This is a genomic window from Citrobacter sp. wls615, from assembly GCF_005281355.1.
GTDB lineage: Bacteria > Pseudomonadota > Gammaproteobacteria > Enterobacterales > Enterobacteriaceae > Citrobacter > Citrobacter werkmanii.
Genome location: NZ_SZXM01000020.1, coordinates 1 through 172,135, shown reverse-complemented (window position 1 = coordinate 172,135; position 172,135 = coordinate 1). Strand labels below are relative to the sequence as shown.

The window sequence follows — 172,135 nt, the reverse complement described above, 5'->3', positions numbered from 1 at the left end:
TCAACCGATCCTTAACTGATCGGTATTGCACACTTGCGGGGCGTTACGTCAGGAACGCTTACGCGGCATCATGCGCAGCAGCGTATTATCCTTCCAGAAGTAGTGATGCATCAGGGCAGCCGCGGCATGCAAACCAATAACAAAATAGCCCAGGTTTGCCAGCGTCACGTGCCAGGACTTCAGCATCTCCACGAGGTCAAGGTTGGCTTTTGCCGCATATGGCATGACGATGCCAAATGCAATCCACGGATTCCCCCGGTTGTACATCATCACCAGACCAATAATCGGCAACGCAATAAACAACAGATAGATAACCAGATGCCCCAGATGCGCCATTCCGGTCATCATCGGTTTCGGTTTTGGCACAATCGGCGGCGCCGGATATTTCAGCCTGACCAGCAGACGCGCCACCATCAGCGTTAAAATTGTGATGCCACAGGATACGTGCACCATGTTGAACAAGGGACGATAGCTACGCGGGAAAAACCCGCGAAACTCCATGGCGCTGTAGGCCACAATGACCAACAAAAAAACCAGCCAGTGAATACCAATTTGCAGGCCAGAATACTTATTCCCCATAACACTTCCTGAATAAAAACAATAATGCGTCAACATAACGGGCTTTTGTTAAAAATTCATTAATTTTTGTTCATCCATTATCAGTCAGTTACGTTTAAGCGCAAAAACAGCTATTGCCCCGGATGCCCGACTGGACTATGCCTGGTAGGGAAAATATGTCGTACCGCCTCATCCTGACAGGAGAAAACCATGAGTAAAATTGGCATTAACGGTTTTGGTCGTATCGGTCGTCTGGTATTGCGTCGACTACTGGAGGTCAAAAGCAGCGTGGAGGTCGTCGCCATTAATGACCTGACCTCGCCCAAAATTCTCGCCTATCTGTTAAAACACGACTCAAATTACGGTCCATTTCCCTGGAGTATCGACTTTACCGAAGACGCGCTGATTGTCGACGGTAAAAGAATCGCTGTTTATGCAGAAAAAGAGGCCAAAAATATTCCGTGGAAAGCCACTGGCGCAGAGATCATCATCGAATGCACCGGTTTTTATACCTCAACGGAAAAATCCAACGCGCACCTGGACGCAGGCGCCAAAAAAGTCCTGATATCCGCCCCTGCCGGGGACATGAAAACCATTGTTTTTAACGTGAACGACGACACGATGGATGCGAACGATCGAATTATCTCTGTCGCATCGTGCACCACTAACTGCCTGGCGCCGATGGCGAAAGCTCTGCATGACAACTTCGGTATTCAACTGGGCACCATGACAACCATCCATGCCTACACGGGGACACAATCGCTGGTAGATGGCCCTCGCGGAAAAGATCTGCGCGCCTCGCGGGCGGCGGCAGAGAACATCATTCCCCATACCACCGGTGCGGCGAAAGCGATTGGCCTGGTGATTCCGGCATTGAGCGGAAAATTAAAAGGCCACGCCCAGCGCGTACCGGTGAAAACCGGATCCGTCACGGAACTGGTATCGGTATTGGGTAAAAAGGTTACCGCTGAAGAGGTTAATGACGCGCTGAAAAAAGCCACGCTGAATAATGAGTCATTTGGCTATACCGACGAGGAGATTGTCTCGTCAGATGTGATTGGCTCACATTTCGGTTCGGTATTTGATGCGACACAAACCGAGATTACCGAAGTGGGCGATCTGCAACTGGTAAAAACCGTCGCCTGGTACGATAACGAGTACGGTTTTGTGACCCAACTTATTCGTACGCTGGATAAATTTATCAAGCTCTGACGTTGTGGCGGAGGTCGAATGAACGGTATAGCCGCCAAAGTGTAAGAATTGCGCCGGGTGACGTACAAACTCACCCGGCTAAAAACTTAGGACTGCAGATAAACCACCTGCGTTTGCAGATATTCGTTCAGACCGTGTTTACCGTCTGCCCCGCCAATCCCGGACTTGCGCCACCCTGCGTGGAAGCCCTGCATTGCCTCGAAGTTTTCACGGTTAATATAGGTTTCGCCAAACTTCAGCCCCTTAATCGCTTTCATCGCCGTGTTCAGATTTTGCGTGTAAATCGATGAGGTCAATCCATAATCGCTGTCGTTGGCCATCGTCAACGCCTCTTCCAGCGTATTAAACGCCACCACAGGCAGCACCGGACCAAATGTCTCCTCGTGCATAATCGCCATCTCCTGGCGCACATCTAACAGTAATGTCGGTGGATAGTAATAGCCTTTGCCTTCTACCGCCTTACCGCCCAGCACCACTCTGGCCCCCTCCTGCACCGCTCGCGCAACTTTCTGCTCTACTCGTTCCAGCGCAGCGGCGTTAATCAACGGTCCCATCGCAATGTCATTGCGCACAGCCGGATTGCCGAACTGTACAGCTTTCATCGCTTCCCCCAGGCGATTAACGAACTGGTCATAAATACCTTTCTGGACGTACACACGTTCGGCACAGTTGCATACCTGTCCGGTATTGATCACCCGTGAGTCAACAATTGCCTTCACGGCCAGTTCAAGGTCAGCATCATCCATCACGATCGCCGGGGCTTTCCCCCCCAGTTCCAGGCAGACTTTAGTGATGTTTTTGGCCGCTGCAGCCATAATTTTCTCGCCCGCGCCAACGCTACCGGTCATGCTGACCATTGCGACTTTCGGGTTTCCGGCCAGTTCCTGGCCGACCGTTTCACCGCGTCCAAGGACCAGATTAAATACCCCGCGCGGCAAGCCGATATCATCAACAATTTTGGCAAAAGCGATGGCATTGTTGGGCGTAAACTCACTCGGTTTAATAACAATGGTATTGCCCGTCAGCAGCGCGGGGGCCAGTTTGCGAGCAATCAGGAAGAACGGAAAATTCCACGGTAGAATGCCCGTCGTCACGCCCAGAGCGCGCTTAAACAGCAGGATATTTTCGCCCGGGCGATCGCTTTGCAGGATCTCGCCTTCATAACGACGTGCCCACTCCGCCATGTAATCGATATAATCGGCGGTAAATGCGACTTCAACATCGGCCAGTTGCTGTATTTTCCCACCTTCAGCCACTATCAATGCGCTGATTTCGCTGGCGCGTTGACGGATACCCGCAGATATTTTGCGTAGCCAGTTCGCCCGTTCAATGGCAGGCAGCGCTTCCCACTCAGGCTGAGCGCGCTGGGCGGCGTCTATCGCTTTACGCGCATCTTCGGCACGTCCATCCGGAATACGTGAGATAACCTCTTCCGTGGCCGGATTGACGACATCAATCCAGGCGTCATCGTGCCAGGTCACAAACTGCCCATCGATATACATAGGATGTTGTACGGGTACTGACATGCGCTTCTCCTGTGATTGATTTGTTTTTAACAAGTAAAACTATTGTTAATTAATATCAATCATGCCTGACGAATTATCACGACAGTGACTGTTCTGTGAGCAGCTTCATAAAAGCGCCTGGCAAAGCGATGATGAAAGGAAAAAACGGGCGGGATTTATGCCCGTTTGCAGCAAAACGCTTACAAACGGGCAGCGGAGATCACAGAGAGCGGCTCTCCAGTAAGTCTGACAACGTGGTATCGCTTTTCAGTTGCTGCCAGGCTGCCTCAACGTTACCTGGAATATCCACATGCACGATAAAATCGCGGCCACAGGGACCATAGCCATTAACATCGTCCCGCAGGCGCGGCAACTCTCCGGTAATGAGCGAAAGATAGCGATCCACCGACCATAGGCCTTCGACCGTTGGCGCAAAGTCTACGCCGTCGCGCTGTTGGACCAACTCCGGGACGAATCCCGGGAAACCCAACCAGCGCGGTGCATGCGGCTCATCGCGGGTTACGCGCTGAAACGTGGCCATCGTGCGGCGTTGCATGGTCGGATCCTGTACCACAATGACGGTATGAATGCTTTCTGTCGCCTGGCTCAGTAACGCACAGCTAAATCGGGCATTCTCACCGCAGTTTGTTGACTGGTCTTCCACCCAAATCTTCTCCCCCGGAATGTGCCAGAACTGGTGAGCGATATCGGCAAGGATCGCCGCTTCTGCACGTCCGGTGGTTCGAATGATATTGTAGCGAGGATGTCGGGCAATCGCGTCATACAGAAAGCGCGTGGAATGGCCTATGCCCCCACTAATCAATAAGGGGACCTGTTGGTCTTTCGCGATCCGACAAGCGGCGTCGATGGTCGGGATCACCGCGTTCCCCGCCAGAATTACGCAATCTGACTGAACCGTGATCTCCCCCGTAAAATCGCTCTGCGCCAGCCATTGCCCTACAGTATTGATCGCCGCCAGCGTGGTCGCGGAAAGCGTCGGAAACTGACTCATATTCATGACTCCTGGTGTTTATTCTTTACCGGGTACAGAGGCCGGATGGCGGCTACGCCGTGTCCGGCCTACAGTCCCGCACCGCGTTAACCCGTGATCTGATCCATCGCCTGCAGAATACGTTTATCTGAAATAGGATACGGCGTACCAAGCTGCTGGGCAAAGTAGCTGACACGCAGCTCTTCTATCATCCAGCGGATCTCTTTGACGTCGTCATCTTCACGGCGTGCAGGCGGCAGTTTATTGAACCATTGCTGCCAAGCCTGCTGCACACTATCCACTTTCAGCATCTGTGCGCGGTCACGGTGTGGATCGATGGCCAGTTTTTCCAGACGCTTTTCAATAGCCTGCAAATAACGCAACGTATCGCCCAGGCGTTTGAAACCATTACCAGTGACAAATCCGCGGTACACCAGCCCGCTCATTTGCGCTTTGATATCTGAAAGCCCTAACGCCATGGTCATATCCACACGCCCTTTCAGACGTTTATTGATATTAAACACCGCGGTCAGGATCTGTTCGACCTGCTTCGCGATATCCACCACCGTATCGTTCAGTTCAGCCCGCACCTTCTCATGCAACGCCGCAAAGCCCTCTTCCGTCCACACGGGACCACCATGGGCGTCGATCAACCGATCCACACCGCAGGAGATACAGTCGTCAATCAAATCCAGCACTTTGCCATACGGGTTAAAATACAGCCCCAGCTTGGCTTTGTTAGGCAACTTCTCGTGTAAGTATTTAATCGGCGAAGGAATATTTAACAGCAACAGGCGGCGTAAACCGCACCACATGGCCTGTTGCTGCTCCAGCGGATTATCAAACAATTTGATGGCAACGCTGTCACGCTCATCGACCAGCGCTGGCCACGCTTTTACCTTATAGTTGCCCCGTTTTTGCTCGTAACTTTCCGGAAGCTGCCCGAAGCTCCAGATATGCAATCCGCTCTGTTCGATACCGTCATCCGCCACCGCGGACAGCGTTTCCTGAACCTTACCCTTCAAGGCGTCTTTCAGATCCTGTAGCGAACGCCCTTCCTGTAGCTTCTTGTTCTTATCATCCACCACCCGGAAGGTAATTTTTAGGTGATCGGGTACCTGATCCCAATGCCAGTCATCGCGGTCAACGGTGACACCGGTCATCCGGCGCAGTTCACGTTCCAGCGCGTCCAGCAGCGGCAGTTCCAGCGGCGTCACGCGGCCTAAAAATGCCTCAGCATAGTTCGGAGCAGGCACAAAATTACGTCGTACCGGTTTCGGCAGCGACTTAATCAGGGCGATCACCAGCTCGCGGCGCAGGCCTGGAATTTGCCATTCAAAACCGCTCTCTTCGATCTGATTGAGCAGTGGGAGCGGAATATGCACGGTCACACCGTCCGCATCGGCTCCCGGTTCGAACTGGTAGCTCAAACGCAGTTTGAGATTGCCCTGGTGCCAGAAGTTCGGATAATCCAGCTTACTGATTTTTTCCGCGCCCTCTTTGATAAGCATGCTCTTTTCAAAGTTGAGCAGGTCCGGGGTCTCGCGGGAGACTTTCTTCCACCAGCTATCGAAGTGGCGGGCAGAAACCACATCATGGCTAATACGCTGGTCGTAAAACTCAAACAGCGTCTCATCATCGACCAGGATGTCGCGACGGCGCGATTTATGCTCTAACTCTTCCACCTCAGCCCGTAGCTTCAGGTTGTCACGGAAGAAAGCATGGCGCGTTTGCCAGTCACCCTCCACCAGCGCATGACGAATGAACAGTTCACGCGACAGCGCCGGATCGATCTGGCTGTAGTTCACCTTACGGGCAGCAACAATCGGTAAGCCGTAGACGGTGACCTTTTCTGTCGCCATTACCGCGCCCTGCGCGCGCTCCCAGTGCGGTTCACTGTATGATCGCTTGATCAGATGCTGCGCAACTGGCTCCACCCACTCGGGATCGATACGCGCGGCAATACGTCCCCACAGGCGGCTGGTTTCCACCAACTCCGCTACCATCGTCCACTTCGGCGGTTTTTTGAATAAACCGGAGCCCGGGAAGATCGAGAAACGAGCGTTACGCGCACCGGTAAATTCCTGCTTATCGGCATCTTTCATCCCAATATGGGACAGTAAACCGGTCAACAATGCGACGTGGATTTCCCGGTATTCAGCAGGTTCGCTGTTAACCGGAATGCCCAATTCTTTTACCACCTGGCGCAGTTGCGTGTAGATATCCTGCCATTCACGTACGCGCAGATAATTAAGAAAGTCGACTTTACACTGACGGCGGAACTGGTTTGACGACAACGCTTTTTGCTGCTCGCCGAGGTAATTCCATAAGTTCACAAACGCCAGGAAATCAGACTCTTTGTCATGGAAGCGGCGGTGCTTCTCGTCGGAAGCTTGCTGCTTGTCCATTGGGCGCTCGCGCGGATCCTGAATGGACAGCGCCGAGGTGATGATCATTGCCTCACGCACACAGCCATGTTTTTGTGCTTCCAGTACCATACGCGCCAGACGCGGATCCACCGGCAGTTGCGACAGCTGACGGCCCAACGGCGTTAACTTATAAGCGGTTGCCTGTTCGTCGGTGGTTATCGCCCCCAGCTCTTCGAGCAGGCGCACCCCGTCCTGAATATTGCGTTTATCCGGCGCTTCAACAAACGGGAACGCCGCGATATCCCCTAACCCCAGCGCGGTCATCTGCAAAATAACGGACGCCAGGTTGGTACGCAGGATCTCCGGATCGGTAAACTCCGGACGCGACAGGAAGTCGTCCTCAGAATACAGACGAATACAGATCCCTTCTGAAACACGACCGCAGCGGCCTTTACGCTGGTTGGCAGAGGCCTGCGACACCGGTTCAATCGGCAAACGCTGGACTTTAGTGCGGTAACTGTAACGACTAATACGCGCAGTGCCCGGGTCAATCACATACTTGATGCCCGGTACGGTCAGCGAGGTTTCCGCCACGTTGGTGGCCAGCACAATACGACGACCGCTGTGTGACTGGAATACACGGTTCTGCTCGCTATTGGAGAGACGCGCATACAGTGGCAGCACTTCGGTGTGACGCAAATCCAGCTTATTCAGGGCATCGGCGGTGTCGCGGATTTCGCGCTCGCCGCTCATGAAGATCAGAATGTCGCCCTGACTTTCACGCCCTAACTCATCTACGGCATCAAAAATTGCCTGTAGCTGATCGCGCTCAGTGTCATCTGCGTCTTCAACAATCGGTCGATAGCGTACTTCCACCGGATAGGTTCGGCCAGAGACTTCGATAATCGGCGCATTGTTGAAATGCTTAGAAAAGCGTTCCGGGTCAATGGTCGCCGAAGTGATGATAATCTTTAGATCCGGACGACGCGGCAGAAGTTCTTTCAGGTAGCCAAGCAGAAAATCAATGTTCAGGCTGCGTTCATGCGCTTCATCGATGATGATGGTGTCGTACTGCATTAGCAGCCGATCCTGCTGGATTTCTGCCAGCAGGATACCGTCCGTCATCAGCTTAACCATGGTGTTGTCACTAACATGATCGCTAAAACGGACTTTATAACCGATACAGCCGCCCGGCTCGGTTTGCAGCTCTTCCGCGATACGGTTCGCCACAGTACGCGCCGCCAGACGACGCGGCTGGGTATGGCCGATCAGCCCTTTTACCCCGCGTCCCAGTTCCATACAGATTTTCGGCAACTGGGTGGTTTTACCTGAACCGGTCTCACCAGCCACAATCACCACCTGATGGTCGCGAATGGCTTCCAGAATATCCTGTTTTTTCTGGCTGACGGGCAGGTTTTCCGGGTAGCTGATGACCGGACGCGCCGCTTCACGCAGCACAACTTTACCGGCTGCCTGGTCGATCTCTTTTGCCATCTCCTGGTAAATGGCCTGTTGTGCATCAGGATTTTTAACCTTCTTCACGCCGTGCAAACGGCGCGCAAAACGCTGCCTGTCGCGCAGCATCAGCGAGTCCAGCTGTTGTTGCAGCATGTTGAAGGTTAATTTTGGTTGTTCTGTCATAGCGTTAAAAGGCAGAGTTCTGCCGGGTTAAATCTCTTTTAGATGATAGATATAGAGTACCACATCGGGGCTTTTTATGTGTTGTTCAATAATTTCGAACATAGGATTCGATATATTGCGCTATCACTGCGACAGGATTGTGAATAAAGTGTCAACAAGCAACGGGGCACTACCCCTTCAAACACATAAAAGGAAACACCCATGAGCAAGGTATTAGTTCTTAAATCCAGTATTCTGGCAGGGTACTCTCAGTCTGGTCAGTTGTCTGATTATTTTGTTGAACAGTGGCGTGAAAAGCACTCTGCTGATGAAATCACCGTCCGCGACCTGGCTGCAAATCCTGTTCCGGTGCTGGATGGCGAACTGGTGGGTGCGCTGCGCCCAAGCGATGCGCCGCTGACGCCGCGTCAGCAAGAAGCGCTGGCGCTGTCTGACGAGTTGATCGCTGAACTGAAAGCGCATGATGTGATTGTTATCGCCGCGCCGATGTATAACTTCAACATTCCGACGCAACTCAAAAACTACTTTGACCTGATTGCCCGTGCTGGCGTGACCTTCCGTTATACCGAGAAAGGTCCGGAAGGTCTGGTGACCGGTAAACGCGCAGTGGTGCTGACCAGCCGTGGTGGTATTCATAAAGATACGCCGACTGACCTGATCACACCGTACCTGAACGTGTTCCTGGGCTTTATCGGTATCACCGACGTGAACGTTGTCTTTGCTGAAGGTATCGCTTACGGCCCGGAAGTGGCATCTAAAGCACAGTCCGATGCGAAAGCCGCTATCGACAGCGTGGTTGCTGCCTGATAATTCCCCCTCTCACCATCCGGTGGGAGGGATTCTCGGTACCTACTTCTTTGCCCGCACATGTACCTGCTTGCCGTGAATGCGATTAATATCACGCCATATGGTGGCATATTCCCTGCATTTCGCCAGATTTTCTTCCCAGCAATGAGCTAAAAATTGTTCCGGCTCCGCGACATCCCGGCTTAACAGCTTGAACACCCAACGATTCCAGACATACCACTTGAGAAGCCACATGATTTCACTCCACGACGCGACCGGTGTTGAACTATATCAACATCAGTTTGATGCCGTGTGGCAACTATTGCGATGTCGATGAATAATCCGGAAGGATCCTCCACTTGTAATACCAATCCAACAACGACGCTCAGAAATGATTATTATTTCCTCATCCACTTACCGTTTATGCCCTGGACATACTCCCCCGGTTTAGCGCGAGCAACTAACTTCTGCCCGGCCATTTTTGCCACTTCGTCTGGCGGAATATTATTGCTCTCAGCCAGCTGCTGATAACTGGCGCTTCGCGCCTTATTAATCTCACTCACCAGCGCCTGCGTTTCAGCATCGGTTTGTAATGCCACCAGATAACCATTAAGTGTTTCCCCCACCCGCCCCTGGGTTCTGGCTTCATTCAGGGTCAACGCCCACGCATTGCTGGTGATAAAACTCAGCGCCACCAGGATCGCTGCAAGCTGTTTTTTCATCATTACCTCAGAACAGATCGCTGCGCGATTTCAATAAGCTCTCAACGTCTTTATCAACTTTGATATGGATTTCATGCTCAATTTTGACGTTCATATTAATCGTGATCGGCTCTTTTGGCGCAGCCACTTCGATTCTTGGGGTACAACCTACCACCAGAGATGAAGCCAGCAAACTCAGCATGGCGGCTATCGTTTTCATTGTTGTTCCTCACATTCCTTGCCTTCCAGACAATGGGTTTCCGGCAGCGCTGCATTTTGCTCAAGCCATGCCTGTAAATTGTCACCAAAACGCAAACTGCGCCATAGCGTAAAGATGTTTTCCTCGTGGGTGTAATTCAAATTAACCGTCCCCACTTTGCCATCGACTCGACTATTGCCAGTAACGGTTGCCTGCATCGTTAAGACACCCAGGTTATCCAGGTTTATTTTCGTCCAGGAATGGGTTATTTCCATATAGCGCAGCCAGTTAATTGCCGCGCCAGCCGCCATATTATCTTTAACGACGGCATCCGCCGTGTCTTTATCAATGCGCAGCGTCATTGGGCCTGGGTTGGTTAACCAGCCGTCTTTGATGATCCACTTTTCGTTATCTAACCATAATGGCAACGCGCCGCTGACCGGACCCGACATGGCGAATTGCTTGGGGTTAACCGCGCTAATAAGCTCGCTGGAGGAGATATTCTGCACGCGTAATAAGGCTGGGTCGTGCTGTGGCATCCGCAGTTGCTGCATGATGACTTTGCCTCCCAGCAGTTCGGCGCTGACATCGCTCAGCAGTAACGGATTGTCTTCACTCCAGGGGTACGCACCCTGCAGGTCGGCAGTAATATTTTTCACCGTCACCTGATTCACGACTTCCGCAATACGCAGTGAAACAGGCCCACGCGTACCCAGTTGCCATGCGCCTTCGCTAAACCGAAACGGCAAGATAAAATCGACGCCATTAATTTGGTTATCAGGCATCCAGGCGCTACCGCCTTTTAATACCCCATGACCGCCTGCTTCAAAGCCCTGTTCCGGCGCGGCCGAGAATGCGACCTGCGCATAGAGATCACCTTCACGCAGTTTCATTTTCCAGTCTGGCGGGATCAGCGGCTGGAACACGGTGAGTGATTGTTTTGGCCACCAGGCCTGTCCGCGCAGACGGATCCCGTCCCAACGACCATTTAGCTGTACGGGGCCAATCGCACCCGCGTGAAGCTGGCCCTTGAACTGGAAAATCGTCGGGTCGCTGCCTTCCACGCTGAACTTTAGCGTTGAGGGAGGTAAGACGCTTCCGCCGGTGAAGACGGTTTTTCCTGCGTCCAGTGATAGTGCGCCGCTAAACGTCGGTTTGGTCGCGTCCCGTACCCAGACGATCGGCTCATCCATTACCAGGCGTGGATTTTCCACCGTCATGGTGCCGTATTGCAGGTGATCAAATCCGGTGGAGAGATCAAATAGCTTCAGCGTGTTGTCATGCCATTCACCCTTACCCGCCACGTCCCAGCGAGCATGCATCGGCGTAAAGCTGCCTTCGCCCCAGTAGCGCCATTGCCAACGACCGGCATCAGGAAGAAACTCATTTGCCAGACCATCCAGATGCAGTTCAAAGCCCCCCATCTGGTTTTCATGCGCACGCAAAATAGCCTGTAGACGGCCATCCACCCCGCGTTGTGTTATCTTTACGCCCGCCAACGGCCAACGAATCTCGTCAATATCCAGCGAATCAATTACCCGCCCCCGCGAACGCAACAGCGCCCCTGGCTCAAACGCCAGTTGTGGATCGTTCAGGCTTCCGGTGAGTTTGGCGGGTAATTTTGCGTAGAAGATCAGATCGCCCTGTTTCGCTTCGCCGATCAGCTGTAACGGCATCTCGTTATTATCGATGCCCAACTTACCTGGCCCCAGCGTTAAAACGGCATTTCCTTTACCGGCATCGCCTTGCGTCAAAATGTTCAGACGCCCGCTCACCACGGCGTTTTCCAGCCCTGCCTGCCAGTTTTCAACTTTCATGCCCAGCCGCCCGCTTAGCGGGAATCCCTGATAAGGCCAGTTCCAACGACCATCGCTGATGGTCAACTGCTGGCGGGTTATTTCCCACGGAAGATCGAGCAGTGGATCGGCACTATCCCGCGCCATGACGATCAGTTGTCCGCTGTTTTCTTGCCACTCCAGTTCGGCATCCACAAGCGTGGGTTCCTGCGGCAAGCTCAACGTCGCAACGGCATGACCGCTCACTGGTAACCCATCCGGAACCAGCGGCATAGTAAATTCACCGACCAGTTTTACCGGCGGTTGCCCTTCAAATGCAGCAACATCCAGCTCATTTACCGTCAGATTTTGCCCATGCAGACGCCCCTGGAGTTTAACCTTTTCACCCTGGTAGCGCAGTTGCTGAGTAGAGGGCGTTAGCGAAAGCAACAGTTTTCCTTGCCATTCCTGCCAGGGAGAGAAAATAAGTTTGTCGATGTTGATCCAGGTATTGGGCAGCATCGATTGCCATTCAGCCAGCGTTTTGGGTGCTACCGGAGACGCTTCTGTCTGCGGTAATTTGGCCAGGCAAGCGGAATCCAGCTCAATTGTCCCGACATTGAGCAACCAGCGGCTGGGATGGGACAGGTCCGCCTGAGTAATGCGTGCCAGCGGGCAATCATCGACCAGATAGCGGAGTTCCGGGATATGCAGCCCATGCCGTGTCAGCCGTGGACTCTCATCCAGCGCGATACGTGTCCCCACAGGTAACCAGACGCCCACCAGGGTCGGGACCCATAAGCCAAGCGTCATCACCAGCGTCAGCGGCACGAGAATCAATAATAAGAGGAGTGCCAGAACGGCTTTATATTTACCCTTCATGGGTAGTTAATATCCTGATTTATCAAAATTTAAGCCGGTTTAGGCCTGTATTGTGGCATGTTTAACTGGATATGCCCACATTAAGGATAGATAACAGCGCTATGTGGCACGCTGTTACACGTGCCGTCAGGAAGGATTCCAACATAGTGGCGCATGGGCTCGGACTCAATGATGGTTCAGTTGTCCATCGCTATGTTTAGGTCCTATCCGACCAGCCTCTATCAATATTTCTTCTATAAGTTCTTCAAGACATTCCTTGCCATGATGATCACAGACAAGATGCACCTGGCGGGAAATTTCTTCGGGCTTCATTCCATCGCATAAAGCCGCCTTAAGCATTAAGGTGGCCCATCGTTTTGCTTCAGAGTGAGTTAGCATAACTCCTCCCGATATCTGCTACCTGTATAAGCGTAGCTGTCTGGATGTGAATCACCTGGCTTTTTACCCACACTACCTGCTCCACAGATGGAAAATATCCAGTTGTTGAAATCGCGTAACCTGCCCACACTAACAAAAGATACGCTTCAGATATTCATTACTTCTATGACTATCAATAACTTTTTAGATTTTGTAAAATAATTTGAATTGAACTAATGTGACGTCAAAATCACTGGAGAAAGTCTTATGAAACTCGCCATCTATAGTACAAAACAGTACGACAAAAAGTATCTGCAGCAGGTTAACGAGGCTTTTGGTTTTGAACTTGAATTTTTTGACTTTCTGCTGACGGAGAAAACAGCCAAAACAGCCCATGGCTGCGAAGCGGTATGCATCTTCGTCAACGACGATGGCAGCCGACCGGTTCTGGAAGAACTGAAAAAGCTGGGTGTGAAATATATCGCCCTGCGCTGTGCCGGGTTCAATAACGTCGATCTCGACGCGGCAAAAGAGCTCGGTCTGCAGGTGGTACGCGTCCCGGCCTATTCGCCTGAAGCCGTCGCTGAGCATGCGATTGGCATGATGATGACCTTAAATCGCCGTATACATCGCGCGTATCAGCGTACCCGTGATGCCAACTTCTCTCTTGAAGGGCTAACCGGCTTTACCATGTATGGCAAAACGGCTGGGGTGATTGGTACCGGTAAAATCGGTATTGCTGCGCTGCGGATCCTGAAAGGTTTTGGTATGCGCCTGCTGGCGTTCGATCCCTACCCAAGCGCCGCGGCTCTGGAATTAGGCGTGGAATATGTCGATCTTAAAACGCTGTTTGCTGAGTCCGACGTTATCTCCCTGCACTGCCCGTTAACGCCGGAAAATTATCATCTGCTCAATCAGGAAGCCTTTGAGCAAATGAAAAACGGCGTGATGATTATTAACACCAGTCGCGGGGCGCTAATCGATTCGCAGGCGGCTATCGATGCTCTGAAAAACCAGAAAATTGGCTCTTTGGGAATGGACGTATATGAAAACGAACGCGACCTGTTCTTTGAAGATAAATCCAATGATGTGATTCAGGATGATGTGTTCCGCCGTCTGTCAGCCTGTCATAACGTGCTGTTTACCGGGCATCAGGCGTTTCTGACCGCCGAAGCGTTGACCAGCATTTCTGAAACGACGCTGCAAAATCTGGAACAAATCGCCAAAGGCGAAACCTGTCCAAACGCCCTCTTCTAATCCTTGTGCCCCCTGGCTTTAGGGGGGCATTTTCAGACAATTGCCGATGATAAAATAGTCAGTATCATTATTATATTGAATGTATTCCGGTCACGAACTTAGAGAGTTTTAATGAAGAAAGTTGTCACGTTGATTGCCCTCAGCACACTGATGGCTGGCTGTGTGAGCAGCGAAAAAGTTTCCGTCAATCGCGACCAGTTACAGCATCACCGTTTCGTTTTGCAGAGCGTGAATGGTAAAGCTGTTACCGTCGCCAACAACCCACCCGAATTGAGTTTTGGCGAAAACATGACGGTATCGGGAAAGATGTGTAATCAATTCCACGGTCAGGGCAAGCTGTCCGACGGCGAATTGAAAGTGAAAGATATGGCGATGACCCGCATGATGTGCGCCGATCCACAGCTTAACGCGCTCGACGGCATCGTCAGCGAAATGTTTAAGCAAGGCGCACAGGTCGATTTGACTGCTGACCAGTTGACACTGGCGACGGCAGAACAAACGCTGACGTATAAACTTGCGGATTTAATGTAATAAACGCGGTGGCTCAATAGCTCCCGCAGCTTCCGGCGGCAAGCGACTGCTCACTACAGCGTTTGCCGTTGGGTAACGCACACATGCCGATGGCTGAGCCATCCAGTTGACGAGCAACGGAGAGCGAACCACCAACCATGGCGCAATTTGCCTCTCCGGAACTGGACATTGCTGCCTTCATGCCCGGTGCGACATGCGCGGCGGTTGCCTGCTGAACAGGTTCACTGCTACACGCCGATAATAATAACGCGGCACACCCTACCCAAAACGCTGCGCGCATCTTACTCCCCTCTGAATATTAACCAAACGACACAGCCATAAATAATAGGCAGCGGAAACACTGCCGTCGAGAGGCAATATGCGCATTTATGCGCGCTGTTTACATTTTCTGGCAATTTTTTGCCTGCTCTTTTGATCAAACCATTCATTCTGTTAATTCCAGGGACACAAAAGCGAAAATGCGCCTGAATGGCTTTTGCTAAAATAGAAGGATAACTACAGGATTCGCCGCTGTTACGCGAGTCCCTCTTTTTGCGCAATGTAAGGGTGTCAGTATGCAAACAATTGACGGTAATGGTGCGGTTGCTTCGGTCGCATTTCGTACCAGCGAAGTTATCGCCATCTACCCGATTACGCCCAGTTCGACGATGGCTGAACAGGCGGATGCCTGGGCTGGAAATGGGCTGAAAAACGTATGGGGGGATACTCCTCGCGTCGTAGAAATGCAGTCAGAAGGCGGTGCGATTGCGACCGTTCACGGCGCGTTGCAGACCGGTGCGCTCTCTACGTCGTTTACTTCATCGCAGGGCCTGCTGCTGATGATCCCAACGCTGTACAAACTGGCCGGGCAGCTGACTCCGTTTGTTCTGCACGTTGCGGCACGTACGATTGCGACTCACGCGTTATCGATCTTTGGCGATCATTCCGACGTGATGGCGGTACGTCAGACGGGATGCGCGATGCTGTGCGCCAGCAGTGTTCAGGAAGCACAGGACTTTGCGCTAATTTCGCAAATGGCCACCCTCAAAAGCCGGGTCCCGTTTATTCATTTCTTTGATGGTTTCCGTACATCGCATGAGATCAACAAAATTGTGCCGCTGGCCGATGACACGATCCTCGGACTGATGCCTCAGGCGGAGATCGATGCTCACCGCGCTCGGGCGCTAAATCCAGAGCATCCGGTTATCCGCGGTACATCAGCGAATCCGGACACCTACTTCCAGTCACGCGAAGCGACCAACCCGTGGTACAACGCGGTTTACGATCACGTCGAACAGGCGATGAACGACTTCGCCGCGGCGACGGGTCGCCAGTACCAGCCATTTGAATATTACGGTCATCCGCAGGCAGAACGCGTCATTATTTTGATGGGCTCGGCGATTGGCACCTGTGAAGAAGTCGTCGAAGAACTGCTGGCTCGCGGCGAGAAAGTTGGCGTGCTGAAAGTGCGCCTGTTCCGCCCATTCTCTGCCAGACATTTGCTGCGCGCCCTGCCGGAAACCGTACGGAGCATCGCCGTTCTGGATCGCACCAAAGAACCCGGCGCGCAGGCAGAACCATTATATCTGGATGTCATGACCGCGCTGGCGGAAGCGTTTAACTGTGGTGAACGAGAAACCTTACCGCGTGTGATTGGCGGACGCTATGGTCTTTCGTCCAAAGAGTTTGGACCCGACTGCGTCATGGCGGTCTTTAATGAGCTGAATAGCGCGAAACCAAAACCACGCTTCACGGTCGGTATCTATGATGATGTCACCAACCTGTCATTGCCTTTGCCAGAAAACACCCTGCCCGGCACCGCTAAGCTCGAAGCGCTGTTTTACGGCCTGGGTAGCGATGGCAGCGTGTCGGCCACCAAAAACAATATCAAGATTATCGGTAACTCTACGCCGTGGTATGCGCAGGGTTATTTCGTGTATGACTCGAAAAAAGCAGGCGGCCTGACCGTTTCCCACCTGCGCGTCAGCGAACATCCCATTCGCTCAGCGTATCTGGTTTCACAAGCCGATTTTGTCGGCTGCCACCAGTTGCAATTTATCGATAAGTATCAAATGGCCGAGCGCCTGAAACCAGGCGGTATCTTCCTGCTTAATACCCCATACAATGTGGATGAAGTCTGGGCGCGTCTGCCACAGGAAGTTCAGGCGGTGCTGAATCAGAAGAAAGCCCGTTTCTACGTGATTAATGCGGCCAAAATCGCCCGTGAGTGTGGTCTGGCGGCGCGTATAAACACCGTGATGCAAATGGCGTTCTTCCACCTGACGCAAATCTTACCCGGCGACAGCGCGTTGATCGAATTGCAGGGTGCAATTGCGAAAAGCTACAGCAGTAAAGGACAGGATCTGGTGGAACGTAACTGGCAGGCATTGGCTCTGGCGCGTGAATCCGTCGCCGAAGTGGCCCTGCAGCCGGTTGATCCGCATAGCGCCAACCGCCCACCGGTGGTTTCTGATGCCGCACCAGATTTCGTGAAAACCGTCACCGCAGCAATGCTCGCCGGTCTGGGTGATGCGCTTCCCGTTTCCGCGCTGCCGCCAGACGGTACCTGGCCAATGGGCACCACGCGTTGGGAAAAACGTAATATCGCCGAAGAGATCCCCATCTGGAAAGAAGAGCTGTGTACGCAATGTAACCACTGCGTTGCCGCTTGCCCGCACTCGGCAATCCGCGCCAAAGTGGTTTCCCCAGAAGCGATGGAAAACGCCCCTGCCAGCCTGCACTCTCTGGATGTGAAATCACGCGATATGCGTGGTCAGAAATATGTTCTGCAGGTCGCGCCAGAGGATTGCACCGGTTGTAATCTGTGCGTCGAAGTGTGCCCGGCGAAAGATCGTCAAAATCCAGAAATCAAGGCCATCAATATGATGTCGCGCCTTGAGCATGTTGAAGAAGAAAAAGTTAACTATGACTTCTTCCTCGATCTGCCGGAAATTGATCGCACCAAACTGGAACGTATTGATATTCGCACCTCGCAGCTGATTACGCCGCTATTTGAATATTCCGGCGCCTGCTCTGGCTGTGGTGAAACGCCGTATATCAAACTACTCACTCAGCTGTACGGTGACCGGATGTTGATTGCGAATGCCACCGGGTGTTCATCAATTTATGGCGGTAACCTGCCCTCAACGCCCTACACCACCGATGCCAATGGGCGTGGGCCAGCATGGGCAAACTCGCTGTTTGAAGATAACGCCGAGTTTGGCCTGGGCTTCCGTCTGACGGTGGATCAACACCGAGTGCGCGTTATGCGTCTGCTGGAGCAGTTTGCCGATAACATCCCAGCTGAGCTGAATGACGCGCTGCATGCAGAAGCCACGCCGGAGGTTCGTCGTGAGCAAGTAGCGGCCCTGCGCCAGCACCTGAAAGATGTCGAAGGCGCACAGCAGTTGTTAACCGATGCCGACGCGCTGGTTGAGAAATCCATCTGGTTGATTGGCGGTGATGGCTGGGCCTACGATATTGGCTTCGGCGGGCTGGATCACGTCCTGAGCCTGACCGAGAACGTCAATATTCTGGTGCTGGATACCCAGTGTTACTCCAACACGGGCGGACAAGCATCAAAAGCCACGCCTCTTGGGGCTGTCACTAAATTTGGGGAGCACGGCAAACGTAAGGCTCGTAAAGATCTTGGTGTCAGTATGATGATGTACGGGCATGTTTATGTCGCGCAGATTTCCCTGGGTGCCCAGTTGAACCAGACGGTGAAAGCTATCCAGGAAGCGGAATCCTATCCGGGGCCGTCGCTGATTATCGCGTATAGCCCTTGCGAGGAGCATGGTTATGATCTCGCGTTGAGCCACGATCAGATGCGTCAACTCACGGCAACCGGATTCTGGCCGCTGTATCGCTTTGATCCGCGTCGTGCTGACGAAGGTAAACTGCCATTGGCGCTGGATTCTCGCCCGCCGTCAGATGCACTGGCTGAAACTTTACTTAACGAGCAGCGCTTCCGCCGCTTAAATGCCCAACAGCCTGAAGTTGCTGAACAGCTGTGGAAAGACGCAACAGCCGATCTGCAAAAACGCTACGATTTCCTGGCGCAACTGGCAGGTAAAGCGGAAAAGAGCGGAACCGAGTAATACGTTTAGCTCAGCGTTAAAGTGGAACGAAAAAAAAAGCCCGAACAGTTGTTCGGGCTTGTCAATTTATTCGCTGGCTAATTAATATTGGCTATCAATACGTCAACGAAAAAATAAAACGTGACAATAAAGGCATATAACACGCGCAGAATAGCTCAACACAATTCACTTGTATAATTTTTATTTTATATATATTAAACCAATACATTCATGATAATTATCACCATTTCTGCAGAATTATTTATTTAAAGTTTTACTTAAAACGTAACAATTCATATTTATCTCTTTACGGAACTTCTCCTTTAGCATGCTTTTACTCCCTACATGGGTAGTCACAGGTTAAATAAAAAAACTAAAGGATTATTTCAATGAACAGAAAAGTACTGGCTCTCGTAATTCCTGCCCTGCTGGCTGCAGGCGCGGCTCACGCTGCTGAAGTTTATAATAAAGACGGCAACAAATTAGACCTGTATGGCAAAGTAGACGGTCTGCATTACTTCTCCGACGACGCCAACAAAGATGGCGATCAGACTTATATGCGTATGGGTTTCAAAGGTGAAACTCAGGTTAACGATATGATCACCGGCTACGGTCAGTGGGAATATCAGGTTCAGGCTAACGGTACTGAAAGTGGCGATAAAGGCGATTCATGGACTCGTCTGGCATTCGCGGGTATTAAAGTTGGTGACTACGGTTCATTCGATTACGGTCGTAACTACGGCGTACTGTACGACGTAGAAGGCTGGACCGATATGCTGCCTGAGTTCGGTGGCGACTCCTACACCTACGCTGATAACTTCATGACCGGTCGTGCTAACGGCGTAGCAACCTACCGTAACACCGACTTCTTCGGTTTGGTTGATGGTCTGAACTTTGCACTGCAGTATCAGGGCGCAAACGAACAAACAAGTGATGAGCAGGAAGGCACCAACAATGGTGGCGACCGTAAGATTCAGAACTCTAACGGCGACGGCTTCGGTATCTCCTCTACCTATGATCTGGGTATGGGTGTAAGCTTCGGTGCGGCATACTCCACGTCTGACCGTACTAACGATCAGGTTAATGCAGGTAAAGCTGGAGGCGACGTTGCTGGCGGTGATACAGCTGACGCGTGGACTACTGGCCTGAAATACGATGCTAACAACATCTACCTGGCAACCATGTATTCCGAAACCCGTAACATGACTCCTTATGGCAAGAACGGTGTAGCCAATAAAACGCAGAACTTCGAAGTCACTGCACAGTACCAGTTCGACTTTGGTCTGCGTCCGGCAGTCTCTTTCCTGATGTCTAAAGGTAAAGACCTGAACTCTACCGACGGCGACAAAGACCTGGTGAAATATGCTGACGTAGGTGCAACTTACTTCTTCAACAAAAACTTCTCCACCTATGTTGATTACAAAATCAACCTGCTGGACGAAGACGACAGTTTCTACACCCGCAATGACATCTCTACCGATGACGTTGTAGCTCTGGGTATGGTTTACCAGTTCTAAGTTTGTCAGCCCGCTGGCAACGGGGGGCTTCCTTTCTGTTATCGCAATTCTGTTTTATCCAGATCAAAACATTATATCTATTGCATCAAAACACATCCCTGATAGATGATATCTTGCATAAAGACCTGTAGTAGAGGATACCTGCAATGAATCATCACCCTGTAAAATCATCCCGTATTGCATCCGTCGGTTACGACGAATCCTCCTGCACGCTTGAAATTCGCTTTCATCAATTGTCTACGCTGCAATACCAGCATGTGCCTGCCCGTATTTTTCGTGATTTCCTGAGCGTCGTCTCTAAAGGTCGATTTTATGATGGGGTAATAAAAGGAAAATTCCCTGAAATCAAAATAAAGTGATACCAAAATGTGATCTTTGTCATTGTACATAAAGTGCCATTACGCGGTAAGCTTTAGGTGGATACTTAAACAGGAGGTTTTATGAACAGAACGATTCTTGTACCCATCGATATTTCAGACTCAGAATTAACTCAACGCGTTATTGCCCATGTTGAAGCAGAAGCAAAAATTGACGATGCGCAGGTCCATTTTTTGACCGTTATTCCGTCACTGCCCTATTACGCTTCCCTGGGATTGGCCTACTCGGCAGAGTTGCCGGCCATGGACGATCTGAAAGCCGAAGCGAAATCTCAACTGGAAGAGATTATCAAGAAGTTCAATATCCCAACGGACAGAGTGCACGTTCATGTCGCGGAAGGTGCGCCGAAAGATAAGATTCTGGAAATGGCTAAAAAATTACCGGCTGATATGGTCATTATTGCCTCTCACCGACCTGACATCACCACTTACCTGCTGGGTTCTAACGCCGCAGCCGTGGTGCGTCATGCTGAGTGTTCGGTTCTGGTTGTCCGCTAAGCTGCCTGGCCCGCACATCGTGGCGGGCTTTTTGTTTTTCCCTTCATGCCCCTTTTTTGCCCCTATACTTTTAGTCTGACATCTGGCTGGAGGTTTCTAGTGTGGACGCTTTGCACCGACATTCGGTGAGACTTCGATACTTACCAACGGCTGCAACAGCCCGAGAGCTGAGTTGATAACTCCTGCGAGTATCTTGATCATGGGAACGGAGAAGAACACGCCCCCCATAAACGGGATGACTGCAAAAAGCATCTGCTTCCATAGTTGATGAGGCTCTGGTGTCAGCACATACATTGCCGCCCCGGCCGCTCGCATAACATTACGCCAGGCGTCGCCTCCGGGAACATAGTGGCGAAAGTAATCCCTATCGGAGGTCACTCCACTGGCAATTGTGATTGGCTCAGACATAGTTATTCCGTGTGTAGAGGGTCAGGCTTCACGGGGCTGGATTTATCAACAAAGCACGTAACGGATGATTCCTATGCCCCTGAAATGAAAAGCCCCGCACAAAGGCGAGGCCTATAAAGAAATTGGATATATTTATGCTGCTTTTGTCGTGCAGATTGTATCAAAAAACTCTTTAATTTTTTTCAAGGCATCAACTGCCCCCGCAGGAACGCCAGGAGACCATCCCAAAACAAGAATGAGCGCAGTTAGAACGGTTGATAGTTTACGTTTTGAATAGAACTTACAAAACTCTTCGATATCAATCTTTGCCTTGTCATCAACACCACCATCTTTTTCATATTCTTTGCTTGCGTCAATTAATGCTTTGAGTGCTTTGATATAGCTTTCACTTTCTTTAATAGAAGCCATAGTTAACTCCAGAGATAATTGTTCTAAACAACCTGTGAATCAGGCTCTCTGAAAAACTATAGATACCCCCACTCCATACAATCCCCATAAGAAAGTATGAATTATACGCTCACTGAATAATTACGTTATTAAGCATATGGAAACGATATCGGTCATACTGCGATTTGTTTCGACTGGCATAGTTCCGGCAAATTAGCACGCACTAGTTCTACGCCGGGCAGAGGAGCCCAGTTGACGACCACATACAGTAGAAACAGGTTAATCGCGACTTAGCAGACAAACGTGGGAAACATAACACCCACCATAAATAGGGGTTGAAACAACTAGTTACTTTTGTAAAATTAGAAGAAACGCCTATGGAAGGTACAGCAAACACAGAAGCCTCAGTGCTACATGGAACTATATAATAACCATAAAAAATCGCGCGTTAGTTAACGGTTTCCTTCATTAAAGGTGTTGTCATGTCTCAAGAGCCCACTGCAGGCCAATTTTTTTGGGGTATTATTCTTTTTGTTATCACTGCTATTCCTCTTGGATGTATCGGAGTTGCTATGCTGGTGATGGCGCAAGGGATAGAGCGTTGGTCTGGTCTTGTTTTCTTAGCTTTTGCTTTTGGCATTAGCCAAGGTATCTGGAGAAAACTGTCTGGAAAATAACTAAGAAACCACAGATCAAAGCAGGATTATTATCCTGCTTTTTTATTGCGCTATGCATCCTGGCTTTGGGTTAATCCTTTACAAAGAGAATCCAATGGGTTTTATCGCTCTTCCCGGTGCGCTGGCCTATTGCAGGTTTCACGTCAGGCGCGGATATCAGTGAACACGGCACGGGTGTCCTGTTTGTTGAACCAGAACATGCGGGAGCCGCAGCACACGGCTAAAATCGTTTGATCTGCCATCTCACTCCCCCTTCACGCCAATGCCAGCGGCGACACATGCCTGATGCAATACGCTTTCACAGTGAACTACAGCGCTGTTATAGCCAGCCCCAAACATATCGAGCGCTTTTGCTTCAAGTTCTTCGTATGTCGGTTTCATGCTGATGCTTTCCCGTAAAACGCCAGTACATACTGCATAGCTGGACTTGTGCGGTAAATTGATGCAACCATGTTTTTGCTCATGTTCGATTTGAGCTGCTTGATGTTCAGCCCCCCGCCGGGCTGAAATGAATAGACTGGGCGATGAGTAGCATCGGTGCGAGATGGAACGCTGCTGTAAAACGTGCTGGTATTCGTCGCCGTAATCCGTACCATACGCGGCATACTTTTGCCTGCTGGCTGTCATCGGCTGGAGCGAACCCATCATTTATAGCTAATCAGATGGGGCATGAAACACGCAGATGGTGTACGAAGTCTACAGTGCATGGATTGAAGAAATGAATGGCGATCAAGTTGCAATGTTGAATAACAAACTAGCCCTGTGATGGAAGTTTGCCCCTTATATGCCCCTTTTGGTTTTTGAGAACGGTAATAATGCAAGATAATCAACAAGTTACAAAGAAAGAACAATACAACCTGAACAAATTGCAAAAACGTCTGCGTCGCAACGTGGGCGAAGCGATTGCCGACTTCAATATGATCGAAGACGGCGATCGCATTATGGTGTGCCTTTCCGGAGGGAAAGACAGCTATACCATGCTGGAGATCCTGCGTAATTTGCAGCAAAGCGCGCCGATCAGTTTTTCCTTAGTTGCGGTTAACCTCGATCAGAAACAACCCGGCTTCCCGGAGCATATTCTGCCGGAGTATCTGCAACAGTTGGGCGTTGAGTATAAAATCGTCGAAGAAAATACCTACGGTATCGTCAAAGATAAAATTCCTGAAGGTAAAACGACCTGCTCGCTCTGCTCTCGCCTGCGTCGCGGCATTCTGTACCGCACGGCAACCGAGTTAGGCGCCACCAAGATTGCGCTCGGGCACCATCGTGATGACATCCTGCAAACGCTGTTTTTAAACATGTTCTACGGCGGGAAAATGAAAGGTATGCCGCCGAAGCTGATGAGTGATGATGGTAAGCACATCGTGATCCGTCCACTGGCCTACTGCCGTGAGAAAGATATTGAGCGTTTCTCTGAAGCGAAAGGTTTCCCGATTATTCCGTGTAACCTGTGTGGCTCACAGCCTAACCTGCAACGTCAGGTCATCGCTGATATGCTGCGCGACTGGGACAAACGCTATCCAGGCCGCATTGAAACCATGTTCAGCGCAATGCAGAACGTTGTACCTTCTCATTTGAGTGATATCAATCTGTTCGATTTTAAAGGCATTAAACACGGCTCAGAAGTTGTGGACGGTGGTGATTTAGCGTTTGACCGCGAAGAGATCCCGCTGCAACCCGCGGGCTGGCAGCCAGAAGAGGATGATACCCAACTGGATGAGTTGCGCCTGAACGTTGTGGAAGTGAAGTAACTTATCATGCCGGATAAGCGGAGCGCCATCAGGCGCTCCAACGCGCATTTATTTCAATAAACGAACGCGGCAGGTCTTGCCTTTAATCTTTCCGTTTTGCAATTTTTTCCATGCCTTATGCGCCACAGTCTGGCGAACTGCGACATAGACATGCGCCGGATGGACGGCGATTTTGCCGATATCAGCCCCATCCAGACCAATATCGCCGGTCAGAGCGCCCAAAACATCGCCGGGACGCATTTTAGCCTTTTTACCGCCATCAATGCACAACGTAGCCATCTCAGCTTCCAGAGGCAGGATTGAACCATTGCCTGGCGCAGGCAACCAGTTCAGTTTGAGTTGCAGCATTTCAGCCAAGATATTGGCACGTTGCGCTTCTTCCGGTGCGCAGAAACTAATCGCCAGACCGCTGTTACCAGCGCGAGCAGTTCGTCCAATACGATGGACATGGACTTCAGGATCCCACGCCAGTTCGAAGTTAACCACCAGTTCCAGCGACTTGATATCCAGACCACGCGCGGCCACATCGGTAGCAACCAGTACACGTGCGCTACCGTTGGCAAAACGTACCAGCGTCTGATCGCGATCGCGCTGTTCAAGATCGCCATGTAACGAAAGTGCGCTTTGCCCTGCCGCATTCAGTGCATCGCAAACGGCCTGGCAATCTTTTTTGGTATTACAAAAAACCACGCAGGATGCGGGCTGATGCTGACTGAGCAATTTTTGCAGCAGCGGGATTTTACCGTGGCTGGACGTTTCAAAAAATTGCTGTTCAATCGCCGGCAGCGCATCCACCGTATCGGTTTCGATCGTGAGCGGATCCTGCTGCACCCGACCGCTGATGGCGGCAATCGCCTCCGGCCAGGTCGCTGAAAATAGCAAGGTTTGACGCGATGCTGGCGCAAAGCGGATCACCTCATCAATCGCATCGCTAAAACCCATATCCAGCATGCGATCGGCTTCATCCATCACCAGCGTATTCAGAGCGTCCAGAGAAACGGTGCCCTTTTGCAGGTGGTCAAGTAAACGCCCCGGTGTGGCGACAATAATATGTGGCGCATGTTGTAGGGAGTCACGCTGTGCGCCAAAGGGCTGCCCGCCGCACAGGGTTAAAATCTTGGTATTTGGCAGAAAGCGCGCTAACCGACGCAGTTCCCCTGCCACCTGGTCGGCAAGCTCACGCGTTGGGCACAGCACCAGAGACTGCGTCTGAAACAGCGCGGCATCAATATGCTGTAACAACCCCAGACCAAAAGCAGCCGTTTTGCCACTGCCGGTTTTAGCCTGCACGCGAACATCTCTCCCCGCCAGGATTGCCGGTAACGCAGCAGCCTGAACAGGCGTCATTTCAAGGTAGCCCAGCTCGTTGAGGTTCTCGAGTTGGGCGGCAGGTAAAACATTCAGGGTCGAAAAAGCGGTCACAATTTAATCTCGCGGTAAAAACTTACATTCAGCAGGCGCGTATCCTCGCAGATCTGCGCTCGCGATGCGACAATTTAATCGGCTCTTCATCCGGTGGCGGATCCGGCATAGGCTGCGGACGAGGTAGCGGATCGGGAACAGGAACCGGGTCGGTGGGTAGCGAATCAGCGTTTAGTACTTGCCGCTGTAGCATTGCAATCAGACAGGTCATATAGCCCTCCAGTCATCAGGTTGACTCTTTTAGGGTAGACGCTGATTTCCTGCAGGCAAAAAAAAGCCGACTAATCTAAGTCGGCGTCGTACGAATCAATTGTGCTATGCAGTAATTCAAAAAAGGAAGTAAGACAATATGGAGCGCAACGCCCATCGCTTGACGTTGCATTCACCTGCGAGTGAGATATTGCCCCGAATAGGTAGATGGTTTATTGACTTCGCTCAAAAACCTGGCCGTTTTCATGCGCAAAAGCCGATAAAAAATGTTGTTGTTACAACCATTTACTACGATGCAACCATAAAGTAACACCACCAATCAGGACCACTAACAGAATACAGAAAAGTGAGAAGCCAAACTGCCAGCCGCCGCCGGGGATACCACCGAGGTTAACGCCAAACAGCCCGGTTAAAAATGTACTGGGTAGAAAAACCATCGCCATCAAGGACATTGTATAGGTGCGGCGCGCCAGAGACTCCTGCATAACCTGCGCAATTTCGTCCGCCATGATACCGGTCCGGGCGATACAGGCGTCTATCTCATCCAGCCCTCTTCCCAGCCTGTCGGCGATATCCTGCATCCGTCGCCGATGATCGTCGGTCATCCAGGCTAAACGCTCACTCGCCAGGCGCGCATAGACATCCCGCTGAGGCGCCATATAGCGGCGCATCACAATCAGTTGCTTGCGCAGTAATGCCAGGAATCCGCGTGGGGGGATTTGCTGATCGAGCAGGTTATCTTCCAGGTCTATAATCTTGTCGTGCAGTTGCTCGATAAACTCGCTGGCATGATCGGTTAACGCATCGCAGACATCCACCAGCCAGCTACCGCAGTCAGCCGGCCCTGTACCTTCCTGGAGATCGCTGACCACATCATCCAGTGCCAGTACTTTGCGCTGGCGCGTTGAGACAATCAGACGTTCATCCATATACAAGCGCATAGCGACCAGCTGGTCAGGTCGCTCGTCGGTGCTGCCATTAATACAGCGCAGCGTGATTAACGTACCTTCCCCGACTCTGCTTACGCGTGGACGCGTACTTTCACCCGCCAGCGCATCACGCACATTATTAGGAAGCAGAGGCGTGGTCGCCAGCCATTGCGCACTTTCAGAATGGGTATAATTAAGATGCAGCCAGCAGGGATGCTGAGCGTCGATAACATCGTTATTTTCCAGCGGTTTCACCCCACCACGGCCATCCAGCAGCCAGGCAAACACGGCATCTGGCACATTAACATCCGTTCCCTTAATGGCTTCCACAACGCCTCCACAAACATTCAGCTTTTTTCGATAGTCTAGCCGTCAGAATAGGTTAAGCAATATCTCATTGTCCCATTGCGCTGAAATGATTCATAAAAGTATCCGATAACAGAAAAAGCGTCGACGAATGCGACGCTTGTGGTGAGAGAGAGCCTGTTATGCTCGCTGGTGTATTGCGGGCTCAAGTGTCTTACTTAAGCGAAATTGATGGGTCCGGGACTGGAGATCAATAACCTGGTTTTTCAGGATGCCAGATGAATCAGAAAGCTCATCCACCATAACGGCATTACTTTGCGTTACGTTCTCCAGTTCGGCCAGAGCATGCGTGATCCTGATGATCCCTTTCTCCTGCTCCTGGGTAGTTGTTAATATCTCGCCCATTAACTAGCTTAATTGCCCGGCGCCCCCGACGATATCCTGCATATTTTTTTCTGCTTCGCCTACGATAGCCGCGCCTTGCTGAACATTTTGATGAGTCTGGGCAATCAGCTGTTTAATATTCTTAGCTGCATCTGCGCTACGGTGCGCCAGCTTTCTTACCTCACCGGCCACCACGGAAAACCCTTTGCCATGTTCCCCGGCCCTCGCCGCTTCCACAGCTGCATTCAATGCCAGAATATTTGTCTGGAATGCGATACCATCTATCAGCGTAATAATTTCAGTCATCTGTTCCGCGCATTCGGTGATTGATCGCATATTTGTCGCCACCTGCACCATTAATTCGCCCCCCTGTCGGGCGCACTGCGTGGCAATTGTCGCCTGGGCGCTGGCTATTTGCGTGTTATCAGCATTGTTTCGCGTATTCACCGCGATCTCATCCATGTTGGCAGCCGTCTGCATTAATGCTCCGGATTGCTGTTCTGTTTTCACTAAAAGCTCGGCGCTACGTTCTGCAAGCTGTTCTGAGAGCGCCATCGCCGTTTGTGAAGATATCCTTATCTCATTCACAAGTGTTGAAATATTACTGGATAAGCTATTGATGCCCGGAATAAGTCTACCCGCGCAGTTATTACCAAATTCTGGAATGCTGATCGCCAGATTCCCGGATGTAACCTCTTCAATACTTCTTTTAACCGTATTAATCGGCATCACCAGATATTTGGTCATGTATCCCCACAGACATACTATAGAAATAAAGCTTACTAAGTTGGTACCAATAATAACATCAACGCTAGCTGAAAGTATTATTTCCACCACATTGAGAGCCACTGCCGTAATCACCAAAAATAAAACAATAAAGGTCCTGACGCTAATATCATTTAACATTTTAGCCCTGTTTACCAAGAAAACGAGGAGAATATTATTTTTTATAGCACCTGCAATATAAATTGCCATAGCTCGGATACGAAAAGTGAATATTCAATAAGAGTCGATAACCTTTTTACTTAAAGCACACAATGGCGCTATTTATTTGCCTTAATCCAGTGATTTACTCCACCAAAGGTGATGGCCAGGTTTGTTATCAGATTATTGTGATGGTGAGCACGCAGCGAATGTAAAACGTACAGAGTTATAATTATCATGAATACATATATAAGCACTATTGCAGCATTCTTAATATTTTGTGGTTCTAACTAATACACAGTGTAAAAATATGAGTACAGTCAAGGTGGCGATCTCTGGCTGACATTGAGCTGCCTTCTGGCGATTATCTGGTGGCGTGACCCAATGTATGGGGATCACCATTTTTGTTGATGATTCCAGCCCGATTCATTCAAATATATTGATGTTGAAACCGTGTCTGGCACTAGAATTAAAAATTGAAAGTATATTTTAGCGATAACGGTAAACATGCCAAAATAGTGTCTACTATTATTGGCATAGCCAGTACCATGAATTGCAACCAACATCAAAAAAAACCAGTTGTACCCCCTTGTCTCACCGACAATCAAAACATTATGAGACGGTAATATAAAAAATTCGCCATTAAATGGGCAACACAGCAGATAAGATAACGGGATTATCGATGAATATAACCGCGCTGCATTCACTGGATTTATTAACTCTTCCGGTTTGGATAGTTTCACCACATACCGAAGAACTTGTGTTCGCAAATGCCGTTGCACGGGAGCTAATGCAGGATCCCTGTTTTTCTCCACTGCGAAAAGGCATATTCTCAACATATGCACAAAATGATTTAACCATGTATCTCAGCGACTTGAAAAATCATCACTATATTGTGGAAATTCTCACGGTTTATCGCAACGGTGAGGAAACTGCGATGGCCAGCCGCCTGTCCATTAACTCGCTCCCGGATATTGGCGATATCATCGTTTTCGAAGGCATTGAAACACCGACCGCGCAGGGACTGAAAGCCAGTCGTTCTGCGAACTATCAGCGAAACAAGCAGGGATTTTACGCGCGCTTCTTCCAGACTAATTCCGCGCCGATGTTACTTATCGATCCATCTCGAGATGGTTTGATCGTCGATGCGAATCTCAGTGCCCTGAATTTTTATGGTTACAGCCATGATGTGATGTGCCAGAAACATACATGGGAAATCAACATGCTGGGCCGTCATATCCTACCGGTGATGCATGAAATCGCCCATCTGCCCGGCGGCCATAAGCCCTTGCATTTTGTTCATAAGCTTGCTGATGGTTCCTCACGTCACGTACAAACTTATGCCGGGCCGATCGAAATCTATGGCAATAAGCTCATGCTGTGCATCATTCATGACATTACCGAACAAAAAAGGCTGGAGCAGGAACTTGAACAAGCGGCCCTGCGTGACGCCCTGACCGGATTACTTAACCGCCGACATTTTTATCAGGTAACCGAACCGCAACAGACGCACGCGATGTCATTAACGCAGGACTACAGCCTGCTGTTAATCGACACCGATCGCTTTAAAAGCATTAACGATCTCTTCGGTCATTTAAGAGGTGACGATGTGCTTTGCGCTCTGGCACGAACGCTGGAGTCCTGTGCAAGAAAGGACGACCTGATTTTTCGCTGGGGAGGTGAAGAATTTGTGCTCCTTCTGCCACGAACCTCACTGGAGGTTGCCCTTAATCTCGCAGAAGTAATACGCGCGGCGGTGGCCAAGGTGACGCTCCCTGGCCTTCCCCGCTTTACCGTCAGCATCGGCGTTGCGCGGCACGAAACGAATGAAAGCATCGATGAGCTATTCAAACGCGTTGACGACGCGCTGTACAAAGCCAAAAACGAAGGGCGGAACCGGGTGCTGGCCGCCTGATGTTTATGTCGGTCAGCGACTGCGCTTAGCGTGACGCTCCCAGTTATCCTGTTTTGCCTGCGCGGTTTTACGTAATGCCACATAGCATGCCCCGCTGCCGCCGTGATGCGGCAGTGCGGCACAGTAGGCTTGTACATCTTCAAATTCCGTCAGCCAACGCGCTACATAGCTGCGAACAATGTTGGCATGAGAGTTATCGTCGCGCCCCTTGCCGTGTATCACCAGCACGTTACGCAATCCTTCTTGCTGTGCCTGCAGAATAAAACTGAAGAGCATCTGACGGCAGGTTTCAACGGGCTGACGGACGAGATTGAGACTCGCCTGCTGCGGATATTTGCCGGTTCGTAGCTTGTCAGTCACGCCGTGCTGCAAACCTTCGCGACGAAATTCCAATGGTACGCTTAACGGGACAATATCGAGAAAACCCGTCGAGAGAAAATTATCCAATTGGAGCGTATCAATACGTGCCGGAGCGCGGAGATTGCGCGTGGGCTGCCAGTGCACCTCGGTGCAGCCTTTCAGCGGTTGAACATCCCCCATCGCGTCAAGAAACAACGATGCGTCATCAAGGTTCATGTTTCATCCTCCAGCGTATTACGACGGGTCTTATCATAACCGCGCACTGTTATACCGACAACGGTTTACGGTTATTTCCAATAATTCACCAGATTCACGCCGTGAAAGCGATCTACTTCCAACAAACTGATATCCATTTTTAGAGGTATAGCTGCGACGATAACTGGCGTGATAATGTGTCACCTTGCCTGTAATGCTGTAATGAGAGAAACGGATGCTGAACTTACTGGAAGATACCATCGCCACACCGTTGGGCCCGCTGTGGATTATTTGCGATGAGCAATTTCGTCTGCGCGCGGTCGAATGGGATCAACACAGCGATCGTATGGTGCAGTTGCTGGACATTCATTATCGCGCTGAAGGTTATCAGCGTATTGCTGCCAAAAACCCTGGCGGATTGAGTGATAAGCTGGCTGAATATTTTGCCGGAAACCTTAGCATTATTGACACACTGGAAACCGCCACCGCAGGGACACCTTTCCAGCGTGAAGTCTGGCAAGCGTTACGTACCATTCCCTGTGGACAGGTCATGCATTATGGTCAACTGGCCGAACAACTGGGACGTCCTGGTGCTGCCAGAGCCGTCGGGGCGGCGAATGGATCAAACCCGGTAAGCATTGTCGTCCCTTGTCATCGCGTCATTGGGCGTAACGGTACCATGACCGGATATGCCGGTGGTGTGCAACGAAAAGAGTGGTTATTGCGTCATGAGGGCTATTTGCTACTCTAGAATCCAGGCAATTAATGCCTTATTCATCACACTTCCACATAATACAGCCTTAAATAAAGTGCGGTTAATCAGGTAGATACAAACATTCAACCCAGTTATGCCTGAATTATTCTCTATTGGGAGTAGCTCAGGCTTACGTGCTCACCAAAAAGATGTTAAAATTGACAAATATCAATTACGGCTTGAGCAGACCTATGATCCCGGAAAAGCGAATTATACGGCGCATTCAGTCTGGCGGTTGTGCTATCCATTGCCAGGATTGCAGCATCAGCCAGCTTTGCATCCCGTTCACACTTAACGAGCATGAGCTTGACCAGCTCGATAACATCATCGAGCGCAAAAAGCCTATCCAAAAGGGGCAGACGCTCTTTAAAGCAGGTGATGAGCTTAAATCACTTTATGCTATCCGCTCCGGAACGATTAAAAGCTATACCATTACCGAGCAAGGCGATGAGCAAATCACCGGTTTCCATCTGGCAGGTGACCTGGTAGGTTTTGACGCGATTGGCAGCGGTCATCACCCCAGCTTTGCCCAGGCGCTGGAAACCTCAATGGTATGCGAGATTCCTTTCGAAACTCTGGATGATCTGTCCGGCAAAATGCCGAATCTGCGTCAACAGATGATGCGTCTGATGAGTGGCGAAATCAAAGGCGACCAGGACATGATCCTGCTGTTGTCGAAGAAAAACGCTGAAGAACGCCTGGCGGCCTTTATCTACAATTTGTCCCGCCGCTTCGCCCAGCGTGGATTCTCGCCTCGTGAATTCCGCCTGACCATGACCCGTGGCGACATCGGTAACTACCTCGGTCTAACGGTTGAAACAATTAGCCGTCTGCTGGGTCGTTTCCAGAAAAGCGGTATGCTGGCGGTAAAAGGCAAATATATCACTATTGAGAATAGCGACGCTCTGGCAGTTCTTGCTGGCCACACGCGTAACGTTGCATAATCGTTCTGCAAATATCTCTGTTATCCTCCTGTCAAATCACTAAATTTTCCCGATTTATTGATCTGGCAGGAGGTTCTCCCCTGTTTCAATCCACATTATTGGGTTACTCTTTTAATTACAAACTGCGATGACAGTTGTAAGGAGACCCTGTATGGCTATGTATAAAAATATGCTGGTCGTCATCGACCCTAACCAGGACGATCAACCAGCATTACGGCGAGCTGTTTATTTGCATCAACGGATTGGTGGCAAAATTAAAGCCTTTTTGCCGATCTACGACTTTTCCTATGAGATGACTACCCTGCTGTCGCCCGATGAGCGTACGGCAATGCGTCAGGGTGTCATCAGCCAGCGAACGGCGTGGATACGTGAACAAGCGAAATACTATATCGAAGCAGGGATCCCACTTGAGATAAAAGTAGTCTGGCACAACCGCCCCTTTGAAGCCATCATCCAGGAAGTCATCAGTGCGAAACATGACCTGGTGCTAAAAATGGCGCACCAACACGACCGTCTGGAAGCCGTGATTTTCACCCCAACCGACTGGCATTTATTGCGTAAATGTCCAAGCCCAGTGTGGATGGTTAAAGACCAGCCATGGCCTGAGGGCGGTAAAGCGCTGGTTGCGGTGAACCTCGCCAGTGAAGAGGCCTATCACAACGCCCTCAATGAAAAACTGGTCAAAGAAACGCTGCAACTGGCGGAACAGGTTAACCATACCGAAGTGCATCTGGTTGGCGCCTACCCTGTTACCCCCATCAACATTGCGATTGAGCTCCCTGAATTTGATCCCAGCGTATATAACGATGCGATCCGTGGACAGCATTTGCTGGCCATGAAGGCATTACGGCAGAAATTCAGTATTGATGAGAAAGTAACACACGTTGAAAAAGGGTTGCCTGAAGAGGTTATTCCTGATTTAGCCGAACACTTACAGGCGGGCATCGTGGTCCTGGGCACCGTTGGACGTACCGGCATCTCTGCCGCGTTCCTGGGAAATACCGCGGAACAGGTTATCGATCATCTACGCTGTGACCTGCTGGTTATCAAGCCGGATCAGTATCAGACGCCCGTTGAGCTGGACGACGACGAAGACGACTAACCACACCATACAATGCCGGATGGATATTCATCCGGCATAACAAATAATTAGTGTTTCTCGTCGCCACCGAGGAAGTAGATGCCCAGAGGGATGGCAAGCAGAATGGTAAACACCATGCTGTAGACACAAATCATTGCAGATTGAATGGCATACATTGAGGCGGTCCAGTCGCATAGCGGAATGTCATACTGTTCAATAACGCCACCGATCGTCGCTCGCGTGACTACTGACGCTGCGATAATAAACACTCCAAGCAGGCACAACAAAAACTTTCGTCCCTTCGCTGTCTTCAGCTTAGCCATGATCATAGTACTGTCCTTTTGCAGATAAAAACTCGTTACCTTGCGCTAACAATACCATGACATCAACTTACTGTCTGCTACATAACGCCTATTCATCAGTGACCCCTGCGCGATTGCGCTGAAATTAGCGCTGATTGCATTATTTCTCTCGCCCTTTGGTTAATGATCTGAGCGCCAAAACTGCGTAAAATATCCGATGAGCAGAATGTCAGATGATATTTAGCAACCACGGAGCTGCCAGGAAGGATCATGATCGCTGAACTGTTTATGAATAATGCGTTTAATTTGACGGTAATTCTCAGTTGTTTTACCGCACTGGTGCTGATGAGCGTTTGGTTTCACCGTGGCGAACGACGTTGCAAAGGATTCATATTTCATGCGGCACAATTTTTCGTCTATGCCATTATCATTGGAACGTTCGGCAGTATTGCCAATAACGTGATCGAGAGTTACAACCTGAAATTTATCTCTCCCAGCGTAGTCGATTTTATCTGCACCTCGTTGATTGCGCTGATTCTGACGATCAAACTCTTTCTGGTGATTAATCAGTTTGAAAAAACGCAGATTAATAAAGGCAGAGATATTACCAGCGCGGGGATCCTGTCGCGGATCATTAAGATTACCATCGTGGTCGCCATCATTTTGCTGTATGGCGAACATTTCGGCATGAGCTTATCTGGTCTGCTAACCTTTGGCGGCATCGGTGGTATCGCTGTAGGTATGGCAGGTAAAGACATCCTGAGCAATTTTTTCTCCGGCATCATGCTCTACTTCGACAGACCGTTTAGCATCGGTGACTGGATCCGTTCCCCGGACCGTAATATTGAAGGCACAGTGACAGAAATTGGCTGGCGAATGACCAAAATAAACACCTTCGATCATCGTCCGTTATATGTCCCAAACTCGATTTTCTCCTCTATCAGCGTAGAAAATCCAGGGCGTATGACCAACAGAAGAATCAAAACGGTGATCGGGTTACGATATGAAGATGCCGATAAAATTGAGGCTGTTGTCGAGGCGGTCAGGCAAATGCTGCAAAATCATCCAGGGATAGACCAGAAGCAAACGCTACTGGTCTATTTCAATGAATTTGCAGATTCATCATTAAATATCATGGTGTATTGCTTCACGAAAACTACCATATGGCAGGAATGGCTTACAGTACAACAAGACGTTTATTTGAAAATCATTTCGATAGTCCAGGCAAACGGCGCCGACTTTGCATTCCCCAGCCAGACGCTGTATATGGATAATCCTGAAGTATCGCCATCGGCACACTAACAAAAAGTAAAGACGCGGAAATCCGCGTCTTTCTACCGTTATTTCAGCGAGGCAATATCAATTACAAAGCGGTATTTCACATCGCTTTTCAACATCCGCTGCCAGGCGTTATTAATATCCTGAATATTGATCACTTCGACATCGGCTGTAATACCGTGCTGGCCGCAAAAATCCAACATCTCCTGCGTTTCTGCAATCCCGCCGATAACCGACCCCGCAACAGATTTCCGCCCGAGAATCAGGGGAACCGTATTCAGGAACGGATCCAACGCGCCCAGATAGCCAACCAGCACCAGCGTACCGCTTAGCGCCAACGTTGGGATATAGGGATTCAGGTCATGAACGTACGGGACAGTATCAATAATCAGGTCAAACTGATTAGCGGCGGCCTTCATCTGCTCAGGGTAAGTGGAAAGCACAACGTGACTGGCGCCCAGACGTCTGGCATCTGCTTCTTTGCCCGGAGAACGCGTGAACAGCGTAACTTCAGCCCCCAACGCATTAGCGAGTTTGATGGCCATATGCCCAAGGCCGCCCAACCCAACAACCGCGACTTTACTGCCCTCTCCAACCTGCCAGTGACGCAGCGGCGACCATGTGGTGATCCCGGCACAAAGCAGCGGCGCGGCACCGCGTAAATCTATCCCTTCTGGCACCTTCACCACAAACTTTTCGGTAACGACAATCTTGTCGGAATAGCCCCCGAAGGTAGGCAGCCCGTCATGACGATCGATATCGTTATACGTGAGCGTGTTACCCTCTTCGCAATATTGCTCCAGCCCCTGTTCGCAAGCGCTACAATGCTGGCATGAGTCAACCATGCAGCCAACCCCGGCGAGATCGCCTACGGCAAATTTGGTCACCGACTTCCCGACATGCACCACACGGCCAATGATTTCGTGTCCCGGCACCATCGGATACTTAGCGCCGCCCCAGTCATTATAGGCGTTGTGGATATCTGAGTGGCAAACACCGCTGTACAAGATATCAATCACCACATCATCTTCGCGCGGATCGCGACGAACGAAGCTGTGTGGAACCAGATCTTCTTTCACCGCCAGAGCGGCATAACCCTTCACGTTCATGACCATTATGATTTCCTCAGGGATTAGGTATTACCTTAACCAGCATTCATAAGCGACATTCATCAAGAACAGCGCGGGCATTAGTCGCTATCTCAGCACCACAATGCTGTTCAAGTATTGCAATAAATTCAATCAGTTGATCAGTAGTCATACCGATATTCAGACTGATAGCAAAATGGCTCTTCAGTTGACTGTTCACACCGCCTAATACCGCTAACGCAGAAACCGTCGCTAACTCCCGCATCTTCCAGTTAAGGACATCACGCTGAAAAATATCGCCAAATAAATGTGCCTTTAGCCAGACATCAATGGCAGGGGCAAAGTCGAACAGCGGCCCACTGACCTGATGCCCAACGAGCTGGCTCTGTGTGCGACTCCCCGCCAGGAAGCTGTCCCAGCCCTCCGTCGGCGGCGTGGCCGGATTTCCCTCTGCGTCGGTAATTCCTCTTTCTCTACGGCGTTTAACCACAGACATTAAACAAGCAAGTCCGTTCAGGCTGCGGGGAAAACCGCAGTAAGCATAAAGCTGTAGTAGAATTTCCTTCACTTCATTGAGGGTGAGCCCCGCATCCAGCCCGGCATTCAACGCCGCGTCCAGGTTTTCACCCTGACCTGTAGCGGTAAACGCGGCAATAGGTATGATTGCCTGCTGTCTGGCATCCAGTTGATGTTGCATGTATGACTCTCCAAAATAACGCCAGCGTACTGCCGCCGGATACTGAAAACAGTAAAATTATAGAGGCCTGACACACCGCTGATTAGAGGGTTAAATAAGAACGAACCTATGAACAATACTCATCAATAATCAGTCCCCGATGCCATTTATCAGCAGGGAAATTTGTACAACGTTAGGCAACAATCTCAATTAAATTGCCGTCAGGATCTTGTATTACCGCTTCGTAATAGCCATCACCGGTAGTTCGTGGAGCAGAAAGTAAAATCCCCTGTTCCTGCGCACGTCTCGCGATGGCATCAACTTTTTCCGCGCAGCCTGCAGAGAGCGCAAGGTGTACCCATCCACAGGTATTATTGTCTGGCTGCCGTCTTGTAAGGCCCGGTTTGGTCATTATTTCAATCGCAACCTCATCGCCAATACGCACAAAATAAGATTCAAATCCAGGATTGGTTTTACTGCAGTATTTTTCGTTAATCTTGCCGTCAAAGAACGTGACCCAGAAACGAGCTTGCTGCTCGAGATCCTGTGTCCATAAAGCCATATGCGCAATCTTCATCGCGAACCTCTTCTCGTAGTATTTCGAACAGTACGTTCTCAAGGGTGTTGACATCGTTAATCATCATGCACGATCATGCTCATTATTGCTCGTTATTTGTTTTATCTGGAGTATTTATGCTTGATTATGCTGCCTTCCCGGAACAGCGCCAGGCGCTTATCTATCAGATCTTGCAGGAAAACGGCAGAGTCATTTGTTCCGAGCTCGCCAGTCGGCTAGGCGTTTCTGAACATACGATCCGCCGCGACCTGCATGAGCTAAGTAAAGATGGCGTGTGTAAAAAGGTTTATGGCGGCGCGGTCATTGCCCTTCCTGAATCCGAAGACATCGCTGTACGCAAGAACATTAATGTGGCGAAAAAAAACAGTATCGCGCAGAGGTGCGCCCGGTTGGTCAAATCCGGCAGTTGCATTTTTATCGACACGGGCAGCACAAATTTAGCGATGGCTGAAGCCCTGCCCGCCGAACTGGCGTTAACCGTAGTGACTAACTCCCCAGAGATTGCCGCCGTTTTGCTGGAAAAACCGCTGTTTGAGGTCATCATGTTAGGCGGCGCGGTACAGAGATCCTCGGGTGGATGTGTGGGGGCCACCGCCATCGCCCAAGTGCAGAACATCTTATTCGATCAGGGTTTTATTGGCGGTTGCGCGATGTCGCCAGAATCCGGCTTAACCGGATTTGATTATGCGGATTGCGAGTTCAAAAAAGCGGTAATCAAACAGTGCAATGAAACTATCGTCGCACTGACGGCGGAAAAGATCCCAGCCGTCGCCCGCTATGTCGTCGCCGAAAGCAGCAATATTGATGTGATTGTCGTGGAGGAAAATATCAGCAAAGAGTATGCCACGGCTTTCCAGGCGCATGACATTCGTATTTATACCGTATAACAGCGGCGGCGCGTTCGTTGCGTCGTTACTCAAGGAAAGCTGACGACGCTAAACGTCGCCCCGGCCGTCAGCGCGGCGATCGCAGACAAACGATCCAGACGAATTTTTAGCGGATTGCCATTGTATTCCACCACCAGAAACTCTTCTTTATCTCTGGTGGTGCAGGTCGTCAACGCTGTGACATTCATACACGAGCCATCGGTTAGCTCAATACGTAACCAATAATGGTACAGACAGGCGATTTCCAGATAATCGTGAAGTTCGCAATCTATAGGATGGTATTTTCCCGTCACATTCATAACGCCTCTTCCTTATTGCCGCGGATGTTCGGGAAATTGCTTACGCCACTTCCCGAACGCACCAGGTTATTTCAGCGCTTCAATGGGCGCGCCAAAATTGATATGCAGCACATTGCCGTCGATCACCAGCGCAGGAACGGACTTCACGCCAGCCTGTTCTGCTTCCGTAACCCGGCCAGGTTGCTCTCCCAGGTGAATAACATCGATTTCAACATCGGAGGACAGATGCTGAAGCAGCGCTTGTTCTGCGGAAACGCAAACCGGGCAACCGGCATGATAAAAACGGGCTTTAGTCATGATATATCTCCCTTTAAATTATAGTATCGATTCGATACTATAATTGATACTACGCCACTTTTATGCTTTGTCAATATAGTTTTTAATCGATACTATATGTCGAGGAGGAAGTTGTTATGCACGACATGTCACTTTTCGATGTCCTGGACAGGCTTTCCAGCCTTACAAGGATGTGGTTTCGCCAACATCCATTACTGGCGGATCTGCAACCAGTACAACTCAGCGCGTTAATGTATCTGGCCCGTTGCAACCGTTATTCCAATACGCCGCTTGGCGTAACGGACTACCTCGGCCTCACCAAAGGCACCGTATCGCAATCGCTGAAGCTGCTGGAAAGCAAAGGACTGATTGTTCGTAAGCAGGATGCCCGCGATAAACGCAGCGTACATTTACAGTTAACTGAATCAGCCGGTACGTTACTGGACGCCCTGCTCCCGCCAACGTTTTTGGTGGCGGGTGAAACGGCGATGGGTGAACGCGCGACTGTACTTAAGGAGCTACTGTTTGAACTTTTACGTGGGATCCAGCGGACCAACAATGTGCCTGGCTTTGGACTTTGCCATAGCTGTCGCTTCCACCAAAAAACGGGTGGTCAGGGATATTGTAATCTGACGAAAGAGAGATTGAGTGAAGAGGATGCGTTGCTGATTTGCCGGGAGCACCAGCCCCCGGAAACTTAAAATAGCTGAAGGAAAATCACACCAGCCATTTTAACGCAGGCAAAAAAGTTGTCCGTTTTACGAGCTCGCGACGTTTTCTCCACGCTCAGTCATGGATTTTAACACCTAGGCAGCCGCGGACGAATTCAGGGTAAAAGTGCTTCACCGCCTCACCCACATAGCCTAGATCCAGCGCGCTGATTTGCGCCATTTCACTATCCGTGAGTGAGAAATCCCAGATGGCAAAGTTCTCTGCAATACGCTCCTGCCGGGTGGATTTAGGAATCACCGTGACGCCGCGCTGCACGTTCCAGCGCAGAACGACCTGAGCAACCGTTTTTTGATGGGCATCCGCAATCCCCTGGAGCATTTCATCTTCATACGGTTTATGCCTGCCACCGCCTAACGGCGCCCAGGCTTCAGGCTGAACGTTATAGCGCTTCATGGTTTCGATAGCTACAGGTTGCGCAAAGTAAGGATGTAATTCGACCTGGTTCACCATCGGCTTAATTCTGACGGTTTCACAGAAGTTAGCTAATACATGCGCATAGAAGTTGGAGACGCCAATGGCCTTCAGTTTACCGGCTTCATAAGCCTCTTCCAGCGCGCGCCAGGCGCTGAAATAATCGCCCATGGCCTGATGCAATAAATAAAGATCAATATATTCCAGGCCCGATTTTTTCAGCGACGCCTCAATACCGGCTTGAGCCATATCGTAGTTGACCATATCCTGGACCCACAGCTTAGAAGTGATAAATAACTCCTCGCGGGTACACAGACCTTCGGCAATGGCTGCACGAACCGCCTCACCCACGGCATCTTCATTGCTGTACACGGCTGCGGTATCGATGAGGCGGTAACCGGTACGAATAGCGCTTAATACCGACTGCTTACACTCTTCTTTATCGGTGACCTTAAAAACGCCAAAACCAACCATCGGCATTTTGCGGTTGTTACTTAGTACTGAGTATTCCACGGCCAAGCCCCTGTCATGTTAAAACACCATATTAGGCCAGAACCCCCGCCGTGATTAGCCTGTCATCTCTGATTTGACCTATGCATGGAATTCATTAATACAGACGAGGTTATTCTGTTGAAGATACGGCAAGAAGGGATAAGGGCGACGACATCACTCTTGCTGAATGTATCAGAACGGGTTTGGCTGAGTGGAGCGCGTACCCTTTGTTTATTCTCAGGGCTGCCCGGCAGTGGCGCTCTTTGCCCATGCCGGTAACCAGCTACTTCTTAATCAGTGCTTCACAATATACATTGTGCGACTGTATGCGACATCTTCCGGGTTAGTAATCGGGTACCCTTTCAGCCACGGTTTAATTAACCGCCCGTTGGTATACTGATAAATTGGCGCAATAGGTGCCTGTTCCATCAGAATTTTCTCTGCCGTATTATAATCCGAATTTCGCGCCTTCTCGGTATTTTCCAACGTAGCCTGAGTTAAAACTTTATCGTATGCCGGATTATTAAAGCGGGAGATATTGCCCGTATGGGTCGATGTTAATAACGACAGGAACGTAGAAGGCTCATTGTAGTCCCCCACCCAGGAAGCGCGGATCACATCAAAATTGCCGGTATTACGGCTGTCGATATAGGTTTTCCACTCCTGATTCTGCAGTTTTACGTCAACGCCGAGATTCTTCTTCCACATAGAAGCCACAGCGATAGCAATCTTTTGGTGGTTTTCAGAGGTGTTGTACAGCAGCGTCAGTTTCAGCGGCTTCTGCGGACCATAGCCTGCTGCACGCAACAACGTTTTCGCCTGAGCATTCAACTCTTCCTGGCTCATTTGCTCAAACGGCGAAGGTTCAGGTACAAATCCTGCCGTAACATCCGGCGTAAAATGCCATGCGGGCTTCTCGCCGGTACCCAATACTTTCTCCGCCATCAAACGACGATCGATCGTCATGCTGAGCGCCAGACGCACGCGGGAATCAGCAGTCGGTCCCTTCTGGGTATTGAAGGCATAATAGTAAGTGCCAAGCTGAGGCGGGGTATAAACCTGGCCCGGAATATCCTTCAACAGTTTCTGATACATGTTTTTCGGAAAGGATTCAGTGATATCAATATCACCCGCAAGGTAGCGCTTGGTGGCTGCCGATTCCTGATTAATGGGCAGGAAGGTAACTTTCTGCAGAACCGTTTTGCCGTTGTCCCAGTAATGCGTATTCGGTACAACGACCAGTTTTTCATTTACGACGCGATCTTTGAGCACATAGGCGCCGTTACCAATCAAATTCCCCGGTTTGGTCCACTCTTTGCCGCTTTCGACGTTGGCTTTTTGTACCGGATAAAATGCAAAACTTGCCGTCAGGTTGGCAAACCAGGGGAGCGGTTTATCCAGCTGAACTTTCAATGTACGCGCATCGACTGCGCTAACGCCAAGCTTATCAGGCGTTGCTTTGCCATCGATGATCGCCTGAGCATTGCTAATACCCGCCAGCGCAGCAAACCACGCAAACGGTGATAGTGTTTTGGGATCAACCAGACGCTGCCAGCTGTAGACAAAATCCTGCGCCGTTACCGGTGTACCATCGGACCATTGCGCGTTGTCGCGTAGCGTAAACGTCCAGATGCGGTTATCGTTACTTTTCCACTGGGTGGCGACGCCAGGAACAATTTCTCCCTTCTCATTCTGATTGACCAACCCTTCAAATAAATCACGAATAACCTGAATTTCAGGAAGTCCGACGGCCTTTGCCGGATCAAGTGACGCCGGTTCATCTTTTATATGCCGCACCAGTTCTTGTTTCTCTGCCAGTACCGTTCCGCTGGGAACATCAGCAGCCCAGGATAAGGAAATGCTGCTAACCAACAGCGCACAACAGGTTACTGAAACAGAATGCTGCATAAAATACCCTCAATTCCGGCTACTAAGTGAATGTGTAATTATTTGTATCGCCAGCAGGAAATGCAATTAACTTCCGACAAGAAAGTGATATTACACCTGAAAAGATAAGCGTGTGAAAACGATTTGATTATCCATACATTTTGCACAACACTGCGAGTAACTATTCGAGCATTCAGAGATGACTATGACCGCTACCCGTCCCCGTGCCGAGCGCGGCGCATTTCCGCCAGGAACCGAACATTACGGACGTTCATCGTTAGGCGCACCGCTAATCTGGTTTCCTGCGCTGGCAGCCGATCGTGAAAGCGGCCTGATACTGGCAGGTACACACGGTGATGAAAACTCATCGGTCGTCACCCTTTCCTGCGCATTGCGTACGCTTAACCCTTCCCTGCGTCGTCATCATGTTGTGCTGGCGGTGAACCCCGACGGTTGCCAGCTTGGGCTACGCGCAAATGCTAACGGCGTAGATCTTAACCGTAACTTTCCTGCCGCAAACTGGAAAGCGGGTGAAACGGTGTATCGCTGGAACAGTAGCGCAGAAGAACGCGACGTGGTATTGCTGACTGGCGAGCATCCGGGGTCAGAACCAGAAACCCAGGCGCTGTGTCAGCTTATTCACCGGATTCATCCCGCCTGGGTGGTGTCTTTCCACGATCCGCTGGCCTGTATTGAAGATCCCAGACGCAGCGAATTGGGCGCGTGGCTGGCGCAGTCATTTGAGTTGCCCCTGGTTACCAGCGTAGGTTATGAAACGCCCGGCTCTTTTGGTAGCTGGTGTGCCGACCTGAACTTGCACTGTATCACCGCCGAATTCCCGCCCATTTCATCCGATGAAGCGAGCGAGAAATACTTGCTGGCCATGTCCAATCTCCTGCGTTGGCACCCTAGAGATGAAGCTGTCCGGTCGTAAAATGCAGGGCTGGCTCCGCATCACTGGCAAGCCAGGTAGGTCCATCGAGATCGGCAAAACTGACCTGCGGCGTGAGGGGTAACGCCGCACCAATCGCCCGGGATGTACACAACATGCAGCCCAGCATCAGCGCAAATCCTTGTTCGCGAGCATCAACGGCCAGCGCCAGCGCTTCGGTCAGGCCACCCGTTTTATCCAGTTTGATATTGACCATTTCATAGCGCCCGTGCAGCGCTTTCAGGCTGCTGCGGGTGTGGCAACTTTCATCTGCGCAGATCGGTAGCGGATGCACAAAATTCTCCAGCGCGGCATCATCCTGCGCCGGGAGCGGTTGTTCCAGCATCGCAACCCCTAAATCAGCCAGAAGCTGACAGCGCGCGGCCAGCCCCTCTGCCCGCCAGGATTCGTTGGCGTCGACAATAATCGTGGCATCAGGCACAGCCGCACGAATGGCAACCATCCGTTCGCTGATTAAACGCTCATCCAGTTTGACTTTCAGCAGTCTCGCCCCCTTCTCCCACAGTGCTGCCGCGCTCGCCGCCATCTGTTCCGGCGTACCAATCACCACCGTTTGCGCTGTCGTCACCACCTCCGCCAATTCGCAACCCACCAGTTCAGCCAGAGACTGCTGCTGTTGACGCGCACTCAGATCCCACAACGCACAGTCCACGGCGTTACGCGCCGCTCCCGCTGGCAATAGCTTTTGCAGTTCTTCGCGCGTCAGTCCATTTTCCAGTTGTGGCGCAATACTCATAATTTGCGCCAGCACTGAGGCATCGCTTTCACCGTAGCGCGGATAAGGCGTACACTCTCCGATGCCTGCGACGCCATTTTCTTCTACTTCGACAACCACCACATGCGCTTCGGTTCTGCTCCCACGGGCAATAACAAAGGGAGTGTGCAGCGGCCAGGCTTCCTCATATACCTTTACTGTTCTCATTCGTTTTCCTTAGTGCAGTCCCTGAAGCGGATATCCGCAAATAGCGTTTGCCGTGTTAACTGCTGATGGCATAAACTAGCCTCGACGTTAACCATATGTAAACAGGAAGATAACCATGTCACAAACCGTTCATTTCCAGGGCAACCCGGTTGCAGTCGCTGGCTCCATTCCTCAGGCAGGAAGCAAAGCTCAGGCTTTTACCCTTGTGGCTAAAGATCTGTCTGACGTTACGCTGGGCCAGTTTGCAGGCAAGCGCAAAGTACTGAATATTTTCCCAAGCATCGATACCGGCGTTTGCGCGGCATCGGTACGTAAGTTTAACCAACTGGCGACAGAAATCGACAATACCGTCGTACTGTGCATTTCAGCCGACCTGCCATTTGCCCACTCACGTTTTTGCGGTGCGGAAGGTCTGAGCAACGTTATCACGCTGTCCACCCTGCGCAATGCAGAATTCCTGAAAAACTACGGCGTTGAAATCGCTGAAGGCCCGCTGAAAGGCCTGGCCGCTCGTGCTGTGGTCGTTATCGATGAGAATGACAACGTCGTTTTCAGCCAGTTAGTTAATGAAATCACCAACGAGCCGGACTATGATGCGGCGCTGGACGTGCTGAAAGCTTAAAAGCACTTAGCATTCTATACAACACATTCTCAACCTCGCTACGGCGAGGTTTTTTTATACTTTTACTGAACAGCTATGCCTACCCCGTCACGATTGAGTGCGAACAGAAGCAAGTTCAGCAATTACAGCCTGGCGCCAGCGCGTAGTTTGATCTGACCTATACCCTAAATAATTCGAGTTACAGGAAGGCGGCGACGCAGAGAATCCTCAGGAGCTAACTCAAGTAAGTGACTGGTGTGAGCGAGGAAAGTCAACGCGCATGCAACCTGAAGTATGACAGGTATATAGCCTTGCTTCACAGTCTGCAGCAGGTGAAAGGCGTTGAAAGCAGAATTGCTTTGATTCGGGTAGAGGCAAAGGTCACGGTTGATACCATACCTCTGGCGAAGGAATACGTTGTTGACGGCAAGATTTATTAACAATTAAGCCGTAACATTACTGTTACGGCTTTTGAAGGTGAGGACTTTTTAACTTACCTGGACGCTTTTAACATCTCATCCGTTAAGGTAATCGAATCCAGTACGGTAAAGATTTTTGCACTTTCACTACTGCCATCGGCGGTAGCCGCATAAACTTTATCACCCGCTTTCAGTTTATTTACAGAAATAACCTCAGAAGGGGACCAGTATGCATTCGTCGGCTGCGAATTCATCACCGTGTAACAAACTTTGCCGTTCTTCTTGACACTCCCCTTGAACCAGGAACCACAAAAATTGGTGGTCGTTTTTCCTTTCGCGTCGGTTGAATCGTAATAAAAGTTAACGTACTGATACGTAGCCATCATTGCCATAGATGAATTGATCGTATAGGACAACGAACCATTTTTAACTGACGTCTCTGACGATGCAATTTGCGAAGGGCTACCCGTACTCACATCTTCAAGTGTGTACTGATAAGTTAACACAACGTTACCTTTCTCATCGGTAACTGCAACGTTATGCCCTTCAGTAACGTTTCCAGACAATATGGATAACTTAACCGTGGAATAACCATTACCTGAATCGGTTATCGTTACCTGGTCGTTCCCTTTGTTGCCATATTTACCAAAATAGTACGGCTCACCAACGGCATCACGATTCCAACCATCGTGTTGTAATGTAACGGTATACTCTCCACTCTTAATACTGGCGGTATTTTGCGTCCATTTTAATTGCGGATTATTATTTGTCGATTTGTCTACATTGATGTCTTTTATTTCCGTCTCTGCCGGCGTCTCATCGCTATGGGTAAACGGCGCAAACACTTCGCTGAAGGCGTATTTCGCTGCCTGGGATTCCGTTAAACCACTGTGTTCCGGTGATACCTGACCGGCAACGCCCGGCTGATCACGCATCATCGACCACATGCCAATCATGCCCATATCGCGATCTTTGGCATCGTCCATCACCAGGTTCGCATCCGACAGATAGAACACTTCGCCCTGCACGTCGTTGTAGCCGTTCATCGGCGTAACGCCCATCATGGCGTTGATCTCAGCATCGCTCTTGTCAGTAAAGATCTGCTTCAGTTGGCTGAACAGGTTTTCAATGGCTGAGGTTGCACATTTGCCATGAATATCCTGCCCTTCCTTACCGTCGGACTGACAGATACTGCTTCCGTAGTCCATCGCCATCACGTTCACACCAGCCAGATTAACCCCTTTGGCCTTTGCATCGTTCAACACATACAAACCGTCATCGGTCAGACCGGTCGGCAGAATGGGCAACGTGTACCAGATCCCCACGCTACGATTTTCCGTTTTCCACTGATCCTGCGCAGCCTTAACGGCTTCGTTACGGCGGTTAATGGAGGCATGGTCAGCAACCCAGGTGCCTTCGATGTCGAAGTCCAGCACGTTCAGATTAAGGTTTTCAACGATGTCATAATAGTGCTGTTGCAGTTGTGATACGTCGGTACAGGCTGCCGCCAATGGTGAGTTGTTGGCACCGCCGATAGAGACCATGACATCTCCGCCTGCTTCACGTAGCGCTTTGATCTTGCTGTACTGCGTGTAATCGTTGACGTTGTACGCCGTGCCCCACGTTGGCAGGCAGGTATCAGCATCCTTCGCCACCACAAAGGCCATGGTGAAGTGGGTCACACCCTGGTTTTTGGCCAGACTGGCAAGGTCAGGTAGCGAGTTCAGAGTATAGTCGACATACGGCGCGTAGACATGCGCTGGCCACGGTGCTGAAGGCGTTCCGACCATCGCTTTAGTGCCGGACCAGTCAATATAAATTTTCCACGGGTTGGTATCGGCTGGCGTGACTTTCTGGACTTTAGCCTGGGAGACATAATTGTCTCCGTTATAACGAATTAATGTACCGCTTTCATATAGCGTCGATGAATTAAACTCAGGTGCGTTATTTAATTGATCTGTCGTATAGGTTACGACGGCGCCTAACGGCTTCCATGGACGGCCATTCGTGCCAGACGGGTTCTGATTCTCGGGCAGCGAAGGATCATCACCAAGGGTATAAAACAGAGCCTCATACTCCTGGCCGTCCTTCTGAACTTTATCGCCTTTGTTGTAGGTTGTGGTTGCTGTCCACTGCGCGACTTCCGCATACACTTCCCACGGATTGGCTGCACCCGGCGTGAAGCCGTATGCGCTCTGTGCGGTAGACGTCTGCCAGGTCGCATTGTTGTAAGTGACAATATCATTGGCATTGTAGGCATTTGCGCTATTGTAGTCTGGATAGGTTACCGTACCTCCGCCAGTATCGCACGTTGTCGGGTTGCCATATTCCGCAATTTCCGCTGAAGTTGCATCACGTTCAAAACGCCACGGGTTATTTGGGTCCTCATCAGTGGCATTCCCCGGGCAGTCCGAAGCCCCCACCCACCAGGCATTAGTATAGACACCGCTATTGTAAATAACTTCGTAAGGACCTGTTCCTTCTTGCCCGTTCCAGGCTTCAAGAGCAAATACAGGAGCAGCCGCGCATAATACGCCCATCCCAATCATTGCTTTGGTAAATATATTAAGTTTCATAATCATCCCTTATTAATAATTGCATTATTCAAAATGCCATTAATTGTAAAAGGAATAATGAATTAGCGAAATAAACTACCGCGAAAAGGGTAACTAATTAAGAATGAGGGATACTGGTCGCACCAGAATTCATATTAAATATGATTAATAAAATTCATTATATATATCTAAAATAATGCGAGTGTATGAAGGCAACAAGTGAGTGTATTTCCAGGAACATAGAAACTATGTGACTGAGGTGAACGAACCTAGTTAACGTACATGTAGCCTGAAAACAAATAAAATATTGCCAACCCCGATAACAGAGTTGGCAACCGTATTCTATTCTTCGCTTTTTTTCTGCTGGCTCAGGCCATACTCGCGCAGTTTATTGGCTATTGCGGTATGGGAAACGCCAAGCCTTTTCGCCAGTTTACGCGTGCTGGGATAGTTCATATACAGCTGCGTCAGCACCGAGCGTTCAAAGCGGCTGGTAATTTCATCCAGCGAGCCTTCCATCACATCTTCTCCGACCGCAACCGTTGCCGCATCGTAATCCGGCAATAGAATATCCTGTGGCCGCAGCTCATACCCCTCCAACTGGGTCAACGCCCGATAGATGGCATTTTTAAGCTGGCGCACGTTACCCGGCCAGCCGTAGCGGGTTAATACCGTGCTGAGATCGGCGGATAATTTCGGGCGTGGTACGCCCTGTTCGTCGGCAAAACGCGCCACAAACAGTTCGGTAAGCGGCATGATATCTTGCGGACAATCGCGCAGCGGCGGCAGGTTGAGGGTCAGCACATTCAGACGATAATACAGATCTTCACGGAACAGTCCTTTCTGCACCAGCTCCACCAGGTTCTTTTGCGTGGCGCAAATCACACGTACATCGACATGGACTTCATGATCTTCGCCAACCCGGCGGAAGGTCCCGTCATTGAGGAAACGCAACAATTTGGTCTGCATGCTCGGCGACATTTCGCCAATCTCATCCAGCAACACCGAGCCGCCGTTAGCCTGCTCGAAGAACCCTTTTTTACCTTCCCCTGCGTGACCAAACAGCTCGCTTTCGACCGCGTCTTCAGGGATCGACGCACAGTTCAGCGCCAGATACGGCTTCGCCGCGCGCGGGCTCGCCAGATGACAGGCGTGGGCAAAGAGATCCTTACCCGTACCGGTATTACCGGTGATTAGCAGCGGTGCGCTAAGCGTCGCCAACTTACGGGCCTGTTCTACGACATGCTTCATTTTGGCGCTGACGGCAATAATCTGGCTAAACGCGCTCAGATCCTGCGTGGTCATATTTTGCAGCTGACGCCCCATCCGGATGGTGGAACGCAGCATAACGACGGCTCCCGTCAGCATTTGCTCCTGATTTTCACCCTGCAAGTGAACTGGCGTAATTTCCATCAGGAAATTCTGTCCGTTAATCACGACATGCTCGCTATGTGAATCCTGCGGATTGCTTTCGAGCCAGCGCTGGAAGTTAAAACCATTGATTAACTGGGCGGCAGTATGATTACGCATCCGCTCCTGAGAGTGAGCAAAAAGCTGACAGCTCGCAGGGTTCGCCATCTCAATTTTGCTTTTCATATCCAGAGAAAGAACGGGTTCAGGCAATGCCTCGAGCAGGGCACTCAACGCCAGATGTTCCCGTTCGGAAGGCATCCAGGGGACGGTACGTACATCCGTAACCCCTGAAATACGGCGGATTTCAGCCATCAGACTACTGAAGTTGGTGAACTCCAGTTCCGCAAAATTAAGGTAAATACGCCCGATGGGGTCAATCTCGATACCGCGTAAATCAATGCTTCTCAGCACCAGTAAATCGAGCAATTCGCGGGTCAGACCAAGTCGGTCTTCACAAAAGACTTCCAAACGCATAGGAACCTTCACCTGGACAAGGGATTATGTGTTAAATGATAAGACAGTATTTGGTTTGCAGGAAGAACTCTGTCAACAAATATTGACAGCACGCCGGAAAATAGGGGGCCGCGGCGTAAAGTTATACGATCGGCACCCTCTTCTGGCTAACTTTCACGCGGAGACTTGTTCTTTTGTAAGGTCTCTTTGACCTGACCAATCAACTGGCGGCGAAAATCCCCAAGGCGTGGTTTATCGTCATCGATCCACGGGAGCGGACGGCAGAGTTCCATCGCTTTAATACCCAGACGCGCCGTTAACAGCCCGGCACCAATACCCTGCGCAGCACGTGTTGATAAGCGCGCAGCCAGATCTTGCGACATCCAGTCCATTCCCACTTCCCGTACCAGTTCGCTGGCGCCGGCAAAAGCGATATTCAGCAACACCAGCCGGAACAGACGCAGACGGCTGTAATACCCTAGCTCAATGCCGTACAGCGAGGCGATGCGATTAATCAGGCGCAGATTGCGCCAGGCGATAAATGCCATGTCCACCAGCGCCAGCGGGCTGACGGCAATCATCAGCGTGGACTCCGCCGCAGAACGGCTAATTTCGCGTCGCGCCTGCGCGTCCAGCACAGGTTGCACAAGATGGGCATACAGGCTGACAACTTCACGATCGTTTTGCGTTTCGTGGATAGAGGCATACCAGCGCTGTAAAGCCGGATGCGACTGATCGATACCCGCCTGCTGCGCCAGCTTTTCACAAAATGCGCGACCTTTTCCTGTTCCGTGGCTATGAAGCAGGTCTCGCGCTTCATCACGTTCATGCGCTCGCTGGCGCAAACGCCACAACCTGCGCCACTCGGTCACCACCGACCCCACGCCCGCGCCGACGATCAGCGCGCCCGCGGCGCACCCTCCCAGCGCGATCCAATCCTGGGTCTGCCAGGCGTTCATGGTCCACTGCACGCCCTGTGCGACAACGCTCACGCCGAACAGCGCCAGTCCGCCCATCACCATTTTGCGCCACAAACTGCGTTTAGGACGCAAGGCAGCATCAATCACCGCTTCTGCCTGACCTTCGTCTTCCAGAGGCTCATCCAGTGTCGCCGGAGCAAAGGTCTGCGCTTCCGTTTCATTGAACATTTGCTGCGCTTTAAACGCCGGGTTTTGTTCCACGTCCAGCGGACCTGAGAAATCGATACGCGGTTTTAACGGCTCGCTCATCGCAATTTATCTCCTATTAAAAACTCCAGCGCGGCATCAAGACGGATATGCGGTAAGGGTTTATCAACATCCATCACCTGCGGGCGAAATGCTTCAAACTGAAATCCCTGGCTGTCCCAAAACGCTTGCCCTGGCAGCCGCGCGGGCACTTCGCCGGGATAGACGGTCAGCGGTTCGCCATCGCTCAGGCGATTGCCACGCAGCGCCGGGATCTTTTCGCCTTTCACATCAATCAGGCCGCTGGTGGTTGCCTGTACCGATGCCAGGCCCAGGCAATCCATGCTAATACCTTCGAACGCGGCGTTTTGCCAGGCATCCTGAATCAGTTGCTGGAGCAACGACACCATATTGGCGTGCTGATCGACCGTGACATGGTCAGCTTTGGTGGCGGCAAACAGCAGTTTGTCGATCACCGGAGAGAACAGCCGACGAAACAGCGTACGCTGCCCGTAATGGAAGCTTTGCATCAATTGGGTCAGCGCCAGACGCATATCATTGAACGCCTGTGGCCCGCTGTTGAGCGGTTGCAGGCAATCCACCAGTACAATCTGGCGATCAAAACGCAGGAAGTGATTCTTATAAAAACCCTTCACAACCTTTTCGCAATAGTAATTAAACCGCTCGCGCAACATGCCTGCGTTGGTGTGTTTGTCCGCCTGCGCCAGCTTAGATTCGCCATATTCTTCCACATCCGGCCACGGGAAGAATTGCAGCGCAGGCGCACCCGCCATATCTCCCGGCAGGACAAAGCGTCCTGGCTGAATAAAATGCAGCCCCTGCTGTTTACACTGATGCAAATACTCCGTCCACGCGGCGGCGATTTCCGCCAGACGGTTTTCATCGGCAGGCGCTAACGGATCTAATCCTTGACTGAGCTGTCGCCATCTGGTCGACCATTCGCCCCGCTGACCTTGTAATAATCCGGTCATTTGCCGCGACCAGCTCAGGTAATCCTGCGCCAGCATCGGTAGATCGAGCAGCCACTCGCCAGGATAATCAACGATCTCCAGATACAGCGTGGAAGTGTCTTTGAAGTGGCGCAGCAAAGAGTCATTGGACTTATAGCGCAGGGCCAGGCGAATCTCACTCACCCCGCGCGTTGGTGTCGGCCAGGCTGGCGGAGAACCATACAGCTGAGCCAGTCCCTCATCATAGGTAAAGCGCGGAATGCCAAAATCACGTTGAGGAACCCGTTTAACGCCGAGCAGACGCTCTTCGCGCACGCAGCTGAGCAACGGCAGGCGTGCACCGGCATGAATATTGAGTAACTGGTTTACCATTGCGGTGATAAACGCCGTCTTACCGCTACGGCTAAGCCCGGTGACAGCCAGGCGCAAATGCCGATCTACGCCGCGATTAACCAGCGAATTGAGTTCATTTTTAAGTCGCTTCATCGCCATCCCGTTATGCTGAAGGAACCGAAGAAATTATAACAAACAGGAAGTAAAGATTGGGGTCAATTCTTATTTATCAACTACCTGAGCGGTGTCAGACGGCATTATTCCTGCCGCCTGTTACAGAAGATATACGGATGGTTTAGTTATTCTCTACTTTTGGCAGCGCAATCTGGTTGATCCCACCTTCATTCGTCACCTGCGTGTAGCCCATTTCAACAAGCATATCCTTCGCCTGTCCCGATTGACGCCCGGAGTTGCAATACAACTTCACGGTGTCGGTCTTATCAGGCACTTCTGTTGCGATACGCGCCTTCATCTCTTTTAACGGAATATTGACGGCCCCCTGAATATGCTGCTGTTGGTATTGCTCAGGAACACGAACATCAATCCAGTGTTCTGCAGCATAAACCGGCATGCCAATGACCAGTGCCAACGCTAATACGCCTTTTTTAAACATAATATCTTCCTGATCGAGAGTGGGATTTCACTACAACACTATACGCCAGTTCTTAAGAAAATATTGCGACTGCATTATCATCGTACACACCAGCAGATCGCATTGTTCTTCAGGTAACACATTGTGCGGTGTGTCTTTTGATTTTTCTGTCAGCATTCTGTGATTGTTGTCATTCGGCATTGAACTCCATAATATGTCCGCCATTGACTCTCGGACGGAGCTTGGGATCTATGTCTCCTACCATTTATGATATTGCACGAGCCGCTGGCGTATCAAAATCCACGGTATCGCGCGTGCTGAATAAGCAAACCAACATCTCGCCGGAAGCGCTGGAAAAAGTGCTGCGCGCTATTGATGAGTTACAGTATCAGCCCAATAAACTGGCTCGGGCGCTCACCTCTTCCGGCTTTGACGCAATAATGGTGATATCAACCCGTTCTGCCAAAACAACCGCCGGTAATCCCTTTTTCTCTGAAGTGCTGCATGCTATTACGGCCAAAGCCGAAGAAGTTGGTTTTGATGTCATATTACAGACGTCGCGAAGCACCGAAGATGATTTACAAAAATGTGAGAGTAAAATTAAGCAAAAATTGATCAAAGGCATCATTATGCTGAGTTCTCCCGCTGATGAATCTTTTTTTGCAAGACTGGATAAATACAACGTTCCGGTCGTGGTTATTGGTAAAGTGGAAGGTGAGTACGCCAATGTCTATTCTGTAGACACTGATAACTATCGCGACAGCATTACATTGACAAATGCGCTTATTGAGAGCGGCCACAGTAATATTGCCTGTTTACATGCCCCGCTTGACGTTCATGTTTCCATTGATCGCGTCAATGGGTATAAAGCCAGCCTTCAGGAACATAACATTCAAATACGCGATGAGTGGATTATTGATGGGGGTTATACACATGAAACAGCCCTGCTCGCTTCGCGGAAATTACTGAGTCAACAACCGTTACCCGACGCAGTATTTGCCACCGACAGTTTAAAATTAATGAGTTTATATCGCGTGGCGGCTGAGAAAAATATCGCCATTCCGCAACAGCTTGCCGTTGTAGGCTACAGTAATGAACTGCTGTCATTTATGCTGACACCCGTACCGGGAGGCATTGATGTCCCAACTCAGCAGCTCGGCGAACAAAGCTGTAATTTATTATTTAATCTGATTGCCGGTGAGAAAGGATTGCAGAACATCACCGTGAGCACGCAAATATCGTTAGCCGACTCACTGGTGTAAAAACAGGGGCATAACAATGCCCCTGCACATTTTAGAATGCGTAATTCACACCAATACCCGCATAATGGAATCTGTCGCTTTCACCTTCGTCATGATCTTCCCATTCATAGGCATATTCCAGGGTCATTGATAAACCATTCTGGAAATCATAGGCATACAGTAAACCAAGGCGATTGAAATCATGCCCTTCGCGTTCCGGATCATCCTGCCAGTCCCAGTTTGACCAACGATCAAGGCCAATACGGGTGTACGGCGTCAGGGTGGTATTGCCGAAAGATAACGGTAAGTAAGCACGAATTTCCTGGGTTGAGAACTCACCATTATTACGCGAGTCCGCCAGATTAAAGCCGCGCTCGAGATAATAGTTGACCGTTAAGCCCACCGTTTCGTTGAAGGTATAATTCAGACCGGTTTCGCTTTCAACGCGACTATCGGAGTAACCTGTGGTACTCAAGTCATTGACGAATTGATACATCGCCAACCAGCCGCTAAAACGCAAATCGTCAGTAAGTTTAATATCCCAGTCCGGCTGAATTTTCCAGCGCTGCATATTGGCAGTGTCTTTTCCTGGTTCATTAACATAGTGATAGCCGTAATTACGGAAACCACCGGTCAATCCGAAATTAACATCCTCGCTTTCGAGGAATTGATAGCGAACTTCCAGTTCCGGGCGATCAAACCAGGTACCGCGTTTACCCTCGCTGTAATCAACCGGGCCTTCCTGATAATAGGCCAGAGATATTTTCCATGGCCCATTGGACGCATTAAAATAGACAGACGGCTCAGCCAGTCCATCCATATCTTCGCCCTGACCTTCAACGTTTTCTATTTCGTACATGGCACCGATATTAAAGTGCCAGTCATTCTTTTCAGCGGCCTGCGCGCAGGCCACTCCTGCGCTCATCATCAGCGCAGTAGCGGACAGTAGGGTTTTCATTATTATTCCTTGTTAAAATACTCGCAAAAATGCCCCAAGGTTTGGGGGGTTACCCCCCCGGAATTTTATTGAATAGCCACTTCAGTTTCAGCATCAAAGAAATGGCATTTCGCCATATCAAAATGAATAGTGATATTTTCTCCTGCGTGATAATCATTCACTGCCCCGGCACGGACCACCAACTCATGCCCCCCAATAACGGTATAAAGCATAAACTCAGCGCCAGTTAGTTCTGCCACACTAATTTTTGCCGATACATTATTTTCATTATTAAGCTGCGGATGTATATCTTCAGGACGAATACCCAGTATAACGGCCTGATGCTCATAACCCTGCGCTTTTAACTGTGCTAATTTATTCTCGGGAATGGTTAACTTCAGCGTTTCGGTAACAAATTTATTACCATCAATCGCGCCACGAATAAAATTCATGGCCGGTGAACCAATAAATCCGGCGACGAACATATTTGCCGGGTGGTTATAAACCGTTTTAGGTGCACCAACCTGTTGAACAATGCCATCCTTCATAATCACAATACGCGTTGCCATCGTCATGGCTTCGGTTTGATCATGGGTAACATATATCATGGTGGTATTCAGTTTCTGATGCAGTTTGCTAATTTCTGCCCGCATCTGCACGCGAAGTTTGGCATCGAGATTCGATAAAGGCTCATCCATCAGGAAGACCCCAGCCTCACGAACAATCGCACGTCCCAGCGCCACGCGCTGACGCTGACCGCCAGATAACGCGCCAGGTTTACGCTGCAGATAATCGCGCAGGCCAAGGATTTGCGCCGCCCAGTTCACGCGCTCCTCAATCACTGCCGGAGCAATTTTCTGCATCTTCAGGCCAAACGCCATATTGTCATAGACGGTCATGTGCGGGTACAACGCGTAGTTCTGAAAAACCATCGCAATATTGCGCGATTTCGCCGGCACATCATTCATCCGTTTACCGTCAATCAGCAGATCGCCGCCGCTGATCTCTTCCAGACCGGCGATCATGCGCAACGTCGTTGACTTCCCGCAACCGGAAGGCCCAACAAAAACAATAAACTCTTTGTCTTCGATTTCCAGATTGAAGTCTTTAACGACGTGGACCTGGTTGTCGTAAATTTTTTGAATATGCTGCAACGAAAGCTGTGCCATGTTGAATCCTTTACTTGTCGTGTTGCCAGAAAGCCGATAAGCACGGCCACGTCAAAAATTCGGTTGAAGGAAGCTGCAAGCTTGCCCCGTTCAGCTCCGTACCGATGCCAACGGAGAGCATGCCGCAGGCGTTGATCGCATCAACGCCCGCTTGTGCATCTTCTATGCCAATGCACTGCTGCGGATCAACGCCAAGCCCCGCACAGGCCGCCAGAAATATCTCTGGATCCGGTTTTGAATGGGTAATCAGCGCTGCATCCGCACAAAAGTCAAAACAAGCGCTAAGATCAAGCGCCTGTAAAATAGTGGGCGCATTGAGCGACACTGAGGCCAGCCCAACCGGAATCCGCTCTTCCCGTAACGTCATTAACAACTCGCTAATCCCAGGCAATACTGAGTCGACCGTTAACTGGCGCAAAGAATGGACGTACAGCCGGTTCTTTCTCTCAGCCAATTGTGCGCAAGTCTCGGGAGTAAACTCCCCCGCCTTCCCGCCGTGGTGCAAAATACGCTGCAGTGATTCGCTGCGACTAATCCCTTTCAGGCTGTCATTAAATGCTTCGTCGATCGCAATCCCTACTTCGCTGGCTACCTGCCGCCATGCCAGAAAATGCAAATGTGCGGTATCGGTAATCACGCCGTCCAAATCAAAAATGATGGCCTGTGGTTTGAGTATCATTCATCATCCCTTTTCGTGGTAGCGGTCCCATAAATAGACGTAATAACACCGTCATAAGTAATCGCTGACTCCCCCTGGACGGCGATCTTTTCGCCATTAACCCACAAGGTAATACGCTCAGTGGTGCTAATGCGGATTTCAGCTTTATTGATAGTGACCTGCATATCAACCCCCTGCCAACGCAGTGGGAAAGACAAAGTTTGCCAATGGTCAGGTAATACCGGGGTAAAATGTAACTCCCCGTGGCGAACATTCACGCCGGCAAATCCCTGGATTGCGCCCAGCCAGATGGCCCCCGTCGCCGCTGCGTGAATACCGTCATCACAGCTATGTGGATCGTCTCCGAGATCGATAAGCGATCCTTCACGCCAGAAGCGATATCCCTGCTCTGAATCACCACAACGCGCAGCCACAATCCCATGGATAGCCTTACTCAAAGACGAGTCATGAATGGTGCGCGGCTCGTAAAACCGCAGGTTCGCCAGACAGGTTTGCGGGGTAAATTGCTCCGGCAGCATATAGGTCAGCATCACCACATCGGCCTGTTTGAGAATTTGCATCTCATTGACCTCTGCGCGGGAGTAATCGAGCAAAATCGTCTGCTTGCCCGCTTTCGCTTTGTAACTGGACAGATCGATAACCGGTTTGCTCAGGAAGGTGTCATCCTGAGGTAACACACCATCGGACAACGCTTCCGGACGCCAGATATGGCGTAAAAAATGCTCAGCACGATGAATAAAGATCTCATCGTTACAGCCCAGGCGACGCGCAAAATCCAACGCCTGCTCCACGTTGTACCAGGCCATGTAGTTGGTGAACGCATTATTGTTTACATGCTCGGTGTATTCATCCGGGCCAATAACATCGTGGATCTCTAAACGGTCATTAACCATAACGGCTCTGCTGATCCAGAACTTTGCTGTTTCCAGAAGCAGCGTTATACCTTCACGGGACATAAAGTTCATATCACCGGTGGCATGCCAGTAATTGATCACCGCCCAGGCAATATCCGCCACGAGATGATGCTCAGCCTGTGCGGAGGCCACTTTCTGCCGCAGCCCGGTACGAATGTTGATCGCCGCGAATTCAGGCGTCTCTTCCTCACCGCTGCGCGCGCTCTCCCAGGGAAACAGCGCCCCCTGCCAACCGTTGCGGCGGGCTTTCTCACGCGCGCCCGACAAATTATGCCAGCGGTAACGCAATAAACTTCTTGCGGTTTTCGGCTCGGTGAAGAGATGGAACGGTAACAGAAAGACCTCGGTATCCCAGAAAACGTGGCCTTTATACCCTTCTCCCGTCAGACCTTTCGCCGCAATACTACTGCGCTCATCGTGATCTGGCGTCATTACACGCAAATGATAGAGCGCATAATCCAGCGCTCGCTGATCGCTCATATCATTACTGGTGACCTGAACACGATGGCTTTGCCACCAGGCATGCCAGTTGGCGGTCGATTCCGCCAGCAGCGCGTCATATCCCTGCTGGGCGCACGCTTCCAGATTACGCAGCGACTGGCGTCCCCAGGTTTCCAGCGACAGGCTGCGCTCGCTCGCCCAGTCGATCCAGCTAATTTTCGTCAGCGTAACGCGTTGTCCGGTTTTCGCCTGCACGCTATTGTGTTGTAACAACCGACGTTCTTTCGCGGTGAAGCAGCGCTGCGCCGCACCGTCTACATCGCAAAACGTCGTGATCGCGATATCGTTGCGATTGTCCTGGGTGGTGTAAATGCCTTGCAGAAGATGCTGACCAAATACCCGGACCTGCGTTTCATCCAGATGCTGACGTCCGTGATTGGTGATCGTGGCATCAATCCCGGTTGAGATGCCAATGCAGGCATCACCATCCAATGGGGTAACGGCAACTTCCATAGCAAACAGCGGCAATTTTTGCGCCGAGACAAACCGCCGACTCTCAATGGCAAAACGTGCGCCGCCAGACGCTCGCCAGACCAGGGCACGGCGTAATTCACCGCTGGTAAAATCCAGTTCTCGGTGCCAGCTCTCAATCACGCCGCTGGTTAGCGAGAAAATCTCGCCATTAAGCGTAATCTCCACGCCCACGACATCCGGCAGATTAACCAGTTCATTAATTTCGCCTTTCCCTGCCCGATGATACAGTCCCGCAATATACATGCCGCGAGTCTGTAAAGTGTAGGCTTCTTCATGGCTGGCGCGAATTCCCATATAACCGTTGCCGGTCGTCATGAGTGAAGCGAATTTATTCAGACTGTGTGGGCAAAAAGCCGGTTCGGTTAGCATTACTGGCTTCGTCATAAGTCTACATATGTTCCTGTTTCAGCCGATTCATACAGTGCGGCAACCAGTTGTTGAATAACGACGCCCTGCTCTGCGTCCGCAATAGCGACAGGCTCGCCCTGTACGTGATTTACGAAAGACTCCATGCTGCGAAAGTGACGATTGTCATCGGCTATTTCGCGCTGGAACAGCACATCCAGCGTTCCGTCACGATCGGTATAGACCTGCGCCGGAAATAAAGTCGCCCCGGCAAGATCGCCACAGAAATTGACGTTCATAATCGATTGTTCAGGAATATTCAGCGCGAAAGAGGTCTCAAGGCGCAGGATCCCGCCGTTATGAAATTCGATCGTGCCGAACAGAGAATCCTCAACGGCGTACGTCGCGGGATCCCATTCCCCAAACTGGCCGTTGTTCTTACGCGTACCAATACGTTGATAGCTGTGCGCGTTAACGCGCTTTACCGCCGGGAAGCCCAACACATACATCGCGGCATCAAGCATATGGATACCGATATCAATCAGCGGCCCGCCGCCCTGCAGTTCCTTGTTGGTAAAAACACCCCAGCCGGGTACGCCGCAGCGGCGCAAGGCGCGGACATTAGTGACATAGATTTCACCCAGCACGCCGCTCATTACCTGTTCGCGAAGCAATTGTGTATCCAGTGCGAAACGATGATGAAAATCATAAGCCAGTACCTTCCCCATACGCCGCGCCGTTTGACACATCTCCAGCGCCTCGTCTGGCGTCATAGCCGGGGGCTTTTCGCACATCACATGGCAGCCAGCGTTCAGCGCCAACATGGTGTGTTCATAATGAAAACGATTGGGCGAACAGATGCTGACGATATCTGGCTTCGCCTCGCGTAACATCGTCTGAGGATCGTCCCAAACCTGCGGATTACCGTATTTCTCTGCCAGCACCTGCGCCTGTGACAGGCGGCTGTCACAGACAGCCACCAGTTCCAGATCGTTGCGGGTGCAGTAGTACGAAGCATGAACTTTATCCGCTACCTGCCCGGCGCCGATAATGGCGACACGTAGCGGAGCGCTTGTCAGTGCACTTTTCACGGAAATCCTCTTAGCAGGTACGCAGCCAGGCCAGCGACTGACGGTATGCTTCCGGCAGGTTCTCCGCCCGTACGCGCCCTTCATACACTACATAGCCCTGATAATTATCTTCACGCAGTTGGTCAAAAAGCGCAGAGAAATCCAGCGTACCGCTCCCCGGCTGATAACGATGGTTATCCGCAATATGCACGTGTCCCAACAGATCGCGATTGTCATGCAGCGCCTGTGCCATATCGTCTTCTTCGATATTCATATGGTAAAAATCACCAATGATTTGCACATGCTTCAGGTTGTTTTCCACGATATAGCGGCGAGCATCCGCCAGGGTGTTGATCATATGATCCTGATATCGGTTGAGCGGCTCAAGATACACCACCGTCCCCGTACGCTCGGCAACTTTATCGAGATAAATCAATGAATCACTGACGGCTTTACGATCGCCTTCCAGACTACGAGGAGAGGTCATCGGCGGTAGGCGGAAGGTAAACATGCCCCAGGCGGCAGGGACAATAATGCCTTGCCCGCCTACTTCGGACAGCGCTTCGAGAATGCGGGTAATCTGCTGTAAACCATTCAAACGACGTTCTTCGATAAAATCACCGATCCAACCGTCATACCCCCCGCAGACGGTGGTAACAGGCAGACCCGTTTCTTTGATCGCCGCTTTCACTTCCTCAAGATTGTTGACCAGCAATTTGCCGTCAATTTCAAAACCATCAAAACCCATCTCTTTGATGTAACGGAATTTCTCGAGAATATTTTCCGGGAAAAAAGCCTGATTCTGTGTTCCGATTTTCATTTTCTGTATTCCTTAATTAAAACGTCACGCCCATTTTGATGCTCTGTTCCGGATGGCGATCGACATACTGCATATAGCTTTCCGGGCTGCTGGCGAAGGTGACTACCGGATCGATAAGCTCTTCACAGTTCAGATAACCGTTCATCAACAGTTCCCAGCAGGTCTCCTCAATGCGCTTGCGGCTCCAGCGCGGATAATCTGGATTTGGTTCACTGCAGGCCCGGGAGAAGACGATTTTGGCGTTGTTGAAGTGCGCTTCACGGCCCAGGTTAAACCCTTCAGCAAAAGGTTTTGCGAAGGCGACATAGGAGATGGTTCCGCCATAGGCCAGACCGCGTAGCGCCGATTGCAGCGCATCCGCATAGCCGCTGGTTTCGATAATCACATCCGCGCCCTGTTTGCCGGTCAGTTTTTTAATTTCCATGCCCACGTCGGTGCCAATCGGATCCAGACAGAAATCAGCCCCATGGCGACGCGCGATATCACAACGATGGGCAATCGGATCCACGCCAATAACCACTGACGCACCCGCTTTCTTAGCCAGTTGTACGGCGATCTGGCCAATTGCCCCTAACCCGACGATGACCACAAAGTCGCCGACGCGCACATTGGCATCGCGCACACCGCTCATGGCGAACTGTGCAGGGTCATAGCACACGGCATTTTTCCACGAACTACCTTCTGGCATTTTGCGCAGTTTGTAGTTGTTTACGGCGTTAAAGATTACCGTTTCTGCCAGTGGGCCGTAGCCGCATACAGAATCGCCGACGGCGTAATCGGTCACATCGCTACCACACTCAATGACATCGCCCACCACCATGTTGCCAAGCTGGAACTTACCGAACTCAATTCCGCGCGGCGCCCCTTTCGGACGCGGCATAAACATTTGCCATTCGCCGTTAAAATCTTCATCAATAAACGGACTGGCAGCGCGAAAATCGACCACTTCGGTGCCATGTTTCGGTGCGCCAAAACGTACGCGGACTTTCACTTCGTTGGCGGAAACTGTTCTGTCTTCATATTCAACCAGCGCTGCAACACGCGGTTCGGTGGCAACTAACTTCTTCATTTACAACTCCTTAATTAAACTGGCCGCTTAGCCTTTCACGCCGCCTGCGGTCAAACCACTCTTAATAAAACGTTCGGAAAGCGCATACATAATGACCACCGGCAATGCGGTGACTAACGATGCGGCCATCATGCGTCCCCAGATATAGTCAGGCGTACTGAACAGCGCGTTCAGACCGACCGGTAATGTGAAATTGCTGGCGCTGGAGAGGAAAATCGAGGCGAACAGATAGTCATTCCACGCAACCATAAAGCAGTACACAAAGACTGAAACCAGACCGGACATGGCCAACGGCACGGTGATGCGAAAGATAATTTGCAGACGATTTAATCCATCCATCATCGCGGCCTCTTCTATCTCATCCGGAATGGTGTCGAAGTAGCTTTTCAGCATAAACACGGCTGTCGGCAGCGTTTGGGTCACCATGGTGATAATCAACGCCATTTCGGTATCATAAATGCCGAGGGCCGTAATGATTTTGAAAAGCGGCACTACCAGCAAAATCCCCGAAAACATGTACACCGTGTAAAAACTGGCATTGATGGTCATCCGTCCCTTAAAACGCAGACGGGAAAGCGCATACGCCCCAAGCACGCCGAGAAACACCGCCACCACCGATGACGTGACCGATACCACCAGGCTATTACGGAAGTAGTCAACAAATGGGAAGATCATCGGGTTAAAAATGTCGATGTAATGTTCCAGCGTCCATTGCTGAGGTAACAGCGTGGGATGCAGCGAGATCGCCTCTTTTGCGCTTTTGAATGAGGTCATCAGCATCACAAAAAACGGAAATAACGTGATGCCCAGGAAGACAATTAATCCACAGTAAAAGCCGATGCGGCCAAGCGTGCGTTTATTTGTTGCCATTGAGGTTCACCCGTTTTCTGGTCAGCAGGATAACAGCGAAAATGATGACGAAGAGGACGACAGAAATAGCGGCCGCTTTGCCTAAGTCATTAAATGCAAACGCTGTTTTATAGAGATAGACCCCGAGAATATCGACTTTAGTGGTCAGCAGATAAACATCGGCGAACATATAGAACATCCAGATCGTACGCAGCGTGACTACGGTCGCCAGCACCGGCATGATCGCTGGCAGCGTGACGATACGAAACCGTTGCCAGGCGTTCGCGCCATCCATTTCCGCCGCTTCATACAGCGATTTATCAATAGTCTGTAAAATCGCCAGAAACGAGATAAAGGCATACGGAAAGTAGCGCCAGATGGCGAACAGCACGACCAGTGCGAAGCTGCTGCCTGGATTGTCGAACCATAACGGCGCCTGCTCAAACAGATGCAGCAGATCCACGCCGAGATAGTTCACAATGCCGTAGCCGTTGTTGAACATGTATTTCCAGGCAAACACCAGCGAAATAGATGGCGTTACGTAAGAGAGGATCACCAGTGAGCGCGCCGTTTTCCGCAGACGAAACTCACGGTTAAAAAACATCGCCACTCCCAGCCCCAGCACCGTGCTCCCGGCAACAACCAGCGCGGTATACCAGACCGTCATCCACAGCGAATGCCAGAATCCGGGATCGGTTAAGATACGGATATAGTTACTCAGGCCGACAAATGTTGACTCAATTTGCGGATTGAGCGGCAGACGCATAAAGCTGATTTCGATGTTAGATATCATCGGCCATGCAACTAACCCCCCCAACAAGAGTAAGCTGGGCGCCAGCAGCAGCATGGCAAATGGCATATCCGATCGACCTGAAAAGAACTTATTCATCACGGCTTTCCATTTCCCCATTAGCGCTGTTCAACAAGGTCATCCAGTTTGGTCTGGCTGGCCTTCATCGTCGTTGAAAGGTCAGCTTTTCCTACCGTGACGTTGTGCACCATGGTGCTTATGACGCCGGAACCCGTAACGTCACCCATGCGGGTAAAGTTCTTATCGCCGACTGCGCCGAAGACCTGAATATTCGGCAGTTCGGCAATCAGCTGATTGGGTAACTCACCCAGCGCTTTAATGACGGCGTTATCTTTCCACGTTGAGGTGTTCACCACCGCTTTATTAACCGGGAGCGCGGCACCTGGGGACATCATTACCCAGTCAGCAATGTTGTCGGCCTGCTCCATAAAGGTGACAAATTTTTCTGCGGCTTCTGTCTCTTCGGTTTTTTGTCCTGCGGTTATGGTCAGCGACGTCAACATGCCATATACAGCAGAGGTTTTTTCCGTCGGTACCATAAAGCCAACATTTTGAGGATCCCCCTCCTTAATCACCGCCGGGAGGATATAGGTGGAATAAATAGCCATTGGTGCAGTGCCGTTCATGAAAGCGTCTTTGACCTCCATGATGTCGTTAGAACCCGGCATCGTGTTTGCCGCAAGCGAGCGATAGTATTCCAGCGCCTGCGCCATCTCTGGCGTATCAAGGGTTATCTTTCCCTGCGCATCGAAAACGTTAGCCTGGTTAGAAAGCGCGAACTGGGAGAAGGACTGTTCGGTCAATACGCTTTCCGCCGTAGGGAGCGCAATACCATATTTTTTGCTGGCAGGATTGTTTAGCTTTTGCGCCACGTCGAGCAATTGCTGCCAGTCTTTCGGTTCTTCAAGGCCTGCTTTTGCCAGTACATCTTTGCGATACCAGACCCCGCCAATCCAGGCGCTGACCGGAACCCCGGTCCATGCAGAGCCATCTTCGGTGCGTACAATACGCAGTACGCCATCATAAAACGCGTCTTCACCTACACCGTTAATGACCTGCGCCACCGCTTTACGATCGATAAGCGATTCTTTGTCCATGACTTTCGCGTAGTCATGGCTGGTTTCAATAACTTCCGGAAGTGAACCGCTACGCGCGAGGGTAATCACTTTGGTGTTGTAAGCATCCTCTTCAACAGGAACCTGTTTGACGCTGATACCGGGGTTCTCTTTTTCAAAGCGCTCAATCAGTTTGGCAATAACCGCCTGCCGCTCCTGCTCTACAGAAGAGTGCATAAATTCAATTGCGACAGAGGATTTTTTATCATCCTTACACCCAGAAACCAGGGCGCAGGACACCAGTGCTGAAATCAGCACAATTTTAGCTTTAAGCATGAAATGTTCCTTTTTATTTCTTAACCCACATAACCTGCCAGGCGTGTAGTGTTAATTCCTTACCCGAAATACTTTCTTCGCTAATCAAATCAAATCCATTTTCAATATCAATATTAATGGGTTGCGTCTGACCGCTGACATTAAATAAACCGGTAATTTCTTCGCCTGTCTCTGCCGTACGCTTAATTTGCATAACGGCCGGTGTAACACTGTTAATCTTAAAATCACTATCAGGATGGAATGCTTTGTTATTACGTCGTAGAACAATCAATCGGGATAACTCATGATAAACGGCGTGACGCAAACAGGTTTCATCAGCCAGTTCCGTTTCTATTTGTTTGATATGATATTTTTTACGGTTGATCGCCCGGTTATAACCCAGTTCCTCCACACCTTTATAGTCATTACGTGACCCGAGGATACTTTGAATGTAAATCGCCGGTACGCCTGGAAAACTCAGCAAAATGGCATGGGCGAGAATAAAGCGGGCAAATCTTTCAGTATTACTGCTATTACCCGGCGTTAACGCATCCATATACGTGACGTTAATTTCATACGGACTTCGACTACCATCAGGATTATTCTTCCAGTTAACCAAGGCGCCATCTTGTTGTAATTCCGTCACCAGTCGCATGATTTCATCTTCAGGTAACAGGCCCCGTAACGGGTTGAGGCCAATTCCGTCATGCGATGCGAGGAAATTAAACCATGTGGTCTCAGTCGATGGCAGTTCCAGTGATTGCGCCCACTGACACAATGTCGTTGTATCCTGGCGTTGTACCGCATGCAGCACCAGCGGCGGCAGCGAGAACTGGTACACCATGTGAGCCTCATCGCGGCCATTACCGTAATAGGAAATGTTATCCTTATGCGGAACGTTCGTTTCAGTAATGATCGCTGTACCCGGTGCCGCGCAGTCAGCAATAGCGCGGAACAGTTTGATAAGCTGATGCGTTTTTTCCAGGTGAATACAGGTTGTCCCTGGCTCTTTCCACATAAAACCAACCGCATCCAGGCGGACATAATCAGCGCCCTGCTCCAGGTAACTCAGTAGTACATCGATCATCGCCAGTAATACTAATGGATTGGCATAGTTGAGATCGATCTGGTCGTCGCTGAACGTCGTCCAGAGATGACGCACTGTATTATCTTTCAGCGTAAACGGGGTCAGTAACGGTAATGCGCGCGGGCGCGTGACGTTGCTCAGGTCCGTATCAGGATCCATCGCAATAAAGAAATCTTCATAACCGTCAAGCTGTTGCAAATAGTTATTAAACCATTCGCTTTTAGCTGACATATGGTTACAAACAAAATCAAACATCAGTCGACTGGATTCAGCTAATTGCTTAATATCATTCCAGTCACCGGTTTCTTCGGCAACCTGATAGTAATTAATTACTGAAAAACCATCATCCGATGACCACGGATAAAATGGCAACAGGTGCACATGAGAAAATATCGACTTAAGCCATTCATGATAAAACTGATTAAACGTTGGCAGCGGTTTTTTATCTTCCGCGTAAAATTGATCGGCGTAAGTGATCAGAACAACATCGCCCTCATCCCAATGCGCTTTACGGTTTTTTTTAATTAATTTTTGTGCTTTTTCTAAACGCGCAACCAGCGCTTCATAGTGAAGTGAAGAAAATGTGTCGCCATAGACTTCACTCAGACATTTTTGGATTTTTTGGTTCACCTTCATTTCTCGTGGTAGCGGTCCCATGACGCAAGAGACTACTCTGCCGGAAATAAGCTGTCAATCAGCTGAGGTGACCTGGAGGGGGGTTATAAAAGAATTTTGGCAGCCAAAAAATCGTATTTGTGAGCTGCCGCAAATTAACTGAGGGAATGTTGACTAATTGTTGCTTGCTTTTGTTGTTTCAGATATCAGGGTTGATTACCTGAATAGCGTTTCGACAATTTTGTCGCTGCCCGGCTCAACAAAGGTTCCAGTACTAACGCCAGCAACATTTTTAGCGGACGTCGGGCCACGGACTTCACCGCCCACCCTGCTACCCCAGCCGGGCCATAGCGCAGCGCAGTCAGTAGCACCAGCTTACCTGCTATTTTAAAGCCCGGCTTAACCCTTTGCCCGACACGTTGCCAGCGATTATTCATTTCTAACCTCACAATTGGCGGAAGCGGCTGCGTAATGTGAAGGTATCAGACGTCACATAACGCTCCATCTCACGCAAACGCTTTTCACTTGCGGCCAGCTCACGATCGACAGCATCCAACAACTCACCGCTTGATGGCTGCTGATCTCCGGAAACCACGTTGTCCGGCATCGGATCCAACACAAACGTCAGTACGATGTAGGCGACAAAGGTGAAAAAGGCCAGACCAAAAAAGATGGACAGTACCACCAGGATCCGCACCAGTTTCACAGGAACATCGAGATAATGCGCAATACCCGCGCAAACCCCTTTCACCATGCCCTGCTGCGGTATACGCCACAGTTTTTTATTCAGATTAACGCCCCCCATTAGCGGTCCCTCCAGTTTGGATGTTCAGCATCAAGGATGTCTTCCAGCGCTTGAATGCGCTCACGCATCCGCTGTGCGTCCTGGTTAAGTTCTATCAGACGCTGTTGTTCACTTTGCGCCAGCTCGCCGCGACTGGAACGATTGCTGTAATGCAGCCAGAGCCAAATCGGTAAGACGAAAAGCACAAAGATGGTTAACGGGATGGCCAGAAATAGCGCGCTCATGAGTACTCCTTACAGGTGATGAGCGGCGGCGCGTTCGGGCACCGCCAGATATTATTATTGCTTGTCTTGCTGCATTTTGGCTTTCAATTGCGCCAACTGCTCGCTGATTTCATCATCTGCTTTCAGGTCAGCAAATTGCTGATCCAGAGACTTCTGCTTACCGAAGTTATGGCTTTCAGCTTCAGCTTCCATCTGATCGATACGGCGCTCAAAAGATTCAAAGCGCGCCATCGCTTCATCCAGTTTGCCGCTGTCCAGTTGACGACGAACATCACGGGAAGAACTCGCCGCCTGATGGCGCAGCATCAACGCCTGCTGACGAGCACGGGTTTCACTAAGTTTGTTTTCCAGCTCACCGATCTCTTTTTTCATACGCGCCAGCGTATCGTCAACCAGCGTCACCTCATGCTCCAGCGAGGCAATCAGATCAGTCAGTTTCTGTTTTTCGATTAACGCAGAACGCGCCAAATCTTCTTTTTCTTTACGCAGCGCCAGCTCTGCTTTTTCCTGCCACTCTGCCTGTTGGGCGCTGGCCTGTTCGATACGACGCGATAACTGTTTCTTTTCTGCCAGAGCGCGTGCGGAGTTGGAGCGCACCTCAACCAGCGTGTCTTCCATTTCCTGGATCATCAACCGCACCAGCTTCTGCGGATCTTCAGCCTTTTCCAGCAACGCATTAATGTTGGCGTTCACGATGTCGGCAAAACGAGAAAAAATACCCATAATGTAATCCTCACTTACTGTTCTGATATCGGGCAATGCCCTGCTGCTGTTCTAATGCACTTCGCATGCCAACTTTTTAATTCATTGAATTATTTGAAAATATCCAATTTTACCTGCCGGGATAAATAGGGTAAATTGGTGAATAACACTAAAAAATGGTGAATTTCATCATGGCAGGATACAAAGATAATCTTCTGGGCGAAGCGAACAGCTTTATTGAAGTTCTGGAGCAGGTTTCTCATCTCGCGCCGCTGGATAAACCTGTGCTGGTCATTGGGGAACGCGGTACGGGGAAAGAGCTTATCGCCAACCGCCTGCACTATCTCTCCACCCGCTGGCAAGGCCCGTTTATTTCACTTAACTGCGCGGCGCTCAACGAAAATTTACTCGATTCTGAACTCTTCGGTCACGAAGCTGGCGCCTTTACTGGCGCACAGAAACGTCATCCGGGTCGTTTCGAGCGCGCCGATGGCGGCACGCTGTTTCTTGATGAACTGGCGACCGCCCCGATGCTGGTACAGGAAAAACTGCTGCGCGTTATTGAGTACGGAGAGCTGGAACGCGTAGGCGGTAGCCAGCCGCTGCAGGTCAACGTACGACTGGTTTGTGCAACCAATGCCGACCTGCCGCGCATGGTGAGTGAAGGCACGTTCCGCGCCGACCTGCTGGATCGTCTGGCTTTTGATGTGGTGCAACTCCCACCGTTACGCGAACGTCAAAGCGATATCATGTTAATGGCTGAACATTTTGCCATTCAGATGTGCCGTGAGATCGGGTTACCGTTGTTTCCAGGGTTCACCGACGAGGCCAAAGAAACGCTCCTCCACTACCGTTGGCCGGGCAATATTCGTGAGCTGAAAAACGTCGTGGAGCGTTCAGTTTACCGACACGGGACCAGCGATTACCCGCTGAATGAGATTGTGATTGACCCGTTCAGGCGTCACACCACACCGCCGCTGGTGCAAGAAACCAGACACACATCAGTAGCCTTACCGCTGGATCTGCGTGAATTCCAACAGCAGCAGGAGAAGGAATTTTTGCAAACCAGCTTACAGCAAGCGAAATTTAATCAGAAAAAAGCCGCTGAATTATTAGGTCTGACCTACCATCAGCTCCGTGCGTTACTCAAGAAACACCAAATTTAGCGTACAGGAGCAGACGTTGGACGCGAGGGTCAAAACAGTTTACCATGTTGCAATCACTGTATAAAAAAACAGGTTAATCATGATGACTCTGGCGTTAGTTGGCGAAAAAATTGACAGAAACTGGTTCACCGGTGAGAAAGTCGAAAATAGCACATTTTTCAACTGTGATTTTTCGGGTGCCGACCTTAGCGGTACTGAGTTTATTGGCTGCCAATTTTATGATCGAGAGAGCCAGAAAGGGTGTAATTTTAGCCGCGCTATCCTGAAAGATGCCATTTTCAAAAGTTGCGATCTCTCCATGGCGGATTTCAGAAATGTGAGTGCGCTGGGAATCGAAATTCGCCACTGCCGTGCACAAGGTTCAGATTTTCGCGGCGCAAGCTTTATGAATATGATTACCACACTCACCTGGTTTTGTAGCGCCTATATCACCAATACCAACTTAAGCTACGCCAACTTTTCAAAAGTCGTACTGGAAAAGTGCGAGCTGTGGGAAAACCGCTGGATGGGTACTCAAGTACTTGGCGCAACGTTCAGTGGATCGGACCTCTCTGGCGGCGAGTTTTCATCGTTCGACTGGCGGGCAGCAAACTTTACGCACTGTGATTTGACCAATTCAGAACTGGGCGATCTCGATGTCCGGGGTGTTGATTTGCAAGGCGTTAAACTGGACAGCTACCAGGCATCGTTGATCCTGGAACGTCTTGGCATCGCTGTCATTGGTTAATATTCAGGGAGCGGTACATGCCGCCCCCTGCCCTTATACAGTATTGTCCGCGCTGGTTTTCCCCAGCAGACGTTTCGACTCAGCGAACATAGACGTCAGAGGGTTCCGGTCCCCCCGTCAGAACACCATACCTGACCGGATGTATAGCTATTCTCTTCAGCCGCTAAAGTGACATACAGCGGAGCAATTTCTACCGGTTGGCCTGGACGACCGAGTGGCGCATTGGCGCCAAATTTCTCAATTTTTTCCTGTGGTTGGCCACCGCAACACTGCAATACCGTCCAGTACGGCCCAGGCGCGACAGCATTTACACGGATCCCTTTGGGGGCCAGTTGTTTAGCCAGCGATTTAGTAAATGCCACTATCGCCGCCTTGGTCTGAGCATAATCAAGCAGGATCTCACTTGGCTCATAAGCCTGTACCGACGAGGTGTTAATAATCACGCTATCTCGCGAGAAATGGGGAATAGCCGCCTTGGTGATCCAAAACATGGCGTAGACATTGGTCTTGAATGTCGCATCAAATTCTTCTGTGGTGAGTTCTTCGATCGATTCACAAAATTGCTGACGACCGGCGTTATTCACCAGGATATCCAACCCTCCCAGGGCGTCTACCGCCTGTTTTACCAGATGGTTACAAAAAGTTTCGTCACGAATATCACCGGGAATCGCCGCAACTTTTCTCCCAGCTTTTTTTATCAATTCGACAACCTCACGCGCATCGTCCTCTTCTTCAGGTAAATAATTAATCGCGACATCGGCGCCTTCGCGGGCATATGCAATGGCAACAGCACGCCCAATACCTGAATCACCACCGGTAATTAATACCTTGCGACCATTTAACCTGCCGCTTCCCTGATAGCTTTCTTCGCCATGATCGGGACGCGGTTGCATTTTTCCGGCGAGTCCCGGAAAAGGTTGTTTTTGATGTGGAAAAGGCGGCTGAGGAAAACGCTCTGAATTAGTTTTATTGGTGGTCTGTTTTCCTTTATTTAGGTCAGTCATTCAATCACCTCTCATGAGTCATCATTCATCGCAAAGACTAATAAGCGTAGAACAAAATGAATGACATGACCTTTATAATTTACCCAACACTTAATTTTTGCCTAATATTAACCTGGTTCTCACGATGACAACTTCACATAGCGTGAAGATATTTCCTCGGATATTTCCTGGTTTATTTATTTGTTCTTCCAGGCGGAAACTTCTTCAATCAATACCGCCAGGCTAAAACGCACCGCCTTTTCAATGACGTCCTGGCAATCCCCGGAAAAATACTCCCGTTTTGTTATTATCTGCCCGCGGAAATTCCACGCAAACCACACCGTTCCTGCGGGAGTACCATCCTCCCCACCCTCCGGCCCCGCATATCCACTAATGGCTATGCTGATATCGGTTCCGGCTCGCTCACGTATCCCTACAGACATCTCACTAACCGTTTGTTCACTAACGGCGCTATATTTTTCCAGCGTACTGGCCCGCACGCCAAGCATTTTCTGCTTGGCACGATCGCTAAAGGTAATAACACCAATATCATAAAATTCTGCGGTATCCGCCTGTGCACAAAGCGCGGCGGCCAGCTTTCCTCCTGTACAGGATTCTGCGGTAGTCAACGTTAAATCGCTACCAACAAGCGTGTTTGCGACCCGTTTCGTCAGTTCAGACTGTTTTTGCGTCATTGTTCTCCGTATTCATTACCGCCTCGCTAATTCTCTTCAGGAATAACAGAAATATGTCCGTTGCGTTCCAGAATGGCATACTTAATTTTACTTGATTCGGTAATCCCCTGATTTTGTCGGGCAGCGACTAATATATCGTCAAGGGAGACATCCACTTTCTTCATTTTATCCAATAAAGGGATCCCGTGATCTAGCAGGATAACCGGGGAACCATCCAGCACGGATTCAGCCCCACCCACCTTTTTTTTAATGAAACCGAACAGAATATCAATAGTAACCAGTGTGACAATCGTGCTCATGGCGCCGGTTATCGAAAAATCATTTCCCAACAAGGCTTGCTGCGTTGCTTCACTGATAATCAATAATAAAATCAGATCGAAGCTGGTCATTTGTAACAATGCCCGGCGACCGGCTATTTTGAAAACCACCAGCAAAATAAGGTAAATGGCTAATGCCCGGAAGACCATCTCCATACTCACCTCCTAGGGATAAATAAATTGTCTGAAGCGGATTTCAGGTTCGCCATTTAACTGGAGAAAACTCATTACACTTCCTGGTTTCACGGGCATAACCCGCAGCCAGATAGTAAAGTCCTGCGTTGCTTCAGAATCATTGTAGGCGAGGTAAAGATCGTTACCCTTGCTGTACATGCTGTCTGGCTGCGGCCAAATATTTTCCATCTCATAAAATTTGTTGAAATCGCCGCCAATGCGCAACGTCTTGTTCACAGAATCATGCTTTTGTGCAGAAATTTTAATTTTAAATTCCGTTTGCAAACGCCCAAACCTTTCGTATTGTAACTCTGTTGTCTTTAAGCTGTTTTTTCTCGTCACCTCACTTAAATATCCCCCGGAAAACGATCCCGCCATAGCAAATAAAACAATGCAGAGCAAACAGATAAAACCAATCTTGTGAAAGCCAGATTCAAAATTCAGAAAACGTTGACTCTCTTTTACGCCTTGCAAATGGGCTTTTTTTCTGTTCATCTCACCGCCTCGCTTATATCGAACCAATCCTTTGTTTTATTGAAAAATTATCATTTGAGACTTATCCCACTCGCCAGATTAATAAATAGCAACCAAACTTAATAAGTCAAATCGATTTCAATGGAGGCTCTATGAAAATATCTCTCGCCCCCTTACTGTGTTGTTTTTTATTGCCCACAGCGTTTGCCGATGATAATGGCGGATTGAAAAAAGATACCGCCCCGCCACCTGCGCACGCACTGGATGAAGGGTATCGTGGCACTGAAGATGCAAGAATCATGACCGTCCAACAAGCTAAAACCATGCATGACGGTGCGACCATCTCTTTACGAGGTAATCTCATTGAGGCTCAAGGAGGAGATAAGTTTATCTTCCGGGACAAAACCGGCACTATCAATACGCTAATCCCACTTGCCGTCTTTGATGGCCGAACGGTAAAACCCGATCAAATGATCAGGATTAACGGTAGCCTTGACGCTAAAATGCAACCGCCGGTGGTACGCGTTAATAAAATCCAGAAGTAATTCGACATCCGGGAAGATATTCACTCTTCCCGGCCTCATTCTTGTTACTTTTCCGCTGATTCTCTGGACGCCCCCCTTCCATTCAACAGATTCATTTTTCCCGTCAGACACCTCACATAATCTCTCTCCCAGTGAATCCGGCGTTTAAGCGAGTCAGAGGGGCCATGAAAATGCTAAGATAGCTAATAGAGTATATGCAAAGTGGATAGCAGGTATGAATTTTGACCAACTGACGATGTTGAATTCGCGGTCATCATCCCTGCAGCCCCAAACACAAACGGTAATGGCAAATGTCATTAAGTATTAGTAAGATAGCTTCTTTATATATAACCCTTTAAAATTATGCGCCTGGTTTTATCATCTCTGATCGTGATGGCTGGATTTCTGAGTGGTCAGGCTGTAGCTGCGCCTGAGCAGGCCCCGTACGCTGATATTCGTGACAGTGGCTTTGTCTATTGCGTTAGTGGGCAGGTCAATACGTTCAATCCACAAAAAGCGAGCAGCGGTCTCATCGTAGACACATTAGCGGCCCAATTGTATGACCGACTACTTGATGTCGATCCCTATACCTATCGCCTGGTGCCAGAACTGGCTGAAAGCTGGGAAGTCATGGATAACGGCGCAACCTACCGCTTTCATTTACGTCGCGATGTTCCGTTTCAAAAGACAGCCTGGTTCACGCCCACCCGCAAACTGAATGCGGACGATGTGGTATTTACATTCGAGCGCATCTTTGATCGCCAGCATCCGTGGCACAATGTCAATGGCAGCAGTTTTCCTTATTTTGACAGCCTGCAGTTCGCCGATAACGTCCAAAGCGTGCGCAAGCTGGACAACAACACCGTTGAATTTCGCTTAAATCAACCCGACGCCTCCTTCTTATGGCACCTTGCCACACATTATGCCTCTGTGATGTCGGCCGAATATGCCGCCAAATTAGCAAAACAGGATCGCCAGGAATTACTCGACAGACAACCCGTCGGTACCGGCCCGTACCAACTTTCAGAAAATCGTGCAGGCCAATATATTCGCCTGCAACGGCATGAAAAATTCTGGCGTGGTACCCCCTTGATGCCTCAGGTCGTGGTGGATCTCGGCTCTGGCGGAACCGGACGTTTATCGAAATTACTGACCGGCGAGTGCGACGTCCTGGCCTGGCCCGCTGCCAGCCAGCTCAGCATATTGCGTGATGATCCTCGACTGCGTCTGACGCTGCGTCCGGGGATGAATATCGCCTATCTGGCGTTCAACACGGATAAACCGCCGTTGAACAATCCTGCCGTACGACATGCGTTAGCGCTGGCTATTAACAACCAACGGTTAATGCAATCTATTTACTACGGTACGGCGGAAACCGCGGCATCTATTTTGCCTCGCGCCTCGTGGGCTTATGACAACGAAGCTAAAATTACCGAGTACAATCCGGAAAAATCGCGCGAGCAGCTAAAAGCGCTGGGGTTGGAAAACCTGACGTTACAACTCTGGGTCCCCACCAGCTCTCAGGCCTGGAACCCCAGTCCCCTGAAAACCGCGGAGCTGATTCAGGCTGATATGGCTCAGGTGGGTGTGAAAGTGAAGATCATCCCGGTAGAGGGTCGTTTTCAGGAGGCGCGATTAATGGATATGAATCATGATCTGACGTTGTCCGGTTGGGCAACTGACAGTAACGATCCTGACAGTTTTTTCCGACCGATGCTCAGTTGTGCCGCAATTAACTCACAGACCAACTTTGCCCACTGGTGCAATCCGGAGTTTGACAGCATTTTGCGCAAAGCCCTCTCTTCGCAACAACTCTCCTCGCGGATTGATGCCTACGACGAAGCACAAAATATTCTCGCACGCGAGTTGCCGATCCTGCCGCTGGCCTCTTCGCTCCGTTTGCAGGCTTACCGCTATGACATCAAAGGGCTGGTGCTCAGTCCATTCGGCAACGCTTCTTTTGCCGGGGTTTCCAGGGAAAAGGCTGAAGAGGTGAAAAAACCATGATTATCTTCACCCTGCGCCGATTTTTATTACTGCTGGTCACCCTGTTCTTCCTGACTTTTATTGGGTTCAGCCTGAGCTACTTCACACCTCATGCGCCGTTACAGGGCGCATCGCTGTGGAACGCCTGGGTATTCTGGTTCAATGGCCTGATTCACTGGGATTTTGGTGTGTCCAGTATTAACGGTCAGTTGATCTCAGAACAACTGAAAGAGGTGTTCCCGGCGACGATGGAACTGTGCATTCTGGCTTTTGGTTTTGCACTAATGGTCGGGATCCCCATCGGCATGTTGGCGGGCATTACACGTAATAAATGGCAGGATCGTTGCATCAGCGCATTGGCTCTGATGGGCTTTTCTATTCCGGTTTTTTGGCTGGCGCTGCTGCTGACGTTGCTCTTCTCACTAACCCTCGGCTGGCTGCCCGTTTCGGGGCGTTTTGATCTGCTCTACGAAGTTAAGCCCGTTACCGGGTTTGCCATTATTGATGCGTGGATCACCGACTCGCCCTGGCGCGACGAAATGCTGGTTAGTGCGATCCGCCATATGGTGCTTCCGGTATTAACGCTCTCCGTGGCACCGACGACGGAAGTTATTCGTCTGATGCGTATCAGCACCATTGAGGTCTTTGATCAAAACTATGTTAAAGCGGCGGCTACTCGTGGTCTGTCACGGTTAACGATTTTACGCCGTCACGTACTGCACAACGCGCTTCCACCGGTTATCCCGCGCCTGGGTTTGCAGTTTTCCACCATGCTGACGCTGGCGATGATCACCGAGATGGTCTTTAGCTGGCCAGGTCTTGGCCGTTGGCTGATTAACGCGATTCGCCAGCAAGATTACGCGGCGATTTCGGCGGGTGTGATGGTAATAGGCTCATTGGTTATCATTGTTAACGTCATCTCTGATATTTTGGGTGCTATGGCTAACCCTCTGAAACATAAGGAATGGTATGCCTTACGATAGCGTCTACAGCGAAAAGCGCCCGCCTGGTACGCTGCGCACCGCATGGCGCAATTTTTACGGCGATGCAACCGCAATGATCGGCCTGTATGGTTGTGCGGGACTGGCGATTCTGTGTATTTTTGGTGGTTGGTTCGCGCCTTACGGCATCGACCAACAGTTTCTCGGCTATCAGCTTTTACCGCCATCATGGTCGCGCTATGGCGAAGTCTCTTTCTTCCTCGGGACTGATGACCTGGGGCGTGATGTTTTAAGCCGCCTGCTCAGCGGAGCTGCCCCGACCGTGGGCGGCGCGTTTGTCGTCACCCTTGCCGCCACGCTGTGTGGTTTATTGCTTGGCGTGGTTGCCGGGGCAACACACGGTTTGCGTTCCGCGGTGCTGAATCACATTCTGGACACCCTGCTGTCGATTCCTTCGCTGTTGCTGGCGATTATTGTGGTGGCCTTTGCCGGGCCGCATCTGACTCACGCGATGTTTGCCGTCTGGTTGGCGCTGTTACCGCGGATGGTTCGCTCCGTCTACAGCATGGTGCATGACGAGCTGGAAAAAGAATATGTCATCGCCGCTCGCCTTGATGGCGCAACCACGCTCAATATCCTGTGGTTCGCTGTTCTGCCCAATATTACCGCCGGGCTTATCACTGAAATCACCCGTGCGCTGTCGATGGCGATCCTGGATATCGCCGCGCTGGGTTTTCTCGACCTTGGCGCGCAGTTGCCATCACCGGAATGGGGAGCCATGCTCGGCGACGCGCTGGAGCTGATTTATGTCGCACCGTGGACTGTCATGCTGCCAGGGGCGGCGATCATGATAAGCGTGCTGTTGGTTAACCTGCTGGGTGATGGCGTGCGCCGCGCAATTATTGCGGGGGTGGAATAATGCCATTACTCGATATCCGCAACCTGACCATTGAATTCAGAACCGGTGACGACTGGGTAAAAGCAGTTGACCGCGTCAGCATGACCCTCAATGAGGGTGAAATCCGCGGACTGGTTGGCGAGTCCGGCTCCGGCAAGAGCCTGATCGCCAAGGCCATTTGCGGCGTCGCTAAAGATAACTGGCGCGTAACCGCTGACCGTATGCGCTTTGATGATATCGATCTCCTGCGCCTTTCCGCGCGTGAACGACGCAAGCTGGTCGGTCATAACGTTTCCATGATCTTTCAGGAACCGCAATCGTGCCTTGATCCGTCCGAGCGTATTGGACGACAGCTGATGCAAAATATTCCAGCCTGGACCTACAAGGGCCGCTGGTGGCAGCGCATCGGCTGGCGTAAACGCCGGGCGATTGAGCTTTTGCACCGCGTCGGGATAAAAGACCATAAAGATGCCATGCGCAGCTTCCCGTATGAACTGACCGACGGCGAGTGTCAGAAGGTAATGATCGCTATCGCACTGGCTAATCAGCCGCGCTTGCTGATTGCTGATGAGCCGACGAACGCGATGGAGCCAACGACCCAGGCGCAAATATTTCGCCTGCTGACCCGGCTGAACCAAAATAGCAATACCACCATTTTGTTGATCAGCCATGACCTGCAAATGCTCAGCCAGTGGGCAGACAAAATCAACGTAATGTACTGCGGACAAACGGTGGAAACCGCGCCCAGTAAAGATCTGGTGACGATTCCACATCATCCTTATACGCAGGCGTTGATCCGCGCCATTCCTGATTTTGGTAGCGCCATGCCGCATAAAAGTCGTTTGAATACCATGCCAGGAGCGATTCCATTGCTGGAACAATTACCCATCGGCTGCCGTCTGGGGCCGCGCTGCCCTTATGCTCAACGTGAATGTATTGAAACCCCACGACTGACCGGAGCAAAGAATCATCTCTACGCCTGTCATTTCCCGCTGAATATGGAGAGAGAGTGAGATGGTAGAAACCCTGCTCGAAGTTCGCAATCTGAGCAAAACCTTTCGCTACCGGACGGGTTTATTTCGCCGACAGACCGTTGAGGCCGTTAAACCACTCAGCTTTACCCTGCGCGAACGTCAGACGCTCGCCGTCATTGGCGAGAATGGTTCCGGTAAGTCCACGCTGGCAAAGATGTTAGCTGGCATGATTGAACCCACCAGCGGTGAACTGCTGATTGACGATCACCCGCTAAAGTATGGTGATTACTCATTCCGTAGTCAGCGGATCCGCATGATTTTTCAGGATCCGTCAACATCGCTTAACCCTCGTCAGCGTATTTCACAGATCCTCGATTTCCCGCTGCGTCTGAACACCGACCTGGAACCTGAACAGCGTCGCAAACAGATTATTGAAACGATGCGCATGGTTGGCCTGCTGCCTGACCATGTGAGCTATTATCCGCATATGTTAGCGCCGGGGCAAAAACAGCGCCTGGGGCTTGCCCGCGCGCTCATTTTGCGACCTAAAGTGATTATCGCCGACGAAGCCCTTGCCTCTCTCGACATGTCGATGCGTTCGCAGCTCATCAATTTGATGCTGGAATTACAGGAAAAACAGGGGATTTCGTATATCTATGTGACTCAACATATCGGCATGATGAAGCACATTAGCGATCAGGTATTAGTCATGCATCAGGGGGAAGTTGTTGAGCGCGGCAGTACCGCAGATGTTCTGGCCTCCCCACTACATGAGCTGACTCGTCGTCTGATTGCAGGGCATTTTGGCGAGGCGCTTACCGCGGACGCCTGGCGGAAAGATCGCTAATAAAGCCGCTGCCCTCCGTAGCCGGAGGGCAATTACGCCATCAGTGACAAACACCGGGTAAGAGCAGAGTCTCAACCTCGTTAAACACGACTGACGGAAAAACGCTCCCCTGTATCGCCCAGACACCTGCGGCGCTGACGTCATTGATAAGTCGTGATGTTTCGACTCCCTCCACCGCGACGCGATCGCAATATTCCCGGATATTTTTGATAAGCACCGGAAACATCGGCTTTTCTACCTGCTCAAGGAAAAAACCGCGATCCAATTTAACCACGTCAAAATGACCGCAAACCAGTGGAGTTGCCCCGCCGATACCGGAGCCGAGATCGCCCAGCCATAGCGCGTTTGGGCCGTCACAGAGTGAATTAATCAGCAGATTATTCAGGCAAATCGTACTCGACAGAAAACGCTCTGACAGTTCCAGTGCAATAAAGGGCATTGCGTGTAGGGCCGACTTGATGACCGGATCACCAATTGCCAGAAGCGCCATTTCATCAATAAGATGAAGGGTACAGAGCAGATTGTTGCTCTCAAACCAATCACGCTTTTCGGCAATTAACTGAATTTGCTTGAGCATGAAATTACGCTTTTGTTCGCTATCCCACGCTGAAACGATGATATCTGCATGCAATGGGCGAACCGTATCTGCAGCAAACCGGGCGATCATCTCCACACCCAGCAACTTATTTGTTGTGTCTCTCATCGGTTCCGCGATGAAATGATAGTGCATAAGACCACTCCAATTGATCATAACTTCCTGATAATGCACTTTTAATCACAATCAATCAATAATATCGATCAATGTATCGATATTGATCGATAAAAACAATATATCATAACAAACTGAATATATGCATGTTTTTTGTTTTAAGAAAGTTCTTACCTTGCTATGTTTATTAACATCAGCTAGCGCCTTAATAATACCATTTTAATGCCTTTAAAGGCTTGTATTTTCTCATTGTCTTCAATGGAATACGGGTCGGGCAAGGCACAACCAGAGGAAGTAATATCCTCGCCATTTGCAATGAATGGCAAGAGTCATTTAGGGTTGATAACCATTCAAAAAGGAACAATGAGTAGGATATAATTTCAGACCAATTTCGCGCGTTTTTGAGATGGCAATCATCACGCATTGATTGCTACGAAGAAGCACTGATCATAAGGATTAAAGCTATGGGTTTTCTTTCCGGTAAGCGTATTCTGGTGACGGGTCTTGCCAGTAAATTGTCCATTGCCTGGGGAATCGCTCAGGCCATGCATCGCGAAGGCGCTGAGCTGGCGTTCACCTACCAGAACGACAAACTAAAAGGCCGTGTGGAAGAATTTGCCGCTCAACTGGGGTCCAGCATCGTACTACAATGTGATGTGGCCGAAGACGCCAGCATTGATGCGATGTTCGCTGAACTGAGCCAGTCCTGGCCGAAATTCGACGGGTTCGTGCATTCCATCGGTTTCGCGCCTGCTGACCAGTTGGATGGCGACTATGTGAATGCGGTCACCCGCGAAGGTTTTAAAATTGCTCATGACATCAGCGCTTACAGCTTTGTTGCGATGGCAAAAGCTTGCCGCTCTATGCTGAACCCAGGCTCTGCGCTCCTGACGCTATCCTACCTGGGCGCAGAACGCGCGATCCCTAACTACAACGTGATGGGTCTGGCGAAAGCCTCTCTGGAGGCAAACGTCCGTTACATGGCTAACGCAATGGGTCCTGAAGGTGTACGAGTGAACGCCATCTCCGCAGGTCCAATCCGTACTCTTGCCGCTTCCGGCATTAAAGATTTCCGTAAAATGCTGGCGCATTGTGAAGCGGTGACGCCGATTCGCCGCACCGTGACGATTGAAGATGTGGGCAATTCCGCAGCATTCCTGTGCTCCGATCTGTCTGCCGGTATCTCTGGTGAAGTCGTTCACGTTGATGGTGGCTTCAGCATTGCAGCGATGAACGAGCTGGATCTGAAATAATCGTTTAGTCCTCTATGGGCGGCCTACCGTCGCCCATGATTTTCACCGCCTCCGCCACTGCCCTGCGCCATATATACTTTTCCGATATTTATTATCACGTAACAATCTTTCATCCCCCATCGGCTTACGTCAGGATATTGCAGCGCAAACGATCCGGCGCAGGTGTATGACGACGTGTCCGGGTCGCCACTTTTAGACCAAGGAACGCCCATGGAACAACGCCGAATTGTAGGCAAAAGCCACTGGTATCATGAGACGCAATCCAGCACGTATCCGCAAGATGTTCTGCCGCTGGTGCCGGAGGCCGCTCATGTTGACGACAGCTTTTTACTGGACCTGGCGATATCTCATGACGTACTTTTACCCTTTCAATCCTGGTTAACCCCTGCCCGTAAACTTGCCCAACTTCTTTTCCCTGCTCATGTCGTACTGGATCGGATGCATACGTTCAGCGCCTATGAACGGATGAGTACCGCCCTGACCGTCGCTCAGGTATATGGCGTGCAGCGATTGTGTAATCACTATGCCGCACGTTTAACGCCGCTGCCGGGTCCTGATTCGTCTCGTGAAAGTAATCACCGACTGGCGCAAATCACCCAATATGCGCGCCAGCTCGCCAGTTCACCTGCCGTGATCGGCGAGCGTGATCGTCAGCACCTTGATGCGGTCGGGCTGACCACCTGCGATAACATACTGATGAATCAAATCATCGGCTTTGTTGGTTTTCAGGCGCGGGTAGTCGCATTACTTCAGGCCTGGTGCGCCCACCCGGTACGTCGAATACCGGGTCTGGATATACAGCAATTCGCTCACGCTTCGCCATTTAGCGCCACAAACTCAATCTGGCACGCTGCGCCATTGGCGCGCGAAAAACAGCATGCCTACGTTGAATCGATAGCAGGTTATCCCAACGAACTGCACGCGCTGATCCCCTTGCTAACGCATTCACCTGACGTATTAGATTTACTCAGATCTCTGATTTCCAGTACACAACGCAGCGATATGCCGACGCGGGCATTTTCTCTGACGACCCTGATGACATCACGCATCAACGGCAGCGTGGCCTGCTTTAATGAACACGCGCATACCGCACATGAATTAACTGACATCATCACTGTCCTTCGTCAGGACGAACGTGAATTGCAGCGCTGGGAACAACGACATCCGGTTGAGCGCGTCACCCTGCAGGCGGTACAATGGCTTACCCGAGCGCCCGACCGCTTTAGCGCCGCACTGTTAACACCGTTGTTCGATCAGGGTATCTCTTCAGAACAGGCGATTAACCTGCTGGCCTGGAGTGGATTATGCGGATGGTTAAATCGCTTGAAAATCGCGCTGGGCGAGACGTATTAACCGATCCACTTACTTAAAGAGCGCTTGCTGCAACTGGCAGAATCGCGTAAAACTGTCAGCCGCTCTTTTAGCCACGAAAATAGACAATTATGCTTCAGGACAACCCGCTGCTAGCGCAGCTTAAACAGCAACTACATTCCCAGACGCCGCGTGCTGAAGGGGTGGTAAAAGCCACGGAAAAAGGCTTTGGCTTCCTGGAAGTCGATGCACAAAAAAGCTATTTCATTCCACCGCCGCAGATGAAAAAAGTGATGCATGGCGACCGTATTGTTGCGGTGATCCATACGGAAAAAGATCGCGAGTCTGCTGAGCCGGAAGAACTTATCGAACCCTTCCTGACGCGCTTCGTGGGTAAAATTCAGGGCAAAAATGACCGTCTGTCCATTGTGCCGGACCATCCGTTACTGAAAGATGCGATCCCTTGTCGCGCCGCCCGTGGCGTTGAACATGAATTTAAAGAAGGTGACTGGGCCGTGGCCGAAATGCGCCGCCATCCGCTGAAAGGCGATCGCACCTTCTACGCTGAATTAACCCAATTTATCACCTTTGCGGACGATCACTTTGTTCCGTGGTGGGTCACGCTGGCGCGCCATAATCTCGAAAAAGAAGCCCCGGACGGCATAGCGACTGAAATGCTGGACGAAGGTCTGGTGCGTCAGGACTTAACTGCCCTCAATTTCGTCACCATCGACAGCGCCAGCACCGAAGATATGGACGATGCACTGTATGCCGAAGAACTGGCCGATGGCAAGCTACAGTTAACCGTCGCTATTGCCGATCCTACCGCCTGGATTGCAGAAGGCAGCAAACTGGATAAAACGGCGAGAATTCGTGCGTTTACCAACTATCTTCCGGGGTTCAATATCCCGATGCTGCCACGTGAGCTGTCTGACGATCTGTGCTCTCTGCGCGCGAACGAAGTGCGTCCGGTTCTGGCTTGCCGTATGAACATTACCGCCGACGGTACGATTGAGGATAACATCACCTTCTTTGCAGCGACTATCGAGTCCAAAGCGAAGCTGGCCTATGATAACGTTTCAGACTGGCTGGAAGGCACCGGCGACTGGCAGCCTGAAAACGACGCGATTGCTGAACAAATCCGTCTACTGCATCGTATTTGTCTGAGCCGTGGTGAATGGCGGCACAACCACGCGCTGGTATTTAAAGATCGTCCGGATTACCGTTTTGTCCTCGGAGAGAAAGGCGAAGTGCTGGATATTGTGGCGGAACCGCGTCGCATCGCTAACCGTATCGTGGAAGAGTCAATGATTGCGGCAAATATTTGTGCTGCACGCGTACTTCGCGACACGCTGGGCTTCGGTATTTATAACGTCCATATGGGATTTGATCCGGCAAACGCCGACGCGCTGGCTGCGCTGCTGAAAACCCATGGTATGCACGTAGATGCCGAAGAGGTTCTGACGCTGGAAGGCTTCTGCAAACTGCGCCGCGAACTGGATGCGCAGCCTTCCGGTTTCCTCGATAGCCGTATTCGCCGGTTCCAGTCGTATGCTGAAATCAGCACCGAGCCAGGCCCGCACTTTGGGCTGGGTCTGGAAGCCTATGCCACCTGGACCTCTCCTATTCGTAAGTATGGCGACATGATCAACCACCGTCTGCTTAAGGCGGTCATCAAAGGCGAAACGATTGCCCGTCCGCAGGATGATACGACCCTGCAAATGGCCGAACGTCGTCGCCTGAACCGCATGGCCGAACGCGATGTGGGTGACTGGTTATACGCCCGCTTCCTGAGCGACAAAGCCGGCACCGACGCCCGCTTCGCTGCCGAGATCATTGACGTCAGCCGCGGCGGTATGCGAGTGCGTTTAGTGGATAATGGTGCAATCGCATTTATTCCAGCCCCGTTCCTGCATGCTGTTCGTGACGAACTGGTATGCAGCCAGGAAAGCGGTACCGTACAAATCAAAGGTGAAGTGGTTTACAAAGTCACAGATGTGATTGATGTCACCATTGCTGAAGTGCGGATGGAAACCCGCAGCGTTATCGCTCGTCCAGCCGCGTAACATCGATGAAGCTAACGGCCTTTCTCTTCTTGTGAAAGGTCGTTTTCTTTTCTCTCCCAAATCTCCACCACGCACTACACTTCTTTCATCCGGTCTAATTTATTTTTTTACTATTTTCAGTTCCGCTAGCTTTGCTTTTTTTAGATTCTGGATTACATATCAATATATAAATAAAACAATACGTTCAGCCATAATCACCCTGTATGAATCATGGCTACCTATACTTTTGAGGCTCTATGCGCTTTAAGCGGGATAGTACACATCATGAAAGACGTCCGGGAGCGGGTTACGTTGTATAGCTATGTGGGCACTCATAACCCCTACTGGCGCCTGTCAGAGGATTGCAACATCCTGCATTTCTCTATCGACGAAGCGTCAGCAGCCGATCAGACCGTCGAATTGTCAGTTGAGCAAGCCGACCGCATTCGTGAAATGACTGTGATTACGTCGAGCCTGTTGATGACACTCCCCATTGAAGATGACGACATTCCCGTCCATCTGGTCGGCAGGAAAATCAATAAGCGCGAATGGGCCGGTAGCGCATCCGCCTGGGATGACACCCCTTCCGTCGCGCGCGACCTGGCTCACGGCCTCTCCTTCGCTGAGCAGGTTGTTTCTGAAGCTAACGCCGTCATTGTCATTCTTGACCGTATGGGCAACATCCAGCGCTTTAATCGCCTGTGCGAAGAGTACACCGGTCTCAAAGAGCGTGAAGTGATTGGCCAAAGCGTTTTCACGCTATTTATGAGCCGGCGCGAAGCCGCAGCCTCAAGACGCAACATTGCGGTGTTTTTTCGCGATGGTAATTCTTATGAGGTCGAACGTTGGGTTAAAACCTGCAAAGGCCAGCGCCTGTTTCTGTTCCGCAATAAGTTTGTGCATAACGGTAGCGGTAAGAACGAAATATTTCTGATCTGTTCCGGTACCGATATCACTGAAGAGCGCCGCGCTCAGGAGCGTCTACGGGTGCTGGCAAATACCGACTCCATCACCGGTTTACCGAATCGCAACGCAATTCACGAGCTGATCAGCAACGCCATCGAAAACGCGGGTGATACGCAAGTTGGGATTGTATATCTCGATTTGGATAACTTTAAAAAAGTTAATGATGCCTACGGGCATATGTTTGGCGATCAGCTGTTACAGAGTGTATCGCTGGCAATCCTCAGTTGCCTCGACGACAACCAACTACTGGCAAGATTTGGCGGTGATGAATTTATTGTCCTTGCCACCGAAACGTCCCAGGGCGCGCTGGAGGCTACGGCATCACGTATTCTGACGCGCCTGCGTCAACCTTTTCGCATTGGACTAATAGAGGTCTATACCGGATGTTCAATCGGTATTTCTCTCGCACCACAGCATGGACAGGACGGCGAGAGCGTCATCCGTAACGCGGATACGGCCATGTACACGGCAAAAGAAGGCGGTCGTGGTCAGTTTTGCGTCTTCTCTCCGGAAATGAATCAGCGGGTTTTTGAATATTTGTGGTTAGACACCAATCTGCGTAAGGCGCTGGAAAACGATCAACTGGTTATCCACTATCAGCCAAAAATAACCTGGCGCGGTGAAGTACGGAGTCTTGAGGCTTTGGTTCGTTGGCAGTCCCCGGAACGTGGCCTCATACCGCCGTTAGAGTTTATCTCTTACGCCGAAGAATCAGGGCTCATTGTTCCACTCGGCCGATGGGTTATTCTGGACGTTGTGCGCCAGGTGGCAAAATGGCGTGCCAAGGGAATAAATCTACGCGTGGCGGTAAACGTGTCTGCGCGCCAGCTCGCCGACCAGACGCTTTTTACCGCTCTCAAGCAGGTGCTTCACGATCTCAACTTTGAATACTGCCCCATCGATGTTGAATTAACGGAAAGCAGTTTGATTGAAAATGAGCAGTTGGCGCTATCCGTCATTCAGCAATTTAGCCAGTTGGGGGCACAAATCCATTTGGATGATTTTGGCACCGGCTATTCGTCGCTGTCTCAACTGGCCCGCTTCCCGCTTGATGCCATAAAACTGGATCAAACCTTTGTCAGAGATGTGCACAAGCAACCTATTTCGCAGTCGCTGGTGCGGGCCATTGTCGCGGTTGCGCAGGCGCTCAACCTGCAGGTCATCGCCGAAGGCGTTGAAAGTGCAAAAGAGGATGCGTTTCTGACCAAGAATGGCGTCAATGAGCGTCAGGGATTCTTATTCGCCAAGCCCATGCCTGCGGCTGCGTTTGAACGATGGTATCGACGACACCTGAACAAAAATACGCGATAATGCAGAAAGATTGATCGGAGAAAATAGCCATAAATGGACAATACGTGATGATCCTATCTGTATGTAATCACAGAATATATAATATTCTTCAATCATTCATGTTAATACTATTTTTCCCTTCTCTTTTGTCATGAAATTCTGCATCATGAAATTCAAACTCTATTGCCCTTTGGATGATGACCATGTCTGATATCGACGCTCAGCGTCTGGCCGAACGCATTGATACCGTGCTGGATATCCTCGTTGCAGGTGATTACCACTCAGCCATCCACAATCTCGAAATTCTGAAGGCTGAACTGTTAAACACGGTCAAAGAAGATACTCAATCTTTGTCAACAAAACAGAAAGCTCCGTGGGAGATCTGATGACATCGCTCTCTTGATGTTACTGCTATCAGCAGACTTCCGTTTATTTTCCGATACGACATTGCTATAAAAATTAATACTATGAATTCCCGACAACAATCTATTTTGCAGATGGTGACCGATAAAGGTCAGATGAGCGTCGCCGATCTGGCAAAAATCACCGGCGTTTCAGAAGTGACGATTCGACAGGATCTGAATACGCTGGAAAAACAGAGTTATTTACGCCGTGCGCACGGATTTGCTGTTTCGTTAAACAGCGATGATGTGGAAACGCGCATGATGACCAATTTCACGCTAAAACGTGAGCTGGCTGAATTCGCTGCATCGCTGGTCAGCCCCGGCGAGTCTGTATTCATTGAGAACGGCAGCAGCAACGCGCTACTGGCAAGAACCCTGGCGGAGCAAAAAGATGTCACTATCATTACGGTGAGCAGCTACATCGCTCACCTGCTCAAAGAAACGCCCTGTGAAGTGATTCTCCTTGGTGGGATTTATCAGAAAAAAAGTGAGAGCATGGTCGGCCCCTTAACTCGCCAGTTTATCCAGCAGGTACACTTCAGTAAGGCCTTTATCGGCATTGATGGCTGGCAGGCAGACACCGGCTTCACCGGACGCGATATGATGCGTTCTGATGTGGTTAATGCGGTACTGGAAAAAGGCGCAGAGGTTATTGTGCTTACCGACAGCTCAAAATTCGACGCTATTCACCCTTACACCCTGGGGCCTTTAGAGCGGTTCAGCCGCGTCGTGACGGACTCTAAGCTCAGCGCCAGCGTACAAATGCAGCTTGAGTATTCAGGATTAACCGTCAATATCATTGATACCAACGCATAATGCCTGCGCAAGATGATTTGTCGGCAGGCAAATCATCTCTTCTCTGAGAGTTATCTGACAACCCAATTAAGACTTTTTACCTGTTGTTAACAGGATAAACTCGTAAAATTAATGTTAGCGATATAACAGGAGCGAACATCCAACTGCAGGATATTGGTTGTCATGCTTTCGCTAAACGGTTACACGGAAATATCTTTGATAGTCACGATTTAGCGCTATCCTTAAAGAACACTGGATTCCGTGAATCAATAATTCAGGAGAAAGTATTATGTTAGTAACGAGCAAAAAAATGACCGCAGCCATTCTGGCGCTTACTCTGGCAATGTCTCTGAGCGCCTGCTCTAACTGGTCCAAACGCGACCGTAACACCGCTATCGGGGCTGGTGCGGGTGCAGTAGGTGGTGCAGTCCTGACGGATGGCAGCGCGCTGGGTACGCTGGGTGGTGCTGCTGTCGGTGGTATTATTGGCCATCAGGTAGGTAAATAATTTACGGTTGACCAGCTCGATATAATTAAACGTTTACTTTTTCAGCTCTGTATTTTAAAAAGCCACTGATTATCTCCGTGGCTTTTTATTAACCGCCAGCCAGTTTTACTTTCATGCCTTTGGCTTCCAGCAATGATTTTATCAGGTCACGTTTATCGCCCTGAATTTCAATCACACCATCTTTTACCGCCCCACCGCAACCACATTTTTTCTTCAGTTCCGCGGCTAATTTAGCCAGTTCAGCATCATCCTGATCAATACCGGTAATCAGGCACACGCCCTTCCCTTTGCGGCCACTGGTCTGGCGTTGAATGCGGATAATACCATCACCCTTTGGACGCTCAGGGGCGGCCTTCGGTTCTTCAATTCGCCCGGAGTCGGTTGAATAGACCAGGCGAGAGTTTGAATCGCTCATTTACACACCTCGTTTCAGAGAGGCATTGATCATCTTCAGCGTCTGCGCCGGGTCAGCAGACTGCGTGACCGGACGACCAATCACCATGTAATCCACACCGGCTAACTGCGCCTGCTCTGGCGTCATAATACGACGCTGATCGCCCGCTTCACTGCCTTCAGGGCGAATACCCGGCGTCACTAACTTAAATGCCTGTCCAAACGCCTGTTTGAATCGTACCGCTTCCTGCGCTGAGCATACGACACCGTCCAGCCCGCAATGTTGAGTTAAACGCGCCAGTCTTTCAGCATGCTCTGCTGGTGACAACGTCACACCGAGATCGGCGAGATCGCTGGCTTCCATGCTGGTCAGAACCGTCACAGCAATTAGCAATGGCGCATCCTTACCAAAAGGCACCAGGGCCTCACGGGCAGCCGTCATCATGCGCGCCCCGCCAGAGGCGTGTACGTTAACCATCCACACGCCGAGATCGGCAGCTGCAGCTACGGCATGTGCAGTTGTATTGGGAATGTCATGAAATTTCAAATCAAGAAAGACATCAAAACCACGTTGTTGTAGTTCACGAACCAACTGAGGTCCAAAAAGCGTGAACATCTCCTTGCCCACTTTCAAACGGCAATCACGAGGATCAATTCTGTCGACAAAAGCTAATGCTTTATCACGATTTGCGTAATCAAGAGCGACAACGACAGGAGAATCAGTAACAGCACGAGAAGAAGATGAAGCAGTAAACGTCATGACCAGACCTTCCTGAGGATGGGCGCCACCGGTGGCGCAAAATGGGTAAACGGCGTGCATTCTACCTGCGGCAATAGAAAATTAACAGGCGCGATTACATTTCTGCCAGGCGAACCGGCCGCGGGGGTTGATGATGGGACGATTACACCCTACCAGGATGTTGTAACTAAGTTGAAGTTTTTTTAAAAATTACAGCCCATCAAGCCCACGAATAGGTTTAATGGTTGACCATGAACGGCAGGATGGACAATGCCAGTACAGCGTATAAGCGGTAAACCCGCATTTCTGACAGCGATAGCGCGGCTTACTACGTACCTGCTCCCCGACCATATCGCGCAGCACCATCAGGCTCTCTTTGGCGCGCCCTTCTTCTGCTTCGTTAAGATGATAATCCATCAGCTTGTGGAATACACGCATCGTAGGATGCCGTTGCAGCTGACGAGTGATATAAACCTGAGCGGTATCAGTCCCCTCACGCGCCTCAAGGATATCTGCAAGCATCAGTTCAGCGGCGGCACCTGTGTTTTCCTCAACCGCACGGCGTAAAAACTCTGCCCACTCATCGTTTTTTCCCAAATGCTGGTAGCAGCTTTGCAGCATTTCCAGCGTTTCACTGACCAGCTCTTTATCCTGAGAAATCACCCGTTGCAGACTTTCAACCGCCCTGGAGTAATCGCCGTTCAGCATATATACGCGCCCCATCATGATGGAAACGCGGGCGCTGTTTTTGTCTGCTGCCGCCCCTTTTTTCAACAGCGTCATGGCACGATCCATATCGTCGTTGCCCATTTGCTGTAACGCCAGTTCGCAGTAAAAATGCGCTATCTCAATGCGTTGTTTGTCTTTGCCAAGCTTTACCAGACGCTCTGCAACGTCAATGGCTTTTTGCCATTCGCTGGTTGCCTGATAAATTTGCAGCAACTGCTGTAATGCGCCAACGCGAAAATCGGTTTCATCGGTCAGCTGATTGAACATATCTTCCGCACGGTCATACAGGCCGGCGGCCATGTAGTCGCGGCCCAGTTGTTGCACTGCCAGCAAACGCTGTTCGTAGGTCAGCGAGGCGCTTTCCATAAGGGTTTGGTGGATGCGGATTGCACGATCGACTTCACCGCGCGAACGGAACAGGTTTCCGAGGGTGAGATGAGCCTCAACGGTGCCCGTATCCTCTTTCAGCATATCGAGGAACAGATCCACCGCTTTATCTTGTTGGTTGCTCAGGAGGAAGTTAACCCCGGCGACATAGTCACGGGAAAGTCGGTTAGCTTCATCCTGCTTTGTTTGTTGCGCACTTCTGCGACCCATATACCACCCATAGGCAGCGGCTACAGGTAAAAGCAGAAACAACAACTCCAACATAAATAATTATTCCTTTACAACCGACGAATCGGCGGATACCGCAACGTCGGTCGCAGGCGCAAGCTGGTTTTCCAGTCGTTTGATTTTACGTTCGGCGCGCGCAAGAGACACTCGAACCTTCAGCCAGAAAAGGCCGCAAATTAGCCAACCAATCGCAAAACCTGCGGCAAACAATACAGCAAGCAGCGTAGAGATACGATGCTCACCCTGAGCCAGCAGGTAATTAAACGTAACCTGTTGATCGTTTTGCGCACCTAATGTCACCGAAATAACAAAAATCGCCAACACCAGTAAGAAAATGAGTAAATATTTCACATTACTTCCCGTTATGTGGTTTGAGCGAATAAATCGTGTCCAACTTACCGCGTTGAGCCCTTTAAATTACCATTTTCACACCGAGTGCGAAATGGAAAAGCGCTTTATGCCTTCTGATTTAAGGGCAAAATTCGAAAAATCAATCATAGCTAACTTTCTTGTTCACGCTGCGCAATTTCTTTTGTCTCCTGTACTGGCGGTGTTAAAGGCCCGCATATCCGCTGCGCAAGCCAGGTTGCCAGGGTCACCAACAGCCAGGAAATCAGCGTTGCGACCACCAAATCACGGGGCCAGTGCATTCCGAGCAGCAAACGGCTCCCCATCACACCCGTCGCCCAGATGAGCAAGAATGCAATAGTCAGCGTGCGTCTGCGTGGCCACAGCAATCCTACCGCCAACAAAGCCCAGCTGGCAGCAAACATCGTATGTCCGGATGGAAAAGCAAACCCTGTTTCTTTTTGCCAGTGCTTACGTAGAAACGTTGGCACGTCCCGCTGTTCGGCTAATTGTTCTTTGACTAAGTTCCCACGATCTTTACGTTTTAAAGTGTAGAACTCATCAACCGGAATATGGTGCGTTTTTTCCAGCCATACGACAAATGGCCGCGGTTCCTGCACCCTGTCTTTAACCCAGGACTTCACGCCCTGCCCAACTAAAATCGCCGCCGCCAGGATCGCAAACAGCATTAGCGCTGCTTTCAGACGAAAACGCAAACACCACAAAAACCATGCACAGAGCGCTACGTGAGTGATAATTCCCCATGGCTGTGTCACCGTTTCCGTTACCCAGTACAGGGATTTTAACCACCAGACATTATGCCCTGGTTGCCAACTCCAACCTGATACCCATACAGCAACCGGCATGATAAGCAGCAGTCCGGCGCCGACTGCGGTGCGCTTTGCAATTGAAAGCATTGCCTCTCCTTTCGTCGATAAGTCTCACAATCATAACTGAAAAATGCGCACGCCGGAAAAATTGACAATTTTGTGCCATTCCAAAAGCGAATCCGTTGTCGCAATTAGGTGAACATCGCTGGCTTATGGCAAAATAGTGCAATACAGAACAGAAGCCAACAGGCGACGGCACGACAGTGCCAGCATAATCTGGAGAATTACATGCAGCTTAAACGTGTGGCAGAAGCCAAACTGCCAACCCCCTGGGGCGATTTCCTGATGGTGGGATTTGAAGAACTGGCAACCGGACACGATCATGTCGCGCTGATTTTTGGCGATATTACAGGCCAAACACCTGTCCTGGCGCGTGTCCACTCTGAGTGTCTGACTGGCGATGCGCTGTTTAGCCTACGTTGCGATTGCGGTTTCCAGCTCGAAGCGGCCCTGTCCCACATTGCTGAAGAAGGGCGTGGCATTCTGCTCTATCATCGTCAGGAAGGACGCAACATTGGCCTGCTAAATAAAATCCGCGCCTATGCGTTGCAGGACCAGGGTTATGATACGGTTGAAGCCAATCATCAGTTAGGATTTGCGGCAGACGAGCGTGATTTCACGCTGTGTGCGGACATGTTCAAGCTGCTGGGCGTTGACGAGGTACGTTTGTTGACCAATAACCCGAAGAAAGTGGAAATTCTGACCGAAGCGGGTATCAATATCGTTGAACGCGTGCCGCTGATTGTGGGTCGTAATCCGAATAATGAACATTATCTGGATACCAAAGCCGCGAAGATGGGCCATTTGTTAAATAAATAATTTCCGTTTACCCGGTACAGAGAAAAGCCTGCTCACGCAGGCTTTTTTACATGTTATTTCAACATATTACGAATGACATAGTGGAGAATACCGTCGTTCTGGTAATACGTTAACTCCGTCGCGGTATCGATGCGGCAACGGCACAAAATCACCTCTTTACGCCCATCCGCCCGAGACAAACTTACCGGAACTGTCGCCCCCGGTTTAATGTTTTGCAGGTCCGTAATATCAATCGCTTCCTCACCGGTTAATCCCAGCGTTTTACGCGTAACCCCCTGTGGGAACTCAAGCGGTAGAATCCCCATGCCGATCAGGTTAGAACGGTGAATTCGCTCAAAGGACTCAGCAATAACCACGCGTACACCCAGCAAGCGTGGACCTTTCGCAGCCCAGTCACGACTGGAGCCAGAACCATATTCCTTACCGGCAATGACTGCCAACGGAACATTCTCCTGTTGGTATTGCATGGCGGCATCATAGATAGCCACCACTTCCGTCCCCGGCAAATGCCGCGTCATCCCGCCTTCCACGCCTGGCACCATCTCATTACGAATACGAATATTGGCAAAAGTACCGCGCATCATCACTTCATGGTTTCCGCGTCGGGAGCCGTAGGAGTTAAAGTCTTTGCGCTCAACGCCGTGGCTTTGCAAATACCGACCGGCCGGGCTATCCGCTTTAATGCTACCTGCCGGAGAAATATGGTCGGTGGTCACCGAGTCGCCTAACATCGCCAGAATGCGGGCGCCATGAATGTCCCGCACCGGATCCGGCGTAGCCTGCATACCATCAAAGAACGGCGACAAACGGATATAGGTCGAGTCCGACTGCCAGCCATAGGTGTCAGCCCGATCAACTTGAATCGCTTTCCATTCCGGCGTGCCTTCAAACACTTCGGCATACTCTTTATGGAACATAGCGGTAGACACCTGCTCAACGGCTCGGGCGATTTCCTGCGCAGTTGGCCAGATATCTTTCAAGTAAACGGGATCGCCTTTTCTATCATGACCTAACGGATCTTTCGTCAGGTTGATATTCATATTCCCCGCCAGTGCGTAAGCTACTACCAGCGGCGGAGACGCCAACCAGTTCGTCTTGACGAGCGGATGGATGCGTCCTTCAAAGTTACGGTTGCCGGAAAGCACTGCGCCAACCGTGAGATCGCCTTTTTTGATCGCCGTCTCAATAGGATCGGGCAACGGTCCGGAATTACCTATACAGGTAGTACAGCCATAACCCACGAGGTTAAAGCCCAACTCATCGAGATACGGTGTGAACCCGGCCTGTGCCAGATAGTCAGAAACGACTTTAGAGCCAGGCGCCAGTGAAGCTTTAACCCAGGGTTGACGTTTCAGACCGAGCGTAACCGCTTTCTTCGCCAGCAGTCCCGCCGCCATCAATACGCTTGGGTTAGAGGTGTTGGTACAGGAGGTGATCGCCGCAATCACCACCGCGCCATCCGGCAACTGGTATTGATGCCCGTTCATTGTATAGTCCACTGGCTGACGATCTTTTAGCGAGCTATTCACTTCAAGCTCGTTACTCGCCGAGAACGCTTTCGGGACATCAGCGAGCGCAACCCGATCCTGCGGACGTTTCGGCCCGGCAAGGCTCGCCTCCACACTCCCCATATCCAGCTCCAGCGAGCTGGTAAATACGGGTTCATCGCCTGGGTTACGCCACATCCCCTGCGCTTTAGCATAAGCGCCGACCAGTTCGACCTGCTCCTCACTGCGTCCGCTCAGGCGCATATATTCAAGAGTGATGTCATCAATCGGGAAGAAACCACAGGTTGCGCCATATTCCGGCGACATGTTCGCAATGGTTGCCCGATCGGCCAGCGGTAAGGTGTCCAGACCATCGCCATAGAATTCAACAAATTTCCCAACCACACCGTGCTTACGCAGCATTTGGGTGACGGTCAGCACCAGATCGGTTGCGGTGATACCTTCCCGCAGTTTACCTACCAGCTTGAAGCCTACCACGTCAGGGATAAGCATTGAGACCGGCTGGCCCAGCATCGCGGCTTCGGCTTCAATGCCCCCGACGCCCCAGCCCAGCACACCGAGACCATTTATCATCGTAGTATGGGAATCGGTACCGACCAGCGTATCCGGATAAGCCACCCATTCACCGTTTTGTAATTCGCTCCAGACGGCTTTACCCAAATATTCAAGGTTAACCTGGTGACAAATCCCCGTTCCCGGCGGCACAACGCTGAAGCGACTGAATGCTTGCTGTCCCCATTTCAGAAACACATAGCGCTCATGGTTACGTTCCATTTCCAGACGGACGTTCTCTTCGAAAGCGTCATCATCACCGAAACGATCCACCGTTACGGAGTGGTCTATGACAAGATCAACTGGCGAAAGCGGATTCACTTTTGCCGTATCCCCGCCCAAACGTTTTACCGCTTCGCGCATAGCGGCCAGATCGACCACTGCGGGTACGCCGGTAAAGTCCTGCATCAAAACGCGAGCGGGTCGATAGGCAATCTCACGATCGGCATGCGCGGTTTCCAACCAACGCGCCAGGGCATGAATATCGTCTTCGGTAACGGTATTTTCGTCCTGCCAGCGAAGCAGGTTCTCCAGCAAAACTTTTAACGATTTAGGCAGGCGGGTGATATCACCCAGTGTTTGTGCGGCCAGAGGCAAGCTGTAGTAACGGTAGGTTTTATCATTAACCTGCAATGTGTCCTTACTGGCTTCGCGTAGGGTCGACGACATAGCTCCTCCTTAAATGACAGGGTTGGATCCCCTGATTTTCTTCAGGGTTAGTATTAAAGATAACACAAACAAAATGTAACGCTTTGATAACAACTCAAATTGATAAAAGTGGAGAACATCAGAAAAGCGGCGTGTGGTATAAATTGCGAGGAGAAGGTACGAGAGCGAAAGTGGGTCGCGTTAATGTGTAACAGGTATGTATGCAATCGATAATATGCTGATTAGCGGGGGACATCGCGATTGCATGTAATAAGTCATACGAAGTATCAGACAGAGGGCAAATAATAATGACAATAAAATTGGTATTAATTACTGTTTCTGTTCATCATCAGTAAACAGATCAATAAACGCGCGTTGTTCAGGGGAAAGTGTCCAGGAGGTGGGGATTTCCGGCCCATTCTCTGCGCCGCTATTGCTCTCTTGTTCATTTTCATGAGGAGATGGCGTTACGGTGGCGTGTTGTTCCGGTGCGGACATGACCTACCCCCACACTTGCCAGACCACGAGCGCGACGACAATCCAGAACACAGCGGAGCCGAGAAAAACAGCAAACCAGGCTTTACGTTTCATCGCGGGATCCCTGCGTGCAGGCTGGTTTCCTGAAGGCATTGCTAACCTCATACTATCGAAATCACTTATCATTTAGGCACCAAACAATCGGTACAATTAATCATCAGATAGGAGGAATCCTAATAAAAAAGGCAAAAAAAAGCCAGTTAATTTTCGGACTCATCCTGATAAATAAATCGATTGTTTGATCGGTTATAAATATTTGAAAGGAATTTTTGGCAAGCTAACTAATTTGAAACTACTTTAGAGAACCTTTTCCACAAACTATATATGGTTAATTTATTCACGACAAATTATCAATATTCAGCGTCTCCCGTCGGTATCGCATTATGCAGAAGGATACCGACGAGATAACAGCAGGTATTATTTCTCAGGCAATTTAATATCTTTAAACATGGCTTCAATATCATCATTCGAACGCAGCGCCACCGCAGTATCCACCACATCTCGCGTCAGATGTGGCGCGAAACGTTGAATGAAATCATACATGTAACTGCGTAAAAACGTACTGCGACGAAAACCAATTTTGGTGGTGCTATGACTAAAGATATCGTGCGCGTCAACACGGACAAGATCCGGGTCGGAGACGGGATCAACCGCCATGCTGGCAATTACCCCCACGCCGAGGCCCAGACGCACATAGGTTTTAATGACATCGGCATCGGTCGCGGTAAAAACTATCCGCGGCTCCAGACCCGCACGATTAAAAGCGGTATCCAGTTCCGAACGCCCGGTAAAACCGAAGGTGTAGGTGACCAGCGGATACTGCGCTAACTCTTCAATAGAAACGGACGCTTTTCCCGCCAGCGGATGATCCGGCGTCACGACGATCGAGCGGTTCCAGTGATAGCAAGGCAGCATCACCAAATCGTCATACAGATGCAGGGCTTCTGTCGCAATGGCAAAGTCTGCATTCCCTTTCGAAACGGCTTCGGCGATTTGCGTCGGCGATCCCTGGTGCATGTGCAAAGAGACGCGAGGGTATCGCTCAATAAAACCTTTAATCACGTTTGGCAGTGCGTAACGTGCTTGTGTGTGGGTCGTCGCGATGTATAACGAGCCTTTGTCCGGCCAGGTATGTTCGCCGGCAACGGACTTAATGGCATCCACCTTCGACAGTACCTCACGCGCAATACGGATGACTTCCTGCCCCGCTGGCGTAACCTGCGTCAGGTGCTTACCGCTACGGGCAAAAATCTGGATACCAAGTTCATCTTCAAGCATACGAACTTGCTTACTGATGCCTGGCTGGGAGGTATAAAGCCCTTCCGCCGTTGAGGAGACATTAAGGTTGTGGTTCACCACCTCAACAATGTAGCGAAGCTGCTGTAATTTCATGTTAAGCCATCCCGATTTATGCCATCAGATCATCGTTTCAAAGCAGGCTCGTTAGCGCTGCTAATACGATTTAATAATAAAAAACGTGTTAACTATAACCACTATATCATTTCTATGTAAGCTGTATAGGCATGACAAAAAATAATACGCCAGAAACAAAAAGGGTCGCTTACGCGACCCTTTAAGGAGAAATTCAGGCGGAATGCCGTTATTTCTTCCCTTCAACCCATTTACCGTCAACAAAGAACGCGGACCAGCCGGTCGCCTTACCGTCTTTCTCAGCGGCAACGTATTGCTGCTTGGTTTTACGGCTGAAACGGACCATGGACTTGTTGCCGTCCGGGTCCGTCTGCGGCGCGTCTGCCAGATAACGCAGTTTTTCCGGCAGACGATCGCGGAAGCGGTACAGCTCTTCCACTAACGGCGCGCGGGTCTCACGTGATTTCGGGAACGTATTTGCCGCCAGGAAGATACCTGCAGCGCCATCACGTAACACAAAATACGCGTCAGATTTTTCACACGGCAGTTCCGGCAGCGGAACCGGATCTTCTTTCGGCGGAGCGACTTCACCGTTACGCAGGATCTTACGAGTGTTTTTGCACTCGTCGTTGGTACACGCCATGTACTTACCGAAACGCCCCATTTTCAGGTGCATTTCAGAACCACATTTTTCGCACTCAACGATAGGACCGTCATACCCCTTGATGCGGAATTCACCCTCTTCGATCTCGTAGCCGTCGCAGGTCGGGTTATTACCACATACATGCAGCTTACGCTTAGGATCGATAAGGTAGCTGTCCATCGCCGTACCGCACTTCTGGCAGCGACGTTTGGCGCGCAGAGCGTTCGTTTCCGCGTCGTCGCCTTCCAGCACGTTCAGCACTTCGTTTTCCGGCACCAGGTTAATGGTGGTTTTGCAACGCTCTTTCGGCGACAGCGCATAGCCGGAACAGCCGAGGAAAACGCCGGTGCTGGCGGTACGAATACCCATCTTGCGTCCGCAGGTCGGGCAATCAATGCTGGTCAGCACCATCTGATTCGGACGCATACCGCCCTCCTCAGGATCTTTCTCGGCTTTATCCAGTTGCTGAGTAAAATCGGTGAAGAAGTTGTCGAGTACGCCTTTCCATTCGGCTTCGTGATTCGCCACCTGGTCGAGGCTGTCTTCCATCTGCGCGGTAAAATCGTAGTTCATCAGTTCGCGGAAGTTTTCTTCCAGACGATCGGTGACAATTTCACCCATTTTCTCAGCATAGAAGCGACGGTTCTCAACGCGAACATAGCCGCGATCCTGAATCGTGGAAATAATCGACGCATATGTTGATGGACGACCAATACCACGCTTTTCAAGCTCTTTAACCAGCGAGGCTTCACTGAAACGCGCAGGCGGTTTGGTAAAGTGTTGCGCTGGCGTCAGTTCGACAAGCGTCAACGTATCGCCTTTATCCACCGCCGGTAAGATACGGTCTTCATCGCCCTTACGCAGCGCAGGCATCACTTTGGTCCAGCCATCGAAACGCAGAATACGACCACGCGCTTTCAGGCGGAAATCACCCGCGCCCACGGTTAAGGTGGTGGAATCGTATTTCGCCGGCGTCATCTGGCAGGCAACAAACTGACGCCAGATCAACTGGTACAGTTTCTGCGCATCAGCTTCCATGTCTTTCAGTGATTCCGCCTGTACGGCGACATCGGAGGGACGGATAGCTTCGTGCGCTTCCTGAGAGTTCTCTTTGCTGGCGTACTGGTTCGCGCTCTCCGGCAGATATTTTTTACCAAAATTATCGCTGATGTAATCGCGAACCATGGTGACGGCGTCCTGACTCAGGTTTGTTGAGTCCGTACGCATATAGGTGATGTAACCCGCTTCGTACAAGCGCTGTGCCATCATCATGGTTTTCTTCACGCCAAAGCCCAGACGCGTGCTCGCAGCCTGCTGTAGCGTGGAGGTAATAAACGGCGCGCCCGGCTTGCTGCTGGTCGGTTTATCTTCACGTTCCAGAACGCTATAGCGCGCTTTTTCCAACAGGCTAACAGCGGCAAGCGTTTGTTCCCGGTTGACCGGGCGGAACGGTTTATCATTCTGATGCGTCACCTCAAGCGGCAAAGCATCGCCACCAGGCGTGGTCGTGTCAGCACCAATTTCCCAGAACTCTTCTGGGACAAATGCTTTGATTTCACGTTCACGCTCAACCACCAGACGTACAGCAACCGACTGTACGCGGCCTGCAGACAAACCACGCGCAATTTTTTTCCACAGCAGCGGCGACACCATATAGCCCACCACGCGGTCCATAAAGCGGCGCGCCTGTTGCGCGTTAACCCGGTCGATGTTCAGTTCGCCCGGTTTTTCAAACGCCTGACGAATAGCGTTCTTGGTAATTTCGTTAAACACCACGCGGCTGTAGCGTGTGTCATCGCCGCCGATCACTTCCCGCAGGTGCCATGCAATGGCTTCCCCTTCGCGGTCAAGGTCGGTTGCGAGATAGATGTGGTCGGCTTTTTCAGCCAGTTGCTTCAGTTCAGAAACAACTTTCTCTTTACCAGGCAGCACTTCATAGCGCGCATCCCAGTTGTGCCATGGGTCAACACCCATGCGGTTGACGAGAGCGCCACGTTCATCCTTTTTGGGCTTTTTAGCCGTTTTGGTGGAGGTTGAGTCGGCGCTCTTTTTAGTTGCTGAGCCACTGGTCGGCAAATCACGGATATGACCGACGCTGGATTTCACCACGTAGTCATTACCCAGATACTTGTTGATCGTTTTGGCTTTTGCCGGGGACTCAACGATGACAAGAGCTTTACCCATATTCACCTTTACCTAATTTGATTCTTCCAGAATGCGTCGCACGTTGATTCACCTTCCACTGGCGACGAGACATCGATATGGTCTCTGCGTCGGTGGATATCAACCCCTTAAACTGATTCGCGCTTGTAATGTAACTCTCATGTAACTGAGTTGACAGGCTTTTTTTCTCACAAACGCTATAGCACGACGAAGTATTGGTCGAATGTCAAGCAAATCTGTTGCCAGATTGACGAAAGCGTCACACTGTACCTGATAAAATGCGTTACGCAACTTTATTAGCATGCAAAAACAAATCTCGCCAGTTGCAACCCTGACGTAAGACCTTCATTTATGTCAGGGAATATTTGCCCATAAGCCGGGCTCGGCGTAGACTAATGTCCTTGTTTAAGGAGTAAATAATGCATAAAGACACGCAACCTATCGATCGCGAAACGCTGCTGATTGAAGCCAACAAAATCATTCGTGAGCATGAGGACACGCTGGCGGGGATTGTCGCCACTGGCGTTACGCAGCGAAATGGCGTGCTGGTTTTCAGCGGCGATTACTTTTTAGACGAGCAAGGGCTTCCGACGCCCAAAAGTACGGCGGTGTTTAATATGTTTAAGCACCTGGCACACGTACTTTCTGAAAAGTATCACTTGATCGATTAATACAAGAAATGATTTGCCGGATGGCGGCTCTGCCATATCCGGCCCAGGATGTTGTCATCCTGGGCCGGGTAAGATGCTTTAGCATCACCATCCGGCAATGACAATTTTACATCAGCGGTTTCTGTCCCCGCTGCCACCAGCGCAGCAGCAAACGATCGGCGCTCTCGGCCGCACTCCCGGTAAAGCGATCCATCAGTTTTTTGCGCTGCATATAGCGAACGCTCAACACTTCGCGCCCTTCCATTAGCCCGAGGATCACTTCATCACTGGTATTGATTTCATCCACCAGCCCGTTCGCCAGCGCCTGTTGCCCAAACCAGTGTTCGCCGGTGGCAACCTGCTCAATGTCCAGAGTCGGACGCATGCGCTGCACAAAATCCTTAAACAGGTGATGGGTTTCATTCAGATCTTCGCGGAATTTCTGCCGCCCTTCTTCCGTGTTTTCACCCAGCAGCGTCAGCGTACGCTTGTACTGTCCGGCGGTGTGCAGTTCGATATCAATATCCTTCCCTTTCAGAAAGCGGTTAAAGTTCGGGATCTGCGCCACGACGCCAATCGACCCGACGATAGCAAACGGTGCCGAGACAATTTTATCGGCTACGCAGGCCATCATATACCCACCGCTCGCGGCGACTTTATCCACCGTTACGGTCAACGGAATCTGCTTATCGCGCAGACGCTGTAACTGCGATGCAGCCAGGCCATAACCATGAACCACACCGCCCGGGCTTTCCAGGCGAACCACCACCTGATCCTGCGGTTTAACCACTGCCAGCACCGCCGTCACTTCCTCACGTAACGCGCTGACCTCATGGGCGTCCATGCTGCCTTTAAAATCCAGCACCCATACACGTGGTTTATCAGATGACGTACTGTCTCCCAGTTTCGCTTTTGCCTTGGCTGCCTTCGCTTCCAGTTTCTGTTTCTTTTTCTGCGCCTTATGCCAGAATTTTTGCTGATGCCCGTCCAGTAATGCCAGCGACAGATCATCCTTCATCTCTTTATATTGCTCGCTGAGGTTAACTACCCGCAGCTCCCCGCGCTGACGCTTGCGTTGTGTCGCGTTCACAATCAGCATCACAACTACCGCAATAGCCACCACGACAGTGACAATTTTTGCCAAAAACAGCCCATATTCAGACAACAATTCCACGAGACCCACCTTGGTTAAACAACGCTATTCCCGCTCAGTGTACAACAGGCTGCTTAACCCGTCTTGCTTCATCCATCCTGGTGCTGAATCAGCAAAAAGCATGACAAAGCGTTCATTTTGCGGTGTTATTGCCTTTGGCTGATTGAAAAAGAACAGGGTTTAAGGCATAAAGCCGAAACGTTATCGCGAACGAGATGGCCAGAGCGTTGCCGAGGAGTAGCCGTGCATTACCAACCTAAACAAGACCTTTTACAGGACCGCATTATTCTGGTTACCGGTGCCAGTGATGGTATCGGACGTGAAGCTGCACAGACCTATGTGCGTTACGGCGCGACCGTTATTCTGCTTGGGCGTAACGAAGAAAAACTGCGCCAGGTTGCCCGCACTATTGCCGATGAAAACGGTACGCAGCCACACTGGTTCACGCTGGATCTGCTCACTTGTACTTCTGAAGAATGCCACCAGCTCGCACAGCGCATTGCCGCACATTTTCCACGTCTGGATGGCGTACTACATAATGCCGGATTACTGGGTGATATTTGTCCAATGAGTGAACAAAATCCGCAGATCTGGCAAGATGTCATGCAGGTAAATGTGAATGCCACCTTTATGCTGACCCAGGCATTGCTGCCGCTATTGCTGAAATCCGATGCCGGATCGCTGGTCTTTACCTCTTCCAGCGTCGGTCGCCAGGGACGCGCCAATTGGGGCGCATATGCTACCTCCAAATTCGCTACCGAAGGCATGATGCAGGTTCTGGCAGATGAATATCAGAACCGTCACCTGCGCGTAAACTGTATCAATCCAGGCGGTACGCGTACCGGAATGCGAGCCAGTGCATTTCCAACTGAAGATCCGCAAAAATTGAAAACCCCCGCCGATATTATGCCGCTCTACCTGTGGCTGATGGGCGATGACAGCCGCCGTAAAACCGGTATGACTTTCGATGCCCAGCCGGGCCGTAAACCAGGAATAGCTCAATGAGTGAAGAACGCTACCAGCAGCGCCAGCAGCGCGTTAAAGAGCGGGTTGATGCCCGCGTTGCCGCTGCAAAGGATGAACGCGGGATCATTATCGTATTCACCGGAAACGGTAAGGGTAAAACCACCGCTGCGTTCGGGACCGCCACGCGCGCGGTGGGCCATGGTAAAAAAGTCGGCGTGGTGCAGTTTATTAAAGGTACCTGGCCAAACGGTGAACGAAACTTACTCGAACCCCATGGCGTAGAGTTTCAGGTTATGGCGACAGGATTTACCTGGGACACGCAAAACCGCGAGTCGGATACCGCAGCCTGTATGGCCGTATGGGAACATGGAAAGCGAATGCTGGCTGATGCTGAACTTGATATGGTTATCCTGGACGAACTGACCTATATGGTGGCGTACGACTATCTGCCGCTTGAAGAGGTTATCAATGCCTTAAATGCGCGTCCTGCCCATCAGACGGTGATTATCACCGGTCGGGGATGTCATCGCGATATTCTGGAGTTAGCAGATACGGTGAGCGAACTGCGCCCGGTTAAGCACGCGTTTGAAGCAGGCGTGAAGGCTCAGATGGGAATTGATTACTGACACCAGGCCGGATAAGGCGCTTTTGCCGCATCCGGCTCCACGCTAACGCCTGATGGCGCTTTGCTTATCAGGCCTGGTCATGATTAACCGTTGTTGCTGCGACCACCCGGACGACGGCTGCTGCCGACCTGTGAGTGGCGCTTCACCGCACGACGGATCTGGTTCGCCTTCATACGACGACGATCTTTCTCGACGGCAACTTTAGAGGTCGTTTCCGGCTTCAGCTCCACCAGTTCACGTAAATAGTTGGTCTGCGCAAGATCAAGCTCCGTCCAGCCGCCACGCGGCAGGCCTTTCGGCAGCGGGATATCGCCGTAACGGACACGGATAAGACGACTTACCTGCACGCCTACAGCTTCCCACAGTCGACGTACTTCACGGTTACGCCCTTCGGTCAGCGTGACGTTGTACCACTGGTTGATCCCTTCACCACCGCTGAACTTGATTGTTTTAAACGCCGCCGGACCATCTTCCAACTGTACGCCACGACTCAGATCGCGCAGTTTCGCGTCATCAACCTGACCAAACACACGCACCGCATATTCACGCTCAACTTCACGGCTTGGATGCATCAGACGGTTTGCCAGTTCACCGTCGGTAGTGAACAGCAATAAACCGCAGGTATTCACATCCAGACGCCCCACGGCAATCCAGCGCGCATCGCGCAGTTTTGGCAGACGATCAAATACGGTCGGACGACCTTCCGGGTCGTTACGGGTACACAGTTCACCTTCTGGTTTGTAATAGGCCAGAACGCGACAGATTTGTTCCGCAGACTCTTTAACTGAAATCAGATGACCGTCGATACGGATTTTCAGACCCGGTGTCACTTCAACGCGATCGCCGAGCGTGGCAATTTTGCCATCAACGCTCACACGGCCCGCGGCAATAATGGTTTCAATTTCACGGCGAGAACCGTGGCCGGCGCGCGCCAGCACTTTTTGTAACTTTTCGCTCATAGAGCTTCCTTTAGATGTCGCCTTCACAGGCGTCGAACAGGAGAATCAACGGCGCCAGTCAGCGCCATTTTAAGGCCGCGTAGTATAGCGGTTCGCGCCCTTATAAGAAAGGTTTAACGTCGCCGACGCCTTCACGCAAGACCACCGGGGAATCGTCAGTTAAATCGATGACTGTGGTCGGCTGCTGGCCGAGATAGCCGCCGTGGATAATCAGCTCCACCTGCTTCTCCAGACGATCCTTAATCTCTTCCGGGTCAGACTCGGTAAATTCACTGCCCGGCAGCATCAGCGATGTAGAGAGCATCGGCTCGCCCAGTGCTTCCAGCAGCGCCAGCGCAATCGGATTCGACGGCACACGCAGGCCGATGGTCTTACGTTTTTCCTGCAACAAACGGCGCGGCACTTCTTTCGTCCCTTTCAGGATGAAGGTGTAGTTGCCTGGCGTATTATTTTTAATCAAACGAAAAGCCACGTTATCGACAAACGAATAGGTCGACAGTTCGGACAGGTCACGGCACATCAGCGTAAAGTTGTGTCCATCCGGCAGGTGGCGAATGCGACAAATGCGCTCCATTGCGCCTTTATCTTCAATTTTGCAGCCCAACGCATAGCCGGAATCGGTTGGATAGACGATCACCCCGCCCTTACGCACGATTTCAACGGCCTGATTGATCAGCCGCGGCTGCGGGTTTTCGGGATGAATATAAAAAAACTGGCTCATACTTTCCTCTCTGTAATCTCAGGCTGTTCCCAAAGTTGCCAGACTCCTTCTACGCCCGCGGGCAACCAGAGTTTACGACCCAGTTCAATCCACGGGCAGGGCTGATGAAAATCAGATCCCTGCGATGCCCACAATTGATGCTGGCGAGCAAGCGTCGCCAGATGGGTGCGTTCATTGGGAGACTGTTGGCACTGCGCCACTTCCATCGCGTCACCACGGTGTTCAGCGAAGTATGCAACCAGTCTTTTCAGCCACTTAGCGCTAAGATCGTACCGCCCCGGATGAGCCAGAACTGCCTTACCGCCAGAATGATGAATGACATCAATAGCTTGTTCTATTGTACACCACTGCGGCGGAACGTAACCGGTTTTCCCACGGGCAAGGTATTTTTTAAAAACATCCGCGATTGTCGTGGCTTTTCCGCACTCCACCAGAAAACGCGCAAAATGACCCCGAGTGACCGCCCCGCCATCTGCCAGACGCAACGCGCCTTCCCATGCGCCGGGAATATGCGCTTTATCGAGTCGTTCAGCAATCAGGCGCGCGCGCTGCTGACGGCGTTCCGTTTGTTGCGCCAAAAACTCGCACATCAGTGGATGAGAAATATCAATATTCAGACCCACAATATGGATCTCATGATTTTCCCACACCGTAGAAATCTCAACACCTGAGATCAGATTTAACGCTAAACCCGAACGTGAAATTTCTTCTCTTGCCGCCGCAATACCGGCCGTGGTGTCATGATCGGTGATCGCCAGTGTACCGACTCGCATCTCTACCGCACGGTGTACTAAGGCTTCAGGGGTTAATCGCCCATCAGAGGCTGTAGTATGACTGTGCAGGTCATAAATCACTGCGTAATTCGTGTCGCTCAAGGCGGCTCCCATTTCAATAAATGTCGTAACACGCCCATCATAGCGGTTTCGACAAATTTACTGAAATCAGGTGTTGACTTTACCCCACTGAACTAGTTAACTAGTACGCAAGTTCACATGAAGAAGGTATCTGAGATGAAAGCAACATTTGTCCTGCACGGTTGGTGGCGCACTTCCTGATTTCGGGCAGTGTCTTACGTCTGCAATATGCAACCAGATACCCGGCCCGCCAACTGAGCGGGCTTTTTTTTGAACAAAATTAATGAGAATAACGATGCAAACACAAAAACCGACACTCGAATTGCTTACCTGCGATGCCGCCTACCGTGAGAATCCGACAGCGCTATTTCATCAGGTGTGTGGCGCGCGTCCGGCGACGCTGCTGCTTGAATCCGCAGATATCAATAGCAAAGATGATCTGAAGAGCCTGCTGCTGGTCGACAGCGCGTTACGCATCACCGCTCTGGGTGACACTGTCACTATCAAGGCCCTCTCCGCGAACGGCGCATCGCTGCTACCCCTGCTGGATGCAGCGCTGCCTGCTGGCGTTGAAAACGAACAACAGCCGAACATACGTCATTTGAAATTTCCCAATGTAAGCCCGTTGCTGGATGAAGATGCCCGCTTATGTTCCCTTTCCGTATTTGATGCTTTCCGTTTATTGCAGGAACTGGTCAATGTCCCTGCGCAAGAACGTGAAGCGATGTTCTTCGGCGGTCTGTTTTCCTATGACCTGGTCGCCGGTTTTGAAGATTTACCGCAGCTTGAAGCAGGTAACCGTTGCCCGGACTACTGCTTTTATCTGGCAGAGACGCTGATGGTCATTGACCACCAGAAAAAAAGCACCCGCATTCAGGCCAGCGTGTTTACCCCTAGCGATGGCGAAAAACAGCGTCTGAACGCTCGTCTGGCGCAACTGAGCCAGCAGCTTACCGAGCCCGCTCCACCGCTGCCCGTGACAGAAATTCCGCAGATGCGCTGCGAATGTAACCAGAGCGATGAAGAATTTGGCGCTGTGGTGCGCGGGATGCAAAAAGCCATTCGCGCAGGCGAGATTTTCCAGGTGGTTCCGTCCCGCCGTTTCTCATTGCCCTGCCCGTCACCGCTGGCGGCCTACTATGTGCTAAAGAAAAGTAATCCCAGCCCGTATATGTTTTTCATGCAGGACAACGATTTCACGCTGTTCGGCGCCTCTCCGGAAAGCTCGCTGAAATATGATGCCACCAGCCGGCAGATTGAGATCTACCCGATTGCCGGAACGCGTCCGCGCGGTCGCCGGGCGGATGGCTCGCTGGACCGCGATCTCGACAGCCGTATCGAGCTGGAGATGCGTACCGATCATAAAGAGCTTTCCGAGCACCTGATGCTGGTTGACCTTGCACGTAACGACCTGGCGCGCATCTGCACGCCGGGTAGTCGCTACGTTGCTGATCTGACCAAAGTGGATCGGTACTCCTTCGTGATGCACCTGGTTTCCCGCGTAGTCGGCGAACTGCGTAGCGATCTGGATGTGCTGCATGCGTACCGCGCCTGTATGAATATGGGCACGCTAAGCGGTGCGCCGAAAGTTCGCGCCATGCAGCTTATCGCCGAGGCCGAAGGTCGTCGCCGTGGCAGCTATGGCGGCGCGGTAGGCTACTTTACCGCCCATGGCGATCTGGATACCTGTATTGTGATTCGTTCCGCCCTCGTGGAAGACGGTATTGCCACCGTACAAGCCGGTGCCGGGATTGTTCTGGATTCTGTTCCGCAGTCTGAAGCCGATGAAACCCGTAATAAAGCGCGTGCGGTTTTGCGTGCTATCGCCACTGCGCACCACGCACAGGAGACTTTCTAATGGCTGACATTCTGCTGCTCGATAACATCGACTCATTTACCTATAACCTGGCGGATCAGCTGCGTACTAACGGTCATAACGTGGTGATTTACCGCAACCATATTCCGGCCCAGACGTTAATTGACCGCTTAGCAACCATGAAAAACCCGGTGCTGATGCTCTCGCCGGGGCCAGGTGCGCCAAGCGAAGCGGGCTGCATGCCGGAGCTGTTAACCCGCCTGCGCGGCAAGCTGCCGATTATCGGTATTTGTCTGGGGCATCAGGCGATTGTTGAAGCCTACGGCGGCTATGTCGGTCAGGCAGGCGAGATCCTGCACGGTAAAGCGTCCAGCATTGAACACGACGGTCAGGCAATGTTCAGCGGTCTGGCGAATCCATTGCCGGTAGCGCGTTACCACTCGCTTGTAGGTAGCAACGTTCCGGCCGGATTGACCATCAACGCCCACTTTAACGGCATGGTGATGGCGGTCCGTCACGATACCGATCGCGTGTGTGGCTTCCAGTTCCATCCGGAATCGATCCTCACCACCCAGGGCGCGCTTCTGCTGGAGCAAACGCTGGCCTGGGCGCAACAGAAACTCGAGCAGACCAATACGCTGCAACCTATTCTGGAGAAACTGTATCAGGCTCAGACGCTATCCCAGCAGGAAAGCCACCAGCTGTTCTCTGCCGTTGTACGCGGGGAACTGAAGCCGGAACAACTCGCTGCGGCGCTGGTGAGCATGAAAATTCGTGGCGAACACCCGCATGAAATTGCCGGTGCGGCAACCGCGCTGCTGGAAAACGCCGCCCCGTTCCCGCGCCCTGATTATCTGTTTGCCGATATTGTCGGTACCGGCGGTGACGGTAGTAACAGTATCAATATCTCCACGGCCAGCGCTTTCGTTGCGGCGGCCTGTGGACTGAAAGTGGCCAAACACGGCAACCGCAGCGTCTCCAGCAAATCTGGCTCTTCGGATCTGTTGGCGGCATTTGGCATTAATCTGGACATGAACGCCGATAAATCCCGTCAGGCGCTTGACGATCTTGGTGTGTGCTTCTTGTTTGCACCGAAATACCACACCGGTTTTCGCCACGCCATGCCGGTACGCCAACAGTTGAAAACCCGCACGCTGTTTAACGTACTCGGTCCGTTGATTAATCCGGCGCATCCACCGCTGGCGCTGATCGGCGTTTACAGCCCGGAACTGGTACTGCCGATTGCCGAAACGCTGCGCGTATTGGGATATCAGCGTGCCGCGGTCGTACACAGTGGCGGCATGGATGAAGTTTCGCTGCATGCGCCGACTATTGTGGCGGAGCTGCATGATGGCGAAATCAAGAGCTATCAACTGACGGCGGAAGACTTTGGCCTGACGCCTTACCATCAGGAACAGCTGGCGGGCGGCACGCCGGAAGAAAACCGTGACATTCTTAGTCGCTTGTTACAAGGTAAAGGTGAAGCCGCTCATGAAGCAGCCGTTGCCGCGAATGTCGCCATGTTAATGCGCCTGCACGGTGAAGAAGATTTAAAAACCAATGCGCAAACCGTGATTAATGTGCTGCGTAGCGGCGTGGCCTATGACCGTGTCACTGCGCTGGCAGCAAGAGGGTAAATGATGCAAACCGTTTTAGCGAAAATTGTCGCTGACAAGGCGATTTGGGTAGAAGCCCGGAAACAACAACAACCGCTGGCCAGCTTTCAAAATGACGTACAACCCAGCGCTCGTGATTTCTACGATGCGCTGCAAGGCGCGCGTACCGCCTTTATGCTGGAGTGCAAAAAAGCCTCGCCATCGAAAGGCGTGATTCGTGATGACTTCGACCCGGCACTGATTGCGGACGTGTATAAACATTATGCATCTGCGATTTCCGTGCTGACCGATGAAAAATATTTCCAGGGCAGCTTTGATTTCCTGCCCATCGTCAGCCGTATCGCGTCGCAGCCCATCCTGTGTAAGGACTTTATTATCGATCCTTACCAGATTTACCTGGCGCGTTTCTACCAGGCGGACGCCTGCCTGCTGATGCTGTCAGTGCTGGACGATGAGCAATATCGTCAACTCGCCGCCGTGGCCCATAGCCTGAAAATGGGTGTTCTGACCGAAGTCAGTAACGAAGAAGAGCTGGAGCGGGCTATCGCTCTCGGCGCCAAAGTCGTTGGTATCAATAACCGTGATTTACGCGATCTGTCGATTGACCTGAATCGCACCCGTCAACTGGCGCCGCGACTGGGTCATGGCGTAACCGTCATCAGCGAGTCCGGTATTAATACCTACGGCCAGGTACGCGAACTCAGCCACTTCGCCAACGGTTTTCTGATTGGCTCTGCGCTGATGTCGCATGATGACCTGCACGCCGCCGTGCGTCGGGTTCTGCTTGGCGAGAACAAAGTCTGCGGTTTGACCCGGACTCAGGATGCAAACGCGGCATATGAAGCGGGCGCCATATATGGCGGGTTGATTTTCGTGCCCTCATCTCCGCGCGCGGTTAGCGTTGAGCAGGCGCGAGAAGTGATAAGCGGTGCTCCATTGCAGTATGTCGGTGTGTTTCGTAACACCGAGATTACCGAGGTGTGCGACAAAGCGTTGGCCCTGGGATTGAGTGCAGTGCAACTGCATGGGAGCGAAGATCAGACCTATGTTGACGCCCTGCGCGATGCGCTGCCCAAACAGGTGCAAATCTGGAAAGCGCTGAGCGTGAGCGAAACGTTGCCAGCCAGGGATTATCAGCATGTCGATAAGTACGTGTTCGACAACGGCCAGGGCGGTAGCGGTCAACGCTTCGACTGGTCGCTTTTAGGCGGGCAATCGCTGGATAACGTTTTACTGGCTGGCGGACTTGGCGCCGATAACTGTGTCAACGCGGCAAAAACCGGCTGTGCCGGGCTCGATTTTAATTCTGGCGTAGAGTCACAGCCGGGCATCAAAGATGCACGACTCCTGGCTTCGGTCTTTCAGACGCTGCGCGCATATTAAGGAAAAGGACATGACAACATTACTCAATCCGTACTTTGGTGAATTTGGCGGTATGTATGTGCCACAAATTCTGATGCCTGCCCTGCGTCAACTGGAAGAAGCTTTCGTCAGCGCGCAAAAAGATCCTGAGTTTCAGGCGCAGTTTACCGATCTGCTGAAAAACTATGCTGGTCGTCCAACCGCGCTGACCAAATGCCAGAACATTACTAACGGGACCAACACCACGCTGTATCTTAAGCGTGAAGATTTACTGCACGGCGGTGCGCACAAAACTAACCAGGTGTTGGGTCAGGCGTTACTGGCGAAGCGTATGGGGAAAACGGAAATCATCGCCGAAACCGGCGCGGGTCAGCACGGCGTTGCATCGGCGCTGGCCAGTGCATTGCTGGGTCTGAAATGCCGTATTTATATGGGTGCGAAAGACGTTGAGCGTCAGTCGCCTAACGTTTTCCGTATGCGTCTGATGGGAGCAGAAGTCATTCCTGTTCATAGCGGTTCTGCAACGCTGAAAGACGCCTGTAACGAAGCCCTGCGCGACTGGTCTGGCAGCTACGATACCGCGCACTATATGCTCGGGACAGCGGCGGGACCGCATCCCTTCCCGACCATTGTACGTGAGTTCCAGCGCATGATCGGCGAAGAAACGAAAGCGCAGATTCTGGAAAAAGAAGGTCGTTTGCCGGACGCTGTTATCGCCTGCGTGGGCGGTGGTTCTAACGCCATTGGCATGTTTGCCGATTTTATTAATGAAACCAGCGTCGGTCTGATTGGCGTAGAGCCTGGCGGTCACGGGATCGAATCCGGTGAACACGGCGCACCGCTGAAACACGGTCGTGTCGGGATTTACTTTGGCATGAAATCTCCGATGATGCAGACCGAAGAAGGACAGATTGAAGAGTCTTACTCTATTTCCGCAGGTCTGGATTTTCCGTCTGTCGGGCCGCAGCATGCATACCTGAACAGCATCGGACGTGCCGATTATGTTTCAATCACGGATGATGAAGCGCTGGAAGCCTTTAAAACGCTGTGTCTGCACGAGGGGATCATCCCGGCGCTGGAGTCCTCCCATGCCCTGGCACACGCTCTGAAAATGATGCGTGAAAATCCGGAAAAAGAGCAGTTACTGGTGGTTAATCTCTCCGGTCGCGGCGACAAAGACATTTTCACCGTACACGATATTCTGAAAGCGCGAGGGGAAATCTGATGGAACGTTACGAAAATCTTTTTGCACAGCTGAAGGACCGCAAAGAAGGTGCTTTTGTCCCCTTCGTAACCCTGGGCGATCCATCGGTCGAACAGTCACTGAAAATCATTGATACGCTGATTGAAGCCGGCGCTGATGCGCTTGAACTCGGCATTCCGTTCTCCGATCCGCTGGCGGACGGTCCGACCATACAGGAAGCTACACTGCGGGCATTTGCCGCGGGCGTGACACCGTCACAATGCTTTGAGATGCTGGCATTGATTCGTCAGAAACACCCCACCATTCCAATTGGTCTGCTGATGTATGCCAACCTGGTGTTCAGCAAGGGTATTGACGAATTCTACGCTCAGTGCGAGAAAGTCGGCGTGGATTCTGTTTTGGTGGCAGATGTGCCTGTTGAGGAGTCTGCGCCATTCAGAGCTGCGGCGCTCCGCCACAACATTGCGCCTATTTTTATCTGCCCGCCGAACGCTGATGAAGAACTCCTGCGCCAGATTGCCTCTTACGGTCGCGGCTATACCTATCTGCTTTCGCGTGCCGGCGTGACTGGCGCTGAAAATCGTGCGGCGTTACCGCTGCATCATCTGGTCCAAAAGCTGAAAGAATATGGTGCTCCTCCGTCATTACAGGGCTTTGGTATCTCTGCACCTGACCAGGTGACCGGCGCGATTGAAGCCGGTGCTGCCGGGGCAATTTCCGGTTCAGCGATTGTGAAAATCATTGAGAAGAATGTTACCGCGCCTGAGCAGATGCTGGCGGAGCTGAAAGCCTTTGTCAGCGCGATGAAAGCGGCCACGCCTTACTAAGCTAAATCAACCGCCAGAGACTCCTGGCGGTTTTACCCTTCTTTCTTGTGCTTCATTTTATACATGGCGTTATCCGCATTCTGAATTGCCACATCCAACTCGCCGTTCACTTCCGCAATCCCCCACGATACTGACAATGGCACAGTATGACCGTCCACCACAAACACATGACTGGTCACCTGCCCGCTAATGCGTTGCGCAATTGCCGTAGCGTCACTTGCCTGCGAGCGAAACAACAGGATCATAAACTCATCCCCGCCGGTACGAATCACGATATCGTGACTGGTTCGAGTGTTAGACAGCATTCTGTTAGCGATAATTTGCAGCGCCCGATCGCCTGCCGCATGACCCCAGGTATCATTTACAGTCTTGAACTTATTGCAATCCAGTAGCACCACCGAGCAGTGCGATAAGTCACGACGTTTGATGATATCGAGAATTCGGCGGTTAAAGCAGCCGGTCAGCGTGTCTATATAAACCTTGAGGTCGCTTTCATTCAGCCAGGATTTTAGTGAGAAACTGATCATGATGAAAAAGAACGGTGCCAGCAGAATCACGATCCCAGCCTGTGTGTCACGTGCAATAAAGCGGCCTAATGACAGCGAATAGTGCAATGCATATTTATCTGATAGCTTACGCACCATCAGGCGCGTTTTATCCACGCATTTACCGGATAAACAGAGGTTTTCATTGTTGGTTAAATTCACCAGCGCCACATTCAGACTCTGTGGCATTTGATAATCAAATGCATTAGCCAGCGCCTCCTGCAACTCAGGCTTTGAATGGTCATATACCAGATAGGCCACGATTTGATCTGATATTTCTTTGCCAGACAGATCGTAGATATAGCTCACCACGCTGTAAGCTTTTTCGCCGGTAATTTTATCGGTATAGAAGTTCGTGGAGCTAAGGGCTTTGTTTTTGACGTTTTTTTGCAACAGTCGGGTATAGAAATCGACGGGCGGATAGAAAAAGTTGGTGATATCCCGCGCCATGTCAGAACTGGAGAAGCTGAAATGGCGCGAGTCAGACGCCATGAACCAGTAAAAATAATCCGAGTTTTTAGCAATGATGTAACGATGCGCATCAAAACTGCCCGGGTTTAACTCATTCACCATGCCAAGAATAAACTCCGCCGCCGCATACATACACAAAGCGCCACGGCTGGTTTGCTGGGTAATAATTGTCCCAGTTGCCGAATGCACCCGCTTTGGGTCGGCGTTAATTCCCCATTCATCTTTATTCCTGGGGGTGAATTGCGATATATCGCCACATTGCTCGTCGTTTTTGATGTGATGATAACGTTCGCCAATCGCATCGGCGATCAGTTCATTGTCATTGAAAATATCCAGCATCCGAGCTTGCAGGCGGTTAATGCCTTCACTGGTGGTGGCTATACGCTGTTCGTAGATGATAAACAGAAACAACGAGGTAAATACCAGAGTAATCAGCCCCGATACCAGCAGTGCCTGCCTGTTTCTGAGCTTATCCTGCACAATCTTCACGAGCCCACCCTGATAGTTAACAGTATTGCCAAACCGGTTATCCGATTATGTTGCTGCATAACGATGCTGTATGTTGATAGAGAATGTTAACCTTCCTGAGACTAATGATGATTTGAAATAGCGTCGCTCTTGGGCGTGAATTAAAGTTACAACCTTATACAATAAAAGCACATTTTTGTTAACATAAATGCAAACTAATCCTCCCCTTCAATGGGATACCCTGCCCGACGAATAGCCTCTCTACAGTCGTTCACACCGGCGGCATACCCTGCTTCGATCTCACAAACTGGACTGGCGCTGCAATAGGGCAGTTTAACCGGAGTGGCAATACGTTTCTCTATAATCTCAATTTTATTCATGCAATTCAGCAACTCACGCGCCACAGTCAGGGCAAACTCAGCCGTATCATCGCCGGTGAATGATTCCAGAAGTGTGATTTTTTGCTGGAGCTGATGGCGGGTTAACATCGTCAATACTCTTAAAGCCAGTTTGCTTAAAGAATAGCATTACATCGAAAAGGAGAAGTACGCACTGACGATTCTGGCGGCAAATCTTGACCACAGCCACAGTTATGGCTATGACCGAGCGCGGTTTCCTCGTGCTTTTAAGGTCCATATCCGCAGGTAGCGAATGACTCTGGCCCAACCCACATTTGATCTCAGATGTGGTCGTTGTTTTTAATGTGTAAGAGATGAGCATAGAAACGCTGAATGCCTCAACACCATAAAGTTTTAGTGATGATTTACATGGAAATCATATTACGAGTGAATATTATATTGGCTCATCAAGACTAAAATCATTATAGTGTCAGAGTCATGGCGTTATTTTTTACAAGGCCATCATAATTTCAGTTAGGTGATGTTATCAGATCGTAAATTATTTGTTTTGTAAATATAGGGCGTTCCAGCCACTATTTTTACTTAACTCAAATTCACTCGTTACACTATTCAAAAATCCAAAGGAACCAAATCACAGGATAACGACGACATAGCATTGAATAACGCGACATAAAGGCGATCACACCTGAGACAGGTCTGTGAGGTTGCCACATGTAACTTATTTACCCTCAATAATTGCATGAATAAACAATAAAAGCGCATAAGAAAGAATTTCTTATGCTTAAAACATATTCTCTTTGCCAGGATATTTGGGTCCGTAAATTAAAAATTATGTCTATCCAACTTAACCTTCAAATGGTCAGAAGTGGTTTACGTCCACTAAAAATAACCCCGATAATTATTTCCGTGCTAATCATTGCATGTGTTAATATTTTGAATGCAAAATATAACGCTGTAATCAATCGGACATTTGTATTTTTCATGATCATGCTTTCATTACGATGCATACAGCATGTTTTTTTCAGAAATATTCTGGCCGCTTTAATTTTGATACCTGTTGCAGCTGATATCACTCTTCAATTACATGTCTGGAATAATTACAGCTCAGAATTTAGTTATGGATTTGCGTTAAGTATTTTGAATACCACGCCCAGTGAAGCGGTAGCGATGCTGAGATTGTATTGGCGCGACTGTGTGACGTTCTTTACACTAGTAATGTTTTTTATTTACTCTATAAACACTGGCGCGAGACCTGTACCCTATCGATTTCGCCACTACCCAATGATTATTTTGGGCTTAATAATTTTTCTTTTATTTTCGCAAGCTTATCTCCACCAGATAAGGAAAAGTAATGTTGAAAGTCTGGTACAACGAGTGATCCGCTCCACTCCGGTAAGTACCGGAAAAGAGTTTATGCAGGCGATGCAAGATAACGCCATAATTTCTGATATTGGTACAAACATTCCAAATTATAAGATAACAGTAACTGATACAGGAATCGAAAACTATATATTGATAATCGGGGAATCTGCGCGTACGTTAAACATGGGGATTTATGGATACGCAAGGGATACCACACCTGAACTTATCAAACAAAAGCAGCAACTTTTACTGTTTCAAAACGCGATTGCGCCTGCACCGGTAACAATCATGGCCGTCCCCCTGGCACTTACTGCTGACTCAGTGCAAACCCGTAACCCTCGTAACTACAGCGATAATATTATTAATATCACAAACCAGGCTGGCTATGATACATACTGGTACAGTCGCCAGGGAAATGGAGGTGCGCATAACAATATAATTACCGGGATTGCCATGAATGCACATCAACATGAATGGGTAGAATATGGCTATGATGAGGCCTTGCTACCGTTATTGCATCAGGCATTACAGAAACCAGGTAAGAAACTTATTGTCCTGCATTTATATGGCAGTCATGAGCCTTCCTGTCAACGTTTTCCAGAAAGTGATACTGTCTTATTTGGTCAAAGCAAAGCCGATGACTGTTATGACAATTCAATTCGCTATACCGATAAACTTATGGGTAATATATTCAATGAACTGGAAAACACTCGCTCATCAGTAATGTATTTTTCCGATCATGCGCTGATCCGTGATCCTGCACGCTCTGTGGTTTATTCCCACGGTGGTGTCAGACCGCCTAAAGAGGCATTACAAATCCCCATGTATATTTGGTACAGCCAGTTAGTTGATGAAAAAACAAAGTTCACCGGAGATTATAATACTCCGTGGTCTTCCGATGATCTTAATTCGCTTGCAGAATTGTGGCTTGGCATCCATCGTCAGGGTAATGCGAAAAAGTCTATGAAATCCTGGTTAATAAACTACAAAAAGGAGATTTTCGTCATGGATACCACAGGAAAAAAATACAATTGGAATGATGTTCGTTAATGCTGAAGAGTTAGCAAAACTGGTCGTAAAACGACCAGTTTTGCAGAAGAATTTAAAAACGATAACCCGCAGAGAACATAAACACCCACGGATCGAGGCGTACGCTGTCTCTGTGCTGGACGCCACCCATTTTATAGCTTGCGGTGGTGTCGATATCCATGTACCAGACCGACATGTTAATCAGCCAGTCGCGGTTAATCAGATAGTCCATACCGACTTGCCCTGCCGCACCCCAGGAATCTTTCAGACTCAGGTCCGATAAGCCGGTTTTTTTGCCGTTATCATTAAAGCCCTCATCGAAGAAGGTGGTGTAGTTCACACCGACACCAACGTAAGGACGCAGTTTGCTGCTGGAGTCGCCGAAGTACCATTGTGCCATTAACGTCGGCGGTAAGTGGTGCACAGTGGCAATATCGCCCGTCGTGGCAGTCCCAATTTTATGACGGAACGGCGTCGCAGCCAGTAATTCAACACCGATATTGTCGGTTGCCATGTAAGTGAATGTTAGCCCCAACTGAGTGTTATTACTGACATCAAAGCCGCCTAAACTTCCCAGCGTTCCCCCCGCACCTTCCGTCGGCCTGACGGTGGCAGAACCCGCACGAATGAAGAATTCTCCAGCCTCATGCGCGAATGCGTTACCAGAGAGAAGAGTTGTTAAAGCCAATGCTGCAACTGTTAATTTTTTCATGTCCGCTCCATCGTTATGGTTATAAAAGCGGAACAAATATACCCACATTGGAGTAATAAGTGATCTTACCTGGATCACATTGACTTTGATAATTTAACATTTATTGATCCAGATTAAGTTAGAACTTGCATTCAAAATCCTGGTTAAATTAATTCAGATCAATTTTGATATATTTTCGCGATGCAAGTGTCCGACACCCGCTGATGATAAGCGTTGCTTATTTGCTCATGATGGACAGAGAACAACCAGCGTTCTTGCATAACGCTGAAGTCATAGCCAAAAATTACCGGAGCTTTACAAAGATATGCCTTTCCATACATCGTGCGATGCTGCCACTGTAGAGTTATCCAGGGTACAATTGCCCGCAAATGAACACCTGCAAAACTCAAGGAGAGTGCATGTCTATCACGGCGAAATCCGTTTACCGTGACACGGGAAACTTTTTCCGTAATCAATTCATTACCATCTTGCTGGTATCGTTGTTGTGCGCGTTTATCACAGTGGTGTTAGGGCATGCCTTTTCTCCCACCGACGCCCAAATTGCGCAACTCAGTGAAGGGGATCAGTTAACCAGTAGCGTGGGTCTGTTTGATCTGGTACAAAATATGACCCCGGAGCAACAGCAAATTCTGCTACGCGCTTCCGCGGCGTCGACATTTTCAGGCCTGATTGGTAATGCCATCCTCGCGGGAGGTATCATCCTGATGATTCAGCTGATTTCAGCAGGTCATCGGGTCAGCGCGTTACGCGCCATCGGCGCCAGTGCGCCAGTGCTGCCTAAGCTGTTTATTCTGATTTTTCTGACTACTCTGCTGGTGCAAATCGGTATTATGCTGGTGGTTGTACCCGGTATTCTGCTGGCCATCCTGTTAGCACTCGCACCGGTGATGTTGGTACAGGATAAAATGGGTGTCTTTGCCGCTATGCGCAACAGTGTGCGTCTGGCATGGTCTAATATGCGACTGGTAGCGCCGGCAGTGATCGGTTGGCTGCTGGCAAAAACGCTGCTGTTGCTTTTTGCGCCAAGTTTTGCGGTACTTACGCCGAACGTAGGCGCGGTATTGGCAAATACGCTGAGCAATATGATCTCCGCCGTGTTGCTGATCTATTTGTTCCGCCTGTACATGCTGATTCGCCAATAAACCCTGAACGCATACCGGGCGCATGCCTGGTGCTTTTGATGACGGAATCGATGAATGAAGCAGTTTCTTGATTTTTTACCGCTGGTTGTCTTTTTTGCTTTTTATAAGCTTTACGACATCTACGCGGCGACCTCGGCACTGATTGTCGCGACGGCTGTGGTTTTGATTTACAGCTGGGTTCGCTATCGTAAGGTCGAGAAGATGGCGTTAATCACCTTTGTTCTGGTTGCCGTATTCGGCGGCCTGACTATCTTCTTCCACAACGATGAATTCATTAAGTGGAAAGTTACGGTGATTTACGGACTGTTTGCCGGAGCACTGCTGGTTAGCCAGTGGGTGATGAAAAAGCCGCTGATTCAGCGGATGTTAGGCAAAGAGCTTACCCTGCCGCAGCCAGTGTGGTCGAAGCTTAATGTAGCCTGGGCCATCTTTTTCATTCTGTGTGGTCTGGCGAATATCTATATCGCTTTTTGGCTGCCGCAAAATATTTGGGTCAACTTTAAAGTATTCGGCCTGACAGCCCTGACCTTATTGTTCACGCTGCTGAGCGGTGTCTATATTTACCGCCATCTGCCGCAGGAAGATAAATCGTAATACTTGCTCGCCAGATCAACCGATCTGGCGAATTTTTATCCCCACACGTTCCTCATTGCCGTTAACCCGGCTTACTTGCGCTCCACACGCCGCATCCCTCTGTTCTCAGCGCGTAAATTCTAGTAGCATCGCGCCTGTAATCTTTCTCTATAGTCGGTTCAACAATGACAACAACGAATAATACTCCCCAAGGTGAGTTGGTTTTACGCACTCTGGCTATGCCTGCCGATACCAACGCGAACGGTGATATTTTTGGCGGCTGGCTGATGTCACAAATGGATATAGGTGGCGCTATTCAGGCCAAAGAGATCGCGCATGGTCGTGTGGTAACGGTACGGGTTGAAGGAATGAGTTTTTTACGCCCGGTTGCCGTAGGTGATGTGGTTTGTTGCTATGCGCGCTGTGTGAAGCGCGGGACGACCTCGATCAGCATTAATATTGAAGTCTGGGTGAAGAAAGTTGCATCAGAACCTATCGGCCAGCGCTATAAAGCCACCGAAGCCCTGTTTATCTATGTTGCCGTTGATAAAGACGGTAAGCCTCGCCCAATCCCTACCCTGGCCTGATAAGTCACGATAGCTTCGCCATCCGGCAATCACGTAATTCATTGCTTAGTGCCGGATGGCGGCGAACCGCCAAATCCGGCTTGCGCCTTATTCGATCTGCGTTGCGCCGTTCAGACGGAACACGATATTCACTACCAGTCCGGAACCTGGTTTACCGGCTTCATAGCGCCATCTGCGCATCGCATTTTTTACTTCACGCTCAAACATATTCGCCGGCTGCGCGGACAGTATTTCCACATTTTCAACACGCCCGTCTGGCGTCACGTCAAATTTGACCTTAACGCGCCCTTCTATGCGCAGAGCCTGTGCTCGCGCCGGATACTGTGGCTGATTTCTGCTTAAAGCCCGTGGGCCAGATGGCGCACTCACCGCGGGTTTACTGGTTGCCGGCGCGGTACTGGTCGTTGGACGCGATGGCGCCGTGTTTTCAAACGGGGACGCCGGACGCGGCTCTGCTGGTTTAGCATCACGTTTGGGCTGCTCTACCACTTTTTTCACCGGTTTTGGCTTCGGTTTAGGCTTGGGCTTCGGTTTTTCAATCACTACCGGCGCCTCTTTTGGCGGCTCCGGGATCGGCTCTGGTTCCGGTTCAGGCTCGACGACGGGTTCCGGCGGCGGCTGAACGGCCTGAGGTGGTTCGAGATCGGCAGGCGCGACCATCGTAACGGAGATCGGCTGCGCTGGCGCAGGCAGTTCAATAACCTGATGTACCGAGGTATACAATAGACCCGCCACTACAGCACCATGGATGCCGACGGAGAGTAACGTTGGCCAGGGAAAGCGACGAGGTAAATCAAGGGTCATTGAAGTCATAATCGTTTCAGTTAAAAAACCAGGCCCTGATTTTAAATGCAAATAGCAATCATATTCAATAAGGTCTGGACGGTAAGCTGCATTTAAAACACGATTTTATGTAAAAAAACCTTCATGACAATGTGGTCTTAACGAATCCGTTATCTTTACGTTGCAGTTGACATGCCTTTCCAATAACGTAATTAACGACTTTTACCGATTAAGGAGCTCTACCCGTGCTGTACGTTATTTATGCTCAAGATATCGCAGACTCTCTCGACAAACGCCTTTCCGTGCGCCCTGCTCATCTGGCCCGTCTGCAACTCCTGCATGACGAAGGACGACTGCTCACGGCAGGACCGATGCCAGCCGTTGACAGTAACGATCCAGGTGTCGCGGGTTTTACCGGCTCGACGGTGATTGCAGAATTTGAATCTATCGAGGCCGCGCAGGCGTGGGCAGAAGCCGACCCCTATGTGGCTGCTGGCGTGTACGCACAGGTTTCTGTGAAACCCTATAAGAAAGTATTTTAAAAACAGAACGAAAGCAGACATTGGGCACCACCAGCGGTGCCCTTTTGAGATCAGATACTGTGGATTGCAAACAGCAACGAGTTACGTTGATGATTTAGAATACACTTTCTGATGGTGTGGATACGCATGTTACGACGCGATTGTCCTTCAAGCCAACGTGCTTTACGGCGGCTAGCCTGACGCTGCATCCGCCAGCGTCCCACTTCCGTTCTACTACGCTTCATGTTAACTACTCTTCCAGTCACTGAGCGGCCATTATAACGCCACACCGAATGCAGACCAGAGGTTTTCCCGTGTTTTTATTTGCCAGATTTATCCTGATGCGTAAACTCTTAACAATACGCTTTCAAAAGGATTTTTAAATTTATGACAACCTTCTACACCGTGGTGAGTTGGCTGGTCATTCTGGGTTACTGGGTACTCATTGCTGGCGTCACATTACGCATTCTAATGAAGCGACGCGCAGTGCCCTCCGCAATGGCATGGCTGTTGATCATCTATATACTGCCATTGGTAGGGATCATAGCTTATCTGTCCTTCGGTGAACTCCACCTGGGTAAACGCCGCGCCGAACGCGCCCGGGCAATGTGGCCTTCCACGGCCAAATGGCTAAACGACCTCAAAGCCTGTGAACATATTTTCGCGCAGGAAAACAGCAGCGTTGCTTCTTCATTATTTAAGCTGTGCGAGCGTCGTCAGGGAATCGCCGGCGTTAAGGGGAATCAACTGCAACTGCTCACCAGTTCCGATGACGTGATGCAGGCGCTGATCCGTGATATTCAACTGGCGCGTCATAACATCGAGATGGTGTTCTACATCTGGCAACCGGGTGGTATGGCCGATCAGGTTGCCGAATCGTTAATGGCGGCCGCCAGAAGAGGCGTTCACTGCCGCCTGATGCTGGACTCTGCCGGCAGCGTGGCATTCTTCCGTAGCCCGTGGGCGGCGATGATGCGTAATGCGGGTATTGAAGTTGTCGAAGCCCTCAAGGTTAACCTGATGCGTGTGTTTTTGCGCCGAATGGACCTGCGCCAGCACCGTAAGATGGTGATGATCGACAACTATATTGCTTATACCGGCAGCATGAACATGGTCGACCCGCGCTTCTTTAAGCAGGATGCGGGCGTGGGGCAATGGGTCGATTTGATGGCGAGAATGGAAGGACCTGTTGCCACCGCGATGGGCATCGTCTACTCCTGCGACTGGGAAATTGAAACCGGGAAACGCATTTTACCCCCGCCGCCGGACGTCAATATCATGCCGTTTGAGCAGGCCAGCGGTCACACCATTCACACTATCGCCTCGGGTCCTGGTTTCCCTGAAGATTTGATCCATCAGGCGCTATTAACTGCTGCTTATTCGGCGCGTGAATATTTAATTATGACCACGCCCTATTTCGTCCCCAGCGATGATTTACTACATGCGATCTGTACAGCAGCACAGCGTGGGGTCGACGTCAGTATCATTCTTCCGCGGAAGAATGATTCCCTGCTGGTTGGCTGGGCAAGCCGGGCCTTTTTCACCGAACTGCTGGCCGCGGGCGTCAAAATATATCAGTTCGAAGGCGGCTTGCTGCACACCAAGAGCGTACTGGTTGATGGAGAACTGAGCCTGGTCGGTACCGTTAACCTGGATATGCGCAGTTTGTGGCTGAATTTTGAAATCACGCTGGTTATTGATGACGCAGGATTTGGGGGCGACCTCGCCGCAGTGCAGGATGATTATATTTCTCGTTCACGCCTTCTTGACGCTCGTTTGTGGGTAAAACGACCACTCTGGCAGCGGATTGCCGAGCGACTGTTTTACTTCTTTAGTCCGTTGCTGTAAAACGTGCCAATCAGACAGTAAACAGGTAGTCATTATGGATATGGATTTGAACAACCGCCTGACCGAAGACGAAACGCTTGAGCAGGCTTACGATATTTTTCTCGAACTGGCTGCGGACAACCTCGATCCGGCAGATATCATTCTGTTCAATTTGCAGTTTGAAGAGCGCGGCGGTGCAGAATTATTTGACCCGGCAGAGGACTGGCAGGAACACGTCGATTTTGACCTGAATCCTGACTTCTTTGCCGAAGTGGTGATTGGTCTGGCAGATACAGAAGACGGCGAGATTAACGATATTTTTGCCCGCGTTCTGTTGTGTCGCGAAAAAGATCACAAGCTCTGCCACATTCTCTGGCGCGAATAATTAAAAAAAGCTGCTCTCGCAGCTTTTTTACTTTTAGCCCGGTAATTTGCTTCCGCACCGGTTACAAAACTGCGCGCTGTGCTCATGCTGACTTTGCTGACACTGCGGACATTTACGCTGATTCTGCCGATGCTGGAACGCACTGCTCATATGCGTCGTTATCAAACCAGTCGGGATCGCAATCACGGAATAACCAATCAAAATCAGCACTGACGCTACCATGCGCCCGAGCGGCGTGTGGGGAGTGATATCACCATAGCCGACGGTGGTTACCGTGACAATGGCCCAATACACTGACGCATTCAACGTACTAAAGCCATATTTGGGCCCTTCTATCAGATACATCAGCGCGCCGAAAACAATCATCAGAATAGCAATAAATGAATAGAACAGGATTAGCTGATGACGGGCGCTTTTTATTGCGCTCCAGAATATACGCAGAGAAGGCATAAAGCGCAGCAATTTGAGAATTCGCAGTACGCGCAGGACACGCATCGCCCGCCAGGCGAAAACATAACTCAGACTGATTTCCGGCCATAACCACATCACATACAGTGGTAAAATGGTGGCAAGATCGATAATCCCCCAGAAGCTAAAGACATATTTAGCGGGATTGGCCCAGCAGCATAATCGCAGCAGATATTCGAGAGTGAAAACCAGAGTGATAAAGACTTCCAGCCAGACAAAGACATGCCATTCATCGTAGGTTAAATGGTATTGCGTCCCGACCCCGGACTCAACGAAGATAACAATCACGCTGAGCAGCGCGAACAGTGCGCACATACCTTCAAAACGGCGCCCCGAGCGTGTGTCTAAATCAAATAATGTACGATAAAGCGTACGGCGAACAGAAGAAACTAAGCCAGACACAAATACCTCACCAAAAAGAAGGGCTGACCTTTGTCAGCCCTCACGATTATAGCGGGTCTACTTTCAGGCAGGAAACGGCGTGTCGAAAACTGCCTTCGAGAACCGGGCGTGTTTTTGCACACTCTGGTCCGGCAATCGGGCAGCGCGTACGGAACACACAGCCCGAAGGAGGATTAATCGGCGACGGCAACTCGCCTTCCAGCAGCTGGATAACTTTGTTCCTTTCCATATCCGGATCGGGGATCGGCACAGCAGACATTAGCGCTTTGGTATAAGGATGTAGCGGATTATGGTACACCTCGTCATAGGTGCCTAATTCCACCGCGTGTCCGAGATACATCACCAGTACGCGATCGGAGATATGCTTAACCACCGCCAGATCGTGGGCAATGAAAATTAATGACAGCCCCATTTCACGCTGTAGCTGCTGCAAGAGGTTTACGACCTGGGCCTGAATGGATACGTCCAGCGCAGAAACCGGTTCATCACAGATAATCAGTTTCGGTTCGAGAATCAGCGCGCGGGCAATACCGATACGCTGACATTGGCCGCCGGAAAACTCATGCGGGTAACGGTTAATCAGGTTTGGCAGCAACCCAACCTTCATCATCATTGCCTTCACGCGGTCACGGACTTCCTGCCCCGGCAGTTTCGGATGATAAGTCCGCAGCGGCTCGGCAATAATTTCACCAATGGTCATACGCGGATTTAATGACGCCAGCGGATCCTGGAAAATCATCTGAATATCACTGCGCACCTCACGCCATTCATCAGGTTTCATCCCCAGCAAATCTTTACCCAACCAGGCGACCTTTCCATCAGTGGCTTTCACCAGACCGATAATCGCCCGAGCAAAGGTCGATTTTCCGCAGCCGGACTCCCCCACCACGCCTAAGGTTTCACCTTCATACAATCGCAGGGTCACGCCATCAACCGCTTTGAGGGATTTAGACGGTTGCCAAAACCACTGCTTGCCGTCTTTAATGTCGAAATGGACCTTTAAATCGGCAATTTCAAGGAGTACTTTTCGTTGTTCGATGACCGTATTCATACCAGTTCCTCCACCGGTTTAAAGCAGGCGCGCAGGCGGCCCGGGCTAAACTCTTCCAGTGGCGGAGCACTGCTACAGATTTCCATCGCATGCGGGCAGCGGGGCTGGAATGGACAACCTTTTGGCAGACGCAGCAGGTTCGGTGGGTTGCCCGGGATAGTCAACATCTCTTCCCCTTCAGCGTCCAGACGAGGTACGGCATTCAGCAGACCAATCGAATACGGATGAACGGGCTTATAAAAGACATCCCGTGCGCTGCCATATTCCATGGTTCGTCCAGCGTACATCACCAGCACTTTGTCACAAATACCGGCGACAACCCCCAGATCGTGGGTGATCATGATAATTGCGGTGTTAAATTCACTTTTCAGTTCATTCAGCAGCGTCATAATTTGCGCCTGTACCGTAACATCGAGCGCGGTAGTCGGCTCATCGGCGATCAATAATTTTGGTCTGCACAGCAGCGCCATGGCGATCATTACGCGCTGACGCATTCCGCCAGAGAATTCATGCGGATACATCTTCATGCGCTTGCGCGCTTCCGGCATTTTCACCGCATCCAGCATTTTTACTGACTCTTCAAACGCTTCTGCTTTACTCATGCCTTTATGCAGCATGAGAACTTCCATCAGTTGCTCTCCGACCCGCATGTACGGATTCAGAGAGGTCATCGGATCCTGAAAAATCATTGAGATTTGCTCGGCGCGCAGTTTGTTCAGCTCGTGCTCCGGTAAATTCAATATTTCACGCCCGTTAAACGTAGCGGAACCTCCGATACGGCCATTCGCCGCCAGCAGCCCCATCAGGGCAAACGCGGTTTGCGATTTGCCCGAACCGGACTCACCCACAATACCCAACGTTTCTCCGGCTCGCAGGGAAAAGTTTAAATCGTTTACTGCAGTAACATCGCCATCGGGGGTGGCAAACGTCACGCGCAGATCCTTAACGTTCAGCAGTGCGTTAGCCTGTTGTTGCGCGAGCGGCGCGGTTGCGGTCTCAATTACGCTCATGGCGGCGCTCCTTAACGGTCTTTCGGGTCGAGGGCATCACGCAGGCCATCGCCGATAAAGTTAAAACAGAACAAAGTAACCACCAGGAAACCGGCCGGGAACAGCAGCAGCCATGGCGATACTTCCATTGAGTTGGCACCATCACTCAGCAGCGCGCCCCAACTACTTAACGGTTCTTGCGTACCTAATCCCAAAAAGCTCAGGAAGGATTCAAACAGAATCATGCTCGGCACCAGCAATGAAGCGTATACCACCACTACGCCCAGCACGTTCGGCACAATATGACGGATAACGATGCGTACGGTAGATACCCCACCCACTTGTGCTGCTTCAATGAACTCTTTGCGCTTGAGACTCAGCGTTTGTCCACGCACGATACGTGCCATATCCAGCCAGGAAACCATCCCGATAGCGACAAAAATCAGCAGAATGTTTTGCCCAAAGAAGGTCACCAGCAGAATCACGAAGAACATGAACGGGAAGGAGTTGAGGATTTCCAGCAGGCGCATCATCACCGAGTCGATTTTGCCGCCGAGATAACCTGACAGAGAGCCGTACAGCGTACCGACGACTACCGCCACCAGCGCCGCGGCAATACCGACCATCAGCGAGATGCGCCCGCCAATCGCCACACGCACCAGCAGGTCGCGACCCGATGAGTCAGTGCCAAAGTAGTGCCCGGACTCCATATCCGGCGCGCTGGACATCATTCCCCAGTCGGTATCAAAGTAGGTAAACTGCGACAGCATTGGCGCCAGCGTCACAAACAGCGCAATAATCACCAGCACTACCAGGCTTGCCACCGCCGCGCGGTTATGCATAAAACGTCGACGCGCGTCCTGCCATAGGCTGCGACCTTCAACCTCCAGCTTCTCACTGAAATTTTCCAGCGCCTCGCTGTTTTTCTTACTTAACATCATAGCGAGCTCCAGTATCAGTAACGAATCTTCGGATCGATAACGGCATACAGCACATCGACAATCGCATTAAACACAATAGTCAGCGTACCGACCAGAATGGTCAGACTCAGCACCAGCGAATAGTCGCGGTTTAAAGCGCCATTCACGAACAGTTGCCCAATGCCCGGCAAACCATAGATTGTTTCAATAACCATTGAGCCGGTAATAATGCCGACAAACGCGGGCCCCATATAAGACAGCACGGGAAGCAACGCCGGCTTTAACGCATGGCGGAAAATAATCCGCCGCATCGGCAGTCCTTTAGCTCGCGCGGTACGAATAAAGTTTGAGTGCAGCACTTCAATCATCGAGCCGCGAGTAATACGGGCGATACTGGCGATATAGGCGAGCGATAACGCCACCATCGGCAGGATCATAAATTTCAACGCCCCGCCGTTCCAGCCACCGCCGGGCAGCCATTTCAACGTTATGGCAAATATCATGACCAATAAGGGAGCAACGACGAAACTGGGAATAACCACCCCGGTCATCGCGATCCCCATAACCGTGTAGTCCCAGCGCGTATTTTGCTTCAGTGCGGCGATCACCCCAGCGCTAACGCCGACGAGCACCGCCAGAATAAATGCCGCAGCGCCAAGCTTCGCTGACACCGGAAAACTTGAAGCGACAAGGTCGTTAACCGTGTAATCTTTGTATTTAAAGGATGGTCCAAAATCACCATGCGCCAGCTGTTTCAGGTAGCTGAAATACTGTGTGGAGATGGGATCGTTGAGATGATATTTCGCTTCAATATTAGCCAGCACTTCTGGCGGCAATGCGCGTTCACCGGTGAATGGACTACCCGGCGCAAGGCGCATCATAAAGAATGAAATCGTAATAAGAATAAACAGCGTCGGAATCGCTTCCAGACAGCGACGTAATATGAATTTTAACATTGCCCGTACCTTCTGGCGTGTGCCTTTACACCTCTTCTACCCAGATCTTCAGGTAAAGAGGTGTTAATAGTTCGAAGAAAAAGACACTGTGGGGCAAAATGATTGCCCCACGTCTTGCCATTAATGCTTGATAATATACAAGTCTTTTACATGGATATTATCCATCGGGTCTTTACCGGAGTATCCGCCAACCCATGGTTTCACCAGGCGGGCGTTAACATAGTAATAAACCGGTACAATCGCAGAATCTTTATCCAGTTGCTGCTCCGCTTTCGAATACAGCTCACTACGCTGCGTTTCATCAGTCACTTTCAGGGTATCTGCAATCAGCTTGTCAAATGCAGGGCTCTTATAGTGAACGGTGTTGTTCGAGCTGTCGGACAGCACCATATTCAGGAAGGAAGTTGGTTCGTTGTAATCCGCGCACCAGCCCGCACGTGAAACATCATAGTTGCCCTGATGGCGCGTATCGAGGAATGTTTTCCATTCCTGATTTTCCAGCTTGACGTTAGCGCCCAGATTTTTCTTCCAGATAGAAGCTGCGGCGATAGCCAGCTTCTTGTGCAGGTCTGAGGTATTATACAGCAGGTCAAAGGTCAACGGTTTTTCAGCGGTATAACCGGCTTCAGCCAGCAGTTTTTTCGCTTCTTCGTTGCGTTTTTCCTGTGACCATTTGAACCACTCTGGCTCAACCAGTTTCGCGCCATCGGTGTAAGGAGGGGTAAAACTATAAGCAGGCAGGTCACCCTGGTTTTTCACTTTGTTGACAATGATGTCGCGATCCATCGCCAGCTTCAGAGCCGTACGGACACGAACATCATTGAACGGTGCTTTCTGGTTGTTGATTTCGTAATAATAGGTGCACAGATACGGGTCAACGTGAACTTCGTTCGGGATCTCTTTTTTCAGTTTCTGGAATAACTCGATCGGCATGTTGTTATAGGTCATGTCGATTTCACCGCTGCGATAGCGGTTAACGTCAGTCACTTCAGAAGAAATTGGCAGGTAGGTCACCTGGTTAATAACGGTTTTGGCGTTGTCCCAGTAGTTGGTATTACGCTCAAGCACAATGCGCTCGTTAACCACCCAGTCCTTCAGTTTATACGCGCCGTTAGTGACAATGTTCGCGGGCTGGGTCCACTTATCACCGTATTTTTCTACGGCGGCTTTAGGAACCGGTGAAACGGAAGAGTGCACGAGCAGTTTGTAGAAATAAGGAACAGGTTCGCTCAGGGTGACTTCAAAAGTATGATCGTCAATCGCTTTCACACCGAGATCGGTGACCGGCTTTTTACCGGCGATGATGTCATCAATATTGACGATATGGCCGTACTGCAAATAACTGGCGTACGGTGAGGCAGTATTTGGGTTCGCCAAACGTTGCCAGCTATACACAAAATCTTGCGCGGTAACAGGCGTACCGTCAGACCATTTAGCATCTTTACGCAGATGGAACGTCCAGACTTTAAAATCTTTATTGTCCCATTTCTCAGCCACGCCCGGCGATGGTTTGCCATCGACATCGCTGATTAATAAACCTTCAAACAGGTCCCGGCTAATGTTGGATTCCGGCACACCTTCAATTTTATGAGGATCGAGAGACTGAACTTCCGAACCGTTATTACGCACCAGAGTCTGCTTTTCAGCAAGCTGCACACCCGCTGGCACAACTGCCGCCGTGGCCACATTTCCAGCGATTAGCGCAGTGAGGATCCCCGCAGCGACTAAACTTTTTTTAGTGATGATCGTCATTGTGTTTGTACTCCCTCATTATTATGGCTGGTTTTTTAACCAGACTGTTAATCCTGTCAGGATCCCTGTACGGCACCGGAGATTTTCTGCCGTCAGGTGGTTTATTGTTTTACTGCTTGCTATCACCGACTTTATTTATTCTGGCGATTCGTACGACCGCCTTGCGTCGATTATCTACGTGTCTCCCCTGCCGGAAACACGCTATTACCCTGTTGAGAGAAAGAAATTGAAAATCATTCTCATCAACATCAATTCTTCTGCCAAATACCTGGCCGGAAAGTACCAAATGCGTTTCTTCACCGCCAATACATTTTACAAATTTGTTAACCAATTCTCTTTTATTAGAAATAAATGTCACTGGCAAAGGCTTACGAATGAAAACCTATAACAATAAAACATTAATAATCAACTAATTGCCTGATTAACATGGTTGACTCCCCTGTCCGGTCTCAACCCCATGCCAAAGTGCACATAAATTTAACAATTGGTTATTAATTAGCACATTCATCTAAAAAAAACGCTGAAATAACTAATAACATTTCGATAATCCCACAGCAAGCCCCAGAGTATGATGTTAATAAAATAACAGCAATATCGTGCTCCCCCTGACGCAGAGCTGAGTGTTATATCCATAAAATCAATGAATAACTAAATCGTTAACCATCAGCATTTTTCATTATGGTTATGCTGATTATCAACTTTAGTGAGAAGTTTTACTGATAATGAAAGGAAGCGGAGCCTGTAGCGGCTCCGCTTGTACTGAAGAAGGAATATCAGGCAAGCAAACCGGGGAAAATGGATTTGATACCAGTAACAATAAATTCAATCCCTAAGGCCATGAGTAACAGCCCCATAATACGCGTAATGACGTTGATACCCGTTTGGCCCAGCAAGCGCACTAACCACGGCGCCATGCGAAACAGCCCCCAGCAACACAAGGCAAACAACGCAATCGCGATAAAAAAGCCAAACAGGTTAATTGCACTGTGGTAACGCGTCCCCCAAACGATAGTCGAGCTAATTGCCCCCGGCCCCGCCATCAACGGCAATGCCAACGGCACCACGCCAATGCTTTCACGAATGGCCGTTTCTGATTTTTCCTGTTTGTTCTGCTTATCTTCGCCAAGTTTTCCGCTAATCATCGACATCGCGATGGTCACAACCAGAATACCGCCAGCAATCCTGAACGAATCTATAGAGATACCGAAAAGTTGCAGAATACCGTCACCGAGGAACAGCGAAGTCCACAGGATGATAGCGACCGACAGGTTTGCCGTGAGATTGGTTTTATTTCGCGCAGCCGCAGTTTGATAACTGGTCATACTGATAAAGACAGGGATGATCCCTACCGGGTTGACCAGGGCAAATAACCCAATAAAAAATTTAAAATAAACAGGAAAATCAAATAGCGTTTGGATCACGGTTAGCTCCGAAGCGTTAGCCGGATAAAATGAGTCATAAAAAGTGATAAAATCCGTGCTGAAGATACGCCTTTTGTCAGCATACTTCACCTCCTATCTGCGTATATCTACGTAAATACGCTACCAATACTTAGTGTTATTAATATGTATCAAATATGCTAATGTGCTTAGCATTCACCACACGAATTTTTAACACTTACCGATAAACGCTAAAAGGGCCTGCTGAAAGGTGTCAGCTTTGCGAAATTTTGATCCAGATCACGCAATTACTACTCAGAAGTGAGTAACCTTGCTTACGTCCCCTGGAGGTAAAGCGTGAGAGTTAACTGGCGCTTGCGTATAAGCTCTTTTAGTAAATCAAGGTAAAGTGGACGTTAATTAACCGTTTGATTTTCAAACCGTTACACAAATTTTCGTCGGTCTGTCTATACTCTCGTGTCGAGCAGATGATTTACTAAAAAAGTTTAACATTATCAGGAGAGCATTATGGCTGTTACTAATGTCGCTGAACTTAACGCACTTGTAGAGCGCGTAAAAAAGGCCCAGCGTGAATATGCCAGTTTCACTCAAGAACAGGTTGACAAAATCTTCCGCGCCGCCGCTCTGGCTGCCGCAGACGCTCGAATCCCTCTCGCGAAAATGGCCGTTGCCGAATCTGGCATGGGTATCGTCGAAGATAAAGTGATTAAAAACCACTTTGCTTCTGAATACATTTACAACGCTTACAAAGATGAAAAAACCTGTGGTGTGCTGTCTGAAGACGACACTTTCGGTACCATTACTATTGCTGAACCGATTGGTATCATCTGCGGTATCGTTCCAACCACTAACCCGACTTCTACTGCTATCTTCAAATCGCTGATCAGCCTGAAGACCCGTAACGCCATCATCTTCTCTCCGCATCCGCGTGCTAAAGATGCTACTAACAAAGCTGCTGATATCGTTCTGCAAGCGGCAATCGCTGCTGGCGCGCCGAAAGACCTGATCGGCTGGATCGATCAACCTTCCGTAGAACTATCTAACGCGCTGATGCACCACCCGGACATCAACCTGATCCTTGCGACCGGTGGTCCAGGCATGGTTAAAGCGGCATACAGCTCCGGTAAACCGGCAATCGGCGTAGGCGCAGGTAACACCCCTGTTGTTATCGACGAAACCGCTGATATCAAACGTGCTGTTGCATCTGTTCTGATGTCTAAAACCTTCGATAACGGCGTAATCTGTGCTTCTGAACAGTCTGTTGTCGTGGTTGACTCTGTATACGACGCAGTACGTGAGCGTTTCGCCACTCACGGCGGCTACCTGCTGCAGGGCAAAGAGTTGAAAGCTGTTCAGGACGTTATCCTGAAAAATGGCGCGCTGAACGCCGCTATCGTTGGTCAGCCAGCCTACAAAATTGCTGAACTGGCAGGCTTCTCCGTACCAGAAACCACTAAGATTCTGATTGGTGAAGTTAAGGTTGTTGACGAAAGCGAACCGTTTGCTCACGAAAAACTGTCTCCGACTCTGGCGATGTATCGTGCGAAAGACTTCGAAGACGCAGTGGACAAAGCTGAGAAACTGGTTGCGATGGGCGGTATCGGTCATACCTCTTGCCTGTACACCGACCAGGATAACCAGCCAGAACGCGTTGCTTACTTCGGTCAGATGATGAAAACCGCGCGTATCCTGATCAACACCCCTGCTTCTCAGGGTGGTATCGGTGACCTGTACAACTTCAAACTCGCACCTTCCCTGACTCTGGGTTGTGGTTCCTGGGGTGGTAACTCCATCTCTGAAAACGTTGGTCCTAAGCACCTGATCAACAAGAAAACCGTTGCTAAGCGAGCTGAAAACATGTTGTGGCACAAACTTCCGAAATCTATCTACTTCCGTCGTGGCTCTCTGCCAATCGCGCTGGATGAAGTGATTACTGATGGTCACAAACGTGCGCTGATCGTGACCGACCGCTTCTTGTTCAACAATGGTTATGCTGACCAGATCACCTCTGTGCTGAAAGCGGCTGGCGTTGAAACCGAAGTGTTCTTCGAAGTTGAAGCTGACCCGACTCTGAGCGTTGTGCGCAAAGGCGCTGAGCTGGCTAACTCCTTCAAACCAGACGTGATTATCGCGCTGGGTGGTGGTTCCCCGATGGACGCCGCGAAAATTATGTGGGTTATGTACGAACATCCGGAAACCCACTTCGAAGAACTGGCGCTGCGCTTTATGGACATCCGTAAACGTATCTACAAGTTCCCGAAAATGGGCGTGAAAGCGAAAATGATCGCCGTCACCACCACTTCCGGTACCGGTTCTGAAGTCACACCGTTTGCGGTTGTGACCGACGATGCAACCGGTCAGAAATATCCGCTGGCTGACTACGCTCTGACCCCGGATATGGCGATTGTCGATGCCAACCTGGTGATGGATATGCCGAAGTCTCTGTGTGCGTTCGGTGGTCTGGATGCCGTCACTCACGCTCTGGAAGCTTACGTTTCCGTACTGGCTTCTGAGTTCTCTGACGGTCAGGCTCTGCAGGCACTGAAACTGCTGAAAGAAAACCTGCCGGCGTCCTACCACGAAGGTTCCAAGAACCCGGTAGCCCGTGAGCGTGTACACAGTGCAGCGACCATCGCCGGTATCGCGTTTGCGAACGCCTTCCTGGGTGTATGTCACTCTATGGCGCACAAACTGGGTTCTCAGTTCCACATTCCTCACGGTCTGGCGAACGCCCTGCTGATTAGCAACGTTATTCGTTACAACGCGAACGACAATCCGACTAAACAGACAGCATTCAGCCAGTACGACCGTCCTCAGGCACGTCGTCGCTACGCTGAAATCGCTGACCACCTGGGTCTGAGTGCACCGGGTGACCGTACTGCCGCGAAAATCCAGAAACTGCTGGGCTGGCTGGACGAAATCAAAGCTGAACTGGGTATTCCTAAGTCTATCCGTGAAGCTGGCGTGCAGGAAGCTGACTTCCTGGCACACGTTGACAAACTGTCTGAAGATGCGTTTGACGACCAGTGTACTGGTGCTAACCCGCGTTATCCTCTGATTGCTGAGCTGAAGCAGATTCTGCTGGATACCTACTACGGCCGTGAGTACACCGAAGGTGAAACCACTGCTAAGCCTGAAGTAGCAGCTGCACCGAAAGCTGAGAAAAAAGCGAAGAAATCCGCTTAATTCGTTCAGATAAGTTTTAGTCTGACTCTAAACGGTCCCTTTTCGGGACCGTTTTTTTTGTGCCTTACGCTATAAGAATGAGGTAATACCTGACTCGGCCACTTGCGAGATATGGCCTGATGAAGATTACATGCAGGGAAGAAGCCAGAATAGCGTCAGAAGAGCGTGTGACAGGGTAGAGAACTCGTTGCCTACCCTGTGCTTATAAGCGCCCAGAAGCGCATAGGTTTAATCGTGGCTGTGTCGTTCTTGTATTGCCGTCAGAGAGCCTTCAGACTGCGCCTGCTTATAATGCTTACGGCATACCGACACATAGCGCTCGTTTCCGCCTATAACCACCTGCTCGCCCTCGTTAAACGGTCTTCCTGCCTGATCAAGACGTAACACCATGCTGGCCTTACGGCCACAGAAGCAAATAGTTTTTAATTCAACCAGCTTATCTGACCATGCAAGCAGGTATTCACTGCCGCCGAATAGCTCACCACGAAAATCGGTGCGTAAGCCGTAACACAACACGGGAATATCCAGCCGATCGACAACTTCAGATAATTCATAAACCTGTTGTCGCGTCAGAAACTGAGACTCATCAACCAGTACGCAGTGAATTCTTTGCTGCTCATTGTCGGCACGAATCTCTTCGAACAATGATGAATTTTGGTTAAACAATTTTGCAGGTGACGACAGACCTATACGTGAACTTACTTTTCCAGTGCCAAAACGGTCATCAATTTCCGCTGTATATACAACAGCGCGCATTCCACGCTCCTGATAATTGTACGAAGATTGCAGCAATGCAGTCGACTTACCGGCATTCATTGCAGAATAGTAAAAATATAGCTGTGCCATTGACCGTAGACCCTCATCTGGGGAAATAAATATGGGCTGGATTGTATCATATTTCACGAACATGTCGGTGCAGCGTTGTCCCGAAAGACGTATAAAGGCGCGTACCGACTCGCTCAGTGCCGCCTTAATAACCAGAAAATGCAGGTGCCCTTTATGGGTGGGAGTATGATAGCGCGGCGTCTTAGCCCAAACAGCCGGAGCCGTACCGTATATACACATTCTTTCACAAATAGTGCTCATGAAATTTATCAGTCTCGCTTATCAAGCGTCGACAATTAAGAAACCGTTCCCTTATTGTTATTGAATCTCCCCACCGCCGCCATGTAATAGCGAATTCACGTAAGCAAAACTAATACAAAAGGTTGAAATCACTGCAAAGTGATACTATTTGCACACGATAAAATGTGACCTGAATCTTGAATTTTTACTCTCAGCCGTTGAGAAGCCCCCCCACCAATAAGCCTTTTTTATGCCCAACATCGCTGAGAATTTAAGACAGAGGAATTAATTCTGATACTAAATAAAGCGCAATTTTGAATTCCTTACATTCCTGGCTATTGCACAACTGAAATTATCGCTCTATTATTAGCTCAACAAACCACCCCCAATATAAGTTTGAGATTACTACAATGAGCGAAGCACTTAAAATTCTGAACAACATCCGTACTCTTCGTGCGCAGGCAAGAGAATGTACTCTGGAAACGCTTGAAGAAATGCTGGAAAAATTAGAAGTTGTAGTTAGCGAGCGTCGTGAAGAAGAAAGCGCTGCCGCTGCTGAAGTTGAAGAACGTACTCGTAAACTGCAACAATATCGTGAAATGCTGATTGCTGACGGCATTGATCCGAACGAACTGTTGAATAGCATGGCTGCTGTTAAATCTGGCACCAAAGCTAAACGCGCTGCGCGTCCGGCTAAATATAGCTATGTTGACGAAAACGGTGAAACTAAAACCTGGACTGGCCAGGGTCGTACACCGGCTGTGATCAAAAAAGCGATGGAAGAACAAGGTAAGCAACTGGACGATTTCCTGATCAAGGAATAATTCAGAAATAGTTTGCTTAAAATCCCGCCCTGGCGGGATTTTTTTTACCTGTACTTCGCATGGCCCCTTACCCGGATTAGGTATAAAAAAACGGCGCTGGATTAACAGCACCGTTCTGACCTGATAATTACTGGTGGTTACTTCTTAATACCCATCTCTTCTTCCAGCCAGGCCTTAAATTCAGCGCCGAGGGTATTATGGCGAATACCATATTCAACGAACGCCTGCATATAGCCCAGCTTATTACCGCAGTCATGGCTTTTGCCCTTCATGTGATAGGCTTCAACCGTTTCTTTTTCAATCAGCATATCGATAGCGTCAGTCAGCTGAATTTCGTCGCCTGCTCCCGGAGGCGTTTTTGCCAGCAGAGGCCAGATATCCGCACTGAGAACATAACGCCCCACAACCGCCAAATTAGACGGCGCTACATTAGCTTTCGGCTTTTCAACAACGCCAACCATTGGCACGCTTTCGCCCGGCGCTAATTCAACGCCTTTACAATCCACTACGCCATAAGCGGTAACATCTTCTACGGGTTCAACCATAATCTGGCTGCTGCCAGTTTCATCAAAACGATGAATCATTTCGGCCAGGTTTTCGCGGGATAAATCTGATTCGTATTCATCCAGAATTACGTCTGGCAGGATAACCGCAACCGGTTCATCGCCAACAACCGGGTGCGCGCACAATACTGCGTGTCCCAGACCTTTAGCCAGTCCCTGACGTACCTGCATAATAGTGACATGCGGTGGACAAATAGATTGCACTTCTTCCAGCAGCTGACGTTTTACACGTTTTTCCAGCATAGCTTCTAGCTCAAAGCTGGTATCAAAGTGGTTTTCAATGGAATTTTTAGACGAGTGAGTTACAAGTACAATTTCAGTGATACCCGCAGCAATACATTCGTTTACCACGTACTGAATTAATGGCTTATCAACCAACGGTAGCATCTCTTTCGGGATTGCCTTCGTAGCCGGTAACATCCTGGTTCCTAATCCCGCAACCGGGATAACGGCCTTTTTGACTTTTGAATTAATAGCAGCCATTTAAAACTCTCCTGGACTGTTCATGTATTGAACGTGTTCATCAATCTGTATCGCATCCAAGTATATCAGTACAGCGGTAAGCCTCTGGTCTGAAAAGGACGCACGTCGGTATAATTAAGACAAATACGAATAAATCTGGCGCTGATAGTAGCACTCGCAGCATGAGGGAGGTGAAGCAATTTCATTCCTCCCCCGCTCAATTGTTCATTCCGCAGACAACATCAGGCGCAGGCGACCACCCGCCCCCCAAATTTGGCTCTGCCATGACTCGCAGCGCTGGCTCAACTGATTAAGATAGGTATTGCCGAGCGTTCCCAGCGGTACGCCATTGCTGATTTGTACCTGATGGGAACCCGTATTTAATGTCGCATTCAGTCCTGCTGATACCAGAATCAGGTTTTTTAACCCGCTGTGGTAATACCCTACCAGCAAAGGAAACTGGCCGGGTAAATTAGCCTGACGCAGCAAATGGTTCACCTGTTTCAATAACGCACCTAACTCTGGCAACCGCTGATTTTGTTGCGCCAGCTGCTCCTGCAACAAGCCGTTAAATAAGGCTCGCAGTAATAATGCGGCCAGCACGCCATTATCCCCTGCCCGCGTGACATCCAGACAATAAAAAGCAAGGTCGTGATCCGACAGCGGCGCAATATCCAGCACCAGTCCCGGTTGATCGGCGGCAACCAATTGCCGATAGTTTATGCGACATTGTGAAATCACTTGCGATACTGGAGGCTGTAACTCCTGCAGCAGCTTAGCTGCAGCAGCAGGATCGTCCACCATGGCATCCCAGTCGCGAAACAGCCGCTCTTCTTCTTCAACCCGTGAATTGAACATATTGGGATACAGGCACGCAAAAACCGTTTCTCGCAAGCGATTAAGATCCTTCACCGGTTTCAGAAGAACATCGTCCACACCAAGTCGCAGCGCTTTGGCTATATCAGACATGTTTTCCGTCGCTGAAATCACCAGTATCGGCGTTTGATCGCCTCGATTGCGTAAATACTCAACCAGTTTAAGACCGTTCATGCGTGGCATAGCCAGATCGCAGATCATTAAGTCAGGCGTAAAGTGACCTAGTAAGTCCAGTGCTTCAAGCCCATCGCCGGCCACCGCTGTTGTCGCTCCCAAAGAGGAAAACCATGAATCCATGAGTGAGCGGAATACCGGCTCATCCTCAACGATAAGAATCTGTTTTCCGACCAATGGCTGCGTCATATTCTCCCCCCTGACTGGCTTTAATAAATAGTGGCATGCTATTGCTACTCACGCCTGTCAGATTTAACTTAAGTATTGATAAAAAGTGCCTAGACGTTGGTCTTCACCAGAGGTAGAAGCTCATCCATTTTCTTCTCAACCGCCAACTGCCCGGCAGCAATTGCTGCACTGGCGCGGTGGAAATCCAGCGTGGATATTTGCGGACAAAACGGCTGAATCAGGATATCAGGCGGGTCGCCAGCCATACGGTTACGTTTCAGACGGTTTTCCAGAACCTGAATAGAGGTCGTCATGATCTCCATCGCCGTCGGCGCGGTCACTGTCCGCCTCGCCGTAATGTTGCTCAGACGCTCTTTCAGACGGCCATGCCATGAGAGTTCGTCAGCGCCATCACCTGATTCAGCATCGCTACTGACGTTGAAGGAGAGTAAATCTTGCTGCATCAGGTGCGCATCGTGTTGCAGATCGACCGCAATAACGATATCGGCGCCCAGCGCACGCGTCAGGGAAACGGGCACGGGATTCACCACCGCGCCATCGACCAACCAGTAGCCATTATGCGCTACGGGGGACATCAGACCAGGAATACTGCAGGATGCCCGGACAGCCAGGTGCAAATCACCTTCGGTGAACCAGAGTTCCCGGCCCGTACTTAAATTGGTTGCAACAGTTGCAAAGCGGCGTGTGCATTGTTCAATCGATTCTACCGGCATGACATTACGGTACTGGTTGAACACCCGTTCTCCGCGCAATAGTCCTCCCCTGCGCCACGAGAGATCCATCAGGCGTAAGACGTCCCAATAACTAAATGAACAAACCCACTGTTCGAGTGCAGGCAATTTATTGCAGGCGTAGGCCGCGCCAACCAGCGAACCAATGGAGCACCCTGCCACGATATCTACATCAATCCCCATATGCTTAAGGGCTTTAATTACGCCAATATGCGACCAGCCGCGCGCAGCGCCGGAACCTAGCGCCAGCCCAATTTTAATTTTTCTCATTGTACGTACAAACTTCCCCTGGCTTGCAGACGTAGCAACATCGCTACCGCTCAGTTAACATAGTGCCACCGTGGCGTTTTTACGCCGTTTTTTTATTCCAGGGAGTACTTTGTGTCTCAGCTTTGTCCCTGTGGTAGCGCTGTCGAGTATAGCCTATGTTGCTACCGTTATGTGTCCAGCGCGCAAGTAGCACCTACGCCGTCACACCTCATGCGTTCTCGTTACTGCGCTTTTGTGATGAAAGACGCAGATTACCTTATCAAGACCTGGCATGCGGACTGCCATGCCGCTGCGTTTCGTGACGACATTATTGCAGGATTTACGCATACCGAATGGCTGGGACTGACCGTTTTTGAGCAACAGACGGTAGATTCAGAAAATATCGGCTACGTCAGTTTTGTCGCGCGGTTTTCTGAACAGGGAAAAACTGGCGCCATTATTGAACGCTCTCGTTTTTTAAAAGAAAACGGTCAGTGGTACTATATAGACGGTACACGCCCTCAAATTGGACGAAACGACACCTGCCCTTGTGGCTCGGGTAAAAAATTTAAGAAGTGCTGCGGCTAATCAACGCCCGACAGTATCAATTTTGCAAACATTCTCAACAGGATCACCGCTGCAAATGCATTCATTACAACGAAAAGTGCTGCGTACTATTTGTCCGGATCAAAAAGGTCTGATCGCGCGCATTACAAATATCTGTTACAAGCATGAACTGAATATCGTGCAGAACAATGAGTTCGTGGACCACCGTACCGGACGCTTTTTTATGCGTACCGAACTGGAGGGCATTTTTAACGATGTCACGCTGCTTGCCGATCTTGATAGCGCCTTACCCGAAGGCTCTATTCGCGAATTAACGCCAGCAGGACGCCGCCGTATCGTCATTTTGGTCACCAAGGAAGCGCATTGCCTGGGCGATCTGTTAATGAAAGCAAATTATGGCGGACTGGATGTTGAAATCGCTGCGGTGATCGGCAACCACGAGACGCTGCGTCCTTTGGTTGAGCGCTTTGATATTCCGTTTGAGCTGGTTAGCCACGAGGGTTTAACCCGCGATGAACATGACCAGAAAATGGCTGATGCTATCGATGCGCACCAACCGGACTATGTCGTGCTGGCAAAATACATGCGTGTTCTGACACCGACCTTTGTTTCCCGCTTCCCGAATAAGATCATCAATATTCACCATTCATTCCTGCCGGCGTTTATTGGCGCTCGCCCATACCACCAGGCTTACGAGCGCGGGGTGAAGATCATCGGCGCGACGGCCCACTATGTGAATGATAATCTCGATGAAGGCCCAATCATTATGCAGGACGTGATTCACGTTGATCACACCTACACCGCAGAAGACATGATGCGTGCCGGCCGTGACGTTGAAAAAAATGTATTAAGCCGCGCGCTGTATCAGGTTCTGGCTCAACGTGTATTTGTTTACGGTAACCGAACGATTATTCTGTAATCGATTGATAATATAATTGGTTACCTTTACATCTTTACGCGTAAAAATCAGGCAACCAGTTCTTTTTTATCAACGGAATACTTTACAGGGGCGCATCATCTGATATGATGCGCCCCGCTTCCAAAGGAAGCAGGCCAGTAATTAGCATTACCCCGTGGTGGGGTTCCCGAGCGGCCAAAGGGAGCAGACTGTAAATCTGCCGTCATCGACTTCGAAGGTTCGAATCCTTCCCCCACCACCATTCATTCCTGTAGATTCATAAAATTAGTATACCCCTGGTGGGGTTCCCGAGCGGCCAAAGGGAGCAGACTGTAAATCTGCCGTCATCGACTTCGAAGGTTCGAATCCTTCCCCCACCACCATCATTTCCCTGTCGCACTTCAGCAAAATCAAACCTTACTGCACTATATTCTGCCCTCAATACGTGCCCGCAATATGCCTGATGCTCGCGCTTATCAGGCCAATAGAGAGCTGACGCCTGCGTAGGCCGGATAAGGCGGTTACGCCGCCATCCGGCAAACAGGCATAAAAAAACCCCGCCGGAGCAGGGTCTTATCTTACACAGATAACCGCTTAATGACGCGCACGAACGATCTGGTATTTACGGGTCAGATACTCGACCGGAACGCTCCAGATGTGCACCAGACGCGAGAACGGGAACAGCAGGAACAGCGTCATACCCAACACCAGGTGCATACGGAAGATAAACGCCACGCCATCCAGATATTCAGATGCGCCGCCGTGGAAGGTCACCACGGTTTGCGCCCAGTTCACCAGTTTCATCATCTCGCTACCGTCCATATGCTGAGCGGAGAACGGAATGGTCAGCAGGCCAAGGGCACACTGGATAACCAGAATGGACAGCACCAGAATATCCGCACCGGTAGTGGTGGCCCGAACGCGTGGGCTGAACAGACGACGTTTCAGCAGCAGCACGCCGCCGACCAGACACATCACGCCTGAGGCGCCGCCCGCGAACATGGCCATCTTTTGTTTCACTTCAAGCGGTAGCCACGCCTCATACATCCAGTGCGGCGTCAACATGCCCAGAAAGTGCCCGGCAAAAATTCCGAGGATCCCGATATGGAACAGGTTTGACGCCAGGTTCATCCCTTTGCGATCCAGCATCTGACTGGACGCCGCGCGCCAGGTATATTGCCCATAGTCATAACGCAGCCAGCTGCCGATCAGAAAGACAGAACCCGCGATGTACGGATAGATGTCAAAGAAGAACGTATTCAGGAAGTGCATTATCGCTGTCCTCCGGTGGTGATATTCAGATACTGCGGCGCAACGGCCCCGGCAAAACGACGCTGGTGAGCGGAGATTTCCGACTCGCCGCACCCCTGATCGGCGAAGAATTTCACCTGCTCTTCTTCCCAGACCGCATCCAGTGCCTGCGGGGTGTCATCACGCGCTTCATCCGCAATTTTTTCAGCCACTTTGTCGCTGTCGATAACGGTATTCGCCAGTTTTAACAGCAGGTCGAACAGCACCGCATAACGGCTTTCACGCTGTTGCAAACGAGCGCTGAGCAAAGCCAGAATCGGCGCAATATCCTGTAAACCACCTAACGCTTCGCTTTTCGGCAACTGCGCAAGGTATTCCAGATACAGCGGCAGATGATCGGGAAGTTCGCGGCTGTCGAGCTGCAAACCGTGCTGCTCATACTGTGCCATCAGGTCAACCATCGCCTGACCACGATCGCGGGATTCACCGTGTACATGTTCAAACAGCAGCAGCGATGTGGCACGGCCACGGTCAAACAGTTCGCTATAAGCGGCCTGTACATCCAGCATGTCCTGCGCGGTTAAATCGCGCAGGAAAACGCCCAGGGTCTGGGCATCCTCTTTCTCCAGGTTCTCAGATGACGCGAGTGCATCGAAAAGTTCCTGCTGATGCTGCCATAAGGCAGCATCCGGATACTCGAGCAGACGCGAAACAATGACGAGTTCAATCATTGGTGCGGCTCCGTTTTGCTGGTCACATCAACAGCGTCGATGCGGCGGCTGTTGAACAGATTGAATTTGGTATCAGAACCGTGGCAACCATCGCCGAAGGTAAAGCCACAACCGCTTTTCTCCGGGAATGCGTCACGCGCCAGTTCACGATGGCTGCTTGGCACCACGAAACGATCTTCGTAATTAGCAATCGCCAGGTAACGATACATTTCCTGCGCCTGTGCTTCGCTTAAGCCCACCTCTTCCAGCGCACGGGTATCAACTTTACCGTCAACAGTTTCCGCACGTTTATAGTGACGCATTGCCAGCATACGTTTCAGCGCCAACAGTACCGGCTGGGTGTCGCCAGCGGTCAACAGGTTCGCCAGGTACTGAACCGGGATACGCAGACTGTCTACATCCGGCAGAATACCGTTGCTGCCAAGCTCGCCCGCGTCGGCGGCAGACTGAATCGGTGACAAAGGCGGCACATACCAAACCATCGGTAGCGTGCGGTATTCCGGATGCAGCGGCAGCGCCAGCTTCCAGTCCATCGCCATTTTGTAAACCGGAGATTGTTGTGCAGCATCGATGACGCTCAGTGGAATACCATCTTTTAGCGCCTGTTCAATGACAGCCGGATCGTTCGGATCGAGGAACACGTCCAGTTGGCGCTGGTACAGATCTTTTTCGTGCTCGGTGCTGGCCGCGCTTTCGATCGCATCGGCATCATACAGCAGTACGCCGAGATAACGGATACGACCCACACAGGTTTCGGAGCAAACGGTCGGTTGACCCGCTTCGATACGCGGGTAGCAGAAGATGCACTTCTCGGACTTCCCGCTCTTCCAGTTGAAGTAAATCTTCTTGTACGGGCAGCCGGTGATGCACATACGCCAGCCGCGGCACTTGTCCTGGTCGATCAGCACGATGCCATCTTCTTCACGCTTGTAGATAGCACCGCTCGGGCAGGTCGCCACACACGCCGGGTTAAGGCAGTGCTCACACAGGCGCGGCAAGTACATCATGAAGGTGTTTTCGAACTGGCCGTACATCGCCTTCTGCATGTTTTCGAAGTTCTGGTCTTTGGCGCGTTTTTCGAATTCGCCGCCCAGAATTTCCTCCCAGTTCGGACCGCTGGTAATTTTGTCCATCCGCTGACCGGTAATCAACGAGCGCGGGCGGGCAATCGGCTGCGCTTTGCTGCCTTCCGGCGCGGTGTGCAGATTCTGATAGTCGAAATCAAACGGCTCGTAGTAGTCATCCATACCCGGTAGATGCGGGTTAGCAAAGATTTTTCCCAGCAGCAGCGCACGGTTACCCATGCGCGGTTGCAGTTTACCGTTGATTTTACGGATCCAGCCGCCCTTCCATTTTTCCTGATTTTCCCAGTCATTCGGGAAACCGACGCCAGGCTTACTTTCCACGTTATTGAACCAGGCGTATTCCATACCTTCACGGCTGGTCCAGACGTTTTTACAGGTCACTGAACAGGTGTGGCAGCCGATGCACTTATCGAGATTCAGCACCATGCCGACTTGTGAACGAATTTTCATTTTACGCTCTCCTGTACCTGGTCATTGCCTTCGCCATCCAACCAGTTAATGTTCTTCATCTTACGTACAACCACGAACTCATCACGGTTTGAACCGACGGTACCGTAGTAGTTAAAGCCGTAGGCCAGCTGCGCATAGCCGCCGATCATATGGGTCGGTTTCGGCGTAATACGGGTCACCGAGTTGTGGATCCCGCCGCGCTGCTGGGTGATTTCTGAACCCGGCAGGTTAACGATACGTTCCTGCGCGTGGTACATCATGGTCATCCCGGCCGGTACACGCTGGCTGACAACTGCACGCGCCGTCAGCGCACCGTTGCTGTTGAAGACTTCGATCCAGTCGTTATCTTCGATTCCCAGGTCTTTCGCATCGACTTCGCTCATCCACACAATCGGACCACCACGTGACAGCGTCAGCATCAGCAAGTTGTCGCTGTAGGTGGAGTGGATACCCCATTTCTGGTGCGGCGTCAGGAAGTTGAGCGCTTTTTCCGGATTACCGTTAGACTTCTCGCCGATCACCGCTTTCACTGAACGGGTATCGATTGGCGGACGGTAAACCAGCAGGCTTTCACCGAAATCACGCATCCACTGGTGATCCTGATACAACTGCTGGCGACCAGACAGCGTACGCCATGGGATCAGCTCATGAACGTTGGTATAACCGGCGTTATAAGACACATGTTCATCTTCCAGACCAGACCAGGTCGGGCTGGAGATAATTTTGCGCGGCTGCGCCTGTATATCGCGGAAACGAATTTTTTCGTCTTCTTTATTCAGCGCCAGATGCGTATGGTCACGACCGGTAAATTCACTCAGCGCTGCCCAGGCTTTAACGGCTACCTGACCGTTAGTTTCCGGTGCCAGGGTGAGGATCATCTCGGCGGCATCAATGGCGGTATTAAGCCTGGGCTGACCTTTCGCCGGGCCTTCAGCCTTGGTGTAGTTGAGCTTACGCAGCAGATCCATTTCGCTCTGGGTATTCCAGGCAATCCCTTTCCCGCCGTTACCGATTTTTTCCATCAGCGGGCCGATGGAGGTAAAGCGTTCATAGGTTGCCGGATAATCACGCTCTACGGTCATGATGTGCGGCGCGGTAACGCCAGGAATCAGGTCGCACTCACCTTTTTTCCAGTCCTTCACGTCCAGCGGCTGCGCCAGCTCGGCGGCGGAGTCGTGCTGAATCGGCAGCGTAACAACATCGGTTTCTTTACCGAGGTGGCCCACGCACACTTCAGAGAATTTCTTGGCGATGGCTTTATAGATTTCCCAGTCGCTCTTCGATTCCCAGGCCGGGTCAACGGCGGCAGACAACGGATGAATAAACGGATGCATATCCGAGGTATTCATGTCGTCTTTTTCATACCAGGTTGCGGTCGGCAGCACGATGTCGGAATACAGACAGGTACTCGACAGACGGAAGTCCAGCGTCACCACGAGATCCAGCTTACCGTCCAGTCCGTTGTCCTGCCATTCCACTTCTTCTGGCTTCACGCCGCTCTGCTGGCCGAGATCTTTGCCCTGAATACCATGTTCAGTACCCAGCAGGTACTTGAGCATGTACTCGTGGCCCTTACCGGAAGACCCGAGCAGGTTGGAACGCCAGATAAACAGGTTACGCGGATGGTTTTTGCCGTTTTCCGGTTGTTCCGCCGCAAAGCGAAGAGAACCGTCTTTCAGAGATTTCACGGTGTAGTCCACCGGCGTCATGCCGGCTTTCTGCGCTTCTTCAGCGATACGCAACGGGTTAGTCCCTAACTGCGGTGCAGACGGTAACCACCCCATACGTTCAGCGCGAACGTTAAAGTCAATCAAATGACCGCTGTAACGGGATTTGTCTGCCATCGGGGACAGCAATTCCTGTGCGGTAACCGTCTCATAGCGCCATTGGCTGGAGTGGTTATAGAAGTAAGAGGTACTGTTCATATGACGAGGCGGACGCTGCCAGTCCAGCGCAAACGCCAGCGGCTGCCAGCCGGTTTGCGGGCGCAGTTTTTCCTGCCCGACATAGTGGGCCCAACCGCCACCGCTCTGGCCGATACAGCCGCAGAACACCAGCATATTGATCAGGCCGCGATAGTTCATATCGAGGTGGTACCAGTGGTTCAGACCCGCACCGACGATAATCATCGAACGGCCGTGCGTTTTATCGGCGTTATCCGCAAATTCGCGGGCGATGCGCACGATTTGAGCGCGCGATACACCGGTAATTTTTTCTGCCCATGCCGGCGTATACGCTTTCAGGTCATCGTAGCTGGTTGCACAGTTTTCATCGTTCAGACCACGTTCCAGACCGTAGTTGGCCATGGTCAGATCGTAAACGGTCGTCACCAGCGCGGTAGAACCGTCGGCAAGTTGCAGACGTTTAACCGGCAATTTGTGCAGCAGAATGTTTTCCAGTTCAACTTTATTGAAATGTTCGGTACCTTCGCCGCCAAAGTATGGGAAGCCGACTTCAGCAATGTCATCCTGGCTACCGAGCAGACTGAGTTGCAGTTCGGTTTCATTACCCGACGTGCCGTCGCGCTGTTCGAGGTTCCATTTGCCTTTTTCACCCCAACGGAAACCAATTGAACCATTTGGCGCAACCATTTCACCGTTGCTATTGATAGCGACGGTTTTCCATTCCGGGTTATTTTCCTGGCCCAGAGAGTCAACCAGATCCGCTGCTCGCAGCATACGACCGGCAGCATAATAACCGTCGCGCTCTTCGAGCATCACCAGCATTGGCATGTCAGTATAACGACGAACGTAGTCAGTGAAGTACTGGCTCGGATTATCGAGGTGGAACTCGCGCAGCATGACATGGCCCATCGCCATTGCCATCGCCGCATCGGTCCCTTGCTTTGGCGCCAGCCACAGGTCGCACAGTTTGGCGATTTCCGCGTAGTCCGGGGTAATCGCTACCGTTTTGGTGCCTTTATAGCGAACTTCAGTAAAGAAGTGCGCATCCGGAGTACGGGTCTGCGGTACGTTAGAACCCCATGCAAGAATGTAGCTGGAGTTATACCAGTCAGCGGATTCAGGGACGTCGGTCTGTTCGCCCCAGGTCTGCGGAGAAGCCGGTGGCAGGTCGCAGTACCAGTCATAGAAGCTCAGGCAGGTACCGCCTATCAGCGACATATAGCGTGCGCCGGACGCGTAAGAAACCATCGACATCGCCGGGATCGGCGAGAAGCCTGCGACGCGGTCAGGACCATAGGTTTTGATGGTGTACACGTTAGAAGCGGCAATCAGTTCATTGACTTCCTGCCAGGAAGAGCGAACGAAGCCACCACGACCACGCGCTTGTTTGAAGCTTTTTGCTTTGTCGGCATCTTCGATGATGGATGCCCAGGCATCTACCGGATCGCTGTGCAGTTTTTTGGCTTCACGCCACATCTTCATCAGACGTTTGCGCATCAATGGGTATTTCAGACGGTTAGCGCTGTAGAGATACCAGGAATAGCTCGCACCACGCGGGCAGCCGCGAGGCTCGTGGTTTGGCATATCTGGACGCGTGCGTGGGTAGTCAGTTTGCTGGGTTTCCCAGGTCACCAGACCATTTTTCACATAGATTTTCCAGCTGCATGAACCGGTGCAGTTTACACCGTGGGTTGAACGCACGACTTTGTCATGCTGCCAACGCTGGCGATATCCGTCCTCCCAGTCCCTGTTGGTATTGAGAAGCTGGCCGTGCCCATCGGCAAAGGTTTCGCCCTTCTGCTTGAAGTAGCGAAACCGGTCCAGGAATTTACTCATCGGTTTTCTCCTGTAGGAGCCTGACGGCTCTCTGATAAATCGACATTGCTTGATTGAGAGCGAAGGTAACGCTCTGAAAGGGCGTGAGAATTGATAACGATCAAGGCAGGCAGGGATGAAAAATGAGGGTCAATTTTCACATACCCCCTAAGTGGGATATCAAAAAATCAATTAACATCATGAATTTAAATAACTTTTTCAAATTCACTTATCATACAAATGTTAAATTCTTTATAAGTGGGTATTAAGGGGTATCCCCCCTGCTTAGCATATTGCGAGCACAGTTCTCACAGGCTGTTATCATGTCTCAATACAAAAGTATGTTGTAACTAATTACAGGCAAAAAAAAGCGCGGTCTAACGCCGCGCAATGGATAATCAACTGCTACCACTTTTTTACTTTTTAGAATGACGTCCGTACACCGCCCAGGTGATAACCACGCAGGCGACATAGAAGATCACAAAGACTTTCATCGCATCAACAGGTGATCCCGTTAACGCCAGGGAAGTACCAAATGCTTTGGGGATAAAGAAGCCGCCAATCGCGCCAATGGCTGAGATAAAACCGAGCGCCGCCGCAGTGTCGGTTGCCGCTTCACGCATCGCCTTCTCTTCTGACCCGCCTTCCGCTTTCACTCTGTCCATCGTCAGCTTGCGGAAGATAACGGAGATCATCTGGAAGGTTGAACCACTGCCCAGACCGGCCGTCAGGAACAACGCCAGGAACACCGCGAAGAAAGCGGTAAAGTTGCCCCCTACGCCATTGGTTGGCAGCGTCAGGAACAGCAAGGCACTAAAGAGAGCCATCAGCACAAAATTCACCAGCGTCACGCGAGTTCCGCCCAGACGGTCAGAAATTGCACCGCCAGCGGAACGCGCCAGCGCGCCAATCAGCGGGCCAAAGAAGGCGTAATGCAGGATCTGTACCTCAGGAAACTGCGTTTTTGACAGCATCGCGAAACCGGCTGAGAAGCCGATAAATGAACCGAAGGTTGCCAGATAAAGCAGGCTCATGATCCACAGGTGCCCGCGTTTAAGCACCGGCAATTGCGCTTTCAGTGACGCTTTTGAGGTTGCCAGTTCGTTCATACCAAACCATGCAGCCAGCGTCAGCACAGCCAGGAACGGAACCCAAATCCATGCGGCGTTCGCCAGATACAACTGCGTACCATCCGGTTGTTCAACCCCATGGCTACCAAATGCAGCAAAGATTGACAGTGAGACCACCAGCGGAGCAACCAACTGCATTACGCTGACACCCATATTGCCCAGACCACCGTTCAGACCCAGCGCACCGCCCTGCTTTTGTTTTGGAAAGAAGAAGCTGATATTCGCCATGCTTGATGCAAAGTTCGCACCGGCAAAACCGCACAGCAAGGAGATAATAATAAAGGTACTAAATGGCGTGGTGGTATCCTGCACCGCAAAACCTAACCATACGCATGGGATGATCAGGATGCCGGTGCTGAATGCTGTCCAGCGACGTCCACCAAACAGGGGAACCATAAAGGAGTACGGCACACGCAGCAGCGCGCCGGAAACCGACGGCAACGCCGTCAACATGAACAATTGCTCCGTGGTGAAATTAAAGCCAACTTTCGGTAAGTTCACCGCCACGGCGCTAAATAACATCCACACGCAAAACGCCAGCAGTAAGCAAGGGACGGAAATCCACAGGTTACGGCTGGCGATTCGTTGACCACGCTGTTGCCAGAAGACAGGATCTTCCGGCCGCCATTCTGTAATTACAGCTCCAGATGCCCTTTCCGGGGCAGATGAGTGACTCATAGACACCTCTGATACTTGTTTCGATGCCTGCAACCTTAGGGTTTACAGCTGGAGGTAAGTTGATATAAATCAAAGGAAAAGGTGTCATTATTCATGCCTAAAATTTGTCATCACCCTAAATGAGTACATTACTTCGGTAAAAAAGATGTGGTTTTTCACGCTTCTGTCGTCTTCTACTCCCCCTGACCCATGACCTCCCCCTCAGCTGGCAATTAAGAGGTAGCCCGTTTGAGGTATGGGTATACTCCAGTGTATCGCCGAGAATAACGCCACTGCCTGCAGCAGAACCGTTATTCAAAAGGGTTTCTGTTCTACGAAGACCCGAAGGAACAAGTCACCATGTTTAAACGTTGTCTCTCCCCGCTTACGCTGGTCAACCAGGTGGCGCTGATTGTTTTATTGTCTACTGCCATCGGCGTGGCAGGTATGGCTGTCTCCGGTTGGCTGGTTCAGGGCGTTCAGGGTAGCGCCCATGCAATTAACAAAGCCGGCTCGCTGCGTATGCAGAGTTATCGTCTGCTGGCGGCGGTTCCACTGGAAGCCGACGATCAACCGCTACTGGATGAAATGGAGAAAACGGCGTTTAGTCCAGAGTTAACGCGGGCCGCACAGCGCGATGGACAACAGGCGCAGTTAAAAGCATTACAGGATTACTGGCACACTGAGCTGGCGCCAGGGCTTGCCCACGCGCAAACGCCTGATGCGGTGGCGCAAGATGTAACGCGCTTTGTCGTTGGGCTGGATAAGCTGGTTACCGCCTTCGACCATACCACCGAATTGCGGATTGAACGCGTCGTCCTGTTACATCGCCTGATGGCGGCATTTATGGCCTTACTGCTGGTCTTCACTATTATCTGGCTACGCGTACGCCTGCTGGAGCCGTGGAAACAGCTATTGGCGATGGCGCGAGCCGTCAGCCAACGTGATTTTACCCAACGTGCGCATATCAGCGGGCGTAATGAGATGGCGGCTCTGGGCTCGGCGCTGAATAATATGTCGGAAGAGCTGGCTGAAAGTTATGCGGTACTGGAACAGCGGGTACAGGAGAAAACGGCCGGGCTGGAGCATAAAAATCAGATCCTCTCTTTTCTGTGGCAAGCCAACCGCCGCCTGCATTCTCAGGTGCCATTGTGCGAACGCCTCTCTCCGGTGCTGAACGGCCTGCAAAATTTGACCCTGCTGCATGATATTGAGCTGCGGGTTTATGATCTGGAAGATGAAGATAATCATCAGGAATTTACCTGTCAGTCCAATGTCAGTTGCGATGAGAAAGGATGTCATCTGTGCCCACGCGGTACGCTGCCCACGATAGACGGTGGTATCACGCTGAAATGGCGGCTGACCGACGCGCATACCCAGTATGGTATCCTGCTCGCTACGTTGCCGAACGGACGCCATCTCAGCCACGATCAGCAACAACTGGTCGATACCCTGGTTGAACAACTGACCTCGACGCTGGCGCTCGACAGACATCAGGAACGCCAGCAGCAGTTGATCGTGATGGAAGAGCGTGCCACCATTGCGCGCGAACTCCATGATTCTATTGCACAATCGCTTTCATGTATGAAGATGCAGGTTAGCTGTTTGCAGATGCAGGGCGATGCGCTGCCCGAAAATAGCCGCGAACTGCTTAGCCAGATTCGTAATGAACTGAACGCCTCGTGGGCGCAACTGCGTGAGCTGTTAACGACCTTCCGTTTACAGCTCACCGAACCCGGATTGCGACCCGCGCTGGAAGCCAGCTGTCAGGAATACAGCGCCCGCTTTGGTTTTGCGGTTAAGCTGGATTATCAGCTGCCGCCGCGCCTGGTCCCTTCGCATCAGGCGATTCACTTATTACAAATTGCTCGTGAAGCCCTGAGCAACGCCCTGAAGCACTCCCATGCCGATGAAGTCGTCGTGACGGTGGTGCAAAATGGTAAGCAGATCAAACTCACAGTACAAGATAACGGCTGTGGCGTACCGGAAAACGCCGAACGCAGTAACCACTACGGCATGATAATAATGCGCGACCGTGCGCAGAGCTTGCGCGGCGATTGCCGAGTACGCCGTCGTGAGACAGGCGGTACTGAAGTTACTGTCACTTTTATTCCCGAAACAAACTTCACAGAAGTCCAAGGAGATACCCATGAGTAATCTGGAACCGGCAACCATCCTGTTGATCGACGATCATCCGATGCTGCGAACCGGTGTAAAACAGCTTGTCAGCATGGCGCAGGATATCACCGTTGTCGGTGAAGCCAGCAATGGCGAACAGGGTATCGAGCTGGCTGAATCTCTTGATCCCGATCTGATCCTGCTTGATCTCAACATGCCCGGCATGAACGGTCTGGAAACCCTCGACAAGCTGCGTGAAAAGTCCCTGTCTGGCCGCATCGTGGTATTTAGCGTATCCAATCATGAAGAAGATGTCGTTACCGCACTGAAACGCGGTGCGGACGGTTACCTGCTGAAAGATATGGAGCCGGAAGATTTACTGAAAGCATTACAGCAGGCAGCCGCCGGTGAAATGGTGCTGAGTGAAGCCTTAACGCCGGTTCTGGCCGCCAGCCTGCGCGCCAACCGCGCAACGTCTGACCGTGATGTCACCCAGTTGACGCCGCGCGAGCGCGATATTCTCAAACTTATCGCCCAGGGCCTGCCTAACAAAATGATTGCCCGCCGCCTGGACATCACCGAAAGCACGGTTAAAGTTCATGTGAAGCATATGCTGAAGAAAATGAAGCTCAAATCACGCGTAGAAGCGGCGGTTTGGGTGCATCAGGAACGCATTTTCTGATAACGCAGTCGTGCATCATGGTTAACGAGGATCATTTGCCGAAACGCTGATAAACGGTTCGGTCAGTGATAGCGTGATCTCATTGGAAGAGACACGCTGGCCCAGTTCATCTTCTACCACTACCGACAGCCGCCAGCGGTTTGTCGCCCCTTCTCTACGGTCCCACTTCGGCATAATAATCGTCCAGCCCTGTGCGCTTCGGGTACTGCTGCCAGCGGTTAAGCTCAGCGCCTGAGTATCGCCCTGCCATGCAAGATGGCGAATCCCATGTAGGCTGCGCACTTGTACCTTCAGCACCACCGTTTCTCCAGGCTTGAGATCCCAGGGCGGCGTGGCCAAAAATACCGACAGGGTTTTACGCTGGCGATACTCCAGCGTCGGCAAACTATTTCGCTGCGGATCGTCATAACGACTGCCGCGCAGCGAGCGGCTGTTTACCACTTCGCTGACCATCAGCTGTTTTTTTAACGGAACACCGAAACGATAATTCAGCGTTAATCCAACGTTATTCTGACTGACGCCATTTTCACCCTGCTTATGCTGGGCAGTCATCGTAATCAGCGGCACCGGCGTATAACTCAGCCCGAGGTTCACCGCCACCGGATTATGATACCCGGTTCCTGAATGAAACAGATCCACCCGGTCGCCAAAATACTGTTCAACGCTGACGCTGGTATTGAGATGTTGATAGAACGGCATCCGCATTTGCGCGGTCAGGTCGTAGCCGCGGGCCATCCGTTGTTCCTGCGTGGTGGAACGCTCCTGCCATGAGGAAAACGGTTGATAGTAGTTAGCGGATAAACGTAAATACTCGCCCCACGCTTCTGCACCTAAGCCACCCCGGGGCAGATTTTCATCCAACAGATTGTCATAAAACGTGTTGTAACCCAGTAGCCAGCCGTCGTGTACCCAGCGCTGCCCAATTCCCGCATTACTGACTAAGCCCTCATCCTGTTGCGTTAAGCCTAACTGGCTCCAGGTAAGATAGCGTTGATTGTCCTGCCACGGAATAAACCAACTTCCCCGACTGCCGGTAAAGCTGCCCTCTTTATCAACCTGCAACCCGACGCTGGCGTTTCCCCAGGGAGAGAGCCAGGATTCCAGTTGTTGATTCACCTGTTCGCTAACCGTGTCACGTACCTGACCAAACGCGAACTGCTTCGCCTGTTCGCCGGTATCAAGGCCGTTATCGGTCATACTGGCTTCACCAAATGCTTTCACCATTTCGGCAAAATGCTTTTCGCCTGCTCGCGATTCCGGCGCCATACCGAGATCAGGCAAGCCATCGCTATTGTTATCGAATGGGTTTTCAGCCTGGTGAACAAAAGAGGATTGTGCGTTGGCATTACCCCCTGCCAATGGCAAGAGTGCAAATACGGCGAAAGGAAAATAAATAATACGGCTCAAATCGTTAGTTATTTCTTAAATCAATCAGGCACACTTAACCTAAACCATAACGTCTTCAGCAATTAATTGCAGCCTTTATCCCTGTTTTCGGGATTTTCTGACCCGAATAATAAGGGGCCCTCACATGCTTTCTTTTCGATATCTGGTACAGGGAGTACCATACACACCAGGAATTATCCCTCCCATCCGACAACAGGAGTCAAAATGCAAAAGATAGTGATCGTCGCGAACGGTGCGGCCTATGGAAGCGAATCGTTATTTAACAGTCTGCGTCTGGCCATCGCCTTGCGTGAACAAGAAGCCTGTCTCGATCTGCGTCTGTTTTTAATGTCGGATGCGGTTACGGCGGGATTACGCGGTCAGAAACCGGCGGAAGGATACAATATCCAGCAAATGCTGGAGATCCTGACAGCGCAAAACGTTCCGGTAAAACTGTGCAAAACCTGCACTGATGGCCGTGGGATCACCGACCTGCCTTTAATTGATGGTGTAGCCGTGGGCACGCTGCCAGAACTGGCGCAATGGACGCTGGCTGCAGATAAAGTATTGACCTTCTGACAGCGCTTGCAGGCACGCGCACTGAAAGTGCCGGAAATTTCCGGATTTTATCTTAGATGGGCGCGGTTTCGTTGAACGTTAGCACGCCCTTTCAACCGTCTTGAGGAATTTTGTCACTTTTGTTTAATCGTTATGCCATTTTTTGATCAAAATCAGCATCCTGTTGCTCCCCCTTTGGTGTTATGCAATGAGTGAAATGTGAACAACATCACGCAGCACTTTCGACAGAAAGTACGTTGTTTTCAAGAACGGGGTGAAAAATGGCATTAGTGAAAGCGAGTTTAAAGTTATTTGGTGGCGATACGGTGGTAGTGCGCTGTTCCGAGCGCTGCCACATCCACCTGATGAGCGAGAAAAATCACGTCAAAGACACGCAGTCCGACATCTTAAGCGTGCAGGATCGTGATAACGCATGGTTGACCGTACCTTATACCGGCGTCTGGAACGTGCTGATCGACAGCCACAGTCAGTCGCTTGAGCATTCGATTAGTTTTATTGCAGCGTAATCGTGAAATGCCCGATAAGCACCTGGCTGTCGGGCACACTACACTCCACCGACGCTATGCAAAACCTGGTCGTATAATCCCTTCCGGCAGGTTCTCTCCCAACAACCGTTTGACCGTAATCACCAGATCGTTAAGACAATCATCCTGCATTCCCAGTTTCACCAGTTCTTGTTCCAGCGAGAACAGATATTGGGCATTGGTGCCTAAAGGTCCACTGGCCGCAGCGATAAGCGGCGCAATCACCTGCGCGCGTGTATCCGACTCAAACAGTGGATGGCGCGGATCCATAATAAAGACCAGCGCGTTTACCGTCCGTCCGTCATCCAGCGCCAACTGACACCAGGTCGGCAGGTAGCAACCGGTGATCATTTCACGCTTCCACAGCAGAGAAAGTTCTTGTTCCAGCGACGCGTCCGGTAAGCGATAAGCCACACCTGTAGTGCGTCCCCCCTCTTTCAGAGCCAGCATCCGTCCCGGCTGACAGGCCGTTCCACGCCCCGCCGTCAGACGCAGGCAAAATGCACGGTGCCAACCGACCAATGTCCCGGTACAGGACTCTTCAAATTCTAAGGCCGGGTTCCACATCAACGATCCATAACCGAAGATCCACACCGGTCCATCATCTGGTCGACAAGCAAGCGTGGCGGCCAGTGAGGCTGCCCGTTGTTCCGCTGACCAGAGTAGTGATTCTTCAATAGCGCCAAATGCCGTCTTACAGTCGGCATTCAATAAAAAATCACGCGTTAACACCTTACACCTCCGCCACTGCTGCTTCCCTGCGACAACTTTTTTGACGCCTTCCAGGCCTTTTTACTGCTCATTTTGAAACCAATAGCTGGACAATAGGCAATTCACCGCTCGCTTGCAAGCCAGCAGCGACGCGGCGTAGCACGATTCGCTAACGGCTGATTCGGGCTAATTGATAAAGGCATTATAATTGATACTGTTACGTCTTTTTATGCCATTTATCATCATCACCTTTTTGATAATCATTTTTCACCGCGGCCCACGCCACCTTGTGCGCCGTCTCTTCTCGGGTAGCATCATCGCGACGGTCAGATTTATCTTTGTACTGTTCCCAGGCGCTGTTGAAGGCTTCTTTATAGATGTCCTGAGCATGGGATGGCAGAACATGCTGTACGCTGTCAGGCAGATCGCTTTTCGATTTATAGGGCATTGTGAACTCCTCTTTTTGGGCTAAACCTTAAGTGTGGTTAACAATGCTGCGATGCGCCAATAATGAACATTTTTAAAATATTTCCTCATCTAACCTTCTGTTAATTAAATACTCTATAAACAAGAAGTTTGTTTTTGACCACTTAGAGGAGAAAAATAAGCGATGCGGTAAAATTTCGTAAAATGTCACCTACAAAACCGCTTTTTCTGTTATTTTTTACATTCTTTAATACTTTTATAATTATAAATACCTGCAGAGATGGAGAATTAACTTAATGACACAAGTACATGAGGCGGTAAAAACCCGCCACAAGGAGACCTCTCTCGTCTTCCCGATTTTGGCGCTGGTAGTACTGTTCTTATGGGGGAGCAGTCAGTCACTACCAGTGGTCATCGGCATTAATGCGCTTGCCCTTATTGGTATATTAAGTAGCGCATTCAGCGTTGTCCGTCATGCGGACGTATTAGCACATCGACTTGGCGAACCCTACGGCTCGCTGATCCTCAGTCTGTCCGTTGTTATTCTTGAAGTCAGTTTAATTTCCGCATTAATGGCGACCGGCGATGCCGCGCCTACGCTAATGCGCGACACGCTGTATTCGATCATTATGATCGTCACCGGCGGTTTAGTCGGTTTTTCATTACTGCTGGGCGGCCGTAAATTTGCCACTCAGTATATGAACCTGTTTGGTATTAAGCAGTATTTAATCGCCCTGTTTCCGCTGGCCATTATTGTGCTGGTGTTTCCAATGGCGTTACCGGGAGCCAATTTTACTACCGCCCAGGCGCTACTGGTGGCTCTCATTTCTGCGGCAATGTACGGCGTTTTTTTGCTGATTCAAACAAAAACGCACCAAAGCCTGTTCATTTACGAGCATGAAGATGAGGGTGACGACGACGACCCGCATCACGGTAAGCCGTCGGCGCACAGCAATATATGGCACGCTGCCTGGCTCATCATTCACCTGATCGCCGTTATCGCCGTCACCAAGATGAACGCCAGTCCGCTGGAAACCTTGCTGACTGAACTCAATGCCCCCGTGGCATTTACCGGTTTCCTGGTGGCGCTGTTGATCCTCTCGCCTGAAGGGCTGGGGGCGCTGAAAGCGGTTCTGAACAATCAGGTACAGCGGGCAATGAATTTGTTCTTCGGTTCAGTATTAGCCACTATTTCACTCACCGTACCGGTAGTGACGCTGATCGCCTGGGCAACAGGCAATGATTTGGTGTTTGCTTTGGGCGCGCCAGAGATGATTGTCATGGTCTCGTCGCTGGTACTGTGCCATATCTCTTTCTCCACCGGACGTACCAATGTACTTAACGGTGCGGCGCATCTGGCGCTATTTATCGCCTATCTGATGACGATATTTGCCTGATTATCATTTTAGTGGAACCTACGGCCCTGTTTCAGGGCCGTTTTCTTTTACCGCGTTTATTGTTCCGGATAAACCTGTTGGCCATCGACAAACGTTAATAACGATTCCGTTTGATGCAATTTGTCTGGCGAAATAGCCATAATATCTTGATTCAGCACCGCAAAATCGGCGAGCTTACCGGCCCGCAAACTTCCCCGTTGCTGTTCGGCAAAAGCGAGCCAGGCGGCATTTCGGGTATACATTTTTAACGCATCTTCCCGGCTTAACTGGCGCGAGTCGTGGCGTATCGAGCCGTCGAGTGCTTTACCTGTGACATGATACTCAATGGCATGCCACACTCCCGCAACGCCAATCCGCGTCGCATCTGTACCGCCGGCAACGATTACCCCCTGCTCTAACGCGGGTTGAACTGGCGATGAGAGTGCCGCCACCGTTTTATCATTTGCGCGTTCGATGGCGGGAGATTCAAAATATGGCCCCATCTGGACAGAATAGGCCAAGCCGAGTTTCTTCATGCGGGTAATTGTTTCTGGCGTACCGGTATTGAGATGCGCAATAGACCAGCGCAACGGAGCAATGTCATACGATTTAGCCACCTCGCTAATGAGATCTAAAATCGCATCTGCACTGTCATCGGTATAGGCATGTATTTCTACGGCAACCCCTTCCTGGGCGGCAAGCTGGAGCACCTTAAATTGTTCTTGTTGGGATTGTGCAGAAGACTTAAATCCAGATGACATCCGTACGCCGTCATTCATTGCCATCACCAGGCTTTCACCGAAGCCCAGAAAGGCTATTCTGCCGTCATCGTGTATTGCCGGGCGAAATGCCAGACGTTGTTTAAACCATTCCGTTTCATTACCAGGCGGTGCGGATAAACGATATCCAACACGTATCCTGAGAGGTTGCTGCTGCTGAAGTTTAAAGAAATCACGATAAGCTTGCTCATGCCCGGCAGAAGGATCGATAAACCCGACCACGCCGCGTTTATTTAAATAACGAACAAAGGCGTTAAGGTTCTTTTCAACATCGGAAGTCTGGCTAATCTGGGCGAAAAGCTGGTTAAAACTGCCAATGGTCCCGCGCAATTTCCCCGTTGCCAGCCCTTTGTCATCGCGTTCTATCACGATCCCTGCCGGAACATCCGGCTGTGAACTATTAAGTTTTAGGGTCTCGATAGCCTTTTGATTTAACAGGGCATAGTCATAAAGGCTTTGTATATACGCAGGATGATGAGGCACCGCCTGATTCAGTTCCTGAACCGTCGGATCCCGTTTTTCAGCAAATTGTTCAGGTATCCATGAGCCAGCCACCGCCACCCATTGCGCAGTATTTTTCTGTGCCGCAGATTGCGACAATTTATTTAACGCATCGGGTAAATTTTTAGTATCAAACCAGTAGGTTTCAAATAAAAACGTCCTCCCACCCCGAATGCCATGCAGATGCGCATCAATTAATCCCGGAATAACGGTTTGCCCCGTAAGATTGATTTCCTTCGTGTTCGGTCCGGACCATTTTTTCACCGTTTCATTATTACCCACCGCAATAATATGCCGCCCTTTTACCGCCAGCGCCTGCGCGTTGGGTTGTTGTTCATCCATGGTAATCAGCTTGCCGTTATACAAAATAACATCGGCCTTGTCCTGAGAATGCGCCAGAAATGAAGTTCCGATCAGAATTGCGGCCAACGTTGCGTTGCGAATAGCCGGAGGGGGAGTATTAAAGCGAAGTCCCAGTTTACCCATCATATTTATCTACCTTTTCACGTGATGAAAATCAGGAAAGCTGATGCAGCACCGCCAGGCTGGCGATGTGTGCGCTGGATAGCAAACGTTCGAGCGTATGCCCGCAACGGGCTTTTCCCGACAGACCGAGCATCGTGGTACTGACATAATCGGTCAGACTATCAGCCACTTCGGGATGGCGAGCGGCGATAAAGTCATGAATTTTATATTCAGCAACCGAGTAGAAAGTCCTTGCCACCTGCCGCGCCTGCGGATCAGTGCTATGCGTGCCCTCCAGAACCAAACAACCTGGCGCATGCGGATCCGCGGCATAGCGTCGCGCCGCCTCTTCAAGCAATGCAGTAAGACACTCGGCAACCGGTCTGTCAGAACGCAAAATATCATCAAACGGGATCGCATCGGTTTGTACATAGCGACCAAGCACGCGTTCATAAAGACCGATTTTGTTCCCAAAAGCGGCATAGAAACTCGGGGGCTTGATGTTCAGGGCCTGCGTAACATCCGCTACGCTCACAGCGTCGTATCCATGCGCGTGAAATAAGGGCTGTACTTTGGCAACAGCCAGTTCCGGATCAAAATTACGTGGTCGCCCTGGGGCGCGCGAACATTTTGTAGTGCTCATTACAAATCCATTGACAGAAAACCATGCGCCCATTATATATCGATCACTACATAATTGTTCAAGGAGTATCTCATGTCCCCATTTAACGGCAAGTCAGTTCTGGTTCTTGGCGGCAGTCGTGGGATTGGCGCGGCTATTGTGCGCCGTTTCGCCGCAGATGGCGCAGCGGTGACCTTTACCTATTCAGGCTCAGCAGACGCAGCAAAAGCGCTTGCGGATGAAACAGGGGCCCACACGGCGCAAACCGATAGCGCCGATCGCGATGCCGTCATTAGCCGGGTACGGGAAAGCGGCCCGCTGGATGTGTTAGTGGTGAATGCAGGAATTGTACTGTTCGGCGACGCGCTGAAGCAGGATCCCGATGACGTTGAGCGCCTGTTCCGCATTAATATCCACGCCCCCTGGTACGCGGCAGTCGAGGCGGCACGACAAATGCCTGATGGCGGACGGATTATCATTATTGGTTCAGTAAACGGCGATCGTATGCCAATTGCCGGTATGGCTTCCTACGCGTTAAGTAAGTCTGCTCTGCAAGGCCTGGCACGAGGGCTGGCGCGTGATTTCGGCGCGCGCGGTATTACGGTCAACGTGGTGCAACCGGGTCCCATCGATACCGATGCGAATCCAGCAGAAGGTCCATTGAAAGAGCTGATGCACAGCTTTATGGCGCTAAAACGACACGGTCGACCAGAAGAGGTGGCCGGAATGGTTGCCTGGTTGGCAGGTCCGGAGGCCGGGTTTGTGACGGGAGCTATGCATACCATTGATGGGGCGTTTGGCGCCTGACAGTAATAACAGGCCGGAGACAAATGCCCCGGCCTGTTCAGCGAACTTAGTTCTCAGTATCGAGTTCGTCGAAGCTTTTCACCAGATCATCAATCGCTTTGATCTGCGTGAGGAACTGTTCCAGTTTCGCCAGCGGCAGTGCGGATGGGCCATCGCATTTCGCATTGGCTGGATCAGGATGCGCTTCAATAAACAAGCCTGCCAGACCTACCGCCATGCCCGCGCGCGCCAGTTCGGTCACCTGGCCACGACGGCCGCCGCTTGCGGCGCCAAACGGGTCGCGGCACTGCAGCGCATGGGTGACGTCGAAAATCACCGGCGAGTTGCCGGAGACCTTTTTCATCACGCTAAAGCCCAGCATATCCACGACCAGGTTGTCATAACCGAAGTTTGCGCCACGGTCACACAGGATAACCTTATCGTTACCGCCTTCATGGAATTTATCCACGATATTACCCATCTGACCCGGGCTTACGAACTGCGGTTTTTTCACGTTGATAACAGCGCCGGTTTTCGCCATCGCTTCCACCAGATCGGTCTGGCGAGCGAGGAATGCCGGCAGTTGAATCACATCCACCACATCAGCAACAGGCTGAGCCTGGCTGGCTTCGTGAACGTCGGTGATCACTTTTACGCCAAAAGTTTGCTTCAGTTCCTGGAAGATTTTCATCCCTTCTTCAAGGCCCGGTCCACGGTAAGAGTGGATGGAAGAACGGTTGGCTTTATCAAAGGAGGCTTTGAACACGTAAGGGATACCCAGTTTTTGAGTAACGGTTACGTAGTGCTCACAAATGCGCATCGCCAGGTCGCGGGATTCCAGCACGTTCATTCCGCCAAACAGCACGAACGGCAGGTCATTTGCCACGTTGATGTCGCCAATGCTAACCACTTTTTGTTTCATAGGATCGCCTTAAACGGTAGGTAAAGTGTCATTAATCAATGCAATACAATTTGTTTGTGCGAAATCGTGTTAATCTGCGCACGAATCATTTCGCTGATCGGGTCTTCCGGACACTGCTCAACGAAATAACTTAAATCTGTCAGCGCAACATGTTCACACTCCAGTTGCGCATATATCAATCCCCGATCGCGAATTTCATACGGATCTTCAGGATTAAACTGCAATAATGCTTCACTGGCACGCAGCGCCAGTTCCATTTGCCGCTCTTCCATCAGCGATGATTTCAGCGTGTCGAGCAATTTACGGATCACTTCTGCGTTATCCGCTTCGTCCAGATCTTCATTAAACAGTTCCGCGACCGGGCTGATATTTCCCTTCAGCCACACTTCCAGCGTGTGTTCATTTAACGTTTCGCCATTGAACGGATTGATTAGCCACATTTCGCCATCGAGCGATTCAATGCGCAGGATGAGTTGTGTCGGGAAAATCACCGGTACCAGCGGCAGATCCAGTCGGTTGGCAATCCACAATAAGATCGCGCCCAACGACACCGCACTGCCCTGACGATTTTTCAGAACCTGGTCGAGCCATAGTGCATCAGAAAGACGATAGACGCCGTGGGTATCCGTAAATCCCCATTCGCCGTAAAAAAGTGCCAGCAGTTTTTCCAGTTGCTCATCCTGAGACAGGAGCTGGCTAATTTCTTCTTGCGCCAGACTGACCAGACGTTCCAGTTCGTCATAGACAGTTTGTGTTGGAAAATCCAGACGGATAGACTCCGACGCCAGGATCATCCCATCACACAATGGCGCTTTATTAAATTCGAAATCAGCTAACGACCTCATGACTTACCCCAGTAACGGTATTTTTGTGGTGGCGAGTTTAATGATGATGTACAGCACCACCAACGCCAGCGGAAATGCGACTAATCGCGCCTGCTGGCTGCGCGCCCGACGGTAATCGAGCGCAATAAAACCCAAAACGATGTAAATGATAACCCCAAACAGCTTTTCAGTCAGCCATGTCCCTTGTTCGGTGAATGGCAGGATGTGCGTTTTAACCATTAACGCTACGCCGCTGAGTAATAAAACGGTATCCACCACCGGCGGCACAATGCGCGTCCAGCGGGCACGGGCTAGACGCGCGTCGGTGTAACGCCACCAAAAACGCAGCGTCAGCAGACTAACAGAAAGCGCAATGCTGATGAGATGAACGTTGAGTAACAGACTGATGGTACTCATGATGGGAGGCGTCCAAGCGTAATTCGCTCGTTGCCGCCGTAATCACGGCAGGTTTCAACCGCCAGATAACCCGCGCGAGTAAAGGCATCGCGCACGGCCTCGCCCTGCTGCCAGCCATGTTCCAGCAAAAGATAGCCGCCGGGCGTTAACACGTGCTGAGACTGGTCAATAATATGTACGATATCCGCCAGCCCCTGATCGCCCGCCACCAGCGCCGACAGCGGTTCAAAGCGCACATCGCCCTGTGCCAAATGCGGATCCTGTTCGTCGATGTACGGCGGATTGCTGACAATCATGTCAAACTGCTGCCCCTGCAAAGCGCTAAACCAGTCGCTTTGCAGCACGTTAACATTGTCGATAGCCAGGTGCTGTGTATTGCGCATAGCCAGCGCCACGGCATCCGGCATCCGATCAACCGCCGTCACCGCGCAATCCGGACGCTCGGTTGCCAGCGCTAGCGCAATCGCGCCCGTACCGGTTCCCAGATCGAGAATGCGACATGCAGAGGATGGCAGGCGAGCCAGCGCCTGCTCCACCAGACACTCGGTATCCGGACGCGGAATCAGCGTGGCTGGAGATACAAACAGCGGCAGCGACCAGAACTCGCGCACGCCGGTTAAGTGCGCCACGGGTTCGCCCCGCTGACGCCGCTCCAGTAACGTATTGAGCTGCTGACGCTGCGTCTCGGTTAACAGCGTTTCACCGAAAGCCAGAATAAAGGTGCGCCCCTTGCCGGTAACGAACTCGAGTAAAATCTCGGCGTCACGGCGCGGGCTTTCGCTTGCCTGTAATTGGCTTATCGCTTCACGCAGCCAGTGCTGATAGTCCATTAATCCTGCTCGGACAACGCCGCCAGTTGATCGGCCTGGTATTCCTGGACAATTGGCTCAATGAGCATATCCAGTTTACCTTCCATCGCTTCATCCAGACGGTAGAGCGTCAGGTTAATGCGGTGATCGGTCACGCGCCCCTGCGGGAAGTTGTATGTGCGGTTGCGATCGCTGCGATCGCCGCTGCCCAGCAGGTTGCGACGCTCAGAGGCTTCCGCCTGTTGACGCCTTGCCACTTCGGCCGCACGAATGCGCGCCCCCAGCACCGACATCGCTTTCGCTTTGTTTTTATGCTGTGAACGTTCGTCCTGACATTCCACCACGATGCCGGTTGGCAAGTGGGTAATACGGATTGCGGAGTCGGTGGTGTTAACGTGCTGACCCCCTGCGCCAGATGAGCGGAAGGTATCAATACGCAGATCGGCCGGGTTGATGTCCGGCAGTTCAGCATCCGGCAGCTCCGGCATAACCGCGACCGTACAGGCGGAGGTATGAATACGGCCCTGTGATTCCGTCGCCGGTACGCGCTGCACGCGATGACCACCGGACTCAAATTTCAGTCGGCCGTAAACGCCTTCGCCGCTGATCTTGGCAATAACTTCTTTAAAACCGCCATGCTCGCCTTCGCTGGCGCTCATGATCTCAACCCGCCAGCGGCGCGATTCAGCGTAACGACTGTACATACGGAACAGATCGCCAGCAAATAACGCGGCTTCATCACCGCCGGTTCCCGCCCGCACTTCAAGGAAGGCGTTACGTTCGTCATCAGGATCTTTCGGTAACAGCAGAACCTGCAGATGTTGTTCCAACTGTTCACATTTCTCTTTTGCTTCGCGCAGTTCATCCTGCGCCATTTCACGCATTTCAGGATCGTCGAGCATCATCTGAGCTGTCTCGATATCTTCCTGAACCTGTTGCCAGTCCGTAAAACAGCGCGATACATCGCTTAATTGCGCATATTCGCGCGACAGTGCACGAAAGCGGTCCTGGTCTGCGATAGTACCCGCATCGCCGAGCAGCGCCTGAACTTCTTCATGACGTTCATGCAGGGCTTCCAGTTTGGCAACGATAGAAGGCTTCATAGGCGTAAATGCACCCTGTAAAAAATAAGATTGGTGTGTTGCTACTCCAGCCCGAGGCTGTCGCGCAGAATATTCAGGCGTTCACTATCCCCGTCACGGGCGGCCTGTTGAAGTGATTTGGTTGGTGCGTGGATCAGACGGTTAGTCAGTTTCCAGGCCAGATCCTGCATAATGGCTTGCGCATCACCGCCCTGTTGAAGAGCGGCCAACGCTTTGGCGGTCAGTTCATCACGGATCTGTTCTGACTGACTGCGATACTCGCGGATAGTGTCACTTGCGCCCTGGGCACGCAGCCAGGCCATAAACTCGCTGGTTTCCTGCGCCACGATCGTTTCGGCTTCCACGGCCGCCGCTTTGCGCTGGGCCAGGTTATGCGAAATGATGCTTTGCAGATCGTCAACGCTGTACAAGTAGGCGTTGGACAATTTGCCCACTTCCGGCTCGACATCGCGCGGTACGGCGATATCCACCAGCAGCATAGGCTGGTTACGACGGTTTTTAAGCGCACGCTCTACCATTCCTTTACCGATAATCGGCAGCGGACTGGCGGTTGAACTGATAATGATATCGGCATCCTGCAAGCGGGCATCGATATCGCTCAATGAAATCACTTCAGCGCCGACTTCATCCGCCAGCACCTGCGCGCGTTCACGCGTGCGGTTGGCGATGATCATCTTCTTCACTTTGTGTTCGCGCAAATGACGCGCCACCAATTCGATGGTCTCGCCTGCGCCGACTAACAGTACGGTTACTGTGGAGAGCGATTCAAAGATCTGCCGCGCCAGCGTACAGGCAGCAAAAGCCACGGAAACAGCGCTGGCGCCGATATCAGTTTCGGTACGGACACGTTTAGCGACAGAGAACGATTTCTGGAACATGCGCTCCAGCGCACTGGCGTTCTGGTGGCCTTTCTGCGAATCCGCAAAGGCTTTTTTAACCTGTCCCAAAATCTGCGGCTCGCCGAGCACCAGCGAATCCAGACCACTGGCAACGCGCATCAGATGGCTGACGGCGTCATTGTCCTGGTGCCAGTACAGGCTATTGCGCAGGTCTTCTTCATTAAGGTTATGGTATTCACACAACCAGCGAATCAGTGCTTCTTGCAGGTTGTCCTGCTCTTCCACGCTGAGGTAAATCTCTGTGCGGTTACACGTCGACAGCACTACCCCGCCCTGCACCATTGGCAGCGCTTGCAGGCTGTCCAGCGCCTGATCGAGCGTATCCGGCGAAAACGTGACGCGTTCTCGCAGCGATACAGGTGCCGTTTTATGGTTAATACCAAGCGCTAAAAGGGTCATGTGAGCGGGAATAGTACCAGCGTTGATAAGGTTAGACTGGGTGCATCATACAGGATGCGTGCGGTCAATAAAAGAGACTGCCCCCCTTTTGGAGTAATAGCTTAGCGCACAAATTTAAGCGATTTAAGATAACTTGAACGTAGACGATGTCAGATGGTGGCGCTAGCATTGAGAGTTATAACTGCAACGTATCTCAAGGATTTGTCATCATTATGACCCTGCCTGATTTTCGCCTGATTCGCCTGCTGCCCCTTGCAGCCCTGGTTCTTAGTGCCTGTACCCTCAACGCACCGAAAGGTCCCGGCAAAAGCCCCGATTCCCCGCAGTGGCGCCAGCACCAGCAGGAAGTACGCGCCCTGAACCAATATCAGACGCGCGGTGCGTTCGCTTATATCTCCGATCAACAGAAAGTGTATGCCCGCTTTTTCTGGCAGCAAACCGGACAGGATCGCTATCGTCTGCTGCTGACCAACCCGCTGGGCAGCACGGAATTGGAACTCAATGCGCAGCCGGGCAACGTTGAGCTTGTCGATAACAAAGGTAAGCACTACACCGCCGACAACGCCGAAGAGATGATTGGTAAACTGACCGGCATGCCTATTCCGTTGAATAGCCTGCGCCAGTGGATCCTTGGCCTGCCGGGTGACGCCACCGATTACAAGCTCGACGACCAATATCGTCTGAGCGAAGTGAACTACAGTAAAGACGGTAAAAGCTGGAAAGTGGTCTATAGCGCCTACGACAGCAAAACGCAGCCTGCGATGCCAGCCAACATGGAGCTGTCCGACGGCTCCCAGCGTATTAAGCTGAAAATGGATAACTGGATTGTGAAATGATGAGCCATTGGCCCTCTCCGGCAAAACTGAATCTGTTTTTATATATCACCGGGCAGCGTGCGGACGGTTACCACACGCTACAGACGTTATTCCAGTTTCTCGACTATGGCGACGAGATTGGCATCAATCTGCGCCACGATGGCGAAATACACCTCCTAACCCCGGTGGAAGGCGTTGCGCATGAAGATAACCTGATCGTGCGCGCGGCGCGTTTGCTGATGAAGACAGCGTCGACAAGCGATCGCCTGCCCGCAGGAAGCGGCGCGGACATCAGTATCGAAAAGCGTCTGCCGATGGGTGGCGGCCTGGGCGGCGGTTCGTCAAATGCGGCCACCGTTCTGGTGGCGTTGAATCATCTCTGGCGGTGTGGGCTTTCGGTTGATGAACTGGCGGCAATCGGCTTGACGCTGGGGGCGGATGTTCCCGTGTTCGTGCGCGGCCACGCGGCTTTTGCCGAAGGCGTGGGAGAAATTCTGACGCCGGTCGATCCACCTGAAAAATGGTATCTGGTCGCTCATCCGGGAGTCAGTATTCCAACGCCGGTCATTTTTAACGATCCTGACCTCCCGCGTAACACGCCAAAAAGGTCAATAAAAACGTTACTAAAATGTGAATTCGGCAATGATTGCGAGGTTATCGCAAGAAAACGTTTTCGCGAGGTTGATGCGGCGCTTTCCTGGCTGTTAGAATACGCGCCGTCGCGCCTGACTGGTACAGGGGCTTGTGTCTTTGCTGAATTTGACACAGAGTCTCGTGCTCGCCAGGTGCTTGAGCAAGCCCCGGAATGGCTCAAAGGCTTTGTGGCGAAAGGCGTCAACCTCTCCCCTTTGCATAGAGCGTTACTCTAAATCATTCGGGTTTCAGGAAGATGGCGAGATGACGGAACACCTGGCGCATACAACAGTATGTGCTGGTGTGAGGAATTAACGCCAACGCACATGAAACCCGAAGGATGAAGAGTAAACCGGGCAAGCTGAGTTGCGGTGACAACGTCACCCTGTTCCAGACGTTGCATCGCGCTCTTTAATACACCGCATGGAGAGGATACTGCCTGGCCCGCACAGTTTTCGGCAGATTCTTTCCACCAATGGACGCATGCCTGAGGTTCTTCTCGTGCCTGATATGAAGCTTTTTGCTGGTAACGCCACCCCGGAACTAGCACAACGTATTGCCAACCGCCTGTACACTTCACTCGGCGACGCCGCTGTAGGTCGCTTTAGCGACGGCGAAGTCAGCGTACAAATTAATGAAAATGTACGCGGTGGTGATATTTTCATCATCCAGTCCACTTGTGCCCCTACTAACGACAACCTGATGGAATTGGTCGTTATGGTTGATGCGCTGCGCCGTGCTTCCGCAGGCCGTATCACCGCCGTTATTCCTTACTTCGGCTATGCACGTCAGGATCGTCGCGTACGTTCCGCTCGTGTACCGATTACCGCTAAAGTCGTCGCTGATTTCCTGTCCAGCGTTGGCGTTGACCGCGTCCTCACCGTTGACCTGCATGCTGAACAGATCCAGGGCTTCTTTGACGTACCGGTTGATAACGTATTCGGTAGCCCAATCCTGTTAGAAGACATGCTGCAACTGAATCTGGACAACCCGATCGTGGTTTCTCCGGACATCGGTGGCGTCGTGCGTGCCCGTGCTATCGCTAAACTGCTGAACGATACCGATATGGCTATCATCGACAAACGTCGTCCGCGTGCGAACGTTTCTCAGGTGATGCACATCATTGGTGACGTTGCAGGTCGTGACTGCGTGCTGGTTGATGACATGATCGATACCGGCGGTACGCTGTGTAAAGCAGCAGAAGCACTGAAAGAACGTGGTGCAAAACGCGTATTTGCTTACGCAACCCACCCGATCTTCTCAGGTAATGCGGCAAACAACCTGCGCAACTCAGTGATTGATGAAGTCGTTGTCTGTGACACTATTCCACTGACTGACGAAATCAAAGCGCTGCCAAACGTGCGTACATTGACCCTGTCGGGTATGCTGGCCGAAGCGATTCGTCGTATCAGCAACGAAGAATCCATCTCTGCTATGTTCGAGCATTAATCGAGCCCGGCTCAAAAACCCGCTGCGGCGGGTTTTTTTATCTGTAATACTTATTTGTATGACTTTTGCCTACTTCACCTGCCATTTAGTTGACAGATGATGCGCTCATGGATGAAACATTATTGTGAACAGATTATTTTCCTCACATGTGATGCCTTTCCGCGCCCTCATCGACGCTTGTTGGAAAGAAAAATATACCGCTTCTCGCTTTACCCGTGACCTGATCGCCGGGATAACGGTGGGGATCATTGCCATTCCGCTGGCAATGGCCCTGGCAATAGGGAGTGGCGTTGCGCCGCAGTACGGTCTGTATACCTCCGCCGTCGCTGGGATTGTTATCGCCCTCACCGGGGGGTCGCGCTTTAGCGTCTCTGGCCCGACCGCCGCCTTCGTGGTGATCCTGTATCCGGTGTCGCAACAGTTTGGGCTGGCAGGCCTGCTGGTTGCCACGCTCATGTCCGGGATATTTCTGATCCTTTTCGGCCTCGCCCGTTTTGGTCGCCTGATCGAATATATTCCCGTGTCGGTTACGTTAGGCTTTACGTCGGGTATTGGTATCACTATCGGTACCATGCAGATTAAAGATTTTCTTGGCCTGCAAATGGCCCATGTACCGGAGCACTACCTGCAAAAAGTTGGTGCGCTGTTTATGGCCTTGCCAACCATCAACTTCGGCGATGCCGCCATTGGCGTGGTAACGCTGGGGATCCTGATTTTCTGGCCTCGTTTGGGGATCCGACTGCCGGGTCACCTTCCTGCACTGCTGGCAGGCTGTGCGGTAATGGGAATTGTGAACCTGACCGGTGGTCACGTTGCGACCATCGGTTCCCAGTTCCACTACATTCTGGCTGACGGCTCACAGGGTAACGGTATCCCGCAGTTGCTGCCGCAACTGGTATTACCGTGGAATATGCCCGAGTCAAACTTTACCCTGAGCTGGAGTTCATTACAGGCGCTGTTACCGGCAGCCTTCTCAATGGCGATGCTGGGGGCAATTGAATCTCTGCTGTGCGCCGTCGTCCTCGACGGCATGACCGGCACCAAGCATAAAGCCAACAGCGAGCTGATTGGTCAGGGGCTGGGTAACATTGTTGCGCCGTTCTTTGGTGGTATCACCGCCACGGCGGCAATTGCCCGTTCTGCGGCCAACGTCCGCGCCGGGGCAACCTCACCCGTTTCGGCGGTCATCCACGCGATTCTGGTGATCCTGGCGCTATTGGTTTTAGCACCGCTGCTTTCATGGCTACCGCTTTCCGCCATGGCCGCCCTGCTGCTGATGGTGGCATGGAACATGAGTGAAGCCCACAAAGTGGTGGATCTGCTGCGTCATGCGCCAAAAGACGACATCATCGTCATGCTGATGTGTATGTCGCTGACGGTGCTGTTCGACATGGTTATCGCCATCAGCGTCGGGATCGTTCTCGCTTCTCTGCTGTTTATGCGCCGTATTGCGCGCATGACGCGGCTGGCACCGGTCAACGTTGATGTAGCAGACGATGTTCTGGTGCTACGCGTCATCGGCCCGCTGTTCTTTGCCGCGGCGGAGGGATTATTTACCGATCTCGAGTCGCGCATTGCGGGTAAACGCATTGTGGTCTTGAAGTGGGACGCAGTCCCGGTACTGGATGCTGGTGGTCTGGACGCCTTCCAACGTTTTGTAAAACGTCTGCCGGAAGGTTGCGAATTACGTATCAGTAACCTGGAGTTCCAGCCGCTACGTACCATGGCCCGCGCGGGTATTCAGCCTATTCCAGGACGCCTGACGTTCTTCCCGAATAAAGACGCCGCACTGGCGGATATCAGCTGACGCCCAGCCCTACCCGGCGAAGCGCCCCGGGCTACACATGACAGGCAATAAATATCCTCCGGCATAGCCGGAG

At 50.9% G+C, this 172,135-nt stretch carries 162 protein-coding genes, 2 tRNA genes, 6 pseudogenes and 1 other annotated feature; of the genes and pseudogenes, 71 read left to right on the top strand and 99 right to left on the bottom strand.

The genetic code is table 11. The annotated features are described in order from the left end of the window. Nucleotides 1–48: 48 nt before the first annotated feature. A complete protein-coding gene (gene cybB, locus FDX04_RS06820; protein ID WP_042308232.1) occupies nt 49–579 on the bottom strand; it encodes a cytochrome b561 in 531 nt (176 codons plus the stop codon). 189 nt (nt 580–768) lie between these two features. Between cybB and gap the strand changes: the two genes are divergently transcribed. Next, the gene (gap, locus tag FDX04_RS06815) at nt 769–1,770 is read left to right on the top strand and encodes a type I glyceraldehyde-3-phosphate dehydrogenase (RefSeq protein WP_061381283.1); all 1,002 of its coding nucleotides are present in this window, start codon (nt 769–771) and stop codon (nt 1,768–1,770) included. Nucleotides 1,771–1,856: 86 nt separating this feature from the next. On the opposite strand, the gene aldA is transcribed toward gap, so the two are convergent. From aldA to hrpA, 3 genes are all read right to left on the bottom strand, one after another. After that, nucleotides 1,857–3,296 carry an aldehyde dehydrogenase gene (gene aldA / locus FDX04_RS06810; RefSeq protein ID WP_079224067.1) on the bottom strand — a complete coding sequence of 480 codons (1,440 nt, stop codon included), beginning with the start codon at nt 3,294–3,296 and terminating at the stop codon, nt 1,857–1,859. Nucleotides 3,297–3,495: 199 nt separating this feature from the next. Continuing rightward, a complete protein-coding gene (locus FDX04_RS06805) occupies nt 3,496–4,293 on the bottom strand; it encodes a YdcF family protein (RefSeq protein ID WP_170975148.1) in 798 nt (265 codons plus the stop codon). 80 nt (nt 4,294–4,373) lie between these two features. Next, the gene (gene hrpA, locus FDX04_RS06800) at nt 4,374–8,276 is read right to left on the bottom strand and encodes an ATP-dependent RNA helicase HrpA (protein ID WP_137370671.1); all 3,903 of its coding nucleotides are present in this window, start codon (nt 8,274–8,276) and stop codon (nt 4,374–4,376) included. Between the two features lie 201 nt (nt 8,277–8,477). Here hrpA and azoR point away from each other — a divergent pair, with 201 nt between their 5' ends. Beyond that, nucleotides 8,478–9,083, top strand: a complete 606-nt coding sequence (gene azoR / locus FDX04_RS06795; protein WP_006684422.1) for an FMN-dependent NADH-azoreductase — start codon at nt 8,478–8,480, stop codon at nt 9,081–9,083. Between the two features lie 42 nt (nt 9,084–9,125). Here the strand turns inward: azoR and FDX04_RS06790 are convergent, their stop codons facing one another. The 5 genes from FDX04_RS06790 to FDX04_RS06770 form a co-directional block, all read right to left on the bottom strand. Next, nucleotides 9,126–9,317 (bottom strand): hypothetical protein, encoded by a 192-nt coding sequence (locus FDX04_RS06790; protein ID WP_137365473.1) that lies wholly within the window; start codon nt 9,315–9,317, stop codon nt 9,126–9,128. 143 nt (nt 9,318–9,460) lie between these two features. Then, nucleotides 9,461–9,784, bottom strand: a complete 324-nt coding sequence (locus FDX04_RS06785; protein WP_137370678.1) for a YdbL family protein — start codon at nt 9,782–9,784, stop codon at nt 9,461–9,463. Nucleotides 9,785–9,791: 7 nt separating this feature from the next. After that, entirely contained in the window at nt 9,792–9,983 is a 192-nt protein-coding gene (locus FDX04_RS06780) for a YnbE family lipoprotein (protein ID WP_042308207.1), read from the bottom strand. Continuing rightward, nucleotides 9,980–12,619 carry a YdbH family protein gene (locus tag FDX04_RS06775; protein ID WP_137370670.1) on the bottom strand — a complete coding sequence of 880 codons (2,640 nt, stop codon included), beginning with the start codon at nt 12,617–12,619 and terminating at the stop codon, nt 9,980–9,982. Before FDX04_RS06775 ends, FDX04_RS06780 begins: the two co-directional genes overlap by 4 nt. 165 nt (nt 12,620–12,784) lie before the next feature. After that, nucleotides 12,785–12,997: a hypothetical protein gene (locus tag FDX04_RS06770; RefSeq protein ID WP_074458538.1), complete on the bottom strand. Its 213-nt coding sequence runs from the start codon at nt 12,995–12,997 to the stop codon at nt 12,785–12,787. A gap of 246 nt (nt 12,998–13,243) precedes the next feature. Between FDX04_RS06770 and FDX04_RS06765 the strand changes: the two genes are divergently transcribed. Continuing rightward, the gene (locus tag FDX04_RS06765) at nt 13,244–14,233 is read left to right on the top strand and encodes a 2-hydroxyacid dehydrogenase (RefSeq protein WP_137370669.1); all 990 of its coding nucleotides are present in this window, start codon (nt 13,244–13,246) and stop codon (nt 14,231–14,233) included. Between the two features lie 111 nt (nt 14,234–14,344). Beyond that, entirely contained in the window at nt 14,345–14,764 is a 420-nt protein-coding gene (gene hslJ / locus FDX04_RS06760; protein ID WP_137370668.1) for a heat shock protein HslJ, read from the top strand. A gap of 13 nt (nt 14,765–14,777) precedes the next feature. Here the strand turns inward: hslJ and FDX04_RS06755 are convergent, their stop codons facing one another. Further along, nucleotides 14,778–15,044, bottom strand: a complete 267-nt coding sequence (locus tag FDX04_RS06755; RefSeq protein ID WP_137370667.1) for a DUF333 domain-containing protein — start codon at nt 15,042–15,044, stop codon at nt 14,778–14,780. A 274-nt stretch (nt 15,045–15,318) separates the two neighbouring features. On the opposite strand from FDX04_RS06755, the gene nifJ reads away from it, so the two are divergent. The 4 genes from nifJ to uspF all read left to right on the top strand — a co-directional run bounded on the left by nifJ (nt 15,319) and on the right by uspF (nt 21,214). Beyond that, the gene (gene nifJ / locus FDX04_RS06750; protein ID WP_137370666.1) at nt 15,319–18,843 is read left to right on the top strand and encodes a pyruvate:ferredoxin (flavodoxin) oxidoreductase; all 3,525 of its coding nucleotides are present in this window, start codon (nt 15,319–15,321) and stop codon (nt 18,841–18,843) included. A gap of 368 nt (nt 18,844–19,211) precedes the next feature. After that, nucleotides 19,212–20,339, top strand: a complete 1,128-nt coding sequence (gene ompC / locus FDX04_RS06745) for a porin OmpC (protein ID WP_137370665.1) — start codon at nt 19,212–19,214, stop codon at nt 20,337–20,339. Between the two features lie 146 nt (nt 20,340–20,485). Further along, a complete protein-coding gene (locus FDX04_RS06740) occupies nt 20,486–20,698 on the top strand; it encodes a KTSC domain-containing protein (protein ID WP_069324961.1) in 213 nt (70 codons plus the stop codon). 81 nt (nt 20,699–20,779) lie between these two features. Further along, the gene (gene uspF, locus FDX04_RS06735) at nt 20,780–21,214 is read left to right on the top strand and encodes a universal stress protein UspF (protein WP_006684401.1); all 435 of its coding nucleotides are present in this window, start codon (nt 20,780–20,782) and stop codon (nt 21,212–21,214) included. A 96-nt stretch (nt 21,215–21,310) separates the two neighbouring features. Here the strand turns inward: uspF and FDX04_RS06730 are convergent, their stop codons facing one another. Both FDX04_RS06730 and FDX04_RS06725 read right to left on the bottom strand, forming a co-directional pair. Continuing rightward, on the bottom strand, nt 21,311–21,622 hold the full coding sequence (locus tag FDX04_RS06730; RefSeq protein WP_212734317.1) for a hypothetical protein: 312 nt from the start codon (nt 21,620–21,622) through the stop codon (nt 21,311–21,313). Between the two features lie 132 nt (nt 21,623–21,754). Beyond that, the gene (locus FDX04_RS06725) at nt 21,755–22,030 is read right to left on the bottom strand and encodes a hypothetical protein (protein ID WP_137370664.1); all 276 of its coding nucleotides are present in this window, start codon (nt 22,028–22,030) and stop codon (nt 21,755–21,757) included. A gap of 461 nt (nt 22,031–22,491) precedes the next feature. Here FDX04_RS06725 and FDX04_RS06720 point away from each other — a divergent pair, with 461 nt between their 5' ends. Beyond that, entirely contained in the window at nt 22,492–22,686 is a 195-nt protein-coding gene (locus FDX04_RS06720) for a hypothetical protein (RefSeq protein ID WP_137370663.1), read from the top strand. A gap of 146 nt (nt 22,687–22,832) precedes the next feature. Here the strand turns inward: FDX04_RS06720 and FDX04_RS24645 are convergent. Together FDX04_RS24645 and FDX04_RS24130 are read right to left on the bottom strand one after the other, a co-directional pair. Further along, nucleotides 22,833–22,928: pseudogene (locus FDX04_RS24645) on the bottom strand (SAM-dependent methyltransferase); the annotation flags it as partial. A gap of 1 nt (nt 22,929) precedes the next feature. Beyond that, nucleotides 22,930–23,067 (bottom strand): hypothetical protein, encoded by a 138-nt coding sequence (locus FDX04_RS24130; protein WP_170975147.1) that lies wholly within the window; start codon nt 23,065–23,067, stop codon nt 22,930–22,932. A 137-nt stretch (nt 23,068–23,204) separates the two neighbouring features. On the opposite strand from FDX04_RS24130, the pseudogene FDX04_RS06710 reads away from it, so the two are divergent. Then, nucleotides 23,205–23,452 (top strand): annotated as a pseudogene (locus FDX04_RS06710) (tyrosine-type recombinase/integrase); the annotation flags it as partial. 49 nt (nt 23,453–23,501) lie between these two features. Continuing rightward, nucleotides 23,502–24,437 (top strand): tRNA 2-thiocytidine(32) synthetase TtcA, encoded by a 936-nt coding sequence (gene ttcA / locus FDX04_RS06705; protein WP_137370661.1) that lies wholly within the window; start codon nt 23,502–23,504, stop codon nt 24,435–24,437. Nucleotides 24,438–24,485: 48 nt separating this feature from the next. On the opposite strand, the gene dbpA is transcribed toward ttcA, so the two are convergent. The 4 genes and pseudogenes from dbpA to FDX04_RS06685 form a co-directional block, all read right to left on the bottom strand. Next, nucleotides 24,486–25,859, bottom strand: a complete 1,374-nt coding sequence (gene dbpA / locus FDX04_RS06700) for an ATP-dependent RNA helicase DbpA (RefSeq protein WP_137370660.1) — start codon at nt 25,857–25,859, stop codon at nt 24,486–24,488. A 28-nt stretch (nt 25,860–25,887) separates the two neighbouring features. Beyond that, a complete protein-coding gene (locus tag FDX04_RS06695; RefSeq protein WP_370607385.1) occupies nt 25,888–26,052 on the bottom strand; it encodes a hypothetical protein in 165 nt (54 codons plus the stop codon). A 292-nt stretch (nt 26,053–26,344) separates the two neighbouring features. Next, nucleotides 26,345–27,328: a zinc transporter ZntB gene (gene zntB / locus FDX04_RS06690; protein ID WP_042308182.1), complete on the bottom strand. Its 984-nt coding sequence runs from the start codon at nt 27,326–27,328 to the stop codon at nt 26,345–26,347. 156 nt (nt 27,329–27,484) lie between these two features. After that, nucleotides 27,485–28,594, bottom strand: a pseudogene (locus tag FDX04_RS06685) (methyl-accepting chemotaxis protein). Nucleotides 28,595–29,294: 700 nt separating this feature from the next. Between FDX04_RS06685 and FDX04_RS06680 the strand changes: the two are divergent. Continuing rightward, nucleotides 29,295–30,527, top strand: a complete 1,233-nt coding sequence (locus FDX04_RS06680; protein ID WP_079224040.1) for a sensor domain-containing diguanylate cyclase — start codon at nt 29,295–29,297, stop codon at nt 30,525–30,527. Between the two features lie 12 nt (nt 30,528–30,539). Here the strand turns inward: FDX04_RS06680 and smrA are convergent, their stop codons facing one another. Beyond that, nucleotides 30,540–31,103: a DNA endonuclease SmrA gene (smrA, locus tag FDX04_RS06675; protein WP_042308178.1), complete on the bottom strand. Its 564-nt coding sequence runs from the start codon at nt 31,101–31,103 to the stop codon at nt 30,540–30,542. A gap of 214 nt (nt 31,104–31,317) precedes the next feature. On the opposite strand from smrA, the gene ogt reads away from it, so the two are divergent. The 3 genes from ogt (at nt 31,318) to uspE (ending at nt 33,882) form a co-directional block, all read left to right on the top strand. Beyond that, complete coding sequence (ogt, locus tag FDX04_RS06670) at nt 31,318–31,833, top strand: methylated-DNA--[protein]-cysteine S-methyltransferase (protein WP_038640835.1); 516 nt, start codon at nt 31,318–31,320, stop codon at nt 31,831–31,833. A 194-nt stretch (nt 31,834–32,027) separates the two neighbouring features. Next, nucleotides 32,028–32,780 carry a fumarate/nitrate reduction transcriptional regulator Fnr gene (gene fnr, locus FDX04_RS06665; protein ID WP_003020397.1) on the top strand — a complete coding sequence of 251 codons (753 nt, stop codon included), beginning with the start codon at nt 32,028–32,030 and terminating at the stop codon, nt 32,778–32,780. A 151-nt stretch (nt 32,781–32,931) separates the two neighbouring features. Further along, nucleotides 32,932–33,882 carry a universal stress protein UspE gene (uspE, locus tag FDX04_RS06660; protein ID WP_137370659.1) on the top strand — a complete coding sequence of 317 codons (951 nt, stop codon included), beginning with the start codon at nt 32,932–32,934 and terminating at the stop codon, nt 33,880–33,882. A gap of 47 nt (nt 33,883–33,929) precedes the next feature. On the opposite strand, the gene FDX04_RS06655 is transcribed toward uspE, so the two are convergent. Then, nucleotides 33,930–34,190 (bottom strand): DUF2534 family protein, encoded by a 261-nt coding sequence (locus FDX04_RS06655; protein ID WP_137370658.1) that lies wholly within the window; start codon nt 34,188–34,190, stop codon nt 33,930–33,932. 243 nt (nt 34,191–34,433) lie between these two features. On the opposite strand from FDX04_RS06655, the gene FDX04_RS06650 reads away from it, so the two are divergent. Beyond that, nucleotides 34,434–35,465 carry a mechanosensitive ion channel family protein gene (locus tag FDX04_RS06650; RefSeq protein ID WP_137370657.1) on the top strand — a complete coding sequence of 344 codons (1,032 nt, stop codon included), beginning with the start codon at nt 34,434–34,436 and terminating at the stop codon, nt 35,463–35,465. A gap of 38 nt (nt 35,466–35,503) precedes the next feature. Here FDX04_RS06650 and FDX04_RS06645 read toward each other — a convergent pair whose 3' ends face one another. The 3 genes from FDX04_RS06645 to FDX04_RS06635 all read right to left on the bottom strand — a co-directional run bounded on the left by FDX04_RS06645 (nt 35,504) and on the right by FDX04_RS06635 (nt 37,782). Continuing rightward, nucleotides 35,504–36,556 (bottom strand): NAD(P)-dependent alcohol dehydrogenase, encoded by a 1,053-nt coding sequence (locus FDX04_RS06645; protein WP_137370656.1) that lies wholly within the window; start codon nt 36,554–36,556, stop codon nt 35,504–35,506. A 40-nt stretch (nt 36,557–36,596) separates the two neighbouring features. Then, a complete protein-coding gene (locus FDX04_RS06640; protein ID WP_137370655.1) occupies nt 36,597–37,226 on the bottom strand; it encodes a carboxymuconolactone decarboxylase family protein in 630 nt (209 codons plus the stop codon). Nucleotides 37,227–37,398: 172 nt separating this feature from the next. Beyond that, nucleotides 37,399–37,782 carry a VOC family protein gene (locus tag FDX04_RS06635; RefSeq protein ID WP_137370654.1) on the bottom strand — a complete coding sequence of 128 codons (384 nt, stop codon included), beginning with the start codon at nt 37,780–37,782 and terminating at the stop codon, nt 37,399–37,401. 116 nt (nt 37,783–37,898) lie between these two features. Between FDX04_RS06635 and FDX04_RS06630 the strand changes: the two genes are divergently transcribed. Beyond that, nucleotides 37,899–38,669 (top strand): DeoR/GlpR family DNA-binding transcription regulator, encoded by a 771-nt coding sequence (locus tag FDX04_RS06630; protein WP_137370653.1) that lies wholly within the window; start codon nt 37,899–37,901, stop codon nt 38,667–38,669. A gap of 29 nt (nt 38,670–38,698) precedes the next feature. Here the strand turns inward: FDX04_RS06630 and FDX04_RS06625 are convergent, their stop codons facing one another. After that, entirely contained in the window at nt 38,699–38,968 is a 270-nt protein-coding gene (locus FDX04_RS06625; protein ID WP_137370652.1) for a Rho-binding antiterminator, read from the bottom strand. A 66-nt stretch (nt 38,969–39,034) separates the two neighbouring features. Beyond that, nucleotides 39,035–39,265, bottom strand: coding sequence for a glutaredoxin domain-containing protein (locus FDX04_RS06620; protein WP_032939694.1), 231 nt, complete (start codon nt 39,263–39,265; stop codon nt 39,035–39,037). Nucleotides 39,266–39,381: 116 nt separating this feature from the next. Between FDX04_RS06620 and FDX04_RS06615 the strand changes: the two genes are divergently transcribed. Beyond that, nucleotides 39,382–39,945, top strand: a complete 564-nt coding sequence (locus tag FDX04_RS06615; protein ID WP_137365455.1) for a MarR family winged helix-turn-helix transcriptional regulator — start codon at nt 39,382–39,384, stop codon at nt 39,943–39,945. A gap of 85 nt (nt 39,946–40,030) precedes the next feature. Here FDX04_RS06615 and FDX04_RS06610 read toward each other — a convergent pair whose 3' ends face one another. Both FDX04_RS06610 and mppA read right to left on the bottom strand, forming a co-directional pair. Beyond that, the gene (locus FDX04_RS06610; RefSeq protein WP_137370651.1) at nt 40,031–40,900 is read right to left on the bottom strand and encodes an aldo/keto reductase; all 870 of its coding nucleotides are present in this window, start codon (nt 40,898–40,900) and stop codon (nt 40,031–40,033) included. A gap of 273 nt (nt 40,901–41,173) precedes the next feature. Next, the gene (gene mppA / locus FDX04_RS06605) at nt 41,174–42,787 is read right to left on the bottom strand and encodes a murein tripeptide ABC transporter substrate-binding protein MppA (protein ID WP_137370650.1); all 1,614 of its coding nucleotides are present in this window, start codon (nt 42,785–42,787) and stop codon (nt 41,174–41,176) included. Nucleotides 42,788–42,971: 184 nt separating this feature from the next. Here mppA and mpaA point away from each other — a divergent pair, with 184 nt between their 5' ends. Continuing rightward, the gene (gene mpaA, locus FDX04_RS06600) at nt 42,972–43,700 is read left to right on the top strand and encodes a murein tripeptide amidase MpaA (RefSeq protein ID WP_042308148.1); all 729 of its coding nucleotides are present in this window, start codon (nt 42,972–42,974) and stop codon (nt 43,698–43,700) included. On the opposite strand, the gene ycjG is transcribed toward mpaA, so the two are convergent. Beyond that, a complete protein-coding gene (gene ycjG / locus FDX04_RS06595; protein WP_137370649.1) occupies nt 43,675–44,640 on the bottom strand; it encodes an L-Ala-D/L-Glu epimerase in 966 nt (321 codons plus the stop codon). The two genes, mpaA and ycjG, sit on opposite strands and share 26 nt — an antisense overlap. Nucleotides 44,641–44,755: 115 nt before the next feature. Here ycjG and tpx point away from each other — a divergent pair, with 115 nt between their 5' ends. Together tpx and FDX04_RS24640 are read left to right on the top strand one after the other, a co-directional pair. Continuing rightward, entirely contained in the window at nt 44,756–45,262 is a 507-nt protein-coding gene (tpx, locus tag FDX04_RS06590) for a thiol peroxidase (protein WP_042308146.1), read from the top strand. 71 nt (nt 45,263–45,333) lie between these two features. Further along, nucleotides 45,334–45,405 (top strand): annotated as a pseudogene (locus tag FDX04_RS24640) (hypothetical protein); the annotation flags it as partial. 329 nt (nt 45,406–45,734) lie between these two features. Here the strand turns inward: FDX04_RS24640 and FDX04_RS06585 are convergent. From FDX04_RS06585 to pspE, 5 genes are all read right to left on the bottom strand, one after another. Continuing rightward, nucleotides 45,735–48,236: a lysozyme gene (locus tag FDX04_RS06585; protein ID WP_137370648.1), complete on the bottom strand. Its 2,502-nt coding sequence runs from the start codon at nt 48,234–48,236 to the stop codon at nt 45,735–45,737. A 321-nt stretch (nt 48,237–48,557) separates the two neighbouring features. Then, nucleotides 48,558–50,102 (bottom strand): transcriptional regulator TyrR, encoded by a 1,545-nt coding sequence (gene tyrR, locus FDX04_RS06580; RefSeq protein ID WP_061381265.1) that lies wholly within the window; start codon nt 50,100–50,102, stop codon nt 48,558–48,560. A 146-nt stretch (nt 50,103–50,248) separates the two neighbouring features. Continuing rightward, nucleotides 50,249–51,310 carry a YcjF family protein gene (locus FDX04_RS06575; RefSeq protein WP_137350273.1) on the bottom strand — a complete coding sequence of 354 codons (1,062 nt, stop codon included), beginning with the start codon at nt 51,308–51,310 and terminating at the stop codon, nt 50,249–50,251. After that, the gene (locus FDX04_RS06570) at nt 51,307–52,704 is read right to left on the bottom strand and encodes a YcjX family protein (protein WP_042308522.1); all 1,398 of its coding nucleotides are present in this window, start codon (nt 52,702–52,704) and stop codon (nt 51,307–51,309) included. Before FDX04_RS06570 ends, FDX04_RS06575 begins: the two co-directional genes overlap by 4 nt. Nucleotides 52,705–52,846: 142 nt before the next feature. After that, nucleotides 52,847–53,164, bottom strand: coding sequence for a thiosulfate sulfurtransferase PspE (pspE, locus tag FDX04_RS06565; protein WP_038640891.1), 318 nt, complete (start codon nt 53,162–53,164; stop codon nt 52,847–52,849). A 230-nt stretch (nt 53,165–53,394) separates the two neighbouring features. Here pspE and FDX04_RS06560 point away from each other — a divergent pair, with 230 nt between their 5' ends. Further along, entirely contained in the window at nt 53,395–54,405 is a 1,011-nt protein-coding gene (locus FDX04_RS06560) for a LacI family DNA-binding transcriptional regulator (RefSeq protein ID WP_042308138.1), read from the top strand. A gap of 31 nt (nt 54,406–54,436) precedes the next feature. Here the strand turns inward: FDX04_RS06560 and FDX04_RS06555 are convergent, their stop codons facing one another. The 15 genes from FDX04_RS06555 to pspA all read right to left on the bottom strand — a co-directional run bounded on the left by FDX04_RS06555 (nt 54,437) and on the right by pspA (nt 68,846). After that, nucleotides 54,437–55,342 carry an OmpG family monomeric porin gene (locus FDX04_RS06555; protein WP_137370647.1) on the bottom strand — a complete coding sequence of 302 codons (906 nt, stop codon included), beginning with the start codon at nt 55,340–55,342 and terminating at the stop codon, nt 54,437–54,439. A 65-nt stretch (nt 55,343–55,407) separates the two neighbouring features. Then, nucleotides 55,408–56,490 (bottom strand): ABC transporter ATP-binding protein, encoded by a 1,083-nt coding sequence (locus tag FDX04_RS06550; protein WP_042308134.1) that lies wholly within the window; start codon nt 56,488–56,490, stop codon nt 55,408–55,410. Nucleotides 56,491–56,500: 10 nt separating this feature from the next. Next, nucleotides 56,501–57,169 (bottom strand): beta-phosphoglucomutase, encoded by a 669-nt coding sequence (pgmB, locus tag FDX04_RS06545; RefSeq protein ID WP_137370646.1) that lies wholly within the window; start codon nt 57,167–57,169, stop codon nt 56,501–56,503. Further along, nucleotides 57,166–59,442: a glycoside hydrolase family 65 protein gene (locus tag FDX04_RS06540; protein ID WP_137370645.1), complete on the bottom strand. Its 2,277-nt coding sequence runs from the start codon at nt 59,440–59,442 to the stop codon at nt 57,166–57,168. Before FDX04_RS06540 ends, pgmB begins: the two co-directional genes overlap by 4 nt. Further along, nucleotides 59,439–60,494 (bottom strand): Gfo/Idh/MocA family protein, encoded by a 1,056-nt coding sequence (locus FDX04_RS06535; protein ID WP_137370644.1) that lies wholly within the window; start codon nt 60,492–60,494, stop codon nt 59,439–59,441. The genes FDX04_RS06540 and FDX04_RS06535 overlap by 4 nt, the downstream gene beginning before the upstream one ends. Before the next feature lie 10 nt (nt 60,495–60,504). After that, nucleotides 60,505–61,293, bottom strand: coding sequence for a sugar phosphate isomerase/epimerase (locus FDX04_RS06530; RefSeq protein ID WP_137370643.1), 789 nt, complete (start codon nt 61,291–61,293; stop codon nt 60,505–60,507). A 16-nt stretch (nt 61,294–61,309) separates the two neighbouring features. Then, on the bottom strand, nt 61,310–62,362 hold the full coding sequence (locus tag FDX04_RS06525) for a zinc-binding alcohol dehydrogenase (protein WP_137370642.1): 1,053 nt from the start codon (nt 62,360–62,362) through the stop codon (nt 61,310–61,312). A gap of 27 nt (nt 62,363–62,389) precedes the next feature. Further along, on the bottom strand, nt 62,390–63,232 hold the full coding sequence (locus FDX04_RS06520; protein ID WP_003020474.1) for a carbohydrate ABC transporter permease: 843 nt from the start codon (nt 63,230–63,232) through the stop codon (nt 62,390–62,392). Then, nucleotides 63,219–64,100, bottom strand: coding sequence for a carbohydrate ABC transporter permease (locus FDX04_RS06515; protein WP_042308518.1), 882 nt, complete (start codon nt 64,098–64,100; stop codon nt 63,219–63,221). The genes FDX04_RS06520 and FDX04_RS06515 overlap by 14 nt, the downstream gene beginning before the upstream one ends. Nucleotides 64,101–64,120: 20 nt before the next feature. Further along, nucleotides 64,121–65,413, bottom strand: a complete 1,293-nt coding sequence (locus FDX04_RS06510; protein WP_042308124.1) for an ABC transporter substrate-binding protein — start codon at nt 65,411–65,413, stop codon at nt 64,121–64,123. A 13-nt stretch (nt 65,414–65,426) separates the two neighbouring features. Further along, nucleotides 65,427–67,136 carry a sugar phosphorylase gene (locus FDX04_RS06505; RefSeq protein ID WP_137370641.1) on the bottom strand — a complete coding sequence of 570 codons (1,710 nt, stop codon included), beginning with the start codon at nt 67,134–67,136 and terminating at the stop codon, nt 65,427–65,429. 164 nt (nt 67,137–67,300) lie between these two features. Beyond that, the gene (gene pspD, locus FDX04_RS06500) at nt 67,301–67,531 is read right to left on the bottom strand and encodes a phage shock protein PspD (RefSeq protein WP_137365440.1); all 231 of its coding nucleotides are present in this window, start codon (nt 67,529–67,531) and stop codon (nt 67,301–67,303) included. A gap of 8 nt (nt 67,532–67,539) precedes the next feature. Continuing rightward, nucleotides 67,540–67,899 (bottom strand): envelope stress response membrane protein PspC, encoded by a 360-nt coding sequence (gene pspC, locus FDX04_RS06495; protein ID WP_061381254.1) that lies wholly within the window; start codon nt 67,897–67,899, stop codon nt 67,540–67,542. Then, complete coding sequence (gene pspB / locus FDX04_RS06490; protein WP_137370640.1) at nt 67,899–68,123, bottom strand: envelope stress response membrane protein PspB; 225 nt, start codon at nt 68,121–68,123, stop codon at nt 67,899–67,901. The genes pspC and pspB overlap by 1 nt, the downstream gene beginning before the upstream one ends. A 54-nt stretch (nt 68,124–68,177) precedes the next feature. Further along, nucleotides 68,178–68,846 carry a phage shock protein PspA gene (pspA, locus tag FDX04_RS06485; RefSeq protein WP_003020532.1) on the bottom strand — a complete coding sequence of 223 codons (669 nt, stop codon included), beginning with the start codon at nt 68,844–68,846 and terminating at the stop codon, nt 68,178–68,180. Between the two features lie 155 nt (nt 68,847–69,001). Here pspA and pspF point away from each other — a divergent pair, with 155 nt between their 5' ends. Both pspF and FDX04_RS06475 read left to right on the top strand, forming a co-directional pair. Next, on the top strand, nt 69,002–69,991 hold the full coding sequence (pspF, locus tag FDX04_RS06480) for a phage shock protein operon transcriptional activator (protein WP_167371245.1): 990 nt from the start codon (nt 69,002–69,004) through the stop codon (nt 69,989–69,991). An 82-nt stretch (nt 69,992–70,073) separates the two neighbouring features. After that, complete coding sequence (locus FDX04_RS06475; RefSeq protein ID WP_137370677.1) at nt 70,074–70,718, top strand: QnrB family quinolone resistance pentapeptide repeat protein; 645 nt, start codon at nt 70,074–70,076, stop codon at nt 70,716–70,718. 95 nt (nt 70,719–70,813) lie between these two features. On the opposite strand, the gene FDX04_RS06470 is transcribed toward FDX04_RS06475, so the two are convergent. The 4 genes and pseudogenes from FDX04_RS06470 to FDX04_RS06455 all read right to left on the bottom strand — a co-directional run bounded on the left by FDX04_RS06470 (nt 70,814) and on the right by FDX04_RS06455 (nt 73,382). Next, nucleotides 70,814–71,722, bottom strand: coding sequence for an SDR family oxidoreductase (locus FDX04_RS06470; RefSeq protein ID WP_137370639.1), 909 nt, complete (start codon nt 71,720–71,722; stop codon nt 70,814–70,816). 176 nt (nt 71,723–71,898) lie between these two features. After that, nucleotides 71,899–72,412 (bottom strand): annotated as a pseudogene (locus tag FDX04_RS06465) (2-oxo-tetronate isomerase). 10 nt (nt 72,413–72,422) lie between these two features. Then, nucleotides 72,423–72,869 (bottom strand): DUF421 domain-containing protein, encoded by a 447-nt coding sequence (locus tag FDX04_RS06460; RefSeq protein WP_137370638.1) that lies wholly within the window; start codon nt 72,867–72,869, stop codon nt 72,423–72,425. Between the two features lie 9 nt (nt 72,870–72,878). Next, on the bottom strand, nt 72,879–73,382 hold the full coding sequence (locus tag FDX04_RS06455; protein ID WP_137370637.1) for a hypothetical protein: 504 nt from the start codon (nt 73,380–73,382) through the stop codon (nt 72,879–72,881). A gap of 131 nt (nt 73,383–73,513) precedes the next feature. Between FDX04_RS06455 and FDX04_RS06450 the strand changes: the two genes are divergently transcribed. The 6 genes from FDX04_RS06450 to sapF all read left to right on the top strand — a co-directional run bounded on the left by FDX04_RS06450 (nt 73,514) and on the right by sapF (nt 79,531). Beyond that, nucleotides 73,514–73,906 carry a YdeI family stress tolerance OB fold protein gene (locus tag FDX04_RS06450; protein ID WP_042308109.1) on the top strand — a complete coding sequence of 131 codons (393 nt, stop codon included), beginning with the start codon at nt 73,514–73,516 and terminating at the stop codon, nt 73,904–73,906. A gap of 342 nt (nt 73,907–74,248) precedes the next feature. Beyond that, entirely contained in the window at nt 74,249–75,892 is a 1,644-nt protein-coding gene (gene sapA, locus FDX04_RS06445; RefSeq protein ID WP_042308107.1) for an ABC transporter substrate-binding protein SapA, read from the top strand. Continuing rightward, on the top strand, nt 75,889–76,854 hold the full coding sequence (gene sapB, locus FDX04_RS06440; protein WP_061381249.1) for a peptide ABC transporter permease SapB: 966 nt from the start codon (nt 75,889–75,891) through the stop codon (nt 76,852–76,854). The genes sapA and sapB overlap by 4 nt, the downstream gene beginning before the upstream one ends. Continuing rightward, on the top strand, nt 76,841–77,731 hold the full coding sequence (gene sapC / locus FDX04_RS06435; protein ID WP_016156640.1) for a peptide ABC transporter permease SapC: 891 nt from the start codon (nt 76,841–76,843) through the stop codon (nt 77,729–77,731). Before sapB ends, sapC begins: the two co-directional genes overlap by 14 nt. Further along, nucleotides 77,731–78,723: a peptide ABC transporter ATP-binding protein SapD gene (gene sapD / locus FDX04_RS06430; protein ID WP_003020556.1), complete on the top strand. Its 993-nt coding sequence runs from the start codon at nt 77,731–77,733 to the stop codon at nt 78,721–78,723. The genes sapC and sapD overlap by 1 nt, the downstream gene beginning before the upstream one ends. 1 nt (nt 78,724) lies before the next feature. Then, complete coding sequence (gene sapF, locus FDX04_RS06425) at nt 78,725–79,531, top strand: peptide ABC transporter ATP-binding protein SapF (protein ID WP_016153235.1); 807 nt, start codon at nt 78,725–78,727, stop codon at nt 79,529–79,531. Between the two features lie 40 nt (nt 79,532–79,571). On the opposite strand, the gene FDX04_RS06420 is transcribed toward sapF, so the two are convergent. Then, the gene (locus FDX04_RS06420) at nt 79,572–80,261 is read right to left on the bottom strand and encodes an EAL domain-containing protein (RefSeq protein ID WP_137370676.1); all 690 of its coding nucleotides are present in this window, start codon (nt 80,259–80,261) and stop codon (nt 79,572–79,574) included. 443 nt (nt 80,262–80,704) lie between these two features. On the opposite strand from FDX04_RS06420, the gene fabI reads away from it, so the two are divergent. The 7 genes from fabI to osmB all read left to right on the top strand — a co-directional run bounded on the left by fabI (nt 80,705) and on the right by osmB (nt 88,812). After that, on the top strand, nt 80,705–81,493 hold the full coding sequence (gene fabI / locus FDX04_RS06415; RefSeq protein ID WP_042308097.1) for an enoyl-ACP reductase FabI: 789 nt from the start codon (nt 80,705–80,707) through the stop codon (nt 81,491–81,493). Nucleotides 81,494–81,703: 210 nt separating this feature from the next. Continuing rightward, the gene (locus FDX04_RS06410; RefSeq protein ID WP_137370636.1) at nt 81,704–82,846 is read left to right on the top strand and encodes a carboxymuconolactone decarboxylase family protein; all 1,143 of its coding nucleotides are present in this window, start codon (nt 81,704–81,706) and stop codon (nt 82,844–82,846) included. An 89-nt stretch (nt 82,847–82,935) separates the two neighbouring features. After that, nucleotides 82,936–84,870, top strand: coding sequence for an exoribonuclease II (locus tag FDX04_RS06405; protein WP_137370635.1), 1,935 nt, complete (start codon nt 82,936–82,938; stop codon nt 84,868–84,870). A 264-nt stretch (nt 84,871–85,134) separates the two neighbouring features. After that, entirely contained in the window at nt 85,135–87,126 is a 1,992-nt protein-coding gene (gene pdeR / locus FDX04_RS06395; RefSeq protein ID WP_137370634.1) for a cyclic di-GMP phosphodiesterase, read from the top strand. 182 nt (nt 87,127–87,308) lie between these two features. Further along, on the top strand, nt 87,309–87,491 hold the full coding sequence (locus tag FDX04_RS06385) for a hypothetical protein (protein WP_042308514.1): 183 nt from the start codon (nt 87,309–87,311) through the stop codon (nt 87,489–87,491). An 81-nt stretch (nt 87,492–87,572) separates the two neighbouring features. Next, entirely contained in the window at nt 87,573–88,325 is a 753-nt protein-coding gene (locus FDX04_RS06380) for a DNA-binding transcriptional regulator YciT (protein WP_137370633.1), read from the top strand. Nucleotides 88,326–88,593: 268 nt separating this feature from the next. Beyond that, nucleotides 88,594–88,812, top strand: a complete 219-nt coding sequence (gene osmB / locus FDX04_RS06375; protein WP_038640946.1) for an osmotically-inducible lipoprotein OsmB — start codon at nt 88,594–88,596, stop codon at nt 88,810–88,812. An 88-nt stretch (nt 88,813–88,900) separates the two neighbouring features. Here osmB and yciH read toward each other — a convergent pair whose 3' ends face one another. From yciH to pgpB, 5 genes are all read right to left on the bottom strand, one after another. After that, a complete protein-coding gene (gene yciH, locus FDX04_RS06370; RefSeq protein ID WP_137370632.1) occupies nt 88,901–89,227 on the bottom strand; it encodes a stress response translation initiation inhibitor YciH in 327 nt (108 codons plus the stop codon). Then, a complete protein-coding gene (pyrF, locus tag FDX04_RS06365) occupies nt 89,228–89,965 on the bottom strand; it encodes an orotidine-5'-phosphate decarboxylase (RefSeq protein WP_137350304.1) in 738 nt (245 codons plus the stop codon). Nucleotides 89,966–90,154: 189 nt separating this feature from the next. Continuing rightward, complete coding sequence (gene lapB, locus FDX04_RS06360) at nt 90,155–91,324, bottom strand: lipopolysaccharide assembly protein LapB (protein WP_038640951.1); 1,170 nt, start codon at nt 91,322–91,324, stop codon at nt 90,155–90,157. Between the two features lie 6 nt (nt 91,325–91,330). Continuing rightward, on the bottom strand, nt 91,331–91,639 hold the full coding sequence (locus tag FDX04_RS06355; RefSeq protein ID WP_137370631.1) for a LapA family protein: 309 nt from the start codon (nt 91,637–91,639) through the stop codon (nt 91,331–91,333). A gap of 149 nt (nt 91,640–91,788) precedes the next feature. Next, complete coding sequence (gene pgpB / locus FDX04_RS06350; protein ID WP_137370630.1) at nt 91,789–92,553, bottom strand: phosphatidylglycerophosphatase B; 765 nt, start codon at nt 92,551–92,553, stop codon at nt 91,789–91,791. 201 nt (nt 92,554–92,754) lie between these two features. Between pgpB and ribA the strand changes: the two genes are divergently transcribed. Continuing rightward, a complete protein-coding gene (gene ribA / locus FDX04_RS06345) occupies nt 92,755–93,345 on the top strand; it encodes a GTP cyclohydrolase II (RefSeq protein ID WP_038640958.1) in 591 nt (196 codons plus the stop codon). 53 nt (nt 93,346–93,398) lie between these two features. On the opposite strand, the gene acnA is transcribed toward ribA, so the two are convergent. The 5 genes from acnA to topA form a co-directional block, all read right to left on the bottom strand. Further along, nucleotides 93,399–96,074: an aconitate hydratase AcnA gene (acnA, locus tag FDX04_RS06340; RefSeq protein WP_137370629.1), complete on the bottom strand. Its 2,676-nt coding sequence runs from the start codon at nt 96,072–96,074 to the stop codon at nt 93,399–93,401. A 309-nt stretch (nt 96,075–96,383) separates the two neighbouring features. After that, nucleotides 96,384–96,551, bottom strand: coding sequence for a hypothetical protein (locus FDX04_RS24125; protein ID WP_170975145.1), 168 nt, complete (start codon nt 96,549–96,551; stop codon nt 96,384–96,386). 3 nt (nt 96,552–96,554) lie between these two features. Further along, nucleotides 96,555–96,695, bottom strand: coding sequence for a YmiA family putative membrane protein (locus tag FDX04_RS06335; protein ID WP_213083790.1), 141 nt, complete (start codon nt 96,693–96,695; stop codon nt 96,555–96,557). A gap of 312 nt (nt 96,696–97,007) precedes the next feature. Further along, nucleotides 97,008–97,982 carry an HTH-type transcriptional regulator CysB gene (gene cysB, locus FDX04_RS06330; protein WP_042308079.1) on the bottom strand — a complete coding sequence of 325 codons (975 nt, stop codon included), beginning with the start codon at nt 97,980–97,982 and terminating at the stop codon, nt 97,008–97,010. Between the two features lie 208 nt (nt 97,983–98,190). After that, nucleotides 98,191–100,788, bottom strand: a complete 2,598-nt coding sequence (topA, locus tag FDX04_RS06325; RefSeq protein ID WP_137350289.1) for a type I DNA topoisomerase — start codon at nt 100,786–100,788, stop codon at nt 98,191–98,193. 398 nt (nt 100,789–101,186) lie between these two features. On the opposite strand from topA, the gene FDX04_RS06320 reads away from it, so the two are divergent. Beyond that, nucleotides 101,187–101,438: a YciN family protein gene (locus FDX04_RS06320; RefSeq protein WP_003020616.1), complete on the top strand. Its 252-nt coding sequence runs from the start codon at nt 101,187–101,189 to the stop codon at nt 101,436–101,438. 106 nt (nt 101,439–101,544) lie between these two features. Here the strand turns inward: FDX04_RS06320 and sohB are convergent, their stop codons facing one another. After that, nucleotides 101,545–102,591, bottom strand: a complete 1,047-nt coding sequence (sohB, locus tag FDX04_RS06315; protein WP_137350290.1) for a protease SohB — start codon at nt 102,589–102,591, stop codon at nt 101,545–101,547. Nucleotides 102,592–102,813: 222 nt separating this feature from the next. On the opposite strand from sohB, the gene FDX04_RS06310 reads away from it, so the two are divergent. Both FDX04_RS06310 and cobO read left to right on the top strand, forming a co-directional pair. Continuing rightward, a complete protein-coding gene (locus FDX04_RS06310; protein ID WP_079223959.1) occupies nt 102,814–103,575 on the top strand; it encodes a YciK family oxidoreductase in 762 nt (253 codons plus the stop codon). Continuing rightward, nucleotides 103,572–104,162 (top strand): cob(I)yrinic acid a,c-diamide adenosyltransferase, encoded by a 591-nt coding sequence (gene cobO / locus FDX04_RS06305; RefSeq protein WP_061381239.1) that lies wholly within the window; start codon nt 103,572–103,574, stop codon nt 104,160–104,162. Before FDX04_RS06310 ends, cobO begins: the two co-directional genes overlap by 4 nt. 83 nt (nt 104,163–104,245) lie before the next feature. Here the strand turns inward: cobO and rluB are convergent, their stop codons facing one another. From rluB to rnm, 3 genes are all read right to left on the bottom strand, one after another. Further along, entirely contained in the window at nt 104,246–105,121 is an 876-nt protein-coding gene (rluB, locus tag FDX04_RS06300; RefSeq protein ID WP_038640972.1) for a 23S rRNA pseudouridine(2605) synthase RluB, read from the bottom strand. Nucleotides 105,122–105,221: 100 nt separating this feature from the next. Beyond that, a complete protein-coding gene (locus FDX04_RS06295; RefSeq protein WP_137365428.1) occupies nt 105,222–105,842 on the bottom strand; it encodes an L-threonylcarbamoyladenylate synthase in 621 nt (206 codons plus the stop codon). Then, complete coding sequence (gene rnm, locus FDX04_RS06290; RefSeq protein WP_137370628.1) at nt 105,839–106,729, bottom strand: RNase AM; 891 nt, start codon at nt 106,727–106,729, stop codon at nt 105,839–105,841. Before rnm ends, FDX04_RS06295 begins: the two co-directional genes overlap by 4 nt. 123 nt (nt 106,730–106,852) lie before the next feature. Between rnm and trpL the strand changes: the two genes are divergently transcribed. From trpL to trpA, 6 genes are all read left to right on the top strand, one after another. Continuing rightward, nucleotides 106,853–106,897, top strand: coding sequence for a trp operon leader peptide (gene trpL / locus FDX04_RS06285; protein WP_012905981.1), 45 nt, complete (start codon nt 106,853–106,855; stop codon nt 106,895–106,897). Continuing rightward, nucleotides 106,874–106,968, top strand: a sequence feature (Trp leader region). (Overlaps the previous gene by 24 nt.) A 23-nt stretch (nt 106,969–106,991) precedes the next feature. After that, nucleotides 106,992–108,554 carry an anthranilate synthase component 1 gene (locus tag FDX04_RS06280; protein WP_042308066.1) on the top strand — a complete coding sequence of 521 codons (1,563 nt, stop codon included), beginning with the start codon at nt 106,992–106,994 and terminating at the stop codon, nt 108,552–108,554. Beyond that, nucleotides 108,554–110,149, top strand: a complete 1,596-nt coding sequence (gene trpD / locus FDX04_RS06275; protein WP_137370627.1) for a bifunctional anthranilate synthase glutamate amidotransferase component TrpG/anthranilate phosphoribosyltransferase TrpD — start codon at nt 108,554–108,556, stop codon at nt 110,147–110,149. Before FDX04_RS06280 ends, trpD begins: the two co-directional genes overlap by 1 nt. Before the next feature lie 3 nt (nt 110,150–110,152). Further along, nucleotides 110,153–111,511 (top strand): bifunctional indole-3-glycerol-phosphate synthase TrpC/phosphoribosylanthranilate isomerase TrpF, encoded by a 1,359-nt coding sequence (trpCF, locus tag FDX04_RS06270; RefSeq protein WP_137370675.1) that lies wholly within the window; start codon nt 110,153–110,155, stop codon nt 111,509–111,511. A 10-nt stretch (nt 111,512–111,521) separates the two neighbouring features. Next, entirely contained in the window at nt 111,522–112,715 is a 1,194-nt protein-coding gene (gene trpB, locus FDX04_RS06265; RefSeq protein ID WP_137370626.1) for a tryptophan synthase subunit beta, read from the top strand. Then, nucleotides 112,715–113,521, top strand: coding sequence for a tryptophan synthase subunit alpha (gene trpA / locus FDX04_RS06260; RefSeq protein ID WP_137370625.1), 807 nt, complete (start codon nt 112,715–112,717; stop codon nt 113,519–113,521). Before trpB ends, trpA begins: the two co-directional genes overlap by 1 nt. 32 nt (nt 113,522–113,553) lie before the next feature. Here trpA and FDX04_RS06255 read toward each other — a convergent pair whose 3' ends face one another. After that, a complete protein-coding gene (locus tag FDX04_RS06255; RefSeq protein WP_137370624.1) occupies nt 113,554–115,026 on the bottom strand; it encodes a GGDEF domain-containing protein in 1,473 nt (490 codons plus the stop codon). 194 nt (nt 115,027–115,220) lie between these two features. Continuing rightward, a complete protein-coding gene (locus tag FDX04_RS06250) occupies nt 115,221–115,493 on the bottom strand; it encodes a hypothetical protein (protein WP_042308060.1) in 273 nt (90 codons plus the stop codon). A gap of 648 nt (nt 115,494–116,141) precedes the next feature. On the opposite strand from FDX04_RS06250, the gene FDX04_RS06245 reads away from it, so the two are divergent. Then, nucleotides 116,142–117,776, top strand: a complete 1,635-nt coding sequence (locus FDX04_RS06245) for a phosphoethanolamine transferase (RefSeq protein ID WP_371415433.1) — start codon at nt 116,142–116,144, stop codon at nt 117,774–117,776. Between the two features lie 52 nt (nt 117,777–117,828). Here FDX04_RS06245 and ompW read toward each other — a convergent pair whose 3' ends face one another. Then, complete coding sequence (ompW, locus tag FDX04_RS06240; RefSeq protein WP_137370623.1) at nt 117,829–118,467, bottom strand: outer membrane protein OmpW; 639 nt, start codon at nt 118,465–118,467, stop codon at nt 117,829–117,831. 283 nt (nt 118,468–118,750) lie between these two features. Here ompW and FDX04_RS24410 point away from each other — a divergent pair. The 4 genes and pseudogenes from FDX04_RS24410 to yciA all read left to right on the top strand — a co-directional run. After that, a pseudogene (locus FDX04_RS24410) lies at nt 118,751–118,837 on the top strand (YkgJ family cysteine cluster protein); the annotation flags it as partial. Between the two features lie 28 nt (nt 118,838–118,865). After that, nucleotides 118,866–119,609: a YciC family protein gene (locus FDX04_RS06235; protein WP_042308057.1), complete on the top strand. Its 744-nt coding sequence runs from the start codon at nt 118,866–118,868 to the stop codon at nt 119,607–119,609. 54 nt (nt 119,610–119,663) lie between these two features. Beyond that, the gene (locus tag FDX04_RS06230; RefSeq protein WP_042308056.1) at nt 119,664–120,203 is read left to right on the top strand and encodes a septation protein A; all 540 of its coding nucleotides are present in this window, start codon (nt 119,664–119,666) and stop codon (nt 120,201–120,203) included. Nucleotides 120,204–120,367: 164 nt separating this feature from the next. Then, nucleotides 120,368–120,769, top strand: a complete 402-nt coding sequence (yciA, locus tag FDX04_RS06225; RefSeq protein WP_003020670.1) for an acyl-CoA thioester hydrolase YciA — start codon at nt 120,368–120,370, stop codon at nt 120,767–120,769. An 87-nt stretch (nt 120,770–120,856) separates the two neighbouring features. Here yciA and tonB read toward each other — a convergent pair whose 3' ends face one another. Then, entirely contained in the window at nt 120,857–121,573 is a 717-nt protein-coding gene (gene tonB / locus FDX04_RS06220; RefSeq protein WP_137370673.1) for a TonB system transport protein TonB, read from the bottom strand. 224 nt (nt 121,574–121,797) lie between these two features. On the opposite strand from tonB, the gene FDX04_RS06215 reads away from it, so the two are divergent. Then, nucleotides 121,798–122,094: a YciI family protein gene (locus FDX04_RS06215; RefSeq protein WP_042308055.1), complete on the top strand. Its 297-nt coding sequence runs from the start codon at nt 121,798–121,800 to the stop codon at nt 122,092–122,094. A gap of 50 nt (nt 122,095–122,144) precedes the next feature. On the opposite strand, the gene FDX04_RS06210 is transcribed toward FDX04_RS06215, so the two are convergent. Beyond that, nucleotides 122,145–122,318 carry a YciY family protein gene (locus tag FDX04_RS06210; RefSeq protein WP_094301000.1) on the bottom strand — a complete coding sequence of 58 codons (174 nt, stop codon included), beginning with the start codon at nt 122,316–122,318 and terminating at the stop codon, nt 122,145–122,147. Between the two features lie 142 nt (nt 122,319–122,460). Between FDX04_RS06210 and cls the strand changes: the two genes are divergently transcribed. Both cls and FDX04_RS06200 read left to right on the top strand, forming a co-directional pair. Next, nucleotides 122,461–123,921: a cardiolipin synthase gene (gene cls, locus FDX04_RS06205; RefSeq protein ID WP_038641094.1), complete on the top strand. Its 1,461-nt coding sequence runs from the start codon at nt 122,461–122,463 to the stop codon at nt 123,919–123,921. Nucleotides 123,922–123,955: 34 nt separating this feature from the next. Beyond that, nucleotides 123,956–124,285, top strand: coding sequence for an HI1450 family dsDNA-mimic protein (locus tag FDX04_RS06200; RefSeq protein WP_003020691.1), 330 nt, complete (start codon nt 123,956–123,958; stop codon nt 124,283–124,285). Nucleotides 124,286–124,318: 33 nt separating this feature from the next. On the opposite strand, the gene FDX04_RS06195 is transcribed toward FDX04_RS06200, so the two are convergent. The 7 genes from FDX04_RS06195 to ychE form a co-directional block, all read right to left on the bottom strand. Continuing rightward, nucleotides 124,319–125,155 carry an ion transporter gene (locus FDX04_RS06195; protein WP_137370622.1) on the bottom strand — a complete coding sequence of 279 codons (837 nt, stop codon included), beginning with the start codon at nt 125,153–125,155 and terminating at the stop codon, nt 124,319–124,321. Nucleotides 125,156–125,201: 46 nt separating this feature from the next. Beyond that, entirely contained in the window at nt 125,202–126,206 is a 1,005-nt protein-coding gene (gene oppF / locus FDX04_RS06190; protein WP_061381235.1) for a murein tripeptide/oligopeptide ABC transporter ATP-binding protein OppF, read from the bottom strand. Further along, a complete protein-coding gene (gene oppD / locus FDX04_RS06185) occupies nt 126,203–127,216 on the bottom strand; it encodes a murein tripeptide/oligopeptide ABC transporter ATP-binding protein OppD (RefSeq protein WP_038641097.1) in 1,014 nt (337 codons plus the stop codon). Before oppD ends, oppF begins: the two co-directional genes overlap by 4 nt. Nucleotides 127,217–127,227: 11 nt before the next feature. Then, nucleotides 127,228–128,136, bottom strand: coding sequence for an oligopeptide ABC transporter permease OppC (gene oppC / locus FDX04_RS06180; RefSeq protein WP_008784950.1), 909 nt, complete (start codon nt 128,134–128,136; stop codon nt 127,228–127,230). A 14-nt stretch (nt 128,137–128,150) separates the two neighbouring features. Next, nucleotides 128,151–129,071 carry an oligopeptide ABC transporter permease OppB gene (gene oppB, locus FDX04_RS06175; protein ID WP_061381234.1) on the bottom strand — a complete coding sequence of 307 codons (921 nt, stop codon included), beginning with the start codon at nt 129,069–129,071 and terminating at the stop codon, nt 128,151–128,153. Between the two features lie 120 nt (nt 129,072–129,191). Then, nucleotides 129,192–130,823, bottom strand: coding sequence for an oligopeptide ABC transporter substrate-binding protein OppA (oppA, locus tag FDX04_RS06170; RefSeq protein WP_137370621.1), 1,632 nt, complete (start codon nt 130,821–130,823; stop codon nt 129,192–129,194). A 773-nt stretch (nt 130,824–131,596) separates the two neighbouring features. Then, on the bottom strand, nt 131,597–132,244 hold the full coding sequence (gene ychE / locus FDX04_RS06160) for an NAAT family transporter YchE (RefSeq protein ID WP_038643209.1): 648 nt from the start codon (nt 132,242–132,244) through the stop codon (nt 131,597–131,599). A 486-nt stretch (nt 132,245–132,730) separates the two neighbouring features. On the opposite strand from ychE, the gene adhE reads away from it, so the two are divergent. Next, nucleotides 132,731–135,409, top strand: coding sequence for a bifunctional acetaldehyde-CoA/alcohol dehydrogenase (gene adhE / locus FDX04_RS06155; RefSeq protein WP_061381232.1), 2,679 nt, complete (start codon nt 132,731–132,733; stop codon nt 135,407–135,409). Between the two features lie 228 nt (nt 135,410–135,637). Here adhE and tdk read toward each other — a convergent pair whose 3' ends face one another. Beyond that, entirely contained in the window at nt 135,638–136,255 is a 618-nt protein-coding gene (gene tdk, locus FDX04_RS06150; protein ID WP_042308040.1) for a thymidine kinase, read from the bottom strand. Between the two features lie 629 nt (nt 136,256–136,884). On the opposite strand from tdk, the gene hns reads away from it, so the two are divergent. Continuing rightward, nucleotides 136,885–137,298, top strand: a complete 414-nt coding sequence (hns, locus tag FDX04_RS06145) for a histone-like nucleoid-structuring protein H-NS (RefSeq protein ID WP_003020723.1) — start codon at nt 136,885–136,887, stop codon at nt 137,296–137,298. A gap of 137 nt (nt 137,299–137,435) precedes the next feature. Here the strand turns inward: hns and galU are convergent, their stop codons facing one another. The 3 genes from galU to rssA form a co-directional block, all read right to left on the bottom strand. Continuing rightward, nucleotides 137,436–138,344: a UTP--glucose-1-phosphate uridylyltransferase GalU gene (galU, locus tag FDX04_RS06140; RefSeq protein ID WP_038641107.1), complete on the bottom strand. Its 909-nt coding sequence runs from the start codon at nt 138,342–138,344 to the stop codon at nt 137,436–137,438. Nucleotides 138,345–138,548: 204 nt separating this feature from the next. Beyond that, nucleotides 138,549–139,562 carry a two-component system response regulator RssB gene (gene rssB / locus FDX04_RS06135; protein WP_137370619.1) on the bottom strand — a complete coding sequence of 338 codons (1,014 nt, stop codon included), beginning with the start codon at nt 139,560–139,562 and terminating at the stop codon, nt 138,549–138,551. Between the two features lie 89 nt (nt 139,563–139,651). Then, the gene (gene rssA, locus FDX04_RS06130; RefSeq protein WP_061381231.1) at nt 139,652–140,563 is read right to left on the bottom strand and encodes a patatin-like phospholipase RssA; all 912 of its coding nucleotides are present in this window, start codon (nt 140,561–140,563) and stop codon (nt 139,652–139,654) included. A gap of 111 nt (nt 140,564–140,674) precedes the next feature. Between rssA and FDX04_RS06125 the strand changes: the two genes are divergently transcribed. The 4 genes from FDX04_RS06125 to FDX04_RS06110 all read left to right on the top strand — a co-directional run bounded on the left by FDX04_RS06125 (nt 140,675) and on the right by FDX04_RS06110 (nt 142,390). Further along, nucleotides 140,675–141,130 (top strand): YchJ family protein, encoded by a 456-nt coding sequence (locus FDX04_RS06125; RefSeq protein WP_137370618.1) that lies wholly within the window; start codon nt 140,675–140,677, stop codon nt 141,128–141,130. Between the two features lie 55 nt (nt 141,131–141,185). Beyond that, complete coding sequence (gene purU, locus FDX04_RS06120; protein ID WP_003020737.1) at nt 141,186–142,028, top strand: formyltetrahydrofolate deformylase; 843 nt, start codon at nt 141,186–141,188, stop codon at nt 142,026–142,028. 156 nt (nt 142,029–142,184) lie between these two features. Beyond that, a tRNA-Tyr gene (locus tag FDX04_RS06115) sits at nt 142,185–142,269 on the top strand. Nucleotides 142,270–142,305: 36 nt separating this feature from the next. Beyond that, nucleotides 142,306–142,390 (top strand) — tRNA-Tyr (locus tag FDX04_RS06110). 211 nt (nt 142,391–142,601) lie between these two features. Here FDX04_RS06110 and narI read toward each other — a convergent pair. The 5 genes from narI to FDX04_RS06085 all read right to left on the bottom strand — a co-directional run bounded on the left by narI (nt 142,602) and on the right by FDX04_RS06085 (nt 151,051). After that, entirely contained in the window at nt 142,602–143,279 is a 678-nt protein-coding gene (narI, locus tag FDX04_RS06105; RefSeq protein ID WP_038641116.1) for a respiratory nitrate reductase subunit gamma, read from the bottom strand. After that, complete coding sequence (gene narJ / locus FDX04_RS06100; RefSeq protein WP_137370617.1) at nt 143,279–143,989, bottom strand: nitrate reductase molybdenum cofactor assembly chaperone; 711 nt, start codon at nt 143,987–143,989, stop codon at nt 143,279–143,281. The genes narI and narJ overlap by 1 nt, the downstream gene beginning before the upstream one ends. Then, nucleotides 143,986–145,524, bottom strand: coding sequence for a nitrate reductase subunit beta (gene narH / locus FDX04_RS06095; protein WP_061381228.1), 1,539 nt, complete (start codon nt 145,522–145,524; stop codon nt 143,986–143,988). The genes narJ and narH overlap by 4 nt, the downstream gene beginning before the upstream one ends. Beyond that, on the bottom strand, nt 145,521–149,264 hold the full coding sequence (locus tag FDX04_RS06090) for a nitrate reductase subunit alpha (RefSeq protein ID WP_137370616.1): 3,744 nt from the start codon (nt 149,262–149,264) through the stop codon (nt 145,521–145,523). The genes narH and FDX04_RS06090 overlap by 4 nt, the downstream gene beginning before the upstream one ends. A 395-nt stretch (nt 149,265–149,659) precedes the next feature. Further along, nucleotides 149,660–151,051: a NarK family nitrate/nitrite MFS transporter gene (locus FDX04_RS06085; protein WP_042307965.1), complete on the bottom strand. Its 1,392-nt coding sequence runs from the start codon at nt 151,049–151,051 to the stop codon at nt 149,660–149,662. Between the two features lie 339 nt (nt 151,052–151,390). Between FDX04_RS06085 and narX the strand changes: the two genes are divergently transcribed. Together narX and narL are read left to right on the top strand one after the other, a co-directional pair. Then, on the top strand, nt 151,391–153,187 hold the full coding sequence (narX, locus tag FDX04_RS06080) for a nitrate/nitrite two-component system sensor histidine kinase NarX (RefSeq protein WP_137370615.1): 1,797 nt from the start codon (nt 151,391–151,393) through the stop codon (nt 153,185–153,187). Then, the gene (gene narL, locus FDX04_RS06075; protein ID WP_038641125.1) at nt 153,180–153,830 is read left to right on the top strand and encodes a two-component system response regulator NarL; all 651 of its coding nucleotides are present in this window, start codon (nt 153,180–153,182) and stop codon (nt 153,828–153,830) included. Before narX ends, narL begins: the two co-directional genes overlap by 8 nt. 21 nt (nt 153,831–153,851) lie before the next feature. Here narL and FDX04_RS06070 read toward each other — a convergent pair whose 3' ends face one another. Continuing rightward, the gene (locus FDX04_RS06070) at nt 153,852–155,237 is read right to left on the bottom strand and encodes a YchO/YchP family invasin (RefSeq protein ID WP_137370614.1); all 1,386 of its coding nucleotides are present in this window, start codon (nt 155,235–155,237) and stop codon (nt 153,852–153,854) included. A 204-nt stretch (nt 155,238–155,441) separates the two neighbouring features. Here FDX04_RS06070 and FDX04_RS06065 point away from each other — a divergent pair, with 204 nt between their 5' ends. Together FDX04_RS06065 and FDX04_RS06060 are read left to right on the top strand one after the other, a co-directional pair. Beyond that, entirely contained in the window at nt 155,442–155,795 is a 354-nt protein-coding gene (locus FDX04_RS06065; RefSeq protein WP_061381224.1) for a DsrE/DsrF/TusD sulfur relay family protein, read from the top strand. A gap of 260 nt (nt 155,796–156,055) precedes the next feature. Beyond that, complete coding sequence (locus tag FDX04_RS06060) at nt 156,056–156,301, top strand: DUF1883 domain-containing protein (protein WP_038641131.1); 246 nt, start codon at nt 156,056–156,058, stop codon at nt 156,299–156,301. Nucleotides 156,302–156,355: 54 nt separating this feature from the next. On the opposite strand, the gene FDX04_RS06055 is transcribed toward FDX04_RS06060, so the two are convergent. Beyond that, complete coding sequence (locus FDX04_RS06055; protein ID WP_038641133.1) at nt 156,356–157,051, bottom strand: gamma-glutamylcyclotransferase; 696 nt, start codon at nt 157,049–157,051, stop codon at nt 156,356–156,358. Nucleotides 157,052–157,247: 196 nt separating this feature from the next. Then, nucleotides 157,248–157,478 (bottom strand): putative cation transport regulator ChaB, encoded by a 231-nt coding sequence (gene chaB / locus FDX04_RS06050; protein WP_038641135.1) that lies wholly within the window; start codon nt 157,476–157,478, stop codon nt 157,248–157,250. 274 nt (nt 157,479–157,752) lie between these two features. Here chaB and chaA point away from each other — a divergent pair, with 274 nt between their 5' ends. Continuing rightward, a complete protein-coding gene (gene chaA / locus FDX04_RS06045; RefSeq protein WP_042307955.1) occupies nt 157,753–158,853 on the top strand; it encodes a sodium-potassium/proton antiporter ChaA in 1,101 nt (366 codons plus the stop codon). 56 nt (nt 158,854–158,909) lie between these two features. On the opposite strand, the gene FDX04_RS06040 is transcribed toward chaA, so the two are convergent. Next, nucleotides 158,910–160,601: an amidohydrolase gene (locus tag FDX04_RS06040; RefSeq protein ID WP_137370613.1), complete on the bottom strand. Its 1,692-nt coding sequence runs from the start codon at nt 160,599–160,601 to the stop codon at nt 158,910–158,912. 28 nt (nt 160,602–160,629) lie between these two features. Continuing rightward, entirely contained in the window at nt 160,630–161,220 is a 591-nt protein-coding gene (locus FDX04_RS06035) for a TetR/AcrR family transcriptional regulator (RefSeq protein WP_137370612.1), read from the bottom strand. Between the two features lie 72 nt (nt 161,221–161,292). Here FDX04_RS06035 and bdcA point away from each other — a divergent pair, with 72 nt between their 5' ends. After that, nucleotides 161,293–162,006 (top strand): SDR family oxidoreductase, encoded by a 714-nt coding sequence (gene bdcA, locus FDX04_RS06030; protein WP_137370611.1) that lies wholly within the window; start codon nt 161,293–161,295, stop codon nt 162,004–162,006. A 46-nt stretch (nt 162,007–162,052) separates the two neighbouring features. Here bdcA and kdsA read toward each other — a convergent pair whose 3' ends face one another. The 6 genes from kdsA to hemA are packed head-to-tail and all read right to left on the bottom strand — an operon-like array spanning nt 162,053 to nt 167,358. After that, the gene (gene kdsA / locus FDX04_RS06025; RefSeq protein WP_038641145.1) at nt 162,053–162,907 is read right to left on the bottom strand and encodes a 3-deoxy-8-phosphooctulonate synthase; all 855 of its coding nucleotides are present in this window, start codon (nt 162,905–162,907) and stop codon (nt 162,053–162,055) included. A gap of 35 nt (nt 162,908–162,942) precedes the next feature. Then, the gene (sirB1, locus tag FDX04_RS06020; protein WP_006684256.1) at nt 162,943–163,752 is read right to left on the bottom strand and encodes an invasion regulator SirB1; all 810 of its coding nucleotides are present in this window, start codon (nt 163,750–163,752) and stop codon (nt 162,943–162,945) included. Between the two features lie 3 nt (nt 163,753–163,755). Then, a complete protein-coding gene (gene sirB2, locus FDX04_RS06015; protein WP_079223840.1) occupies nt 163,756–164,148 on the bottom strand; it encodes an invasion regulator SirB2 in 393 nt (130 codons plus the stop codon). Continuing rightward, a complete protein-coding gene (prmC, locus tag FDX04_RS06010) occupies nt 164,145–164,978 on the bottom strand; it encodes a peptide chain release factor N(5)-glutamine methyltransferase (RefSeq protein WP_137370610.1) in 834 nt (277 codons plus the stop codon). The genes sirB2 and prmC overlap by 4 nt, the downstream gene beginning before the upstream one ends. Then, nucleotides 164,978–166,060, bottom strand: a complete 1,083-nt coding sequence (gene prfA / locus FDX04_RS06005) for a peptide chain release factor 1 (RefSeq protein ID WP_003020786.1) — start codon at nt 166,058–166,060, stop codon at nt 164,978–164,980. Before prfA ends, prmC begins: the two co-directional genes overlap by 1 nt. A gap of 41 nt (nt 166,061–166,101) precedes the next feature. Beyond that, the gene (gene hemA / locus FDX04_RS06000) at nt 166,102–167,358 is read right to left on the bottom strand and encodes a glutamyl-tRNA reductase (protein ID WP_042307946.1); all 1,257 of its coding nucleotides are present in this window, start codon (nt 167,356–167,358) and stop codon (nt 166,102–166,104) included. A gap of 212 nt (nt 167,359–167,570) precedes the next feature. Between hemA and lolB the strand changes: the two genes are divergently transcribed. From lolB to dauA, 4 genes are all read left to right on the top strand, one after another. After that, nucleotides 167,571–168,194: a lipoprotein insertase outer membrane protein LolB gene (gene lolB / locus FDX04_RS05995; protein WP_137370609.1), complete on the top strand. Its 624-nt coding sequence runs from the start codon at nt 167,571–167,573 to the stop codon at nt 168,192–168,194. After that, nucleotides 168,191–169,042 (top strand): 4-(cytidine 5'-diphospho)-2-C-methyl-D-erythritol kinase, encoded by an 852-nt coding sequence (gene ispE / locus FDX04_RS05990; RefSeq protein ID WP_061381218.1) that lies wholly within the window; start codon nt 168,191–168,193, stop codon nt 169,040–169,042. Before lolB ends, ispE begins: the two co-directional genes overlap by 4 nt. A 265-nt stretch (nt 169,043–169,307) precedes the next feature. After that, nucleotides 169,308–170,255, top strand: a complete 948-nt coding sequence (prs, locus tag FDX04_RS05985; RefSeq protein WP_001518537.1) for a ribose-phosphate diphosphokinase — start codon at nt 169,308–169,310, stop codon at nt 170,253–170,255. A gap of 124 nt (nt 170,256–170,379) precedes the next feature. After that, a complete protein-coding gene (gene dauA / locus FDX04_RS05980; protein WP_137370608.1) occupies nt 170,380–172,062 on the top strand; it encodes a C4-dicarboxylic acid transporter DauA in 1,683 nt (560 codons plus the stop codon). Nucleotides 172,063–172,135 lie beyond the last annotated feature (73 nt).

Coding starts and splice junctions, on each gene's coding strand:
- cybB (WP_042308232.1), bottom strand. CDS start 579: ATGGGGAATAAGTATTCTGGCCTGCAAATTGGTATTCACTGGCTGGTT.
- gap (WP_061381283.1), top strand. CDS start 769: ATGAGTAAAATTGGCATTAACGGTTTTGGTCGTATCGGTCGTCTGGTA.
- aldA (WP_079224067.1), bottom strand. CDS start 3,296: ATGTCAGTACCCGTACAACATCCTATGTATATCGATGGGCAGTTTGTG.
- FDX04_RS06805 (WP_170975148.1), bottom strand. CDS start 4,293: ATGAATATGAGTCAGTTTCCGACGCTTTCCGCGACCACGCTGGCGGCG.
- hrpA (WP_137370671.1), bottom strand. CDS start 8,276: ATGACAGAACAACCAAAATTAACCTTCAACATGCTGCAACAACAGCTG.
- azoR (WP_006684422.1), top strand. CDS start 8,478: ATGAGCAAGGTATTAGTTCTTAAATCCAGTATTCTGGCAGGGTACTCT.
- FDX04_RS06790 (WP_137365473.1), bottom strand. CDS start 9,317: ATGTGGCTTCTCAAGTGGTATGTCTGGAATCGTTGGGTGTTCAAGCTG.
- FDX04_RS06785 (WP_137370678.1), bottom strand. CDS start 9,784: ATGAAAAAACAGCTTGCAGCGATCCTGGTGGCGCTGAGTTTTATCACC.
- FDX04_RS06780 (WP_042308207.1), bottom strand. CDS start 9,983: ATGAAAACGATAGCCGCCATGCTGAGTTTGCTGGCTTCATCTCTGGTG.
- FDX04_RS06775 (WP_137370670.1), bottom strand. CDS start 12,619: ATGAAGGGTAAATATAAAGCCGTTCTGGCACTCCTCTTATTATTGATT.
- FDX04_RS06770 (WP_074458538.1), bottom strand. CDS start 12,997: ATGCTAACTCACTCTGAAGCAAAACGATGGGCCACCTTAATGCTTAAG.
- FDX04_RS06765 (WP_137370669.1), top strand. CDS start 13,244: ATGAAACTCGCCATCTATAGTACAAAACAGTACGACAAAAAGTATCTG.
- hslJ (WP_137370668.1), top strand. CDS start 14,345: ATGAAGAAAGTTGTCACGTTGATTGCCCTCAGCACACTGATGGCTGGC.
- FDX04_RS06755 (WP_137370667.1), bottom strand. CDS start 15,044: ATGCGCGCAGCGTTTTGGGTAGGGTGTGCCGCGTTATTATTATCGGCG.
- nifJ (WP_137370666.1), top strand. CDS start 15,319: ATGCAAACAATTGACGGTAATGGTGCGGTTGCTTCGGTCGCATTTCGT.
- ompC (WP_137370665.1), top strand. CDS start 19,212: ATGAACAGAAAAGTACTGGCTCTCGTAATTCCTGCCCTGCTGGCTGCA.
- FDX04_RS06740 (WP_069324961.1), top strand. CDS start 20,486: ATGAATCATCACCCTGTAAAATCATCCCGTATTGCATCCGTCGGTTAC.
- uspF (WP_006684401.1), top strand. CDS start 20,780: ATGAACAGAACGATTCTTGTACCCATCGATATTTCAGACTCAGAATTA.
- FDX04_RS06730 (WP_212734317.1), bottom strand. CDS start 21,622: ATGTCTGAGCCAATCACAATTGCCAGTGGAGTGACCTCCGATAGGGAT.
- FDX04_RS06725 (WP_137370664.1), bottom strand. CDS start 22,030: ATGGCTTCTATTAAAGAAAGTGAAAGCTATATCAAAGCACTCAAAGCA.
- FDX04_RS06720 (WP_137370663.1), top strand. CDS start 22,492: ATGTCTCAAGAGCCCACTGCAGGCCAATTTTTTTGGGGTATTATTCTT.
- FDX04_RS24130 (WP_170975147.1), bottom strand. CDS start 23,067: ATGAAACCGACATACGAAGAACTTGAAGCAAAAGCGCTCGATATGTTT.
- ttcA (WP_137370661.1), top strand. CDS start 23,502: ATGCAAGATAATCAACAAGTTACAAAGAAAGAACAATACAACCTGAAC.
- FDX04_RS06695 (WP_370607385.1), bottom strand. CDS start 26,052: ATGCTACAGCGGCAAGTACTAAACGCTGATTCGCTACCCACCGACCCG.
- FDX04_RS06680 (WP_079224040.1), top strand. CDS start 29,295: ATGAATATAACCGCGCTGCATTCACTGGATTTATTAACTCTTCCGGTT.
- smrA (WP_042308178.1), bottom strand. CDS start 31,103: ATGAACCTTGATGACGCATCGTTGTTTCTTGACGCGATGGGGGATGTT.
- ogt (WP_038640835.1), top strand. CDS start 31,318: ATGCTGAACTTACTGGAAGATACCATCGCCACACCGTTGGGCCCGCTG.
- fnr (WP_003020397.1), top strand. CDS start 32,028: ATGATCCCGGAAAAGCGAATTATACGGCGCATTCAGTCTGGCGGTTGT.
- uspE (WP_137370659.1), top strand. CDS start 32,932: ATGGCTATGTATAAAAATATGCTGGTCGTCATCGACCCTAACCAGGAC.
- FDX04_RS06655 (WP_137370658.1), bottom strand. CDS start 34,190: ATGATCATGGCTAAGCTGAAGACAGCGAAGGGACGAAAGTTTTTGTTG.
- FDX04_RS06650 (WP_137370657.1), top strand. CDS start 34,434: ATGATCGCTGAACTGTTTATGAATAATGCGTTTAATTTGACGGTAATT.
- FDX04_RS06645 (WP_137370656.1), bottom strand. CDS start 36,556: ATGGTCATGAACGTGAAGGGTTATGCCGCTCTGGCGGTGAAAGAAGAT.
- FDX04_RS06640 (WP_137370655.1), bottom strand. CDS start 37,226: ATGCAACATCAACTGGATGCCAGACAGCAGGCAATCATACCTATTGCC.
- FDX04_RS06635 (WP_137370654.1), bottom strand. CDS start 37,782: ATGAAGATTGCGCATATGGCTTTATGGACACAGGATCTCGAGCAGCAA.
- FDX04_RS06630 (WP_137370653.1), top strand. CDS start 37,899: ATGCTTGATTATGCTGCCTTCCCGGAACAGCGCCAGGCGCTTATCTAT.
- FDX04_RS06625 (WP_137370652.1), bottom strand. CDS start 38,968: ATGAATGTGACGGGAAAATACCATCCTATAGATTGCGAACTTCACGAT.
- FDX04_RS06620 (WP_032939694.1), bottom strand. CDS start 39,265: ATGACTAAAGCCCGTTTTTATCATGCCGGTTGCCCGGTTTGCGTTTCC.
- FDX04_RS06615 (WP_137365455.1), top strand. CDS start 39,382: ATGCACGACATGTCACTTTTCGATGTCCTGGACAGGCTTTCCAGCCTT.
- mppA (WP_137370650.1), bottom strand. CDS start 42,787: ATGCAGCATTCTGTTTCAGTAACCTGTTGTGCGCTGTTGGTTAGCAGC.
- mpaA (WP_042308148.1), top strand. CDS start 42,972: ATGACCGCTACCCGTCCCCGTGCCGAGCGCGGCGCATTTCCGCCAGGA.
- ycjG (WP_137370649.1), bottom strand. CDS start 44,640: ATGAGAACAGTAAAGGTATATGAGGAAGCCTGGCCGCTGCACACTCCC.
- tpx (WP_042308146.1), top strand. CDS start 44,756: ATGTCACAAACCGTTCATTTCCAGGGCAACCCGGTTGCAGTCGCTGGC.
- FDX04_RS06585 (WP_137370648.1), bottom strand. CDS start 48,236: ATGAAACTTAATATATTTACCAAAGCAATGATTGGGATGGGCGTATTA.
- tyrR (WP_061381265.1), bottom strand. CDS start 50,102: ATGCGTTTGGAAGTCTTTTGTGAAGACCGACTTGGTCTGACCCGCGAA.
- FDX04_RS06575 (WP_137350273.1), bottom strand. CDS start 51,310: ATGAGCGAGCCGTTAAAACCGCGTATCGATTTCTCAGGTCCGCTGGAC.
- FDX04_RS06570 (WP_042308522.1), bottom strand. CDS start 52,704: ATGAAGCGACTTAAAAATGAACTCAATTCGCTGGTTAATCGCGGCGTA.
- pspE (WP_038640891.1), bottom strand. CDS start 53,164: ATGTTTAAAAAAGGCGTATTAGCGTTGGCACTGGTCATTGGCATGCCG.
- FDX04_RS06560 (WP_042308138.1), top strand. CDS start 53,395: ATGTCTCCTACCATTTATGATATTGCACGAGCCGCTGGCGTATCAAAA.
- FDX04_RS06555 (WP_137370647.1), bottom strand. CDS start 55,342: ATGAAAACCCTACTGTCCGCTACTGCGCTGATGATGAGCGCAGGAGTG.
- FDX04_RS06550 (WP_042308134.1), bottom strand. CDS start 56,490: ATGGCACAGCTTTCGTTGCAGCATATTCAAAAAATTTACGACAACCAG.
- pgmB (WP_137370646.1), bottom strand. CDS start 57,169: ATGATACTCAAACCACAGGCCATCATTTTTGATTTGGACGGCGTGATT.
- FDX04_RS06540 (WP_137370645.1), bottom strand. CDS start 59,442: ATGACGAAGCCAGTAATGCTAACCGAACCGGCTTTTTGCCCACACAGT.
- FDX04_RS06530 (WP_137370643.1), bottom strand. CDS start 61,293: ATGAAAATCGGAACACAGAATCAGGCTTTTTTCCCGGAAAATATTCTC.
- FDX04_RS06525 (WP_137370642.1), bottom strand. CDS start 62,362: ATGAAGAAGTTAGTTGCCACCGAACCGCGTGTTGCAGCGCTGGTTGAA.
- FDX04_RS06520 (WP_003020474.1), bottom strand. CDS start 63,232: ATGGCAACAAATAAACGCACGCTTGGCCGCATCGGCTTTTACTGTGGA.
- FDX04_RS06515 (WP_042308518.1), bottom strand. CDS start 64,100: ATGAATAAGTTCTTTTCAGGTCGATCGGATATGCCATTTGCCATGCTG.
- FDX04_RS06510 (WP_042308124.1), bottom strand. CDS start 65,413: ATGCTTAAAGCTAAAATTGTGCTGATTTCAGCACTGGTGTCCTGCGCC.
- FDX04_RS06505 (WP_137370641.1), bottom strand. CDS start 67,136: ATGGGACCGCTACCACGAGAAATGAAGGTGAACCAAAAAATCCAAAAA.
- pspD (WP_137365440.1), bottom strand. CDS start 67,531: ATGAATAATCGCTGGCAACGTGTCGGGCAAAGGGTTAAGCCGGGCTTT.
- pspC (WP_061381254.1), bottom strand. CDS start 67,899: ATGGGGGGCGTTAATCTGAATAAAAAACTGTGGCGTATACCGCAGCAG.
- pspB (WP_137370640.1), bottom strand. CDS start 68,123: ATGAGCGCGCTATTTCTGGCCATCCCGTTAACCATCTTTGTGCTTTTC.
- pspA (WP_003020532.1), bottom strand. CDS start 68,846: ATGGGTATTTTTTCTCGTTTTGCCGACATCGTGAACGCCAACATTAAT.
- pspF (WP_167371245.1), top strand. CDS start 69,002: ATGGTGAATTTCATCATGGCAGGATACAAAGATAATCTTCTGGGCGAA.
- FDX04_RS06475 (WP_137370677.1), top strand. CDS start 70,074: ATGACTCTGGCGTTAGTTGGCGAAAAAATTGACAGAAACTGGTTCACC.
- FDX04_RS06470 (WP_137370639.1), bottom strand. CDS start 71,722: ATGACTGACCTAAATAAAGGAAAACAGACCACCAATAAAACTAATTCA.
- FDX04_RS06460 (WP_137370638.1), bottom strand. CDS start 72,869: ATGGAGATGGTCTTCCGGGCATTAGCCATTTACCTTATTTTGCTGGTG.
- FDX04_RS06455 (WP_137370637.1), bottom strand. CDS start 73,382: ATGAACAGAAAAAAAGCCCATTTGCAAGGCGTAAAAGAGAGTCAACGT.
- FDX04_RS06450 (WP_042308109.1), top strand. CDS start 73,514: ATGAAAATATCTCTCGCCCCCTTACTGTGTTGTTTTTTATTGCCCACA.
- sapA (WP_042308107.1), top strand. CDS start 74,249: ATGCGCCTGGTTTTATCATCTCTGATCGTGATGGCTGGATTTCTGAGT.
- sapB (WP_061381249.1), top strand. CDS start 75,889: ATGATTATCTTCACCCTGCGCCGATTTTTATTACTGCTGGTCACCCTG.
- sapC (WP_016156640.1), top strand. CDS start 76,841: ATGCCTTACGATAGCGTCTACAGCGAAAAGCGCCCGCCTGGTACGCTG.
- sapD (WP_003020556.1), top strand. CDS start 77,731: ATGCCATTACTCGATATCCGCAACCTGACCATTGAATTCAGAACCGGT.
- sapF (WP_016153235.1), top strand. CDS start 78,725: ATGGTAGAAACCCTGCTCGAAGTTCGCAATCTGAGCAAAACCTTTCGC.
- FDX04_RS06420 (WP_137370676.1), bottom strand. CDS start 80,261: ATGCACTATCATTTCATCGCGGAACCGATGAGAGACACAACAAATAAG.
- fabI (WP_042308097.1), top strand. CDS start 80,705: ATGGGTTTTCTTTCCGGTAAGCGTATTCTGGTGACGGGTCTTGCCAGT.
- FDX04_RS06410 (WP_137370636.1), top strand. CDS start 81,704: ATGGAACAACGCCGAATTGTAGGCAAAAGCCACTGGTATCATGAGACG.
- FDX04_RS06405 (WP_137370635.1), top strand. CDS start 82,936: ATGCTTCAGGACAACCCGCTGCTAGCGCAGCTTAAACAGCAACTACAT.
- pdeR (WP_137370634.1), top strand. CDS start 85,135: ATGAAAGACGTCCGGGAGCGGGTTACGTTGTATAGCTATGTGGGCACT.
- FDX04_RS06385 (WP_042308514.1), top strand. CDS start 87,309: ATGTCTGATATCGACGCTCAGCGTCTGGCCGAACGCATTGATACCGTG.
- FDX04_RS06380 (WP_137370633.1), top strand. CDS start 87,573: ATGAATTCCCGACAACAATCTATTTTGCAGATGGTGACCGATAAAGGT.
- osmB (WP_038640946.1), top strand. CDS start 88,594: ATGTTAGTAACGAGCAAAAAAATGACCGCAGCCATTCTGGCGCTTACT.
- yciH (WP_137370632.1), bottom strand. CDS start 89,227: ATGAGCGATTCAAACTCTCGCCTGGTCTATTCAACCGACTCCGGGCGA.
- pyrF (WP_137350304.1), bottom strand. CDS start 89,965: ATGACGTTTACTGCTTCATCTTCTTCTCGTGCTGTTACTGATTCTCCT.
- lapB (WP_038640951.1), bottom strand. CDS start 91,324: ATGTTGGAGTTGTTGTTTCTGCTTTTACCTGTAGCCGCTGCCTATGGG.
- pgpB (WP_137370630.1), bottom strand. CDS start 92,553: ATGCTTTCAATTGCAAAGCGCACCGCAGTCGGCGCCGGACTGCTGCTT.
- ribA (WP_038640958.1), top strand. CDS start 92,755: ATGCAGCTTAAACGTGTGGCAGAAGCCAAACTGCCAACCCCCTGGGGC.
- acnA (WP_137370629.1), bottom strand. CDS start 96,074: ATGTCGTCGACCCTACGCGAAGCCAGTAAGGACACATTGCAGGTTAAT.
- FDX04_RS24125 (WP_170975145.1), bottom strand. CDS start 96,551: ATGTCCGCACCGGAACAACACGCCACCGTAACGCCATCTCCTCATGAA.
- FDX04_RS06335 (WP_213083790.1), bottom strand. CDS start 96,695: ATGAGGTTAGCAATGCCTTCAGGAAACCAGCCTGCACGCAGGGATCCC.
- cysB (WP_042308079.1), bottom strand. CDS start 97,982: ATGAAATTACAGCAGCTTCGCTACATTGTTGAGGTGGTGAACCACAAC.
- topA (WP_137350289.1), bottom strand. CDS start 100,788: ATGGGTAAAGCTCTTGTCATCGTTGAGTCCCCGGCAAAAGCCAAAACG.
- FDX04_RS06320 (WP_003020616.1), top strand. CDS start 101,187: ATGCATAAAGACACGCAACCTATCGATCGCGAAACGCTGCTGATTGAA.
- cobO (WP_061381239.1), top strand. CDS start 103,572: ATGAGTGAAGAACGCTACCAGCAGCGCCAGCAGCGCGTTAAAGAGCGG.
- rluB (WP_038640972.1), bottom strand. CDS start 105,121: ATGAGCGAAAAGTTACAAAAAGTGCTGGCGCGCGCCGGCCACGGTTCT.
- FDX04_RS06295 (WP_137365428.1), bottom strand. CDS start 105,842: ATGAGCCAGTTTTTTTATATTCATCCCGAAAACCCGCAGCCGCGGCTG.
- rnm (WP_137370628.1), bottom strand. CDS start 106,729: ATGGGAGCCGCCTTGAGCGACACGAATTACGCAGTGATTTATGACCTG.
- FDX04_RS06280 (WP_042308066.1), top strand. CDS start 106,992: ATGCAAACACAAAAACCGACACTCGAATTGCTTACCTGCGATGCCGCC.
- trpD (WP_137370627.1), top strand. CDS start 108,554: ATGGCTGACATTCTGCTGCTCGATAACATCGACTCATTTACCTATAAC.
- trpCF (WP_137370675.1), top strand. CDS start 110,153: ATGCAAACCGTTTTAGCGAAAATTGTCGCTGACAAGGCGATTTGGGTA.
- trpB (WP_137370626.1), top strand. CDS start 111,522: ATGACAACATTACTCAATCCGTACTTTGGTGAATTTGGCGGTATGTAT.
- trpA (WP_137370625.1), top strand. CDS start 112,715: ATGGAACGTTACGAAAATCTTTTTGCACAGCTGAAGGACCGCAAAGAA.
- FDX04_RS06250 (WP_042308060.1), bottom strand. CDS start 115,493: ATGTTAACCCGCCATCAGCTCCAGCAAAAAATCACACTTCTGGAATCA.
- FDX04_RS06245 (WP_371415433.1), top strand. CDS start 116,142: ATGCTTAAAACATATTCTCTTTGCCAGGATATTTGGGTCCGTAAATTA.
- ompW (WP_137370623.1), bottom strand. CDS start 118,467: ATGAAAAAATTAACAGTTGCAGCATTGGCTTTAACAACTCTTCTCTCT.
- FDX04_RS06235 (WP_042308057.1), top strand. CDS start 118,866: ATGTCTATCACGGCGAAATCCGTTTACCGTGACACGGGAAACTTTTTC.
- FDX04_RS06230 (WP_042308056.1), top strand. CDS start 119,664: ATGAAGCAGTTTCTTGATTTTTTACCGCTGGTTGTCTTTTTTGCTTTT.
- yciA (WP_003020670.1), top strand. CDS start 120,368: ATGACAACAACGAATAATACTCCCCAAGGTGAGTTGGTTTTACGCACT.
- tonB (WP_137370673.1), bottom strand. CDS start 121,573: ATGACCCTTGATTTACCTCGTCGCTTTCCCTGGCCAACGTTACTCTCC.
- FDX04_RS06210 (WP_094301000.1), bottom strand. CDS start 122,318: ATGAAGCGTAGTAGAACGGAAGTGGGACGCTGGCGGATGCAGCGTCAG.
- cls (WP_038641094.1), top strand. CDS start 122,461: ATGACAACCTTCTACACCGTGGTGAGTTGGCTGGTCATTCTGGGTTAC.
- FDX04_RS06200 (WP_003020691.1), top strand. CDS start 123,956: ATGGATATGGATTTGAACAACCGCCTGACCGAAGACGAAACGCTTGAG.
- oppF (WP_061381235.1), bottom strand. CDS start 126,206: ATGAATACGGTCATCGAACAACGAAAAGTACTCCTTGAAATTGCCGAT.
- oppD (WP_038641097.1), bottom strand. CDS start 127,216: ATGAGCGTAATTGAGACCGCAACCGCGCCGCTCGCGCAACAACAGGCT.
- oppC (WP_008784950.1), bottom strand. CDS start 128,136: ATGATGTTAAGTAAGAAAAACAGCGAGGCGCTGGAAAATTTCAGTGAG.
- oppB (WP_061381234.1), bottom strand. CDS start 129,071: ATGTTAAAATTCATATTACGTCGCTGTCTGGAAGCGATTCCGACGCTG.
- oppA (WP_137370621.1), bottom strand. CDS start 130,823: ATGACGATCATCACTAAAAAAAGTTTAGTCGCTGCGGGGATCCTCACT.
- adhE (WP_061381232.1), top strand. CDS start 132,731: ATGGCTGTTACTAATGTCGCTGAACTTAACGCACTTGTAGAGCGCGTA.
- tdk (WP_042308040.1), bottom strand. CDS start 136,255: ATGGCACAGCTATATTTTTACTATTCTGCAATGAATGCCGGTAAGTCG.
- hns (WP_003020723.1), top strand. CDS start 136,885: ATGAGCGAAGCACTTAAAATTCTGAACAACATCCGTACTCTTCGTGCG.
- galU (WP_038641107.1), bottom strand. CDS start 138,344: ATGGCTGCTATTAATTCAAAAGTCAAAAAGGCCGTTATCCCGGTTGCG.
- rssB (WP_137370619.1), bottom strand. CDS start 139,562: ATGACGCAGCCATTGGTCGGAAAACAGATTCTTATCGTTGAGGATGAG.
- rssA (WP_061381231.1), bottom strand. CDS start 140,563: ATGAGAAAAATTAAAATTGGGCTGGCGCTAGGTTCCGGCGCTGCGCGC.
- purU (WP_003020737.1), top strand. CDS start 141,186: ATGCATTCATTACAACGAAAAGTGCTGCGTACTATTTGTCCGGATCAA.
- narI (WP_038641116.1), bottom strand. CDS start 143,279: ATGCACTTCCTGAATACGTTCTTCTTTGACATCTATCCGTACATCGCG.
- narJ (WP_137370617.1), bottom strand. CDS start 143,989: ATGATTGAACTCGTCATTGTTTCGCGTCTGCTCGAGTATCCGGATGCT.
- narH (WP_061381228.1), bottom strand. CDS start 145,524: ATGAAAATTCGTTCACAAGTCGGCATGGTGCTGAATCTCGATAAGTGC.
- FDX04_RS06090 (WP_137370616.1), bottom strand. CDS start 149,264: ATGAGTAAATTCCTGGACCGGTTTCGCTACTTCAAGCAGAAGGGCGAA.
- FDX04_RS06085 (WP_042307965.1), bottom strand. CDS start 151,051: ATGAGTCACTCATCTGCCCCGGAAAGGGCATCTGGAGCTGTAATTACA.
- narX (WP_137370615.1), top strand. CDS start 151,391: ATGTTTAAACGTTGTCTCTCCCCGCTTACGCTGGTCAACCAGGTGGCG.
- narL (WP_038641125.1), top strand. CDS start 153,180: ATGAGTAATCTGGAACCGGCAACCATCCTGTTGATCGACGATCATCCG.
- FDX04_RS06065 (WP_061381224.1), top strand. CDS start 155,442: ATGCAAAAGATAGTGATCGTCGCGAACGGTGCGGCCTATGGAAGCGAA.
- FDX04_RS06060 (WP_038641131.1), top strand. CDS start 156,056: ATGGCATTAGTGAAAGCGAGTTTAAAGTTATTTGGTGGCGATACGGTG.
- chaB (WP_038641135.1), bottom strand. CDS start 157,478: ATGCCCTATAAATCGAAAAGCGATCTGCCTGACAGCGTACAGCATGTT.
- chaA (WP_042307955.1), top strand. CDS start 157,753: ATGACACAAGTACATGAGGCGGTAAAAACCCGCCACAAGGAGACCTCT.
- FDX04_RS06040 (WP_137370613.1), bottom strand. CDS start 160,601: ATGATGGGTAAACTGGGACTTCGCTTTAATACTCCCCCTCCGGCTATT.
- FDX04_RS06035 (WP_137370612.1), bottom strand. CDS start 161,220: ATGAGCACTACAAAATGTTCGCGCGCCCCAGGGCGACCACGTAATTTT.
- bdcA (WP_137370611.1), top strand. CDS start 161,293: ATGTCCCCATTTAACGGCAAGTCAGTTCTGGTTCTTGGCGGCAGTCGT.
- kdsA (WP_038641145.1), bottom strand. CDS start 162,907: ATGAAACAAAAAGTGGTTAGCATTGGCGACATCAACGTGGCAAATGAC.
- sirB1 (WP_006684256.1), bottom strand. CDS start 163,752: ATGAGGTCGTTAGCTGATTTCGAATTTAATAAAGCGCCATTGTGTGAT.
- sirB2 (WP_079223840.1), bottom strand. CDS start 164,148: ATGAGTACCATCAGTCTGTTACTCAACGTTCATCTCATCAGCATTGCG.
- prmC (WP_137370610.1), bottom strand. CDS start 164,978: ATGGACTATCAGCACTGGCTGCGTGAAGCGATAAGCCAATTACAGGCA.
- prfA (WP_003020786.1), bottom strand. CDS start 166,060: ATGAAGCCTTCTATCGTTGCCAAACTGGAAGCCCTGCATGAACGTCAT.
- hemA (WP_042307946.1), bottom strand. CDS start 167,358: ATGACCCTTTTAGCGCTTGGTATTAACCATAAAACGGCACCTGTATCG.
- lolB (WP_137370609.1), top strand. CDS start 167,571: ATGACCCTGCCTGATTTTCGCCTGATTCGCCTGCTGCCCCTTGCAGCC.
- ispE (WP_061381218.1), top strand. CDS start 168,191: ATGATGAGCCATTGGCCCTCTCCGGCAAAACTGAATCTGTTTTTATAT.